Genomic DNA, 171,892 nt, shown 5'->3' with positions numbered 1-171,892 from the left:
TCAATTACTGACTTAAATTTCGCTCAAATAAACTTCGAGTAATTTAAACCAATCAATCAATGAAAATTATTTCGATTAATCAATCAGTAAAAATCCACACAAGTTGTTCTTCAATTCTCTTAATGATCTTCTTCCTGGTTCGTCACCAGCAAGCTAGGTCGGCTATATTACTCTTAATCTCTTAAAAGTCAACAGGTAATTTCGATATTTTTAAAACTTATTCTCAAAACCAACTTATCATCAAATTCATCACTTAAAGCAATCAATTCAATCTCAAGTAACTGTTTTTCAACAAGTTTCTATCTGCATCACCGCCGATGGATGTGCATTATAGACTATAAACTTACCTTTGCAAGTCCTTTCTCAAACTTTATTATTCAACCGGTCAATTTTTAGGCTTTTTAGTCATTTTTCTATATTATTTGACCAATTTTACATTGATAATAGCTTATCGCTTCTGTATTAAAATATATCTCTATCCAACTGCATATTGAACAGAGCCTGGCTAGCGGTTAAGGAATTATATGAATTATTCTAATTTACTATTATCGAGCTTATTAACTGTGGGTCTTTATACCTCAGCACATGCTCAGGAAAATCTTACTGAAGAATCTGCCGCTAGTTCGGAAGATGCCACTTCAACAGAGGTTCAGCAGAGCCGCCCCCGCTCACAAATTATTAAAGATTTGAAAGGACTAAAAGCTAAAGATTTAAAAATCAATGCAAATGCCGCTCAACCGGATACAGTAAAAGACCCATTACAGTCATTAAACCGTCCGATTTATTCTTTTAATGACATGTTAGACCGCAATATTCTTCGCCCCGTTGCAGTTCAATATAATGAGAAAACTCCAGAAGATGTGCGTGGCTCTTATCGCCAGTTCCGCAAAAATCTTGGAGAGCCATGGAATGCTGTTAACCAGTTAATTCAAGGACGCCCTGGACGTGCAGCAAAGACACTTGGTCGATTTACTGTTAATACATTAACAACTTTAGGTTTAGCTGACCCTGCTAGTCGCTTAGGTCTTCCGCCTGAAGATGAAAGCTTTGGTGTCACTCTTGGTTACTATGGCGTTCCTTCTGGACCATTTTTGATGTTGCCTTTCTTTGGACCAAGCACATTACGTGATGGTATTGGCTTAGCTGTAGATTCTCAGGCTCGTCCACAAAAGTATATTATGGATAACCAAGATGGTCTTTACTGGTCAACCAATGTCTTACAAGCCATTGATACACGTGCTCAATATCTAGATTTGGATCAAACCATACAAGGTGATCAATATGCGATGATTCGCGATTTGTATCTCCAACGTAAGGCATTCCAGATTGCTGAGAAAAAAGGTAATTCAGCAGATGTTTCTTTTATTGATGACGACGAATCTGAAGATGTTCCAGACGATAGTCATAGCAAAACTAAAAAATAATTAAAGAAGAAATCAGGGTATTGTGCTGTTTATATAAAAAGGCAATACCTTGATTTTGATCATACATCCTCTATGATGGATAAAGTGATCTTGTAAAAGGACTACCATATCTTCTATGTATTTTATTAAACCGACCCGCTCTATCCCTTTATTAGAGCAAGCTCTGGATGCATTACCAGACTTACAAGTCATTCACATAGATGATCTCGATTTATATGACCCAACAATTATTGCAATTGCAGATGTACAAGATTTCCTGACTCATAAATGGCGTTTGCCTACAATTGTGATTGCTTTTGAGCATGAAGGTAGTGCTTTAGCTCAGGCATGGGAAGCAGGTGCTCTTGCTGGATGGGTATGGAACCAGTTACCACAAGATTTAAATAAAGCATTAACAAGAATTGATGCTCAATATAAACGTAATCAAGATAGCCGTGACTTACCTTCCGCAGCAGAATTACAAAAACGGTTATTACCAAATCCTATTGATTTATTAAATTATGAAGTTGAAACTTTTTTTCAACCTTCCGCCTATCTATCAGGTGACTGGTATGATTATTGGAAATTGAATGATAAAGAAGTTTTATTTTATCTTGCCGATGTATCGGGACACGGTGTCACAAGCAGTTTATTAACTTCATGGATGGCTGCATTTCATGGCCGCTCAAAAACCCCCCGACAGTTGATTAAAAAATTAAATGGAATGCTTGTTCAAGAGAATATCGAAAAACATATTACGATCGTGGTCGGTATTTTAAATCTTGAAACGCATAATCTTCGCTGGTCTAGTGCAGGTCACTACCCTCCCCCAATTATTTTTGAACCGAATCAACCCCCAAAAATTTTAACGACTAGTAGCTTTCCTCTGGGCTTAACTGACGAATTGGAAGTTGAAGAACATGTATGTACATTAAATCGTCATGCGCGTTTCATTGTTTGTTCAGATGGAGCACTAGAACCATTTGATGGTGGATTGAATGATCAATTTCAACAATTGGTCCAACATTTGCAAAATCAATCATTCCAAGCCCCTGATCATGTTGCTGATGACATTGCCATCTTTAGTCTTTGTCGAATGAATTAATTTAAAAATCAATCAATTAAAAAATATACGACTTAAGGACTCTTGAGTCTGAGATGGCACTATGTGATAATTTTTCTATCCTTCTCTGAAAATGGCATTTATATGTCAACAGGTCATGTTGAATATGCAAGCTTAAATGGAACGCATATTTTCAAACTTATTGGTGAAGTGCGAGCCCATTCTTGTATAAGTCTAGACAAACTTTTAAACAGAATTGAACAGCAAGAGAATGTTGTTGGTGCAATCGTTGATTTAACCCAAACAACATTTATTGATAGTACTGTACTAGGTATCCTAGCCAAGCTAGGTTTAAAACTGAAACAGACTCATCATATTCAAGCTGTGATGCTATCTACCAATCCAGATATCACAACCTTAGCCAACAGCATGGGGCTAGGGCAGGTTTTTGTTATTCTGAATTATTGTGGTGATCCTAGCGTATGCACTCTAACGCTAACGGATGAACACATTACTCATAATGCGATGCTAAGAACTGTTCTGGATGCACATAAGACATTGATGAAACTCAATGCAAATAATCAGAATATGTTTGAGCCACTTGTTAAGCAATTGCAGAAAGAACAAGACACGCTTGAACAAGTATCTGATAAGCAAAATGCCTAAATTTTATTGCTAATCTGGATTTGTATATGACTCTTGTTTCAGTTGTTCAAATGAATTCTCAAGATGACATTGAAAGCAACTTTCAAATAATCGAGTCATTGATTCAGCAAAGCAGTGCTCAAAATGCCAGCTTAATTGTTTTTCCCGAAAACTTTGTATGTTTCGCTGCTGGTAAACAGCGTGAAACAGCTGAGCAATTTGAATCGATCCAGCAAAGACTTGAGAAACTTGCGCATCAATATCAAATCTGGATTGTTGCCGGCACTTTACCATGTCCATTTCGTCCAGATGGCTCTATCATACAAGATGGTCGCGTGCGCACAGTAAGCTTATGTATCAGTCCTGAAGGTACAGAAGCACGCTACGACAAAATACATTTATTCGATGTGCAAGTTGGCGATGCAGTTGGTGGATATCAAGAATCTCGTTTCTTTGAACCTGGAACAGACGTTGTAGTCACATCTACCCCTTTTGGCAATATTGGGCTAATGGTATGTTATGACTTGCGTTTTCCTGAGTTAGCTTTAACTCTCAGACAACAAGGCGCTCATTTATTGACTGCTCCAGCAGCATTTACCTATACAACAGGACAAATGCACTGGCAGCTTTTGTTACAAGCACGTGCAATGGACAGTCAATGTTATGTTCTAGGAGCAGCGCAACAAGGTTGGCATGGGGAAAAACGTCAAACGTGGGGACATGCAGGAGCAACTGATAGCCGTGGACAAGTTTTAAGTATGATTGAATATGAAGGCAATGGTTTAATTACTGTACCTTTTGATTTATCTGCTCAAGAGCTTGTTCGTACATCAATGCCTTTAATGACGCATCGTAAACTAATTCACTATTAAAAGCTTAATTATTCATGTGGAAATACTTATTTAGCATTTTTTGCTTAGGGGCAAATATTCACTGTTATGCAGCTGAGTTTGGAGCAACGAATCATTTTGTTTCTCCAAATTTGCAGCTGAAACAAGATGTTCTTCCACCTACTCCAAAAAACATTCCTCTACCTGCTTTTGGTCAGCGGATTATTGGTTGGGGAACGGGTGCTGAAGGCGCAAGACAACGTTTAGAAAATATTCAACCTGCTGATGTTTCTATGATTAAAAAACAAGGAACAACTTTAGAAATGATTACAGCTTGGCAAGATTTCTATGAACAAGAACAGCAACGTAATGAAAATAACCCAACTGCAAAATACCGTGCTCGTTTAATGAAGAAAATTGCCGATCTCTGGTAACTGTTTCAAGTTCATATTTTAAAGTTATAGAGTAATCTTTCGATTACTCTTTTTTTGCGTTATCTCATTTTTATCGATAGCTCAGAATTATGAGCATTTAAGAAATCAGACATAAAGCGATATACTAGAAAAGCATCTTTTAGTTTTCTGAGGAATATATGGACCAAGACTGTCAAAATTTAAAGCTTGAGAATCAATTATGTTTCCTCATTTACTCAACAAATTTAGCACTTAATCAGCTTTATCGAAAACTTTTGACTCCACTAGGCATTACTTATCCTCAATATTTGGTGATGTTGGTTCTATGGGAAAAAGATGAGGTTACCGTTTCAGAAATTGGCAACAAACTATTTTTAGAATCTTCTACCTTAACTCCCATTTTAAAAAAATTAGAAGCAATTCAACTAGTGAATCGCACACGTTCAAAAGAAGATGAACGCCAAGTGATTATTACACTAAGTGAAAAAGGAAAAATACTTAAAGAACAAGCCGTAAATATTCCTGCTCATATTTTAGAAGCAAGTTCTTGTGACATGACCACCCTACTTGATCTGAAAGATCAGCTGACACAACTTCGTACAAATATAGCTAAATAATCACCCATTTTTTTACAATTTTGGCTTGTCAAAATAATTAAGTCGTGTACGATATATTTGCATTCAATTTAATTTAGGAATTATAAGATGTCTTTAGAAAAAGTTGTGTATCGTGCAAAAGCTAAAGCAACTGGTGGCCGTGATGGTCGTGCAACGTCATCAGACGGTGTATTAGACGTACAACTTGGTGTGCCTAAAGAAATGGGCGGCGCTGGTGGTGCTGTAACTAACCCAGAACAATTATTTGCAGCAGGTTATTCAGCGTGCTTTTTGGGTGCTTTAAAATTCGTTGCAAACCGCGATAAATTTAATATTAGCAAAGATGCTTATGTTGAAGGTGAAGTTGGTATTGGTCCAATTCCTACAGGTTTTAGTATTGAAGTAACATTAAATGTTTACTTAATTGGTATGGACCGTGACGAAGCTGAGAAGTTAGTTGCAGCAGCTCATATTGTTTGCCCATATTCAAATGCAACTCGCAACAATATTGATGTGACTTTTAATATTGTGACTGAATAAGTTTTTTTATTAAAAAAATGCCCGAGTTAAATCGGGCATTTTTAATTGTATTTTATAATTTATACTTCACTTGCTTCATTCGTTACTCGAAGCACCTCTTCAAGTGTAGTTTTACCTAAAATTACCTTACGCAAGCCATCATCACGAATAGAACCTGCATACTGACGAGCATGATTTTCTAATTCAAACTCAGCTGCATTGCCATGAATAAGACGGCGCATCGGTTCATCAATAGGTACAATTTCATAAATAGCCGTACGGCCATTAAACCCTAAGTGGGAACATTGCTCACACCCTTGAGCTTCCGGTAACTTTAAAGTTGGCTCATGTGAAATATGCTGAAAAACCTGTTTCTCAAAGGTATCTGCTTCACGCCATGTCATACAATGTGGACATAAGGTACGAACTAAACGCTGAGCAACGACTCCAATTAAAGAGCTTGATAACAAGAACGGTTCAATTCCCATATCTTTAAGACGAGTCACTGCACCAATAGCAGTGTTGGTATGTAGTGTCGATAAAACCAAATGACCTGTTAATGATGCTTGTACTGCAATTTCAGCAGTCTCTAAATCACGAATCTCGCCGACCATTACAACATCTGGATCTTGACGTAACATTGCTTTTAAAGCACGAGCAAATGTCATATCCACTTTGGTATTAACCTGTGTTTGCCCTATGCCCTCAAGTTGATATTCAATTGGATCTTCGGCAGTTAAGATATTTCGGGTATTGTCATTTAGATCAGATAAGGCCGCATATAAAGTCGTTGTTTTACCTGAACCAGTAGGACCTGTGACTAAAATAATGCCGTGTGGACGATGCACCAATTGAGTTAAACGTTCATAGTCACTTGCCATTAAACCCAAGTGAGTCATATTAAGACGACCCGCTTGTTTATCAAGCAAACGCATAACTACTCGCTCGCCATGAGACGAAGGCAAAGTTGAAACACGAACATCAACTTCACGGCCAGCAAGACGCAAAGAAATACGTCCATCTTGCGGTACACGCTTTTCGGCAATATCAAGTTTTGCCATAACTTTAATACGTGAAACAAGTAACGGAGCCAGTTCACGGCGAGGCTGTACAATCTCGCGTAATTGACCATCTACTCGTAAACGTACAGATAATTTCTTTTCAAAAGCTTCAATATGAATATCTGAAGCACCTACACGGATTGCCTCAGAGAGAAGTGCATTGATCAGACGCACAATAGGCGCGTCATCTTCCTGATCCATTAAATCTTCTGTTTCAGGAACCTGATCGGCCAAACTTAATAAATCCGGGTGGTCTTCTAAGCCAGCCGCAACTTGTTGAGATTCGCCTGTGTCCCCCGCATAACTCGTACTTAATAGGCCATTAAACTCTTGTTCAGTGCATAACTGATAATGTGCAGGCTTCCCCAAAATTCGTCTTGCTTCCTGCAATGCAATTTTTTCTGTATTTTGACGTCTAACAATAAAAACTTGATCACCGTCATAACGAAATAAAACACCATGACGCTTGGCAAAACTATATGGAACTTGTATTTGTTTCAATATTTGCATCACAATTTATAATGATGAGTAAGATGATTTTGAGTGTACTCTAAGCAGATTACAGCGTGAAGTCTGTTTAACAACTCGGTAGAGGAATTTTACGTCTTGTTTGAAAATAATGAATATCAGCCTCGTCCCCAGAATTCTTTAAAATGGTGGGGTGAGCAGCACTTTGAAATTAACCAGTCCAAAGCATGGCAATTCGGTTCAATGCTCTTTCGTTTAACGCGTGGCATAAAAGAATGGCGTATCGAATATTATCGTCCCACTCTTCAAGATGATAATGAACAAGATTGGCACATCATCCCGGATGCTAATTTCGGTTTCCCACATTCTGTTCAAGTCGAACGTTACATGTTTCGGAAAACTAATCCAAAGTTTCTACTCATGCCTCGTTTAGCAGACCGATCTGTTGTGATTAAACCTGTTGATCCTATTTATATTCCAGCAGGTCAGCGAGGGACTCTTTATATTAGTACTCCTCTCTGGATTGCTGGTTTAGTCGAAAGTCAGCATGAGCCTTTATTTGAGATTCCTGTAATTCAGCCTAAAGATACATGGTTCGGTCCAAATGCCCAGCAAGGTGAAATCTGTTATGCAACCTCTGTTGATGGACGTACCGACTTAAATCTATTAACACCACGCGCATTCCGTGCGGTTACACCGATTGATTTTCATAATACCAGTAATCATCAATTACGCTTTGATCGCATGAATGTACCAGTGACCGCCCTACCGCTATTTTATAGTGAAAGTACGGGACGCTTATGGACTTCTCAAATTAAAGTTTACTATGAAGGTTCTGATCGCCCTGCCCGTATTCGTATTGAAAACCGTACACCTCCTCTTGCAGGTGAAGTGACTTACGTACATCCCCCACGTTCACCTGGTGGTGCACTATTTAATATGTTTGATTCATTTTTCTAAGGGGGTTCTATGGCTGATTCAAATATTCCTAGAGATATCGCTGATAGCCTCAAAAGTATATTTACCAATATTAACACCGAACGTATTAGTGAAATTTTAGTCGGTGTTGTACTGTGCTTTATTGGTTTTGTTCTTGCTCGTATTATCTCAAATACATTTATTAGAACCATTGGCTCACGCTTTAATGCTCATCAACGCCTTGTATGGCGCCGTGGTATTTTCTATTTTATTTTCTTACTCTTCATTATGACGAGTTTAAAAGAGGCAGGATTTAAACTTAGTGTCTTCCTTGGCGCAGCAGGGATTTTAACAGTAGCACTGGGTTTTGCTTCGCAAACATCTGCCAGCAACCTGATTAGTGGTCTATTTTTGATTGGGGAAGGTTCATTTGAAGTCGGTGATACCATTCAAATTACCCTCATTCGTGGCAATACCATTGAAGGAGAAGTCATTTCAATTGATTTGCTTTCGGTAAAGTTACTTACGCTCGACAACGTCTATATTCGTTTACCAAACGAACAGCTCATTCGTGCGCCTGTACACAACTTATCTAAATACCCAATACGGCGTATTCCAATTACTTTGGCAATTAACTTTCACGAAGACATTATTAAAGTTCGTGAGGTTTTACTGAATGTCGCATCAAATTATCCACTCGTATTAGATGATCCAAAGCCTGCAGTTACGGTTACCGCATTTAGGGAATCATCGATTGAGCTTTTATTTACAATGTGGTGTCGACAAGAAAACTCTTTAAAAGTTCGAGATGAAATGCAAGAACGTATTCGTAATGGTTTTTTAGATAACCGAATCGAAATTCCTGTTCCTAAAATGGGCTTGATTGATCGACCATCTAATATTTTTGCTGACGATGATATCGATCAATACAGTAATCAAAAGGGATTAAAACAAGAGCCTAAAGCTTAGGCTCTTGATTCTTCTGCGCGGTAGACGACGGAGGTAATGGCGCAAGATAAGCAATAATTAACATTACTCCACCTGCTCCAATAAACGAAATGACTCGAGTTAATGTCGCACTTTGCGATAGATCAAGCAAAATCAGCTTTAATACAACAATCCCTAAAAGCGCAGCCCCTACAAACCAAAGTTGACGGATCATTTTTCGACTAGAGTAAGTCGTCAATACAAATGCCAAAATAACCCAGAGCAATGTCAAACTTAACTGGACTATTCCATTTGTCCAAATTGCAGCACCCCATAGCGGTGTCGCCCAGTAATGGTGCAAGCCCCGAACGACTACACTACTAAATACCAATAACCCCACTAGAATTGTTGTAATTTTAAAAGTCCACTCCAGTGATTTATCTTGATCAAAATCATGCTGATAAATAATAAAGAGTAGACCTGCAAATACCGCAATTGAAAGAAAATCAGTTAAGTTAATTAAAGGAACAAAATAAAGATACTCAGCAGAGTGGCTATCAACACTCACTACAAGCAACCACAGTAAGCTTAAACACCACACTGGAACTTGATGCAACAATGTCGTTTTATGAGCCTTATACGCCCAAAGCGAATAAACCACAGGAATAAAAGCCAAAGCCACAATTGGCATTTGTGGGAAAATAGCCACTCCAACAATCGCCAATGATAACCAGCTTAAACCAGCCCAGACTTTTAAGTATCCAGACTCACCCAAATGAGGTTGAGCCATAATAAATAAGCCACTAAGAATAATGGTAGCGACTAGGAAAGTAGTTTGCTGTAATAGATCGGTCCATTTAAACAGAATGAATACTTGACTGGTAAAAGCTTCCTCCAAAACTAACAACAGCAATAGGCCAATTAAAATTAACTGCAAACTCTGCCATTGCACACGTAATTTATAGTGTACGACTGCGCTAAATATTGCGATTAGGGCTACGGCGAACATCAAATATGGACTCAAAGCATGATGATGCCATGCCATTATTTCCACACCAGCTACAGCGCCCGCGTACATGCCTAAACATAAGAAAATGCCACTAAACATGCTTGCGCTAAAATAGCGTTGTTCTTTACTGTTGTATTGCAATAAATAAAAGGCCGAAATAAATTGGGCAATTGCATAAATGCTAGTGCTTAGCGTTGGAAACTCTTCATTTGCCCAAACCTGATAAAACAGTGCAAGTGAGCTGAGTAAAACTAAAACTACCCCAATATATCGGCTTAAACGGTAGCGCTCAGTTACGCCCCACACTATTAAAGCCGTACCTTGCGCAACCCAACCAATTGCCGTCCAATGTGCTCCTTTTGCAAGTGGAAAAATTAAGGCAAAAAATGCAACCGCGAGGATAAAAAAGCTTTTTGCAAGGACCGAAAGCTGAGGATGAGTTTTTTTAATCCAGAAAGTTAATACCGCATAAGTACCAGCTAAAACAGCAGCTCCAATCGTCAACGCTTGAGTAGACTCATGCACTAAATAGGCATGAAGCGTAAAACCTAATACAGGAACACTAAAAATAAGGCCCACATCTAAGAGTGGTGGTAAACGAATGCCCTCTTGTTTTTCATGTGCTGAAGTCCGAGATATATTTTGACTATAACGAACACTTAACCAAATAAACAAGGCAATATGACACCATAAGATCCAGTCTAATGTGTCAAACTTTGCGGGTTCTGCATAAAATGCGATTGCACTACCACCAATAAACATTGTGGCAAAAAAAGCAATTTGATTTAAAACTTTCCAAGGCTGAATAAAATTAACAGCAGCAACCGCAAGGTTAATTACAAAGTAATAGCTAAACAGGAAAATCACATCTGGGCGATATTGCGGAATAACCAAAGGAGCCGCATAAGCCATACCGAGTGCTAATATTGCTAAATAAATTGCTTGCTGTTTTAAGCTCAGGAATACCGTAATTGCTAATAAAATAGCAAATAAAATACTTGCTGTAGTGATATTGGCAATCACACCAAAATGATGTGAGAACACAAGCGTCAGGAACACAACCGCAAGCCCCACACCCTGCAATGCCACAGCAAAAAGCTGGTTTTTCTTTTGTAAGGTATATCCAAATGCCGTTAACACACCACCAGCAATGGCAATAAAACCAAGTTTTACACCTAAACTTAATTGCCAGTGTTCGCTTGCAAAACGCAGCAAGAGCACCACCCCAACCATAAGCACGGCAACAGCAACTCTTAAAATTGGATTGCCATGAACCATCCAATCGACTGCTGGTTGCCACCATGCGGTTTGTACATGAGCTGGTTGTTCTGTTTGATTTAAAGGTGCCGTTCCCGCTGGGACTAGCATGTCCGTATTATTGGAACTAACTTGTTCCATTACAGAATTTATAACTTCTGTATTTATGGTTTCATCCACATGAACATTTTGCTTTACTGACTCAAGGAACAATAGACGAGTATGAAATGCACTGATGGTTTGAATTAAACATAGCAATAAAACCAGTAAAGCCCCACCAGCAATCCACATCCAATGATTGATATAAGCAACTAATGCAACCAAGGCAGCTGCATAAATTACAGTTCTTTGCATATGAATAGAATAAAGTGGCGTTTTCTGCTGAGAAAACTGTTGTTCTAAATGAATTAAACGTTGGTGCAGATTTGATAAAAACTGAACCAGTATGACAGTCAGCGCAATAGATAAAGCAACAACGGCACTCTGAAATTTAAAACCAATTGAAATGGCTAAAAACAAAGTCAAAGCGATCAAAACGACGATCATTCCCTGTTTGTCTTTTTTATACATGGGCTTAGCAATATGACACCTTCATTACATGTCATCTTACTTCAAGCCAATACAAGCGTATATTTATACATACAAAATACTGCAAAAATCATAAACCTGCATTCATAGCCGTTTTCACGTAAAATACCCCTAATTCAAATTAAGGAATTGTTCAATGCCACCATTTGTCTTGGTTGATGGGTCCTATTTTTTATTTCGTGCATATCATGCATTACCACCATTGACGACCTCTACAGGGTTACATACCAATGCAATACGTGGAGCAATTTCTGCAATTCAAAAACTGATGCGCCGTATGCAGCCAACGCATATGGCTGTCATTTTTGATACGCCTGAGCCAACTTTCCGTCATAAGCTTTCACCTATTTATAAAGGTGATCGCCCAACCATGCCTGAAGAGTTATCTCAACAAATTCCATATTTGCATGCATTAATTAAAGCGCAAGGAATTCCTTTATATAGTCTTCCTGGTGCTGAAGCTGATGACATTATCGGCACACTTGCTAAACGTGCCGTACTCGAGGGCCATCATGTACTTATCTCAACTGGAGATAAAGACATGGCTCAGCTCGTCAATGACCATGTAAAACTTGAAGATAGCTTTAAAGATCGCGTCATGGATACCGACGGGGTATTTGAGAAGTTTGGTGTTTGGCCAAATCAGATTATCGATTACTTAACCCTTATGGGCGATGCGTCTGATGGCATCATGGGTGTGCCTGGCGTAGGTGCAAAAACAGCAGCTAAGTTACTGACTGAATACGGCACATTGGACAATATCATTGCCAATGTAGACCAACTTAAAGGCAAACTTAGCCAAAATATTAAAGATAACTTGGACAATATTAAGCTTGATCACCAGTTAGCCAGTATTGTGTGTGATCTTCCTTTAGAACTTGATTGGCATGAATTAAAGCTTACCGATCCAAATGTGGAAGCGCTGCGTAATCTTTATACTGAGCTTGAGTTTAGAAACCAATTACAGTCGCTTGATCATCCAAACAACCCAAATAGTTCAAGCTATAAGCAGCAAGCATCACAGACAGTGGTTCAAAACGAAGTTAAACCTGCTGAATCTATAGAAACCGAAGATCAAGCAAGCTTAACTAGTCAAGATGACCAGCTTGGGACTGCAAATTATCATACTGTTTTAACTCAAGAAGCATGGGATCAGCTCTGGCAACGCATACAAAATGCCGATCATTTTGCTATTGATACAGAGACTACAAGTCTTGATTACCGTATTGCCGAGATGGTTGGTTTTTCAATCGCGTTTGATGCACAAGATGCATACTATGTGCCTTTAGCACATAACTATGAAAATGCACCGCAGCAGCTGAACCGTGAACAAGTTCTGGCTCAAATTAAACCTGTGCTAGAAAATGAAGCAGTTAAAAAAATTGGTCATCACCTCAAGTATGATGCACACATTTTTGCAAACCACGGTATAGAACTTAAAGGCTGGTATTTCGATAGCATGCTGGCATCTTATGTACTAAATGCAGCGGCGACTCGTCACGGCATGGATGATGTCGCTCGTGTCTACTTAAGCCATTTAACCACCACTTTTGAACAAATTGCTGGTAAGGGGGCTAAACAAAAGACTTTCAATCAAATTGAGATTGAAGTTGCTGCTCACTATGCAGCAGAAGATGCACATGTGACTTACCGTTTATATGAAGTGCTTTCAAATAAGCTCAAAGCACACCCTGAATTAGAAAATATTTTATACAACATCGAAATGCCTGTTGCTCGCATTTTGTCAGGCATGGAAGAAGATGGTATTCGTTTAGATCATGCATTCTTAGATAAATTAAGTGTTGAATTTGCAAAAACCATGGAAGGCCTTGAAAATCAGGCTATGGAAATTGCAGATGAAACTTTTAATATTGCTTCACCTAAACAAGTCGGCGAAATCCTATTTGATAAATTGGGAATCAAAGGCGGTAAAAAAACTGCAACTGGACAATACAGCACCAGTGAAAGTGTTTTAGAAAAAATTGAACATCCTTTAGCGGAAATTATTCTAGAGCATCGTGGTTTAGCAAAACTAAAAAGTACCTATACAGACCGTTTAGTTGAGCAATCTCATAACGACACGCATCGTGTACATACGAGTTATCACCAAGCGCTCACAGCAACAGGTCGCCTCTCCTCATCTGATCCTAATTTACAAAATATTCCAATTCGTAGACAAATTGGCCGTCAAATTCGTAAAGCATTCATTGCACCAGAAGGACGAGTTTTACTAGCAGCCGATTACTCACAAATTGAACTTCGTTTAATGGCTCATTTCTCTCAAGATGATGCCTTGGTGCATGCATTCCAACATGGCCAAGACGTGCACCGCCGTACCGCAGCAGAAGTGTTAGGTATTGCTATTGAAGATGTAACGAATGATCAACGCCGTCAAGCAAAAGCCGTTAACTTTGGTCTACTTTATGGTATGTCTGAATTTGGCTTAATTCGTCAATTAGGCTTCACACGTCAAGAGTCGCAAAATTATATTAAGCAATATTTCCAACGCTATCCTGGCATCTATGAATATATGCAACGTACCCGCCAAGTAGCATCGGAACAAGGCTTTGTTGAAACTATTTTGGGCCGTCGACTTTATACACCAGATATTGATGCACGAAATGTGATGGTACGTAAGGCTGCTGAACGTGCTGCGATCAATGCGCCTTTACAAGGTAGTGCGGCTGATATTATTAAACTTGCAATGATTGCAGTTGATAAAATCTTGCCAAAAGATCAAGCAAAGCTACTACTTCAAGTACACGATGAATTAGTGTTTGAAGCCGATCAAAACATTGCCGAAGAACTTTCTAAGCAAATCGCAAGTGTCATGGAATCCGTTGTCGAAATTTCCGTGCCTTTAGTGGTTGAAGTTGGACAAGGACAAAACTGGGATGATGCACACTAAGTCATCAATAAACCAATAAAGAAAGGGCTGTGAAATACAGCCCTTTTTTATCGTCTCAACTTAAAGCCCAGTTAAAAGAACTTTAGCGACTTCATTCATTAAGATCTCGGCAATATAGAGTGCCAAGAAAGCCAAAATTGGTGATAAGTCAATCATTCCCATATTAGGTAGTAAACGACGGAACGGCGCTAATAATGGTTCTGCCAAATCTTGAATCACCTCAATGTAAGGTGAACGAGATTGAGTGAACATAACCACCCAGCTCAAAATGATTGTCGCGAAAATTAAATAACGGCAGAAACGAATCAAGTCTTGGATCATCGTCACAAATGTCAGAATCACTAAATGAATCGGACTATTTGGCATTGAACCTGAAAGATACATCACACCGAAAATTTTCAGTAAATATAAAATAATTAAAAGAACTAACGCAGCTAAATTGAACCGGCCTTTTGCGACTGTTGGAAAAATACGGCCAAAAATATCAACAATCTTCGTCGCCTTTACTGTCGATAAAACCACAGGATTATAAGGACTTACTGCCGCCAATTGCATTAAGAACCGGAAAAAGACCAATAAAATCGCAACGTTAATTAAAATTCCAAAAATTAGCGCAGAATTTGCACCCATAGTTGTCTTATCCTATTAAAGCTATTTTGCACTGTCACTCAGTTCTTGAGCCAATTCTTGGCTACGTTTCTGTGCAGCAGCTAATGCAGATTGAATATTTTGAGAGATTTGTGCACGATCAAAAACTTCAAGTGCAGCTTGTGTAGTACCATTCGGTGAAGTCACATTTTTACGTAGTTCAGACGGAGTATTTGAACTCGTAATTGCCATTTGAGCCGCACCTAATGCTGTTTGAAGTGTTAAAGCAGTTGCAACTTTTTCATCTAGCCCTAGATTTTTACCTGCGCGGATCATACTTTCCATGAGGTAGAAAAAATACGCTGGACCTGAACCTGAAACTGCCGTTACCGCATCAATTTGAGCTTCGGAGTTTACCCAAATTGTTAAACCAGTTGCTGCTAAAATTTGACTCGTTAATTCACGGTCTGAAGCACCAACCACATCAGTCGCATAAATACCATGTGCGCCAGTTTGAACTAATGCTGGCGTATTCGGCATAACGCGTACAATTCGTTCGCTATCAATAAGATTTGATATTGTCTTAATTTCCGCACCAGCAATAATGGAAATAACCAGTTTATCCGATAATAAGCCTTTCAGCGGGCGTAGAACATTTGCTAAAACTTGTGGTTTTACAGCAAGTACTACAACATCTGCATTTTTAATTGCAGCCACATTATCTTGGGTTACATGAACTTCTTTTTCTTGTAATAAATGACGGATTTGTTCAACTGGATCTGAAACGGTAATACGTGTTGGCGGCAAACCTCTTGAAATCAGCCCGCCGATCAACGCTTGGGCCATATTACCACCACCAATAAAACAGATATTACTATTTACTACACTTGTCATAACCATATTCGCCATTTACCAGATCACAAGAATGAGAAATTAAATCTGGTTGCCATCCCCCTTGCTCACAATACGGAGACTGAGCCAACCAAAATCCTTTCGGTGTAAAAACCCCAAGCATAACATTATCTATGACTAATATTTGAATTGTATGACGAAGCCAAGGCAAAATATGTGCCTCTTGAATTGCTTTTTTTAATGGCCATTGCCCAACACGACCATATAAATGGACTTTTTCACCGCCTTGACGTCGAATTATTTTTAATTCTTTATTTAATAAAGAATGACTTAAACCAATGTCTTTAGACACAATATAAAAACTTCCAGAAGCCCCCCGCCATTTTTCTTCTAATTTAAATGCATGCTCGAGTTCAGCTTCAACCGGATTTAAAGTTTCAGCAAGATAAATCTGTTTACTTAACCTATAGAGTATATTTTGATAACGAACATAGTAAAACTGGTTCCAATGTAAAGCAGCTTGAGCATCTGACTTAGATTCAATAACTTCAGTCTTTAAGCGCTCGACCATTTCAAATGCAGGCCGATATTGCCCATCACCCTTCATCCAAGTGGAAAGTAACTGGCGCTGTCGCGCAAAAGATAACTCGGATAATTTCGTTAAATCTAAACATTCAGCCGTTCCACAATGCTTTAAATCGGCTTTCAAAACTTCTTCTAAAATTTCAGAAGTATCTTGCATGAGATAACTGGTTCGGCTCAGTGCCTGCTGCATTTTTGGAAATCGTTTTGTTAAAAATGGCCAAAGCTCTTCACGACACCACACACGATCATAATGGGTATCATAGTTCATTGGATCATCAATATACTTAACTTCAAGCTGAGCAGTCCAAAAAGTAATTTGCTCACGTGTTAGATCCAAAAAAGGGCGCCAAATTGTCATGTTTGTACGGTAATCAATAGCTTGCATCGCAGCAAGTCCATCTACACCTGTACCTGACAATAAACGTAAAATAGCTGTTTCAGCCTGATCTTGCTGATGATGAGCAAGCAATAGAATTTCATTTTGTTGTAAATGTTGCTGATAAGCTTGATAACGTGCTTGACGCGCTTGAGCTTCCAGATTCCCATTTGAAATCTGAACTTTTTGAATAATATAAGGAATATTTAAATTTGTTGATTGTCTGGCAACAAATTCCCCCCATTCTGCACTTTGTTCTTGCAGTTGATGATCAATGTAAATTGCTCGGATCTTTTGAGGGAAAATTTGAGCCATTAAATGTAGTAGTAGCATTGAATCCATGCCACCACTACATCCAATAAGAAAAGAACTATTTTCTGAAAACTCTTGAGCCTGCTTTAAGACGTGATGCCTAAATTTTCGCTGCCAAACTTCATTAAACGTTGATAACGTGCTTCGCATCGTTCATTTGCATCCATTGGTAGCAACTCTTCCAAAGCTTGCTTCAAAACCACTTTTAGGTTTTGCATAACACGCTCAGGGTCTAAATGAGCCCCTTCACCTTCATCTACTACATATTCAACAATACCTAGAGATTGTAGTTTATCTGCTGTTAAACCTAAAGCTTCACTCGCTTGAGCTGCTTTTTCAGCAGTCTTCCATAAAATAGAAGCACAACCTTCCGGTGAAATCACAGAATAAATACTATGCGATAACATAATTACTCGGTCAGCAACACCAATACCCAAAGCACCACCAGAACCGCCTTCACCGAGTACTGTTGCAACAACAGGAACTTTCAAACTTGAAAGTTGAGCAAGGCTAGTAGCAATTGCTTCAGCTTGTCCACGTTCTTCAGCACCAACACCTGGGTATGCACCCATCGTATCAATAAACGTGAACACCGGAAGATTAAAACGCTCAGCCATATCTAATAAACGCTGAGATTTACGGTAACCTTCTGGGTTCGCCATACCAAAGTTATGCTTTAATTTTTCACGGGTACTACGACCACGGTGTTGTCCAATGACCATCACAGGTTGACCGTCAAAACGAGCAAGACCACCTACCATCGCACCATCGTCACCAAACAAACGATCACCATGCAAGGCATCAAACTCTGTAAAGATTTCACCGACATAATCTAGAAACTGCGGACGATCAGGATGACGTGCAATTTGAACCGTTGTCCACGCTTTGGACTGAGTAGCTTTTTTCATAGGTCGAATATTATCCCTTTAATCGATAAATTTTTCCGACTGAATATTCAATTCAATGTCCCAATGCTTAAACTGCTCTTGCTCATCATGCAAGTCGGCAACTAACAATGGCCATTGTTTGGCATCACCAGAAACACTAAGCTGCCATTGTTGATCATTTATGATGGTCAATTCAATGGCAGGAAGCATCTGATCACTTCGACTATGGTTGAGTAAAACTGCAAGGCGAAGTAATAAACTTAAGTAAAGTAATTTATGACCGCCAGCCTTTAAAACTTCATTTTTTACATCATTACGTAATTTGCGACGATGATGAGCAACCAAATGTGAAAGATGGTTTTGATCAATTTGTGAGAAACCTGGAATATCAGAATGCTGTAATAAATAAGCACCATGACGATGGTAACCCCCATGACTAATTGCTAAACCAATTTCATGCAAATATGCGGCACGGCGCAGTAAGTCACTGTCTTCACTCGTTAAATTAAGCGGTTTTGCCACACCATCAAATAACTGTTGAGCTGTATTTACAACTCGTTCTGCTTGTTTCGGATCAGCGTTATAGCGCCCCATGAGGGCTTGTACACTACGATCTCGAATATCTTCATGCTTAAAACGACCTAACAGGTCATACATGACTCCTTCACGTAATGCACCATCAGAATATGCCAAATGTTCAATTTCTAATACTTCAAAAACTGCGTACAAAATTGCCAATCCGGCTGGCAAAACTGCTCGTCGGTCTTCTCGAAGTCCTTCAAAATCAATTTCAGAAATATTTTTGAACTTAAGTAACTTATCTTTAAGTTTATAGAGGCCTTCACGAGTGACATTTTCTTGCTCGTCACTTAACCCCATATTCACCATAATTTGACGACAGGCTTTAATAGTTCCACTTGAACCAACAACAGTGTCCCAACCTTCCATCTTATAAGTCGTTGCGATTGCTGAAAGTTCTTTACGAGCAGCAACTACTGCCTTATCGAATGCTTTTTGTGTGATTTCACCATCAGCAAAATAGGCTTTTGTATACGCTACACATCCCATTTGCAATGATTCGGTATATATAGGCTCAAACTCTTCGCCAATAATAAACTCAGTAGATCCACCACCAATATCAACGACTAAGCGACGTCCGCCATTAGCCATCGTGTGAGATACACCAAGGTAAATCAGTCGCGCTTCTTCACGACCTGCAATAATTTCAATAGGTTTGGGTAAAATTTCAGCTGCTTTTTGAATAAACTCATGGCCATTTTTGGCCTGACGTAAAGCATTGGTTGCCACAATTCTTAAACGATTGGGTTGTACTGAACTTAAACGTCCCACAAAACGAGCTAAACATGCTAATCCACGTTGTTGTGCTGCTTCTGTTAAGTTTTTATTTTCATCAAGACCAGCAGCAAGCTGCACTTTTTCTGACATTGAAGCCACTTTTTTAACTTCACCATGATCTACCCGTGCAATGGCAAGGTGAAAACTGTTCGACCCCATATCTATGGCAGCAAGTAATTCTTCATCAATCAGAAAATCAGACATTATTGAACTAAACCCATAACAATTCACGCCTAGAGTAATTCACAAGAATGCAATTGAAAAGCCATTTTCATCAACAATTAATAGACATCGATATTTTTCTATTTGTTAAACGATTGTACAAGCCGATGGTGAATATCGTGAGCATCCATTAGACAAATTCAGTTAAGCCTTGAATAATAGCATCAAACCCTTACATTGAACTAAGTAGCTATGTAATACTGATAGAGATTATATCCTCATATAGTGATAGCACTTTTTTCTAAAAATTGGAGCCGTACCATGTCTGCGACTATTGTAAATACAACTGATGATAACTTCCAAGCAGATGTTCTAGATGCAGAAACACCTGTACTTGTTGACTTCTGGGCAGGTTGGTGTGCACCTTGTAAAGCAATTGCACCTGTTCTTGAAGATTTATCAAGTGAATATGCTGGTAAAGTAAAAATCGTTAAAGTTGACGTGACTTCTTGTGAAGATACTGCAGTAAAATACAATATCCGTAATATTCCTGCTTTATTACTTTTCAAAAATGGTGAAGTAGTAGCTCAGCAAATCGGTGCTGTACCTCGTTCTAAGCTCGTTAGCTTCATTGACGAAAACGTTTAAGACGAAACGTTACAGATGAAAATACGCTATATCTCTATAGCGTATTTTTTTCGGCTATAAATTGACAAATTAGCTGATCTCACTTATATTGCATGCTCAAGAGGCACTGAAGGGAATCGTCTTCTGTCCGGCTTCTTACAAGACACAAACATAAAGATCGCCACTCGGCAACAGAAATTGTTTTTTCACATTTCTCTTCGAAACAGTTAATCAGACTTCTGAATTGTTATTGTGTAAATACAATTGCGATACTCTTTTTTGTATGCGAGCGATTTTTCTTCTTTTAAACCACACTCTACTCTTTCCTAATTCTGACCCTTATGAATTTAACTGAACTCAAGAAAAAACCAATCGGCGAACTAATTAAAATTGCTGAATTTATGGGCCTTGAAGGTATGGCTCGTAACCGAAAGCAAGATATTATCTTTGCCATCTTGAAACGCCATGCAATGAATGGCGAAGAAATTTTTGGTGACGGCGTTCTTGAAATTCTCTCTGATGGTTTTGGTTTTTTGCGCTCTGCCGCAGGTTCGTATTTAGCAGGTCCGGATGATATTTATGTGAGTCCTTCACAAATCCGACGCTTTAACTTGCGTACAGGTGATACCATCACAGGTACTATTCGCCCTCCGAAAGAAGGTGAGCGTTATTTCGCGTTACTCAAAGTTAATCAGATTAACTATGACACGCCTGAAAATTCTCGAAATAAAATTTTATTTGAAAACTTAACTCCCCTTTTCCCAACCGAACAATTGGTTATGGAACTAGGTAATGGTACAACAGAAGACTTAACTGCTCGTGTTGTCGACTTAGTTGCCCCAATTGGTAAAGGTCAACGTTCGATTATTGTTGCACCGCCAAAAGCGGGTAAAACAATGTTACTTCAAAACATTGCTCAATCTATTGTGAGAAACAATCCGGAAGTATTCCTTATTGTTTTACTTATTGATGAGCGCCCAGAAGAAGTAACTGAAATGGAACGTACTGTACGCGGTGAAGTCGTTGCTTCAACATTTGATGAAGCACCTGCACGTCACGTACAAGTAGCTGAAATGGTCATTGAAAAAGCAAAACGTCTTGTTGAACATAAAAAAGATGTTGTGATTTTGCTTGACTCTATTACACGTTTGGCTCGTGCATACAACACTGTAATCCCTTCATCAGGTAAGGTATTAACGGGTGGTGTAGATGCACATGCATTAGAACGTCCAAAACGTTTCTTTGGTGCTGCTCGTAACATCGAAGAAGGCGGTTCTTTAACAATCATCTCTACTGCACTTATTGAAACTGGCAGTAAAATGGATGATGTAATTTACGAAGAATTCAAAGGTACAGGTAACCAAGAAATTACACTTGATCGCCGTATTGCTGAGAAACGTGTCTTCCCTGCCATGAATATTAAGAAGTCAGGTACACGTCGTGAAGAACGTTTAATGGATGAAGATAAATTACGTAAAGTCTGGATTCTTCGCAAACTCCTTCATCCTATGGATGAGTTGGCTGCTATGGAATTCTTACTTGACCGTATGAAAGAAACTAAAACAAATGATGATTTCTTTGATCAAATGAAACGTAAAGCTTCAACTTAATCATTAATTTGTTCCAAAAAAGCTACTCTCATAAGTAGCTTTTTTATTTGGTTGACATGCTTTACACAAAACTACATTTTACTATTCCTTATGTAAGGATATATTTAAGCTTTTGAAAACAAATATTTTTAATATAAAAAAATTATGTTTTTTAGTAGCTTACTTATACCTTTTCCAATATATCTAATCTATTTGATTGTTTTTTTCTGTTAAAAAACAGACTGTTTTTTCGATTTTTCTGCGCTTTTTTGACAGGTGACAGTAGTATTTCAACATTCGCAGTGATAGCATAGCGGCAGACCAGTTAGACTGCTCCATGCGTTGTTACCTAGCTACGTTTAGGAATAATAAAAGCAAAACAGCCTAACTTAGGTTTTTTTAATCTCAAATTTTTTTTGTGAGAGTGATGCCATGTTATTCAAAAAATTCGCTGTTGCTGCTGCTGTTGCTGCTACTTTAGCTTTCGTTGGTTGTTCTAAGAAAGAAGAAGCTCCAGCTGCTGCTGCTGCTTCTGAAGCTGTAGCTGCTGCTTCTGAAGCTACTGCTGCTGCTTCTGAAGCTGCTACTGCTGTTGACGCTGCTGCTTCTGAAACTGCTGCTGCTGCTTCTGAAGCTACTGCTGCTGCTTCTGAAGCTACTGCTTCTGCTGACGCTGCTGCTTCTGCTGCACACTAATCTATATTCTAGATTAGATAAAAAAAGAGGACTTTATGTCCTCTTTTTTTTATGCTTAAAATTTTATAAATTCAGTGCAGCTGCTCTTGATATAATGATATAAAGTATTTCTAGGCTTACATTAAATACAATTCATTCAAAACCAATTAGAACCAAACATAAATAAAAAAAAAGCAGATCAATCGATCTGCTCATTTCCAACGCGTTGTCTAAATTTCTGACCCGCTCTAAAGGTCACTACACGACGTGCAGAAATCGGAATTTCTTCGCCTGTTTTTGGATTACGTCCTGGACGCTCGCGTTTATCTCTAAGTTCGAAATTACCAAAACCAGAAAGCTTAACCTGCTCACCTGCGATAAGCGCTTGGCTAATTTCGTCAAAGAACAACTCGACCATTTGTTTTGCTTCACGGCGATTTAAGCTGGTTAACTCACTTAAATGATCAGCCATGTCTGCTTTAGTTAGTGCTGTCATGAGGCCCTCAATGTCGCTTGATAAGTGTTTTCCAACACTTGGATTATATTGTCCATACCAGATTTAATTTCAGCATCTTCAAGCGTACGTGAAGGATGTTGCCATAATAATGCAAACGCTAATGAGCGCTTACCTTCTTCGACACCCTGCCCCGTATACACATCGAATAACCAAGTAGAGTCTAAAAGCTCTCCACCAGTTTTTTCGATTAACTGCTGAATATCTCTAACATTTATATTATCAGAGATTAAAAGCGCAATATCACGTCTAACCGAAGGAAAACGTGATAATTCTGTAAAATTAGATACATAAGATTGCAAAACTGCTGCCTGATCAAGCTCAGCAACCCAAGTTGTGCTCAAATCGAGCTCATTTTCTAAAGATGGGTGCAAACGGCCTAGGTAACCAATTGATTTACCATCAACTAAAATTTCAGCTGATTGTCCTGGATGTAACCAAGTACGCTCTGAACGAACATATTCAACTTTGACACGTCCAGCAGCTAAAACTTCTTCTACTTCACCTTTGAAATCGAAGAAATCCATTGGCTGTGGCTTAGCATGCCATGATTCTGGTTCACGAGAACCTACAGCAATTAACGCTAATGTCGGGATTTGCTTTAAGTCTTGAATAGAAGTGGCATCTTGATAATCAAAACGCAAACCAAGCTCAAAGAAACGCACACGGCTTTGTTGACGGTTTAAATTATATTGGACGCAAGGAATTAAACTAGAAAGTAAAGTACTACGCATTGCAGCCAAATCACTTGAAATTGGATTTGCTAGCATGAGTGGATTTACTTCTGGATTTAATTGCTTTTCAAGTTTTGCATCAGCAAAGCTAAAGCTAATTGCTTCTTGATAACCCAAAGTGACTACTGTTTGGCGTAGTTGTGCAATTTCAAAACGATCTTGGTACTTAGCAAGCTGAACATCCATACTTGGTAAGCTGATCTGAATATTGTCATAACCATCAATACGTGCAACTTCTTCAATCAAATCTTGATAAATTGCCATATCGTAGCGATGTGATGGTGGAACAACGCTCCACTCACCTTCAGCTTTAACAGTTACTTTACACCCTAGTCGAGTTAAAGCATCTGTAATGAACTCAGCAGCAACTTGATATCCCAATAATTGGTCTACTTGAGCTTGCTTAAGTTCAATAGCTTCACGTTTTGGAAGTAAATCAGTTTTTTCAGCTACAGTAATTGGGCCAAACTCACCACCCGCCAACTCTTGAATGAGCTGAGAAGCACGATTCATCGCAATTAATGGCAATTCAAAATCTACACCGCGTTCATAACGTTGCGAAGAATCTGTATGTAAACCAAAACGGCGAGCACGCCCAGCAATCGCAAGTGGAGCGAAGAATGCGCTCTCCAAGAAGATATCAGCTGTATCATCAGTTACACTTGATGCTAGACCGCCCATAATACCAGCGATTGCTAGTGCTTTCTGGTCATCTGCAATAACCATCACATCTTCTTGCAACTCAACTTCTTGATCATTCAAAAGTTGCAACTTTTCTAGTGGATGAGCTTGACGTACATGTACAGTTCCTTCGATTTTAGCTAAATCGAAAGCATGCATTGGCTGACCTAATTCCATGAGGACATAGTTCGTTACATCAACCAGAATACTGTGAGTACGAATTCCTGAACGTGCTAAAGCTTGTTCCATCCACTCTGGAGTTGCAGCTTTTATATTCACGTTTTTAACTACACGTCCTAAGTAGCGTGGAGCACCATCCGTGCTAATCACTACTTTTTTCTCATCAGTGATTGTCGCATCAACTGATTTGATTTCAGGCTCATTCATTTGCAGTTGGTTAATTACTGCAATCTCACGTGCGATACCACGGATACTGAAACAGTCACCACGGTTTGGTGTAATACTGATATCGATGACGTTATCATCAAGTTTCAAATATTCACGGATGTTTACCCCTACTGGAGCATCGGTAGGTAGCTCAAGCAAACCATCGATTTTATCTTCAAGGTCAATTTCAGAAGCGCCGCACAGCATACCTTGTGATTCGATGCCACGAAGCTTACCTTTTTTGATTTTAAAATCGCCTGGTAATACTGCACCAATAGTTGCTACAGGTGCTTTCATTCCAACACGAACGTTAGGAGCACCACATACAATTTGCAGAGGTTCACCTGAACCAATGTTAACTGTTGTTACACGCAGACGGTCTGCATCTGGATGTTGTTCAACTGTTAAAACTTCACCAACCACAACTCCAGTAAATGGCTTAGCAACAGGTGCTAGTTCATCTACCTCAAGACCAAGCATAGTCAACTGATCAGATAATGTATCACTATCAATGGCTGGGTTAACCCATGTGCGTAACCAATTTTCGCTAATCTTCATCTTTATAAACCTTATTTAATCCTGAAAAAATGTTAGGCAAATTGGCGTAAGAAACGCACATCATTTTGATAGAACATACGTAAGTCATTGATGCCATAACGCAACATTGCAAAACGCTCTACCCCTAAACCAAAAGCAAAGCCTTTGTATTTATCAGGATCAATACCCGCAGCACGTAGTACATTTGGATGTACCATGCCACAGCCTAATACTTCTAACCAACGTCCACGCTCATCCATGATATCCACTTCTGCACTAGGCTCTGTAAATGGGAAATATGATGGGCGGAAACGTACTTTTAAATCTTTCTCAAAAAATTCATTCAGTAGGTTAATTAATAAACCTTTTAATTCAGCAAAGCTGGTGTTCTCAGCAACGTACAAGCCTTCGATTTGATGGAACATTGGCGAATGCGTTTGGTCTGAGTCACAGCGGTATACACGGCCAGGACATACAATACGAATTGGCGGCTGACTTGTTTCCATGGTACGAATTTGCACACCAGAAGTATGCGTACGCAACAAATGGTTTGCATCGAAATAGAAAGTATCGTGCATAGCACGTGCAGGATGGTGCCCAGGAATATTTAATGCTTCAAAGTTATGATAGTCATCTTCAACTTCTGGTCCTGTTGCAACCGTAAAACCAGCTTTAGTAAAGAACTGGCAAATACGTTCTTGCACTTGAGTAACAGGATGAACTGTACCAATGCGCTGTCCACGGCCTGGCAAAGTAATATCAATGGTCTCATTTGCTAGTTTTTGCGCTAGCGCAGCTTGTTGTAATGCCGTTTGACGCTCAGTTAAAGCGCTATTAATTGTTTCTCGAACAGCATGAATCGCAGCACCTTGTACTTTACGTTCTTCAGGGTCCATTTTCCCTAATGCTTTCGATTGTTCTGCAAGCTGGCTTTTTTTCCCTGTAAATTGCACACGCACCTGATCAAGTGCAACAAGGTCTTGAGCTGCTGCAATGGCAGCAAGCGCTTCTGTGGTCAGGGCTTCCAGTGACATATTAACTCTCAAAGCAACAAATTTAAAAATATAATAAAACACTGCATTCTAACAGTTTTTCACCGTATTGATGAAGTTTATCCATCATGAAAAATGTATTAGGCAACAAAAAGATAAAACGTATAAAATAATACTATCGTCAATGAGATCAATTATTATGGCGCTCAATCAGATTTGGAAACAACAACTTACACTTGTGACCTACGGTAATGAATACCTTCGCCAGAATTTAAGCTTCAATCAATGGCGACAACATCATATTTTTGACCAACATAGTTTTCAGTTTCGTGACTTAATTTCACAGCATTTACTTGCTCAACATTTCCAAGTTTGGCTAGAAGCACTCAAAAAACAGGGAACAACCCAAATCTCTCTTCACTTATCAACCATCTTAAATGAAGAGCAAAATCCAAATAATAATGTAGAACTTTTACCCTATACCCATTTTATTGTGAGCCATCAAAACAATAAAAAAATCGCATGGATTTTTGGCCATGAGCTTGCCGAATGGTACAGCAGCGATAATGAATTTGAAGCGCCTTTAAATCAGCGTAGTGATTTACGTTTAGAAACTTTCTGGCGTTTTGAACTGAACGAAAAATTATCCAAGAAAGTTGATGCTGACTTAAAAGTACCTCAATGGGATGAAATAGCTGACTTTATGGAAACTGAGTTATTTCGAAGTAAGTATGCAGCAGGTTTTGAAGAACCAGAATTTCTGAAAAAATATTTTGATGGGTCAACACATCAAATTTCGGTAGATCATCAACCGACTCTTGCTCTTATTCCTGAAAACTACCCAGCTGATTGTGCACATCAACTCCTCTACCGCACTCAGGCTTTATCAGATTATTTAGAGCAGAAGAAACGCACCGCAAATGATCCTTTAGGGGAAGACTTAGACCAAGAACAAATTATTAACTTAAGAAATTTTACCCACAAAACTGACGACCTATTTGCAAAGCTGATTGTGAAAGCAGCAAATCACTATCAAACAGCTCAATTAAAGCCTGTTGAGAAACCCTCTCCTTTTGATGCAACGAATGAGTCTGCAACCCATTTAAAAGCACCTCATCATAAGGCTGGAGGAACAGGTGTAATCAAGCTTATTGTTCTAACCATCATTATTTGTGCCTTAGCTTATTATTTTGGTCTTTAATCAAGATTAAAGTTCCCATTGATAAAGTAATTCTGTTATTCCGAGGCCGAACTCTGGTAGTTCGGCCTCATCAATTAACTTTGCTCCCATTTTTTCATAGAAGAAACGACTCGGATTTTTATTAAAAACCTCTAAACGAATAAAAGCATAACCTTGCTTTAAAGCGCATTGATAGAACTTTTGGAATAACTCACGGCCTATGCCTTGTTTTTGAACTTCTTTTAAAAGATAAAAAGCAAGAATTTCAGCAACGTTATTTTCTGGATTTAAATAACCATCGAGAAAGCCTTTTACTACTCCATTTTCAGTATAGATAAATAACTTATGATCAGGACTTCTGCTTATCTCTTTCCATAACTGTTCTTTATCTAGTACGTTAAGCTCATCTAATATTTCTTGCTTAACTATATCGGCATAGGTTTCTTTCCAACCTTGCACATGTACTTCTGCAATAGATAATGCATCCTTAAATGATGCTATACGAATATCTGTGTCATTTAATGGTTTCAATTCACTCCCCTCACGTCACTACTCTTTAGAGTGAAGCATTGATATCGCACCAACCTACTCAGTTAAAAGCAGCTCTCGAACATGCATTAAAGCAAACCCCAACAAATTTAGACCTTGCCATAGAGAAGGATCTTGGATATGTGGATGGTCTTGGGCCATACCAATACCCCAAATTTTATCGACAGGAGATGCTTCAACCAAAATACGGTCTTTCGTTGCTAATAAGAATTTTTTTAACTCCGGATGCTGTGAGAATTTAGCAAAATTCGCCTGCACCACGATGTCAAAACGTTTTTCTTGCCATATCTGTTCATTATAATTACGTACTTTACGGCCTAATTGCTTCGCTTCATTCGGATGTTTAACCTGCAAAATCTGTGCAAAAATTTCTTTATCATTAAATAATTTTGCTTTTTGTGCCATCATATAGTGCTCAGCAGTAAAGTATTCAATACCTTCTACATTAAATTGCGCAGGAAACCACTGGCTAAAACAGCTTTTATCAATAAGATTAGCTTTCTTAGGAGTATGTCCCCAGAAATATAAATATTTGAACTGGTGACCTTGCTGTACTTTTTGAATTAAATCATTTAGAAATTTTTCGTCTTTCATCATTTATCTCTGATTATTTTCTTTTTTAAAATAGAACCACTAAAAATAAAAAAGACCGCTAAAAAGCGGTCTTTTTTTGAATCTCTAAGCTTATGCAGCTAATGCGCCTTTAGCTTTTTCAGCTAAAGCAGCAAATGCTACTGCATCATGCATAGCGATGTCAGCTAATACGCGACGGTCGATGATCACTTGAGCTTTTTTCAAGCCATCGATCATACGGCTGTAAGACAAACCGTTTTGACGAGCACCAGCATTGATACGCGCAATCCATAGAGCACGGAATTGACGTTTCTTTTGACGGCGGTCACGGTAAGCGTATTGACCAGCTTTGATTACCGCTTGGAACGCTACGCGGTAAACGCGTGAACGAGCACCATAGTAACCTTTAGCGCGAGCAAGAATTTTTTTGTGACGACGATGAGCCACTACACCACGTTTTACACGAGCCATTTATAATCTCCTTAGATGTATGGGCACATACGACGAACTGAATTCATGTCAGAAACATGAACCATTACACAGCCGCGTAATTGACGGATACGTTTAGCAGATTTTTTGGTCAAGATGTGGCGCTTGAACGCTTGTTTACGCTTAAAACCGTTTGCAGTCGCTTTGAAGCGTTTAGCTGCACCACGGCGAGTTTTTAACTTAGCCATAGTAACCTCTTTTAGGCACCTGTTCGGCGCGATTGCACCATTGCAAAATCGACCTGCAGGTAAGGAAGCGCGTATTTTATAGCATGCTGACTAAAATTAAAACTACTCGTAGCATTTTTTTGGATTGATGTCTTAACAAATTAAAAATTTATATTGTTTATTTAGAGATTGGTCACTGCTAATAAATTCAACATCATGGCTTGTTTAGCTCTATAATATGTTCAAATTATCAACATACGATATTTCAAATGCAGAAACATGATGCATTCGCTGCACTGCGCTATAGAGATTTCTCTATTGTTACCATTAATCAATTTTGCTTAACGTTAGCAATTTTGATTCAAGAAATTATTGTTGCTTATTCACTTTATCAAATTACCAAAGATCCTCTAACTTTAGGTTTAATTGGTCTCGCAGAAGCCATTCCATTTATTGCCCTATCCCTTTGGGGTGGCTATTTTGCTGATAAGTTTAATAAACAGGTCATCATGAAAATCTGTTTATTTTTCTCAGTGCCTCTACCTTTAGTTTTGTGGCTGTTGTTCCATCTGTATGGTTTAGGCCATATCAGCGTAAATTTCCTTTCTTGGGGTATTTATGCAGTCATTTTTGGCTTAGGTACCATACGCGGGTTTTATAATCCCTCTGCTACATCATTGAAACCATTCTTAATTCCACGCGAGCTTTATGCCAATGGCGCAACATGGACAACGATTGGTTGGCAAAGTGGTGTGATTATTGGGCCTATGCTAGGTGGGTTTATGCTTGCTTATTTAGGCAGAGAAACCAGTCTTTTTAGTGTTGCAGCCCTACTCAGCATCTGTTTTATTCTGATTAATTTATTACAAAAACGAAGCTTTCCTAAAATTGAAACTACCAATGTATTAGAAAGTTTAGGTGATGGTTTCCGCTTTATCTGGAAAACCAAAATAGTTCTCTGGGCTATTTCATTAGACCTTGCCTCTGTTTTATTTGGAGGTGTGATTGCCCTACTACCTATCTTTGCCGAAGATATTTTAAAAGTGGGACCAGAAGGCTTAGGTTATCTGCGTGCAGCACCATCTATTGGTGCTCTCATTACCATGATTGCTTTGACACGTTTTCCACCAACCCAGCATGCATGGCGTAACATGCTACTTGCAGTTGCTGGGTTTGGTGTATTTACGATTCTTTTCGCTTTCTCAAACAATATGTGGTTATCACTATTTGCACTGGCCATGACAGGTGCTTGTGACAGTATTTCAGTTGTGGTTAGACAAACCATTTTGCAAATATTCCCACCAGAAAATATGCGTGGTCGCGTTGCGGCTGTAAATGGAATGTTTGTTTCATCCAGTAATGAGCTGGGTGCATTTGAATCGGGCTTAGCGGCCAAATATTTGGGAACTATTGCAGCGACTATTTTTGGCGGTTGCATGACGCTTGCAGTGGTCACCTTCTGTTGGCTAAAAACCAATGACCTCTTTAAAGTTGATATTACCAAAAGCTCAGAAGACTAATTAAATCGTTTTAATAAAAGCATCTTCGGATGCTTTTATTTTAAATAAAATCGGTAATGACCCAATAAATGAAAATATAACGCCCAGCCTTAGCAATAAGAACCATAAATAAGAAGCGCCAAAAATTTTCCTTGAACAAGCCAGCAACCAAAGTAATAGGGTCACCAATCACAGGGGTCCAACTTAAAAGCAGCGAATAAAAGCCATACCTATGATAAAAACGTTGAGCTTGTTCTAGGCGTTTTTCAGAAACTGGGAACCATTTTTTATGTTTAAACTGTTCTATTTTTAAACCTAGCCACCAGTTCACACATGAACCGAGTACATTTCCGAAAGTAGCAATCGAAATAAGAAGAAACGCAGAATGTTGATTTTTTAATAACAACGCAGCAAGTACAGCTTCTGATTGTAGCGGTAATAATGTAGCCGCCCCAAAAGCACTCAAAAAAAGTAAAAAGTAACTTAGCATTTTAATTAAACCAAACTACCTTTCACTTTATTCATTGTGCTACCAAGCAAAATTAGATGACTTTAATTGATAAAGCTTTTTGCACCGCAGGACGTGCCGTTAAACGGACAATGTATTCTTGCACATATGGATAGTCCTCTAATTGAATCCCCTGCCATTCATAGCGCAAGATCCAAGGTAAAATTGCCATATCAGCAATTGAGTATTCCCCCGCAACAAATTTTTGCCCTATAAGTTGTTTGTTTAATACGCCATATAAACGCTTAGTCTCATTTACGTAGCGATCTATAGCATAAGGAATTTTCTCTGGTGCAAAGCGGTTAAAATGATGATTCTGCCCAAGCATAGGCCCTAGTCCACCCATTTGCCACATGAGCCATTGTTCAACTTCAACTCGCTCTTGCTCATCTGTTGGATAGAATAAACCAGTTTTTCGACCTAAATATTGCAAGATCGCGCCAGATTCAAATACTGAAATTGGCTCGCCACGTGGACCGTCCTGATCAACAATTGCAGGAATTTTATTGTTTGGAGAAATTTTCAGGAAATCAGGTTGAAATTGATCATTTTCTAAAATATTAATTGGATAAAGGGTGTAATCCAGTCCCATTTCTTCTAAGGCAATTGTGATTTTATGTCCATTGGGTGTTCCCCAATAATATAGATCAATCATTCTATTTTCCTATTCATCGTTATCATGACTGCGTCTTGCGTTATATCATGTTTTGGCTAATACAATGATATCTCCAACACCAAAAAACACATAAAATTTGAGAATAACTTTGGTTTAAAAAGTTATTAAATCGCACTTTAAAGGAACTAAACCACAAAATGACAGGCAAAAAAAAGCACTGCTTTTGCAGTGCTTTTTTTGAGTATTACTTTTTCTTTTTCGGTCCAAGCAACATACCCATTTGTCGACCTTCCATTTTCGGAGCTTGCTCTACAATACCAAACTCAGCTACGTCTGCTTCAATCTTTTGCAATTGAGCTAAACCAAGTTGTTGGTGAGCCATTTCACGACCACGGAAACGTAAGGTGATTTTGACTTTGTTACCTTCTTCAAGGAACTTCAAAATAGCACGAAGCTTAACTTGATAATCACCTACATCAGTTGCTGGGCGTAGTTTGATTTCCTTCACTTGCACTTGATGCTGTTTTTTCTTGGCATCTTTTTGCTTCTGTTTCAGGTCAAACAAGTGCTTGTTGTAATCCATGATTTTACAAACAGGCGGCTCAGCGTTTGCGACAATCTCAACAAGGTCAAGATCTGCATCCTCAGCAGCACGCAGTGCTTCATTTAATGAAACAATTCCTTTTTGCTCACCATCAGCAGCGACGAGGCGTACTTCTTTTGCACGGATCTCATCGTTAATTGCTGGACGGTTACTCTTTGCACCTTGTTGTTGGTTACGGTCAGGCTGTTTAATCTTTCTTACTCCACAATATACCGGCCACGTTCGGCGACGGCAGATTTCACTAAGTCAATGAAAGCATCCACTGACATAGTACCTAAATTTTTTCCTGAGCGAGTACGTACATTCACTGTACCTTCTTCAACTTCTCGATCACCAAGAACTAACAGGTAAGGAATGCGCTCTAGAGTACGCTCACGAATCTTAAATCCGATTTTTTCATTTCTCAAGTCAGAAATAGCGCGAAGGCCATTTTCCTTGAGTTTTGCCACAACTTGCTCACTTGCTTCCGCTTGAGCGTCGGTAATGTTCATGACACATGCTTGTACAGGTGACAACCAAGGTGGCATAAAACCAGCGTAGTGTTCAATTAGTATACCAATAAAACGCTCAAAACTACCAAGAATTGCACGGTGCAACATTACAGGCTGATCACGTTCGTTTTCTTCAGTTACATAAGAAGCGTCTAAACGAACTGGCAAGTTGAAGTCACACTGAATGGTACCACATTGCCATACACGACCAAGACAGTCTTTTAAAGAGAACTCAATCTTTGGACCATAGAATGCGCCTTCACCCGGCTGCAATTCCCATTTAAGACCAGCTTCATCTAAAGCATCTGCTAAAGATTTTTCAGCTAAATCCCAAAGTGCATCATCACCTACACGCTTTTCTGGGCGAGTAGACAACTTCATTTGAACTTCTTCAAAGCCAAAGTCTTTATAAACATCTAAAGTGAGTTTAATAAAGTCTGCAACTTCTTTACCGATCTGCTCTTTAGTACAGAAGATATGTGCATCATCTTGTGTAAAGCCACGAACACGCATAATACCGTGTAAAGAACCAGATGGTTCATTACGGTGACAAGAACCAAACTCAGCTAAACGAATTGGTAAATCACGGTAAGATTTTAATCCTTGGTTGAACACTTGAACGTGACAAGGACAGTTCATTGGTTTTACAGCATAGTTACGACTTTCTGAATGAGTCGTAAACATGTTTTCTGCATAGTTTGCCGCATGACCAGATTTCTCCCAAAGCGTAAAATCTACGATTTGCGGAGTTTTAATTTCTTGGTAACCATTGTCTTGCTGAACTTTACGCATGTACTGCTCTAGTACTTGATAAATAGTCCAACCATTTGCATGCCAGAACACCATACCCGGTGCTTCTTCTTGCATATGGAACAAGTCTAATGCTTTACCAATTTTACGGTGATCACGCTTTTCAGCTTCTTCAATACGCTTGATATAAGCTGCTAACTGTTTTTTATCAGCCCAAGCAGTACCGTAAATACGTTGAAGCTGTTCATTCTTCGCATCACCACGCCAGTAAGCACCAGAGATTTTAGTGAGCTTGAATGATTTTAAGAATTTTGTATTCGGTACGTGAGGACCACGACACATATCTAAATAATCTTGATGGTAGTACAAGCCCATTTGTGTTTCTTCAGGCATGTCTGCAATCAAGCGTAATTTGTATTCTTCACCACGAGCAGTAAATTCAGCAATAACTTCATCACGTGGAGTCATTTTTTTAACAACATCGTAATCTTGATCGATGAGCTTTTTCATACGCTCTTCGATTGCTGCCATATCATCTAATGTAAAAGGACGTGGCATCCAGATGTCGTAATAGAAACCTTCTTCGATGACCGGACCAATCACCATCTTTGCTTCAGGGAAAAGTTGCTTTACTGCATGCCCTACAAGGTGTGCACAAGAGTGGCGAATGATCTCAAGACCTTCTTCATCTTTTGGAGTGATAATTTGTAAGGTCGAGTCTTCGGTAATTAAGTCACATGCATCAACTAAGCGATCATTTACTCGTCCAGCAACAGTATTTTTTGCTAAACCAGGCCCAATACTTTGAGCGACTTCCATAACAGATACAGGGTGATCAAAACTCTTTTGATCGCCATTTGGCAATGTGATAATTGGCATAGAAAAATCCTTAAGGAGTGATGCCCTATACGAAGGAGCATTTCACCGCGAGATTATGATCGAGGCAAGCCTCAAAATATAAAAACGGTGTAAATCAAAATTAAAAACCTGAAAGATTTTACACTTGTTCAAGCCAAGTGAAAACCTTTGTGCTCATAAAATCATAAATACATTTTGCTTATACCGTAAACAGCAATAAATGACTTTAATAAGCGCTCTACCTAAATTTTAAGAAATACATAAATAGGATAATTATTCATCAGAACTGTTTTAAGATGTGGGAAATAGCATTTGTGCTCATTTCCTGACTGAGGGGTATTTCTGTTTAAGACTAAAGCATTAATGCTTTGATTAATATTAAGTCATATTTTCAAAGAATGAATTAAAAAATAGAACATGGAGTTATTTCACATGGTTAGTGCATACGATGAATTACCACGCACACCCGCAAACTTTGTTGCGTTATCCCCTCTGCGCTATTTAGAACGTGCAGCTTATATCTATCCAGACCAAGCTTCTATTATTCATGGCAACCGTCAAATTTCATGGAAAGAAACTTACCAGCGCTGCCGACAGTTTGCTTCTCAACTTCAACAATTGGGCATAACTAAAAACGATACCGTTTCAGTTTTATTGCCAAATGTACCAGCAATGATCGAAGCACATTTTGCTGTACCTATGGCTGGTGCTGTTCTTAATACACTAAATACTCGTTTAGATGCTAAAACTATCGCCTTCATGCTGGAGCACGCTGAGACTAAAGTACTTTTAGTTGATCCTGAGTTTGTTAATTTAGCCAGAGAAGCTCTATCGTTCATTCCCAACCAACATATTATTGTGATTGATGTCGCTGATGAAGAATATGAGGGTGAAAACCAATTTCTTGGTTCGTTTGAATATGAAGAATGGATAGCTCAAGGTGATACTGATTTCGAATGGCATTTACCACAAGATGAATGGGATGCAATTAGCTTAAATTACACTTCCGGCACAACAGGCAACCCTAAGGGCGTGGTTTATCATCACCGAGGTGCTTATTTAAATGCGGCTAGTAATATTTTAGCCTGTGGCATGAAACCTCGAGCTGTTTATTTATGGACACTTCCTCTGTTCCATTGTAACGGTTGGTGCTTTGCATGGAGTATTGCAGCCAGTGGTGGCACCAATATTTGCCTACGCAAGGTCGATCCTGAACTGGTGATGCAGCTTATTGCAAAACATAAGGTTGATTACTTCTGTGGTGCGCCAATTGTTCTATCCATGATTATTAACTTACCAAAAGAAAAACAGCCAAGCATAGAACATCATGTTGAAGTTATGGTGGCAGGTGCTGCTCCACCTGTCGCTGTGATTGAAGGTATGCGAAATATTGGAATTAATGTCAACCATGTTTACGGTTTAACTGAAACCTATGGACCATCTGCACTTTGCGCATCTCAAGCAGGATGGAGCGACCTGTCAATTACTGAACAAGCACAACTGCATTCTCGTCAGGGCGTGCCTTATCCTTTACAAGACAGTATGCGCGTACTAGACCCTGAAACGATGCAGCCTGTTCCAAATGATGGCGAAACCATGGGAGAAATTATGTTCCGTGGCAACATTGTCATGAAGGGATATTTAAAAAATCCTAAGGCAACTGAAGAAGCTTTCGCTGGTGGTTGGTTCCACACAGGAGATTTAGCTGTTTGCCACCCAGATGGCTATGCAAAAATCACTGACCGCTCCAAAGATATTATTATTTCAGGTGGAGAAAATATCTCATCTTTAGAGGTGGAAGACGTTTTATATAAACATCCAGCAGTTTTAACGGCGGCTGTTGTGGCAAAACCTGATGAACGTTGGCAAGAAGTACCATGTGCATTTATTGAATTAAAAACGGGTGCTACAGTGACTCCTGAAGAAATTATTGCACATTGTCAAAAAGAACTGGCGCGCTTTAAAGTTCCCAAAGATGTAGTGATTACTGAAATACCAAAAACCGCAACAGGCAAATTGCAAAAATTCATTTTGCGTGAATGGGCAAAAGAACGCGTTTAAACAATATCGGAAATAAAAAAGCGACGTATCTAACGTCGCTTTTTTTTAGTTAAAACGGTATTAACCTTGATCTGACAATAAAGCGACTTGCTGCACGTAGTTAATAAACTTACCTTTAGATGCTTCAAGATCTGCTTCCGCAACTTGCTGAGTTTTATCACGGTTAATTCTTAACACATGCTGACGCAAAGTATGACGTTCAGATGCATTATAGATTTTACTAAACTCATTAATTGCAGGGTCGCCCTGCTCGATCATACGATCTACCCAACGCATCAATTGAGCTTGTTTTTTCGCGCCTTGTTGAGGAGTCAAATAAGATAAAATGACGGTCTCATCTTCATTACGCAAGAGTTTACCAACACGCTGAAACTGGCGACGACGCGCTTCAAACGAGCTAATATTCTGGACTTCTAAAAGAGCATCAATTAAACGCTCATCAACCGGAAGTTTTTGAATCTGTTTGATAGAAAGTTGTGCTAACTGCTCACCTAAAGCAGCCATACGTTGAACTGCTTTTTTCTGTTCGGTTTTACTTGCACGTCCTTCTAAAGAATCAAAATCTTCTTCAGTATAACGCTGGGGACGACGTGCCACGATTAATCTGCCTCATAAAATTTTGCAGCGAATAACGCCTGTACTTCATTTAATGCCTGTTCTTCGTCAGCGCCATCAATGACCAAACGTAAAGTGGTCCCTTTTCCTGCACCCAACATCAGTAACGACATAATATTCTTTGCATCTACTAAATGATCGCCCTTACCAATCTGAATTGATGAACGAAACTTCGTAGTGACCTCTATCAGTTTTCCTGATGCACGTGCATGTAAACCGAGTTTATTAATTACATCAACAGTTGTGTCTATCATGACCAGTGCTTCATTTCTCTGTGTAAGACCTGAACAGACCATTCTGCCTCAAGTGCTTGTTTTAGTCTATCTACCATATAAACTGAACGATGCTGGCCGCCTGTGCAACCTATTGAAACCGTCATATAGTGACGATGCCCTTCAGCAAATGCCGGCAACCATTTTTTTAAGAAGTGATGTATGTCCTCAAACATTTCATTTGCTTGTGGACTTGCTTCTAAAAACTGCTTAACTGGCTCGTCTAAACCAGAAAAGCGGCGTAATTCTAAATCCCAATGCGGATTTGGTAAATGCCGTACGTCAAAAACATAGTCGGCATCTAAAGGAATGCCATGTTTATAACCAAATGACTGCAATATAACAATCAGATTATCTGACTGCCCTAATTTCGACAGCAAAATATGTTTTAAATCATGAACACTTTTATCTGTAGTATCAATATGAACGGTAGCGCGGAACTGAATTGGAATCAGTAACTGCTTTTCTTCATGAATACATTGTAAAAGGCTTTTGAAACGGTTCGCCAACGGATGTGGACGACGCGAGGCACTAAATCGTGCAATCAAATCCTGATCTTGTGTCGTCAGATAAATCACATCAACCGTACCATGTTTTTGTAATTGCTCAAAAACATGGTCGAACTCTTGCATATCAGCCCGTGTACTTCGGACATCTACACCTAAAGCCAGTTGTTCAAGATTATTTTCATGATCTAGCTTTGCCACAATTTCAGGCAGCAATGCCAAAGGTAAATTATCAATACAGTAATAGCCCAAATCTTCTAATACCTGAAGAGCTGAAGATTTTCCTGAACCAGACTGTCCTGTCACGATAAGTATACGCTTCATGGCATGGCTGTCCTTTTATGTATTATTGAGGTGTAAAGGCAACTTGTAAATTATCAATTAAACGTGTTCCGCCCAACTTGGCCGCGACAAATAACACAATATCGCGATCAAACTGAGAAACAGCTAACAAGTTCAGCTGACGAGCTTCCACATAATCCACAACAAAACCATTGTCTGTCAACAGCGTTTTTAAATCCGCCAAGACTTGTTGTAAATCTTTACCTTGGTGTAATTGCTCTTCAGCTTGCTTTAGACCTTGATAGATGACTGGTGCAGTTTGACGTTGTTCAGGAGTCAAATAACCATTTCTTGAACTAAGCGCTAAACCATCTGCCGCACGAACAATTGGCACGCCAATCACTTCTAATGGAATATTTAAGTCTTGTACAAACTGGCGAATCACTGCTAACTGTTGGTAATCTTTTTGACCAAAGAAAGCATAATTCGGTTGCACAATATTAAAGAGTTTTGTAACAACCAGTGCTACGCCATCAAAGTGTCCCGGACGTGAACTACCACACAAGTCATCCGTAATTTGGCTAACACTAATGTTAGTTAAACGAGGCTGTGTACCGTACATTTGCTCAACTGAAGGCGCAAAAATAATATCACAACCAACATCAGCAAGTAGACGACTGTCCTGCTCTAAAGTACGTGGATAGTTATCAAAATCTTCACCTGGACCAAATTGGGTCGGGTTCACGAAGATACTTACAACCACAACATCACATAACTTTTTCGCTTCACGAACAAGTGTTAGATGTCCTTCATGTAGATTTCCCATAGTTGGGACAAAACCAATGATTTTACGTGCAGCTCTAGCAGGATTTAAAGAAGCAGCTAAGCCTTGTATAGTGGTTTCTGTTTTCATGAATTACAGCTCAACTTGGAAAGTATGTTCTTTGGCTGGGAACGACTGGTCCTGTACAGCAGCGTGAAAAGCTTTAAAAGCATCTAAAATTGCTGTTTCACCAGATTGTTCTTTCATAAAGTTACGCACAAAACGTGCAACCTTGCCAAACGTCAAACCTAACATGTCTTGTACTACAAGTACCTGACCATCAGTCGCATTACCCGCCCCAATACCAATTACAGGAGTATTCGGGAATAACTCTGCAATTTCTTGGCCCAACTGTGCTGGAACGCATTCAAGCAATAGTACCGCCGCTCCAGCTTCAACCACAGCCGTACAGTCAGCAATCAGTTGATCAGCAGCTTCACGGGTTCTAGCTTGTAGTTTGTAGCCACCAAATACATGTACAGACTGAGGTGTTAAACCTAAATGTACGCATACAGGTACACCATTACGTGTTAACACTTGTACGGTTTCACTTAGCCATGCACCACCTTCGATTTTGATCATCTGGGCACCAGCTTGCATAACTGTTTTCGCATTCTGCAAAGCATCGTTTAAAGTGGCATAACTCATAAATGGTAGATCAGTCATAATCAATGCATGCTGATTACCACGGCGCACCGCCGCTGTATGATAAGCCATGTCTTCAACAGTTACAGGTAAAGTTGAGTCACGACCTTGAATTGCCATTCCAAGAGAATCACCAATTAAGATAGTATCAATTTCAGCAAGTTCCATTGCTTTTGCCATACTTGCATCGTAACAAGTTAGACAAGAGAACTTACGTCCTTCGGCTTTAAATTTTCTTAAGTCACTTAGACTAATCATGATGGTATCCTCTACAGGAGTTTGCAGAACGTATAAGTCAGGCTTAAGCCCAAGACTCATCAGCAAGTACAGTCAGCGTCGGCTGCTGTAAGAGTTCTAAATTTTTAAGTGGCTGATCATCGATATGTAAATCAGCGTCTAAATCTAATAAAGGAATCACAACAAAATCTCGTTGCAAGATTCCTACATGCGGCACAGTTAAGCGCTCATTTTGTATTTTTTCATTGCCATAAATCAGTAGATCAAGATCTAAAGTTCGCTCTCCCCAATGACGGAGTCTCACTCGCCCAGCTTCCTGTTCAAAACGCTGTAAATGGTCGAGTAAATCAAGCGGAAGTAACTCAGTTTTTAGCTGAGCTACTGCATTTAGATAATTCGGTTGATCTTGAGGACCCATCGGTGGGCTTTGGTACAGTTTGGATACCTTCACTTCACCAATAGATTTAAGCTTGGCTATCGCTTCAGACAAAATTTGGCGTGAGTCACCTAGGTTACTTCCTAAGCCAATATATGTGGTTACTGTCATTGCGTAGGTCCAAAAATAACTTGGCTCAAATCACGTTGTACCCGCTTACGCTTTAAGATTGGGTGATCGCTCGTCATATTGGTTTGTGATGCGGAAGATTTTTCCATAAAACGGTCAACAGACTGCTCTTGTCGTGCACGTTCTTTCTTGCCACGACGGCTTCGAGGCTCTGGAACATCCACCAAAGGCTCAATTTCTGCATCAACTCTATTGTTCTCAACAGGTTCAGCAGCAACCTTACGACGACTTTTCGCTTTTTGACGATTATATTGGCTAATCGCAGCTTCTTTTTCGTCATTTGACATTTCTTGGTAAGCATCCCACCAGCTTCCCATTCCTTGTGTTGTGTCATCACCTGACTTTTCACGAAGTAATAAGAAGTCAAAGCCTGCACGGAAACGCGCATGGCTTGCCAATGCTTCAATTTGCTGTGGCTTTGGGTTAAGCAATCGAGTTTGCATTTCCCAAACTTCACGAATAAAAGTTTCGGCAAAACGAGGAATGACTGTACGTGTGGCTTGACGTTTTAAAACATCTAAACCAGCTTGGGCACGAGCTTCAGCTGGAACTACACCTTTCGTTAAATAAAAGTCACAACGTTCTAAAAATGGCTGCCACAATAAAACTGCATAAAAAAATGCAGGGTTAATGGTTTTACCAATTTGAATACGTTGATCTGTATTTTTTGCAGCACGTTGAATAAATGGCGTCAAATCTGGGCGAATATCAGCAAAAAGCTGTTTCCACACGCCAAATTCAATCAGCATTGGTAATACACGTGCCAAATGACCCATTGTGAAAAGCTTCTGAGACTCATCGTATAAACGGTGCGGAGAAACATCACGAAGCAACTGCGTCATCTCAACATCAAAAATATCGAGAATCGCTGGATCAATTTTAAAGTTTAACTTCGCTGCAAAACGTAACGTCCGTAGCATACGCACCGGATCTTCTTCAAAACGTTGTACAGGGTCGCCCAATAAACGCAAAGTCTTATTTTTGACATCATCAATTGCTTTACAAAAATCGAGCACAATACCTTTACGTGGTTGGTAGTAAAGCGTATTGATAGAAAAATCGCGTCGAGCAAAGTCCTGTTCGATGGTTCCCCAGTTATTGTCACGCAAAATCATGCCTGAAGCATTGGTGACTGCTTTTTTAGGAGGGGCACGGAAAGTAGCAACTTCGATTAGCTCACGCCCTGAATAGACATGTGCCAATTCAAATCGACGGCCAATAATTCGGCATCGACGACCAAAAACTTCTTTAATTTGAGAAGGTGTTGCATTGGTGACTGCATCGAAATCTTTAGGATTGAGTCCTAGCATTAAATCACGGACACCACCCCCAACAATATAAGCTTCATAGCCTGCTTTGTTCAGACTATCGATCACATCTAAAATCGAAGAAGGAAGTTGGGCTGTGGACAAACCACATTTTGACGCTCGCAAGGTTTGCAAAAGACGCTGTCTCCTACGTCAGGACGTAAATAACAAGTTGTCGCTAATCATAGCTCTAACACACACAAAGGGCAATTTGATTCTCTTTAGATTGCGCAGGAAATGATAATTGACGAACACAACTTTTATAAGGCTAAACGTGATTTATTTTTTTCAAAAATAGCTGGTCCGATTCCTTTGACGTTTTTAATTTCGTCAATATTTTTAAAACTTCCGTTCTTCTGTCTATATTCTACAATCGCTTGCGCCTTTTTCTCACCTACGCCTTTTAACTGCTGAAACTCATTTACAGTGGCCTGATTCAAGTGAATTTGCCCTGTGGAGACATTAAAACGCTTAGTATAAGAATTTTTAGAAGCATTAGAATGAGAAGGCTTAGAGACGTTTAACTTTTGGTCATACATCTGCTGTTTAGCCTTCCATTCTTGAAAGTTCTGGTCAAAAGATTGAGCAAAAACCGAAGGTGAAATTACCCCTAAGCACAACATCATTAAAATAAAACACTTATTTTTCCAAAGTCTCATGCTGTATCGCATGTCATTTTTCCCCTGATTGTAATTGTCGTTTTGCTTGATTCCACAATTCATCCATCTCAGACAAAGTCATGTCTTCTAATGTTCTTTGCTGTTTTATGGCTTGCTCTTCAATAAAAGCAAAACGACTTCTAAATTTATGTATGGTCGATAAAAGTGAAGTTTCACTTGAAATATTAAGCTTACGTCCTACATTGACCAATGAAAACAGACAATCTCCAAATTCATCTTGAATTTCATCAATATTTTGATTTTTTAGCGCTTCTTTAAACTCATCTAGTTCTTCTTCTAATTTGGTATAAGCATCTTCTACTGTTTCAAAATCGAACCCGACTTTTGCGACATTTTTTTGAATTTCCTGTGCTTGAGACAGTGCTGGCCCATGTTTAATTTCATCTAATCTTGATTGTGGCTTGCCTTGCTTTTCTTGTTGTTTAATTTGTTTCCATAACTCACTGACTTGTTCGGGTGTTAAGTTATTAAATTGATCAGCTTGAAAAACATGTGGATGACGTCGTACCAATTTTTCACTAATTGCCTCAACTACATCTTGAAAATTGAACGCCCCTTGTTCGCTAAACATTTGCGATTGAAATACAACTTGTAGTAACAAATCACCCAACTCATTTCGAATTTCATCAATATCGCCCTGACGGATAGCAGCTTCGACTTCATATGCTTCTTCAATTGCATATTTAGTCAGTGACATTGGGGTTTGCTGTTGATCCCACGGACATTTCTCACGTAGCTCTTGCATAATTTTAAGCAATTTATCCATGGTAACCCTCAAGTTCAAAAAGTCGGTCAGTAAATTTAAAATCTTAATTTGCTATGATCAAAATTAAAGCGGCAAATCATTCGTCCTATTGTACCGATAAAGAGAAAAAAAGATGAAACATAGCATTCTGATTAGTGGCGCAGCTCAAGGTATTGGAGCAGAAATTGCACGGGTATTTTACAACCAAGGATATAAAGTAGGCATTTATGATATTAACGAATCACTTGCTCAAAGCTTAGCAACAGAGTTAGGACCTAATGCATGCGCTGGCTATTTAGATGTTAGTGATTACAGCCAGTGGCAACTTATATTAAAAGAATTTACCGACTGGGCTGGCGAGCTTAATATTTTGGTGAATAACGCAGGAATTTTATATTCTGGAGCCTTTGAAAATATCGATATCAAGTCACATCAAAGAACAATCAATATTAATGTAAACGGTGTCATCAATGGCTGCCATGCTGCTCTTCCTTATTTAAAGCAAGCTTCTTTTGCACGCGTCATTAATCTCTCTTCAGCTTCTGCAATTTACGGACAAGCTGACCTTATTTCTTATTCGGCCAGTAAATTTGCAGTTAGAGGAATTACCGAAGGTTTAGATGTGGAATGGAAAAAATATGGTATTCGTGTTTTAGATGTGATGCCGTTATTTGTACAAACTGCGATGGTCAATAATATGGATGCTGGCAGTATTCAAAACATGGGAGTCGATTTAACACCCAACGATATTGCTCAAAAGGTGCTTTCACTTGTCGAGAAAAAAGCTCGTTTCTGGACACCTACGCACACTCCAGTTGGTATAAAAACCAAATTGCTTTATCAACTTTCAACAATAAGCCCACAGTTTTTAAATCGGTTAACTAATATTTATTTATCGAGAAAGTAGCTGATAAAAAGGCCGTCAATTGACGGCCTTTTTACTTAGTTTATTTAAACACCTTGAATCATGCGTCGTGCGCTAATAATTCCAGGTTGTTGCTCTAAACGAGCCAACAAACGTGAAAGCTGAGCCAAACCTTTCACCTCAATGAGCAACTTCATATTGGCAATACCATCAGCCTCAGAAATTGTATTTACCTGACGGATATTAATTTGGTCAGAGAAAATCACTTGAGTTAAGTCTTTGAGCAAACCACGACGATCATAAGCTTCAACTACAATTTGAACACTTTGACCACGAGTTGGCTGCATTTCCCAATCAGCTTCAACAGCACGTTCTGGCTCTTGCTTGATCATGCGCTGATAATCAGAACACAAGACTTTGTGAATACTTACGCCACGATTCAACGTGATATATCCCGCAATTGATTCACCATGGACTGGTTGGCAACACTGTGCAATATGTAGCTCTACATTGTCTAAACCATCAATCAAAATACCATGTGCAGACAAAGTATGGCTGGCACGTGGGTTTAATGTTGGCTTAAGTACCAGTTCAGGCTCATCCTGATCAAGATGCATTTGACGATTAATTTGGTTAATCAAGGCATGCAGGCTTATATCGCCGCTAACCAGATTAACCAAAATATCATCGCCTGTTTTCACATTAAAATGTGATGAATAGTCGTTAAGATCGATACTCTTCGGGTGAATCGCCAATCGAGATAATTCTTTGTTCAGTAACTCACGACCAACTTCAAGGTTCTTGCTACGATCTTGCTGCCTGAACCAGTGACGTAGCTTGTCACGTGCACGAGATGTCTTGATATAACCTAAAGAATTCACCAACCAGTCACGGTTTGGTTCACGGTCTTTCTTGGTTAAAATCTCAACCTGCTCACCTGTTTTTAGCGTATAGGTTAATGGCACGTAGCGCTGGTTAACACGCGCTGCATAACATTTATTTCCTACCTCTGTATGCACATGATAAGCGAAGTCTAAAACAGTTGAACCACGTGGTAATTCTTTAATATCACCATCACGGCTAAAGACATAAATCTTTTCAAAACCTTCAAAGTCTTGAAGTTGATCAAAGCCTTCTGTCTCATCTTCGTTTTGATGTACTGTGGTTTCATTACGTTCTTGGTAATGTTCTAAAACAGCACGAAGCGAATGTAAACGATGGTTAAAAGAATGGTCGGTATTCTTTGAACCTTCTTTATAGTTAAAGTGCGAACATACACCTAATTCTGCTTCATCATGCATCTCATGAGTACGGATTTGTACTTCTAAAGATTTATTTTCAGCAATTACAGCAGTATGTAATGAGCGATAACCATTGGCTTTTGGGTTGGTAATATAGTCATCAAACTGGTGTGGAATATGACGCCAAATTTGATGAACAATACCTAATGAGTGATAACACTCTGGTACGCTATTCACCAATACACGTAAAGCACGAATATCATAAAGCTGATCGAAACTCAGGTTTTTACTTTTCATTTTTCGATAAATCGAATAAATGTGTTTTGCTCGACCTGTAATTTCAGCTTCAATACCGTAAGACGCCAACTCATTTTTTAAGCGGTCGATCACAAACTGAATATAATGTTCACGCTCTAAACGCTTTTCATTGAGTAAAGAAGCAATCTCTTTATAACGGTCTGGTGCCAAATAGCGGAAAGCTAAATCTTCTAGTTCCCACTTAAGCTGTGCAATACCCAAACGGTGCGCTAATGGCGAATAAATAGTTAGAATTTCACGCGCGACACGCTCTTGACGCTCACGTGACGAGTTTGCGAGCTCTCGTAAAGAATAAGTACGCTCAGCTAACTTAATTAAAACAACACGAACATCTTCGGTCACAGAAATCAGCATTTTATAAATGCCGCTTAAATGTTCCCGCTGGTTATTATTAAAATGGTCTTCTAATCGTTTATTTTTTTCAATGAGCTCTGAAAGCTTACCCATTGCCAAAGTGCCTTTGACAAGGTTATAGACTTGCTCACCAAATTTGCGCCTCACTTCTTCTATATCAGTAATGTCCTCACGAACACTACGATAAAGCATTGCAGCAGATAAAGTGTCTTCATCTACATGCAAATGCGCAAGAATATCAGCCATTCCAACACCAGTAGCAAATGTATTGGAACGATGATTAACCGTTGAATCTAACTCTTTTTGCAGGGTTAAATGCGCAACCTCTTCGAGTTGTTTAAGCTCTGCCCCATCTAATATTTCACGAACCCGATCCAACCATGAGGCTAAACCGACTTGTGTTTCGGCGGCATGCTCTACAGTCGTTTCCTCTGACAACTCAGTTAGTTGTTCAGGTAACTGTTCACGTACTGTGACCATACCATTCTCCTGGATATGTAACTCATGTTTTTAATCGTTTATCTCTTGAATTTTTTCAAATAAAGCAATTGATTCAACATGTTCTGTATGCGTAAACATGTCCATAACCGCTGCTTTTTTTAACTGGTACCCATGTTGAGCCAAAACACCTGCATCCCTTGCTAGTGTTGCTGGATTACATGATACATAAACGATTCTTTTTGCTCCAAAGTTTGGTACATACTGCATAATTTCATATGCACCAGCACGAGGAGGATCAATCAATAATGCATCAAATCCTTGATTTGCCCAAGAATGATGCGAAAAATCTTTTGTTAAATCTTGTGAAAAGAAACTCGCTTGCACCAGATTGTTACACTTGGCATTATCCGTTGCTCGTTGCACCATTTCTTCACTTGCTTCCACACCCACAACTTGTCCATTTGCACCAACATATCGTGCAAGTGGAAGCGAAAAATTACCTAATCCACAAAACAGATCCAGTACCCTTTCACCTTGCTGCAATTGAAGCAATTCACATGCCAATTGCACCATTTGTTCATTTACTGTGCCATTGACCTGCGTAAAATCCAATGGCGAAAAAGCAAAATTTACCTCAAATGCATTTAAAGCATAATGTAACCGCATAGCACCTTGCTCTTCATCAATACGACGAAGACTTTCAGGACCTTTAGGTTGCAAATACAATTGCCAGCCTTTGTGTAACGCAAATTGTCTTAATTGGTTGACATCAGAACTGTTTAATTTTTCTACATGACGAACCAATAAAGAAGTTTCCTCATCACCTTTTGCTAATTCTACATGACCAATATGCGCTTTGCCTTTTAGACTTTGGAGTAAAGTACGCAATTCTGGCAGACTATCTGATAACTTTTTGTCCAAAACACTACATGTATGGATAGAAGTTAAACGATTACTATGATGCTCACGGAAACCTAGAATCAAACGATCCGGTTTTGGCAAATAACGCACACCTATACGCGCTCGACGACGATAATCACTTTGTAAAGATCGAATTGGCTCTAACCACTGTTCAGGTTGAATACCCGCAAAGTGTTGTAAATGTGACTGGAGTACATTTTGCTTTAAGCGAATTTGCTCATCTGGATGGATGTGCTGCATGCTACAGCCACCACAAATACCATAATGAGGACAAACTGCCTCTACGCGATGTGGCGAAGGTTCTGCTAAAAGCTCAATCATTTCAGCTTCTTCAAGGCGTTTAGCCTCATGCGTAATTTGAGCCTTTACGGTTTCTCCAGGCAACGCATAACGGATAAATACCTTTTTACCATGCTTATCTGCCGGATGATCCGAATGAGAACCATAGTGCGCAATTCCTCGCCCCTCATGAGAAAGAGTTTCAACCTGAAAAATATATTCAGGTTGCTGAGCTTTGCGAGATTTGGCTTGCTGTTTCAAAGAATGAACCTAAAAATCTAAAGGATTAAAATAGTAGGATGTAAAGTCGGTATGTTTCGACGTACGTTGCCACACTTCAAGAAAATCGGCCTGCTGAGGCATAGTCTGTAAATATTCAATACTCGAACTAATCCAGTGGTTATGTTCATCTACATTGATTTGACCTTTAAGTAACAACCAACGCAAATAAATAAACCATGTATTGAGTACATCACCTTCACAATAACTGGTTAACTTTAACCATTGCTGAGCACGTACATATTCAGGAACATGATACCCCGACTCACCACGTTTACCTGGTAAACCTAAAATACAGGCAACCTCATCAAGTTTCTGGAAATTACGGCCATTAAACATTGCCATCACATCCATTAAATCAATATGACGGTGGTGATAACGGTTTTGGTAATTATTAAAACGCTTCTGGCTATCAAGCTCACCTTGATCGAACAAGCCCGGTGCAGAAAGGCCATGATACATGGCACGGAACAAAATAACTGGTAAATCAAATTGTGAGCCATTCCAACTCACCAAAGTAGGATGGCGCTTGTCAAAAATAGAGAGAAATTTCTGTAAAATTTCAGCTTCTGAATAGTGCTCTCGACTAAAAGAAAACAGTCTAAAGCCCAATTCATCAATCCATAAACCAGAGATACAAACGATTTCATGCAATGGCAAACGCTGAAAATCCATACCTGATTCTTGGCGGCGGATTTTTGTGAGTGCCTGTTCAACATCTGCCTCTGGCAAATCAAGATGATATAAATGCGCTCCCGCTTTTAAATCAGTTAAAGTTTCAATGTCAAAAACTAAAGTTGGGAAACGCATTCTTTCTCTCAATTATGAGTTATCGTCCTGTACTGAGAACAGACCTGTAGACAAGTAGCGATCGCCACGGTCACAGATAATGCACACAATAACAGCTTCCGGATTTTCTTCTGCAATCTTGATGGATGCCCAAACTGCACCACCTGAAGATGTACCAGCACTAATACCTTCCATACGCGCTAATTTACGCATGGTTTTTTCAGCCTCAATTTGAGGAATATCAATAATGCGGTCTACACGACTGCTATCAAAAATTGTTGGTAAATATTCTTTTGGCCAGCGGCGAATACCCGCAATACTTGAACCGTCAGCTGGTTGTAAACCCACAATCTGAATGTCTGGATTTTGTTCTTTTAAATACTTAGAAACACCCATAATGGTACCGGTTGTACCCATTGAGCTTACAAAATGAGTAATTTTACCGCCAGTTTGCTTCCAGATTTCAGGACCTGTCGTCAGGTAATGAGCTTCAACATTATCAGGATTACCAAATTGGTTTAGAACATGACCCTTGCCATCTTTTTCCATTTGCAAAGCTAAATCACGTGCGCCTTCCATACCTTGCTGTGGAGTCACTTCAATCAGTTCTGCGCCATAAGCTAACATCGCATCTTTGCGTTCTTGGCTCATGTTATTTGGCATGATAAGTTTCATTTTATAGCCGCGCATTGCCGCAACCATAGCCAACGCAATACCTGTATTGCCGCTAGTTGCTTCAATTAACGTATCGCCCGGTTTAATTTGACCACGCTTTTCTGCCTGCATAATCATGTTATATGCAGGGCGATCTTTTACAGAACCTGCCGGATTATTACCTTCCAATTTTGCTAAAACCGTTGCCTGCGTATGACAAGCCAAGCGCTGCAAACGGACTAAAGGTGTTTTACCTACATAGTGATCTAACAAAAATTCGTCGGCTAAAAAATCAGGTTGTGTATTACTCATGATCAACACCTAAATCGGGGTGGCACTATTGTATGAAAAAATGATCGGTACTGCACCCATTTCACTATGCTTTTTAATGAAAGTGATTAAAGCCCAGTCAGTTATAAAATGCCGTCTGTTTTAAAATAAAGCGTGATAATATGCCCTACAGAGAGATCAATCCGATGTAGCCATGTCTAATTTCAATAAAACCTTATCGAAACGCTTACGTCTGAATCATGCATATGGGCAATTGATTGCTCTTATTTTTGTGCCCATGATGATTTTAACCGGTGTTGGTGCTTTTCTGGTTTTAACTGAAACCTCTCACTCTGCAAAACAACAGCAACTACATCATGCCTCAGCTATTTTGGCTCGTTATAATGAAATCGCCAAAAACCTCTACACATTGGTAGAGCTAAAACCTGATGAATATGATCATGCACAAAATATTATGCAAAGCATGTTCAGTGAAAAAGATTTAAAGCGTGCTGCTTTAATTGATAGTAATGGTCAAACATACTTAAGTGTGGGTTACCGAGATAATCGTTACTGGCCCAACTTTACGCAAAACAATAGTTTTTTTGGCCCGATCTCTTATAACAATAACAATATCTATGGTATTCGAGTCAGCAATACCACAGGGAAAGCCCCTGTCTGGCTAGTGATTGAAATGGATAATCAGCCACTAGAATTAGCACGTTATCGCATTCTGATTGCGTTAGTTATTACCAGTCTAATGACTTTATTATTACTTTTGCTCTGTCTAAACTTCTTCTCTCGCCGTTGGGTTGCGCCAATGTACGAAATTCGGATGCAGTTACAGCGACTTAATGCAGATACTTTAGACCAGCACATGGTCATTAACAGTACTGGTGAATTACGCTTACTGCAGCGCGATATCGCAAGTGTAGTGAAAAGACTACATTTTAGTTTTTTAGAACTTAAAGAACACACAGAACAAACCGAAGAAGACTTACGCAGAACATTAGATACTCTCGAAGTTCAAAATATTACTTACCGTCAGGCACGTGACCAAGCCATTTCATCAAATCAGGCAAAATCTGTTTTCCTTGCCAATATCAGTCATGAGCTTCGTACGCCGCTTAACAGTATTGATGGCTTTATTCATTTATTACTTCGCCAACAAAACCTAAGTAACGAACAAAACCTCTATCTACAAACTATTCGAAAATCTTCTGCCCATTTATTAGCATTAATTAACGATGTATTAGATTTCTCAAAAATTGATGCAGGTAAATTAGAGCTTGAGACAGCACCGTTTGATTTAGAAGAAGCTATTTTCGATGTCATGGATATGTTGTCACCTTTGGCTGCCCAAAAGCATATTGCCATGGCATTCTATTATGCAGACAACATTCCTCAAGAAGTCATTGGAGATGCTTTACGCTTTAAGCAAATTTTGACCAACCTAATTTCAAATGCAATCAAGTTCACTCCAGATGGCGAAATTATTGTTCGTGTACGTATGGAACATGACGATATTGGACAATGTTTGCTGCATTTTAGCGTTCAAGATAGCGGTATTGGTTTAAGTGGTACTGACCGCAAAAAATTATTTGAGTCGTTTTCACAAGGCGATGCATCTGTTACACGCCAATTTGGTGGTACAGGCTTAGGTCTCGCGATTTCCAAACAACTGGTTCATCTCATGCATGGTCAAATTGGCTTTGAAGATAACCAAGAACGTGCACCAACAGAAAAAGGTTCAACATTCTGGTTTACTGCACAGTTCGCTGTAGATGAAGAACATGAGATAGAGCACCCTCACTTCGAACATTTACAAGTAGTGTCTTATTTAGCACACCCAGCAACAGCAAGTGTTTTACGATACTATCTTGAAAATTACCAAGTTCCACATATCGAAACGCAGTCGATTCTGGACTTGTTTAGCCGCTTAAAGCATCTTGATCAGAAAGATAATACTTGGCTTATTGTTGATCATAGCGGCGATACTGAGGCTTTACTTAAAGAAATTCGTAGCCGCTATCAAGGCAACTTAGCAGTTTACGGCTATCAAATGACTCTTGAGCCAAACATGCTCACTGAATATCGTGCTCGCCCACTTTATCAACCATTAAGCCGTAGCGGACTCATTCAATTATTAAGTGACCAACCTATTTTTGAAGAGGAACAACAAGACTTTAATGGTCAGGGTTTACATATTTTAGCGGTCGATGACCACTTACCGAACTTAATTGTTTTAGAAGCATTGTTAGGTGAGTTAAATGTTAAAACCACTAAAGCCTTAAGTGGACAAGAGGCGCTAAATATCATTCAAGAACGCATTGACCAAAAACTCAAACCGTTTGATTTAGTGTTTATGGATATTCAAATGCCGGTTATGTCAGGCATTGATACCACTCGTGCGATCCGTTCATTAGAGTCAACGCTAGATGGCGAAATGCAGCTTCCAATTATTGCGTTAACTGCTCACGCACTTGCTGATGAAAAACAAAAGCTTCTTAAAGTGGGTATGAATGACTATGTCACCAAACCAATTCAAATGGAGCAAATCATTCAAATTTTAACGCAATGGACCAAAAACAATTTCACTGCGCAAGCTTTAGATAAAGATCATCATGTTGTTGCCGAGGCACTAGACCCAGAAATATTAAACTGGCAGCAAAGCCTACAATTGGCCGCAAATAAAGAAGATCTTGCTCAAGACTTACTTAAAATGTTGGTAGACAGTTTTCCAACTGAGCTAGATGAAATGCAGCAGCTCATTGAGCTGGAAGACTTCCCTCAGCTTGAACATGTGTTACACCGCCTCTATGGTGCAACTCGCTATGTCGGTACGCCAAAACTTCAACAAGTCACTGGTGACTTCGAACAGTTTGTTTCTACATTACGTAAAGAACGCCGTAGAGCCGATGACGGATTCATCGAAGAAGTCATGCAACGTTTTGATGAGTTAGGACTTGTTATTAAAGAAGTAGAGAGTGCAGCTCACCAAATTTTAGTGATACCCGACTAAACAAGAACCTATAAAAAAGGCATGACTGACCTGTCATGTTTCCAATTTCAAGCCATGTTATGCTCCGCTTATCGATAAAAAAATAAGCGGGAATTTCATGGCACTTTTACGTATAGAAAAGAATAATGGCATTGCGACAGTTTATCTAAACCGTCCAGATAAACGTAATGCCATGAGTTTCGCCCTCCTTAAAGAACTCGTTTCAACGGCTAAAGCCATACAAAAAGACCGAGATATCCGCTGTGTAATTTTGACTGGTGAAGCACAAGTATTTAGTGCTGGTATTGATTTATCTGACCTTAACAATCCTAAAAATTCTGCATTTGCGATTTGGGAACTTGTAAAGCCAGGACAAAGCCTTTTCCAAAAAGCATTTCTAATTTGGCAGAACTTACCTGTACCTGTGATTGCAGCACTTGAAGGTTATTGCTTTGGTGCAGGGATGCAACTTGCGCTGGCTGCCGATATCCGTATTGCTCACCCAGAGACTAAAATGTCGATTATGGAAAGTCGCTGGGGTTTAGTACCCGACATGGGACTTACCCGCTCACTTAAGGGTTTGATAGGTGTTGATCTTGCAAAAGAGCTGACCTTAACTGCCCGTGTATTTGACGGAAACTATGCAAAAGATATTGGCCTTGTAACTCACTTAAGTGAAAATCCATTAGAAAAAGCAAATGCGATTGCCTCAGAAATGCTGCAACGCTCACCAGATGCTTTGACTGCTGCAAAACGCGTATTAGATGCAATGGAACATCAACCAGAAAAATCATTGCGCCTAGAAAAAATCTGGCAACTTAAATTATTACTTGGTAAAAATAGCAAACTTGCTCGTAAAAAAGATAAACATCCGGAAGTTAAATTTTTACCACGCCAATATAGATAAGAGCTTTGAAGATGAATTTTGATCGTAATACACCTATTGCCTTTTTAGGTATAGGACTTATGGGAAGCCGTATGGCTAGCCGTCTTATTCAAGCTGGTTTTCAAGTTGCTGTCTGGAACAGAACAGCATCTGCTTGTGAAGAGCTTATCGATATTGGCGCACATACTCTCGATCTTTCAAACATCGGACAATACCCTATAGTTTTAACTTGCCTAGCTGACGATAAAGCTGTGCAAACCGTATTTGAAAAAATTCAACCTCACTTAAAAGCTGGTCAGGTTATTGTAGACTTCTCAAGCCTGTCTGTAGCTGCAACAAAAGCACTTGCTCAGGCTACTGCTTCACAACACGTGACATGGATTGACTCTCCCGTTTCCGGAGGAACCGCTGGTGCAGAACAAGGCACACTTGTCATTTTTGCAGGTGGAGATGCTCAAACTATTGAAGCTTTAAGTCCTGTTTACAATGTGCTTTCCCAACGTGTAACACGTATGGGTGATACAGGTACCGGTCAAGCCACCAAAATTTGCAATCAACTCATTGTGGCAGCAAACAGTGCTCTTATTGCCGAAGCTGTAGCACTAGCAGACCGCGCAGGTGTAGACACGACATTACTCGCTCCAGCCCTAGCAGGTGGATTTGCTGACTCAAAGCCTTTTCAAATACTTGCACCACGTATGGCTACACATACTTTCGAGCCTGTTCAGTGGAAAGTTCAAACATTATCGAAAGACCTTAACAACGCAGTAACTTTGGCTAACAATGTTAATTTAGACATCCCCGTTGCACAAAAAGCTCTATTACAGCTACAAACTCACCAAAAAAATGGCTTTGCTGAGAAAGATTTAGCTACTATGATTCAAGTAGTAGAGCAATAATAAACGGAGTTTGTATATGGGTCGTCTTGCCGTTAACTTATCCATGATTTTTACCGAAGTTTCTTTAATTGAACGCTTTGCATTAGCCCACGCAGAGGGCTTTGAACATGTAGAAATCCAATTCCCATACGAACTTTCCATTTCCGATATTCAAGACCAACTTGAACGTTACAACCTAAGTTTATGCTTAATTAATGTTCCTGCTGGTGATCTTATGCAGGGTGGAAATGGTTTGGCAGGTATACCGGGTCAAGAAAAAGCATTTCGTGAAGCACTAGAGTTAGCTATTCGCTATGCCACTGCCTTAAAAGTACCTCGTGTTAATATTCTGGCAGGTAAGCAACCTCAAGATTCAGACCTACTCCCTTGCCTTAAAACACTCGCAAGCAATTTAAAATTGGCCTGTCATTTACTTACAGAACAGGGCATTGAACCTGTATTTGAAATGATTAATGGTACAGATATGCCACGCTTTTTAGTACAGAACATTGCTCAAGCTCAAGAAATGCTCGAAGCAGTCAATCACCCTGCTTTAAAAATGCAATATGACTGTTACCACATGGCAATGATGGGTGAAGATGTACTTGAAGGTTTACAAGAAAATATTCACCAGATTGGTCATATTCAGTTTGCAGATTGTCCGGGACGCCATGAACCCGACACAGCTCAAATTCCTTATGAACAAATTTTTTCTTGGATTAAGCAAAGTACTTATGAGGGCTACATTGCGGCAGAATACAAACCTAAAAATGGGTCAAATCAGTCATTTACATGGAAAAATAAATATTTTTCCGATGATGTAAATATATAAACTGTTACTAGTTTTGTTTGAAATTTAGCGCGAAAGCCACTATATTAGATAGTGAGTAATTGTCAGGAAAATATACCCTATATGAATTTAGAACCATCGCCCAGCGTGTCTAATTCTCACGATTTCGCAATGAACACCTCAAATAAAGACGTACAAGCTTGTCTCAAAGTCGTCCATGACGCTTTAGTTGATGTAAAAGCAAAAGATATTCTACAGTTAGATGTTAGTTCTATTAGCAATGTTGCGGATGCTATTGTCATCGCGAGTGGTACATCTACTCGTCACGTCAAAGCACTTGCTGACAATGTTGCAGAAGAAGCTCGAAAAGCTGGTTTCCGCCCGATTGGCGTTGAAGGCGAACGAGATGCCGAATGGATCTTAATTGATCTTGGTTTTGTTGTAGTACACGTGATGCTACCAACTGCCCGCAAATTCTATGATTTAGAAAGCTTATGGCGTACTGCCCCAGAGTCAGTCGCATAAAATTTTTGCTTTTAAAAAAGCGGCTCTTTTGAGCCGCTTTTTGTTTATATAACCAACCAAAATTTTTATTTAGACAAACTATCTCTTACAGCCTCAGACATTTCTATCAAAGCTTTAACAACACTTACGAGCTAGTCATCAATCTTACTCAAAATTGACATGACAAATTGTCAGAATTCCAGCACTATAACCACTCTTAAAGTCTCATCAATAAATAGCATAACTGGAGCACTAAAAGTGAAGATACTCATTACAGGCGCCAACACAGGGATTGGTTTTGCCACAGCTGAACAACTTGTAAAACAAGGACAACATGTGATTTTGGCGTGTCGAAATCCCCAAAAAGCACAAGAGGCACAAAACAAACTACGCTCACTCAACCAAGGACAAGTTGATATCGTTTCTCTTGATCTGAACAGTCTTGAGTTAACCAGAAAAGCTGCTGATGAAATTGCAGATAAATATGGCAATCTTGATGTACTCATTAATAATGCTGGGCTATTTGCAAAAACAAAACAGCTCACAGCAGATGGTTTTGAGCAACAATTTGGCGTTAATTATTTAGGTCATTTCTTACTTACTCAAAAGTTACTCCCAGTTTTACAACAATCTTCCCAAGCACGCATTGTTCATCTTGCCTCTATTGCTCACTGGGTTGGCTCAATTAAACCTAATAAATTTCGTGCAGAAGGTTTTTATAACCCCCTGTTCTATTATGGGCAATCCAAGCTTGCAAACTTACTGTTCAGTAATGCATTAGCTGAACAACTAGCTGGTAGTTCAATTACTAATAATGCATTACACCCTGGCGGTGTTGCTTCTGATATTTATCGCGATTTACCAAAACCAGTTTATGCAGCCATGAAATTAGGATTAGTGCCAACTTCAGTTCCGGCAAAACTCATAACAGAGATGGCGATTGGAGACTCATGGCAAAACCGCAACGGCGAATATGTCAGTGCGCATATGCCTGACTGGAAATCTTCACATGCTAAAAACCAGCAACTGGCACGCGATCTCTACCAACAATCAATGGACTTAGTAGAAAAGTTTCTTTAAATCTCAAAAAGCAAAAAAACCACCCGAAGGTGGTTTTTATTTCCTAGATTGTTCTTATCTCAAAATTTAATTATTCGGCTTAATTAAATCACTATAATTCAACTTGTTTATATAAACTCTATTTGTAAGCAAAAACCAACCAAGATTACCTTGATCTTGCAATCTATTATATAAAATGTTCGGAGAATCAGTGGTTCTAAGAATTGGAGCTGAATATACTTTGTATAAGCTACTCATATTATTGTTTGAACTATCTTTTTCAAATAAGTATCCAGTCTTATTCTTAAGATGTAAAGTATTATTATCATCAACAAGTTGATACCCATCTTTTGCTTGATCTTTTAGAAGTTTTTCAAATAAAGTAGGTGAAGTATCAAAATTTTCTTCTTTATTTAAGTTATCAACCCATCGATAACTATATTTAGTATTATCTCCAACAGTTTTCAAACATACTGGAATATCAAATAAACCGCTTTCGACTTGATTATTTAATAGAGACACATGAGTATATTGATATCGACAAGACTGAGATCCAAGAGTATTCAACTGATTTAAAATATTTTTTTCATCTACATTACTCTCATCTAAATTATATATTTGATCATAACTATAAATATTACTATTTTTTAAATTTTTAACAAATAATAGCTTAGTATGATTTTTATCAATATTATAAATAGATTTTAACAAATACCCTTGCTTAGCTTTTCTTTCTCTTTCGTCAGCAATAAGTACATAATTACCAGTATCAATATTATTACTAATATCCACTAGATCATATAAATATTTATCTTCTGATTGTTTAAACTTAATAAAAATATGTGATTTATTCTCTCCCGCAACCATCCTATTTAAAATAAAGTCTTTATATAAAATGTAACCTTCAGCTCCAAATTGATTAGCTTTTACTATTAAATTATCATATGTGGTTGCAGGAACTACTCTATATTGAGCTTCATCAACATAATCTCTAGGTTTTGTTAAACTATAAGCAGGAGCTGTAGCACGAACTCTACAATTTATATCTTTTGCAACATCCACCTCATCAAGATATTTTTTTATTTGAGAAGGATCATCAAGATATTTTTTTGGGTCTCAGACAAAATATCTGTCCCAAGTACACAATACGTATCATCATTCTTAAAAGCAATAATTCTCGTACTCCCCCCCTCATCTTCAGTTCCCCAGAAACCAATTATTCTTGGGTTTTTTAACCACACAACATTATAACTATAGTGTGTGTTCTCAAATTTTTGCGTAGGTCCTATATTCACAATATATTGAAAAGATGAAGCCATATCATATTCATCAATAATATTACCTGTACAATCAGTATTTTGATAAATACGCTTTTCTATAGTTAAACGTATTTCATCACTATTTTCATTTTTATAACTTACATAAGTATCCAACTTTCCATTATCACAAACTCCTTTCTGCCAAGTCCCCAAGAGGCGATCTGGTAAAGATAATGTAGGATTTGTAGGATTTGTAGGATTTGTAGGATTTGTAGGATTTGTAGGATTTGTAGGATTTGTAGGATTTGTAGGATTTGTAGGATTTGTAGGATTTGTAGGATTTAATACAGAATCTTTTGTTCCATTACCACATCCTGAAATACCAAATAATAAACAAGTAATTAAAATATTATTAGTCAATATTCTCATAATCAGTTTCCACTTTATTTTACTTTTAAAAATAACATATCTATTATGTTTACTAAATAAATTATTTTATTAATAAAAACTTTTCTATATATTAGGTTGATACAAAAAAACCACCCGAAGGTGGTTTTTTATTTCAAAGCATCTTAGTGGCCTGTACCATTAATTGCTTTAGTCATATCTTCAACAACTTTCTTAGCATCACCAAAGATCATCATTGTTTTTTCGTTATAGAACAAGTCATTATCAAGACCTGCATAACCAGTCGCCATAGAGCGCTTAATTACCATGATTGTACGTGCTTTATGTGCTTCAAGAATCGGCATACCATAAATCGGTGAGCTTGGGTCATCTTTTGCAGCTGGGTTTACAACGTCGTTTGCACCAATTACAAGTACTACGTCAGTTGCTGGGAAATCTGAGTTAATCTCATCCATTTCCAAGATGTCTTCATATGCTACGTCTGCTTCAGCAAGTAGTACGTTCATATGACCAGGCATACGACCTGCAACCGGATGGATTGCAAAGCGAACCGTTACACCCTGTTCTTTCAAAAGTTCACACAATTCTTTTACAGCATTTTGTGCACGGCCTTGCGCCATACCATAACCCGGTACAATCACAACACTGTCTGCATTTGACATTAAGAAGCCAGCATCATCAGCAGAACCTGAACGGTAGTTACGTTGAACTTGTTCACCTTTAGCAGCTGTAGAAACTGCTGCACCACCCATCGCACCACCAAACAATACGTTGATGATTGAACGGTTCATTGCTTTACACATGATGTAAGACAGAATCGCACCAGATGAACCAACAAGCGAACCTGCAACGATCAACATGTTGTTTTCTAGTGTAAAACCAATACCTGCCGCTGCCCAACCAGAGAACGAGTTAAGAAGCGATACCACCACAGGCATGTCACCACCACCTACCGGTGCAATCCATACCCAGCCAAATGCAAGTGCAAGCGCGGTCATTGCCCAGAAAGCAGTCATGTTGCCAGTTGTGAAGAAGTAGAAACCACAAGCCAACATCGCAACAAAGATAAGTGCTTGAACAGGTTTAACCCATGCACCAGAGATTGTTTTAGCCCATTTTTTCGCAGCCAATTTACCGTAAGCAAACACAGATGCTGTAAAGGTAATTGCACCAACGAAACAACCAACAAACAATTCAAATAGATGAACCTTGCTCATGTGCGCATGTTGTACGCCAGCCGCTGTTAATGCTGCCTCGTTTTGAGCAAACAATGCTGTAAGCTGGTTGTTATGCAAAATTGCTGCAACCGCAATTAAAACCGCAGCCAAACCCACCAATGAGTGCATAAGTGCAACAGTTTCAGGCATTTGAGTCATTGGTACGGTACGTGCACGTGCAATACCCACAATCGCGCCAAGCACCATTGCACCACCAATCATCCAGATCACTGGATTGTTGGCAACAAAGAAGGTTGTCACAACTGCAATCGCCATTGCGATCATACCGTAACGGTTACCTTGAATTGCTGTTTTAGGGCCAGACAAGCCACGAAGCGTCAAGATAAAGAGGATTGCGCCTACAAGGTACAACCAGTTTGCATTTGCTTGAATAAATTCCATGTCAAAGCCCTCTTATTTCTTTTGCTTAGGCTTGAACATTTCCAGCATGCGCGCAGTTACTGCGAAGCCACCGAAAATATTAATACTTGCTAAAAATACTGCAATCGCACCCAGTACACTCACCACATTCACACTTTGAAATGCAACATTAGCATCTACACCTAAAACAGGTAGACCTACTGTTTGTAGCATCGCACCAACGACAATAATTGATGACAATGCATTGGTTACTGCCATAAGTGGCGTATGCAAAGCTGGTGTAACACCCCAAACAACGTAATAACCTACGAAGATGGCAAGGACGAAAATTGTAATAGTTTCAACCATGAGAAATCTCCTTAACCACGCTTAAGCAGCACTTGACCGCCATGAGTGACCAATAGGGCTTTTTGAATTTCGTCTTCTTGATTAATCGCAAAGTTTTTCTCTTTGTCGAATAAAGTCTCTACGAAATTAAAAACGTTACGTGCATATAATGCAGAAGCTTCTGTCGCAACAGTGGCTGGAATATTTGGAATACCCAAAATTTTCACACCATTTTCTGTAAACACAGTCTCGCCAACTTTAGAGCCTTCAACGTTACCGCCAGTTTCAACAGCCATATCTAAAATGACAGAGCCCGGTTTCATCTTGGCAACAGTTTCAGCTTTAATCAGACGCGGTGCATCACGACCCGGCAACAATGCTGTTGTAATCACGATATCGGCATTCGACACAGCTTTATCTACAATCGCAGCTTGGTCTTTGATGTATTGCTCACCTGGCATCCAGCCATAACCATTTTTTGCTGCATCTGCTGCACGTTGCTGTTCTTCTTCAGACATTGGTACGTCTAACCACTTACCACCTAAAGACTCAACCTGATCTTTAGCTGTTGGACGCAAGTCAGTTGCTTCAACAATTGCACCCAAACGTTTTGCAGTAGCAATCGCTTGAAGACCCGCAACCCCAACACCCATAATCACAACACGTGCAGGTTTTACAGTACCGGCAGCAGTCATAAGCATTGGGAACATACGTTGATATTCAGCCGCTGCAAGCAAAACTGATTTATAACCAGCCAAGTTCGCCTGAGAAGACAACACATCCATGTTTTGTGCACGAGAAAGCGTACGAGGAAGCAATTCCAGAGCAAAAGCAGATACTTGCTGATTCGCAAACTGATCTAGCTCGGTATTACGATAAGGATCAAACATTGCTACAACAGCTGTATTTGCTGCAAGTTTTTGAATTTCCCCGCCTTGTGGCGCACGAACTTTCAAAATAATTTGACTACCTGTATAGGCATCATCCGTAATGGTTGCACCGACCTGTTCATAAGCACTGTCAATGTACGCAGCCTTTACACCAGCACCACGTTCAATCACAACGCTATGACCAGCGCTAATCAACTTCTTTACTGTCTCTGGCGTAGCAGCTACACGATTTTCACCGACGACAGTTTCGGTTGGGATTCCGATCTGCATGAGCGTTCCTCAAGCTAATTTCTCATTGTCAAAAACATTGCAACCCGCAATGTTTCCCCCATGTGTATTCTTTGTACAGAATTTGGATTCTAATTGAACTTTTTGAAAATACCACCCACTATTTATTTAATAAATACCCATATTTTGAACTGATGATTCACGATATTTGACTTGAGGTGTAATATAGGAAGATTTTTCTTTTTTTGCAGACAACAGTCTCTCTTATACAGTCCTGTATATGAAAATTTCTTTATCTTCGTCTCAAATTGGGTCTTTTTTTGCGCTTTGCTCTGCTTTTCTATTCAGCACAAAAGCAATCTTTATTAAACAAACTTATGCCCTTTCTCCATTAGTAGACGGTACAGTCCTGATGGCTTTACGTATGTTAAGCGCTTTACCGTTCTTTCTATTAATTTGCTGGTTCAATAGGCATCATAATCAGGGCACAAAAAAGAAGGATTGGCTAATTTTAATTTTTGCCGGTCTATTAGGCTACTACTTCGCCAGCTGGCTCGATTTCATGGGTCTCATGTTTATTAGTGCCTCTTTAGAGCGAATTATCCTATTTTTATATCCCACACTTACCGTGATCGCTTCAAGCCTGCTCTACAAACAAAAATTAGATGTAAAAAGTTTATTCGCCATTTTCCTTAGTTATGGTGGAACGGTGCTAGTAATGCTTCAAGAACATAACAATGCACCAATTCAGGGCAATTTCTGGTTAGGAACAAGTTTCGTATTTGCAAGTGCGGTAGCTTTTGCAGGCTATTTACTGCTAACTCCGCCATTAATTAAAAAATTTGGTTCTTGGAATTTCACAGGCTTAGCGCTCACTATTGCCTGTATTGGTGCATTAACGCATTACGCTTTGAGCACACCTCATCCTATTCAACTGATATTACAGCTCCCCTCAAGCGTCATTTGGTATGGAGTCGGCTTAGGCTTTTTAGTCACTGTGTTACCCACTGTTATGCTTATACAAAGCATTGAGCGTCTTGGTGCATCACAATCTGCAATGATTGCTTCTATTGGACCAGTTCTAACGATTTTACTTGCCGTTGTCTTCTTGAATGAACATCTCAATATGTGGCAATGGGTAGGCTGTCTACTCAATATTGTAGGTGTGATGATGATTACCCTTAGAAAGAAAAGACTAAAACATTAAATCTTCTTGACCTCAACTTAAGTTGAGGTTGGATACTCATCTAACTTTTAATGAACGGTTGAATTCCAATGAATAAAGAAGCTTTTAAAATTATAAATCCATCGTCTTTATATAACCCAACCCCAAATGCTTATAGTCATGTTGCAGTAGTCCAAAATTTTAAAAATATTATTCATATAGCTGGTCAAGGCGGTGAAGATTCAAACGGCAAACTCAGCCCACTCTTTCAAGAACAAGCCACTCAAGTTTTTAATAACATTCAACATGCCTTAACTGCAGCAAACGCACAAATCTCAGATATAGCTGTTTTAAGAGTTTTAATTGTTGACCACTCGGATGAAAAACACCAAATTTTAATTAAAATCATGCAAAATCTATGGAAAAATCATCCTTTTCCAGCCTGCACACTCATTCCCGTGCCACGCCTTGCATTAGAACGCATGCTTATTGAAGTTGAAGCAACGGCATATACCTAATAAAACTGAGAGAACATCATGTCTACCCCTGAAGATATCAGTCAAAATAAACCTTTGCTTTGGTTGATGGCAGCAGCATGTGGCTTATGTGCAGGTGTGAATTATTACTGTCAGCCCCTAATTCACTCAATTCAGCAAGACTTTGCTGTAACGCAAGCAGAAGCTGCTTTAACAGTGACATTTGCTCAGGTGTCGTATGCCCTCGGTTTACTCTTTATTGTTCCGATGGGTGACATCGTCAATAAAGCCAAGGCTATTCCATTTTTGATGGTGCTTTGTGCAGTTGGACTATTTACTTCTGCGTTTGCTGTTAACTTGCCTATGCTCTGGATTGGTACAATTTTAGCGGGCTTGTTTTCTGTTGCTGCCCAAGTGCTTATTCCACTTGCAACCATGACGGTTAAGCCCGAAAAAACTGGCGAGATCATTGGTTTTTTAATGAGTGGCTTATTGGTCGGAATTTTACTCTCTACCAGTCTAGCTGGCTTATTTTCCAACCTTTTCCACTGGAAAGTGGTTTATGTGGTAAGCGGTATATTAATGCTTCTATTGGCATTTACCTTAAAAAGCCGTTTGCCTTATGTCTTGCGTATGAAAATGAACTATGGACAAATCTTTGTTTCCATGGCTCAGCTTTTAAAGCAGGAAAAGCGATTATTATTAAGAGCGCTTACGGGTGCTTTTGCCTTTGCAGCAGTCAGTACTTTGTATTCCACCATTGCTCTACTTCTTACCTCGGCACATCATTTACCCGATCTATTTATCGGACTCGTTCCTCTAGTTGGTATTTTTGGTGCACTATCCACGCGCTATATTGGTAAATACGCCGACCAAGGCTACACAAAATTACTTACTTGGATGGGTTGTGGACTGTTCTTGGTAAGCTGGATTTGTTTCTACTTTGGACAAACTCTACTTTCTACGTATGTCATTGGGTTTGCGTTAATTCAATTAGCACTCGCGCTCGTTCACACCAGTAACCAAAGTATTATTTTCCGCCTACGTCCAGATGCTAAGTCCCGTATTAATGCCATCTATATGACCACCTACTTTATTGGCGGCGCAGCTGGTTCGGCATTAGGAATTTTTGCTTGGAATCATGGTGGATGGGCCATGACATGTCTTGCCGGTGTTGGACTCGTTGTGTTTTGCATTTTGTTTAGTGTGATTGATGCTTTCTTACAAAAAAAAGCAGCTGGCTCAGCCATAACGTAACTTGTTAAAAATCATCTTTCTATATCCAACCCAAGGGCGGTTATAAATTACGCGATTAAAAGCCTCTGTCGATTCAAGGCTAAACCCCGTATAATGCTGCCCTTTCTTTAATTTAGCGACTTTTGGGTCTATTGGTTATGCAATCACTTCAATCGTTACAACCTCGTATTTCTGTCGCGCCTATGATGGACTGGACTACAAAGGATTACCGATTCTTTGCGCGGTTGTTTAACCCAAACGTTGTGCTGTATACCGAAATGGTAACGACAGGCGCGATTTTATTTGGCGATGCAAAACGCCACTTGGACTATAACGCTCAAGAGCACCCAATCGTACTGCAACTCGGTGGTTCAAATCCTCAAGAGCTTGCCACTTGTACAAAAATGGCTGAAGACTGGGGTTACGATGAAGTCAACCTCAATGTAGGCTGCCCAAGTGACCGCGTCCAGAATAATAAAATCGGTGCATGTTTAATGGCAGAACCAGACTTGGTCGCTGAATGTATTCATAGCATGCAAAAAGCGGTGAATATTCCGGTAACGGTAAAGCACCGTATCGGTATTGATGACATGCAGTCTTACGAAGAAATGCTGCACTTTGTAGACAGCGTTGCGTCCACAGGCTGTACTCATTTTGTTGTGCATGCACGTATTGCGATATTGAAAGGTTTGTCTCCGAAAGAAAACCGTGAAGTGCCACCACTACGCTATGAAGATGTTTACCGTTTAAAACAAGAACGCCCATACCTTACCATTGAAATTAACGGTGGAATTAAAACTTTTGCCGAAACTCAAGCTCATTTACAACACGTTGACGGCGTAATGATTGGCCGTGAAGCCTATCACAACCCTTACCTACTTGCTGAGCTTGGCCAACTTTGGAACCTAGAAGCACCAGACCGTTTCGATATTATGGAACAAATGCTGCCTTATATCGAACAACGCATGGCTGAGGGTGCGCCACTCTCTATCATTACCCGTCATATTTTAGGTTTATTCCAAAATTTACCGGGTGCCCGTAAATGGCGTCAGGCATTGAGTGGTGGAAATGCGAAAACTTTAGCTGATGTCGAGAATGCAATTCAAAACATGCAAGCTGCTATTATTCGTACTGAAGAATATGTAAAAGAGCATCAGGTTTAAGCCTGCTTAGCCTTCTTAAATTGTAAGAAAATGTGGCATTTTAAATCAGAGACTTAGATTTTGAGTATATTCGCAAATGTCGGCTCAAAATATTCAAATTTAAGCTCTGATTAATTATTTATAATGAATAATATCAAACAATTAAATTTCACTGCTTTTAGTCGCTATTTCAACTAGGCTATTTTTTCTTTGTCAGAAATAAAAACTGGAAAAAAGATACGTTATTACATAACATAAACAAAACTTTTAAGTTTGGGCAATTAGTATCTCTGAACACCACAGGTAGGTGGTGATTTTCTAAATACGGATATAGGTAGTACGGGTAGAGATTTCACGATGATTATTTATGACGGACAAGTAGCTGATAACTATATGTATCAGGATTCAAATCAGGCAGCGATTGTTGTATCACACAGCACACCAAGCCTTCCTTATCCCTTCACCATGAAACCCAATAATCACCGCACTGAAAGCAACACCCCTCCAGCCATAGATGTAGAAAAATTCGTAGCAAAATTAGAAAGTGTTACCTCTAGACGCAGTAAAGCTCGTTGTGCACGTAGCATTCGTCTTGCACTTGAGTCTGCTGGTGCCGATGTTGAAAACCATCCAATTGCAGCATCTGATTGGGGTGATACCCTGAAAAAGATCGGCTATAAAGAAATTGATCCAGCTTTTGATGAGCCACAAGAAGGCGACATTTACATCATTCATAGAACCCGCAATCACGTTTATGGGCATATTGCTGGTTACACAGGCAGTGAATGGGTTTCTGACTTTAAACAAAGCAGTTATGACGTCTATAAAGATGATAGCGTTACTTATACTTACTACAGATTAGGCTAATTCATTTTTAAGACAAAACATTTGATGAATTTGCTCGGCACAGCGTTGAATCATTTCATCATGATCTTTTCTATAGACCAACTGAACTTCTGAAAGTGACAAATGATCTGCCAAAGGTAAAAGCTTTACCTGATTAGGCAAAATTTGCTGAAACTCTTGCGGAACAATACTGATTCCCAAATTTGCAGCAACCAATTGTAACTGCGAAACCTTCCGCGACTGAATGGGGGCTTTTTGTGGGGTAAATCCTGATGCTAAACACAGATTTGCGACCAAATAACTTAAGCCCCCTCTTTCAGCATGAGGTGTAGATACAAAACACTCATCTTTTAAGTCTTTTAAATAAACCTTTTCTTCTTTAGCAAATTTGGCATGATCAATATGTACAGCCACCATTAATGGCTTTTCATATAGCTTAACAACACTCATCTCATCCAGTGTGTGCCGAACGGGTGGCCGAATAAAACCAATATCAATTTCACCATTCATTAACGCTAAGATCTGTTGTTCTGATGACAAGGTATTCAACTCAAAACTCAGCTGCTGGGTTAAGCTAACTTCTTTTAATATTTGAACCTTTTTATGGTCCATAACAATGCTGCTTGAATGAGCAATTTTAATCTGACGGTTTTTCCCATCCGACACACTTTTAGATAGGTCAATAATTTCATTTAAGTAAAGTAGGTTATCTTTTATTTTCTTATAGAAGACCTCTCCCGCTGCCGTGAGTTTTGCTCTTTTGTCAGTACGGTCAAACAACGGAAAATCAATTTCTTCTTCTAATAGTTTCATTTGTCGACTTAAAGCAGACTGAGCAATAAATAGCTTTTCTGAGGCAGCAGTAAAGCTCCCTTCTTCAACAATTTTTATGAAATATTGAAATTGTTTTAATGTGAGCATTCCCATCTCAAAATTAGATCACTTAGTCTATTTTCTATATTAGATTAGATGAATAACCTTGACTAGAATTTTATTAAGACCATTCACTTAATTGAATTCTTCATGAAGTATTTAAAAGGTTTCGCAATATGCACCATCGTTATTCTAATTTTATGGTGCTTTAAATTTTATGATCAGCAGCTACCTACACAGCCCCAGCAAGACAACATAGAGCTATATGATTAAATAGTTTCTCTCAAAAATAAAAGGCATGCACTCACATAAGCGCATGCCTTTTCAATATTTAAATTAGGCTTTCTTTAAATCAAGCTTTTTCAAAACTTCAGCCACAGCAATCATAGCAAAGCTGGATGTCACCACTACCGCTGAACCATAGCCACCACAGCGCAAGCCAGCTGATGGGCAGACATCTGCACTTGAAAATGGATTATCGATTGAGTAAATACAGGTAATGCCAAATTTCTCTTTTGGCTTTTTACAGATGCCGCGAGCACGAAGTTGACTACGTAGCTTCGCTAACATTGGGTCTTGTTCTGTTTTTGATAAATCAGCTACGCGGATTTTAAGTGGATCGAGCTTACCACCTGCTCCACCGGATACAATCAAAGGAATTTTGTTAAAACGACAATGGAGCATTAAAGCCAGTTTTGCTTTAACATCATCAATGCAGTCCAAAACAATATCCGGTACAGGGTTTAAAAGCTCTGCAACATTTTCTGGTGTTAAGAAGTCATCAATAATATTGACTTTAATACGTGGGTTAATTTGGCGACAACGCTCTGCCATAATCTCAACTTTTTCACAGCCCAGAGTTGAGGTCATTGCAGGTAGCTGACGATTCACATTTGATGCTGCAACCACATCCATATCGACTAATGTGATCTCACCAATACCTGTACGCGCTAAAGCTTCTACTGCCCAACTGCCGACCCCACCAATACCAATCACCATCACATGACTTTTTTCATAGTGCTGGAACGATGAATCACCATAAATTTTGGCTACACCTGCAAAACGGCGGTCATATTCATCTTGTTGGAGATCGGTCATTGCTACTCTTTGAGGGGATATAAAACACGGGGAGTATTTTACTGCTTTTCAAAACCAAATTGCTACTTGGCACTAGCCAGCTATCTGATTGGTGCCAAAGCCATTCACAGCCTGTCGAGCATCGACAAGATACTGTTTTTGCAAAACGTAAGATGCTAATTAATATTGAACAGGTTCTGTGAATGGCAATGGTTTTGCCTACTTTTGCCGAAACAAAAGTAGGGTTATGAGCTACGGCTATTAGAATTTTTTACGGGAGGACCCCGTCATGATAATTCTTCAAATACCAACCAATATAAATATTGATTGGTATTAATCTCAAGACATTAACTAGCAATCAAATTCCGCAGTACATAATGCAAAATACCACCCGCCTTAAAGTACTCAACCTCATTTAACGTATCAATTCGGCATAACACATTAAAGTGGCTGGCTACCCCATTTGGCCCTTTCACATCAACTTCAAGAATTTCATGAGGCTGAATATCATCCGATAAACCACGAATCGAGATAACCTCATGACCGGTTAAGTTGAGCGACTGCCTAGTTTGTCCATCAACAAACTGGAGTGGCAACACGCCCATACCCACCAAGTTTGAACGGTGAATACGCTCAAAACTTTCAGCAATCACGGCTTTAACACCTAATAAGTTCGTACCTTTGGCAGCCCAGTCACGTGAAGAACCTGTTCCGTATTCTTTACCAGCAATAATCACAAGCGGCGTATGCTCTTGTTGGTAACGCATTGCGGCATCATAAATAGCAAGCTTCTCACCACTTGGAATATGGATGGTATTACCACCTTCTTCACCGCCGAGCATTTCGTTTTTAATACGAATGTTGGCAAAGGTGCCTCGCATCATGACTTCATGGTTACCACGTCGTGAACCATAAGAGTTGAAGTCTTTTGGCTCAACACCTTGCTCTTGTAAATAGCGGCCAGCTGGACTGTCTTTTTTGATATTACCCGCTGGTGAAATATGGTCGGTTGTTACCGAGTCACCAAGCACTGCCAAAATACGTGCCTGTTCAATATTCTTGATTGGTTTTGGTGGCTCACCAATACCTTCAAAGAACGGCGGATGACGAATATAAGTCGAGTCATCAGCCCATTCGTAAGTTTTACTTTTTGGAATCTGAATCGATTGCCAGCTTTCATCACCATCAAACACCGCAGCATATTCTTTGTGGAACATGTCGGTATTTACTTTTTGTAAGACGGCATCAATTTCTGCCTGACTTGGCCAGATATCTTTTAAGTAAACAGGTTGCCCGTCTTTACCTTGCCCGATTGGTTGAGTCGTTAAGTCGGTACGAATATTCCCAACTAAACCATAAGCAACCACAAGTGGTGGTGATGCAAGCCAGTTAGTTTTAACCAATGGGTGTACACGCCCTTCAAAGTTACGGTTACCAGAGAGTACAGATGCCACGTTTAGATCATGACACTGAATGGCTTCTTCAATTGGTTCTGGTAAAGGACCCGAGTTACCAATACAGGTTGTACAACCATAACCAACCAAGTTATACCCGAGTTCATCTAAATACGGCGTAAGCCCAGCCGCCAATAAATAGTCCGTAACGACTTTAGAGCCAGGTGCAAGAGAACTTTTTACCCACGGTTTGCGCTGCAAGCCTTTTTCAATGGCTTTTTTAGCAAGTAAACCTGCCGCCAACATTACACTTGGGTTTGAAGTATTGGTACATGAAGTAATCGCTGAAATGACGACATCGCCATGATTTAACGGATATTCCTGCCCCTCAATCACACAAGATGGGCTTTCGTGCTGAATATTGGCTTTGGTCGCTTCTACAGCCGTACCGCCACCGCCTTCATTTTCCAAACGCTCTTTGGCTTCTTTGGCTGGTTTAAGCGTTAATTCCATGAGTGCGTTAAAGGTTTTTGGTACTTCTGACAAAAGCACACGGTCTTGAGGGCGTTTTGGACCTGCCAAACTTGCCTGAACCGTACTCATATCTAAACTTAAAGTGTCTGTGAAAACAGGTTCATCACCTGCATTTCGCCATAAGCCTTGTGCTTTGCTATATGCTTCAACCAGTGCAATACGGTCACTTTGACGGCCAGTTAATTTCAAATAACCCAAAGTCACTTCATCAATTGGGAAGAAACCGCACGTTGCACCATATTCAGGTGCCATGTTGGCAATGGTCGCACGGTCAGCAAGTGGTAAATCGGCTAAGCCATCACCATAGAACTCGACAAATTTACCCACTACACCTTTCTGACGCAGCATTTGAGTAATGGTGAGCACCAAATCAGTTGCCGTAATTCCTTCTTGTAATTTGCCTGTGAGTTTAAAACCAATCACCTCAGGAATGAGCATAGAAATAGGTTGGCCTAACATGGCAGCTTCTGCTTCAATACCACCAACACCCCAACCCAATACACCTAAACCATTAATCATGGTGGTATGGGAGTCTGTACCGACCAAAGTGTCAGGAAAAGCAAAGGTTTGTCCGTTGTCTTCGCCTAGCCATACTGCTTGAGCTAAATACTCTAAATTAACCTGATGGCAAATACCTGTGCCCGGTGGCACAACACTAAAGTTATTAAATGCTGATTGTCCCCAACGCAAAAATTGATATCGCTCGCCATTACGCTGCATTTCAATTTGAACGTTTTCTTCAAAAGCCTGATCATCGGCAAAATAGTCCACCATCACAGAGTGGTCAATGACTAAGTCTACAGGTGATAACGGATTAATTTTTTCAGGGTTGCCGCCTGCTTGTGCCATTGCAGCACGCATTGCAGCTAAGTCAACGACCGCAGGAACACCAGTAAAATCTTGCATTAAAACCCGTGCAGGTCGATATTGAATTTCCTGATCGGAAGTACGGGTTTTCAACCACTCTGCTAAAGCATGAATGTGTTCCGTTTTAACACTGTGTTGATCTTCAAACCGTAATAAGTTTTCCAACAGTACTTTTAATGATTTCGGCAGTTTGGCAATGTCACCTAGCTTTTTCTCGGCTTGGGTTAAGCTAAAAATCTGATAATTGCTGGAACCTACTGTTAGCGTCTGTAGAGCATTAAAACTATTGATATTGCTATACTTAGCCATTGGGTTATCCTCCCATGTCTGGCAATGTTATTTTTCACGTTTTTACATGTTGTTTTCTTACTTTAAGCTTCTTTTTTCATCACTGTGTTTTGTTTTAGTTACTATTTCTAATCTTTGATTTTTATTACGATAATTTCAAAGCAGATAGAGAGTTTTTCCAAAGTTTTTCGGCTAAATCTGACTCTGGCATATTTAAATTTTCGGCCAAACTTTGTAATACATAAGGTAAGTTCACAGGCGTATTTCGGGTACGCTGCTCAGTAGAGGTTTGACAGCAAAGCGGTGTCATATCTGGGCAGTCTGTTTCAATCACTAAATGCTCAGCGCCTATCGCCTGCACAACGGTATGAAGCTTTTTCGCATTTGGGTTGGTAATTTGCCCCGTCACACCAATTTTAAAACCGAGTTTAATTAACCCTTTCGCCTCTTCTACCCCACCACTAAAAGCATGAGCAATGCCGCCCAATTTAAACTTATGCGCTTTTAACAAAGCAAGCACATCGCCATGCGCTTTACGAATATGAAGTAACACCGGTTTTTGGTATTCGGTTGCTAGTTCTAACTGGTCAGCAAAATATTGTTTTTGCTTGGCATATACATCGGGCTGCTTATGCTCTTTCAGAAAAGTATCTAAGCCAATTTCACCGACTGCCACGCTGTCTTCTTGCTGTAAAATTTTTTCAAGATGAGAAAGATGCTCTGGCCTGTGTTGTTCAATATAAAACGGATGCAACCCCGGCGCTAAATAAGAAGTGGGTACATTATCCCACTGCTTGAGCTGATGATGGGTGTGTACCAACTCATCAAAACGTGACTGTAAAAAGCCTATTAACACCAAAGCATCTACACCCACTTTTTTAGCCTCAAGTGCTAACTGTTGCCGATCTTCATCAAAATCGGCAACATCAAAATGGGTATGGGTATCAAACAAATGCATTAGCTAGCACTTTTTGCAGCTGGTGCCGAAGCAGGTTTAGCTTTAGGCTGCGGTAAATATTCTTCTTTCAACACATCTTGTAATTGATCATACGGAATGACTAAACGAGGCAACCCAACAACATAAGGCCCAATTTCATATTCACCATATTGAAGAATTAAGCCCTGATCACCTAACAAGAAGTTTTCGGTGAGTTTAAATGGCCAAGCTTGCTCATATTCACTCACACTATTGGCAAGTTTTGAGTCAGTCACCCACGCTTTAAACGCCTCATGTGCTAACTTTTCTAAAGCCACTTTTTTCTCTGGACGCAGCAAGTTTTCAAGTTTGACCTGCTTTTCCTCTTTTAAATCAAAATTGTAATAGTGCTGTGCAGCCGAACCATGTGCCCCACCCAAATAGCTACTACTATTTACAACAACAGTTACGACTTTACCTTGCGACTGTATGATTTTAGGCTTCACTAAAAGATTAATCTGATGATTACTACTTAACTCTTTTAATTCCTTGTCCAAACCAATAAATGAGTTGGCATAGCGCTGAACCTGAGCATCGAAACTATCTGGTTGATCTGTAGCAGCAACTGCTGAAGCCTCTGTCTTTTTATCCGCTTTTGCTGCTTTTGCATCTGGCTCTGCAATCTCAAGAATCTGGCCGAGTGCTTTTAAAACTTGTTGGTCAATAATCTTATCAATAAATGGATAGTTACTTTGCAAGCGCTCTACAGTAAATTCAGGGCAAGTTTTACCACTACAGTCAGGTAAAACCACCTTACTTTGAACTGTTTCCCCTTTTAAAGTCAGCTCCACAGGCTTTTGCTCAACCACTGCTGGTTTTTGCTGATCTTTCGACTCTTTAGGATCACTTTTAGGCTGACATGCCACTAAAAATAGTGCAGAAGCAAGTAGCGTTAAACGTAGCGAGGCCTTAGAAGTTAACATCATATTTTGCCTTTATTCTGAGAAGATTATGCATAACTCATATGAAGTTAGCGCATCTATAAGTAGGTTGCAAATTCTGCTACCAACTTAAAACATTTGTTCATAAACCTCAGGTTGTAATATTTTTTTAGTTTGCTCTGTCGTTAAATAAATATCGAGCTGAGGGGCATCTTTCGTAATCTGATTTGCCTGATAGTGCAGACCCACACCCTCACCATCAAAGAACCAGTCGGCCTGTCCCCAATACAAAGTTTTTGGTGCGTCTTTTTTAACGTCAGCATTTTGTTTTTTCAGCCAATCCTGATAAGCCGTTTGCACGATTTGATGCACAGTGGTTTGTTGGTCTTTTTGAAGTACATCAAGCAAGGTTAAGCTTTTATGTAATTTACGATCAGCCACAAAAAAATAATAACGATCTTTTATAGTGACTTCTTCTTGTTTGCTGTCTAACCCTAACTGCAATAAAACATATTGATTGCGCTGCGAAGCAATACGCGTATGAATGTGTAATTCGTAGGCACGGTTTTTAGAATATTTCTCTTGCCATTCGTCCGACTTTTTAACATAAGCATCTACTGCTTGTTGCAAGCTCAAATCTTTTTTCAAATCAATTTGAGTCTGTATAACTTTCGCCTGACTTTTTTCAATCCAGCTATTTAGCCAAGTGTCTTGGGTTTTTATGGTTTGAATATCTACATCAATACAATTTTTCTTTTCACAAAAAGGAACTGCATAATTTGCCTTGGTTTCGGTCAAGTTTAAGTAAGGTAAAACCTCTGCTTTCTCAGCAGGATGCTCTTGAGCAGAGACCGGATTTTTTTGAGAAGAGGATGAGGAATGAGTGCTTTTCCAGACAAATGCGGAAATAGCAGAAATTAGTGCTATGACTGCAACTACAAGCGCAATAATGGCCTTTTTACTCAAGTTCATTTCATCATCCTTTCTTATTTTTCAAAACAAAACAGCTTCTATTCGAAGCTGTTTGTCACATTTAAATGCTTAGTGTTCACGTGTGTTACGGAACTGAATATCAGGCCAACGTTCTTGCATAATCTGCAAGTTTACTCGGCTTGGAGCAAGATACGTTAAGTGACCGCCACCATCAATTGAAAGTTGGTCGTGTGCTTTTTTCTTGAACTCATTAAGAATCTTGTCGTCATCACAATGAATCCAACGCACGGTATTTACACTTACTGGTTCGTAAACACAGTCAACTTTATATTCTTCTTTCAAGCGGTAAGCAACAACGTCAAACTGAAGCACACCAACTGCACCCACAATCAAATCATTGCTAATTTGTGGCATAAACACCTGAGTTGCACCTTCTTCAGACAACTCTTTCAAACCTTTTTGCAACTGTTTTGACTTTAATGGATCTTTCAAACGTACACGGCGGAACATTTCTGGCGCGAAGTGTGGAATACCAGTGAAGTGCAGGTTTTCACCGCTTGTGAAAGTATCACCAATTTGGATTGTACCGTGGTTGTGCAAACCAATAATATCGCCCGGCCATGCTTCTTCTAAATGCTCACGCTCACCAGCCAAGAAAGTCAACGCATCACTAATGCGGACTTCTTTACCAATACGCACGTGATTCATTTTCAAGCCTTTCTCGTACTTACCAGAACAAATACGCATGAAGGCAATACGGTCACGGTGTTTAGGGTCCATGTTGGCTTGAATTTTAAATACAAAACCAGAGAAACCTTCCTCTTTCGCTTCAACCACACGCTCTTGAGTTGGGTGAGCTTTAGGTTCAGGTGCCCAGTTCATAAATGCATCTAGAACATGGTCAACACCAAAGTTACCTAATGCTGTACCAAATAGAACAGGCGTTTGTTTACCTTGTAAGAAAAGCTCGCGGTCTAATGGCTCATTTGCCATTTGTACTAGCTCAAGCGACTCTTCAAAAGAAGCCCAAGCCAACTCGCCTACTTTGTCACGAATATCGGCATGATCATAACCATCACGCACTTCAATATCGGTAATGGTTGAACCAAAACCTGCTTTGTACACATACAATTTATTTTCAAGAATATTGTATACACCAGCAAAGTCACGACCCATACCAAGTGGCCATGTAATCGGTACACAACGAATATTTAAAACGTTTTCAATTTCGTCTAACAACTCAAGTGGTTCACGAATTTCGCGGTCCATTTTGTTAACGAAAGAAATAATTGGCGTGTCACGCATACGACACACTTCCATCAATTTGATGGTACGTTCTTCGACACCTTTTGCACCGTCAATCACCATAAGTGCAGAGTCAACCGCGGTAAGCGTACGATAAGTATCTTCCGAGAAGTCTTCATGCCCCGGTGTATCGAGTAAGTTAATCGTGTGACCTTTATATGGGAACTGCATAACAGACGTGGTAATCGAGATACCACGTTCTTTTTCCATTTCCATCCAGTCAGATGTAGCAGCACGGTCAGATTTACGGCTTTTTACCATCCCTGCAACCTGAATCGCTTTACCCCATAACAACAGTTTTTCTGTCATGGTGGTTTTACCGGCATCGGGGTGGGAAATAATAGCAAATGTGCGTCGTTGAGCGACCTGTGCCGCTAACTCATCTTTAAAACTCATGAAATACACCTACTGCGGAGATTGCAGTGCCAAAGATCTAAAGTCGATCAAAATAAAAATTGGCGTAATTGTAGCAGATTTATAGGTACTGTTTAGAGATTGTTGAATTGTCTGCCCGTGTTTTCATATTTGGAATATTTTTGGTGAAGCCCTAAAGAACTCATAGCTTAACCATTAAAAAAGCCTGTTCAATATAAACAGGCTTTTTATGAATAAACTTAGACGCTTATGCCAATTTCTTTTCTTCAATAAATTGAATATCGGCAATTTGTGCGTCCCAAAACTCAGTCCACAATGCACAATACTCAAGACATACTTTGGTCAAGCTTTCATAATCATCTTTGGTAATCGCTTGTGCTAATGCAAACCACAAGTCGTCTTGATGGTCATCATCGGCAGCTTCTGCCGTTTCATCTGTTGAAACGCCATGTACGTGGTAATAACCACCACCCTCAACATCGATATTTACAAACTTGGTTGCTTGTCGTAATGGTGGACTAAACAGAATGACTTCTTCTTCTGCTACAGCCAATAAAGCCACGACATTGATATAGCTATCATAAGAATCTTCTAAAAATGTTCTCACCTGATCTGCAATTTTTGAAGGTTTATAATTACGGCGGTCGGCCTCAGTCAAACCATAGTCATTTAATAAGTCTTCATATAATGGATAATGTGCATATTCAGGGTTCCCTAAATAATAATTATCTTTACCTAAACCCGGTCTAAAACCGAATTCATCCAATATATTTAAGCTTAATAACACCCGTGGAAACATTTTAGCGCCCGAGTGAAGCTTTGGTTCCAGTTGCTTTGTGAGAAACTGTGCTTTTAATAAAGCATCAGTAAAAATTTGTACGATGGCATGACGATATTCTAAATGAATACGTGTCAAAGTTTGTTTATCAAGATAACCGTTATTTAATATTTCAATGGCTGGATGATGACTTACTGGCAAATGTGCAATTCTATTCCTTAAATGTTTGAGAAACTGTAAGTTTTCTTCCCACTGTTGGGCAGAAATACTGTTTTTCATACCTTGTAATGCTTTTTGTCTTGGATTATCAAAGTCTTCAAATTTTTTTGACATAATCATTCTCAATAAAAAGTTTTTCTTATAGTTAAGCTAAGGGCCATCCCTCTATTTCCATTTCGCACTCAGTCGCTAAAAGGATAAATTCCGTATACCCATACTTAACGAATCGATATTATGTTCATTATCTCAACAAATCAATGGATTAATTAATATTATTTAAAAAAGTAAACTATTGCCAATAAAATACATATATTGTTATTTTTTAAAATATACCAAACTATTGAATAAATATGGTTTTTTAAATATCATAAAATAAGTTTTATTTAAGCTTTCATACTTTACAATAGCAAAGTTAATCAAAAAATATCTATGACGGGGCAACCAATGTCAAAAAGAGAAACGATTATAACAACAGCAATGACCCTTTTTAATCAGAAAAGTTATACCTCTATTGGGGTAGACAAAATTATTGCTGAGTCCAATGTTGCAAAAATGACTTTCTATAAGTACTTCTCTTCTAAGGAAGTTTTAATTGAAGAGTGTCTTCAACGAAGAATTGTAGAGGTTCAAGCCTCCCTATTAGAAAAGGTTAATAGTACCCATGACCCGTTAAACAAACTTAAGAATGTTTTTAACTGGTATATGGACTGGATTAACACTGAAGATTTTAATGGTTGCTTATTTAAGAAAGCGACTATAGAAGTTTTACAGATGTATCCATCTATAAAAACTCAAGTAAATGAATATAGACACTGGATTTTCAATTTAGTGATGTCTATATTTTTAGATTTAGAAATTGAAGACCCTAAAGTCTTAAGTAGCCTTTTTCTTAACATTATAGATGGGCTTATTATTGATGGCACCATTAATAAGCCTGAAATTAACGCTGAAGAAACATGGTCTTATATAAATAAGCTGATTGAGCTTGAAACAAGACAAAGTTATGCAGCCGCTTAAATAGTTTTAAGTTATTTTTTGTAAACTGCATTAACAAATCTTTTTTAACAATTGATAGGTTTTTTATTAAAAACTCTCTTATTCAATTAGGCTTGTTGTTTCTTATTAATCTTATAAATTAAGCCGATATGTTTAAACACATAACGGCTTTTTTTTAAATAAGCTCAATCTTTAAAAATATTGATTAATAGAACTATAAGATTAAAAAAAGTATTTATTTAAATTAATTAATCACTCATAAATATACTCTTTAAAATATATACCAGTAACATATCTCGCGTATCTCCCCTGTTTGCATCGAGTAATTGCATAATCGCCCCATCCATGACAAACAAAAACATATAAGCATCTTGTTGGGTGGCTTCTTTCTTTAGGGTTAAAAGCAAATTACAGATTTCATTAATGAGCCAATGCCTATATTGCACCACCACTTGATAAGCTGTCGGGTAGATTTTTTCAATTTCAAAAATAGCTCTAAATAATAAGTAATAGTTGCCATTTAAATTGGCATGTAAAAAGAAAATCTTCTTGAGCTTTTCACGTAAGGCTAAATCTTTTTGTATGTAAATGATTGAGTGTACTTGCTCTTTTAAGGCATCTTTTTGAAAGTTTAGGCACATTTCAACCAGCCGCTGTTTAGAGTGGAAATAGTTATAAAATGAGGCTTTCGGGACCTCTGCCTCTCTCACAAGGCGGTCGACGCCAACGTTGTGAAAACCATGTTGACTAAAAAGATAGCGACACTTATGCAGCGCACTTAACGCGCGAAATGAGAGATCTGAATATGGCATATATGTACCGTTATAAAATAATTTCTTGTTGTGTCTAAATGAGAGAAAACGGCTGCAACTTTTGCTTTAGGCAAAAAAAGCATGCAAAGGCCCCAAAGATAGCCCTAACGCATCTCAAGTTTTATTGTTCATATGATTTTTTAGTCGTGACGAACTAAAGTCTGAAAACTCAAAAGTAATCAAACTCTGTTAAAGACTAATCTGGTGGTATAAAAATAGTATGCATAGCCAACTCCTTATATTTGGAGTTCTGCCAAAGCATTAATTTAGAATTATGGTGGCAGAACGAAAGAGGGTTCGCAGACTAGTCACACAACTAGCACACCCGAAGGTGTCCCTCTCCCGTCCTACCGCTACGAGAGGGGACGAGTGTACACACAAAACTATTCCTCAGATGAAATAGCTCTGATGCGGTGTGAAACGGTCTGCGACAACCGGCTGGCAATGTAGGCCAGCAGGCAAAGCATAATCTGAGAGTTTTAAAGTGTCAATGTGGAATTTATGCCAAGATTTTAAATTTCTTATTGTTTTTCATTAGATTAACTAAATTATTATTTTAGATATTATATAAACAAGTATTTTTTAATTTAACCCAAGGTTTAGATTAAACAAAATGAGCGCCTTGTGACTGAATCAGTTGCCCTACATTTACAGGCATACCCAACAAGTAGCCTTGGAACTGCTGACAACCCAAACGCGTTAAAATTTCGACTTGCTGCTGAGTCTCCACCCCTTCGGCTGTTACGGTCAAACCCAGCTTTTTCGCCAAGTGAATAATACTTTCTAAAATGACTTCTTCTTTTGAACCCGGTTTTAAATCGACAATAAAACCACGGTCAATTTTAAGTTCATCGACTGGTAAATCTTTTAAATATAAGAAGCTTGAGTGGCCTGTTCCAAAGTCATCAATTGCCACACGAATACCCATATCTCGCAATCGTTCACAAGCACGAATGCTTAAGTCGATATGCCGCATAGCTGTCGATTCGGTAATTTCAACAATAAGGTGATGCGGCTGAATTTGGTATTTTTTTAACAAGCCTTCGAGGGTACTAAAGAGCTTTTTATTTTCAAACTGCAAGGCCGATAAATTAACTGCAATTGGATAAAACTGAGTGTTGCTGCGTTCCCATTCCTGAATTTGCTGACAGGCTTGCTCAAGAGCCCAATATCCCATTGGAATAATTAAACCCGTCTTTTCTGCACCGCCAATAAACATATGTGGCGTGAGCATACCCAAAGTTGGGTGGTTCCAACGAATGAGTGCCTCTACCCCGCAAATCTCAAGGTTGGTATTAAACTTCGGTTGGTAATAGAGAACAAATTGTTTTTCATCGACTGCTTTATATAAATCATTGATCAGTTTTGACTGACTTCTTGTTTCTTGTTGATGGGTAGAATAACTAAAGACGGTGTAAGTATTGCGGCCCTGCTCTTTTGACATCAGCATGGCAGCGTCGGCATTCATTAGCAGGTCTTGAACATTTTGTCCATGTTCCGGAAACAGTGCGATACCAAGGCTTGCCGAAATATTAATTTCTTTACCAGAAATTTGGTAACTTTCTTGAATAAGCTGCAATACTTTTTCTGCTAAATGCACTGCTCCATCGATATCAGTATTTTCAGCTATTAATAAAAACTCATCCCCACCAATTCGAAGCAACTTACATTTTTCATTGAGTTGCCAATGTAAGCGATTGGCCATTTGAATAAGAAGCTGATCACCAATGTGGTGTCCAAACGCATCATTTACCGATTTAAACCGATCTAAATCGATATAGAGAAAAGCAATTTTTTGGTCTCTATAACGATGGTCTGAAAGGAGAACTTCTGCGTAATCAACTAAATAAAGTCGGTTTGGGAGCTTGGTTAAGTTATCTTGAATAGAGAGGTTGGCAAGTTCTTTATTGGCTTTACGTAGTTCTAAATTTCGTTGGTTTAGTCGCTGCTCTAGCACGGCAACAATAAAACTCGCGACCAGTACCAAACAAGTGACCAAAATAATGGTAAACAGCAATAAGTCATGTTCAGCTTGATATTGGCTCACAAATTTATCGGTAATATTGGTCGCAATGAGTGCCGTATAGTGCATACCCATAATGCTTAAAGTCATCATGACCGCAAAAGCGAGTTTTAAACCTATACGGTTACGTTCACTTTCTTTTAATTTATAGGCCAGCAAGAAAGCTAAACCCGAACCACTCATGGCAATTAAGACAGAAAATAAAATGAGAAATGAAGTGTAATCTTTCTTATAAATATCAATATTCCAGCCCAACATACTCACATAATATGAAGCAGAAATGCCAATTCCCATAATGACTGAACTTAAAACCAACCTAAATAATGGTAGTGTAAAACGGGAAGTAAGCCAGAGTGCGATACAAGAAAGTACAGCACTAATACCAAAAGAAAGCGTAATTAAAGGAAGGTTCGCATTAGCGGTTTCAAATAAATGGTAAGCATGCATGCCTACAATATGAACAATACTAATGGCGGCTGCGAGTAATAAGCCATTGAATAATAAAATAAGAGGTTCAATCTTTTGATAAGCTTGTTTAAATATTAACTGCTCCATGGAAATCACAATATAGCAAATAGCGCCAGCCGCAATAAAAGAGCCGACGATCAATGTGCTATCGTAATCAACATGACCCATATTGGACTTCCATGATTATTCAATACTTTTTTTTATTTTGTTCAATTCATTGCACAAAATACAATTAAACACGTTAAAGAAGAATTAGTAAATTTGACTTTTCTAGTCAGTTATAAACAATAACATTATCTAACATTTGGTCAAGCATTTTTTACTTTAGAAATCAATAAAGTAACCAAAAATTAAGCATCCAATTATATGAAAAATATAGAATTTCTTAAGTCTAGGTCAATTGACCTTAATGATGTTTTTTTAAGCTCAATTTAGAACAATTAAAATAAAAAACCCTGCATTTAGCAGGGTTTTTTTAAAACAATAGAAAAGAGTATTAGTTTTTCTCTTTATCTACGATTTTGTTTGCTTGAATCCAAGGCATCATCGCACGTAACTTGTTACCAGTTACTTCAATACCGTGTGCAGCATTTTGACGGCGACGAGCTGTCATAGATGGGTAGTTCAACGCACCTTCTTGAATGAACATCTTCGCGTATTCACCAGATTGAATACGTTTTAATGCATTACGCATTGCTTCACGAGATTGTTCGTTAATTACTTCAGGACCAGTTACGTATTCACCGTACTCAGCGTTGTTAGAAACTGAGTAGTTCATGTCAGCGATACCGCCTTCGAACATCAAGTCAACGATTAACTTAAGTTCGTGTAAGCATTCGAAATAAGCCATTTCTGGTGCATAACCAGCTTCAACCAAAGTTTCGTAGCCCATTTTAACAAGTTCAACTGCACCACCACAAAGAACTGCTTGCTCACCAAATAAGTCAGTTTCAGTTTCTTCACGGAATGAAGTTTCGATAATACCTGTACGGCCACCACCTACGCCAGAAGCGTAAGAAAGCGCAACGTTACGTGCATTACCAGAAGCGTCTTGGTGAATTGCAATTAGGTCAGGAACACCTGAACCACGTTGGAATTCTGAACGTACTGTGTGACCAGGAGCTTTAGGCGCAACCATGATTACGTCTAAGTCTTTACGTGGAACAACTTGGTTATATAGAACAGAGAAACCATGAGCAAATGCTAAAGTCGCGCCTTCTTTGATGTTTGGCTCAATCACGTCACGGTAAAGTTGTGATTGGAATTCATCTGGAGTCAAAATCATTACGAGGTCAGCTTGCTTAACTGCTGCTGGAACTTCAGCAACTTTAAGACCAGCATTTTCAGCTTTCTTCCAAGAAGCTGAATCTGCACGTAAACCTACAGTTACGTCTACGCCTGAGTCTTTAAGGTTAAGTGCATGTGCATGACCTTGAGAACCGTAACCAATAATCGCTACTTTCTTGCCTTGGATGATTGATAAGTCACAGTCTTTATCGTAAAAAATTTGCATTTGTGTTCTCCGCTAAAATACTTTTTAAAAAATTAAATGGCTAAAACTTTTTCGCCACGGGCGATACCAGATACCCCTGAACGAACGACTTCTAGAATGGTGTTTTCTGCAAGTGCATCGATAAAACCATCTAATTTTTCAGTTGTCCCTGCTATTTGAATGGTATAGGTCGTTGGTGTCACATCTACGATTTGCGCACGGAAAATATCCGCAGTGCGCTTAATTTCGGCACGTGAAGCTCCTAATGCTTTTACTTTAATTAGCATGAGTTCACGTTCGATGTGTGCACCTTCTGATAAATCAACTACTTTTACCACCTCAACAAGTTTGTTGAGCTGTTTCGTAATTTGTTCGATTTTATGGTCATCGCCATAAGTCGTTAAAGTCAGACGTGATAATGTCGGATCTTCGGTTGGTGCAACATTAAGTGTTTCAATGTTGTATCCACGTTGGCTAAATAAACCAACAAGGCGAGAAAGCGCACCAGCTTCGTTTTCAACGAGTACAGAAATAATGTGTCTCATTATGTACGCTCCCCTTTACCTAACCACATGTCCTTCATAGACTGACCCGCAATCAACATTGGATAAACGTGTTCTGTGCGGTCAACCATAACGTTGATAAATACGCATTTATCATTAATTGCCATTGCTTCTGCAAGCTTCGACTCAAGTTCATCGGCATGATCAATTTGAATGCCTACATGACCATAAGCTTCCATTAACTTGGCAAAGTCAGGTAATGATTCAACATAAGAGCTTGAATGACGACCTTCATAGTTCATATCTTGCCATTGCTTAACCATACCTAATGCACGGTTATTCAAGCACAAGATTTTTACGTTCAAGCCATATTGTTTACAGGTTGAAAGTTCCTGAATACACATCTGAATTGAAGCTTCACCCGTAATACAAACAACTTGCTGATCTGGGAAAGCCAGCTTCGCAGCCATTGCATAAGGTAAACCAACACCCATGGTGCCAAGACCACCAGAGTTGATCCATTGGCGAGGACGTTTGTACTTATAATAAAGTGCACCAAACATCTGATGTTGACCAACGTCAGATGTAATGATGGCATCACCATTGGTCACTTTATATAAAGTTTCAACCACCTGCTGTGGCTTCATGGTGCCATCAGATAGGTTTTCATATTTCAAACCATGAACTTTGCGCCATTCATTAATTTGAGACCACCAAGCCTCAATTGCTTCAGGATTTGGTTTAGACACATTTAACTGTTTTAACTGTGCCAACATTTCTTGAAGAACAGGCTCTACTGCACCAACGATAGGAATATGCGCCATAATCGTTTTTGAAATGGTCGCAGGATCGATATCGACATGAATCACTTTTGAATTCGGGCAGAACTTGGCAGGGTTATTTGTTACGCGGTCATCAAAACGCGCACCAATTGCCAAAATTACGTCTGCATTATGCATTGCCATATTGGCTTCATATGTACCATGCATACCCAGCATGCCAATAAACTGAGGGTCATCACCTGGGAATCCGCCTAACCCCATAAGTGTGTTAGTTACTGGATAACCAAGACGATGCGCAAGTTCAGTTAATAAAGCAGAAGCATTTCCTTGTACGACACCACCACCTGTATAGATAACAGGACGTTTTGCAGTAAGTAATTCATCAATTGCTTTACGAATTTGACCAGAGTGGCCACGTGAAGGCGGTTGATATGAACGCATCTTCACTTTTTCAGGATATTCGTATGCAAACTTTTCTGCAGGATTCGTCGCATCTTTAGGAATATCGACTACAACCGGACCAGGGCGCCCACTTGAAGCGATATAGAATGCTTTTTTAATAATTGCAGGGATTTCACTCGCGTGACGGACCTGAAAGCTGTGTTTCACGATAGGACGTGAAATACCAACCATGTCAGTTTCCTGGAAAGCGTCTTCACCAATAAGATGTGATGCAACCTGGCCAGACAAAATCACCATTGGGATTGAGTCCATATAAGCTGTTGCAATTGGAGTTACTGTATTGGTTGCGCCTGGGCCAGAAGTGACCAGTACTACGCCAGTCTTACCTGTAGCACGCGAGTATGCATCTGCCATATGACCAGCAGCTTGCTCATGGCGCACGAGGTAATGATTGATTTTGTCTTGTTGAAATAGCGCATCATAAATATGTAATACAGCGCCGCCTGGATAACCAAAAACATGTTCAACGCCTTCGTCCGCAAGAGCACGAACGAGCATTTCACCACCAGATAAAAGTTCCAACGTGATTCACCCTAAAATTTTTATCACTATTTATGGAAGGCACAAATAGTGTTTCATTCATTGAATTGTCTGCACTGTTATAGCACACATATTGTCTAGTTTTCGTCGCAATAGAAAAATTTCTGTTTTCAGCCGTATAAGCTGTTTTAACATTAATAAAGCATGTCTGGATATACATACTTTAGTAAAATCAATCTCTCGGCTAGAGAGAATGTCTATTACAAAACATGATATTTATTCGAAGGGTGATCGAGTAAATACATATAAAACTAGAGAAAGCATTTTTGTTGTTTCTATATACAAAGTCAAGAATAAAGAAATGGTTTTTCCATAAAAATTTTTAGCTGCTGTTTTTTTAAGCTAATATTGAGCCGAATATTTGTTCATTCCCTCTCCATTTTTATTAAAAAATCACTCTTTTTTATATAAAACCCTGCATTCTAAATTGCTTATTTTTGAACTTTATTTAAATATAGTCAGTATTTTTTGGGGAACATCTAATATGATTTTATCTTATTTAAAAACAAGCCTGTATACAGCAGCGACAACAGCGATTTTAGTTTGCTCAACTCAAAGTCAGGCAGAGCAATATTATAAATGGGTAGACCAAAGTGGCTCGACACATTACACCACCACACCACCTCCTAAAGGCGCGAAACATTTGAACAAAGTTTCGACTTATGGCACTCAGCCATCTGTAAAAAATTCGACACCAAGCCCCGAACAACCGGCTCAAGATAAAGATAAAACAGATAAGGCCGTACCAGCAGCACCTAATGCCGTGCAGGAAAAAACTGCACCCGCAGCAGCAGTTCCACCTGCGCCACCTGCCCCATCCGCTTCAGCACCACGATAAGTAAAATGAGGGTGGTGAATACTTTCACCACTCTTCTTGGATTTAAAATAAAGAAGAATGAGTTGAGAAATTTTTATAGCTCATATTAAAAGATAAAATCGTGATCTAAAAACTGACATTTTCCTGTATTTTGCGCTATGCTGTGCAGCAATCTTTCATTTCAATTTTCGTTGTATAGCTTACGTCTATGACTATTTCTCACATTGACCCAGAATATCAAGCAAACACGATTGAACCATCCGTCCAACAAGATTGGGAAAATCGTAAAGTCTTTAAAGTTGCCGACACTGTCGAAGGTAAACATCGTTACATCCTGTCAATGTTCCCTTACCCAAGTGGCAAACTGCACATGGGTCATGTGCGTAACTATACAATTGGCGACGTAATTAGCCGTTTCTACCGTTTAAAAGGCGAAACCGTATTACAACCTATGGGTTGGGATGCGTTTGGTTTGCCTGCGGAAAACGCTGCAATTGCCCATAAAGTTGCTCCGGCAAAATGGACATTTGAAAACATCGCTTATATGCGTGACCAATTAAAAAAATTAGGTCTATCTGTAGATTGGGACCGTGAATTTGCAACTTGTACACCAGAGTACTATCACTGGGAACAATGGTTATTCGTTCAACTTTATAAAAAAGGTTTGATCTACCGTAAACTTTCAACAGTGAACTGGGACCCAGTTGACCAAACAGTTTTGGCAAACGAACAAGTTGAAAATGGCCGCGGCTGGCGTTCGGGTGCATTGGTTGAAAAACGCGATATTCCAATGTACTACTTCCGTATTACGGACTATGCACAAGAATTATTAGATGACCTTGACACATTACAAGACGGCTGGCCTCAACAAGTGTTGACCATGCAACGTAACTGGATTGGTCGCTCTACTGGTATGGAAATTACTTTCCCATCTGCCAATACCGAAATTTATGCTGACGGCTTAACTGTTTATACAACACGTGCGGACACGCTTATGGGCGTGACATATGTTGCTGTTGCAGCAGAACACCCTCTTGCGCTTAAAGCTGCTGAAAACAACCCTGAATTGGCTGCATTTATTGAAGAATGCCGCATGGGTTCAGTTGCAGAAGCTGACTTGGCAACAGCCGAGAAGAAAGGCATGGCAACAGGCTTGTTTGTAAAACACCCTGTAACTGGTGAAGACCTTCCTGTCTGGATCGCAAACTACGTATTAATGTCTTACGGTTCTGGCGCAGTGATGGCTGTACCAGCACATGACGAACGTGACTTTGAATTTGCTAACAAATTCAACTTGCCAATTAAGCAAGTGATTGATGCCAAAGGTGCTGACGATGCAGACTACTCTGCAACTGAGTGGCAAGAATGGTACGGTTCTAAAGAAGGTAAACTTGTTAACTCTGACGAGTTTGACGGTTTAGAATTCCAAGCTGCGTTTGACGCATTTCTTGCGAAATTAGAACCTCAAGGTTTAGCAAACTCTAAAGTTCAATTCCGTTTACGTGACTGGGGTGTTTCTCGTCAACGTTACTGGGGTTGTCCAATTCCAATGATTAACTGTGATACTTGTGGTCAAGTCACAGTTCCAGAAGACCAACTTCCGGTTGTATTACCAACCGACGTTGTTCCAGATGGTTCAGGTAACCCGCTTAATAAAATGCCTGAATTCTATGAAACGAAATGTCCTTGCTGTGGTGGCGATGCACGCCGTGAAACAGATACATTAGATACATTCGTAGAGTCATCTTGGTACTACGCACGCTATGCGTCTCCAGACTTCACTGGCGGTATGGTTAAACCTGAAGCAGCTCAAAACTGGCTTCCTGTAAACCAATATATTGGTGGTGTTGAACACGCGATTCTTCACTTACTTTATGCACGTTTCTTCCACAAATTAATGCGTGATGAAGGCGTTGTACAAGGTAATGAACCATTTACTAACTTGTTAACTCAAGGCATGGTACTTGCAGATACATTCTATCGTGAAGCAGAAAATGGTAAGAAAACTTGGTTCAACCCTGCTGACATCGAATTAGAACGTGATGAGAAAGGTCGCATCATTTCTGCAAAATATTCAGGTGACGGTCAAGAAGTGATTATCGGCGGACAAGAAAAAATGTCTAAGTCGAAAAATAACGGTATTGATCCACAAGCAATTATTGACCAATACGGCGCAGATACAGCACGTGTATTTATGATGTTTGCTGCTCCACCAGATCAATCTTTAGAATGGTCTGACGCAGGTGTTGAAGGTGCTAACCGTTTCTTGAAACGTGTATGGCGTCTTGTAGCAAGCTTCCTTGAAAAAGGAAACGCTGCAACTGCAATCGATACAGCGAACTTGTCTAAAGATGCTCAAGATTTACGTCGTAAGACTCACGAAACGATTCAAAAAGTAAGTGATGATATTGAACGTCGTCATGCATTCAACACTGCAATTGCTGCATTGATGGAATTGTTAAACGCAAGCAACAAGTTTGAAGCTAAAGATGACAATGACATTGCTGTAGAACGTGAAGCAATCACAACATTGTTAACTTTACTTGCGCCATTTGCACCGCATTTAAGCCAAACTTTATTGGCTCAGTTTGGTACGGACTTAACAGCAGCGATCTTCCCTGAAGTTGACGCTTCTGCGTTAACACGTAATACCCAAACGATTGTTGTACAAGTAAATGGTAAACTTCGCGGTAAACTTGAAGTTTCTGTTGATATTTCTAAAGATGAATTATTAGCTCAAGCTAAAGCATTACCAGAAGTGCAACAGTTCTTAACAGGACCAACCAAAAAAGAAATTGTGGTTCCAAACAAATTGGTTAACCTCGTGGTTTAATTACAGGTATTAATGAGAGGATCAAGCATGCACTTAGCCCAACGTTTAGCCGCTGTTGTTTTAACCTTAGGCCTTAGTGCAGGCTTAGTCGGGTGTGGTTTCCATTTAAAAGGAACTAACCCGACTGCGACTCCACTTGTTTATAAAAAGTTAAGCCTTGAGTTACCGGCAAAAACCGATGACCTAGAAACACAATTAAAAGTGTATTTAGCTGCAAATGGTGTTCAGTTCAGCAATGACAATGATGCGTATGTTCTTCATGTTTTAGAGTACACACCACGTCGTCAACTTCTAAATGGTAAGCTTACAGAAGTGTTGTTACGCTTGACTGTGACCTTCCAAATTGAAGACCGTCAAGGTAATAAAATTACCGAGCCGCGTACTTTAACTGCATCTCGTAGTTATCAATACGACTTAGCAACGGTTAACACTGAGAACCAGCAAGAAGGCTACTTACAACGTATTGTGATTGATGACATTGCACAGCAAATTACTCGTCAAATTTCAGCAAACCGCTTACCAAAAGCTCAACCATAAGATTTATTTGTTCTTAAGTAATGAAACTTGACTATTTACAAGCTCTTAAACGCATTCCGGAAGCTCGGGGTGCGTGGATTCTGCATGGACAGGAACCATTACTTGAACAAAACTTATTAGATACTTTCCGCAAAAGCTGGCAGCAGCAAGACATTGAAAGACAGCGCTATGACATTAGTAGCGTGAGTGACTGGAAAAATGTTTTTAATGCACTGAACAGCTTGTCTTTATTTTCGCAGCAACTTGCGATTGAAGTTCACGGCAATATCAAGCCCGATGCAAATGGTCTAAAACAGCTTAAAAGCTATATTCAGCATAATGAAACTAACCTGCTATTAATTGTTTTACCTAAACAAGACAGTAGCAGTTTAAAGTCTGCTTTTTTCCAAGTTGTCGAAGCAAACGGCGTTGTTGTTGCTTTGACTGCCAACTATCCGCAAGACCGTCAAAGAATTTTAACTGCTGAAGCAGAGAAGCTCGAAATTCAACTCGACAATGACGCGTGGCAGTGGCTCATGCAGCATCACGAACACAATTTACTCGCTGCTAAAAATAGCTTGATGCGTGTACGTGATACTTTCCCAGACCAGAAGCTGATTCAAATTGAACAGTTATATGCATGTCTACAAGATCAGTCCCGTTACACCACTTACGACTTAAGCGATGCTTTATTAGAAGGTAATCTCGCCCAGTCGATTAAGATTTTTCAGTATTTAATTGGTTCTGGTGAACCTGAAAGCCTAATCTTATGGACATTAAGTAAAGAAATGCGTTTACTCATGCAGTTGTTCGAACAACCGCATAATGCATTGCAACTTGGTATTTGGAAAACCAAAGTCAGCTTATATCAGCAAGCGTTAAGAAGACTTAATCCACAGCAGTTTTTAGGCTGGTCTACCCTACTCTTGCAAATCGATGCGGCAATTAAAGGCATGTCTAATGAAAATGCCGAACATTTAATGCAACAAGCGATTGCCGAGTTGTGTGGGAAAACATTATTTATACAATAGAGCAGTCAAATCCTTTGCCTGCTTGATTGAAATATCATAAAAATTCACGTTTTATCCTCAATTGACTCTTATACTAATTAAAATTTTAGACTTTCTGACCTCTCGCCATGCCAAAAATAAAGCCAATTAAACTCGTTATTATTGTCGTCTGTATAGCCGTTATTGCTGTATTAGCTTGGAAGTTTTTAAAGCCTAAACAACAGCAACCTCAATATATTACAGCTGAGGTAACTCGCGGAGATATTGAGAATAATGTACTTGCAACTGGTACGCTTGATGCAACCAAACTGATTAGTGTCGGTGCTCAGGTATCTGGTCAGGTTAAAAAGATGTATGTACAGCTTGGCGATCAGGTCAAACAAGGTCAACTCATTGCACAAATTGACTCGACTACCCAAGAAAACAGTTTAAAAACATCCGATGCCAATATTAAAAACTTAGAAGCACAGCGCCTTCAACAAGTGGCATCTTTAAATGAAAAACAACTTGAGTATCGTCGTCAGCAACAAATGTATGCTCAAGATGCAACACCTCGTGCAGATTTAGAGTCAGCTGAAGCTGCTTATAAAACCGCTCAGGCACAAGTTAAAGCATTAGATGCACAAATTGAGTCTGCAAAAGTTACTCGTTCAACAGCACAAACAAACATTGGCTATACACGTATTGTTGCGCCAACTGATGGTACGGTTGTTGCGATTGTGACTGAAGAAGGCCAAACCGTAAACGCGAACCAAAGCGCTCCTACAATCGTTAAAATTGCAAAACTGCAGAATATGACGATTAAAGCGCAGGTGAGTGAAGCCGATATTATGCGAGTAGAAAAAGGCCAACAGGTCTACTTCACTACTCTAGGCGATGACAGCAAGCGTTATGCGACATTACGTCAGATTGAACCAGCTCCAGATTCAATTTCTAGTGAATCAAACAGCACAACAAGTTCAACTAGCAGTTCAGCTGTTTACTACAACGCTTTATTTGACGTTCCAAATACAGATGGCAAATTGCGTATTGATATGACTGCTCAAGTTTATATCGTATTAGATTCAGCAAAAAATGCCTTATTGGTTCCATCTTCTGCTTTAAGTAGTAAACAATTTTCTGGTCAAAGAAAACCTGGCCAAACAGCTGACAAAGCAAGCTCTACACCAAGAGCAGAGCGGAAACATGAAGGTAATGGTGCTCGTTTAGAACGCTTAAATTTAACTCCTGAACAAAAACAACTTATTGAACAAGGCAAAGCAACGCTCAGTGTCGTTCGTATTTTACAAGCAGATGGTACGACTAAACCAACGCAAATTTTGGTGGGTATTAACAACCGTGTAAACGCACAAGTACTTGCCGGATTAAAACAAGGTGACCAGGTTGTGATTGCCGATAGTTCAGAAAACTCTGCTGCTTCTGCAAATAGTGGTAATAACCGTCGCCGTAGCGGTCCAATGGGAATGTAAGCATGACAAAACAAGCTTTGCTTGAAGTCAGCAATCTGGTCCGGGAATTCCCAGCTGGCGAAAGCACGATTCAAATTTTAAAAGGCATTGACCTGACCATTTATGAAGGTGAACTGGTTGCCATTGTCGGTCAGTCCGGCTCTGGTAAATCAACGCTCATGAATATTTTGGGCTGTCTGGACCGCCCAACAAGTGGTAGTTATAAGGTTAATGGTCAAGAAACCGGTAAGCTAGAACCCGACCAGTTAGCGCAGTTACGCCGTGAATATTTTGGTTTTATTTTCCAGCGTTATCATTTACTCGGTGACTTATCTGCCGAAGGTAACGTTGAAGTTCCAGCTGTTTATGCAGGTGTTACTCCTTCGGACCGTAAACAACGTGCAACAGCCCTACTCACTGAGTTGGGTCTGGGCACTAAAACCCAGAACAGACCAAGCCAACTTTCCGGTGGTCAACAGCAACGTGTTTCGATTGCCCGCGCCTTAATGAATGGCGGCGATGTAATCTTAGCCGACGAACCAACAGGTGCACTCGACTCACATAGTGGTGTTGAGGTTATGCGAATTTTGCGTGAACTCAATGCGGCTGGTCACACCATTATTTTGGTTACACACGATATGCAAGTTGCAAAAAATGCAACGCGTATTATCGAAATTAGTGACGGCGAAATTATTAGTGATCGTCCTAATGTTCCAGACCAATCTGTAGAAGAAGTTAAATCTGACCCAGATGCAGCCCCTGCTCTACAAAACAAGCAGAAAAAAGGCAAAAGTATTTCAGCTTGGCGTTCAACCTTAGACCGCTTATCTGAAGCATTCCAAATGGCTTTACTGTCCATGAATGCCCACCGTATGCGTACCTTCTTAACCATGCTAGGCATCATTATTGGTATTGCATCTGTCGTAACGGTGGTAGCGCTGGGTAATGGTTCACAAAAGCAGATTTTGGAAAATATTAGTGGCCTCGGTACTAACACAATTACAGTATTCCAAGGTCGTGGTTTTGGTGATAACTCCAAAACAGCCAATTTTAAAACGCTGGTGCCTGCCGATGCCGATGCATTAATGACGCAGCCTTATGTGAGTGCGGTCAGTCCAATGGTCAGCACATCCAAGACTATGCGTTATCAACAAAATGAAGCAAATGCGACCATTAACGGCGTAAGTAACGACTTCTTTGACGTAAAGGGACTTGTCTTCAAAGATGGTCAAACCTTTGACCAGCGTAGTGTGCGAGATCGTTCGCAAGATGTAGTCATTGATACCAATACTCAAAAACAATTCTTTAGTGATGGCACTAATCCAATTGGGCAAGTGGTATTACTGGGTAGTGTGCCAGCTCGTATTATCGGGATTGTAGAACCTCAAACTAGCGGTATGGGTTCAGATGACACACTCAACGTGTATATGCCTTATACCACGGTCATGAGCCGTATGTTAGGGCAAGCCCATGTTCGTAATATTGTCGTACGTATTAACGATAAATACTCGACCAGCGCCGCTGAAAACGCGATTGTTAACTTATTAACGCAACGACATGGTGCCCAAGATATTTTCACCATGAACAGTGACAGTATTCGTCAAACCATTGAGAAAACAACCAGCACCATGACGCTTCTGGTCTCAGCAATTGCTGTCATTTCTCTGGTGGTTGGTGGTATCGGTGTAATGAATATTATGTTGGTTTCGGTGACTGAACGTACGCAAGAAATTGGTGTGCGTATGGCTGTCGGTGCTCGACAAAGTGATATTTTGCAGCAGTTCCTAATCGAAGCAATTTTAGTGTGTTTAATTGGTGGTGTACTCGGCGTATTACTTTCGCTCGGCCTAGGACAACTCATTAACAAAGTGGCCGCAGGTAATTTCGCAGTGGCATACTCAACGACTTCTATTGTGGCTGCATTTGTTTGCTCAACATTAATTGGTGTCGTATTCGGTTTCTTGCCTGCTAAAAATGCCGCAAAACTCGACCCTGTTGCAGCACTATCACGAGAATAAGGAAAATTGCATGTCTTTTTCAATGACTAAACTTAGCGCAGCACTTCTCCTCACCAGTTCTCTTGTGGGATGTGCAGCGATGGTTAAAACACCTTACCAAGCACCGTCTGTACAGGTTCCGGGTAGCTTTCAGTACGACAATCCAACTAAAACGAAAACCGTATCAGTTGCACAATACTCTGACCGTTGGTGGACGCTTTTTAACGATGCGCAGCTCAACCAACTCGTAAACAACGTATTAGAACGCAATAGTGATTTGGCTGTTGCAGGGATCACCTTAAAGCAAGCTCGCTTAAAAGCTGATTTAACTGCAAATCAACAAGGCTTACGTACTAGTTCAAATGTTTCTACAGGTCATAGTTTCGATTTAAATTCAGGCGATGATAGTGCTAAAGGACTATCCTTAAGTGCAGGCGTAAGTTATGAACTTGATTTGTTTGGCAAGCTTGCTCGTCAAACTGAAGCAAGTAAATGGGAAGCTTTAGCGTCTGAACAAGACTTACAGTCTACAGGGCAAAGCCTGATTGCCACTACAGCGAAACTCTACTGGCAACTGGGCTATTTAAATGAACGTTATGCAACTGCGCAGCAAAGCTTAGCCACTTCACAAAAGCTTTATCAGTTAGTTCAAACCCAATATAAAGCAGGTGCAGTTTCAGGCTTAGACCTTACGCAAGCCGAGCAGTCTGTTCAAAGCCAAAAAGCAAGTTTAAGTCAAATTGAACAACAGCTTGTTGAAACACGTACAGCCATTGCCGTGTTATTGCATGAGCCTGTACAGCAGCTCAACATCCAAGAACCACAGCGTTTACCACGTACAGCGCTGCCTGCTATTGGTGCGGGTTTACCAGCGGATATTTTGTCACGTCGCCCTGACTTGCAAGCAGCCGAGCTTCGCTTGAGAAAAGCACTAGCAACCAAAGATGCGACTAAAGCAAGCTACTATCCATCAATTAGCTTAACCAGTAGTTTAGGTTCAAGCAGTACATCGTTAACGGAGTTATTACGTAACCCTGCCCTCACGCTTGGGGCGAGTTTGAGCTTACCGTTTTTGCAATATAACGATATGAAAAAAGATATCGCGATTAGCAACCTTGATTATGAAAAAGCGATTATTCAATATCGCCAAACACTTTATCAGGCTTTTGCTGATGTAGAAAACGCGTTATCAAGCCGCACAGAACTCGACAAACAAGTAGAGCTGCAACAACGTAATGTTGAACTTGCAGAAAAAACCGAACGTTTAACCGAAGTGCGCTACCGTTATGGTGCTGTTGCATTAAAAACACTTCTTGATGCCCAGCAAACTACACGTACTGCAAGATTAAGCCTTGTTGAAACCAAACAAAGCCAATACAACGCTTATGTCACCCTTATGCAGGCATTAGGTGGTTCACCTGTAAAAGAACTGCCGCAATAACTTGCGCCCAGTAAAAAAGCCGTAGTCCTTCAACTACGGCTTTTTTTATGTCTGAATAAATTTTAAAACTTATTCATCATCCATCATAGATTGGCTCATACCTACAGTATTGAAACCAGCATCTACATATAGAATTTCACCAGTAATACCTGAAGCCCAAGGTGAGCATAGGAATAACGCTGCGTTACCCACTTCTTCAATGGTTACGTTACGTTTTAATGGTGCAACTTTTTCGTTAGCATCTAACATTTTACGGAAAGATTTAATACCAGAAGCAGCTAAAGTGCGAATTGGGCCCGCAGAAATCGCGTTTACACGGATACCATCAACACCTAAGCTTGATGCCAAGTAACGAACACCAGCTTCTAAAGAAGCTTTCGCCATACCCATTACGTTGTAGTTAGGCATAACGCGCTCAGAACCTTGGTAAGTCAAAGTTAATAAACAACCTTGGCGAGCTTGTAATAAAGGTTTTGCAGCACGTGCCATTGCAACAAAGCTGTATGCACTAATGTCATGAGCAATTTTAAAACCGTCACGGTCAGTCACGTCAGTGAAGTCACCGTCAAGCGTGTGTGCAGGTGCAAAGCCGATTGAGTGCACAACACCGTCTACACCGTCCCAATGTTTTGCAAGTTCCGCAAATGCATTATCAATTTCAGCATCAACTGCTACATCACATGGAAACACAAGCTTAGAACCGAATTGCTCAGCAAACTCATCTACACGTTTTTTTAATTTTTCGTTTGGATAAGTAAATGCAAGCTCAGCACCTTCACGGTGTAATGCTTGTGCAATACCATAAGCAATTGATAATTTACTAGCAACGCCTGCAATCAAAAAGCGTTTACCTGCTAAAAGTCCTTGTGTCATGCCGATCTCACTCAAAACAATTTTCAGCATAATGCCAATATTCAACGTTTTTCGAAATTGCATAATGCATCTTTTTTCAAAAATCGCACGAAAAAAAATCGCCCCTATGCAGGAGCGACTTTTTATAATCTAAATTTTAGTCGTCAGACAATAAGCCAAGTAGACGTAAGAACGAGATATACATCCAAACTAAAGTTGCAAGCAACGCAATACCACACAACCATTCCATGAATTTTGGAGCACGGTATGCTGCATTGGTTTCGATCAAGTCAAAATCTAAAATCAGGTTAAGTGAAGCAATGACTGCAACAAATGCAGCAAAACCAATTCCTAACCAGTTACTTTCAAAAATATAAGGAATACTTGAACCAAATGCTAAACGCATAACCATCTGCACGATAAATACAATAAAGATCGCCAAAGATGCAGAGATCACAACTGATTTGAACTTTTCAGTTGCGCGTATAATTTGGAACTTATATAGACCAAACATCACCAAAGTAGTGACAAAGGTTGCCAATAACGCTTGAAGAGGAACACCCGGATATTTCAACTGGAAAGTAAACGAAATACCACCAATAAATGCTCCTTCAAATAGAGCATAAGGAATTGCTAAAGTTGGTGCAGTCGTTGGTTTAAACGTTGTGATTAAAGCTAAAACCAAGCCACCAATTGCACCCACAATTGAAGCTGCGTAAGCAATACCAACATTTGCAGTAAAGGCTGCATAGAAAAATAAAGCGACACCCACTGCGGCAGCAATGATGGTCAACATCACAGATTTTTGAATCGCACCTTGCACGGTCATCGGTTGACTGTAGTCACTGACCGTTTCAACACGGGTCAGTATCGGGTTATTACTTTGCATAAATGCTCTCTTTTTATAATAAATAAACTTAAAACATCATTTTAAGCAAAATGAATATGAAAGCCAAATTAGCCCTTGGCATTATTGTAACAATGTCCTTTAAACAATAAAAAAGGAGGCTACTGCCCCCTTTTCATTTTCACTTGAACAACGTCATTAATCTTTACCATCAGTATTCATAATGAAAAAGTATTCGCGGTAATACTTAAGTTCAGAAATTGAGTCACGAATGTCATCCATTGCTAAATGCGATGCATTCTTTTTCAGACCACTCATAATTTCAGGGCGCCAGCGTTTTGAGAGCTCTTTTACCGTAGATACATCGAGATTACGATAGTGGAAATACTGCTCTAGCTCAGGCATAAGACGATGCAAGAAACGGCGATCCTGACAAATCGAGTTACCACACATTGGTGAAACTTTTGGATTGACCCATTTTTTTAGGAATTCTAAAGTCTGTAACTCAGCGTCACGAGCTGTCAATTTACTACGGCGAACTCGCTCAATTAAACCTGACTGGCCATGCTGGCGAGTATTCCACTCATCCATTGCATTTAAAATACGATCAGGTTGATGAATAGCCAAAACCGGACCTTCGGCAAGTACATTTAAATGATCATCTGTAATAATTGTTGCGATTTCAATAATCTGGTCGTTGTCGGTATCTAAACCGGTCATTTCCAGATCAATCCAAATTAATCGTGTATTTAAAGTACTGCTCATGTATGTACGTTCTAAAATGCCGTAAAAACATCAATAGTAGCAAATTTCTTGCTTCTGCGCTGTAATTCCATACCAGCTTCGTGCTATTTTTGCGGTCTTCAAACAATGGTTTTTTTGGGATATGAATGGCTCTAATTCGTAAGCGTCGTTTAACTGAGCAACAGCAACGCCGTATTGAAAAACAGCATAAAACTCGCCAAGAAGAAGTCGATACTTCACAAGATCTAGATGGGCTGGTTGTACAGCACTATGGCCGTCAACTTGAAGTACAGGCACTTTCTGTACCCGAGCATCACCCAGAAAAACCTCAAGTTGCCGAAGGCGAACTAGAACCATTTTGGAAACCGATTGAATTAAAAAGTATTTGGCGCTGTCACACGCGTACAAATCTTGAATTACTGGTCACGGGTGACCGAGTGAAGTGGCAAGCAGACCCTAACACAGGCTTAGGGATTATTACTGCAATTCACCCACGTACTTCACTGCTTACTCGTCCAGATCGTTATCACAAAGTAAAACCTGTGGCAGCAAATATCAGTTTAATCGTTATTGTTTTTGCTCCGCTTCCAGAACCTGCACCTACTTTGATTGACCGCTACTTAGTAGCATGTGCAGATGCAAATATTCCTGCTCTTTTAGTGCTGAATAAATCAGATCTACTGACTGAAAATGACCCGATTCTCGACATGCTTAAAGAGTATGAAGATTTAGGTTATGAGAGCTTGATTTGTCATTCTAAAGGTGATATTTCAGCATTGTCTCAACGACTTGATGGTGAAACCGTTGCTTTTGTCGGTCAATCAGGGGTTGGTAAAAGCTCACTTATTAATGTGCTTATTCCAGATGCCGAGCAGAAAACCAATATCATTTCTGAAAACTCTGCACTTGGCCAACACACCACAACCTCTACGCGCTTAATCAACTTTGGTAAAAATGGTGCCTTAATTGATTCGCCGGGGATTCGCGAGTTTGGGCTTTGGCATCTCGATTTAGAAAAAATTCGTATGGGCTTCCCTGAAATTGAAGCGCATTTAGGTTCATGCCAGTTCCGTAATTGCACGCATACTCATGAAAAGAACTGTGGCTTAAAACAGGCTGTTGAAGCAGGTGAAATTTTGCCACGACGCTTAGATAGCTTCTTACGTTTAATCGATGAGATTCAAGAAGCGCAGCAAAAAAACTAATTTTCTACCCCTTTTGCCCTTGAAGTGGTGATTTTGATCACCATCTATATACGCTATACTCTAGGTCAATTTTGTTTTTAATTTTTTTAGGTGACTTGTGGAACGCTGGTTAGAGTTTATGGGGAATCACCCCATTTTGTTTGGTACACTCGGAGTCTTGATCGTATTGTTCTTCATTTTTGAAGGTCAACGTAACGGTCGTAAAATTTCTCCACAGTCGCTTGGTATTTTAGTGAAAGCGAAAAATGCTCTTTTGATTGACTTACGCGATAGCAAAGACTTCCGCGAAGGTCACATTAGTGGTAGCCGCAATATTCCTTATAGCCAAATTGCAAGTCATGCTGATGAATTAAAAGCAAGTGACCGTCCATTGGTATTTATTTGCAACCTAGGGCAAGTTGCTGGTAGCGCTTTACAGAAAGTCGCTCACCATGACAGCTATCGCCTTGATGGTGGTATCAGTAACTGGAAAGCTCAAGGCTTACCTCTCGTTAAAAGCAAACCAAAAGCTTAAGGAGAATTGTTATGGCAGCAAATGTCATTGTTTACTCAACTTCTGTATGCCCGTACTGCGTTCGCGCGAAACAATTACTTGAGCGTAAAGGTGTTGCTTACAAAGAAGTAAATCTTTCTGTTGAAGCACCAGAAGTACGTGCTGAATTAATGCAACGTACAAACCATCGTACTGTTCCACAAATTTTTATTAATGATCAGTTTATCGGTGGTTTTGACCAACTTTATGCTTTAGAGCGTGAAGGTAAACTCGACGAATTATTGGCTTAACATCGCATCCATATTAAGGAAAAAACAATGAGCGAAGAACAACAAGTTCAACCACAATTAGCTTTAGAGCGTATTTATACAAAAGATATTTCTTTTGAGGTTCCAGGGGCACAAGTTTTTACTAAACAATGGCAACCTGAACTTAACATCAATCTTTCTTCTGCTGCTGAAAAGATTGACCCAACTCACTTTGAAGTATCTTTAAAAGTTGTGGTTCAAGCCAATAACGACAATGAAACAGCGTTCATCGTAGATGTAACTCAATCTGGTATTTTCTTAATCGATAACATCGAAGAAGATCGCTTACCTTACATTTTGGGTGCATACTGCCCGAACATTTTGTTCCCGTTCTTACGTGAAGCTGTAAACGACTTAGTTACTAAGGGTAGCTTCCCACAATTACTTCTTACTCCAATCAACTTTGATGCAGAGTTCGAAGCAAATATGGAACGTGCTCAAGCTGCGGCTGTTGAAGGCCAAGCTTAATTTTATAGCTTGCTCTAAACTAAAAAAACCGCGTAATTCGCGGTTTTTTTATATGTGCTATTTGGCTCACCCTATCCTTCAAGTGAATGAAGCTGAATAGAAGGGAACTGAAACCCACGGCAAGACTGCTCTGAACGCCATGCGACCGTTAAAATCATGTTACCTAAAACAAAATTTTGATAAGCAAACGTTCCAATAAGTTCATGCGAACATAATCCGCCATGGTTGGTAGGGTGTGCTTGAGTATTTAAAGTATTTAAATCTAAACGTATACCAAGGCCGGATGCTTTTAGAACAGCTTCTTTAGTCGTCCAGACCTTAAACCAATACTCTCTATCTTGTTCTAGATTTTGCCATGTTGCATATTCATCAGGATGAAAGGCATGTTGTGCCAAACTATCTAAACGTACTTTACGGTCAAGTTCTTCAACATCTATACCAATATCTTTAACCCGCTCACTTAGCGCCAAAGCATAATATTGTTGGCTATGTGAATGGTTAAAATGCAACGTATGATTTAACAAATAAGGTTTGCCATACTCATGTTTTGCAAATATCAAATCTTCTGGATTTACATTTAGCTTTTGAGCTAATAGCTTATTTTTAATATATTGTATTTGCTGCTTTTTATAATCGTTAAATGTACGAAAGTCGGGAAAGTCTTGTTTGGACTTTAAAAGAAGTTGAGATAATGCCTGTGTATAAACTTCTATAATATGTTCAGACATTATCTCTACCCTATTTACTCAATTAATTAAAATTTAACGATGTCGCCTTTAAGCGTTACGCCAGCCATCATTGTGCCTTTATAACAGTCATATGTCGTCGTACTACGCGTTTCATTGGACTTAAAATAACTCACAATATTGGTCACTGCATTTGCACCTTGTGCTTTAGCATTGTTTTGCATTTGAATAAGCGCTGAACGTAAAACCCAATCACATGAAGCTTCTGCTGATTTAGCAAAACCATTGGTCTTTTTATTGGTTACCACATCTTTTTGAATGACTTTACCCCCCGACTTTGTACCACTTAAATAAAATTTTACAGAGCCATCCAAAGTTCCATCTGCTACGGCACGGTCTACAGCTTCTTTAAAGTTTAAATGATGTACTTCATCAGCAGCCTGAACGGTAGCAGTAAAACCAGCACTCAGCATTGCTACCAATAAAAGTTTCCTATTTAACATTGTTGTGTTCCTTATTGTTTAACACGTTTAAAAATAAGTGAAGTATTAATCCCACCAAAAGCAAAATTGTTGCTCATAATAATGTCTGCATCGAGCGCTTTAGGTTGCTGAACGATATAATCCAGATCTCCACAAAGTGGGTCAATTTCATCTAGATTTAATGTCGGAATAAAGCAATTACGGTTCATCATTTCAATACTGAGCCAAGCTTCAATAGCGCCACATGCCCCCAGCGTATGTCCAAAATAACTTTTTAATGAACTAATTGGCTTACGTCCTAAAACTTTTGCTGTCGCCTGACTTTCTGCTACATCCCCCTGATCGGTCGATGTGCCATGTGCATTTACATAACCAATATCACTAGCCTGCAAAGATGCATCTTTAAGCGCCAACTCCATACAACGCCCCATCATTTCAGCGTCAGGTTTAGTTACATGCTGGCCATCAGTATTGCTTCCATATCCAATAAGTTCAGCATAAATATGTGCACCGCGGGCTTTAGCATGTTCGTATTCTTCTAAAATTAAACAGCCTGCTCCTTCCCCAATCACTAAACCATCTCGTTTTGCATCAAATGGACGTGGTGTTTTTTCTGGCTGATCATTCATATTACTTGTGGCAAATAGAACATCAAAAACAGCCGCGCCCGCAGCACTGAGCTCTTCTGCACCACCCGCAATCATGACTAGTTGTTTGCCATATTTAATTGCTTCATAAGCTTGACCAATGGCCATAGAGCCAGAAGTACAAGCACTAGACGTCGGTAAAGTTAAGCCTTTTAGGCCAAAATATACGGTCATATTAACAGCACTGGTATGGGCCATCATACGTATATAAGTGGTTGCATTAATCTTACTCATGCTCTGATGAAGCAACATGCTTGCAAACTCACCTACAGCCTCTACGCTCCCCGCAGAAGAACCAAATGCAACGCCTGTTTCACCACTGGACAAAATTTCGTGCCCAAGTAAACCAGCATTTTGCAAAGCTGTTTCAGCACATACCACAGACATGAGCGCAACACGCCCCATACCACGGGTCACTTTACGGTTAAAGTGCTTAGGAACATGAAATGTTTCGACTGGACCACCAAGCTTAGTCCGAAGGTCAACATACTGTTCCCATTCAGGCATATAGCGGATGCCACTTTTCGCTGCATTAAATTGATCAAAAATCTCGTCGGAAGTTTCACCTAAAGAGGTAATTCCAGCCATTCCTGTTACAACAACGCGTTTCATCAGATGAGTCCTCCATTTACAGAGATCACCTGTCGGGTTACATAAGAGGCTTCATCTGAACATAAAAATTTCACTACGCTCGCCACTTCATCGACCTGTCCCATGCGTTGTAACGGAATCATTTTAAGTGCATGTTCTTTAACTTCATCGGTGACCATTTCGGTCTCAATCAGCCCCGGTGCAACACAGTTCACGGTAATTTTTCGCTTTGCCAACTCGAGTGCCAAGGCTTTGGTCGCACCAATTAAACCTGCTTTTGCAGCGCTATAGTTCACCTGACCACGGTTACCCATAATTCCAGAAACAGAAGATAAAGTGACAATACGCCCGCCCTTGCGTAAGTGAATCATTGGCATAATGAGCGGTTTTAAAACGTTATAGAAACCATCTAATGAAGTCGAAATCACTTCATCCCAGTCTTGATCAGTGAGTGCAGGAAAAGCACCATCATGGGTAAGCCCAGCATTGAGAACCACGCCATAAAAAGCACCATGCTGCTCTACATCTTGTTCTAAAATTTGCTGAACCGTACTGCGCTCATTTACATCAAACATTAAATAATGGCTATTTTGTCCTAATGCCTGAATCTCTTGTACGACTTGCTCCGCTTCTGACTGACGTGAACGTGCATGTACCGTTACATCAAAACCAGCCTTTGCCAGTTGTAATGCAATCGCCTTCCCAATTCCTCGACTTGAACCCGTTACTAAAATTCGTCTTGTCACAATGTATTCCTAATTCTTTGTGGTTATTCAAATGGTGATTCTGTTGGCTCAAATACACTTAACGTTGCCTGAATGCAGTGTTCAGCATATTGAATTTCACAGGAAAATTGCCCAAGTCCTTCATGAAAATATTGTTGTTCTATTTGAATGATCAATCGAGAACCCAAGGCGAAATAAGGAATAGGTAAATGTAATTTACGTGTTCCCAATAAAAATCCGACTTTTGGTGCTTGTTCTGACTGTTGGCCTTGCCAGCCTGAGTAAGCACTAATGGTTTGCGCCATAATTTCAATGCTTGCCCATGTCGGTAAACCTTCTGCTTCACAAAACATAAGCTCAGGTGTAATGGTTAGCTCAGCTTGTGCTCGCCCTTCTGCAACCTCAGTTAAATGGTCTATAAATACCATTGGTTGCTCATGAGGAATATATTGAATTGCCTCCAGTTTCATTAGGGCTTCACTCCAAAAACAAGACTAATATTACTTCCCCCAAAAGCGAAAGAATTACTCATTACATAGCGAATGGATTGTTTTAGTTCGGCATTTTGCACATAGTTTTGGTCAGCCAAATCCGGATCAATCTCAACATCTCGATGTAATGGTAGCCAGCTCTGATCTTTTAAAACCTGCTCACAAATAAACGCTTCTATAGCACCAGCCGCACCAAGACAATGTCCAGTTTTATGCTTGGTACTACTTAAGGCAACTTGATAATCGCCAAAGACTTGTCGTACAGCTTTTATTTCCATGGCATCGTTTTGTGGAGTTGCAGTTCCATGAAGGTTTAAATATCCAATATCTCGTGCAGATATATTTGCCATCTCCAATGCGCGTTCCATAGCGATCGCAGCGCCTTTACCTTCCGGATGCGGAGCAGAAATATGCCATGCATCCATTGATTCTCCCGCACCCATTAACATGACAGGTGTTTGCTCTTTAGTGAGCAAAAAGAAGGCTGCGGCTTCACCAATATTAATACCATCACGTCCAGCCCCACATGGCTGACAAATATCGCTAGATAAACTCTCTAGGCTATTAAATCCATTGAGTGTGAGTTGGCACAAAGTATCGACACCACCTACTAGTACTGCATCAGCTAAATCGGCTTGTAGCAAACGCTGCCCAGCAGCCAAAGCTTTAGCACTTGAGGAACAAGCAGTAGAAATGGTATATGCTGGCCCTTCCCAATTTAAATACTGTTGTAAGGCCTTTGCCAAACAACTCATTTCCTGACGTCGGTGAGAAATGAGTTGTTGAGTCTGTCCTTCAAAATATTGCTTAAGTAACAATTCACTATCGGAAATACCAGAAGTAGAGGTTCCAACCACAATCGCTAAACGTTTTGATGGAAACTTCTCTGTATAACTTTTTAGTTCGGTTTCAATTTTTGCTAAAGCAGTCAGAGCAAATCTTAAATTACGAGAATCGACAGACTGTAAGGCATCCGGCACACTCGAACACAATGGGTGCGTATATTGTCCCACCCAAACATTACGATCAGCGATTAAATCATCACGCAAAGTCAAGGTTTGCTGTGGCTGTTGTAATGCTTGTTTGATTTGATCAGGTTCACAACCTAATGCAGATAAACCCACACTGAACTGTATGCCGACTGCCATTTGAGCAGAATTATTTATAGATGAAACGCTCATGGTGTACTGCTTTTTTGAGGCTGCAAGGTATTTTCAATCGAACTTAGCGTCATGCTATAAGGAACTTGCTGATTAAGTAATTCGATACTTCCCTGACCTTTCTTGATCTGTAATACAGGCTGTTTATCAATATAAATCTCCTGATTATCAGCCTGTTGCTTCATTTCTACAGCTTGCTGTCCCAAGCTTGAAAATTTTGGGTAGGTCGCAAATAAAAGATCACGTACCACAAATTCAAAAGGTAATAAGCGCATTTGGTCAATACGCTGCTCTACATGAACTCGTTGCCCATCAAACTGTAATTTAAACAGCTGTTGACCAGTCAAGCTCAAAGCGACCATATCCAGTACAGTTCCTTGCTGTTGCTGATAAAGCAAAAAACTAAAACTTTGCTGTTTCCACTGAACTTCAACCTGATCCTGTCTTTGATAAGCTTGAGTTTGCCATAAGGGACTTTGTAAACCTTTCGCATGTGGCATCACTTGGCAGCCCGTAAAACATAGGCAACTACCAAGTAATATCATCATCCATTTGCGCTGCATGCTTATACCTCTAATACCTGTTCTTGCGTTAAGCCTTCACGACAGTATTCTGCTAGGGTGTTAAGTCTACGTTTGGCATTTTTATGAATTGGGTTTTTTTCGTCCCATGCATAACCCGCCAGTAATGATGAAATCATACGGCGAATGCCATCATTCTGATTTTGTGAAAAAACGACGTCCTGAAATTCACCTTCATACCATGACTCAACATAGGCACGAAACACCTGAATGCCACGGCGCAGCGGTTTTTCATATTCTTGCAACCAGTCTACCTGTTCACCTTGCAAAACACGCTCAACCAAAGGAACCGCCAAGCTGGAAGATTTTAACGCGATAGTCACTCCTGATGAAAACACTGGATCAAGAAACTCACCCGCATTCCCTAAAAGTGCATAATTGCGATCTGCCAAATGCTTAACATTGGCAGAATAGCCCACCAAAGTACGTACTGGTGTATCAAACTTAGCTTGATGAAGTACCTCCGACAAGCTTGGTTCGTCAGCTAAAATGCGTTTAAACATTGCCTCTGGCTCATTATCGGCAGCATTTTCAACTGTGTATTTGTCAAAGAAATCTTGTTCAGCCACTACACCAAAAGAAGCTCTGCCGTCAGCAAATGGAATTAGCCAATACCATGCACGGTGGTCTTTTTCATGTACAGTAATTAAAATTTTATTACGGTCAAACTCAGGGTCATCCGTAATTCCATCTTCAATATGAGTAAACAGCGCACGACGTACCGGAAAGTTTGATGGACTCTCTAAATCTAACAATTTTGGCAAAATTCGACCAAACCCACTTGCATCAAGTAAGAACTTGGTTTGAATTTGATAGCTTTGCTGATTTTCATCTAATACCGTAAGAATAGGTTGTTCCGGTGCTACATCTACATCTAAAACTTCATGCCCAAAACGGAGGTCTGCCCCATAAGCCTGAGCTTGTTTAGCAAGTAAATTGTCAAAATCGGCACGGCGAACTTGCCAAGTCGTCCCCGGCCCATCGGTAAATTTTTCAGTAAAGTCATAAAAACTGCGTTGTTTACCACGTAAAAAGGCCGCACCATTTTTAAATTGAAACGCATATTGCTCGACATGCTCGCGAACTGTTTCTAGTAAACCGGCTTCTTCTAAAAACGCCATAGATTGCGGTAGTAATGACTCACCAATTGAAAACCGTGGGAAATACTGCTTTTCCAAAACTGCGACTTTATAGCCTTTTTTGCGCAGAAGTGCCGCAGCAGAACTTCCTGATGGACCCGCCCCAATAATCACTACATCAATTTTTTCTAAAGTGCTCATAGCACAACTTTCCTTTTTAATTTATTCAAATTATGAATGGTCTTGTAAATTCACGATATGTTTTTCATCTGCCGGGGTGAATAAAGTCGCATAGATGAATGAGAAAATAACCCCAAATAAAACCGTCAAACCAAAACAGTGAATTGCATACGTATGGCTAAATGAAAGTAATCCAAAGCCAAGTAAGGTCGACATCATACATAAAAATAACGCCATTCCAACTACTTGTGGATGATCATGCCCATGTCGATAAAAAATTGCATAGTCGACACCAATCCCAATGATCAGGAAAGTCGCCATAATACTAAACAAATTAATTTCTACACCTAACCACGCCTGAACAGCAAAAGTGCTCAATAACGCCAAACTCACAGGCAGAACTAGAGGCACAATTGAACTTAGTCCATAAATAACAGCTAAGCCTAGTGTTAATCCAATTAACGCATAAATCAGAAGATGCTGAGCCTGTACTCTATGCTCGGCAAACATTTGCGACATTGTTGCAATCGGTTGCTGAAAATGCACATATTGAGACTGTAGCCCTTTTAAAACCTCTGGATGTTTTATTCCTGTCACCATAACCAAACGCTCATTCGCTTGGAGCTGTAAAAAAGCTAAAGGATGATCTTTAAATACGGTAAAATCCAATAGGGGTTGTTTCGCGAGCTGCTGTTGCCATTGCAAAACATCAGCCACATTTAACCCCATACTTTGTGCATATTGTTCTAAAGTCGAGCGTGGAATACTTTGTAATAGCTGCACATTATGTTGCTGTTGAACCAACGGTGGAATCCACTGTCCCAAAGCTTGAAATGCAGAAATTTCTCCTTTTGCCTGTAACTGCTGCAACTGTCCAATGAGTTGTTGTTCCTGTTGTTGCATTTCATTTGCAGAGGCGGCTTTTACCACAAAATAATCACTGCCTTGTTGTTGTCCAAATTGTTCACGTACAGTTTGATCTTGCTGCTTTAAGCTCGCATCCATACCTTGCAAATTACGAATATCATCGTTTGTTTTAAGGTAGAAAAGACTAACTGTACCTGCAACTAAAATAGTCGCGATCAAGCTATAACGTATTTTTGCACGTTGCTGAAACCACAGTCGTGTTTGTCCAATCCATGACAAAGCATGTATGGCTGGCTGGGCATTAAGTGCCGGTAGTCTTGGTAACAGAAGCACACTACTAATCCAAGCCGCAGTTAATCCGACAATTGAAAATACCGCAATCTGTCTAAACCCGGGAAATGGTGTAAAACTCAAAAAGACATAAGCCACCAAGGTGGTCATTAAGCCCATAAATAAGCTAGGCAATAAAGGTAATAAAATCTGGAAACCACCAAGCTTTCTATGCTGCGATTGCATTGCCATGAAGTAAAAAGAAAAATCGACACAAACCCCGATTAGACTCGCACCAAATACTAAAGTGATGAGATGGATTTCCCCAAATATCCAGTGAGTCACTGCAAATGCAACAAAGCTTCCAGTCGAAACAGCAATAAATTCTGTAGCCATAGGACGTAATGAGCGGAAACCAAACCACACTAGAAAAATCAGACCTAATGTCGAACCAACACCAATGGTCGAGATTTCCTCTTTAGCTGATTGCGTTCCAAAATTCGTAAATAAGATCGTTCCCGTCCAATGGGAATTTAGCCCGATTGCAGCTAATTTTTGTTTGGTCTGATCAATCCAGTTCGATACTTGTTCTTGATAATCAATATTGTATGGGCTTTGGGTTAACTGTAATACAAATAACCGTGAAAGCCCCTGATCATGATGAATAGTCGCAAAGCCTTGTTCCATTTCAATATCTTGCTGCGATGGCTTTGCCAATTGCATGGCATAACGAGTAAACAAGAGTAATGGATCTTGCTTAAGTGATTCTGCTGTCACAGGTAACCCCGGACTCATCATCTGCATTAAGCTTTGTTCGCTAAGAGCCGAGTAGTCTTTTTTTTGTAGTAACTGCTGGTCTTGCTCGCTTAACAAACCTACCCGATGTTGATAGAGCTGCTTTGCAAATTGATCAAAATCAAGTTGTGGTTTTAAAGGTTGCCATAATGCACTACTTTTGGCTTGTACCGTTAAAAGCTCCGTCGCGCGTTGTATCTCAGATTCATCTTTAGCATCAACTATAACAAATACTTTGTTATTGAGTTGCTCATTCATATACTGCTGAGTACGTGCAAGCTGTGGGTCCTGCTGCATTTTTGGCAATAGCGCAAAAATATCCGTCTGAATATGGATATCTTTTTTAAGCCACGTTATACCCAACCCCACAGCCATGAGTAAGAGCGCGATTAGCCACAGTACAGTAAATTTATTTTGCCAATTGGAAAAGCGCATGCTCGGCAGCCATTAAAGTCGTCGGTTTAGAAGTCTGGTGACTAAAGCGAATTGTGGTCAAATTATTGGCTTTTTCGGTAATCACAATTTGGTTTACATACTGTTGACCTTGAGCATCTACACGCACAAACAGTTTTTTAAATAAGCTACTTTTTGGCGTTAAACTAATATTCCAGCCCGCTGGACTATAGTTTGCACTCACTACATTAAAGTTCTTTGCCAAGGCTTGTTCATTGCCTGACATTAACTGCAAAAAGAGTGTTGCAACAGAACTATAAGGCGATTGATCAATTTGAATCTGGCTAAATGTTCGCTGAGTTTTTTGTACCAGTTTGGTTGGAGTAACAATGAGATCCGCCTGTACCGGACGTTTAATTTGCCATGCCACACCATAAGATTTCGCAAATAATAAAGAACCGTTGGATACAAAAGTTTTATTCAAAGACGGTAATTTCTTTTGCTGCTCGAAATCAGCACGGACAATCGGCGTTTGTGCCAACTGCTGAAAAATCTGTGTCACTTCTGTTGAGGCCGCATAAACGGCACTCAAGCTGCCCATCCAGACTGCGAGACCTATCCCTAAAGTTTTAACAAATTTAGACATCATGCTCCTCTCGTTGGCTGGAACTCAGACCACGCATTTAAACGTTCAAATAAAACCTGAGGTGACTGAAGGCACATTTCACGGTTAGCAATATTTACAGCAACCTGTGTGGTATAACCCTTGGTTAAACGCTTTCCAGACTCGGCATCAAAAATTAAATAGTCTATTTTTAAACGGTTTTCCCATTCTTTTAAAATAGCCCGAACCCGAATCTTTTGTTCAAACTCAATACCATATGCATAACGGACGTGACTTTCTATCACAGGCCATGCATAACCAGATTCTTTCATTTGCATATAGTTGTAATGAAATTGATCAAGCAATTTACAGCGTGCAATTTCAAAATACTTTAAATAGTGTCCATGCCAAACCACATTCATGGTATCAACATCATGAAATGGAATCTCAATGATTACATCCGCATGCATTCGCTCACCTTATCCCATAAATTCTGGTTCATTAAACAATTCAAGTTGGTCTAAACGATCAACAATCTGTTGTAATTCGGTTTGTAATGGTCGATCTTCTTCGACAAATGCAAAGCTTTGTAAGGTCCATTGCATGAAGGCTTGTAATGTTGGGCTTAATTGTTCCGTTAAACCTTTCAAATGAATCGCCTGTACACTCGCACAGCATAGCGCTGCAATTACTTGCTGTGTCAGGGTAATCACACGGCTCGCATCACGTGCAGCAATGGTTCCCATACTGACTTTGTCTTGGTTATGGCATTCGGTTGAACGTGAAAAAATTGAAGCAGCTAAGGTGTTTTTTAGCGCTTCGGCTGTCCACGCGGAGACTCCAATCTGTACAGCTTTAAAACCATGATTCAGTGGCAAACGTTCAGCCGTTGCACCTGTTAAATTACGTGGTAAACCATGATTCATTTTATGATCAACCAACTGTGCAATCTGTCTATCCATCAAGTCGGCAATATTGGCAATCATAATTTTTAAGCTATCCATTGCCTGTGCAATGTGTCCACCGTAGAAGTGACCGCCATGCAATACACGCATGCCGACAGGATCAATCAATGGATTGTCGTTACTCGAATTCAGCTCATTTTCAATAAACTGACGTAACCATACTTTTGAGTCTTCAAACACGCCAATAATATGCGGCGCACAGCGTAATGAGTAACGATCTTGCAGGCGTGGACTCTGATGTGCTGTTTGTACTTCACTGTTCAGCCAATCACGTAATTGCTTGGCAATCTGTTGCTGCCCGGGATGCGGCTTTTGTGCAAACAGAACTTCATCGAAATGACTTGGATTACCTTCCAATGCCAATACGTTCAGCGCAGTAATTAAAGTACTTGCAAGAGCAATCTGCTCGGCTTTTTTATAATTTAAACATGCAATTGCCGTCATCACCGCAGTACCATTCATAAGGGCCAAGCCCTCTTTCGGTCTGAGTGTTAAAGGCTGCAACCCTTTTTCGGCATACACTTGAGCAACCGGAACAATTCGTCCATCGACATAAACATCACGCTCACCAACTAAAGTTCCCGCAATATAAGACAATGGCGTTAAATCACCGCTTGCCCCCACCGAACCTTCAGATGGAATAACCGGAATCACATTTTCATTGAGCAACCAAACTAAGCGTTCCAGCAAAGCAATCGACACACCTGAATAACCACGTGCCAATGAACATAAACGAGTAACAACGACTGCACGTGCGGTGATTACATCAAGGTTTTCACCTAAACCACAGCCATGAAAACGAGAAAGATGCAGCGGTAATTCATTGACCTGATGCAATGGAACTTCAACTAAACATGAGTCACCGTAACCCGTGGTCACACCATAGATTACCCCTTCTTCTTCAAGTAACTGATCGAGAAAATCAGCTCCTTTTTGAATCAGTTCACGCCATTCAGAAGACGCAGGTAAAGCAACCTGACATTCGCCTCTGGCTACAGCAACAACATCTTCAATGCAAAGTGGTTGTTCCCCTACGGTTAACACACGCATGTTATTTCGTCCAAAAATTATAAAAATTAAACCATTGATAAGGAGCTCGCATGCAATGCCGCTCTAATACATTTACATAGGTTCGAGTCATACTTTGCATACTTTCAATACGGTGGGCACGCGGTAAATTTACCTGCTCTGAAATGAGATGGATATGCACTTGAAATTGTTGCTGCATGCGATAACAAAATACGGCTATGACCGGTACTTTAAGCAAATTTGCTAAAATCCATGCGCCTTGTGGAAATGCAGCAGTTTCCCCTAAAAACTCTAGCTGCTGTACCCGGTCTGACTGCACAGGCACTCGGTCTGCCGCAACAATGACCCACTCCCCTTGTTGCATTTTGTCCTGAAGCAACATAGCCGTTTCAATACCGAGCTCATCGACAGATAAAAGACAAACATCTGCTTTATCATTTATTTTTTTGAGAAAATCATTAAATTTCGTTGCATGTTTTTGATAAACCAACACATTAATTTTCTGTGGATGGTCTGATTTTATTGCACGAAGCAACTCAATATTACCAAAATGCGAGACAACAATTAGAGCGCCCTTTTGGTAGTGCTGATGAAAATACTCATGTCCAAAGATTTCCAGTTTTTGTTCTGGAATATTGCCTAGCCAGCCCTCGATCTTATCTAAAATACATTCGCCGAACTGCATAAAATGAGTGTAGCTATTCCCCAAAGTTGGCTCATGTGTAAATGGAGAGTTGGCTCCCGCAAAACGATGTAATTTTCGTAAGTAGAGTAGTGAAGCTTGTCTTGCTGCAACTGCAAATAACCAATACCACATAATCACAAAGTACAGCACCAATTTACATAACCAACGTCCACCAAAACGATAAAACCAAAGCATTAACATTAATGGCAACATGCCACCACGCTCTTTAATATCATTCCATTTTGGAGAAGCTGACTGTGTCATGGTTAACCTTGCAGCTTATGTTTTAACAGTTTTGGCAAACGAATCAGCATCCCCATAAATAGAGTTGCATGTGCCTTACTTAGGCCTAAGTTGTCTCGCCAAGCATGAAAATGGGAAATCCCCTGCTCTGGATAAACCACTGGTGTCGGGACATTAATAAAAGGTGTATTTTCCCATTTTAAACGCACTAAAATTTCACTATCAAAACCCATACGCGGCTGGAATTTAGCGCTATTCAATACCTTAATGGTGCTCTCAAGTGGATACACTCGGAAACCACACATACTGTCTTTAATCTCAAACGATAAACTATTTAACCATACCCAAAAGTGGGTAATGTAACGTCCATATAGGCGTTTTTTGGGAATAGAGGCATCGAAATATGGCTGACCAATCACCATCGCATCTGGATGCTGCCGAGACTGTTCCAGAAATTTTGGAATGTCATCCCAGCAGTGCTGACCATCGGCATCGAGTTGTAATGCATGACTTAAACCAAGCGCATGTGCTGCGCGTAATCCAGTTATTACAGCTTGGCCTTTGCCTTTATTTACCTCATGCTCGATTAAATGAATTTGAGAGTATTGCTCTGCCAAGTCTTTTAAAATTTGGCTACACGCATCATCACTTCCGTCATTTACCAACACAATCGGCAGATGAAAACCATCCAAATTAGCAATCAAGTCTGCTAAGAAATGTGGATGATTATAGACTGGGATAACAAAGCCATAGTTGGTCTGCATTTTTAACCCTCTACTTCCGTTTGCAAAGCAAATAATAGTCGTCCTGAAGCTAGAATCTGTTCTGAATCACGTAATTCAAAACTCACCTTATGCTCTTTTCGAGAAAGCTTGAGTTGTACAACAGCATAAGGACAAATGAGATTTTGGAATTTTAACTGCTCATACCCTTGGCACCAATTTAAATCGGACCAAATTGATTTAGCAAAATGTTGTAAAAAACCTATTTGCCCCACTCCTGGATAAATAGGCTGGTTTGGAAAGTGGCCTTTAAAACATGCTAACTCAGGTGGAAACTCAAGACTAAAAATATAGTCATCTGCACTTTGACTCTGTGACAGCACAACTGGTTGCAACATCGGCTTGAATAGCGTTTTCAAATAACTTTTATCGAGTTTAGACTGTGTATTTTGAGGTAGCTGACTTAAAAAACGCCATTGACGTGGAATTGCCAAGGTTTCTAAATGATCTTTCAACTGCTGTTTTAAATGGCCAACAAAGACTGCCTTACCCTGCTTTTTCAACTGCTCACGAGCCTGCTCTGTCAGAACAACAATAGAACCCAGCATTTGACGATGCTCATGCTCAAACACCAGTACATGGCACTGTTTGACTTCGTCTAAGGCTTGAATACTTTGTTCAATTGCATCTAGACTCAAACGCTTTTCTTCAAGCTTAATAATTCGGTCGGTACGCCCCAAAAGCTGAAAGCTCTTACACAAGTGATCTGCCCATTCAGCACGGTCACCTGTGGTAATCCAGTTATCTTCATAAGCATGATTACTTTTGACCATGAGCTGATGGTCTTCAATACGAATAGCTACATTCGCAAAAGGCGTCCATACGTCATCATCTTTAGCACGATGGGCAATGCCGCCCGTTTCCGAACTTCCCAAAACTTCAATAATTAAGCAATTGACTAAAGGACGAACGTCACTTTCTAGTTTGCCACCAGAGCTAAACACCATCTGGCATTGTTCTAAAACCACATCGGTTGTCCAGCGTTTTAATAAAGCTGGGCTTGAAATCAAATAATTACTTAAACCCAGTGTTTTTAATTGCTTTTGAACGTGTACGACATCTTCTGGATAAGCAACTTGCGGTATATAAAAACAACGCCCTGTTGCAAGAGGTAAAAGTAGCTTAAACAGTAATCCATAAATATGTTGGTGACTCACCGTTGCAATAGCTATAGCATCATTTTCAAAAACAAAACTTTGGCTTAAGCCTTGTACCTCATTGAGTAATTGTTTTAGGGTTCTTGGGATTTTTTTAGGCTGCCCTGTTGAACCAGAGGTATAAAAATAGAGTTGTGCCTGCTCTAAAAAGTCATCATCCAACGTTAAAGATAAGGGAGCAACTGATTCAACACGTTGACGTTTTAAAAAATAAATATGCTGTGCTGCAAAGTCCTGTTCTAATTCACGCACTCGATTTGGCGGTAACAGCACCTGCTTTTTAGCCAATAATGCAGCAAACAATAAAACCAAAAATTCGTAGCTATCTGTTTCCCATAAAGCCCAAGTTAAATTTTCTAATTGAGCAATTGCACCGGCTTGTAAGGCCACATCCTGCCAAAAATGATTAAAGCTAGTTGAATGCAGAGCACTGTCTAAGCAAAGTGGCTGAACCGAATCGATGAATTTCTGAAAATGACACTGCATAATTTTGAATTAGTGATTTGAAGAATGTAAACGCTGATGCCTTTTACGCAAAATAAATTCGCCAAGGAATAACATGCCCATCAGCACATAAGAAATAAAGCCATTATAAATGACCCAAATTTGAGTCGAAGTAAAAAAAACCGTAATGAATGCAATTAATGCATTACATAAAAAGAAAACACACCAGACCTTAGTGACCTGCCTAGTCCAATGAATACCTGATGGTGGTAAATCAGGTTCAACCAACCGAGCAAAACGCTCAATCATAGAAGGAGGTTTTATTAAGGTGAATGCAAAAATACCTAAAGCGCCTAAACTCATCCCAACCGGATACAGCTTTAACCATGCATGATCCTGTAGTAGTAAGCTTAAGCCACCACAAACAATAGCAAGGCTGGTTAAAGGCCATAAAAGGTGATTACCTTTACTAAATAAACGTAAAACACCTAGCCCGATAAGCAATGCACTTACCCAGACAAATTGTCCGTGCGATAAACTCCAGCCAACAATAAAGGGATACAGCACAAAAAGTGCTGTAATTATCCCTTTAATTAACATTTTCATTCAGCAGTCATGTTCTGAATAACAGTCACCACATCTAACACAGTTCTTACATTTTTAAAGTCTTCAGGTTTTACTTGTTTACCTGTGAGCTCTTTAATCTTCACTACCAAATCAACTGCATCAATACTGTCTACATCTAGATCTGAATATAAGTTTGAATCTAACTGTACAGACTCAGGTTCGATTTCAAATAAATCTTCCATCCATTCACGGAGTTTTGCCAGTACTTGTTCTTGAGATAACATCATCACACTCCTTATGCTTGCTGCTGCGCTTCGACCAACGCAACCAAACTTTGAACTGATTTAAAGTGCTGTTTGGTCTCATCCGATTCTGCACTTAAATGGATGTTGTAACGTTTTTTCAAAGCAAGTCCTAACTCAAGGGCATCAATCGAGTCTAATCCTAAACCTTCTCCAAATAATGGAGCTTCTGTATCAATATCGGCAATAGTAATATCTTCTAGTGCTAAAACATCAATAATCATTTGCTTTAGTTCATCAGCAAGATTGCTCATTTCAAGATAACTCTTCATCAAAAATTTTGTAAAAACTACGACTTAACTCACGAACTTGTTTAGGTCCTACCGTTAAATCTTCTAATAGATCTTTTACATACACTGCATCTAGTACCTTCACTTCTATATGAAACGGCCGAGATGGTACGTGATACCATTTTTCATTTTTGGTTAATGTAGATGGAGCACATGTAATCACTACTGGGCGAATTGGCACATTTGCACGAATGGCAATATTTGCGGCCCCTCGCTGAAACTCGTTTAGGATCATTCCTTTTTCAGTCCGAGTACCTTCCGGAAAGATCAAAAGAGAAGCGGCATTATCCTCTTTTAGCCGAGAAACACAATCCTCGACAAACTGCTTAGAGCCTGCATTTAAAATATAACCTGCACTTTGTACTGGTCCTTTGGTAAATGGATTGCTCCAAAGGGATTCCTTCACCACACAATTAGCTTGCTGCATCATACCAATTAGTACTACAACATCAATCAAAGTCGGATGGTTGGCAATGACAAGTTCTTGACGACTATTTTCTAATTTTTCTAGGCCTTCTACCGAATAGGTCATAATACCAAGCTTAACCATCATTTCAGTAAAGCCTTTAAAGCTATGCTTAATTATACTTTGTGCATATTGTTGGCGTTTTTCCAGATCTGATGTGGTCACTTTTAATGCAGGTGCAATCACTGCCGCAATTGCCATACCCCCTATACCAAAACTCGCAAAGCTAAAACCTGTAGCAGCTACCCGCCAACAATAATTACTTTTTTGCTTTAACTTTTTAAGGTTTAGCATTTTTTCCACCCATATTCAGACATAGAAAGATCAGCACTTTGCCAAAAACGAGAAAATGTCAGACCGTCTAATTCATCTGTAGGTGACCATTCAGTAAACTGTAAATTAGGCTGATCCAGACTTACTAAAGCAGCCATTGCATAGGCAGGAAAATCAATAGTCTCGCTATAAATGTTTGGTAAGGGTTCATCGTAGGCAACGACTAAAACTCGCTGAATACGTGGTAAAGCTTTTAATGCAGCGTAAGCTTCTATTAATCCTTCAGTCCATGAACAACTTAGACTGGTAGATGGAGTGTCATCCTGACATAAAATAGAATACAAACCAGAAATAGCATTGTGAACTGAGGTAGAGAACTGTGTAGGTGATGGTGTTTGGCCTTGCAGAACATCTTGTAATATTCCCAATGTTTTGGCTTCATCACCATAACGTGATACCCAAACAATATAATCAACACGCTGTCCATCTAAAGTACTAATTGCACTATTGAGCGCTAATTTTGCCAAGGGTGACAGACGCCTTCTTTGCATGGCGGGAATACACTCAAGTGCCGCGTAAGAAGGCTGGGCATGTGTAAGCGTTAACTGGGCAAGATGTAATGTTACCATGCTAAAAAAGAACCTTAAGCAGCATTATTCTTTCGGAATATAGATTATTTTATAAAAAAATGGATTATAGCATTCGTTATGAAATTTACAAAAAATTACGTTTATCAATCACACTTTTTCATAAATCTTTGTTCTGTCTTAATTCTTTGTAAAAAAGCCCAAAGATGACTTTGGGCTTTTTTACATGAATACAGATTAACGATTAAATTTCTTTTCCGCTTTTTTGAATTTCTGAATATAACGACGGCGGCGCGCAGCTGTACGTTCATCAACTTGACTCTTACGACCTTCAAATGGGTTTTCAGAAGTTTTAAAGTCAATACGAACTGGTGTACCTTCAAGTTTATACACTTTACGGAACACGTTCTCTAAGTAACGGCGGTAGTCCGCAGGTGTCTTATCAACCTTGTTACCGTGAATCACAATAGTCGGTGGGTTTTGTCCGCCCATATGCGCATAACGCATTTTAATACGGCGACCACTAATCATTGGTGGTTGGTGAGCTTCTGTTGCATCACTCAAAATTTGAGTTAATTTCGCTGGTGAAACTTTTAAGTTTGCAGACTCATAAGCACGGTGGATAGAAGGATATAAATCACCTACCCCTGTTCCATGCAGTGCAGAAATTAAATGAATTTTTGCCCAAGGAATGAAGTCAAAACGACGTTCAACGTCAAGCTTACATTGCTTGCGGTCGTATTCAGACATGTTATCCCATTTGTTAATGGCAATAACCATGGCACGACCAGCTTCAAGCGCATAACCAATTAAGTGTAAGTCTTGTTCAACAATACCTTCACGCGCATCGACTACAACAACCACAACGTGAGCATCTTTCATTGCCTGTAAAGTTTTCACAATTGAGAACTTCTCAATCATTTCATCAACTTTACCTTTACGACGCACACCCGCTGTATCAATTAAGGTGTATTTACGGCCTTCACGCTCAAACGGAATATAAATAGAATCACGAGTTGTACCCGGTTGGTCAAACGCTACTACACGGTCTTCACCAAGTAAGCGGTTTACCAATGTAGACTTACCAACATTCGGACGACCAATAATGGCTAAACGTAAGCCTGTATCTTTGTCATGCTCTTCCGGATTTTCATCTTCTGGAACTTCCGCAAGAACATCTTCAAGCATTTGCTGTACGCCACGACCATGGCTCGCTGCAACTTGTAATGGTTCACCCATGCCAAGTTTATAAAACTCAACTAAAGCAGCTTCAGCATGTACGCCATCTACCTTGTTCGCAACAAGATAAATTTTCTTGCCTAAAGTACGGAGTTCACGAGCAATTTGCTCATCAGAAGCTAACAATCCAGCACGTGCATCAACTACAAAAATAATAATATCTGCTTCATTGATGGCTGTTTTTGACTGCTCGGCCATGTAGTTATCGATACCGCCTTCACTTTCACCGATACCGCCAGTATCAACAACAATGAAAGACTTATTTTGATAAGTCGCATCACCATATTTACGGTCACGAGTCAGACCCGCGAAGTCGGCTACAAGTGCATCACGACTCTTGGTAATCTGGTTAAATAACGTTGATTTTCCGACATTCGGACGACCAATGAGCGCAATAACGGGTTTCATACAATAACCTTAATTCAAGACCAGCCATATCTCATGGCATGAGCATTAGAAACAGTACAGGAGATATATTTTAAGGTCAGATATGACCATAATAAAAGACGGGGCTTTGAACTGATTTAATTCAAACACCCCGATATTTTTTAACAGCGTAATTTGTTAAGCGGCTATTTTAGCACAAGCGAACAAAATTAACGATTCTGCCAAATACTTAAATCGCCTTTTCGGGTCGAAACGTAGAGCTGATTCTCAATAACACGTAATGTATTGACCTCACCACTTGTTTTAGAACGACCTACCAATTTACCTGTTGCTGGGTCGATCAGGTGTAAAACACCATCCAAATCGCCAACAATAAGGTCCGATCCCAATACAACAGGGTTACTTAAATGACGATTTAAGAGACTTTCATTTTCCCAAAGCTTTTCGCCTGTAGATAAATCATAAGCAGTCAACTTGCCATCAGTTGATGAAACAAATACTTTATTGTCATAAACTTCTGGACGTTTGGTGCTGCTTGAATCTTCACTCCAAACTACGCGTTGAGAAGCCAAATCAGTCACTGTGACTTGACCTTGGAAGCTGGTTGTAACCATCAGCTGGCCTGCAACAACCGGATCACCATCAATATCAATTAGACGTTGAATATCAGAACGACCTTCACTTACCGCAACACGACGTTGGAAACGTGGAATACCACTGATCGTATCAATTGCATAAACATATGCATTTGCAGAAGCAATTAAAACAGTACGAGGATCAAGACTAACTGGAGATGGTTGACCGCGCAAACTGAACTGAACGTTTGGCAATTTGTATGCCCAAACTTGTTGTCCTGATGATGCATCATGTGCAAATACAGTACCGTCGTTTGCGATCGTAATCACACGTCCAGATTGAACTAAAGAAGGACTTAATAATGCACCAGATAATTGTGCAGTCCATTTTTGCTCACCTGTAGCTTGATCTAAAGCAAATAACTGACCTTTGCTGTTACCCACAACAACAATACCTTCAGCAGCTTCAACACCAGAGCTTAAGCCCAATTTACTTACTTTTTTCTCCCAAAGACGTTGTTTACCGCGATATGCAGCAACTTCGCCTTTAGGGTCAAGTGTAAAAACAACACCGTCACTAGCATCAAGTTGTAAACGTAATGGATCTGCCTTATTCGTAGAAGAAACACTGCGCGAAAACACCGGTACTAGAGACTTTTTCGACTCAGTCAATTTCGGTAGTGGATTTGGTTTTGCTTCTTTTACTTTGTTGCTAGAACATCCCACCAGTACAGCTGATGCGATTGCAATTGCCAAAGGCAGTTTGAATTTCTGATTCATTAAGACTCTTCCACCTGTGTTTCCAAAATTGGGCGCTCAATCTGTGGATCTTCAACTAAAACGCCAACACTTTCGAGTTTAATTTGTAAAATTTGTCGCTCTTGTTTACGTTCCAGTAACGAATCCCATGCAGCTTGATACGCTTTTTTAGCAGAATCAATATCTTTCTTCGCAACAAAGATATCACCACGTAACTCTTCTACTGTTGCTTTAAATGCCGGATCGACATTACCAGATAAGGTTTTTAGAGCTTCATCATATTTGTTTTGCGCTAATTGTGCATCTGCTAAACGCAATTTTACAACCTGAATCAGTCCTTCATCTTTTACTTTTGAGTTTTCAACTTTTTTCAAAGCTTTTTCAGCAGCAGCATAATCTTGTTTTTCATATGCAAGCTTTGCTAATACAAATTGAGTTTGTATCGCCTGAACTGAATCAATATCATCTTTTACAAGTTTATCTGCTGAAGCTGTGATTGAAGCTAAAGCATTTGGATTATCGGCTGTTGCATTTGCCTCATCCATTAACTGCTGTACTTTTGCAGTTTCTGTTTGGCTCGTTGCAAGATTTCTTTTTTGCCAATATTCCCACCCAAAAAAGGCAATCAATGCAATGAGAATCCCGCTAATCATGGCAGAACCATATTTTTTGGCGAACGACTTTAAGCTGTCGAATTGTTCTTCATCACTTAAGCTCATGTGATTGTCCTTTTCCAGATGTTTCAGTTTATTTTGTAAATTTTTCAATTAAGAATGGTACGAGTTCAGCCAATGCAACTTGAGACTGCTCAGCTGTTGCTAACTCTTTGATAGCAAGCTGCTGTGCTTCCCATTCACGTTCACCCAAAATCATGGCGTAAACGGCCCCAGCCTGATCAGCTTTTTTCATCTGACTCTTCATGCTGCCCTGTGAACCCGTTTTAATGCGAACATTGCTATTAGCAGCCTCTAACTGATCACGTAATTGCTCTGCCAAAACCAATGCTTTAGCTTGATAAGCAGGCTCTGCAACCAAGAAAACTTCACAATCACGTACAGTTTCAGCTTTTTCAACTTGCTCAACTAGAAGCAATAAACGCTCCATCCCCATACCGAAGCCAACAGCAGGTACAGATTGATCTGCCTTACCCTTTAGCTGACCAACCAGACCATCATAACGACCACCCCCACACACAGTACCTTGCGACCCAAGTGCAGTTGTTGTCCACTCAAAAACAGTTTTATTGTAGTAATCTAGACCACGTACCAATTTTTGATTAATGACAAATTTAACGCCTGCAGCAGTCAAATAGTCTTGTAATTGTTGGAAATGGCTTAGGCTATCTTCTTTTAAGAAGTCATATAATTTTGGCGCATTTTCCAAAATTTTCTGGGTCGATTCAATTTTAGAATCTAAAATACGTAATGGATTTGTCGTTAAACGACGCTGTGAATCTTCATCCAAAGCATCTTTATGTTCATTTAAGAACGCAACCAAAGCATTACGGTATTCTGTACGCTCATCTTTTTCGCCTAATGTATTCAACTCAAGTTGAACCATGTGGGCAACGCCCATACGTTTCCATAAACGAGCTGTCATCAAAATAACTTCAGCTTCAATATCAGGAGTTGCTACACCAAAAGTTTCTACACCGAACTGATGGAACTGACGGTAACGACCTTTTTGTGGCTTTTCATAACGGAACATAGGTCCCATATACCACACACGTGGTGTAGCACCACGCAACAAGTTATGTTCAACCAACGCGCGGACACAACCCGCAGTCCCTTCTGGACGCAAAGTTAATGATTCAGGTGGGTTTCCTTTATCGAAGAATGTGTACATTTCTTTTTCAACGATATCGGTTGCATCACCAATAGCACGTTTAAACAGTCCCGTTTGTTCAACGATCGGCAAACGAATTTGTTGGTAACCATAAGCATCCATTAACGATGCTAAATGCTGCTCGAGACGTCTCCATGCTGCTGTTTGCGTTGGTAAAACGTCATTAAAACCTTTGATTGCGACAATTGAACTCATGATGAACTACGAATAATTTCTTTAGATTTAGCTTCTTCAAGCTCTTGAACACGTTGACGAACCATAGTTTCGATTTCATCAACCAATTGATTGGTATCAATTAAATGGCTTTTCTCACCATTACGATAAACCAGTGAACGAGGCGCAGCCCCAACAACCCCGATATCTGCTTCTTTTGCTTCACCTGGGCCATTTACCTTACAACCAATAACCGAAACGTCCATTGGTGTACGGATATCTTCTAGGCGCTCTTCTAAGGCCTGCATCACCTGAATCACATTAAATTCTTGGCGAGAACAACTTGGACAAGCAATAAAGTTAATCCCGTTAGAACGTAGGCCAAGCGATTTTAAGATATCAAAACCGATCTTGATTTCATCTTCTGGTTCAGCAGCAAGCGAAATACGCATTGTATCGCCAATGCCTTCCATCAATAACCCACCAAGAGCAATCGCTGATTTCACAGTACCTGTACGGTAAATACCAGCCTCGGTTACACCCAAGTGCAATGGATTATCAATTTGTTGTGAAAGCAAACGATAGGCATCCATGGTTAAAAACACATTTGAAGCTTTTACGCTGACTTTAAACTCATGGAAATCTAGACGGTCTAAAATATCAATATGACGTAAAGCCGACTCAAGCAGTGCCTGCCCTGTAGGCTCACCATATTTTTTCTGCAAATCTTTTTCTAGAGAACCCGCATTCACACCAATACGCATAGAAATGCCATGATGACGTGCAGCAGCAACAACCTCACGAACTTTCTGGTCTGAACCGATATTACCTGGGTTAATACGCAAACAGTCTGCACCATAGTCTGCAACTGCCAAGGCAATTCTATGGTCAAAGTGAATATCAGCCACTAGTGGAACTGAAACACGTTTACGGATCGCACCAAAAGCTTCAGCTGCTTCCATAGAAGGAACTGAAACTCGCATAATATCTGCACCTGCATCAACACAACGTTCAATCTGAGCAACTGTTGCATCGACATCGCAAGTTTCGGTATTTGTCATACTTTGCACGCTGATAGGTGCATCGCCGCCGACATAGACCGAACCAACACGAATTTTACGTGTTGGTCGACGTTTAATTGGGTTCTCTATCATTGTATCGCTCAACTCATGGTATTAGCGGGATAAACGGAATTCAGCTTTACCGTTTACCGTATATGGAGACAATGAAATCTGTTCTTGGTTTAAACTTAATGACACAGCTGTTGCGTCATCAAGACGGATCTGAAATGGAGACTCACCATTTAAGGTTAAAGTCGATGCCTGACGACCCGTAGCTAAAACCTTCCCTGTTGCATCTACAATATGAACAGAAGTTGGACGGTTAAAGTTTAACACCAATTGATCACCCGCTGTTGCAGAGGCATTTCCTTTCATAGGTAAAACTTCAACATTAGACTGATTTGCTTTTGGCACCTCAGCTTCTTCTTTGTTTGAAGTCCATTTTTGGACACCCATCACAATCAATGACACGACAGCAATAATCAAAATCGTAAGCAATGCACGCTTTAACCACTTCTTGTTACGATCACTATTAGAACCTGGTAATTTACCCATGATTTTAATTGGTGAGTTGTTTAAAGCATGATTTGGCAAAAGACCTGTATCGTTTGCATAAATCTCATCAAAACGCTGAATAATTGCAGTTGCATCAGCATTTAAATATTTTGCATAAGAACGATAATAACCTTTGATAAAGGTTGCTTCTGGCAAAGATTTATAATCGTCTTGCTCTAACGCACTGAGCGTTTTAAGCGGCATATTTAAATCTGAAGATACTTGCTCTAATTCTTTTTTCTGAGAAACACGAATTTGACGTAAATACTCACCAGGACGTTGAATATTTCCTAAAGCAGAAGTCGGTAAGCTTGAGCCAGTTGGCTGCTGTGAATTAGGATTTATTTCCATACGGCCTCAGTACTATACTGTAATTGCAAATAACGTTGATATTCTGGACTTTCCGGGAATAAAGCACGTAACTGGTTTACTAAAACTTGCATTCCCATTTTATCCGCATTGGCTCGAGCCACTCTTAAACCAATCCAAAGTGCGCGAGCACCCTGATTTTTCTGCCCCACTGTACGAACATATTGTTCATACATTTGTGTAGCAGCCGGAATCTGCTGCTGCAAATAAAAAATTTCTGCTAACTCTAACATTGAAATGTAAGAGTCGCGGTTAGCAAGGAGTGCTTGTTTGAATGTTTTTTCAGCACTCGCAATATCACCCAATTTTAAATAAATCCGCCCAAGATTTTCTAAGGCTTGATAGCGTTGATCATACCCTAATGTTGCACCAGCAATACGGAATTGCTCGACAGCATCATTATAACGCTCCATTTGGTACAAGTACGTACCATAATTATTACGTGCCTGAGCATTATCTGGCTCAGAAGAAATTGCACGTTTAAAATAATGTTCTGCTTTTTCTAAATTGGGTTTACTGCCTTCTTGTTGCAATAAAATACCCATCATCATATTTGCCGTTGCATCACGACTATCGACACTTAAAGCTTGATCAAGGGAACGCTTTGCAGAATCCAAGTCACCAGAACGAATGTATTCTGCAGCAAGTTGCGTACGCACCTTAACTGCTTTTTCTGGGTCCTTTTTTAGTGTTGGCGAAGTCTGACAACCACTTGCCAGAAATGCAACTGCAACCCCCATACATAACATGATCTTTAACTTCGGAGTACTCAAAGTCTTCCCTCAACTTTATCCTTGTGTACGTAAAATCTCTTGACGCTGTGTAACTTTTTTCTGCCACTGTTCAGCACGGCGGGTTCTATCAGCTACTTGCCCCACTAACTGTCCACATGCAGCGTCAATATCATCACCACGTGTTTGACGAATCGTACACACAAATCCGGCATCAGACAAAGTTTTTTGGAACGAGATAATACGATTTCGACTTGAGCGACCATATGGCGCGTGCGGGAACGGATTAAACGGAATCAAGTTAATTTTACTTGGTAAATTTTTTAATAATTTAATCATTTGCTGTGCATGTTCAGGTTGGTCATTCACACCTTCCAACATGACATATTCGATAGTCACATGTTTACGCGCACTTTCATTACCATCTTTGGCAATATAACGCTGACATGCTGCAATCAATTGAGCCAATGGATATTTTTTATTAATAGGCACTAATTCGTTACGTAGCTCATCGTTTGGCGCATGTAAAGAAATTGCCAAAGCGACATCAATATCTTTCGCAAGCTGGTCAATTTTTGGTACAACACCTGACGTTGATAAAGTCACACGACGTTTTGACATGCCATAAGCAAAGTCATCAAGCATAATGTGCATTGAGCTTAATACGGCGTCATAGTTGAGCAATGGCTCACCCATACCCATCATTACAACATTGGTCACTGAACGCTCACGTTCAGCAACAGGCACTTCTTCCATATAAGAATAGTTTGCCATCCAGAGTTGCCCAATAATTTCATCTGGGGTTAAATCACGTTGGAAACCTTGCTTACCTGTTGAACAAAATGAGCAGTCCAATGCACAGCCTACTTGTGATGAAATACACAAAGTTTTGCGTAAGCCTGTTTTATCTTCGGCAGGAATTAGCACAGTTTCAACTAAAGAACCTGCACCCTCACCTACGCGAAACACCCATTTACGTGTGCCATCTTTTGAATAGTGACGATGCACAACCTCAGGAGCTTTAATCTCACAAATTTGTTCAAGTTTTGCACGCAACTTGCCTGAAATATTCGTCATTTCAGCAAAATCAGTAACAAAGTACTGATGAATCCATTTCATGACCTGTCCGGCACGAAACTTTTTCTCACCAATATCTTCAAAGAATTTTTCTAATTGCGCGCGTGACATGCCGAGTAAATTCACTTTTTCGGCAGCAGGCGATGCTGGCGTGGACGAAGATTGCTGCTGTCCATCAAGATTTTCAGATGAAACGACCACTGCAGAACTCATGTGTATTTACCTAAACCATGTCAAAAACAGAAGATATTGTTCAAGAATCAGACAATATGCTCTTGAGAGAATAAAAAAACCAGATAAGTAGTATACCACTTATCTGGTTTGAATGCTTTCGATTAACGAGTGCGTGGGCAGATCTCGTTGTCAGCAAAGAAGTAAGCAATTTCACGCTCTGCAGAAGCAACTGAGTCAGAACCGTGAGCAGCGTTTTCGTCGATGCTTACAGCGAAATCAGCACGGATAGTACCAGGAGCCGCTTCTTTAGGGTTTGTAGCACCTAAAATTTCACGGTGAGCAAGAACTGCATTTTCGCCTTCAAGAACAGATACTACAACTGGACCAGAAGTCATGAATGCAACTAAGTCACCAAAGAAACCGCGTTCTTTGTGCTCTGCATAGAAACCTTCAGCATCAGCTTGAGAAAGGTGTTTCATTTTAGTCGCAACAATTTTTAAACCCGCTTTTTCGAAACGAGCAAAAATTTCACCGATGTGGTTTTTAGACACAGCATCAGGCTTTACGATAGACAAAGTACGTTCAATAGCCATGAGTGGCTCCTTTATTTTAAGATTTAAACTTTAAAAAATTTGCAGCATTATACCGATGTCATAGGTAATAATCAGCTTTGAATGTGTAAAAGTTGCGATTTTTTCTACTGTTTTTAGCGAACTTCGTCTATCCAGGCCATTTGGATACCTTCTAGCAATCCTTCGGTTGATTTATTTGGGTCATCACTGAAGTCTGGTAATGCACATACCCATGCATGTAAATCGGTAAAACGGATCCATTGCGGATCAACTTCTGGATGTGCTTCTGACAATTCAATGGCAATATCAATCGTATCTGTCCAACGTAAGCCCATAGCGGCTCCTATCTGTTTAATCTGCTAAATCACGAACTGTGTACTTTAGCAAATCCACAAACCTAATCGATAGCTTAAGCTGATAAAAATTACGGTTCGTTATAAAGCGATGTTTAATAATGGCGCTACAAATATAATGATACTTGCCACTGCTGCACCAATAAGTGCACCCACAATCACATCACTTGGGTAGTGAAGTCCAAGCACCATGCGAGACAACGCAACCAGTACCATGAAAGGTAGCATAGCGGCTAATAACACAGGTTGGATATACCCCAACACAATTGTCACCATTACTGCATGTAACGTATGGCCAGATGGAAAACTAAAGTGATCAAGTGGTCTTTCACCAAGCACAATCACTTGATGGACTTGGTATGGGCGTGGACGCGTCGTTTTATGTTTTAAAAATTTATAAATTGCCGTTCCGATTGAGCCGCCAATTAACAAATAGATAATTTGCAAACTGTAGGTAATGCCATGCATTCCCCATACAATTGCCAGCATGAGATACCAAAAGGGCCCATCGCCCGCACGGCTAATAATTTTGAAGAATAAAGCCACACGTTGTGAGTGAGAAAAATGATTGAGATATAAACAGCCTCTCAAATCGAGATCGAGTATTTTTATTTTTGCATTCTTTAATTTCATGGTCGTTCTCCTATTTTAGGATACTTAGGTGAAGTCCACCGAGGATTCCTTCACCACCTGATAAAATGCCTGTTCTAATTGTTGTACCGGAAGTTGCCAACCGCTTTGCTGTACTTTATGACAGGCTTGTATGCCCATTTCTCTAAGTTGTTGTACTGAAGGGAGTTGATAAATTTGTTGTATAAAATGGTTTTTCTGCCCAAGTGGACTTAACCAACCACTTACGTTATGGACTAAATATTGATGTGCACATGCATAATCATACGCGATAACCGGCAAACCGCTCGCCATTGCCTCTAAAACTACGTTACCAAACGTTTCAACTTGACTCGCAAATACAAATACATCTGCGCTTGCATAGGCAGCTGCCAAATCTTGTCCACGCAAACTACCTGTAAAAATGACATTTCTCGCTTCAGGTAATGCTTTTAATCGAGCAAGATCCGGGCCATCTCCCACCACAACCAGTTTAGTTTTATGTTGCTGCATGTTTTGCATGGCTGCATAACTTTCAACAATCAATTGCACTTCTTTTTCTGGTGATAAACGCCCTACATACAGCATGACACGAGTATCGGCATCGACACCCCATTGTTGGCGTAAGCTTTCTGAGCGATGCTTTGGCGAAAAGCGCGTAGTATCGACACCTCGTCCAACCACAATAAGTGGACAGGTAATACCGAAACCACGTAAAGCTTCTTCTGTATCTTTACTTGGAACACAGGTCACTTGCGTGTTGTTATGAAACCAGCAAAGATATTTTTGAATTGGCTTAACTAAAAAAGCCAAATCAAAGAACCGACTAAAATCTTGAAATGGTGAGTGAAAGCCACTAGAAACTGGAATGTCTTTTGCTTTCGCAGCTTGCATAGCAGTTAAGCCCAGAGGCCCTTCCGTCACAATGTGCACAACATCTGGCATAAACTTTTCAAAAGCTTTTGAAACTTTTAAATATTGAGGCCAACCAAATTGCAGCGTTGGATATTTCGGAATCGCTTGTGACATAACTAGACATTCTTGCTCTGGCAAAAAATCATGACACTTTGCCTTTTGTTCAGGTCGAACCAGTAGTATTTTATGCCCTTGTTTTTGCAAACCTTGACATAACTGTAATAGTGAGAGTGCTACGCCATTAATTTCTGGTGGCCATGTTTCTGTCACAATCGCAATTTTTAAACGAGGACGAACCAACCCGTGGAGTTGGTGCAATTCCTGAGTATTAGACAACTGCTGTTTTTGTTTAAAATAGAATTGGAAGCTTTCAGGGAGTTGCTGTTGTTTTAATAGTGCTGTCGCGTATGAGCCTTGCATAGCGCCATCCATCAATGTATTTATTTTCATGCTTAAAGATTAAGCAGCTTTCTTGACACTTTGATGATAAATGCATGACAGTTTACTGACATAAAAAATTAAAAAAGCACACTGAGAACAGCGTGCTTTTTCGTAAAACAGACAAAAGAACTTAACGGTTTTGCAATTTTGCATAGTCCATAAGTACATTTGCTGCTTCATTCACAAATGTTTCTTCTTCTGGCAACGCAGGACGTTGGTTAGCTTTCATTTTGGCACGAGATTCAGCTAACGCATCTAATGAAGCTTGGTAGCTTTCCCAGTTTGCAAAAGGTTTTTGACCTGTTGCTGCACGACGTTCATTTTCAGCATCTAAAGTTTGCTTTTCTAAACTCAAAAGCTCTGCACGGCGCTTATCAATATCAAGCACAACCTGTTTCTGGTCACTCGTAACCTTCGCGATTGCCGTACGTTTATTTAAATATTTAAACTGAGGATCGGCAGCAACACGTTGTTCAGAGAATTGAGACAACTTCGCAACATATGGTTGAACAGAACCTTCACGCTTAAATGGTGCAGTCGGAATGGTATCCCACTTTAATGCGTTCTTCGATTTACGCTCACCAAACTCTTCGTTATAGATATCGACAAGCTTAATATCTGGCACTACACCTTTATTTTGCGTACTACCACCGGTAACACGGTAGAATTTACGTTGCGTTAAAGTCGCTTGACCGTATGCCAAAGTATCAAGTTGGACCTGAGCTGTACCTTTACCTGTGGTTGTACTACCAATAATAATACCGCGCTCATAGTCTTGAATTGCCGCAGAGTAAATCTCACTTGCTGAAGCAGATGCTAAGTTCACCAATACAGCGAGTGGACCCGTATAGATTTGCTGACCGCCATCGTTGTCTTCAAATACACTGACATTGCCGTTGCCATCACGAATTTGCACAACTGGACCTGACTTAATCACTTGCCCAAGCATACGTGCAACTTCTTCTAATGAACCGCCCGGGTCATTACGCAAGTCAATAATAATACCTTCTACTTTCTTCGCTTTTAATGCCTCAAAAGCATTTGCAGTATCTTCGGAAACTGAACGATATTGCTGACCAGCGCGACGTGAACGATAGTCAAAATAGAACGATGGAATTTCAATCACACCTAATACATGCTTTTTACCATCGCGTGTCACTTCAACTGTACGTGAGCGAACACCTGCATCTTCTTCTTGAATAACATCACGTACTAAAGTCACATTACGTGCCTGACTCATTGATGCACCAGCACCAAGAAGTTTTAGCGTGACTTTAGTGCCACGTTTACCACGAATAAGCCCAACAATTTCCGAACTTGTCCAACCAACCACATCGATCATTTTCCCGCCCTCTTGAGCGACTCCAACGATTCGATCTCCCGATTTCACTTGACCAGACTTACTTGCAGGACCACCTTCTACAATGGTTTCAATCTTGGTGTAATCTTCATTGCCACGCTCTGGACGAATCGATACCCCAATCCCTTCAAGCTGTAAGGTTGTTTGGCGATTCAGTTCAATCGCATCAATTGGCGGATAATAGTTACTGTGCGGATCATAAGTCGCTAACATTGCGTTTAATGTTTTATCTAAAACATCATCGCTTTTTACACGACTAATTCTTTCAAGCTGACGTGTATAACGCTTAGTCAAAGTTTGAGCTGGCGTTAAATCTTCTGGACCTTTTAAGTCTTGGCCATCAGCAAGTGAAGGGTTTTCTTTCAGTGCCTTTTGTTTTGCCTGCTCTTCTTCACGGCTAATCGTTAAATTAATTAACTGTGAAACCAGCATTTTACGCCAGTGATTTTGCTGCTCAGCCGTTGTTTTAAAATACGGCGCTTTTTCGCGATCTACTTCTATATAGCTATTTGGTTGCTTTAAGTTCTGTTGTTGTTTCAACTCAGCCAACATGAACTCATAAAATTGTTTTAAGCGTTCACGATATTGCTGGTGAATTGCAAATGGTCCAGTTAAGTTCCCCGCTTTTAATGAAGCACCAAAATTTGAACCATAGAGTTTTTTATAATTTTGAACTTCAGCGTCTAAAAATAATGAATGGTCTGGATCAAGACTGTCTAAATACATATCAAGAATACGGTTAGATGTATTCGCATCCAGACGCATATTTAAATAATGTTGGCGATCAACTAAAGTTGCCAGTTGACGAGCCACCAAGGCCTGCTCTTGCGTTGGCTGGATCGATTGAGAAACAGCAGCTGTATTGGTTGCTGCTCTTGCTTCGTTCATCGTATGAGAGAAGAATAAACCGCCAGTCGCGATTGCTACTGCACAAGCTATAGTTTGAAGTTTCATAAATTCTTAATACTTCCTTGGGTGTTCGTATCTTACACGCTCTGTTTTCGATATGAACTAAGCAGATTCAACATCTTAACCAACTAAATTGTTTATACCGTGTAGTTTTATCATATTCTGTACTGACAAAATGTAGCAAATCATTGCAAAATTCGCTTATTGTTTTTCAATCAAAATTCAAATGGAACCAATATGATTGGCGCGTTGATGCTGGACATTGCCGGCACAGAACTTACTAAAGAAGATATTGAACTATTACAAGCTCCGCAAGTCGGTGGCATGATTTTATTTGCACGAAATATTGAATCACCACAACAAGTCCGTGCTTTAACCGACCATATGCGCCAAGTTCGCCCAGATATTTTGATTGCTGTCGATCAGGAAGGTGGTCGAGTTCAACGTTTAAAATCTGGCTTTACCTTATTACCAGCGATGGGCCGCTTTGGCGAACTCTATATCACTCAACCACAAAAGGCTCTTGAACTGGCTGAACAATGTGGCTGGTTAATGGCAACTGAAGTCTTGGCTGTGGGGATCGATTTTAGTTTTGCACCAGTTTTAGACCTTAATGCAATTAGTGATGTGATTGGCGACCGTGGCTTCTCTAAAAACATTGAGGATATTGCCCCACTTGCTGGCGCATTTATGCGCGGTATGAAAAAAGCCGGAATGGCAAATACCGGTAAGCACTTCCCAGGTCACGGTTCAGTAAAAGCAGACTCTCATGTTGCTGCTGCAATTGATAGCCGTAGCTATGACGAAATTTATAACCATGACATGCAAAGCTTCATTAAGCTTATGCCTGAGCTTGATGCGCTCATGCCTGCACATGTGATTTATGATCAGGTTGACCCAAATCCGGCAGGTTTCTCACCTTTCTGGATTCAAGAAGTTCTACGCAACCGTTTGAAGTTTAATGGTGTACTTTTCTCCGATGACTTAAGCATGCAGGCTGCTTGTGTAGCAGGTGGCGCAGATGCACGTATTCAGGCCGCTCTGGCAGCGGGTTGTGATATGGGACTGGTATGTAATGACCGTAGTGCAGCATGTACAGCACTTGAAGGTATTGCGAACTTAGAGCTACCAAACCAAGAACGCCTTGAACGCATGCGTGGTCAAATTCCACAAATCCAAGTTGGTGAAACTTTATCGCTTGGAAATGACTGGCAAGCTGTCAAAACAGCCATTGAAGAGTTTAAGAATTCGATTTAAGTTAGTAAAAATTTTAATTGGCTACAAAAACCTATTCACTATCTGATACGCGGTTAAGTCATACGCAACCTGCTCATCTGCTGAAGGATATTGATTGCTTCAATATATTTGATAGATGCAGAAAGTGAACAGGTTTTGCGTATGACAATGGTTTTGGTTACTTTTCCCGAAAGAAAAGTAACTCCAACTGAAAGTTCATCCCAGAATGCCAACCTAATTGACAGGACTCCATCATGCAGGTTCATTCACCATCAATACATTAGAACCTCTTCATTGTTATTAATAATGAAGATCACACAAAAACAATAAATCGAGTTCAGGACGAATGACACAACACCTTTCAAAACACCGCCACATCTCTTTTACAGCCCACTATACGGGTTATATCTGGTATCAAATGGGGATCTCACATGAAGCACTTGCCACCAGTAAAGGAAAATCGTTAGCATATTTAGTTCACCCATTAGAGTCTTGGGCAGAAAAATATGTGGGCGGCAGTATGCGCACGACGCTTAAACAGCGCCATACCATGCTTGATCATGATTTAGAGAAGTTAATTCAAGAAAATCCTGATTTACAGGTACTTGAAATTGCCTGTGGTTTATCACCACGTGGTTGGTGGTTTAGACAGCATTACCCTTCTATTACCTATCGGGAGCTTGATTTACCCGATATGGCTCAGACAAAGCAAAATGCATTACAACAAATTGAAAAAAATGCACCTGAGATTTTATCAGTCGATTTATTTACCGAAGCCTTTGCTCAGGCATTTGAAGTGTTTGACGCGAATCGCCCACTGGTTGTGATTAGTGAAGGTTTGATTAACTATTTTGATAAAGACTTATTAAAACAACTGATCCAGTCGATTGCTCACTACGGAACTTCTTTTAAAAAGTTCCATTACTTAACCGACCTCTACCCTGAACCCGTTAAAAATAAACTCGCCAGTATTATCTGGAACAGTAGTAAATTACTTAAACTTATGTCTCGAAGCTCATTTAGTTTTCATTTTAAGACTCCACTTGAAGTGAAAGACTTTTTTAAAGATGCAGGATTTAGTCAGGTAAGTGTTGAACAACCACAAATATTCTTTGGACAAGTTTCTAAAGAGAGCGATGAAGAACATTTAGGTGACTTAGTTTGGACCATTCACGCCCAAATAAAATAATAAATATAAAAAAATGGAAGCTCGAAATAAACGAGCTTCCATTTATAAAAACCTAATTAAGCAGTTTGTTTTTGACGGACAATAAAACGACTTAAACGATCAGCAAGCTCAAAACTGCCATGTTTAAATAAAGCACGGATTCCTTGTTCAGTAGCTTCAAAAATTAAACATTCAATCGAGAAAGGGCCTTCCTCATCTTCTAGATGCAGAGCCAGATCCCGTGGGTGTTCATTTACAAAATCGAGCTGTGTCACATCATCTAACTTCAAGTACATCCCAAAGAAAGTCACGTCAACAATCGTCACTGACACTTCCGTTTTACATTCACGGTGGCTCAGTTTCGTTTTAGGTTGAAGAACTGAAATCCGCTCTTCACCACGGCGCTCCATGTTTTGCATTTGTTCACGTGTCATAGGAATAATGCCATCCAAATTTTGGATAGATTCACCTTTTAAAAATGAAGTGAACAAACTCATGGTTTCTTTACGACGCTGCAACTGAGGTACATGGTCCGCATTTGCAATAAGGGCAAATTCCATATCTGGACATTGCAAAGCAAAATTGGCATTTTCATGAGGCAGAGTAAAACTATCGTACTGCCCTGCTGCAACCAGTGTTTTACACTTTGGAATCGGCACATCTGTTAAACGCAAAAGTCGATTACAGTTAATGTCATAACGTTCACGCTCGGTACCCGTAAACTCAGCCATTTGCCTAAAAAATAATTTTTTAGCTGTAGGTGACATACGGGTTTTATCTAACTTGGCATGATTGACCAAATATAAAATTACCGCTTGCCCAAACTCTTCCATGCGGTTTTCTTGCATGAGTTTGAGTGATTCTTCCAAAATCATTCGCCAGCTTTTACGGGTCTTTTGCATAACACCCATCAAAATCATGCGATCCATCAAATCTGGACGGTGATAGGCAAAACAAGAAGCAACTACTGAACCCAACGACATTCCCATTACAGAAACTTTTTGAATTCCGACAATATCTAACCAGCGACCTAGCATTTCTGATAAATCAGGTAGTTCTAATGTTCCAGCAGAAATTCCAGTATCCCGATTGGTAATTTGTTGATTTGCACCCATTGATGGTAAGTCAATTAGAATGACCGGACCACTTTCAAACAGTTGCTCAACACAATATTTATAAGAGTTAAAATTTTGAAAAGCGCCGCCAACAATCACGATTGGTGTTTTGTGAATGGTTTTTGGGTCTGCAATCGCCATGTATTCAATTTTCCAGCCGTCAATCCATGTGGTACGAGCTGGCTGTTTAAAACTATCTCTATGGTAGATATCGAAAAACCCAAAACCGGCATAAGCTTGGTTTATCTCCGAATCCATTTGAATAATGGAATTCATATCCTTGCTTCCTCCTTGCTGTAATTTTTTTATGCTGCAAGAGTTCCTTCTTGAACATGTAATCTTTTATGCACAAATCTTTAAAATTTGTATTAGTTTGTATTGCACCAGTCCATTCTAAACAATTGTCTGAAATATACGCAATCGCTGAAATGACCGCTCATCTTGTTTAAGCCGCTAATAGTTTTCAAAATATTTAAATGTTTTTTTATAGCGGTCACATTTTTGAAAAAAAGCCATTCATTGTTCCGCATTTGACTGCTACTATCGTAGTCATTGGTAAATGATTAAAAACTGCTATGCAAGATTCAATTGAACAATACATGCAAAAAGTTGGGCAACAAGCACGTGAGGCTTCACGCGTTTTAACAAGTGCTTCAACTTCGCTTAAAAATCATGCACTCTCTGCTATTTATACTGCTTTAGAAAATAATCAGGCAGCAATCTTGGCGGCGAATCAACTCGACATGGAAAAAGGCCGTAACAACAAGCTTGATAGCGCCTTACTTGATCGTCTTGAGCTTACACCCGCACGCTTTAAAGGGATGTTGCAAGGTTTAAAAGATGTGATCGCGCTTGTCGATCCAATTGGGGAAATTACGGATCTTGCATATCGCCCCACAGGTATTCAAATTGGAAAAATGCGTGTGCCTTTGGGTGTCGTTGGTATGATTTACGAATCACGTCCAAACGTAACACTTGAAGCTGCATCTTTAGCAATTAAATCGGGCAATGCCATTATTTTACGTGGTGGTTCAGAAGCACTTGAGTCAAACAAAGCAATCGCAGAAGCGATTAAACATGGTTTAAAAGTTGCTGGTTTACCTGAGCATTCAGTACAAGTCATTGAAACTTCTGATCGTGCAGCGGTTGGTCACCTCATTACCATGGCTGAATATGTAGATGTAATTGTTCCACGTGGCGGCAAAAGCCTAATTGAGCGTGTAACCAACGAAGCTCGTATTCCTGTGATTAAGCATCTTGATGGTAACTGCCATGTATTTGTTGAAGCACAAGCAGATTTGCAAAAAGCTTTACCAATTACATTAAATGCAAAAACACATCGTTATGGCGTTTGTAATGCGATGGAAACTCTGCTCGTTGATGAAAAAATTGCAGATGTTTTCTTACCACGCATTGCTGAACTATATGCTGAAAAACAAGTTGAGCTTCGCGGCTGTCCAGAAACACGCCGTATTTTGGGTGCTTCTGTAAAACCAGCAACAGAAGAAGATTGGTATACCGAATATTTGGGGCCAATTCTTGCAGTTAAAGTAGTGAGTGGTATTGATGAAGCAATTGACCATATCAACAAATATGGTTCACATCACACCGATGCTATCGTAACTGAAAACTACACGTTGGCTCGTCAGTTCTTGGCTCGTGTAGACTCAAGTTCAGTCGTGATTAACGCTTCAACTCGTTTCGCCGATGGCTTTGAATATGGTTTAGGTGCTGAAATTGGTATCTCAACAGATAAAATTCATGCACGTGGTCCAGTTGGTTTAGAAGGCTTAACTTCTCAAAAATGGATTGTGTTAGGTGACGGTCAAATTCGTCAATAATCAAGCCATTCTTGCAAATAAAAACGCCTGATCAATATCAGGCGTTTTTTTATTATTCAAATTATTAGCAACTAAAAAAACCAGCCAAAAGGCTGGTTTGTTAATCATATGTTCATTAGAAAATAAAGTCGGTATTCACAAATTTAGAATAGTGCTCAGACACCATAGAGGCCAGCATGCCTTTGCTATCATCGGTCTGTTTAGCAGCAATCATAGCGCGGATAGAAAATGCACGTAACGCATCATGCACAGACAGTGTACCTTCGGCAGAATCTTTACGACCACCAAATGGGAATACATCTGGACCACGTTGACACTGACAGTTGATATTTACACGACAAACTTGATGTACAAGTGTATCGACTAAATGACCAATTTGCTCGGGGTCGCTACCAAAAATACTCACCTGCTGACCATGATCCGAAGTCGTAACATATTCCAGCACAGTTTCAATGTCATCATAAACAGAGACAGGCACCACTGGACCAAACTGTTCTTCGCGATACAGTCTCATACCCTCTGTCACTGGATAAACTACGGCTGGATAAAACATGGTTTTGCAGAATTCGCCACCTTCCGGATTAACGACTTTAGCTCCTTTAGCCACGGCATCTTCAATGACTTCAGTCATATAGGTCGTACGGTGCATACCTGGCAATGGAGTAATAAATACACCTTTTTCCCATGGCATACCCACTTTTAGTTTAGCCAGTTCAGCCGTTAAGCGCTTAACAAATTCGTCAGCTATTGACCGATGTACCATCAACATTTTGAGCGCAGTACAACGCTGACCATTAAAAGACAATGCCCCCAACAGGCACTCTTTCACTGTCAAATCCAAATCAGCATCTGGCAGAATAATGGCTGCGTTCTTTGCATCCAGTCCCAGAATCGCACGCAGACGGTGAGATTTAGGATGTTGTTTTTTCAAGTGATCGGCCACTTTACTAGAACCAATCAGTGCCAATACATTAATTTTTCCAGATGCCAACAGATGCGGCACCACCAATGAACCTGGTGCATAAATGGTATTGATCACACCTTTTGGAAATGAATCACGGAATGCTTCCAACAATGGTTCAAACAATAAGGTACCAAATTGAGGTGGTTTAAAAATGATGGTATTACCCATCAGCATGGCCGGAATCAAGGTAGCAAAGGTTTCGTTCAGCGGGTAGTTGTACGGTCCCATACACAACACGACCCCTAATGGAGTACGACGGATTTGACCAATCGTACCTTCAGCAATCACAAAGCGGGAGTTGGCATTATCCAGATCTTTCAGGGCATCAATCGTTTGACGCATATAGGTGACAGTACGGTCGAACTCTTTTTCTGAGTCCGCCAAGCTCTTACCAATTTCCCACATGATCAGTTTAACAATGAGCTCTCGCTGTTCCACCATACGCTGAATAAAATTCTGCATACAAGCAATGCGCTCACCAACTTTCATCATTGGCCATTCACCACGACCATTATTGTAGGCACGTACTGCAGCTTCTAACGCTTCGTCACTTTCTTTCTCACCCATGACTGGATAACTACCAAGCTCAACTTGCTGCAAGCTACCGTCAGGTTGCTGAATCCAGATTGGAGAGAATGTCTTCTTGGTTGAACCAGCCCATAACTTCAACTCACCATCCACTAACGAGATACGCTGATGAATCTGAGATGGCAGACGTACGCTGTCAGGAATACTATCTACTGGGGGAAATTTATGTTGTAAATTATTTGAATGGCTCATTATTCTTATCTCCAATTATTTATAAATTTAAACCTAGCCTGTTATGAACAGGTCTAGTTTGTGTGAATACCAGTACTGTTACCGGTATTCACCTTGCTTGGGCCTCAGGCTATAGAGCCATCAAGATGTGAGTTTTAAATGAGGTTATCCTCGACACACACTATCAGTCACCCCTAGCTTCTGGATGACTTGTTCAATGATCTGTTCTGGTGTGAGCGCAATATCAATAGCAATTGCTTCATTCACATCAGGTTCCTCTAATGTATCTAGCTGAGTTTGTAGCAATGATGGGTCAAAGAAATGGCCTGCTCGCTCAGCAAGACGTTGCTGCAACAGCTCATAAGAACCTTTTAAGTATACAAACTTAATATTCTGGTCCTGCCCTCTTAAAATATCGCGATACATCCGCTTTAAAGATGAGCATGTAAATACAGCTGTTTCACCATCTCTTTGTTTTGTTTCAATCGCCTGACGAATGGCTTGTAACCACGGCAAACGGTCTTCATCAGTTAAAGGAATACCTTGGCTCATCTTGCTTTTATTTGCAGCCGAATGAAGCGTATCGCCATCGAGGAACTCACAAGCCAAACGCTCTGATAACAACTCACCGATTAGGGTTTTACCTGTTCCACAGACACCCATTGCAATCACAATCATGGATTACTCACCTTTAATTATAAAATAGTGCTAAGCAGTAGCGTGAAAGATAAACCCAACACCGAAATGATCGTTTCTAATACCGACCAAGTTTTGAGTGTCTGCCCTACTGTCATACCAAAATATTCTTTGATTAGCCAAAATCCTGCGTCATTTACATGTGAGAACACTAATGAACCCGAACCCGTCGCAAGGACTAAAAGTTCCGGCCTAACAGCAACGCCAGCCGTAGCTGCAATTGGAGCAACAATGCTACAAGCGGTAGCCATCGCAACCGTTGCAGAACCTGTAGCCAAACGAATCAATGCTGCGACAAACCAGCCTAACAATAACGGCGATAAATTTGCCTTCAAAGCTGTAGATACAATCTCATCAGAAATACCGGTGTCACGCAAAATGCCACCAAAACCGCCACCTGCACCTACAATCAACATAATCCCGGCAATAGAAGCTAAACACCCGCCACAGAATTTTTCAATTTGTTCACGGTTAAAGCCCTGCATCGTACCAAAGGTAACAAAGCTGACCAGTACAGCAATAAGCAATGCGATATCAGAAGTACCAATGAAACGTAGTACATCATTTGCGAAAGTTTTTGGTGCAAAGAATAGATCAGCCCAACTTCCGATTAACATGAGTACAACAGGCAACATAATCGTAAATAAGGTAATCCCAAAGCTTGGTAGCTCACGAGTCTTAGTCGTATCCGCATCAACAAACTGCTTTGCTAAAGGGTTATTTTCGGGCAATTTGACGTATTTATTAATCCAGAGTGCGTACAAAGGCCCAGCCACAATAGCTGTTGGAACACCCACGATTAAACTGTAAGCAATCGTTTTACCAATATCAGCATGATATGCCTGCACTGCCAGCAAAGCTGCTGGATGTGGCGGAATTAAACCATGTACGACCGACAAACCAGCCACCATCGGCAAGCCAACAACCAGTAAGGACTTGCCTGTCCGTTTAGCAATGTTAAATGCGATTGGAATGAGTAGAACGAAACCGACTTCGAAAAATACGGGAAGACCAACAATAAGGGCAATAAACATCATGGCCCAGTGAATATTTTTCTCACCAAACCATTTAATTAAAGTAATTGCTATTCGTTCAGCACCACCCGACTCGGCCATCATTTTGCCGAGCATCGTTCCGAGTGCGATTACAATCGCAAGGTGGCCCAAGGTTTTACCAGTACCAGCTTCATATGACTTAACAATATCGCCCATTGGCATGCCAACAGCTAAAGCTAAACCGAGTGAAACAATGATAAGAACTAAAAAGGGATAAATTCTGAACTTCGCGATCATAACAACCAATGCAATAATCGCGATTACAGTGTAGATCAGCAACATGCCACCCTGAACCGTCTCCATGGGACACTTCTCCTTGGAATTATTATTTAGGCACACTGCCTAAACAAAGGTCTTCAACCACAGTAATTCCTACTGTTAAGACATTAATTTTTTATATTTAGGTGTGACCAGCACAAACTGGTCACATCAATACAGCCTTTAAAGCACATAGAATGCACTTCATTTTTTATAAATATTGACTACATTTACAATGCTCTCAACTGACTCGCAATTTGAGCTAAACGCGTGATTTCAGCCCAGTCTTGTTCAGCAACAGCAGCTTTAGGCGTCAACCATGAACCACCCACACAAACTACGTTAGGTTGCTTCAAGAAATCTGGTGCTGACTCTGCTGTAATTCCACCGGTCGGGCAAAAACGCAAGTTTGGAAATGGACCATAAAATGCTTTGAGCATCTCGACCCCACCTGCTTGCTGAGCTGGGAAAAACTTCACAATGTCATAACCCAACTCAATCGCCTGAATCAGATCACTTGGTGTCATGACTCCTGGTAACAAAGGTAAGCCAGCATCTTGCGCAGCCAAATGTAAGTCTTTGGTTAAACCAGGAGATACACCAAACTTAGCGCCTGCTTTTTTAGCTTGGGCGCAATGCTCAGGCTTGGTAATTGTTCCCACCCCCACCACAATGTCATCTGCCAACTGGCTTGCACGCTCAATAGCAGCCAAACCAGCAGCGGTACGTAAAGTAATTTCCAGTACTTTTACACCACCAGCATGCAACGCACGTGATACATGTTCACCTTGTTCGGCAGAGTCAAAAGCCAACACGGGAATTACTGGGCCTAATTTGACCACATCTTCAATCTTGCTCATTACTTTGTAATTCCTTTGTCTCAAATATGCGCTTGTGGCTCTTCACCAACAAGTGAACCAAACACAGATGCACCATGTTCAGCAGGCGCTGCTGCTGCACGGAATACACCAAATAATTCACGGCCGAAACCGACTTCGTTTTCTGCCTGATGTTCTGGTTGTGCAACAGGGCGTGACTGCCAAGTTTGTTCATCTAACTCAATATCGAGTACACCAGCTTCAGCATCAATAACCAACATATCTCCGGTTTGGACTTTAGCAATCGGACCGTTGAGTAAAGCCTCTGGAGACAAGTGAATGACTGCTGGTACTTTACCTGAAGCGCCAGACATACGACCGTCAGTGACTAAAGCAACGTGGAAACCTTGGTCTTGTAAAACACCCAACACAGGCGTCAAACGATGTAACTCAGGCATACCATTCGCACGAGCACCTTGGAAACGAACAACCGCAATAAAGTCTCGGTGTAATTCGCCACGGTCAAACGCTGCTTGTACCGCTTCTTGAGAATCAAACACAATTGCTGGAGCTCTAACTTTACGGTGCTCTGGCGCAACCGCAGAAATCTTGATAACACCACGACCAAGGCGACCTTGCATTAAGCGCAAACCACCATCTGGCTGAAACGGCGCATCAATGCTACGGAGTACTTTGTCATCAAGGCTTTGAACCACACCGTCAACCCAAGTGAGCTTACCGTCAATCAATTTCGGTTCTTTGGTGTAGTGCTGTAAACCTTTACCAGCGACTGTCGTTACATCGTTATGGAGTAACCCTGCCTCAAGTAAGTTACGAATTAGGAAAGCAACCCCACCCGCTGCTTGGAAATGGTTTACATCAGCCTTACCATTTGGATAGATTTTTGCGAGCAATGGAACAACAGCAGACAACTCATCAAAGTCATCCCAGTCAATTAAGATACCAGCCGCGCGTGCAATCGCAATCAGATGTAACGTATGGTTGGTTGAACCGCCTGTAGCCAGTAATGCCACAATGCCATTTATAATTGCTTTTTCATCGACAACATGACCAATCGGTGTGTAGTTGCCTCGCTCAGCAGTTAGGTCAAGCACACGTTTAGCAGCTTCGGCAGTAAGAGCGTCACGTAGTGGTGTGTGAGGATGAACAAATGCAGCACTTGGCAAATGTAAACCCATCACTTCCATCAACATTTGGTTACTGTTGGCAGTACCGTAGAAGGTACATGTGCCCTGACCATGATAGGCAGCTGACTCAGCTTCAAGTAAGGCATCTCGGCCCACTTGACCAGTCGCGAATTGTTGACGAATTTTAGCTTTATCATCATTCGATAAACCACTACTCATTGGACCCGCAGGCACAAAAATAGTCGGTAGATAACCAAACTGTAAGGCACCAATCAGTAAGCCCGGCACAATCTTATCGCATACGCCGAGACACAATGCGGCATCGAACATATTATGAGAAAGTGCAATTGCTGTACTCATCGCAATTGTTTCACGTGAAAACAATGACAATTCCATACCGGCATTACCTTGGGTAATGCCATCACACATTGCCGGCACACCACCTGCAAACTGAGCAACACCACCATTTTCGCGGGCAGCTGTTTTTATAATGTCTGGGAAGGTTTTATAAGGGGCATGTGCTGAAAGCATTTCATTATATGAAGACACAATCCCAATATTTGGTTCACGGCCAACTTTAATAATTAATTTTTCATTATCTTCCATGCTGGCAAAACCATGCGCGAGATTGGCACATGAGAGTGCTCCACGAGCAGGAAATTTACCTTGGGCATGTTCAATGCGTTGTAAATATGCAGAACGAGTTTTTTGGCTACGCGCGATTACACGCTCGGTAACTTTTGCCAATATTGGGTTCGGCAAGTCCATGCTGGACGCTCCTGTACAACCGGATAAGCCGGAAAAACAAAATAGACCAAATGATATATTTAACGATCATTTGGCAGAGGGATGAATAATATTATTAAGGCAAAAAGCGACATGCAAGCCCTTATAACTCCGAGCAATACTCTAGGCCTTAGCATTAAAGACAAATAATGTTTAAGTTTTAAACAAGGAAATGATTTTATTTTTGACTATATTTACGGGTAAATTAAACATTAATAACTATGAGAAATTTCTCATAATATCAAAGCAATAAAATATCTTTATAAATGGGTGAGCACTGACTTTTTTATACTTAGTTTGATATTAAAAATGTTTATAATTTATCCTTTTTATCCTATATATAAACTATTAAAACTTAATTTCAATTACGTATATTATTTGTAATACTCCCCTCTAGTTTGATTAAAATGACAGCACTTCTTTTTTCTTAAAAAACTTATACCAAATAGTTGAAAATTACTTTAATTCAAAATTTACTTTTCATAAATACATACAAAAAACTGTTTAATTCTTCTACAAAAAAACAATAAATACAGTGGTTAAGCTTTATACTGAACAGATATTAGTTATAAAAAATTTGATGGTCGATAGTGCTTAAGTCTAATGGGCTAAAGTCTATCTTGGACAGAAAAACAACACATGTTAAAACATCACAACCTGCTCTTAATGCATGTTGCAATTAATGCCTTTTGATCAGGAAGTTAGGAAAACTATTTTTAAATCAGGACTTGGGTATTTCAACGTGGCTACATCAGTATTAGTTATTAATTGCGGTTCTTCATCTATTAAATACGCGCTGGTTTCAGACCGTCGTGAAGATCGTATTTATGGTTTAGCAGAAAACTTAGGGGCGGCTGATGCTCGTATTAAAGGAATTACAGTCGGTGGAGAACCACTAGAGCTTTCAATTCCCTATGCTGACCACGCCAAAGCTTTAGAAACTTTACTTGCACGTCTTGCAAACTATAAACCTCAAGCAATCGGTCACCGTGTCGTACATGGTGGAAGCCTCACCAAAGCTGAATTACTTACTCCTGAAATTATAGAACGTATTCGTGCAGCTACTCCTCTTGCACCGCTTCATAACCCAGCCCACTTAATCGGGATTGAAGCAACGATGCGCCTATTTCCTGAATTACCTCAAGTTGCCGTATTTGACACTGCATTCCATCAAACCATGCCTGCGCATGCATACCGTTATGCAATCCCTAAATTTTTATATACAGATCATAACGTTCGCCGCTATGGCTTCCACGGCACAAGTCATGCTTATGTGTCTGACCGAGGCAGTGAACTGGCTGGTAATTTCCAAAAAGGTGGTTGGTTAACAGCGCACTTGGGCAATGGTAGTTCGACATGTGCCGTATGGAATGGACAAAGTGTTGATACTTCTATGGGGCTTACTCCGCTTGAAGGCGTTGTGATGGGAACCCGTAGTGGGGATGTCGACCCAAGCTTACACAGTTTCCTTGCAAAAAATCTTGGTTGGGACTTGGCGAAAATCGATAAAGTTTTGAATAACGAAAGTGGCTTACTCGGCTTATCACAACTCTCTAACGATATGCGTACAGTGATTGAAGCCTCTGAAAATGGCAACGAAGATGCGCGTCTTGCAATTGAAGTATTTAGCTACCGCCTTGCAAAATCACTTGCTGCACTAAGCTGTGGTTTACCAAGCATTGATGGCCTGATCTTCACAGGTGGTATTGGTGAGAACTCAGCTTATATTCGTGAAAAAACTTTAGCTTATTTACCTCACTTTGGTTTACAGCTCGATAAAGACCAGAACAACAATTTAAAACGTGGCACAGAAGGCCGTATCGATAGTGGTACAGGCCCACAAATTTGGGTTATTCCAACCGATGAAGAAGGCCGTATTGCCAAAGAAACTCGTCAGGTTGTAGACGTTTCACAAAATACATCTCCTGAAGTTAGCCTTGCTTAATTACAGAAGTCAAAGAACGTTATTCATTTATTTATAGGTTTATATGAATACAATTTTATTAATTCCTACAGGTGAAGGGGTTGGTTTAACCTCTGCCTGCTTAGGTATGATTTATGCACTTGATTGTAATGGGATTAAAGCAGGCTTTTTAAAACCATTTTCTCAGGTAGATCAAGAAAATTTAGACCGAACTACATCTTTATTTGGTCATTTATTTCAAGGTAAAACTGTTCAATCCATTTCTCATGAAAAGTTAACCCAACGCATTGCGTCAGGTGAAGTTGATGAACTACTTGAAGAAGCAGTAAGTCTTCATCGCAGTATTGCAGCCGACAATAATGTCATTATTGTTGAAGGTTTATTGCCAAATGGGCAAGATCATTTTGCCAGTGAGCTTAATGCAAGTCTTGCTCAAGCCCTCGATGCAGAAGTGGTTTTAGTGAGCACTGCTGACATTCAAAACCCACGTAAAACAGCCGAGAAAGTTGAAGCTCACTTGCGTCAGTTTGGCGGTGCAACTTCAAACCGAACAGCAGGTGTACTCTTTATGCGTACACGCGGGTTATCTGAGGAAACAGCTCAGATTCCTGTTGCGTTTGATCCATCGTTACGACCGACTGAAGACATCGCAAAATTTACGACAGAGCTGCAAAAATATAATCGCTACTTTGGATCGAACGATTTACCCATTATTGGTTTAGTGCCATTTAGTAATACCTTAAGTGTACCTAGAACTTTAGACATTGCGAACGTGATTGACGGTCAGTGGGTACATCAAGGCGAAGCAAAAACACGTCGTATTTTGCACTCAAGTTTGATTGCTTCAAGTATTGAATATGAACTAAATAAATTCATTGCTGGCGAGCTGATTATTAGTGCATCTGAACGTACCGACGTTTTACTTGCTGGTAGTTTGGCAACTAGTAATGGTATTCCACTGGCAGGCTTAGTACTAACTGAACGTGAAGCCCCTGCTCCTGAGCTTTTAGAGTTTTGCCAAAGCGCCATCAAACAAGGCTTACCAATTTTACATACCCGTTTAAACACACTGGAAACAGCACAGCGCTTATCTGATTTTGGTAATGAAATTCCAATCGATGACACCGAACGTGCCGAGCAAGTGACTCGTTTTGTTTCAAGTCATATCGATGTCGAATGGCTTAAACAGCACAGTAATAACGGTGCAACTCCACGCCTTTCTCCTTCTGCATTCCGTCATGAGTTAGTGCAAAAATCAATTGCAGCTAAAAAACGAATTGTGCTTCCAGAAGGCGATGAGCCACGTACTATTGAAGCAGCTGCTATTTGTCAGGCGCGTGGTATTGCACATTGTATTTTGCTAGCAAAACCAGATGCAGTTCAAGACGTTGCAAAAGCACGCGGTATTGAACTACCAGCTGACTTAGAAATTATTGATCCGGACAGCATTCGCAACCAATATGTTTCACCAATGGTTGAGCTTCGTAAGGGTAAACTCAACGAGTTACAAGCCAAAGATCAATTACAAGACACCGTAGTTCTCGGCACCATGATGCTGGCGCTAGATCATGTAGATGGTTTGGTTTCTGGTGCAGTTCACACTACAGCGAACACCGTGCGCCCTGCTTTTCAGCTTATTAAAACCGCACCGTCTTACTCACTGGTTTCATCCATATTTTTTATGCTTTTACCAGATGAAGTTTATGTTTACGGTGACTGTGCAATTAACCCAGACCCTACAGCCGACCAGCTTGCTGAAATCGCGATTCAGTCTGCTGACTCTGCAAAAGCGTTTGGAATTGACCCACGTATTGCCATGATCAGCTATTCAACTGGTACATCTGGCACTGGTGCTGATGTTGAAAAAGTACAGCAAGCAACTCAAATTGCACAGCAACGTCGCCCTGATTTACTGATTGATGGTCCACTCCAATACGATGCAGCTTCTGTTGAAAGTGTCGGACGCCAAAAGGCACCAGACTCACGTGTTGCTGGTCGTGCCAATGTATTTATTTTCCCAGACTTAAATACAGGTAACACGACCTATAAGGCAGTACAACGTGCAGCAAATGTAGTCAGCGTTGGACCAATGTTGCAAGGCCTCAACAAACCAGTCAATGACTTGTCTCGTGGTGCTTTAGTAGATGACATCGTCTTTACTATTGCCTTAACAGCAATTCAGGCTGAACAACAAGCTGCTGCCAAATAATTAATATCATTTAATCTTTTCTACCTCTCGCCATTTGATGTCCGCTCAAATGGCTTTTTTTATTCTCAAATAACTGCCTTAGCTGTTGGTTATTCTTAGTTTTAAATCACTTAGCATTGGTCTTATTCGACTTTCGGTCAAAAGATCAACCAATCCCCCACAAGATTGTCTTTTTGTCATATAATTTAGCCCGCTAGCTAACAGCCCGCTCAAGAGATTTTTTGGTATGACAACGATTATCAAACAAGATGACTTGATTACATCAATCAAGGACGCCCTACAGTTTATTTCGTACTATCACCCGCAAGACTTTATCCAAGCGATGAGCCGTGCTTATGATCGCGAAGAAAACAAAGCTGCAAAGGATGCAATTGCACAGATTTTAATTAACTCTCGCATGTGTGCGGAAGGTCATCGTCCAATTTGCCAAGATACTGGTATTGTTAACGTTTTCCTTGAAGTGGGCTTAGATGTTAAATTCGATTTAACAATGAGCTTAGACGATGCAGTAAATGAAGGTGTTCGCCAAGGTTACCTTGAAAACAGCAACGTTCTTCGTGCATCTGTACTTGCTGACCCTGCATTTGGTCGTAAAAATACAAAAGACAACACCCCTGCTGTTATTCACTACAAACTCGTACCGGGTAACAAAGTAGATATTACTGTTGCTGCTAAAGGTGGCGGTTCAGAAAACAAATCTAAGCTTGCAATGCTTAACCCATCTGACTCGATTGTTGACTGGGTACTTAAAACTGTTCCAACTATGGGTGCAGGCTGGTGTCCTCCAGGCATGCTCGGTATTGGTATTGGTGGTACTGCTGAAAAAGCCATGATGCTTGCTAAAGAAGCACTCATGGAAGAAATCAACATGGACGAATTACTTCGCCGTGGACCAGAAAACAAAATCGAAGAACTTCGTATCGAAATCTTTGAGAAAGTAAATGCTCTTGGTATTGGTGCACAAGGTCTTGGTGGTTTAACGACTGTTCTTGATATTAAAATCAAAGATTACCCATGTCATGCTGCTGGTAAACCAGTTGGTATGATTCCTAACTGTGCTGCGACTCGCCATGCTCACTTCCAGCTTGATGGTTCAGGCGTAGCTCATATTCAAGCACCAAAACTTGAAGACTACCCATCAGTAACTTGGGACTCTTCACAGTCTAAACGTGTAAACCTTGATACCATTACTCAAGAAGAAATGGATTCTTGGAAACCAGGCGATACATTACTTCTTAGCGGAACAATGTACACAGGTCGTGATGCTGCACACAAACGTATGGTTGAAATGATCGACAATGGTGAAGAATTACCAGTTGATCTTAAAGGTAAATTTATTTACTACGTTGGCCCTGTTGATCCAGTGGGTGATGAAGTCGTTGGTCCTGCTGGCCCTACAACTGCAACACGTATGGACAAATTCACACGTAAAGTACTCGAGCATACTGGTCTATTCGGTATGATTGGTAAAGCTGACCGTGGTCCAACAGCAATTGAAGCAATCAAAGACAACAAAGCAACTTACCTTATGGCAGTTGGCGGTGCAGCTTACCTTGTATCTAAAGCTGTTCGTGAAGCTGAAGTTGTTGCTTTTGCAGACTTAGGTATGGAAGCAATCTACAAATTTGTAGTTGAAGATATGCCTGTATCTGTAGCGGTTGATGTAAACGGTACATCAATTCACGCAGTGGCTCCAAAAATCTGGCAAGCGAAAATTGGAAAAATTCCAGTAATTGATGCCGCAGCAGGCTAATCAAGAAAAGCACCGGATTCGGTGCTTTTTTTATGCCTTTTAATATTTTTTGGAAATTGAAAAGAATTGTAACAATTGATTCACCAATCTGTGCTATTAATAAATACACCCACCCGCCATAAATTGCATATAGGTCATTTCATGACTATCCGCCCTATTCTTAAAAATCTCTCAATCAGTCTCTGCCTAAGCTGTATTACAACAAGCTTATTTGCTTCTCCTGCCAAATTAAGTTCAGTAAAAGAACTCATGCAAATGAGTCAAATTGATTATTTGCTTAAAGAATCAATTAATGAATTAACACCTTATTATGATCAACAAGCTGAACAGATCATCACTAATATTACGGGCATCAAAACTTTAGGCCCGAAAGAAAAAGAGGCAGCGAAAAAGTTAGGTTTACTTTTAAAAGATTCGAGTAACCAGCTCATTAGTAGCCCCAAAACTACACAAGCCTTACAAGATATTTATTTAAAGACATATACTGAAGAAGAAGTTCAGGCAAATCTGAAATTTTTAAAAACTCCAGAAGGCCAATCGATTACGCGTAAAAACGTACAGATTATGGGACAAATTTCAGAATATATGATGGAGCTGGGTCAACAAACCTTTAATGACCCTAAAGCACGTGATCACATGCAAGAAGAGATGCTTAAAATTATTGCGCCATTGATGAAGGATAAAGAAAAGTCTTAACTTTTCTTTATCCTTTGTAGGCCATTACCACGTTAAAGGGTTCCATAACTTAAATGGTTTAATCAGATGGACATCTGACTTCTCATCATATTTAGCTGGTTTTAGCTCTTGCGGTTTATGACGTATTTTTCCTGAAGTATCTTCAGCAACAAAATTGTAGCTAGAAGATTTAAGCTCAGTAAAAGCAATCTCTCTACGTCCAATATTGTCTTGCATTAACATAAATGGGCCAGTGTGTTCACCACGGTCCATTTTATTTTCTTCATCGTATTTTAAATAATAAGACGTTCCAGCATCGACCGTAATATCAATATATTTTGGCTCTTGGAAATGAATACCTAATAGAGGCCGACTTGCAGAAATACGATAACTTCCTGCTGGCAGTTCAATCCAGTAATAATGGTTATGCAATAAGCTTGGAATTCGTTTGCCATTTACAAACAAATTGATTGCTGCAATTTCCTGACGGTTCCATTTGGTATCTGGCCGATAGAGATAGACTACTGCTGCATGTTCATTTTGCGGTTTAATCGGTACAAATGTCTGACCTAGTTTTTGGTTGACCCAACCACCCATACTAAAGCCACCAACATGATATTGATCAAATACACCAGGTGCTTTATCAACATCAACTTTAGGTAACGTTGCAGTCAGCTCAGCTGGATTCTTTGCTAAGTGTGATGAACTTTGGCAACCCACAAGTAATGCGGTACAACTTAATGAAATAATTAAATAACGCATGACATCCCTCAAAGCGTTTTCTTTTGATTTTTCTATATCGCAAAACTATGCGTATTTTGTTTTTTTAGATTAACACCACCTACATGAATTGAAAACAAAAAAAGCATGAATCACAAGCGCGATTCATGCTTTTTAGATGAATGAAATCTAAGCAGACTTCGAATCAATTACTTTTAAATCTGCCTTAGCAACACTTTCATGAGTTGCTGTTTCTTTAGGCTGGCGTTCTGGCTTGTAAACAGGTTCAGCTTCACCATTAATGACTGCTTCATTAATGAAAACTGTTCCTACATCTGTACGACTTGGTAAGTCATACATTGTTTCAAGTAAAACATTTTCCAAAATCGAACGTAGACCACGAGCTCCAGTATTACGCTCAAGCGCTCGCTTAGCAACCGCACGTAAAGCAGAGTCTTCAAATACAAGGTCAACATTTTCCATGTTGAACAAGTATTGATATTGGCGTGTTAATGCATTTTTTGGTTCTGTCAAAATTTGCATTAATGCTTCTTCATCAAGCTCTTCTAGCGTTGCAATGACTGGTAAACGACCAATAAATTCTGGAATTAAACCAAATTTTACTAAGTCAGTTGGCTCAACTTGACGGAACAATTCAGCAATTTTCTTGCTTTCATCTTTTTTCTTCACGTCAGCTGTAAAGCCAATCCCGCCTTTCTCTTGGCGTTGTTGTACAATTTTTTCCAGTCCAGCAAATGCACCACCACAAATAAATAAGATATTTGAGGTATCAATTTGAATGAACTCTTGCTGCGGATGTTTACGTCCACCTTGCGGTGGAATTGAAGCTACAGTACCTTCAATCATCTTAAGCAATGCTTGTTGTACACCTTCACCAGAAACGTCACGAGTAATCGACGGATTTTCAGATTTACGTGTAATCTTGTCGATTTCATCGATATAGATAATGCCCTTTTGAGCTTTCTCTACATCGTAATCCGCTTTTTGCAAAAGCTTTTGTACAATATTTTCAACGTCTTCGCCGACATAACCCGCTTCAGTTAAAGTAGTCGCATCTGCCATAGCAAACGGAACATCTAACAAACGAGCCAATGTTTGAGCAAGTAATGTTTTACCTGAACCGGTAGGTCCAATCAGTAGAATGTTACTTTTAGCAATTTCCACATCTTTAGACACATGACCAGATTGCCCGACTTTCAAACGCTTATAATGGTTATAAACGGCAACAGATAATGTCTTTTTGGCAAGATCCTGACCAATCACATATTGATCAAGCGCAGCACGTATTTCATGTGGTTTTGGCAATGCCTTGCTCGCCCAGTCACCTGCTTCAACCTGTTGGCTGGTTTGTACAAGGTCTAAGCAGACATCTACACACTCATTACAAATATATGCGTCCTCGCCCGCAATCAGTTTCCCGACTTCAGACTGCGTTTTACCGCAAAATGAACAATGTTTTTGTCCTTGAGGATGTTCGGACATATTCTCTCCACAAATAGAATCTTAAATATGAGGGCAAGCGATAGGGTTAAATGACTATATGGAGGCGTTTTCTAACAACTCAAGCCATTTAATACTCCCTTATGGGCGCTTACTTAATACCTGATCGACTAAGCCATATTCTTTTGCTGCTTGTGCAGTCATAAAGTTATCACGGTCGGTATCACGAGCAATCGTGTCATAGTCTTGACCACTGTGTTCTGCCATCAAACGATTCAAGCGTTCTTTAATAAATAGAATTTCACGTGCGTGAATTTCAATGTCTGATGCCTGACCACGGAATCCACCTAATGGTTGGTGAATCATTACACGTGCATTTTCAAGGCAATAGCGTTTACCTTTAGCACCAGCATTTAATAAGAATGCGCCCATAGATGCAGCCTGCCCCATACAGTATGTCACTACATCAGGTTTGATAAATTGCATCGTGTCATAAATCGCCATACCAGCAGTGACTGAACCACCTGGCGAGTTAATATAAAGATGGATATCTTTATCTGGGTTTTCAGCTTCCAAGAACAACATTTGAGCAACAATCAAATTTGCCATGTTGTCTTCAACTTCACCAGTTAGAAAAATGACGCGCTCACGTAAAAGTCGTGAATAAATATCAAAAGAACGTTCGCCGCGAGAAGATTGTTCAACCACAACAGGAACTAAAGCATTTTCAATTGTTGGAACATACATACGTTATTTATTCCTAAATTTTTTTGTGACTTAACCTATGGCAACAATATGCGGGATAATTTCTCAAATTGCAAAAGGTTCGCACTGAAATATTATATTATTTATACCTAAGTACTTAAGACGTACTCAAATTGACCACATACCTAAAAATGAAAAAGGCGCCTAAAGCGCCTTTTCCTGACTTCTCAAAAGATTAGCCCATACGGCGAGCTTGTTGTTCTTTCAACAAGTCTTCGTAAGATACTGCTTTATCAGTCACTTTAGCAGCAGCTAAGATGTGATCAACAACTTGATCTTCTAATACAACAGCTTCGATTTGAGCACGTTGTTGAGCGTCGTTTTTGAAGTATTCGATCACTTCAGTTGGATCTTCATAAGAAGAAGCCATGTCGTCGATGTAAGCATCAACACGTGATTGATCAACTTCAAGTTTAGCATCAGCTAAAACTTTGCTTACTAATACGCCAAGTTTAACAGAACGCTCTGCTTGTTCTTTGAACAATTCGTCAGGAAGCATGCTCTTGTCAAAAGATTGAGCACCAGCACCACCAAATTGTTGAGTGAACTGTTGAACCATTTGTTGACGTTGACGGTCAATTTCTTGAGCAACCATTGCAGCTGGAACTTCAACTTCATTAGCAGCAACAAGAGCATCAAATGCAGCTTGTTTAACTTGGTTACGTAAACCATTGCGAACTTCACGTTCCATGTTTTTACGAACGTCAGCTTTTAATTTTTCAATGCCTTCTTCTTCAGAAACACCGAAGATTTTTAAGAATTCAGCATCAATCTCTGGAAGTTTAGGCTTTTCAACTTGCTTCACAGTGATTTTGAACTGAGCTGCTTTACCCGCTAAGTTTTCAGCTTGGTAATCTTCAGGGAAAGTTACATCAATAACTTTCTCTTCACCAGCTTTCATGCCAATGATGCCGTCTTCGAAGCCAGGAATCATACGGCCTGAACCTAACACAAGTTTAAAGTCTTCAGCAGAACCGCCTTCGAACTTCTCACCGTCGATAGAACCTTCAAAGTCAAAAGTCACTTGCATGTCTTTTTTCGCCATACCCTTGGTTACAGCCCAAGTTTGACGTTGCTTTTGCAAGTTTTCGATCATAGTGTCAACGTCAGCGTCTTTAATTTCAGCTGTTTTACGTTCAACTTCTAAGCCGTCAAATGCTTTTACTTCAACTTCAGGATAAACTTCTACAGTTGCTTCAAAAACTAAAGCATCTTCTTTATGTTCAACTTTCTCAATGTTCGGCATACCCACCGCATTGATTTTTTCTTGTTGAATTGCTTCGAATACGCTGTCACGAATGATGTCATTCACAACTTCTTGATAAATACTTGCACCGTATTCGCGACGAACAACGTTTGCAGGTACTTTGCCCGGACGGAAGCCGTTGATCTTCACAGTTTTGGCAGTGCGCTTCAAACGAGCTTCAAATTGCTCGTTAATACGGCTCGTCGGTACAGAAACATTTAAACGACGGGCAACGCCCGAAACCGCTTCAGTCGTTACTTGCATGGCTTCCTCGATAAAAATTAGTTAGTAGGAACAGTTTTTAAAAAAGTGCTGTATTATATGACAACTTTCAAGATATACAAAATTAACCGATCAGATCAGTAAATTGAAGGCCGTTTTTCCAGTAAATTTCACAATAATTTTATGATTTTTTAATTTTTTTTAATTCACCCTTAAGCCAAAGTAATTTTTTAGTTATTCTTCATAAATCTAAAATTACAATTAATTTATAGATTATTATCGGCTTTATAAACAGTTAAGAATAATCAATCAATTAGGGAACTTAAGACACAAAACCCTATTAAATCTTTCACATTTTCTTCACAATCCTATCGGCAAATCCAATTAACACAAACTGTACATATAAATAAGAATTATTATTATTCGCATAACGTTTTGTATTTAAGTCCTGAAAGTCATGTCATTGATTAGAACACGTAAAAAAATTGTTTCATCTGCAATCGCATCATCCCTTTCTATGATCGCAACAACTGCAATGGCACAAGAGTCACTTTCACAATTACCAACCATTCATACTAAAGCAACTCAAGAAGAATCTTTAAAGGTAGATCAATCAGCGAATGCAAAATTCGTTGCTCCCCTTTTAGATACTCCGAAATCAGTTTCAGTTATTTCAAAACAACTTATTGAAGATACAAAAGTAACGACATTATCTGATGCATTACGTACAGTTCCTGGTATTACTTTAGGTGCCGGTGAAGGTGGTAATCCAAATGGCGACCGACCTTTCATTCGTGGCTACAACTCAGAAAGTTCGATGTATGTAGACGGCGTTCGCAATGCAACTTCTCAAAACCGTGAAATGTTTGCTGTCGACCAAGTTGAAGTTATTAAAGGTTCTGCATCTGCTTTAGGTGGTGCGGGTGGTTCAGGCGGTAGTATCAACCTGATTACGAAAGTTGCGAAAAAAGGTGACTCTCTTGAAGGTTCTGTTGCCGGGGGCACAGATAACTATGCACGTGTTACTTTAGATGGCAATAAAGACTTCGGTAATGGAGTGGCTGCCCGTGTGATTGTGATGGGGCACCAAAATGACAAAGCTGGCCAAAGTAATGGTGCAGAATATAAACGCGCTGGTATCGCACCAAGTATTAGTTTCGGTTTAGATAGTGCTACCCGCGGAACACTGAGCTACTACTATTTAAAAACTGATGATACACCTGATTCTGGTGTGCCTTATCAATATGACGTCATTAAGAAAGCGACTGCTGGTAAACCGGTTGATGTTAAACAAGGTATTTATTACGGTTGGAAAGATCGCGATTTTCAAAAACAAGAAAACCAGATTGGTACACTTAAACTTGAACATGACTTCAACGATAACTTAACCCTCAGCAATACTGCTGTTTATGGTAAGTCTAAAAATAATTATTTATGGACTCAGCCAGATGACAGCCAAGGTAACATCGTTAATGGTAAGGTTTGGCGCCGTGTAAATACCAATATTACTGATACAGACAGCTTTACTGATCAATTATCCCTAAAAGGCAAGTTCAATACTGGTTCTCTTAAGCACAGCTTTAATATTGGTGCTGAATATAGCAAGCAAGAGTCAGATCGCGGCACAAACATCGTAACCGATCCAAATACTTCACAAATTGGTGGTAGCGGTGCAAATAATGCTTGTTCACTTGCTAACTCAAATGGCTGGTGTACTGACCTTAATAACCCTAATCCAAATGATGCATGGTTGGGTCGTATACAAGCAAACCCAAATGTTACCAACATTACATCTAAGACCCAGTCAATTTACGCATTAAACAACATTGAAATTACACCTCAATGGTTAATTGACTTAGGTGTACGTTGGGACAAATTTGATACTGATGTTAAATATAATAAGGACTCAGGCTCAGGTGCAACGCTTATTAAAGCAGGCACGAAATACAGCTCAAGCAATGACTTCTTTAACTATCAAGCAGGTATCACATTTAAGCCTGTTGAAAATGGTTCTATTTATTTGAGCTACGCAACGTCAGCTAACCCAGTCGGTGTAGATGCTGGTGATGGTTCAGAAGGAATTAGCGTTCCAAACCGTAATACAACCGATGAACAAGCAAGAGCTATTAATAACCTTAAGCCAGAAGAAGTTAAAACTTATGAGTTAGGTACAAAATGGGATGTACTAAATAACCGTTTAAACTTAACTGCTGCAATTTTCCGTACTGAAAAAACCAATACACGTGCTTTAGGCACTGATGGTTTCACAAGAAATATTGGTGAAACACGTGTTGACGGTATTGAATTAGGTGCGAACGGTAACATTACTGAAAAGTGGGCAGTCTCTGCTGGTTACACCTATTTAGATAGCGAAATCGTTGATGGTGGATATGCTAAAGATAGTAACGGTAACTATGTTCCAAGCCCAACAAACGGTAATCAAGTACAAAACGTAGCGAAAAACTCAGCGACACTTTGGACAACTTATAAAGTATTACCACAAGTGACAGTAGGTGCTGGTGCAGTCGCTATGGATAAAGTATTTGGAGATGCTGCAAATACTAAATATGTTCCTGGTTATGTTCGTTACGATGCTATGGCTCGTTATGACGTAAATAAAAATGTTAATTTACAGCTAAACCTAAACAACTTATCTGATAAGCGTTATTTCACTAAAGCTTATGCTTCTCACTATGCAACAGAAGCAGAAGGCCGTAGCGCAGTACTCGCAATTAACTTTAAATACTAAGTTCATTTAGAATCCCATAATATTTTTATGGTTTCTACTATAAAATGGCCTCTATTGTTAGAGGCTATTTTAATTTTCTACTATTATTACTCGCAGGTATCACCGTGCTCCACCATATTCCCAATGTATTGAGTAAAGAACAGGTCCAATATTTTCGTAATGAAATGGACAAAATTGAATGGGTCAATGGCAAAGTAACCGCTGGTACACTCTCTGCAACTGTAAAACGCAATCAGCAATTACCTGAAGATCATCCGCTTACTCAACATCTGAGCAATATTATTCTTGAGGCACTAGGCACTCACCCATTATTTTTATCTGCTGCAATACCACTTGATATTATCCCTCCCCTGTTTAATCGTTATGAAAATCAGGAGTCTTTTGGGTTTCATGTAGACAATTCTATCCGTCGCATACGTGGTACCAACGAACGGCTGAGAACCGATTTGTCATGTACTTTATTTTTAAGCGAACCTGAAGAATACGAAGGCGGTGATCTAGTTGTAGAAGACACTTATGGCTATCACGAAGTGAAACTCCCAGCAGGAGATATGATTTTATATCCATCTACCAGTTTGCATGAAGTGACGGCGATTACTTCTGGCTGTCGTATAGCTTCTTTTTTCTGGGTGCAAAGTATGGTGCGTGATGATGCCGAACGACATATGCTTTTTAACCTAGATCAAACAGTACAAAACCTAAGAATGCAGCTAGGTGACAATCATAGCGAAGTCATTAAACTGACCAACCTTTACCATAACTTGATGCGTAAGTGGGCTGAACTATAACTCTATTTATTTTTGCCTTATTTAGTCTAATTAATTATTTTTATCTCAATAAGGCAAAATAATGAAAATTATTTTCGATAAAATATAGAACAATGCAAAATTAGAAAATTATTTTCTGAACACTGAAATTAAAATGTGTATAAGACTTTTGCACAACGTGTAATCATTGTTTAGATGTGATATATCTAAACAATAAGCATATTAGCAAACCACCAAACTTACTATTACATGGTCTATAGATGAAAACGAATCACTTGTTTGCCCAGCCTACTCAAGCAAGACATCATCTTGAACTCCTGATGCTGCGCCTCGCGCGCGTATAAATTTTTGTCTGCATTTTAGAGCAGACCTTTTCAAATTCCCTTTAATTTTTCTGTATTAGATACCATATATAACTGTAGAACGTTGCCTTTTACATGATACCTAGAGCAACCGTGCTACGAGATAAGGAGTTTTCTCATGATGTTGGCTGACCCTAGCAAAAAATACCGTCGTATGTACCAGCGAGTCGATTTACCAGATCGCCAATGGCCAAATAACGAAATTACAAAAGCACCAATCTGGATGAGCACGGATTTACGTGATGGTAACCAAGCAATTTTTGAACCGATGAACATGGAACAAAAATTCAAAATGTTCAAAATGCTTGTAAAAATCGGTTTTAAACATATTGAAATCGGCTTCCCGTCTGCATCTCAAATTGACTTCGATTTTACCCGCATGCTAATCGAAGAAAATCATATTCCTGATGATGTGTACATTGAAGTATTGGTTCAGGCACGTGACCATTTAATTGAGCGTACTTTCGAAGCTTTAGCAGGTGCTAAGCGCGCAATTGTGCATATTTATAACTCGAACTCTCCAACCTTCCGTCAAAAGGTGTTGAATGTAGATGTAAATGGTGCAAAACAGTTGGCGATGAATGCTGCTCAAAAAGTGAAAGAGTATGCTGCGCAATATCCTCAAACTGACTGGATTTTCCAGTACAGCCCAGAATGTTTCTCTGCAACCGAATTAGAAGTTGCAAAAGATGTTTGTGATGCCGTCACAGAAATTTGGGATGCACGTCCAGATCATAAAGTGATTTTGAACTTACCTGCTACTGTCGAAGTTTCTACGCCAAATGTTTATGCAGACCAAATTGAATGGATGCATCGTAACTTGGCACGTCGTGATGGCGTGATTATTTCTGTTCACTGTCACAATGACCGCGGCTGTGGTATTGCTGCATCAGAACTTGCCATTATGGCCGGTGCTGACCGTGTTGAAGGTTGTGTGTTTGGTAATGGTGAACGTACAGGTAACGTTGACGTTGCTGCGATTGCATTGAACATGTACACCCAAGGTGTAGCGCCAGAGTTAGATTTCTCTAACATTAATGAAGTCATTGCAACGGTTGAAGAATGTACTGGCTTACCTGTACACCCTCGTCATCCATATGCAGGTGACTTGGTATTTACTGCATTCTCTGGTTCACATCAAGATGCGATCAAAAAAGGCTTTGAATACCAGAAAAACGAAGAAATCTGGGATATGCCTTACTTGCCAATCGATCCGAAAGACTTGGGCCGTGACTACGATGCTGTAATTCGTGTAAATAGCCAGTCTGGTAAAGGCGGTATCGCTTACTTATTAGAATCAAACTACAACGTTGTGTTGCCTCGTCGTTTACAAATCGAATTCAGCCAAGTTGTTCAACAATACGCTGATGAGAATGGTACAGAAATTAATGCCAAAGAAATCTGGACCTTGTTTAAAGACGCATATGTCGATGTGAAGAACCACCATTACACAGTCAAAAACTATAAATTATCTGACATAAATGGTACTCAAATCATTGAACTTGAGATCGACGTTGAAGGTGAAACTCAACAATTACGTGGCGAAGGTAATGGTCCTATCTCTGCATTCTTAAATGCACTTCAATTACCAATTGACGTATTGAACTATGAAGAACGTAGTATTAGTTCAGGTGCAAATGCCAAAGCATTAACCTTAATTGAACTTCAAGTGAAAGGTACTGGTAGAGGCTCGTTTGGTGCGGGTGTTCACGACAACACAGTCACCTCATCAATTGAAGCAATTATCGCATGTACCAACCGTTTGATTGATCAAGGTGTTTTAAGTACAGATCAGGTTGTTGCCGCCGCTGTTTAATTAAAAAAAAGACTTTGGAAAGGATACCTAGCTTGGTATCCTTTCTTTTTATTCCTGAAAGATTTAAAAGGCGAAATGTTCCCGTGTCTTTTCCAGCTGACTCAGTGGGGTTAGTCACTCCGCAAAAGTTCCAATTTGAAGAACCCTTACATCTTGAATGTGGCCGTGTTTTACCACGCTTTGAGTTAATGGTTGAAACTTACGGCACTTTAAATGCAGATAAATCAAATGCTATTTTGATCTGTCATGCCCTTTCCGGACATCATCATGCAGCGGGTTATCACCATGAAGATGATAAAAAAGCTGGATGGTGGGATAGCTGTATTGGCCCGGGCAAGGCAATCGACACAAATAAATTTTTTGTAGTTGCACTCAACAATATTGGTGGATGTAGCGGGTCGACTGGTCCAACTTCACCAAACCCTGAAAATGATAATCGCCCTTATGGACCAGATTTTCCATTAGTAACGGTACGCGACTGGGTTAAAACTCAAGCGATGCTTTCTGACCGTTTAGGAGTAAGTGTTTGGTATGCAGTAGTTGGCGGATCATTAGGCGGCATGCAGGCACTACAATGGTCAGTAGACTACCCTGACCGTTTACAAAAATGTGTCGTCATTGCTAGCGCGCCAAAGCTTTCAGCACAGAATATTGCATTTAACGAGGTGGCACGTCAGTCCATCTTGTCTGACCCAGACTTCCATCATGGTCGTTATTTAGAAAATGATAGCTATCCAAAACGAGGCCTAATTTTGGCTCGTATGGTCGGCCATATTACCTATCTTTCTGAAGAAGCCATGAAGCAGAAATTTGGTCGTGATTTAAAATCTGGCAAGTTTATGTACGGTTTTGATGTCGAGTTTCAGGTCGAAAGCTATCTGCGTTATCAAGGTGAACAGTTTAGCCGTAACTTTGATGCCAATACTTATCTGATTATGACCAAAGCTTTGGATTATTTTGATCCATCACGTGAGTACGGTCATTCACTTACAGATGCGATGAGTAAAACCAAATGCCAGTTCTTAATTGTCTCGTTTACAACTGACTGGCGTTTTGCACCAAGTCGCTCACAAGAAATTGTAGATGCGCTCATTACCAACCATAAGCCGGTAAGTTACCTAGATATTGATGCTGAACAAGGTCATGACTCGTTTTTATTCCCGATTCCACTGTATGTCAAAACACTGCGCGCTTTCTTAGGCGGTGAAGAACATTTAAAATCGACATCACTGGAGGCAAGCTAATGCGTATTGATCAACAACTGGCAGAAAAGTGGATTAAACCCGGCTCTAGCGTACTCGATTTAGGGTGTGGTGACGGTGAATTACTCGCTCATATGAGCCAAAAGCATCAAATTCGTGCTTATGGTTTAGAAATTGATCAAGAAAAGATTGCAATTGCCGTCAGTCGCGGGTTAAATATTATTCAACAAGATTTGAATCTCGGTTTGAGCCGTTTTGCCGACCAGTCTTTTGACTATGTGGTCATGGCACAGGCTTTGCAAGCCGTAGATGCACCCGATGTTTTATTAAGAGACATGGTGCGTGTGGGAAAACAGGCCATTATTACTTTTCCAAACTTTGCACACTGGAAGACTCGCTCTTTTCTAGCATTAAAAGGGATGATGCCTGTATCGGATGCTCTACCATATATGTGGTATAACACCCCCAACATTCATTTATGTACGTTTAAAGATTTCGAAGCACTGTGTGCGGAAAATCAAATACAAATTATTAATCGACTCGCCGTCAATGGAAACCAGCAGGGAAGCCTGTTAAGCAAACATGTTCCGAATTTGTTTGGTGAAGTCGCTATTTATCGAGTGAGTGCACTATGAAAAAGACATTATTTAGCACACTAATTGCAGGACTGCTAAGTATGCAGGCTCATGCAGATTATATCGCCCAGCCACAATCGGTTGCGAGCCAGGCTGCGCGCTTCTCCACAATGGGGATTCATGACCTTCAAAAAGCAGCTCAAGCGGGCCAAGCTGGCGCACAATTTTATCTTGGAACACGTTACCAATACGGTAAAGATGTAGCAAAAGACGATAAACAAGCATTTACTTGGTTCAAAGCTGCTGCTGACCAAGGTTTATCACCAGCACAGTTAAATGTAGGCCGTATGTACGCCGACGGTATTGGTGTTAAGAAAGATGAGTCTATGGCTCGTAAGTATTTCGAAAAAGCTGCAAGTAACGGCGATAACCGTGCAAGCTATAACCTCGCGATGATGGAAGAGCAAAAGAAAAACTACGTAGGTGCTTACCAGTGGTATGAGCTTTCAACTCGTGATGGCATGCTAGACAATAAAGTGATTAGCTTATCTGAAGGTAAAAAGACGGCTCTTGCTGCAAACTTAACTCAAGAGCAAATTCGTATGGCACGCGACCGTGCGGATAAATGGATTCAAGCTCAATAATAATCCAGCAAACTTACTCGACTAAAACCACCTTATAGCACCTATAAGGTGGTTTTAGTTTTTAAGCTTCTAATTTTATATTCTATTTGTTTTACTCTGTATCCCCTTCCAAAAAACACGTAACATAACTGACGTTCAATATTGGTTATAAAGTTTGGTTATCTTATGTCTACCCCACATTGGTTTGATCAGGGCTCTTTAGTCCTTGCAAGTAATAACAAAGGTAAAGTCGCAGAGTTTGAAAAACTTTTTGAACAGCTTAAGTTACCTGTAGAAATTATTCCTCAGGGTCGCCTAAATATTCCCGACGCCATTGAAGACGGCTTAAGCTTTATTGAAAACGCCATTATTAAAGCACGTCATGCCTCTAAAATTTCAGGGAAACCTGCTATGGCTGATGACTCAGGGATTTGTGTTCCGGTTTTAGGTGGTGCACCTGGTATTTATTCAGCACGCTATGCTGGAGAACATGGTGACGACGCAGCGAATAATGCCAAATTATTAAATGACCTTCTGCCATACCGTAAAAATGGTGAAGCTATTGAAGGTATGTTTGTGTGCGTACTTGCTTTAGTGACTCATGCGGAAGACCCTTTGCCACAAATTTTCCAAGGTATTTGGCACGGCGAAATTTTAGAAGCTGCACGTGGTGAAAATGGTTTTGGTTATGACCCACTGTTCTGGTTACCAGAGCTACAAGTTTCTAGCGCTGAACTTTCTAAAGAAGATAAAAATAAGATTAGTCATCGTGGACAAGCGATGCAGTTATTTAGAGAGAGCTTGCAGAAGTAAAACTTTATATAGCATTTATTTAGTTTAACGTTAAAGCCATTTGCTATCGTGCTAGGCGACATGGATGTCGCCCGTCGAACTGCGACATCAAGGATATGTCGTCAGTTCGACAAATGGTTTTGTTACTTTTGACGAAACAAAAGTAAATATTGCCTATATACACAAAATAAGCATATAACCATTATTCAAAGGCCGTCTGGTCTAATCTCTTCCTTAGAAATAAAGATGTAAAAACACAGCATAAATCGCAATACACACACAACTCACAATCGTGCCTGAGGCAATATAAGCCGCAGATCTCCCCGTCCCTTGATAATGTGTTTCTAACGCCACAATATTGGCTGCTGGCGGCAGACAGAACATTAAAAACATCACCCCTATTTGCTGGTTTATATTTGGAATAGGTAAAAATCTATAAGTTAGTACACACAAAATAAAGCCACACGCGACTTTAAAGGCTTGAGCTTTTGTACTGTAAATTAAGTCTTTTGCATAAACTCTGGTACGGCGCAGCCACATTCCAAGCACACACATACCTGCAAAAGTCATTGCAAATTTAGCAACCTCATAAACCCAATGTATAGCAGGGCTTTCGATATGCTGGGCCCCTAAAAGTCTGAGCACAACAGCACAAAATATTGATATACAAGGTGGGGAAGTTAAAACCTTTTTTAATATATTGAGCTTACTTTGCGGTGCAGTAGTAACGGCAGTCACAGCCCAAGCATTTCCAAAAAGTGACATCCCAATATATAAAGCGACAATTGGAGCAGTTGCTTCAGGACCAAATAGAGCCATGGCAAAAGGAAAACCAAGCCATCCCATATTGGTATAGCTTACACAAAGGGCCAGTAAGCGGTCTTTAAATAAAGCTAAATAGGCAAAGAAAATAATAAAAGCCGACCCAAAACTAAAGAGCATTAAGCTCAAACTTCCCGATTGATAAAAGACCATGTTGTAAATGATCACAATCGGGATCAGGAGTCGTGCAAGCCAAGCTGAAAGAATAGGTTTTATGGTTTCCGCGATAGAGGTCTGAGCAAGTAAAAGTCCGGTGATAAATGCCAATACAGGCAGTAGTAATGCCACGCTCTCTCCTCTTGCTCATTAAAAACAGCTTGTTATGCTACACCTTTTGATTTTGAAGCGTATGATCTATTTCACGTAAATTGGTCTAAAACCTAAGTTAAATAAAATTTAAAATTACTCGGATAAATATCTTTAAAAATCTAACCGTAACTGACGACTTATAAATACTGTCTTAAAAATGAAATATAAGTGTCACATTCTTGTCATGGCAACCTGTTGATATAAAGCGAACTAAAAAGAGGTATAAAATCATGGCTGGTTTATCTATTTGGCATGTCGTTATTTTCGCAATTGTGGTTATTTTATTGTTCGGTACATCTAAATTAAAAAATATCGGTAAAGATGTTGGCGGTGCAGTAAGAGACTTTAAAAAATCAGTTCGTGAAGAAGACGAAGCTGCATCTTTAAATACTCCTCGTACAATCGATGCACAAGTTAAAACATCTGAAAGCACATCAGTGAAAAGCTAAAGGTTTGACCCATGCTTGATGTAGGAATGACAGAGCTACTCTGTTTTGCAATTATTGCAATTTTAGTTTTAGGTCCAGATAAGCTTCCCGAAGCTGCACGCTTTGCAGGCCGCTGGTATGTTCGACTAAAACGCTATATTACCAATCTGCAAAACGAGATTGATCAGGAGCTGCGTCTTTCTGAGTTCCGCAAAGAAATGCAAGAGGAACTTAACCGCATCGAAGCATTGGAACGAAAAGTACAACAGCAGCTTGAAGAAATACAAAAACAGCAGATTTCAGAACATTTAGAAGTTCCAGAAACGCCTAAAACAACACAAAAGCCTATTCGGAAATGTATTCCTATATCAGACCATTACAAAGTGCCGTATGTTGCCAAACTTACGCCATTAGTTCCTCAAACTGATATTTCAGAAACATCTCCTGTTGAATTGAAGATTGCCGTATGAACCAACTGCCTTCAACCACTGTAAATAGTCAAGAAAACCTAGACCAAATGCCAATCATGAATCATTTGGTGGTTTTAAGACGCCATTTATTCAGGATTGTAGGGGTAACATTATTCTTATTCTTTTGTTTACTACCCTTTCGAAATAATACTTACCAATTATTATCTGAGCCTTTAAGGTTACAACTTCCTGCGTCATCTTCAATGATTGCAACGGATGTAACAGCAACCTTTATGGCGCCATTTAAACTTAATTTATTTGTCGCACTTATGCTTGCAATGCCATTTATTCTTTATGAAATATGGTCTTTTGTTCGCCCAGCACTTTATCAAAAAGAACGCCATTTAGCGCTACCGTTACTGATCGGTAGTATTGTTCTATTTTATGCAGGTGTCGCTTTTGCTTATTACATTACCCTCCCGGCAATATTACATTTCTTTATTAGCGTTTCACCTGAAACAGTAGCGCCAATGACCGACATTAATAGTTATTTAAGCTTCTGTTTAAAGCTATTTTTAGTGTTTGGTGTCACTTTTGAAATTCCTATCGCAACCTTATTACTTATTTTAATTGGCGTAGTAAATACTCAAAGCCTTGCTGAAAAAAGACGTTTTATTATTGTGGGATGTTTTTTTGTTGCTATGTTTATTACACCCCCAGATGCGATTTCAATGGTGATGCTAGCGATTCCAATGTGGTTGCTTTTTGAAATAGGCCTACTGTTCGGTAAGATTCTTGAGAAGAGAAAAAGCCAGTCTGCTGAATAATCTAAAACTTCTCTTTAAAAGCCCAAATATTAAGATTTGGGCTTTTTACTTTTAAATCGTCTTAATTAATCAAATTATAAACTGTCTTCAAAGTGACTTAAAAATGTAAGAAAAGTGTCATTTCCAATCCATAGAATCGACTCAACAAATATACACACAAAAGTTACGGATTTATTATGACAACTGCTTCTAACCACCCAACACGTCGCGATATTTTAAAATGGTTTACGGGGATCCCTTTTCTTCCATTAGGTGCGATGGCTACGGCAGCAACGTTAGCAGGCTGTAATGACAGCAATAATGATTCAGATGTTGTTACTCCACCACCAACAGTAAACTTTAAAAATGCAACTTTCACTTCAATGGCTGCACCATCTTTAGCAAACCCAGCAGCGATGGCAACCACAACTGTTGCATCAAGCCTTTCAATTAGCTGGGAAGATGGCTCAAAAACTGACTATACATTAGCGTATAAGCCTTTCTTTACCACAGGTGATCTGGTTGCAGACGGTAAAGGTGGAAAAATTCTAGCGGGTGGTTATGTTGATATTAATAATCAACCAATTATTGATAAATCAAAACCAGGGCAAGAACGTCAATTCTTCTCTGACTGTCCAGATGGAAGCTCTTTAATTAGCTTTAAACAAGCAACTGGGCGTGACTTTACCGATGCAGACAAACAAGCTTTAGGTGTGACAGGTAATCCTGTATTTCACGTCGTTCAGTTTGAATATACGACTCGTGACCAAAGCTTAGCGTCTATGTATGGCTTACTACCATCTCCAATTGCGATTTTAACTTTAGACCAAGACCCTAAAACTGGTCATTTAACACTGGTTAAATACCACAATGTCGATACTTCTAAAGTAAACGGTTTATGGATTACTTGTGGTGCAAGCTTATCTCCATGGGGAACTCACCTTTCTAGTGAAGAATACGAACCAGACGCAAACAACGTTGCTGGAAGCTACTTACCAGTATTTAGCAAAAACTTATTTGGTGACAGTACCAAAGGTAACCCATACCACTACGGTCATTTACCAGAAGTGACTGTAAATACAGATGGTACAGGTTCAATCAAAAAACATTACTGTTTAGGTCGTATCTCGCACGAACTTATTCAAGTTATGCCAGATAACCGCACTGCATTGATGGGTGATGATGCAACGAATGGTGGTTTATTCATGTTTGTTGCCGATAAAGAAAAAGACTTATCTGCGGGTACGCTCTATGTTGCTAAATGGAAGCAAACCTCAGGTGTAGGCGCTGGTGCGGGTGATATTTCTTGGATTAACCTTGGTCATGCAACAAGTGCAGAAGTAAAAAGCTGGGCAGATCAATACAAGATTTCAGACTTGATGGATGTAAAAACTACAGATCCTCAAGATGCAAGCTATACCAAAATCCGTTATAGCGGCAAAAATAACTGGGTCAAACTTGTACCGGGTAAAGAGCGTGAAGCAGCTTTCCTAGAAACGCATCGTTATGCAGCTTTAGTGGGCGCAAGTATGGGCTTCACCAAGATGGAAGGCACAACTGTAAATATTAAAGACAAAATCGCATACTCTGCGATGTCTTATGTACAGTCTTCTATGGTTGATAAAACCACTGATATTCAAGTACAAGGTCCAAAAGCTGGTGCAGTTTATGCACACACTTTAAAAGGCAGCCAAGTTGACAACAAAGGTCAGCTCATTAACAGTGAATGGGTATCGACTCATATGGAACCGCCAGCAGCTTTAGTGGGCGAAGACCTTACAACTGCTGATGCTTTGGGTAACCTTGCAAATGCAGATAAAATTGCAAACCCAGATAACATTAAGTTCTCTGAAAACTTACGTACGCTCTTCATTGGTGAAGACAGTGGTATGCACGTAAATAACTTCTTATGGGCATATAACGTAGATACCAAACAATTAAGCCGTATCTTATCAACACCTGCTGGTGCTGAATCGACAGGTTTACATGCTGTAGATGCAGTGAATGGCTGGACTTATATCATGAGTAACTTCCAGCATCCGGGTGACTGGGAATCTCCATTACACGATAAAGTAAAAGCAACTCTTGATCCTCTTGTTCGTGCAAACTACAAAGATCGTTTTGCAGCGGCAGTTGGTTATATTACGGCTGACCCTCTAGCACCATCTGTTGTGAAGAAATAATTCTTACCGCAACTCAAAAGAAGCCTGCTTTATGCAGGTTTCTTTTATTTAAAAACCCCCATAAAAATAAAAAGTACTTTTCTTTTTGACTAAACGATCAAATTTTTCATTAAGTTATCATTAAAACGTCAAGACCTCGTCATATTCAAAACTTAAGCTAATCAAGACATTTAGAAAAACTTATTTTGAATTAGGAATTTAATATGAACGATTTGACCCCATATCATGAAGATCAGGAACTAGATAACAACACTTCGAACAATATTCACTTTCGTGATGTTTTAGACCAATACGTAAGTCGTCGTAGTCTCATTACTAAAGCAGCAAGCGGGGCTGTGGCATTAACTTTAGCCTCTACTTTAACGGGCTGTAATGATAATAACGATGACTCTAGCTCCAACAACGGTGGAACTGCTCCAGTCGATCCAAACAAAAAGCCAGAAAAACTTACCTTTACGCCAGTTGCTAAAAATTTAAATGATATTGTGACCGTACCAGAAGGTTATGAGGCAAATGTGATTTACGCTTTAGGTGACTCTATTAATCCTTCTTTTGGTGATTGGGACGATAACAATATTCCATCTGGTCCAAGCTTCCAGTTTCGCTCTGGCGACTGCCACGATGGTATGCACTATTTTGGTTTAAACACATCAACAAACCGTTTTGATGAAACTGTTTCAGCACAAGGTTTATTGGTGATGAACCACGAATACATCAACCAAACCTTTTTGCACCCTAAAGGTCCAACCAAAGTTGATGGACGCCGTCCTGAAGATGAAGTCATTCGCGAAACCAATGCTCATGGCGTTTCTGTAGTACATATTAAAAAAGACCCTGCTACACAAAAAGTAGAAGTTGTAAAAAACTCTATTTTTAATAGACGTATTACAGGCTCTACAGTCATGGACTTTGCAGGTGCAGCAGCAGGGTCTAACTTACTTTCAACGCGCTTTTCACCTGCTGGCCGTCAGACTCGTGGTACACACAATAACTGTGGTAATGGCTATACACCTTGGGGAACATACTTAACCACAGAAGAAAACTTTATCGGTTATTTTGCCCGCAGTACAACTGATGATGCGCTACGTGCTCCAGAAGAAATTATTGCCCTTAAACGCTATGGCCTTAAAGCAGGGTCGAGTTCGCGCTACGGCTGGGAAACCGCAATTGGTCAAGTAGAGGCACAAGACCTATATGACCGCTGGAATGCCGATGTAAAAGCAGCTCAAGCAACCCAAGATTACCGCAATGGTCCAAACACATTTGGCTGGATGGTCGAAATTGACCCATTTGATAACCGTCAAAATCCGGTTAAACGTACCTCATTAGGCCGTTTTGCCCATGAAGACAGTGCTTGTCGTGCCGTAGCAGGTCAACCAATCGCATTTTATATGGGTGATGACTCTCGTGGCGAATACATCTATAAGTTTGTTTCAACCGCAGTGTGGGACACAAAAGATATAAACGGCGGCTATGCAGCCGGTGACAAATACATGAACTCAGGTAAGTTGTATGTTGCCAAATTTAATAACGATGGTTCAGGTCAATGGATTGAACTTGCCTACGGTAAAAATGGTTTAAATGAAAGTAACACTACCTATCCATTTAAATCTCAGGCAGACGTAGTCACCTTTGCGCGTTTAGCAGCAGATTCAGTCGGTGCAACAAAAATGGACCGCCCAGAATGGGCAACCGTTAACCCGATTAATGGCGAAATCTATGTCACACTCACCAACAACTCAAACCGTGGTAAAGATTACCCTACAGATGCAGCCAACCCTCGTAACTATACCGACCTATATGCAGGCACAAAAGAACAAAAAGGAAATGTGAACGGCCATATCATTCGTTTTAGAGAAGTCGATGACAAAACCACTGCTGAAACCTTCAAGTGGGACATTTACTTATTTGGTGCAGAAGCTTCGATGGCTTCAAACATCAACTTGTCAGGTTTAACAGACAATAACGACTTTTCATCTCCAGATGGTATGTGGTTTGACCCACGCGGTGTTCTCTGGATTGAAACAGATGACGGTGCTTATACAGATGTCACCAACTGTATGATGCTTGCTGCCCTACCGGGTCAAATTGGTGATGGCGGTGCGGCAACTACATCAAATGGTCAGCAAACCATAACAGGCGCTAAAGTTACAGACGCAACATTACGCCGTTTCTTAGTCGGACCAAAGCAATGTGAAATTACTGGTATTGCCATGACACCGGACTATAAGGCAATTTTCATTAATGTTCAGCACCCTGGTGAAGACTCTCCAAGTTACGCAAAACCAGAAAGTAACTGGCCTGCCACACAAAAAGACCCAAACAATAAAACTGCGCGCCCCCGTTCAGCAACTGTAGTGATTACCCGTAAAGATGGCGGCGTTATTGCTGGTTAATGACGTCATTATTATAAAAATGCCGATCATTTGATCGGCATTTTGTTAACAATTTAGAAGTATCTGCTGCTGTACAATTTGGCCGCTATGTTCGCCTTGCTGGGTCTTTTCCAACCAAATCCATTCATTATTGGTCATTCTTAAAAAATTCGAACAACGTGTTCCATATACTGGGCTTTGAATAAAAGTCGATGACAATAACTCTTCCATTTCTGGTTGAATGCCCGTATTTGGCAACAATGCTGTGGTGACCTTGCGCTCATCTTCTAAAATATCCCACGCTGCATGTTGCAAGCTTAACTCTTCTGTTTTGTGCTGATGCATAGGCAAGAACTCTTGCGTAAAACGAGTTCTTAAATGTCTGGTTTTCTCCCAGTGATCGGACATTAAACCATTCGAAACCACATACACACCATTGGCTAATACTTGAGGAGCCTCACCACGGTTGCTCATGTAGACCGCTTGATCAGCAGTCCCCATAAAGAGGTTAAAACCAGCAAAGTTTTGTTGCCGTTGTTCTAATTGCTGAGCAAAACGAATCGGCAATAAATCAGACTCTAAAAAAGCCTGAACTAAATGACCACGAGAAGTCTCGTATTGCTGTTTATCACGTCCATCACGGAAATTAGTTAACACAGCCCATCGGCCCTGTGGCGTAACGCCCATCCAAGTGCCACCGGACTGTAAGTCTTGCCCTGCAATGATTGGTGTATGTTCCCATTGATGCAACAATGCGGTTGGTCGGTGATAAAACTCATCACGGTTTGAAATAAGACACAAGGGCATATCATCCAGAACATGCCATGCTAAAGCCACAATACACATTGATTCTTGTTCCCTATGTTTACACATTGAATGTACAACATTTTTCACATCATTCCGCTACAATCTGTCAAAACGTAAGATCAAGGAGCAGCAATGCTGACCTATCCTAATATCGATCCGGTCGCAATACATCTAGGACCTCTTCAAGTCCATTGGTATGGACTCATGTATTTATTGGCATTTTTATGTGCTTGGGGACTCGCTTCCTACCGTGCCAAACAGCGTGATGGCTGGACATCGGACATGGTTTCCGATCTGGTGTTTTATGGCGCTTTAGGTGTTGTGCTAGGCGGACGTATCGGCTATGTGCTTTTCTATGAATTTGATAAATTCCTTGAAAACCCAATCTGGTTATTCCAAGTCTGGACTGGCGGTATGAGCTTCCACGGCGGCTTCTTAGGCGTCATGATTGCAATGCTATTCTGGTGTAAAAAATATCAA

At 39.9% G+C, this 171,892-nt stretch carries 159 protein-coding genes and 1 pseudogene (1 of these 160 running past the window's edge); 61 read left to right on the top strand and 99 right to left on the bottom strand.

Annotation, left to right across the window (positions count from 1 at the left end; all coding sequences use genetic code 11):
- The first annotated feature begins 524 nt into the window (after positions 1-524).
- The 7 genes from ACIF8R_RS10290 to ACIF8R_RS10260 all read left to right on the top strand — a co-directional run bounded on the left by ACIF8R_RS10290 (position 525) and on the right by ACIF8R_RS10260 (position 5,490).
- Positions 525-1,424: a VacJ family lipoprotein gene (locus tag ACIF8R_RS10290; protein WP_396480557.1), complete on the top strand. Its 900-nt coding sequence runs from the start codon at positions 525-527 to the stop codon at positions 1,422-1,424.
- Between the two features lie 115 nt (positions 1,425-1,539).
- A complete protein-coding gene (gigA, locus tag ACIF8R_RS10285) occupies positions 1,540-2,508 on the top strand; it encodes an RsbU family protein phosphatase GigA (RefSeq protein WP_263612964.1) in 969 nt (322 codons plus the stop codon).
- A gap of 102 nt (positions 2,509-2,610) precedes the next feature.
- Positions 2,611-3,132, top strand: a complete 522-nt coding sequence (gigB, locus tag ACIF8R_RS10280) for an anti-anti-sigma factor GigB (protein WP_191106997.1) — start codon at positions 2,611-2,613, stop codon at positions 3,130-3,132.
- Positions 3,133-3,158: 26 nt separating this feature from the next.
- Positions 3,159-3,983, top strand: a complete 825-nt coding sequence (locus tag ACIF8R_RS10275) for a carbon-nitrogen hydrolase family protein (protein ID WP_191106998.1) — start codon at positions 3,159-3,161, stop codon at positions 3,981-3,983.
- A 14-nt stretch (positions 3,984-3,997) separates the two neighbouring features.
- Positions 3,998-4,375 carry a DUF4951 domain-containing protein gene (locus ACIF8R_RS10270; protein WP_077169007.1) on the top strand — a complete coding sequence of 126 codons (378 nt, stop codon included), beginning with the start codon at positions 3,998-4,000 and terminating at the stop codon, positions 4,373-4,375.
- A gap of 158 nt (positions 4,376-4,533) precedes the next feature.
- On the top strand, positions 4,534-4,971 hold the full coding sequence (locus ACIF8R_RS10265) for a MarR family winged helix-turn-helix transcriptional regulator (protein WP_396480555.1): 438 nt from the start codon (positions 4,534-4,536) through the stop codon (positions 4,969-4,971).
- Positions 4,972-5,058: 87 nt separating this feature from the next.
- Positions 5,059-5,490, top strand: a complete 432-nt coding sequence (locus ACIF8R_RS10260; protein ID WP_151302805.1) for an organic hydroperoxide resistance protein — start codon at positions 5,059-5,061, stop codon at positions 5,488-5,490.
- A 59-nt stretch (positions 5,491-5,549) separates the two neighbouring features.
- Here ACIF8R_RS10260 and gspE read toward each other — a convergent pair whose 3' ends face one another.
- Complete coding sequence (gspE, locus tag ACIF8R_RS10255) at positions 5,550-7,040, bottom strand: type II secretion system ATPase GspE (protein ID WP_396480552.1); 1,491 nt, start codon at positions 7,038-7,040, stop codon at positions 5,550-5,552.
- Between the two features lie 96 nt (positions 7,041-7,136).
- Here gspE and ACIF8R_RS10250 point away from each other — a divergent pair, with 96 nt between their 5' ends.
- Positions 7,137-7,958 (top strand): hypothetical protein, encoded by an 822-nt coding sequence (locus ACIF8R_RS10250; RefSeq protein WP_272238692.1) that lies wholly within the window; start codon positions 7,137-7,139, stop codon positions 7,956-7,958.
- 9 nt (positions 7,959-7,967) lie between these two features.
- Positions 7,968-8,885 (top strand): mechanosensitive ion channel family protein, encoded by a 918-nt coding sequence (locus tag ACIF8R_RS10245; RefSeq protein WP_396480550.1) that lies wholly within the window; start codon positions 7,968-7,970, stop codon positions 8,883-8,885.
- Here ACIF8R_RS10245 and ACIF8R_RS10240 read toward each other — a convergent pair.
- A complete protein-coding gene (locus ACIF8R_RS10240; RefSeq protein ID WP_396480548.1) occupies positions 8,875-11,679 on the bottom strand; it encodes a DUF2339 domain-containing protein in 2,805 nt (934 codons plus the stop codon). The genes ACIF8R_RS10245 and ACIF8R_RS10240 overlap by 11 nt on opposite strands.
- A gap of 154 nt (positions 11,680-11,833) precedes the next feature.
- Here ACIF8R_RS10240 and polA point away from each other — a divergent pair, with 154 nt between their 5' ends.
- Positions 11,834-14,605, top strand: a complete 2,772-nt coding sequence (polA, locus tag ACIF8R_RS10235) for a DNA polymerase I (RefSeq protein WP_396480546.1) — start codon at positions 11,834-11,836, stop codon at positions 14,603-14,605.
- Positions 14,606-14,665: 60 nt separating this feature from the next.
- Here the strand turns inward: polA and ACIF8R_RS10230 are convergent, their stop codons facing one another.
- From ACIF8R_RS10230 to ppx, 5 genes are read right to left on the bottom strand one after another with little or no spacing between them, the layout of a single operon-like run.
- Positions 14,666-15,235 (bottom strand): YggT family protein, encoded by a 570-nt coding sequence (locus ACIF8R_RS10230; protein ID WP_002054582.1) that lies wholly within the window; start codon positions 15,233-15,235, stop codon positions 14,666-14,668.
- Positions 15,236-15,256: 21 nt separating this feature from the next.
- Positions 15,257-16,093 (bottom strand): pyrroline-5-carboxylate reductase, encoded by an 837-nt coding sequence (proC, locus tag ACIF8R_RS10225; protein WP_396480575.1) that lies wholly within the window; start codon positions 16,091-16,093, stop codon positions 15,257-15,259.
- Positions 16,068-17,468 carry a tRNA lysidine(34) synthetase TilS gene (tilS, locus tag ACIF8R_RS10220; RefSeq protein WP_396480543.1) on the bottom strand — a complete coding sequence of 467 codons (1,401 nt, stop codon included), beginning with the start codon at positions 17,466-17,468 and terminating at the stop codon, positions 16,068-16,070. The genes proC and tilS overlap by 26 nt, the downstream gene beginning before the upstream one ends.
- Positions 17,405-18,226, bottom strand: coding sequence for an acetyl-CoA carboxylase carboxyltransferase subunit alpha (locus tag ACIF8R_RS10215; RefSeq protein WP_213688850.1), 822 nt, complete (start codon positions 18,224-18,226; stop codon positions 17,405-17,407). Before ACIF8R_RS10215 ends, tilS begins: the two co-directional genes overlap by 64 nt.
- 18 nt (positions 18,227-18,244) lie before the next feature.
- Positions 18,245-19,765 (bottom strand): exopolyphosphatase, encoded by a 1,521-nt coding sequence (gene ppx, locus ACIF8R_RS10210; protein WP_396480541.1) that lies wholly within the window; start codon positions 19,763-19,765, stop codon positions 18,245-18,247.
- 279 nt (positions 19,766-20,044) lie between these two features.
- On the opposite strand from ppx, the gene trxA reads away from it, so the two are divergent.
- Positions 20,045-20,371 (top strand): thioredoxin, encoded by a 327-nt coding sequence (gene trxA / locus ACIF8R_RS10205; protein WP_002054512.1) that lies wholly within the window; start codon positions 20,045-20,047, stop codon positions 20,369-20,371.
- A 320-nt stretch (positions 20,372-20,691) separates the two neighbouring features.
- A complete protein-coding gene (gene rho, locus ACIF8R_RS10200) occupies positions 20,692-21,960 on the top strand; it encodes a transcription termination factor Rho (protein WP_001054522.1) in 1,269 nt (422 codons plus the stop codon).
- A gap of 183 nt (positions 21,961-22,143) precedes the next feature.
- Here rho and ACIF8R_RS10195 read toward each other — a convergent pair whose 3' ends face one another.
- Positions 22,144-22,278: a hypothetical protein gene (locus tag ACIF8R_RS10195; RefSeq protein ID WP_311069604.1), complete on the bottom strand. Its 135-nt coding sequence runs from the start codon at positions 22,276-22,278 to the stop codon at positions 22,144-22,146.
- A 93-nt stretch (positions 22,279-22,371) separates the two neighbouring features.
- On the opposite strand from ACIF8R_RS10195, the gene ACIF8R_RS10190 reads away from it, so the two are divergent.
- Positions 22,372-22,635 (top strand): hypothetical protein, encoded by a 264-nt coding sequence (locus ACIF8R_RS10190; protein ID WP_022575752.1) that lies wholly within the window; start codon positions 22,372-22,374, stop codon positions 22,633-22,635.
- 178 nt (positions 22,636-22,813) lie between these two features.
- Here the strand turns inward: ACIF8R_RS10190 and ACIF8R_RS10185 are convergent, their stop codons facing one another.
- The 3 genes from ACIF8R_RS10185 to pheS are packed head-to-tail and all read right to left on the bottom strand — an operon-like array spanning position 22,814 to position 26,501.
- Positions 22,814-23,110, bottom strand: a complete 297-nt coding sequence (locus tag ACIF8R_RS10185) for an integration host factor subunit alpha (RefSeq protein WP_000126166.1) — start codon at positions 23,108-23,110, stop codon at positions 22,814-22,816.
- Positions 23,107-25,488, bottom strand: coding sequence for a phenylalanine--tRNA ligase subunit beta (gene pheT / locus ACIF8R_RS10180; protein ID WP_396480539.1), 2,382 nt, complete (start codon positions 25,486-25,488; stop codon positions 23,107-23,109). Before pheT ends, ACIF8R_RS10185 begins: the two co-directional genes overlap by 4 nt.
- 32 nt (positions 25,489-25,520) lie before the next feature.
- Positions 25,521-26,501 carry a phenylalanine--tRNA ligase subunit alpha gene (pheS, locus tag ACIF8R_RS10175; protein WP_002054514.1) on the bottom strand — a complete coding sequence of 327 codons (981 nt, stop codon included), beginning with the start codon at positions 26,499-26,501 and terminating at the stop codon, positions 25,521-25,523.
- Positions 26,502-26,658: 157 nt separating this feature from the next.
- On the opposite strand from pheS, the gene ACIF8R_RS10170 reads away from it, so the two are divergent.
- Positions 26,659-27,660 (top strand): hypothetical protein, encoded by a 1,002-nt coding sequence (locus ACIF8R_RS10170; protein WP_200001352.1) that lies wholly within the window; start codon positions 26,659-26,661, stop codon positions 27,658-27,660.
- Positions 27,661-27,666: 6 nt separating this feature from the next.
- Here the strand turns inward: ACIF8R_RS10170 and ACIF8R_RS10165 are convergent, their stop codons facing one another.
- The 5 genes and pseudogenes from ACIF8R_RS10165 to ACIF8R_RS10145 form a co-directional block, all read right to left on the bottom strand.
- Positions 27,667-28,170, bottom strand: a complete 504-nt coding sequence (locus ACIF8R_RS10165) for a GNAT family N-acetyltransferase (protein ID WP_212285037.1) — start codon at positions 28,168-28,170, stop codon at positions 27,667-27,669.
- Between the two features lie 54 nt (positions 28,171-28,224).
- Complete coding sequence (locus ACIF8R_RS10160; RefSeq protein WP_396480573.1) at positions 28,225-28,782, bottom strand: NADAR family protein; 558 nt, start codon at positions 28,780-28,782, stop codon at positions 28,225-28,227.
- Positions 28,783-28,872: 90 nt separating this feature from the next.
- Entirely contained in the window at positions 28,873-29,232 is a 360-nt protein-coding gene (gene rplT, locus ACIF8R_RS10155; RefSeq protein WP_000124858.1) for a 50S ribosomal protein L20, read from the bottom strand.
- An 11-nt stretch (positions 29,233-29,243) separates the two neighbouring features.
- Positions 29,244-29,438, bottom strand: a complete 195-nt coding sequence (gene rpmI, locus ACIF8R_RS10150; protein ID WP_002054552.1) for a 50S ribosomal protein L35 — start codon at positions 29,436-29,438, stop codon at positions 29,244-29,246.
- A gap of 11 nt (positions 29,439-29,449) precedes the next feature.
- Positions 29,450-29,557, bottom strand: a pseudogene (locus tag ACIF8R_RS10145) (hypothetical protein); the annotation flags it as partial.
- Positions 29,558-29,686: 129 nt separating this feature from the next.
- Between ACIF8R_RS10145 and nreB the strand changes: the two are divergent.
- Positions 29,687-30,937 carry a nickel resistance MFS transporter NreB gene (gene nreB / locus ACIF8R_RS10140; protein ID WP_396480536.1) on the top strand — a complete coding sequence of 417 codons (1,251 nt, stop codon included), beginning with the start codon at positions 29,687-29,689 and terminating at the stop codon, positions 30,935-30,937.
- A 40-nt stretch (positions 30,938-30,977) separates the two neighbouring features.
- On the opposite strand, the gene ACIF8R_RS10135 is transcribed toward nreB, so the two are convergent.
- The 4 genes from ACIF8R_RS10135 to thrS form a co-directional block, all read right to left on the bottom strand.
- Complete coding sequence (locus tag ACIF8R_RS10135; protein ID WP_396480534.1) at positions 30,978-31,406, bottom strand: YqaA family protein; 429 nt, start codon at positions 31,404-31,406, stop codon at positions 30,978-30,980.
- 52 nt (positions 31,407-31,458) lie between these two features.
- A complete protein-coding gene (locus ACIF8R_RS10130; protein ID WP_000566575.1) occupies positions 31,459-32,079 on the bottom strand; it encodes a glutathione S-transferase N-terminal domain-containing protein in 621 nt (206 codons plus the stop codon).
- Between the two features lie 205 nt (positions 32,080-32,284).
- Positions 32,285-32,836, bottom strand: coding sequence for a translation initiation factor IF-3 (gene infC / locus ACIF8R_RS10125; protein WP_079377112.1), 552 nt, complete (start codon positions 32,834-32,836; stop codon positions 32,285-32,287).
- A 5-nt stretch (positions 32,837-32,841) separates the two neighbouring features.
- Positions 32,842-34,764 carry a threonine--tRNA ligase gene (gene thrS / locus ACIF8R_RS10120; protein ID WP_019456642.1) on the bottom strand — a complete coding sequence of 641 codons (1,923 nt, stop codon included), beginning with the start codon at positions 34,762-34,764 and terminating at the stop codon, positions 32,842-32,844.
- A 411-nt stretch (positions 34,765-35,175) separates the two neighbouring features.
- On the opposite strand from thrS, the gene ACIF8R_RS10115 reads away from it, so the two are divergent.
- Positions 35,176-36,804, top strand: a complete 1,629-nt coding sequence (locus ACIF8R_RS10115) for an acyl-CoA synthetase (RefSeq protein WP_212285033.1) — start codon at positions 35,176-35,178, stop codon at positions 36,802-36,804.
- A gap of 60 nt (positions 36,805-36,864) precedes the next feature.
- On the opposite strand, the gene yjgA is transcribed toward ACIF8R_RS10115, so the two are convergent.
- The 9 genes from yjgA to mazG all read right to left on the bottom strand — a co-directional run bounded on the left by yjgA (position 36,865) and on the right by mazG (position 43,502).
- Positions 36,865-37,401 carry a ribosome biogenesis factor YjgA gene (gene yjgA / locus ACIF8R_RS10110; RefSeq protein ID WP_004883153.1) on the bottom strand — a complete coding sequence of 179 codons (537 nt, stop codon included), beginning with the start codon at positions 37,399-37,401 and terminating at the stop codon, positions 36,865-36,867.
- A 2-nt stretch (positions 37,402-37,403) separates the two neighbouring features.
- Complete coding sequence (locus ACIF8R_RS10105) at positions 37,404-37,673, bottom strand: HPr family phosphocarrier protein (RefSeq protein WP_019458135.1); 270 nt, start codon at positions 37,671-37,673, stop codon at positions 37,404-37,406.
- Positions 37,670-38,521 (bottom strand): RNase adapter RapZ, encoded by an 852-nt coding sequence (gene rapZ, locus ACIF8R_RS10100; protein WP_042076255.1) that lies wholly within the window; start codon positions 38,519-38,521, stop codon positions 37,670-37,672. The genes ACIF8R_RS10105 and rapZ overlap by 4 nt, the downstream gene beginning before the upstream one ends.
- Positions 38,522-38,543: 22 nt before the next feature.
- Positions 38,544-39,392 carry a pantoate--beta-alanine ligase gene (gene panC, locus ACIF8R_RS10095; protein WP_396480532.1) on the bottom strand — a complete coding sequence of 283 codons (849 nt, stop codon included), beginning with the start codon at positions 39,390-39,392 and terminating at the stop codon, positions 38,544-38,546.
- 3 nt (positions 39,393-39,395) lie between these two features.
- Positions 39,396-40,205 carry a 3-methyl-2-oxobutanoate hydroxymethyltransferase gene (panB, locus tag ACIF8R_RS10090; RefSeq protein ID WP_032047472.1) on the bottom strand — a complete coding sequence of 270 codons (810 nt, stop codon included), beginning with the start codon at positions 40,203-40,205 and terminating at the stop codon, positions 39,396-39,398.
- A 43-nt stretch (positions 40,206-40,248) separates the two neighbouring features.
- Positions 40,249-40,731 carry a 2-amino-4-hydroxy-6-hydroxymethyldihydropteridine diphosphokinase gene (folK, locus tag ACIF8R_RS10085; protein WP_031982042.1) on the bottom strand — a complete coding sequence of 161 codons (483 nt, stop codon included), beginning with the start codon at positions 40,729-40,731 and terminating at the stop codon, positions 40,249-40,251.
- Positions 40,728-42,191, bottom strand: a complete 1,464-nt coding sequence (gene pcnB, locus ACIF8R_RS10080) for a polynucleotide adenylyltransferase PcnB (RefSeq protein WP_233930186.1) — start codon at positions 42,189-42,191, stop codon at positions 40,728-40,730. Before pcnB ends, folK begins: the two co-directional genes overlap by 4 nt.
- A gap of 125 nt (positions 42,192-42,316) precedes the next feature.
- Positions 42,317-42,727: a ComEA family DNA-binding protein gene (locus ACIF8R_RS10075; protein ID WP_396480530.1), complete on the bottom strand. Its 411-nt coding sequence runs from the start codon at positions 42,725-42,727 to the stop codon at positions 42,317-42,319.
- A gap of 1 nt (position 42,728) precedes the next feature.
- Positions 42,729-43,502 (bottom strand): nucleoside triphosphate pyrophosphohydrolase, encoded by a 774-nt coding sequence (gene mazG, locus ACIF8R_RS10070; protein ID WP_396480528.1) that lies wholly within the window; start codon positions 43,500-43,502, stop codon positions 42,729-42,731.
- A gap of 112 nt (positions 43,503-43,614) precedes the next feature.
- Here mazG and ACIF8R_RS10065 point away from each other — a divergent pair, with 112 nt between their 5' ends.
- Entirely contained in the window at positions 43,615-44,388 is a 774-nt protein-coding gene (locus ACIF8R_RS10065) for an SDR family oxidoreductase (protein WP_396480526.1), read from the top strand.
- Positions 44,389-44,432: 44 nt separating this feature from the next.
- Here ACIF8R_RS10065 and ACIF8R_RS10060 read toward each other — a convergent pair whose 3' ends face one another.
- The 4 genes from ACIF8R_RS10060 to cysM are packed head-to-tail and all read right to left on the bottom strand — an operon-like array spanning position 44,433 to position 49,934.
- Positions 44,433-46,739, bottom strand: coding sequence for a bifunctional (p)ppGpp synthetase/guanosine-3',5'-bis(diphosphate) 3'-pyrophosphohydrolase (locus ACIF8R_RS10060; protein ID WP_004698623.1), 2,307 nt, complete (start codon positions 46,737-46,739; stop codon positions 44,433-44,435).
- Between the two features lie 30 nt (positions 46,740-46,769).
- A complete protein-coding gene (gene rlmD / locus ACIF8R_RS10055; protein WP_396480524.1) occupies positions 46,770-48,161 on the bottom strand; it encodes a 23S rRNA (uracil(1939)-C(5))-methyltransferase RlmD in 1,392 nt (463 codons plus the stop codon).
- Positions 48,162-48,170: 9 nt separating this feature from the next.
- Positions 48,171-48,989, bottom strand: coding sequence for a 3'-5' exonuclease (locus tag ACIF8R_RS10050; RefSeq protein WP_396480522.1), 819 nt, complete (start codon positions 48,987-48,989; stop codon positions 48,171-48,173).
- 12 nt (positions 48,990-49,001) lie between these two features.
- Positions 49,002-49,934, bottom strand: coding sequence for a cysteine synthase CysM (gene cysM, locus ACIF8R_RS10045; RefSeq protein ID WP_002054567.1), 933 nt, complete (start codon positions 49,932-49,934; stop codon positions 49,002-49,004).
- 172 nt (positions 49,935-50,106) lie between these two features.
- Here cysM and ACIF8R_RS10040 point away from each other — a divergent pair, with 172 nt between their 5' ends.
- The 6 genes from ACIF8R_RS10040 (at position 50,107) to ACIF8R_RS10015 (ending at position 57,031) form a co-directional block, all read left to right on the top strand.
- Complete coding sequence (locus tag ACIF8R_RS10040) at positions 50,107-52,914, top strand: ATP-binding protein (RefSeq protein ID WP_396480520.1); 2,808 nt, start codon at positions 50,107-50,109, stop codon at positions 52,912-52,914.
- Between the two features lie 97 nt (positions 52,915-53,011).
- Positions 53,012-53,800: a crotonase/enoyl-CoA hydratase family protein gene (locus tag ACIF8R_RS10035; RefSeq protein WP_016803787.1), complete on the top strand. Its 789-nt coding sequence runs from the start codon at positions 53,012-53,014 to the stop codon at positions 53,798-53,800.
- Between the two features lie 11 nt (positions 53,801-53,811).
- On the top strand, positions 53,812-54,678 hold the full coding sequence (locus tag ACIF8R_RS10030; protein ID WP_396480519.1) for an NAD(P)-dependent oxidoreductase: 867 nt from the start codon (positions 53,812-53,814) through the stop codon (positions 54,676-54,678).
- Positions 54,679-54,694: 16 nt separating this feature from the next.
- Positions 54,695-55,489 (top strand): hydroxypyruvate isomerase family protein, encoded by a 795-nt coding sequence (locus ACIF8R_RS10025; RefSeq protein ID WP_396480517.1) that lies wholly within the window; start codon positions 54,695-54,697, stop codon positions 55,487-55,489.
- An 81-nt stretch (positions 55,490-55,570) separates the two neighbouring features.
- Positions 55,571-55,972 (top strand): ribosome silencing factor, encoded by a 402-nt coding sequence (gene rsfS, locus ACIF8R_RS10020; protein ID WP_001047580.1) that lies wholly within the window; start codon positions 55,571-55,573, stop codon positions 55,970-55,972.
- A gap of 237 nt (positions 55,973-56,209) precedes the next feature.
- Complete coding sequence (locus ACIF8R_RS10015) at positions 56,210-57,031, top strand: SDR family NAD(P)-dependent oxidoreductase (RefSeq protein WP_396480515.1); 822 nt, start codon at positions 56,210-56,212, stop codon at positions 57,029-57,031.
- 66 nt (positions 57,032-57,097) lie between these two features.
- Here the strand turns inward: ACIF8R_RS10015 and ACIF8R_RS10010 are convergent, their stop codons facing one another.
- The 5 genes from ACIF8R_RS10010 to ACIF8R_RS09990 all read right to left on the bottom strand — a co-directional run bounded on the left by ACIF8R_RS10010 (position 57,098) and on the right by ACIF8R_RS09990 (position 61,762).
- Entirely contained in the window at positions 57,098-58,072 is a 975-nt protein-coding gene (locus ACIF8R_RS10010; protein ID WP_396480513.1) for a PT dipeptide repeat lipoprotein, read from the bottom strand.
- Between the two features lie 17 nt (positions 58,073-58,089).
- Positions 58,090-58,698 (bottom strand): hypothetical protein, encoded by a 609-nt coding sequence (locus ACIF8R_RS10005; protein WP_396480511.1) that lies wholly within the window; start codon positions 58,696-58,698, stop codon positions 58,090-58,092.
- 143 nt (positions 58,699-58,841) lie between these two features.
- On the bottom strand, positions 58,842-60,296 hold the full coding sequence (locus ACIF8R_RS10000; protein WP_396480509.1) for an NAD(P)(+) transhydrogenase (Re/Si-specific) subunit beta: 1,455 nt from the start codon (positions 60,294-60,296) through the stop codon (positions 58,842-58,844).
- Between the two features lie 12 nt (positions 60,297-60,308).
- Positions 60,309-60,623: a proton-translocating transhydrogenase family protein gene (locus ACIF8R_RS09995; RefSeq protein WP_000230434.1), complete on the bottom strand. Its 315-nt coding sequence runs from the start codon at positions 60,621-60,623 to the stop codon at positions 60,309-60,311.
- Between the two features lie 11 nt (positions 60,624-60,634).
- Positions 60,635-61,762, bottom strand: a complete 1,128-nt coding sequence (locus ACIF8R_RS09990; RefSeq protein WP_174735586.1) for a Re/Si-specific NAD(P)(+) transhydrogenase subunit alpha — start codon at positions 61,760-61,762, stop codon at positions 60,635-60,637.
- 238 nt (positions 61,763-62,000) lie between these two features.
- Between ACIF8R_RS09990 and ACIF8R_RS09985 the strand changes: the two genes are divergently transcribed.
- The 5 genes from ACIF8R_RS09985 to ACIF8R_RS09965 all read left to right on the top strand — a co-directional run bounded on the left by ACIF8R_RS09985 (position 62,001) and on the right by ACIF8R_RS09965 (position 66,606).
- Positions 62,001-62,927 (top strand): DMT family transporter, encoded by a 927-nt coding sequence (locus ACIF8R_RS09985; protein ID WP_396480507.1) that lies wholly within the window; start codon positions 62,001-62,003, stop codon positions 62,925-62,927.
- 68 nt (positions 62,928-62,995) lie between these two features.
- Complete coding sequence (locus tag ACIF8R_RS09980) at positions 62,996-63,403, top strand: RidA family protein (RefSeq protein ID WP_396480505.1); 408 nt, start codon at positions 62,996-62,998, stop codon at positions 63,401-63,403.
- Positions 63,404-63,421: 18 nt separating this feature from the next.
- Complete coding sequence (locus ACIF8R_RS09975) at positions 63,422-64,618, top strand: MFS transporter (RefSeq protein WP_396480503.1); 1,197 nt, start codon at positions 63,422-63,424, stop codon at positions 64,616-64,618.
- A 137-nt stretch (positions 64,619-64,755) separates the two neighbouring features.
- Positions 64,756-65,760 (top strand): tRNA dihydrouridine(20/20a) synthase DusA, encoded by a 1,005-nt coding sequence (gene dusA / locus ACIF8R_RS09970; RefSeq protein ID WP_396480501.1) that lies wholly within the window; start codon positions 64,756-64,758, stop codon positions 65,758-65,760.
- Positions 65,761-66,096: 336 nt separating this feature from the next.
- Positions 66,097-66,606 carry a hypothetical protein gene (locus ACIF8R_RS09965; RefSeq protein WP_004698691.1) on the top strand — a complete coding sequence of 170 codons (510 nt, stop codon included), beginning with the start codon at positions 66,097-66,099 and terminating at the stop codon, positions 66,604-66,606.
- Here ACIF8R_RS09965 and ACIF8R_RS09960 read toward each other — a convergent pair.
- Positions 66,598-67,506: a LysR family transcriptional regulator gene (locus tag ACIF8R_RS09960; RefSeq protein WP_396480499.1), complete on the bottom strand. Its 909-nt coding sequence runs from the start codon at positions 67,504-67,506 to the stop codon at positions 66,598-66,600. The two genes, ACIF8R_RS09965 and ACIF8R_RS09960, sit on opposite strands and share 9 nt — an antisense overlap.
- 102 nt (positions 67,507-67,608) lie before the next feature.
- Between ACIF8R_RS09960 and ACIF8R_RS09955 the strand changes: the two genes are divergently transcribed.
- Complete coding sequence (locus ACIF8R_RS09955) at positions 67,609-67,731, top strand: hypothetical protein (protein ID WP_081404853.1); 123 nt, start codon at positions 67,609-67,611, stop codon at positions 67,729-67,731.
- A gap of 63 nt (positions 67,732-67,794) precedes the next feature.
- Here ACIF8R_RS09955 and ACIF8R_RS09950 read toward each other — a convergent pair whose 3' ends face one another.
- The 7 genes from ACIF8R_RS09950 to ACIF8R_RS09920 form a co-directional block, all read right to left on the bottom strand.
- On the bottom strand, positions 67,795-68,556 hold the full coding sequence (locus tag ACIF8R_RS09950) for a ThiF family adenylyltransferase (protein ID WP_000130925.1): 762 nt from the start codon (positions 68,554-68,556) through the stop codon (positions 67,795-67,797).
- A 326-nt stretch (positions 68,557-68,882) separates the two neighbouring features.
- Positions 68,883-71,639, bottom strand: a complete 2,757-nt coding sequence (gene acnA, locus ACIF8R_RS09945; RefSeq protein ID WP_396480497.1) for an aconitate hydratase AcnA — start codon at positions 71,637-71,639, stop codon at positions 68,883-68,885.
- A gap of 124 nt (positions 71,640-71,763) precedes the next feature.
- Positions 71,764-72,576, bottom strand: coding sequence for a TatD family hydrolase (locus tag ACIF8R_RS09940; RefSeq protein ID WP_396480495.1), 813 nt, complete (start codon positions 72,574-72,576; stop codon positions 71,764-71,766).
- Complete coding sequence (locus tag ACIF8R_RS09935; RefSeq protein ID WP_396480571.1) at positions 72,576-73,517, bottom strand: RsiV family protein; 942 nt, start codon at positions 73,515-73,517, stop codon at positions 72,576-72,578. Before ACIF8R_RS09935 ends, ACIF8R_RS09940 begins: the two co-directional genes overlap by 1 nt.
- Before the next feature lie 87 nt (positions 73,518-73,604).
- On the bottom strand, positions 73,605-74,447 hold the full coding sequence (locus ACIF8R_RS09930) for a hypothetical protein (protein WP_396480493.1): 843 nt from the start codon (positions 74,445-74,447) through the stop codon (positions 73,605-73,607).
- A 69-nt stretch (positions 74,448-74,516) separates the two neighbouring features.
- Positions 74,517-76,109, bottom strand: coding sequence for a peptide chain release factor 3 (locus ACIF8R_RS09925; protein ID WP_263612928.1), 1,593 nt, complete (start codon positions 76,107-76,109; stop codon positions 74,517-74,519).
- 226 nt (positions 76,110-76,335) lie between these two features.
- A complete protein-coding gene (locus ACIF8R_RS09920; RefSeq protein ID WP_311087109.1) occupies positions 76,336-77,199 on the bottom strand; it encodes a hypothetical protein in 864 nt (287 codons plus the stop codon).
- 330 nt (positions 77,200-77,529) lie between these two features.
- Between ACIF8R_RS09920 and ACIF8R_RS09915 the strand changes: the two genes are divergently transcribed.
- Complete coding sequence (locus ACIF8R_RS09915; protein ID WP_396480491.1) at positions 77,530-78,102, top strand: TetR/AcrR family transcriptional regulator; 573 nt, start codon at positions 77,530-77,532, stop codon at positions 78,100-78,102.
- Between the two features lie 227 nt (positions 78,103-78,329).
- On the opposite strand, the gene ACIF8R_RS09910 is transcribed toward ACIF8R_RS09915, so the two are convergent.
- The 5 genes from ACIF8R_RS09910 to ACIF8R_RS09890 form a co-directional block, all read right to left on the bottom strand.
- Positions 78,330-78,893: a TetR/AcrR family transcriptional regulator gene (locus tag ACIF8R_RS09910; RefSeq protein ID WP_311087111.1), complete on the bottom strand. Its 564-nt coding sequence runs from the start codon at positions 78,891-78,893 to the stop codon at positions 78,330-78,332.
- Between the two features lie 604 nt (positions 78,894-79,497).
- Positions 79,498-81,552: an EAL domain-containing protein gene (locus ACIF8R_RS09905; protein ID WP_396480489.1), complete on the bottom strand. Its 2,055-nt coding sequence runs from the start codon at positions 81,550-81,552 to the stop codon at positions 79,498-79,500.
- A 328-nt stretch (positions 81,553-81,880) separates the two neighbouring features.
- Positions 81,881-82,897: a ketol-acid reductoisomerase gene (ilvC, locus tag ACIF8R_RS09900; RefSeq protein WP_263612923.1), complete on the bottom strand. Its 1,017-nt coding sequence runs from the start codon at positions 82,895-82,897 to the stop codon at positions 81,881-81,883.
- Positions 82,898-82,929: 32 nt separating this feature from the next.
- Positions 82,930-83,421, bottom strand: a complete 492-nt coding sequence (gene ilvN / locus ACIF8R_RS09895) for an acetolactate synthase small subunit (RefSeq protein ID WP_170247650.1) — start codon at positions 83,419-83,421, stop codon at positions 82,930-82,932.
- The gene (locus tag ACIF8R_RS09890) at positions 83,421-85,145 is read right to left on the bottom strand and encodes an acetolactate synthase 3 large subunit (protein WP_396462487.1); all 1,725 of its coding nucleotides are present in this window, start codon (positions 85,143-85,145) and stop codon (positions 83,421-83,423) included. The genes ilvN and ACIF8R_RS09890 overlap by 1 nt, the downstream gene beginning before the upstream one ends.
- Positions 85,146-85,647: 502 nt before the next feature.
- Here ACIF8R_RS09890 and ACIF8R_RS09885 point away from each other — a divergent pair.
- From ACIF8R_RS09885 to ACIF8R_RS09855, 7 genes are all read left to right on the top strand, one after another.
- Positions 85,648-86,001 carry a DUF4124 domain-containing protein gene (locus tag ACIF8R_RS09885; RefSeq protein ID WP_396480487.1) on the top strand — a complete coding sequence of 118 codons (354 nt, stop codon included), beginning with the start codon at positions 85,648-85,650 and terminating at the stop codon, positions 85,999-86,001.
- A gap of 187 nt (positions 86,002-86,188) precedes the next feature.
- Complete coding sequence (gene leuS / locus ACIF8R_RS09880) at positions 86,189-88,813, top strand: leucine--tRNA ligase (protein ID WP_396480485.1); 2,625 nt, start codon at positions 86,189-86,191, stop codon at positions 88,811-88,813.
- A gap of 27 nt (positions 88,814-88,840) precedes the next feature.
- A complete protein-coding gene (lptE, locus tag ACIF8R_RS09875; protein ID WP_134262251.1) occupies positions 88,841-89,350 on the top strand; it encodes an LPS assembly lipoprotein LptE in 510 nt (169 codons plus the stop codon).
- A 20-nt stretch (positions 89,351-89,370) separates the two neighbouring features.
- Positions 89,371-90,360: a DNA polymerase III subunit delta gene (gene holA, locus ACIF8R_RS09870; protein ID WP_019458091.1), complete on the top strand. Its 990-nt coding sequence runs from the start codon at positions 89,371-89,373 to the stop codon at positions 90,358-90,360.
- 107 nt (positions 90,361-90,467) lie between these two features.
- Complete coding sequence (locus ACIF8R_RS09865; RefSeq protein ID WP_263612919.1) at positions 90,468-91,808, top strand: MacA family efflux pump subunit; 1,341 nt, start codon at positions 90,468-90,470, stop codon at positions 91,806-91,808.
- Positions 91,809-91,810: 2 nt separating this feature from the next.
- On the top strand, positions 91,811-93,805 hold the full coding sequence (locus ACIF8R_RS09860; RefSeq protein ID WP_263612918.1) for a MacB family efflux pump subunit: 1,995 nt from the start codon (positions 91,811-91,813) through the stop codon (positions 93,803-93,805).
- Between the two features lie 22 nt (positions 93,806-93,827).
- The gene (locus ACIF8R_RS09855) at positions 93,828-95,225 is read left to right on the top strand and encodes an efflux transporter outer membrane subunit (protein WP_396480569.1); all 1,398 of its coding nucleotides are present in this window, start codon (positions 93,828-93,830) and stop codon (positions 95,223-95,225) included.
- Between the two features lie 69 nt (positions 95,226-95,294).
- On the opposite strand, the gene ACIF8R_RS09850 is transcribed toward ACIF8R_RS09855, so the two are convergent.
- From ACIF8R_RS09850 to orn, 3 genes are all read right to left on the bottom strand, one after another.
- Positions 95,295-96,098, bottom strand: coding sequence for an enoyl-ACP reductase (locus ACIF8R_RS09850; RefSeq protein WP_002027450.1), 804 nt, complete (start codon positions 96,096-96,098; stop codon positions 95,295-95,297).
- A 136-nt stretch (positions 96,099-96,234) separates the two neighbouring features.
- Complete coding sequence (locus ACIF8R_RS09845; protein WP_002053496.1) at positions 96,235-96,966, bottom strand: Bax inhibitor-1/YccA family protein; 732 nt, start codon at positions 96,964-96,966, stop codon at positions 96,235-96,237.
- A gap of 156 nt (positions 96,967-97,122) precedes the next feature.
- Positions 97,123-97,689 (bottom strand): oligoribonuclease, encoded by a 567-nt coding sequence (orn, locus tag ACIF8R_RS09840; protein ID WP_000099436.1) that lies wholly within the window; start codon positions 97,687-97,689, stop codon positions 97,123-97,125.
- Between the two features lie 125 nt (positions 97,690-97,814).
- Here orn and rsgA point away from each other — a divergent pair, with 125 nt between their 5' ends.
- The 4 genes from rsgA to secB all read left to right on the top strand — a co-directional run bounded on the left by rsgA (position 97,815) and on the right by secB (position 100,142).
- On the top strand, positions 97,815-98,873 hold the full coding sequence (rsgA, locus tag ACIF8R_RS09835) for a ribosome small subunit-dependent GTPase A (protein ID WP_396480482.1): 1,059 nt from the start codon (positions 97,815-97,817) through the stop codon (positions 98,871-98,873).
- A gap of 97 nt (positions 98,874-98,970) precedes the next feature.
- Positions 98,971-99,387, top strand: a complete 417-nt coding sequence (locus tag ACIF8R_RS09830) for a rhodanese-like domain-containing protein (protein ID WP_000443006.1) — start codon at positions 98,971-98,973, stop codon at positions 99,385-99,387.
- An 11-nt stretch (positions 99,388-99,398) separates the two neighbouring features.
- On the top strand, positions 99,399-99,656 hold the full coding sequence (grxC, locus tag ACIF8R_RS09825; RefSeq protein WP_000729828.1) for a glutaredoxin 3: 258 nt from the start codon (positions 99,399-99,401) through the stop codon (positions 99,654-99,656).
- Positions 99,657-99,683: 27 nt separating this feature from the next.
- A complete protein-coding gene (gene secB / locus ACIF8R_RS09820; RefSeq protein ID WP_002053511.1) occupies positions 99,684-100,142 on the top strand; it encodes a protein-export chaperone SecB in 459 nt (152 codons plus the stop codon).
- Positions 100,143-100,213: 71 nt separating this feature from the next.
- On the opposite strand, the gene ACIF8R_RS09815 is transcribed toward secB, so the two are convergent.
- The 33 genes from ACIF8R_RS09815 to ACIF8R_RS09655 form a co-directional block, all read right to left on the bottom strand.
- The gene (locus tag ACIF8R_RS09815; protein WP_396480480.1) at positions 100,214-100,870 is read right to left on the bottom strand and encodes a 4'-phosphopantetheinyl transferase family protein; all 657 of its coding nucleotides are present in this window, start codon (positions 100,868-100,870) and stop codon (positions 100,214-100,216) included.
- A 26-nt stretch (positions 100,871-100,896) separates the two neighbouring features.
- Positions 100,897-101,331, bottom strand: a complete 435-nt coding sequence (locus ACIF8R_RS09810) for an excinuclease (RefSeq protein ID WP_396480478.1) — start codon at positions 101,329-101,331, stop codon at positions 100,897-100,899.
- An 11-nt stretch (positions 101,332-101,342) separates the two neighbouring features.
- On the bottom strand, positions 101,343-102,569 hold the full coding sequence (locus ACIF8R_RS09805) for a beta-ketoacyl-ACP synthase (RefSeq protein WP_396480476.1): 1,227 nt from the start codon (positions 102,567-102,569) through the stop codon (positions 101,343-101,345).
- Entirely contained in the window at positions 102,569-103,294 is a 726-nt protein-coding gene (locus ACIF8R_RS09800) for a 3-ketoacyl-ACP reductase FabG2 (protein WP_396480474.1), read from the bottom strand. Before ACIF8R_RS09800 ends, ACIF8R_RS09805 begins: the two co-directional genes overlap by 1 nt.
- A gap of 23 nt (positions 103,295-103,317) precedes the next feature.
- Complete coding sequence (locus ACIF8R_RS09795; protein WP_396480472.1) at positions 103,318-103,743, bottom strand: 3-hydroxylacyl-ACP dehydratase; 426 nt, start codon at positions 103,741-103,743, stop codon at positions 103,318-103,320.
- Positions 103,743-104,945: a beta-ketoacyl-[acyl-carrier-protein] synthase family protein gene (locus ACIF8R_RS09790; RefSeq protein ID WP_396480470.1), complete on the bottom strand. Its 1,203-nt coding sequence runs from the start codon at positions 104,943-104,945 to the stop codon at positions 103,743-103,745. The genes ACIF8R_RS09795 and ACIF8R_RS09790 overlap by 1 nt, the downstream gene beginning before the upstream one ends.
- The gene (locus ACIF8R_RS09785) at positions 104,942-105,487 is read right to left on the bottom strand and encodes a DUF3261 domain-containing protein (RefSeq protein WP_396480468.1); all 546 of its coding nucleotides are present in this window, start codon (positions 105,485-105,487) and stop codon (positions 104,942-104,944) included. The genes ACIF8R_RS09790 and ACIF8R_RS09785 overlap by 4 nt, the downstream gene beginning before the upstream one ends.
- Positions 105,488-105,489: 2 nt before the next feature.
- The gene (locus ACIF8R_RS09780) at positions 105,490-106,785 is read right to left on the bottom strand and encodes an NAD(P)/FAD-dependent oxidoreductase (RefSeq protein WP_396480466.1); all 1,296 of its coding nucleotides are present in this window, start codon (positions 106,783-106,785) and stop codon (positions 105,490-105,492) included.
- 30 nt (positions 106,786-106,815) lie between these two features.
- The gene (locus ACIF8R_RS09775) at positions 106,816-109,131 is read right to left on the bottom strand and encodes an MMPL family transporter (protein WP_396480464.1); all 2,316 of its coding nucleotides are present in this window, start codon (positions 109,129-109,131) and stop codon (positions 106,816-106,818) included.
- The gene (locus ACIF8R_RS09770; protein ID WP_396480567.1) at positions 109,106-109,735 is read right to left on the bottom strand and encodes an outer membrane lipoprotein carrier protein LolA; all 630 of its coding nucleotides are present in this window, start codon (positions 109,733-109,735) and stop codon (positions 109,106-109,108) included. The genes ACIF8R_RS09775 and ACIF8R_RS09770 overlap by 26 nt, the downstream gene beginning before the upstream one ends.
- Entirely contained in the window at positions 109,735-110,163 is a 429-nt protein-coding gene (locus ACIF8R_RS09765; protein ID WP_039250438.1) for a thioesterase family protein, read from the bottom strand. The genes ACIF8R_RS09770 and ACIF8R_RS09765 overlap by 1 nt, the downstream gene beginning before the upstream one ends.
- A 9-nt stretch (positions 110,164-110,172) precedes the next feature.
- Entirely contained in the window at positions 110,173-111,708 is a 1,536-nt protein-coding gene (gene hutH, locus ACIF8R_RS09760) for a histidine ammonia-lyase (protein WP_396462495.1), read from the bottom strand.
- Between the two features lies 1 nt (position 111,709).
- A complete protein-coding gene (locus ACIF8R_RS09755) occupies positions 111,710-112,636 on the bottom strand; it encodes an acyltransferase (protein ID WP_396480462.1) in 927 nt (308 codons plus the stop codon).
- A 2-nt stretch (positions 112,637-112,638) separates the two neighbouring features.
- The gene (locus ACIF8R_RS09750) at positions 112,639-113,379 is read right to left on the bottom strand and encodes a glycosyltransferase family 2 protein (protein ID WP_396480460.1); all 741 of its coding nucleotides are present in this window, start codon (positions 113,377-113,379) and stop codon (positions 112,639-112,641) included.
- A gap of 2 nt (positions 113,380-113,381) precedes the next feature.
- Entirely contained in the window at positions 113,382-115,040 is a 1,659-nt protein-coding gene (locus tag ACIF8R_RS09745; RefSeq protein WP_396480458.1) for an AMP-binding protein, read from the bottom strand.
- Between the two features lie 9 nt (positions 115,041-115,049).
- On the bottom strand, positions 115,050-115,604 hold the full coding sequence (locus tag ACIF8R_RS09740) for a septation protein IspZ (RefSeq protein WP_396480456.1): 555 nt from the start codon (positions 115,602-115,604) through the stop codon (positions 115,050-115,052).
- On the bottom strand, positions 115,601-115,855 hold the full coding sequence (locus tag ACIF8R_RS09735; protein ID WP_170318151.1) for an acyl carrier protein: 255 nt from the start codon (positions 115,853-115,855) through the stop codon (positions 115,601-115,603). The genes ACIF8R_RS09740 and ACIF8R_RS09735 overlap by 4 nt, the downstream gene beginning before the upstream one ends.
- Before the next feature lie 5 nt (positions 115,856-115,860).
- Positions 115,861-116,121 carry a phosphopantetheine-binding protein gene (locus ACIF8R_RS09730; RefSeq protein ID WP_039250423.1) on the bottom strand — a complete coding sequence of 87 codons (261 nt, stop codon included), beginning with the start codon at positions 116,119-116,121 and terminating at the stop codon, positions 115,861-115,863.
- A gap of 1 nt (position 116,122) precedes the next feature.
- Entirely contained in the window at positions 116,123-116,926 is an 804-nt protein-coding gene (locus tag ACIF8R_RS09725) for a lysophospholipid acyltransferase family protein (protein ID WP_396480454.1), read from the bottom strand.
- Positions 116,911-117,525, bottom strand: a complete 615-nt coding sequence (locus ACIF8R_RS09720; RefSeq protein WP_114270788.1) for a beta-ketoacyl synthase chain length factor — start codon at positions 117,523-117,525, stop codon at positions 116,911-116,913. Before ACIF8R_RS09720 ends, ACIF8R_RS09725 begins: the two co-directional genes overlap by 16 nt.
- Before the next feature lie 195 nt (positions 117,526-117,720).
- The gene (der, locus tag ACIF8R_RS09715) at positions 117,721-119,130 is read right to left on the bottom strand and encodes a ribosome biogenesis GTPase Der (RefSeq protein ID WP_005066184.1); all 1,410 of its coding nucleotides are present in this window, start codon (positions 119,128-119,130) and stop codon (positions 117,721-117,723) included.
- 188 nt (positions 119,131-119,318) lie between these two features.
- Positions 119,319-120,464, bottom strand: coding sequence for an outer membrane protein assembly factor BamB (gene bamB / locus ACIF8R_RS09710; RefSeq protein WP_311087128.1), 1,146 nt, complete (start codon positions 120,462-120,464; stop codon positions 119,319-119,321).
- Positions 120,464-121,162, bottom strand: coding sequence for a tetratricopeptide repeat protein (locus ACIF8R_RS09705; RefSeq protein WP_002053293.1), 699 nt, complete (start codon positions 121,160-121,162; stop codon positions 120,464-120,466). Before ACIF8R_RS09705 ends, bamB begins: the two co-directional genes overlap by 1 nt.
- Before the next feature lie 28 nt (positions 121,163-121,190).
- Positions 121,191-122,483 (bottom strand): histidine--tRNA ligase, encoded by a 1,293-nt coding sequence (gene hisS, locus ACIF8R_RS09700; protein ID WP_396480452.1) that lies wholly within the window; start codon positions 122,481-122,483, stop codon positions 121,191-121,193.
- Complete coding sequence (gene ispG / locus ACIF8R_RS09695; protein ID WP_000572095.1) at positions 122,480-123,595, bottom strand: flavodoxin-dependent (E)-4-hydroxy-3-methylbut-2-enyl-diphosphate synthase; 1,116 nt, start codon at positions 123,593-123,595, stop codon at positions 122,480-122,482. Before ispG ends, hisS begins: the two co-directional genes overlap by 4 nt.
- Positions 123,596-123,616: 21 nt before the next feature.
- Entirely contained in the window at positions 123,617-124,408 is a 792-nt protein-coding gene (locus ACIF8R_RS09690) for a helix-turn-helix domain-containing protein (protein WP_396480451.1), read from the bottom strand.
- Positions 124,399-125,199 carry a type IV pilus biogenesis/stability protein PilW gene (pilW, locus tag ACIF8R_RS09685; RefSeq protein ID WP_263612899.1) on the bottom strand — a complete coding sequence of 267 codons (801 nt, stop codon included), beginning with the start codon at positions 125,197-125,199 and terminating at the stop codon, positions 124,399-124,401. The genes ACIF8R_RS09690 and pilW overlap by 10 nt, the downstream gene beginning before the upstream one ends.
- A 15-nt stretch (positions 125,200-125,214) precedes the next feature.
- Positions 125,215-126,447, bottom strand: a complete 1,233-nt coding sequence (gene rlmN / locus ACIF8R_RS09680; RefSeq protein ID WP_151682915.1) for a 23S rRNA (adenine(2503)-C(2))-methyltransferase RlmN — start codon at positions 126,445-126,447, stop codon at positions 125,215-125,217.
- A 122-nt stretch (positions 126,448-126,569) separates the two neighbouring features.
- Positions 126,570-127,001: a nucleoside-diphosphate kinase gene (ndk, locus tag ACIF8R_RS09675; protein WP_000963851.1), complete on the bottom strand. Its 432-nt coding sequence runs from the start codon at positions 126,999-127,001 to the stop codon at positions 126,570-126,572.
- Positions 127,002-127,114: 113 nt separating this feature from the next.
- Positions 127,115-127,315 carry a Fe-S cluster assembly protein IscX gene (gene iscX / locus ACIF8R_RS09670; protein WP_004698764.1) on the bottom strand — a complete coding sequence of 67 codons (201 nt, stop codon included), beginning with the start codon at positions 127,313-127,315 and terminating at the stop codon, positions 127,115-127,117.
- A gap of 99 nt (positions 127,316-127,414) precedes the next feature.
- Positions 127,415-127,966 (bottom strand): phosphatase PAP2 family protein, encoded by a 552-nt coding sequence (locus ACIF8R_RS09665; RefSeq protein ID WP_039250407.1) that lies wholly within the window; start codon positions 127,964-127,966, stop codon positions 127,415-127,417.
- 24 nt (positions 127,967-127,990) lie between these two features.
- Positions 127,991-129,289, bottom strand: a complete 1,299-nt coding sequence (locus ACIF8R_RS09660) for a glycosyltransferase family 4 protein (RefSeq protein WP_396480565.1) — start codon at positions 129,287-129,289, stop codon at positions 127,991-127,993.
- A 139-nt stretch (positions 129,290-129,428) separates the two neighbouring features.
- Positions 129,429-131,612 carry a carboxy terminal-processing peptidase gene (locus ACIF8R_RS09655; protein ID WP_263612898.1) on the bottom strand — a complete coding sequence of 728 codons (2,184 nt, stop codon included), beginning with the start codon at positions 131,610-131,612 and terminating at the stop codon, positions 129,429-129,431.
- Positions 131,613-131,804: 192 nt separating this feature from the next.
- Here ACIF8R_RS09655 and nagZ point away from each other — a divergent pair, with 192 nt between their 5' ends.
- Together nagZ and ACIF8R_RS09645 are read left to right on the top strand one after the other, a co-directional pair.
- Positions 131,805-132,824, top strand: coding sequence for a beta-N-acetylhexosaminidase (gene nagZ / locus ACIF8R_RS09650; protein ID WP_396480448.1), 1,020 nt, complete (start codon positions 131,805-131,807; stop codon positions 132,822-132,824).
- Between the two features lie 325 nt (positions 132,825-133,149).
- Positions 133,150-133,992 carry a class I SAM-dependent methyltransferase gene (locus ACIF8R_RS09645; protein WP_396480446.1) on the top strand — a complete coding sequence of 281 codons (843 nt, stop codon included), beginning with the start codon at positions 133,150-133,152 and terminating at the stop codon, positions 133,990-133,992.
- Positions 133,993-134,048: 56 nt separating this feature from the next.
- Here the strand turns inward: ACIF8R_RS09645 and ACIF8R_RS09640 are convergent, their stop codons facing one another.
- The gene (locus ACIF8R_RS09640) at positions 134,049-135,362 is read right to left on the bottom strand and encodes an alpha/beta fold hydrolase (RefSeq protein ID WP_396480444.1); all 1,314 of its coding nucleotides are present in this window, start codon (positions 135,360-135,362) and stop codon (positions 134,049-134,051) included.
- 299 nt (positions 135,363-135,661) lie between these two features.
- Between ACIF8R_RS09640 and ACIF8R_RS09635 the strand changes: the two genes are divergently transcribed.
- Positions 135,662-136,927: a glutamate-5-semialdehyde dehydrogenase gene (locus ACIF8R_RS09635; RefSeq protein ID WP_039250396.1), complete on the top strand. Its 1,266-nt coding sequence runs from the start codon at positions 135,662-135,664 to the stop codon at positions 136,925-136,927.
- A gap of 115 nt (positions 136,928-137,042) precedes the next feature.
- On the opposite strand, the gene ACIF8R_RS09630 is transcribed toward ACIF8R_RS09635, so the two are convergent.
- The 5 genes from ACIF8R_RS09630 to edd form a co-directional block, all read right to left on the bottom strand.
- On the bottom strand, positions 137,043-138,671 hold the full coding sequence (locus ACIF8R_RS09630) for an NADP-dependent glyceraldehyde-3-phosphate dehydrogenase (RefSeq protein ID WP_396480441.1): 1,629 nt from the start codon (positions 138,669-138,671) through the stop codon (positions 137,043-137,045).
- A 144-nt stretch (positions 138,672-138,815) separates the two neighbouring features.
- Positions 138,816-139,328: a gluconokinase gene (locus ACIF8R_RS09625; protein ID WP_087606373.1), complete on the bottom strand. Its 513-nt coding sequence runs from the start codon at positions 139,326-139,328 to the stop codon at positions 138,816-138,818.
- A gap of 17 nt (positions 139,329-139,345) precedes the next feature.
- Positions 139,346-140,704 carry a gluconate:H+ symporter gene (locus tag ACIF8R_RS09620; protein WP_191028669.1) on the bottom strand — a complete coding sequence of 453 codons (1,359 nt, stop codon included), beginning with the start codon at positions 140,702-140,704 and terminating at the stop codon, positions 139,346-139,348.
- A gap of 185 nt (positions 140,705-140,889) precedes the next feature.
- The gene (gene eda / locus ACIF8R_RS09615) at positions 140,890-141,519 is read right to left on the bottom strand and encodes a bifunctional 4-hydroxy-2-oxoglutarate aldolase/2-dehydro-3-deoxy-phosphogluconate aldolase (protein ID WP_077169059.1); all 630 of its coding nucleotides are present in this window, start codon (positions 141,517-141,519) and stop codon (positions 140,890-140,892) included.
- Positions 141,520-141,539: 20 nt separating this feature from the next.
- Positions 141,540-143,393 (bottom strand): phosphogluconate dehydratase, encoded by a 1,854-nt coding sequence (gene edd / locus ACIF8R_RS09610; RefSeq protein WP_284118604.1) that lies wholly within the window; start codon positions 143,391-143,393, stop codon positions 141,540-141,542.
- Positions 143,394-144,153: 760 nt separating this feature from the next.
- Between edd and ACIF8R_RS09605 the strand changes: the two genes are divergently transcribed.
- The 4 genes from ACIF8R_RS09605 (at position 144,154) to ACIF8R_RS09590 (ending at position 149,993) form a co-directional block, all read left to right on the top strand.
- Complete coding sequence (locus ACIF8R_RS09605; protein ID WP_019458067.1) at positions 144,154-145,356, top strand: acetate/propionate family kinase; 1,203 nt, start codon at positions 144,154-144,156, stop codon at positions 145,354-145,356.
- Positions 145,357-145,399: 43 nt separating this feature from the next.
- Positions 145,400-147,544 carry a phosphate acetyltransferase gene (gene pta / locus ACIF8R_RS09600; RefSeq protein WP_396480439.1) on the top strand — a complete coding sequence of 715 codons (2,145 nt, stop codon included), beginning with the start codon at positions 145,400-145,402 and terminating at the stop codon, positions 147,542-147,544.
- Between the two features lie 226 nt (positions 147,545-147,770).
- Complete coding sequence (locus ACIF8R_RS09595) at positions 147,771-149,297, top strand: fumarate hydratase (RefSeq protein ID WP_151794251.1); 1,527 nt, start codon at positions 147,771-147,773, stop codon at positions 149,295-149,297.
- A 141-nt stretch (positions 149,298-149,438) separates the two neighbouring features.
- Positions 149,439-149,993, top strand: a complete 555-nt coding sequence (locus tag ACIF8R_RS09590) for a DUF2059 domain-containing protein (protein ID WP_004710671.1) — start codon at positions 149,439-149,441, stop codon at positions 149,991-149,993.
- A gap of 24 nt (positions 149,994-150,017) precedes the next feature.
- Here the strand turns inward: ACIF8R_RS09590 and ACIF8R_RS09585 are convergent, their stop codons facing one another.
- The 4 genes from ACIF8R_RS09585 to tig form a co-directional block, all read right to left on the bottom strand.
- Positions 150,018-150,734: a DUF2846 domain-containing protein gene (locus tag ACIF8R_RS09585; protein ID WP_396480437.1), complete on the bottom strand. Its 717-nt coding sequence runs from the start codon at positions 150,732-150,734 to the stop codon at positions 150,018-150,020.
- 147 nt (positions 150,735-150,881) lie between these two features.
- Complete coding sequence (gene clpX, locus ACIF8R_RS09580) at positions 150,882-152,195, bottom strand: ATP-dependent Clp protease ATP-binding subunit ClpX (RefSeq protein ID WP_002053318.1); 1,314 nt, start codon at positions 152,193-152,195, stop codon at positions 150,882-150,884.
- 99 nt (positions 152,196-152,294) lie between these two features.
- A complete protein-coding gene (gene clpP / locus ACIF8R_RS09575; protein WP_000289452.1) occupies positions 152,295-152,900 on the bottom strand; it encodes an ATP-dependent Clp endopeptidase proteolytic subunit ClpP in 606 nt (201 codons plus the stop codon).
- Between the two features lie 193 nt (positions 152,901-153,093).
- Positions 153,094-154,428, bottom strand: a complete 1,335-nt coding sequence (gene tig, locus ACIF8R_RS09570; protein WP_396480435.1) for a trigger factor — start codon at positions 154,426-154,428, stop codon at positions 153,094-153,096.
- Positions 154,429-154,843: 415 nt separating this feature from the next.
- Here tig and ACIF8R_RS09565 point away from each other — a divergent pair, with 415 nt between their 5' ends.
- The 7 genes from ACIF8R_RS09565 (at position 154,844) to rdgB (ending at position 163,293) form a co-directional block, all read left to right on the top strand.
- Positions 154,844-157,135, top strand: a complete 2,292-nt coding sequence (locus tag ACIF8R_RS09565; RefSeq protein ID WP_396480433.1) for a TonB-dependent receptor — start codon at positions 154,844-154,846, stop codon at positions 157,133-157,135.
- A 104-nt stretch (positions 157,136-157,239) separates the two neighbouring features.
- On the top strand, positions 157,240-157,923 hold the full coding sequence (locus ACIF8R_RS09560; protein ID WP_396480563.1) for a Fe2+-dependent dioxygenase: 684 nt from the start codon (positions 157,240-157,242) through the stop codon (positions 157,921-157,923).
- Between the two features lie 459 nt (positions 157,924-158,382).
- Positions 158,383-160,080 carry a 2-isopropylmalate synthase gene (leuA, locus tag ACIF8R_RS09555; protein WP_396480431.1) on the top strand — a complete coding sequence of 566 codons (1,698 nt, stop codon included), beginning with the start codon at positions 158,383-158,385 and terminating at the stop codon, positions 160,078-160,080.
- An 83-nt stretch (positions 160,081-160,163) separates the two neighbouring features.
- Positions 160,164-161,324, top strand: a complete 1,161-nt coding sequence (locus tag ACIF8R_RS09550; protein WP_304456503.1) for a homoserine O-acetyltransferase — start codon at positions 160,164-160,166, stop codon at positions 161,322-161,324.
- Positions 161,324-161,917 (top strand): methionine biosynthesis protein MetW, encoded by a 594-nt coding sequence (gene metW / locus ACIF8R_RS09545; protein WP_001217230.1) that lies wholly within the window; start codon positions 161,324-161,326, stop codon positions 161,915-161,917. The genes ACIF8R_RS09550 and metW overlap by 1 nt, the downstream gene beginning before the upstream one ends.
- On the top strand, positions 161,914-162,501 hold the full coding sequence (locus ACIF8R_RS09540; RefSeq protein ID WP_000751694.1) for a tetratricopeptide repeat protein: 588 nt from the start codon (positions 161,914-161,916) through the stop codon (positions 162,499-162,501). Before metW ends, ACIF8R_RS09540 begins: the two co-directional genes overlap by 4 nt.
- Positions 162,502-162,666: 165 nt before the next feature.
- Positions 162,667-163,293, top strand: coding sequence for an RdgB/HAM1 family non-canonical purine NTP pyrophosphatase (rdgB, locus tag ACIF8R_RS09535; RefSeq protein ID WP_057070025.1), 627 nt, complete (start codon positions 162,667-162,669; stop codon positions 163,291-163,293).
- Between the two features lie 213 nt (positions 163,294-163,506).
- Here the strand turns inward: rdgB and ACIF8R_RS09530 are convergent, their stop codons facing one another.
- Positions 163,507-164,382, bottom strand: coding sequence for an AEC family transporter (locus ACIF8R_RS09530; RefSeq protein ID WP_396480428.1), 876 nt, complete (start codon positions 164,380-164,382; stop codon positions 163,507-163,509).
- Between the two features lie 251 nt (positions 164,383-164,633).
- Here ACIF8R_RS09530 and ACIF8R_RS09525 point away from each other — a divergent pair, with 251 nt between their 5' ends.
- The 5 genes from ACIF8R_RS09525 to ACIF8R_RS09505 all read left to right on the top strand — a co-directional run bounded on the left by ACIF8R_RS09525 (position 164,634) and on the right by ACIF8R_RS09505 (position 170,626).
- Positions 164,634-164,852, top strand: coding sequence for a Sec-independent protein translocase subunit TatA (locus ACIF8R_RS09525; protein ID WP_002053267.1), 219 nt, complete (start codon positions 164,634-164,636; stop codon positions 164,850-164,852).
- Between the two features lie 11 nt (positions 164,853-164,863).
- Positions 164,864-165,301 (top strand): Sec-independent protein translocase protein TatB, encoded by a 438-nt coding sequence (gene tatB, locus ACIF8R_RS09520; RefSeq protein WP_311069544.1) that lies wholly within the window; start codon positions 164,864-164,866, stop codon positions 165,299-165,301.
- On the top strand, positions 165,298-166,068 hold the full coding sequence (gene tatC / locus ACIF8R_RS09515) for a twin-arginine translocase subunit TatC (protein ID WP_263612878.1): 771 nt from the start codon (positions 165,298-165,300) through the stop codon (positions 166,066-166,068). Before tatB ends, tatC begins: the two co-directional genes overlap by 4 nt.
- 176 nt (positions 166,069-166,244) lie before the next feature.
- Positions 166,245-168,230, top strand: coding sequence for a PhoX family protein (locus ACIF8R_RS09510; RefSeq protein WP_396480426.1), 1,986 nt, complete (start codon positions 166,245-166,247; stop codon positions 168,228-168,230).
- Positions 168,231-168,433: 203 nt separating this feature from the next.
- Positions 168,434-170,626: a PhoX family protein gene (locus ACIF8R_RS09505; RefSeq protein WP_396480424.1), complete on the top strand. Its 2,193-nt coding sequence runs from the start codon at positions 168,434-168,436 to the stop codon at positions 170,624-170,626.
- Positions 170,627-170,671: 45 nt separating this feature from the next.
- Here the strand turns inward: ACIF8R_RS09505 and ACIF8R_RS09500 are convergent, their stop codons facing one another.
- On the bottom strand, positions 170,672-171,451 hold the full coding sequence (locus ACIF8R_RS09500; RefSeq protein ID WP_396480561.1) for an NRDE family protein: 780 nt from the start codon (positions 171,449-171,451) through the stop codon (positions 170,672-170,674).
- A 93-nt stretch (positions 171,452-171,544) separates the two neighbouring features.
- Here ACIF8R_RS09500 and lgt point away from each other — a divergent pair, with 93 nt between their 5' ends.
- Positions 171,545-171,892 carry the 5' end (the start) of a prolipoprotein diacylglyceryl transferase gene (lgt, locus tag ACIF8R_RS09495; protein WP_200000190.1) on the top strand. It continues 471 nt past the right edge of the window, so the window shows 348 of its 819 coding nt (coding positions 1-348); the start codon lies at positions 171,545-171,547; its stop codon lies beyond the right edge, outside the window.

Origin of the sequence: Acinetobacter sp. ABJ_C4_1 (assembly GCF_044538495.1) — a bacterium.
GTDB classification, from domain to species: Bacteria; Pseudomonadota; Gammaproteobacteria; order Pseudomonadales; family Moraxellaceae; genus Acinetobacter; species Acinetobacter nosocomialis_A.
This window is presented reverse-complemented; position numbering and strand designations above follow the sequence as displayed.

Coding starts and splice junctions, on each gene's coding strand:
- ACIF8R_RS10000 (WP_396480509.1), bottom strand. CDS start 60,296: ATGGAATTTATTCAAGCAAATGCAAACTGGTTGTACCTTGTAGGCGCA.
- rlmN (WP_151682915.1), bottom strand. CDS start 126,447: ATGAGTTCTGCAGTGGTCGTTTCATCTGAAAATCTTGATGGACAGCAG.
- ACIF8R_RS09765 (WP_039250438.1), bottom strand. CDS start 110,163: ATGCATGCGGATGTAATCATTGAGATTCCATTTCATGATGTTGATACC.
- ppx (WP_396480541.1), bottom strand. CDS start 19,765: ATGTCTGATTTTCTGATTGATGAAGAATTACTTGCTGCCATAGATATG.
- rsgA (WP_396480482.1), top strand. CDS start 97,815: ATGGCTCTAATTCGTAAGCGTCGTTTAACTGAGCAACAGCAACGCCGT.
- ACIF8R_RS10245 (WP_396480550.1), top strand. CDS start 7,968: ATGGCTGATTCAAATATTCCTAGAGATATCGCTGATAGCCTCAAAAGT.
- proC (WP_396480575.1), bottom strand. CDS start 16,093: ATGGTTATGACAAGTGTAGTAAATAGTAATATCTGTTTTATTGGTGGT.
- ACIF8R_RS09620 (WP_191028669.1), bottom strand. CDS start 140,704: ATGGAGACGGTTCAGGGTGGCATGTTGCTGATCTACACTGTAATCGCG.
- ACIF8R_RS10115 (WP_212285033.1), top strand. CDS start 35,176: ATGGTTAGTGCATACGATGAATTACCACGCACACCCGCAAACTTTGTT.
- ACIF8R_RS09595 (WP_151794251.1), top strand. CDS start 147,771: ATGACAACGATTATCAAACAAGATGACTTGATTACATCAATCAAGGAC.
- ACIF8R_RS09785 (WP_396480468.1), bottom strand. CDS start 105,487: ATGCAGCGCAAATGGATGATGATATTACTTGGTAGTTGCCTATGTTTT.
- ACIF8R_RS10135 (WP_396480534.1), bottom strand. CDS start 31,406: ATGCTAAGTTACTTTTTACTTTTTTTGAGTGCTTTTGGGGCGGCTACA.
- pheS (WP_002054514.1), bottom strand. CDS start 26,501: ATGTCACTGGAAGCCCTGACCACAGAAGCGCTTGCTGCCATTGCAGCA.
- ACIF8R_RS09780 (WP_396480466.1), bottom strand. CDS start 106,785: ATGAGCACTTTAGAAAAAATTGATGTAGTGATTATTGGGGCGGGTCCA.
- panC (WP_396480532.1), bottom strand. CDS start 39,392: ATGAAAACAGAAACCACTATACAAGGCTTAGCTGCTTCTTTAAATCCT.
- ACIF8R_RS10035 (WP_016803787.1), top strand. CDS start 53,012: ATGGCACTTTTACGTATAGAAAAGAATAATGGCATTGCGACAGTTTAT.
- ACIF8R_RS09790 (WP_396480470.1), bottom strand. CDS start 104,945: ATGAGCGTTTCATCTATAAATAATTCTGCTCAAATGGCAGTCGGCATA.
- ACIF8R_RS10215 (WP_213688850.1), bottom strand. CDS start 18,226: ATGAAAAAAGCTACTCAGTCCAAAGCGTGGACAACGGTTCAAATTGCA.
- polA (WP_396480546.1), top strand. CDS start 11,834: ATGCCACCATTTGTCTTGGTTGATGGGTCCTATTTTTTATTTCGTGCA.
- bamB (WP_311087128.1), bottom strand. CDS start 120,464: ATGAATCAGAAATTCAAACTGCCTTTGGCAATTGCAATCGCATCAGCT.
- ACIF8R_RS10190 (WP_022575752.1), top strand. CDS start 22,372: ATGTTATTCAAAAAATTCGCTGTTGCTGCTGCTGTTGCTGCTACTTTA.
- ACIF8R_RS09925 (WP_263612928.1), bottom strand. CDS start 76,109: ATGAGTTTTAAAGATGAGTTAGCGGCACAGGTCGCTCAACGACGCACA.
- pta (WP_396480439.1), top strand. CDS start 145,400: ATGAATACAATTTTATTAATTCCTACAGGTGAAGGGGTTGGTTTAACC.
- gigA (WP_263612964.1), top strand. CDS start 1,540: ATGTATTTTATTAAACCGACCCGCTCTATCCCTTTATTAGAGCAAGCT.
- tatB (WP_311069544.1), top strand. CDS start 164,864: ATGCTTGATGTAGGAATGACAGAGCTACTCTGTTTTGCAATTATTGCA.
- ACIF8R_RS10230 (WP_002054582.1), bottom strand. CDS start 15,235: ATGGGTGCAAATTCTGCGCTAATTTTTGGAATTTTAATTAACGTTGCG.
- ACIF8R_RS09585 (WP_396480437.1), bottom strand. CDS start 150,734: ATGCGTTATTTAATTATTTCATTAAGTTGTACCGCATTACTTGTGGGT.
- ACIF8R_RS09655 (WP_263612898.1), bottom strand. CDS start 131,612: ATGAAACTTCAAACTATAGCTTGTGCAGTAGCAATCGCGACTGGCGGT.
- ispG (WP_000572095.1), bottom strand. CDS start 123,595: ATGATAGAGAACCCAATTAAACGTCGACCAACACGTAAAATTCGTGTT.
- ACIF8R_RS09865 (WP_263612919.1), top strand. CDS start 90,468: ATGCCAAAAATAAAGCCAATTAAACTCGTTATTATTGTCGTCTGTATA.
- ACIF8R_RS09915 (WP_396480491.1), top strand. CDS start 77,530: ATGTCAAAAAGAGAAACGATTATAACAACAGCAATGACCCTTTTTAAT.
- panB (WP_032047472.1), bottom strand. CDS start 40,205: ATGATTAGTCTAAGTGACTTAAGAAAATTTAAAGCCGAAGGACGTAAG.
- iscX (WP_004698764.1), bottom strand. CDS start 127,315: ATGGGCTTACGTTGGACAGATACGATTGATATTGCCATTGAATTGTCA.
- clpP (WP_000289452.1), bottom strand. CDS start 152,900: ATGTATGTTCCAACAATTGAAAATGCTTTAGTTCCTGTTGTGGTTGAA.
- ACIF8R_RS09805 (WP_396480476.1), bottom strand. CDS start 102,569: ATGAAACGCGTTGTTGTAACAGGAATGGCTGGAATTACCTCTTTAGGT.
- dusA (WP_396480501.1), top strand. CDS start 64,756: ATGCAATCACTTCAATCGTTACAACCTCGTATTTCTGTCGCGCCTATG.
- ACIF8R_RS09525 (WP_002053267.1), top strand. CDS start 164,634: ATGGCTGGTTTATCTATTTGGCATGTCGTTATTTTCGCAATTGTGGTT.
- hisS (WP_396480452.1), bottom strand. CDS start 122,483: ATGAGTTCAATTGTCGCAATCAAAGGTTTTAATGACGTTTTACCAACG.
- ACIF8R_RS09770 (WP_396480567.1), bottom strand. CDS start 109,735: ATGTCTAAATTTGTTAAAACTTTAGGGATAGGTCTCGCAGTCTGGATG.
- ACIF8R_RS09795 (WP_396480472.1), bottom strand. CDS start 103,743: ATGAAACTGGAGGCAATTCAATATATTCCTCATGAGCAACCAATGGTA.
- metW (WP_001217230.1), top strand. CDS start 161,324: ATGCGTATTGATCAACAACTGGCAGAAAAGTGGATTAAACCCGGCTCT.
- ACIF8R_RS09755 (WP_396480462.1), bottom strand. CDS start 112,636: ATGACACAGTCAGCTTCTCCAAAATGGAATGATATTAAAGAGCGTGGT.
- ACIF8R_RS09750 (WP_396480460.1), bottom strand. CDS start 113,379: ATGCAGACCAACTATGGCTTTGTTATCCCAGTCTATAATCATCCACAT.
- ACIF8R_RS10265 (WP_396480555.1), top strand. CDS start 4,534: ATGGACCAAGACTGTCAAAATTTAAAGCTTGAGAATCAATTATGTTTC.
- ACIF8R_RS10160 (WP_396480573.1), bottom strand. CDS start 28,782: ATGAAAGACGAAAAATTTCTAAATGATTTAATTCAAAAAGTACAGCAA.
- edd (WP_284118604.1), bottom strand. CDS start 143,393: ATGGACTTGCCGAACCCAATATTGGCAAAAGTTACCGAGCGTGTAATC.
- ACIF8R_RS09705 (WP_002053293.1), bottom strand. CDS start 121,162: ATGAGCTTAAGTGATGAAGAACAATTCGACAGCTTAAAGTCGTTCGCC.
- ACIF8R_RS09940 (WP_396480495.1), bottom strand. CDS start 72,576: ATGCATTTGTTTGATACCCATACCCATTTTGATGTTGCCGATTTTGAT.
- ACIF8R_RS09740 (WP_396480456.1), bottom strand. CDS start 115,604: ATGAAAATGTTAATTAAAGGGATAATTACAGCACTTTTTGTGCTGTAT.
- ACIF8R_RS10290 (WP_396480557.1), top strand. CDS start 525: ATGAATTATTCTAATTTACTATTATCGAGCTTATTAACTGTGGGTCTT.
- cysM (WP_002054567.1), bottom strand. CDS start 49,934: ATGAGTAATACACAACCTGATTTTTTAGCCGACGAATTTTTGTTAGAT.
- ACIF8R_RS09985 (WP_396480507.1), top strand. CDS start 62,001: ATGAAAATTTCTTTATCTTCGTCTCAAATTGGGTCTTTTTTTGCGCTT.
- ACIF8R_RS09730 (WP_039250423.1), bottom strand. CDS start 116,121: ATGAGCAATCTTGCTGATGAACTAAAGCAAATGATTATTGATGTTTTA.
- eda (WP_077169059.1), bottom strand. CDS start 141,519: ATGAGCAAGATTGAAGATGTGGTCAAATTAGGCCCAGTAATTCCCGTG.
- grxC (WP_000729828.1), top strand. CDS start 99,399: ATGGCAGCAAATGTCATTGTTTACTCAACTTCTGTATGCCCGTACTGC.
- ACIF8R_RS09935 (WP_396480571.1), bottom strand. CDS start 73,517: ATGTTAACTTCTAAGGCCTCGCTACGTTTAACGCTACTTGCTTCTGCA.
- tig (WP_396480435.1), bottom strand. CDS start 154,428: ATGCAAGTAACGACTGAAGCGGTTTCGGGCGTTGCCCGTCGTTTAAAT.
- ACIF8R_RS09965 (WP_004698691.1), top strand. CDS start 66,097: ATGATTATTTATGACGGACAAGTAGCTGATAACTATATGTATCAGGAT.
- ACIF8R_RS10030 (WP_396480519.1), top strand. CDS start 53,812: ATGAATTTTGATCGTAATACACCTATTGCCTTTTTAGGTATAGGACTT.
- ACIF8R_RS10050 (WP_396480522.1), bottom strand. CDS start 48,989: ATGCGTTTCCCAACTTTAGTTTTTGACATTGAAACTTTAACTGATTTA.
- ACIF8R_RS09660 (WP_396480565.1), bottom strand. CDS start 129,289: ATGGATGGCGCTATGCAAGGCTCATACGCGACAGCACTATTAAAACAA.
- trxA (WP_002054512.1), top strand. CDS start 20,045: ATGTCTGCGACTATTGTAAATACAACTGATGATAACTTCCAAGCAGAT.
- der (WP_005066184.1), bottom strand. CDS start 119,130: ATGAAACCCGTTATTGCGCTCATTGGTCGTCCGAATGTCGGAAAATCA.
- ACIF8R_RS09815 (WP_396480480.1), bottom strand. CDS start 100,870: ATGTCTGAACATATTATAGAAGTTTATACACAGGCATTATCTCAACTT.
- ACIF8R_RS09510 (WP_396480426.1), top strand. CDS start 166,245: ATGACAACTGCTTCTAACCACCCAACACGTCGCGATATTTTAAAATGG.
- ACIF8R_RS09665 (WP_039250407.1), bottom strand. CDS start 127,966: ATGAAATTAAAGAATGCAAAAATAAAAATACTCGATCTCGATTTGAGA.
- ACIF8R_RS09950 (WP_000130925.1), bottom strand. CDS start 68,556: ATGACCGATCTCCAACAAGATGAATATGACCGCCGTTTTGCAGGTGTA.
- rapZ (WP_042076255.1), bottom strand. CDS start 38,521: ATGAAGCGTATACTTATCGTGACAGGACAGTCTGGTTCAGGAAAATCT.
- ACIF8R_RS09905 (WP_396480489.1), bottom strand. CDS start 81,552: ATGGGTCATGTTGATTACGATAGCACATTGATCGTCGGCTCTTTTATT.
- ACIF8R_RS09910 (WP_311087111.1), bottom strand. CDS start 78,893: ATGCCATATTCAGATCTCTCATTTCGCGCGTTAAGTGCGCTGCATAAG.
- ACIF8R_RS09855 (WP_396480569.1), top strand. CDS start 93,828: ATGACTAAACTTAGCGCAGCACTTCTCCTCACCAGTTCTCTTGTGGGA.
- ilvN (WP_170247650.1), bottom strand. CDS start 83,421: ATGAGACACATTATTTCTGTACTCGTTGAAAACGAAGCTGGTGCGCTT.
- ACIF8R_RS09995 (WP_000230434.1), bottom strand. CDS start 60,623: ATGGTTGAAACTATTACAATTTTCGTCCTTGCCATCTTCGTAGGTTAT.
- ACIF8R_RS09645 (WP_396480446.1), top strand. CDS start 133,150: ATGACACAACACCTTTCAAAACACCGCCACATCTCTTTTACAGCCCAC.
- ACIF8R_RS09640 (WP_396480444.1), bottom strand. CDS start 135,362: ATGAATTCCATTATTCAAATGGATTCGGAGATAAACCAAGCTTATGCC.
- hutH (WP_396462495.1), bottom strand. CDS start 111,708: ATGCGTGTGTTAACCGTAGGGGAACAACCACTTTGCATTGAAGATGTT.
- ACIF8R_RS10240 (WP_396480548.1), bottom strand. CDS start 11,679: ATGTATAAAAAAGACAAACAGGGAATGATCGTCGTTTTGATCGCTTTG.
- ndk (WP_000963851.1), bottom strand. CDS start 127,001: ATGGCTATTGAACGTACTTTGTCTATCGTAAAGCCTGATGCTGTGTCT.
- ACIF8R_RS09565 (WP_396480433.1), top strand. CDS start 154,844: ATGTCATTGATTAGAACACGTAAAAAAATTGTTTCATCTGCAATCGCA.
- ACIF8R_RS09955 (WP_081404853.1), top strand. CDS start 67,609: ATGAAGTATTTAAAAGGTTTCGCAATATGCACCATCGTTATTCTAATT.
- ACIF8R_RS09590 (WP_004710671.1), top strand. CDS start 149,439: ATGACTATCCGCCCTATTCTTAAAAATCTCTCAATCAGTCTCTGCCTA.
- ACIF8R_RS10260 (WP_151302805.1), top strand. CDS start 5,059: ATGTCTTTAGAAAAAGTTGTGTATCGTGCAAAAGCTAAAGCAACTGGT.
- ACIF8R_RS09960 (WP_396480499.1), bottom strand. CDS start 67,506: ATGCTCACATTAAAACAATTTCAATATTTCATAAAAATTGTTGAAGAA.
- ACIF8R_RS10185 (WP_000126166.1), bottom strand. CDS start 23,110: ATGACAGCACTAACTAAAGCAGACATGGCTGATCATTTAAGTGAGTTA.
- clpX (WP_002053318.1), bottom strand. CDS start 152,195: ATGTCCGAACATCCTCAAGGACAAAAACATTGTTCATTTTGCGGTAAA.
- pheT (WP_396480539.1), bottom strand. CDS start 25,488: ATGAAGATTAGCGAAAATTGGTTACGCACATGGGTTAACCCAGCCATT.
- nreB (WP_396480536.1), top strand. CDS start 29,687: ATGCAGAAACATGATGCATTCGCTGCACTGCGCTATAGAGATTTCTCT.
- lptE (WP_134262251.1), top strand. CDS start 88,841: ATGCACTTAGCCCAACGTTTAGCCGCTGTTGTTTTAACCTTAGGCCTT.
- ACIF8R_RS09630 (WP_396480441.1), bottom strand. CDS start 138,671: ATGAGCCATTCAAATAATTTACAACATAAATTTCCCCCAGTAGATAGT.
- leuA (WP_396480431.1), top strand. CDS start 158,383: ATGATGTTGGCTGACCCTAGCAAAAAATACCGTCGTATGTACCAGCGA.
- ACIF8R_RS10105 (WP_019458135.1), bottom strand. CDS start 37,673: ATGATAGACACAACTGTTGATGTAATTAATAAACTCGGTTTACATGCA.
- secB (WP_002053511.1), top strand. CDS start 99,684: ATGAGCGAAGAACAACAAGTTCAACCACAATTAGCTTTAGAGCGTATT.
- ACIF8R_RS10275 (WP_191106998.1), top strand. CDS start 3,159: ATGACTCTTGTTTCAGTTGTTCAAATGAATTCTCAAGATGACATTGAA.
- gspE (WP_396480552.1), bottom strand. CDS start 7,040: ATGCAAATATTGAAACAAATACAAGTTCCATATAGTTTTGCCAAGCGT.
- ACIF8R_RS09920 (WP_311087109.1), bottom strand. CDS start 77,199: ATGTCAAAAAAATTTGAAGACTTTGATAATCCAAGACAAAAAGCATTA.
- ilvC (WP_263612923.1), bottom strand. CDS start 82,897: ATGCAAATTTTTTACGATAAAGACTGTGACTTATCAATCATCCAAGGC.
- ACIF8R_RS09850 (WP_002027450.1), bottom strand. CDS start 96,098: ATGACACAAGGACTTTTAGCAGGTAAACGCTTTTTGATTGCAGGCGTT.
- mazG (WP_396480528.1), bottom strand. CDS start 43,502: ATGGATAAATTGCTTAAAATTATGCAAGAGCTACGTGAGAAATGTCCG.
- rplT (WP_000124858.1), bottom strand. CDS start 29,232: ATGGCTCGTGTAAAACGTGGTGTAGTGGCTCATCGTCGTCACAAAAAA.
- ACIF8R_RS09860 (WP_263612918.1), top strand. CDS start 91,811: ATGACAAAACAAGCTTTGCTTGAAGTCAGCAATCTGGTCCGGGAATTC.
- rpmI (WP_002054552.1), bottom strand. CDS start 29,438: ATGGCTAAGTTAAAAACTCGCCGTGGTGCAGCTAAACGCTTCAAAGCG.
- acnA (WP_396480497.1), bottom strand. CDS start 71,639: ATGGCTAAGTATAGCAATATCAATAGTTTTAATGCTCTACAGACGCTA.
- tilS (WP_396480543.1), bottom strand. CDS start 17,468: ATGCGAAGCACGTTATCAACGTTTAATGAAGTTTGGCAGCGAAAATTT.
- holA (WP_019458091.1), top strand. CDS start 89,371: ATGAAACTTGACTATTTACAAGCTCTTAAACGCATTCCGGAAGCTCGG.
- gigB (WP_191106997.1), top strand. CDS start 2,611: ATGTCAACAGGTCATGTTGAATATGCAAGCTTAAATGGAACGCATATT.
- ACIF8R_RS10170 (WP_200001352.1), top strand. CDS start 26,659: ATGGCGCTCAATCAGATTTGGAAACAACAACTTACACTTGTGACCTAC.
- rdgB (WP_057070025.1), top strand. CDS start 162,667: ATGTCTACCCCACATTGGTTTGATCAGGGCTCTTTAGTCCTTGCAAGT.
- ACIF8R_RS10040 (WP_396480520.1), top strand. CDS start 50,107: ATGTCTAATTTCAATAAAACCTTATCGAAACGCTTACGTCTGAATCAT.
- ACIF8R_RS09690 (WP_396480451.1), bottom strand. CDS start 124,408: ATGGAAATAAATCCTAATTCACAGCAGCCAACTGGCTCAAGCTTACCG.
- ACIF8R_RS10065 (WP_396480526.1), top strand. CDS start 43,615: ATGAAACATAGCATTCTGATTAGTGGCGCAGCTCAAGGTATTGGAGCA.
- ACIF8R_RS09500 (WP_396480561.1), bottom strand. CDS start 171,451: ATGTGTATTGTGGCTTTAGCATGGCATGTTCTGGATGATATGCCCTTG.
- tatC (WP_263612878.1), top strand. CDS start 165,298: ATGAACCAACTGCCTTCAACCACTGTAAATAGTCAAGAAAACCTAGAC.
- ACIF8R_RS09505 (WP_396480424.1), top strand. CDS start 168,434: ATGAACGATTTGACCCCATATCATGAAGATCAGGAACTAGATAACAAC.
- thrS (WP_019456642.1), bottom strand. CDS start 34,764: ATGCCAATTATCACATTGCCAAATGGCGATCAAAAGAGTTTTGATCAC.
- folK (WP_031982042.1), bottom strand. CDS start 40,731: ATGACAGTAACCACATATATTGGCTTAGGAAGTAACCTAGGTGACTCA.
- ACIF8R_RS10005 (WP_396480511.1), bottom strand. CDS start 58,698: ATGAGAATATTGACTAATAATATTTTAATTACTTGTTTATTATTTGGT.
- ACIF8R_RS10025 (WP_396480517.1), top strand. CDS start 54,695: ATGGGTCGTCTTGCCGTTAACTTATCCATGATTTTTACCGAAGTTTCT.
- ACIF8R_RS09775 (WP_396480464.1), bottom strand. CDS start 109,131: ATGCGCTTTTCCAATTGGCAAAATAAATTTACTGTACTGTGGCTAATC.
- ACIF8R_RS10130 (WP_000566575.1), bottom strand. CDS start 32,079: ATGATTGATCTATATTATTGGGGAACACCCAATGGACATAAAATCACA.
- ACIF8R_RS09990 (WP_174735586.1), bottom strand. CDS start 61,762: ATGCAGATCGGAATCCCAACCGAAACTGTCGTCGGTGAAAATCGTGTA.
- ACIF8R_RS09720 (WP_114270788.1), bottom strand. CDS start 117,525: ATGGTAACATTACATCTTGCCCAGTTAACGCTTACACATGCCCAGCCT.
- ACIF8R_RS09625 (WP_087606373.1), bottom strand. CDS start 139,328: ATGATTGTGATTGCAATGGGTGTCTGTGGAACAGGTAAAACCCTAATC.
- ACIF8R_RS09745 (WP_396480458.1), bottom strand. CDS start 115,040: ATGCAGTGTCATTTTCAGAAATTCATCGATTCGGTTCAGCCACTTTGC.
- ACIF8R_RS09635 (WP_039250396.1), top strand. CDS start 135,662: ATGCAAGATTCAATTGAACAATACATGCAAAAAGTTGGGCAACAAGCA.
- ACIF8R_RS09540 (WP_000751694.1), top strand. CDS start 161,914: ATGAAAAAGACATTATTTAGCACACTAATTGCAGGACTGCTAAGTATG.
- ACIF8R_RS10060 (WP_004698623.1), bottom strand. CDS start 46,739: ATGGTCACAGTACGTGAACAGTTACCTGAACAACTAACTGAGTTGTCA.
- rsfS (WP_001047580.1), top strand. CDS start 55,571: ATGAATTTAGAACCATCGCCCAGCGTGTCTAATTCTCACGATTTCGCA.
- ACIF8R_RS09980 (WP_396480505.1), top strand. CDS start 62,996: ATGAATAAAGAAGCTTTTAAAATTATAAATCCATCGTCTTTATATAAC.
- ACIF8R_RS09885 (WP_396480487.1), top strand. CDS start 85,648: ATGATTTTATCTTATTTAAAAACAAGCCTGTATACAGCAGCGACAACA.
- ACIF8R_RS09930 (WP_396480493.1), bottom strand. CDS start 74,447: ATGAACTTGAGTAAAAAGGCCATTATTGCGCTTGTAGTTGCAGTCATA.
- orn (WP_000099436.1), bottom strand. CDS start 97,689: ATGAGCAGTACTTTAAATACACGATTAATTTGGATTGATCTGGAAATG.
- leuS (WP_396480485.1), top strand. CDS start 86,189: ATGACTATTTCTCACATTGACCCAGAATATCAAGCAAACACGATTGAA.
- ACIF8R_RS10270 (WP_077169007.1), top strand. CDS start 3,998: ATGTGGAAATACTTATTTAGCATTTTTTGCTTAGGGGCAAATATTCAC.
- nagZ (WP_396480448.1), top strand. CDS start 131,805: ATGATTGGCGCGTTGATGCTGGACATTGCCGGCACAGAACTTACTAAA.
- ACIF8R_RS09975 (WP_396480503.1), top strand. CDS start 63,422: ATGTCTACCCCTGAAGATATCAGTCAAAATAAACCTTTGCTTTGGTTG.
- ACIF8R_RS10075 (WP_396480530.1), bottom strand. CDS start 42,727: ATGCGATACAGCATGAGACTTTGGAAAAATAAGTGTTTTATTTTAATG.
- ACIF8R_RS09845 (WP_002053496.1), bottom strand. CDS start 96,966: ATGCAAAGTAATAACCCGATACTGACCCGTGTTGAAACGGTCAGTGAC.
- ACIF8R_RS10195 (WP_311069604.1), bottom strand. CDS start 22,278: ATGGAGCAGTCTAACTGGTCTGCCGCTATGCTATCACTGCGAATGTTG.
- ACIF8R_RS09810 (WP_396480478.1), bottom strand. CDS start 101,331: ATGTTAAATAGGAAACTTTTATTGGTAGCAATGCTGAGTGCTGGTTTT.
- rho (WP_001054522.1), top strand. CDS start 20,692: ATGAATTTAACTGAACTCAAGAAAAAACCAATCGGCGAACTAATTAAA.